The 191,734-nt window shown below is 44.2% G+C and carries 181 protein-coding genes, 9 tRNA genes, 1 other RNA gene, 1 pseudogene and 1 other annotated feature; of the genes and pseudogenes, 104 read left to right on the top strand and 88 right to left on the bottom strand.

Going from position 1 to position 191,734, the window contains the following annotated elements:
• Positions 1-183 (top strand): IS200/IS605 family transposase (locus T497_RS0106170; RefSeq protein ID WP_028514862.1); only part of this gene is annotated, 183 nt, incomplete at its 5' end.
• A 362-nt stretch (positions 184-545) separates the two neighbouring features.
• Here the strand turns inward: T497_RS0106170 and pta are convergent.
• The 3 genes from pta to T497_RS0106185 all read right to left on the bottom strand — a co-directional run bounded on the left by pta (position 546) and on the right by T497_RS0106185 (position 3,915).
• Positions 546-1,562 carry a phosphate acetyltransferase gene (gene pta / locus T497_RS0106175; RefSeq protein ID WP_028514863.1) on the bottom strand — a complete coding sequence of 339 codons (1,017 nt, stop codon included), beginning with the start codon at positions 1,560-1,562 and terminating at the stop codon, positions 546-548.
• A gap of 136 nt (positions 1,563-1,698) precedes the next feature.
• Positions 1,699-3,348: a hypothetical protein gene (locus tag T497_RS0106180; RefSeq protein WP_028514864.1), complete on the bottom strand. Its 1,650-nt coding sequence runs from the start codon at positions 3,346-3,348 to the stop codon at positions 1,699-1,701.
• A 12-nt stretch (positions 3,349-3,360) separates the two neighbouring features.
• Positions 3,361-3,915, bottom strand: a complete 555-nt coding sequence (locus T497_RS0106185; protein ID WP_028514865.1) for an RNA polymerase sigma factor — start codon at positions 3,913-3,915, stop codon at positions 3,361-3,363.
• Positions 3,916-4,138: 223 nt separating this feature from the next.
• Here T497_RS0106185 and T497_RS0106190 point away from each other — a divergent pair, with 223 nt between their 5' ends.
• The gene (locus T497_RS0106190) at positions 4,139-4,978 is read left to right on the top strand and encodes a DUF3737 family protein (protein ID WP_028514866.1); all 840 of its coding nucleotides are present in this window, start codon (positions 4,139-4,141) and stop codon (positions 4,976-4,978) included.
• 104 nt (positions 4,979-5,082) lie between these two features.
• Here the strand turns inward: T497_RS0106190 and T497_RS0106195 are convergent, their stop codons facing one another.
• The gene (locus T497_RS0106195) at positions 5,083-6,282 is read right to left on the bottom strand and encodes an acetate/propionate family kinase (protein ID WP_028514867.1); all 1,200 of its coding nucleotides are present in this window, start codon (positions 6,280-6,282) and stop codon (positions 5,083-5,085) included.
• Positions 6,283-6,530: 248 nt separating this feature from the next.
• Between T497_RS0106195 and T497_RS0106200 the strand changes: the two genes are divergently transcribed.
• The 52 genes and pseudogenes from T497_RS0106200 to T497_RS17425 all read left to right on the top strand — a co-directional run bounded on the left by T497_RS0106200 (position 6,531) and on the right by T497_RS17425 (position 57,257).
• Positions 6,531-7,724 carry a nucleotidyltransferase gene (locus tag T497_RS0106200; protein ID WP_028514868.1) on the top strand — a complete coding sequence of 398 codons (1,194 nt, stop codon included), beginning with the start codon at positions 6,531-6,533 and terminating at the stop codon, positions 7,722-7,724.
• A 4-nt stretch (positions 7,725-7,728) separates the two neighbouring features.
• Complete coding sequence (locus T497_RS0106205) at positions 7,729-8,376, top strand: HAD family hydrolase (RefSeq protein ID WP_028514869.1); 648 nt, start codon at positions 7,729-7,731, stop codon at positions 8,374-8,376.
• 44 nt (positions 8,377-8,420) lie between these two features.
• Complete coding sequence (gene mnmA, locus T497_RS0106210) at positions 8,421-9,497, top strand: tRNA 2-thiouridine(34) synthase MnmA (RefSeq protein WP_028514870.1); 1,077 nt, start codon at positions 8,421-8,423, stop codon at positions 9,495-9,497.
• Positions 9,494-10,021: pseudogene (locus T497_RS16060) on the top strand (cysteine hydrolase family protein); the annotation flags it as partial. The gene mnmA and the pseudogene T497_RS16060, both read left to right, overlap by 4 nt.
• Before the next feature lie 111 nt (positions 10,022-10,132).
• Positions 10,133-10,507: a GNAT family N-acetyltransferase gene (locus tag T497_RS18460; protein WP_242839982.1), complete on the top strand. Its 375-nt coding sequence runs from the start codon at positions 10,133-10,135 to the stop codon at positions 10,505-10,507.
• A gap of 26 nt (positions 10,508-10,533) precedes the next feature.
• Positions 10,534-11,256, top strand: coding sequence for a tRNA1(Val) (adenine(37)-N6)-methyltransferase (locus T497_RS0106220; protein WP_028514871.1), 723 nt, complete (start codon positions 10,534-10,536; stop codon positions 11,254-11,256).
• The gene (gene rsmI, locus T497_RS0106225) at positions 11,253-12,077 is read left to right on the top strand and encodes a 16S rRNA (cytidine(1402)-2'-O)-methyltransferase (RefSeq protein ID WP_028514872.1); all 825 of its coding nucleotides are present in this window, start codon (positions 11,253-11,255) and stop codon (positions 12,075-12,077) included. Before T497_RS0106220 ends, rsmI begins: the two co-directional genes overlap by 4 nt.
• A gap of 207 nt (positions 12,078-12,284) precedes the next feature.
• Positions 12,285-13,130, top strand: a complete 846-nt coding sequence (locus T497_RS0106230) for a PHP domain-containing protein (RefSeq protein WP_028514873.1) — start codon at positions 12,285-12,287, stop codon at positions 13,128-13,130.
• Complete coding sequence (locus T497_RS0106235) at positions 13,131-13,892, top strand: YdcF family protein (RefSeq protein ID WP_028514874.1); 762 nt, start codon at positions 13,131-13,133, stop codon at positions 13,890-13,892.
• A 12-nt stretch (positions 13,893-13,904) separates the two neighbouring features.
• The gene (locus T497_RS0106240) at positions 13,905-14,123 is read left to right on the top strand and encodes a hypothetical protein (RefSeq protein ID WP_028514875.1); all 219 of its coding nucleotides are present in this window, start codon (positions 13,905-13,907) and stop codon (positions 14,121-14,123) included.
• 14 nt (positions 14,124-14,137) lie between these two features.
• On the top strand, positions 14,138-16,666 hold the full coding sequence (locus tag T497_RS0106245; RefSeq protein ID WP_028514876.1) for an AMP-binding protein: 2,529 nt from the start codon (positions 14,138-14,140) through the stop codon (positions 16,664-16,666).
• A 116-nt stretch (positions 16,667-16,782) separates the two neighbouring features.
• Entirely contained in the window at positions 16,783-20,019 is a 3,237-nt protein-coding gene (locus T497_RS0106250; protein ID WP_028514877.1) for a lectin like domain-containing protein, read from the top strand.
• A 370-nt stretch (positions 20,020-20,389) separates the two neighbouring features.
• Complete coding sequence (locus T497_RS0106255; RefSeq protein WP_028514878.1) at positions 20,390-20,572, top strand: hypothetical protein; 183 nt, start codon at positions 20,390-20,392, stop codon at positions 20,570-20,572.
• Positions 20,573-20,679: 107 nt separating this feature from the next.
• On the top strand, positions 20,680-22,152 hold the full coding sequence (locus tag T497_RS0106260; protein ID WP_028514879.1) for an ABC transporter substrate-binding protein: 1,473 nt from the start codon (positions 20,680-20,682) through the stop codon (positions 22,150-22,152).
• Between the two features lie 116 nt (positions 22,153-22,268).
• Positions 22,269-23,321 (top strand): carbohydrate ABC transporter permease, encoded by a 1,053-nt coding sequence (locus tag T497_RS16065; protein ID WP_037324568.1) that lies wholly within the window; start codon positions 22,269-22,271, stop codon positions 23,319-23,321.
• Positions 23,318-24,217 carry a carbohydrate ABC transporter permease gene (locus tag T497_RS0106270; protein ID WP_028514880.1) on the top strand — a complete coding sequence of 300 codons (900 nt, stop codon included), beginning with the start codon at positions 23,318-23,320 and terminating at the stop codon, positions 24,215-24,217. The genes T497_RS16065 and T497_RS0106270 overlap by 4 nt, the downstream gene beginning before the upstream one ends.
• Before the next feature lie 115 nt (positions 24,218-24,332).
• Positions 24,333-25,253: a hypothetical protein gene (locus tag T497_RS16070; protein WP_051530560.1), complete on the top strand. Its 921-nt coding sequence runs from the start codon at positions 24,333-24,335 to the stop codon at positions 25,251-25,253.
• On the top strand, positions 25,243-25,746 hold the full coding sequence (locus T497_RS0106280; RefSeq protein ID WP_028514881.1) for a stage III sporulation protein AB: 504 nt from the start codon (positions 25,243-25,245) through the stop codon (positions 25,744-25,746). Before T497_RS16070 ends, T497_RS0106280 begins: the two co-directional genes overlap by 11 nt.
• A gap of 3 nt (positions 25,747-25,749) precedes the next feature.
• A complete protein-coding gene (spoIIIAC, locus tag T497_RS0106285) occupies positions 25,750-25,947 on the top strand; it encodes a stage III sporulation protein AC (RefSeq protein WP_024859880.1) in 198 nt (65 codons plus the stop codon).
• 83 nt (positions 25,948-26,030) lie between these two features.
• Positions 26,031-26,330, top strand: a complete 300-nt coding sequence (locus T497_RS16075) for a SpoIIIAC/SpoIIIAD family protein (protein ID WP_037324569.1) — start codon at positions 26,031-26,033, stop codon at positions 26,328-26,330.
• 7 nt (positions 26,331-26,337) lie between these two features.
• Positions 26,338-27,432: a stage III sporulation protein AE gene (locus T497_RS0106295; protein ID WP_028514882.1), complete on the top strand. Its 1,095-nt coding sequence runs from the start codon at positions 26,338-26,340 to the stop codon at positions 27,430-27,432.
• A complete protein-coding gene (locus T497_RS0106300; RefSeq protein WP_028514883.1) occupies positions 27,433-27,894 on the top strand; it encodes a hypothetical protein in 462 nt (153 codons plus the stop codon).
• Complete coding sequence (locus T497_RS0106305) at positions 27,881-28,405, top strand: hypothetical protein (RefSeq protein ID WP_028514884.1); 525 nt, start codon at positions 27,881-27,883, stop codon at positions 28,403-28,405. The genes T497_RS0106300 and T497_RS0106305 overlap by 14 nt, the downstream gene beginning before the upstream one ends.
• Before the next feature lie 12 nt (positions 28,406-28,417).
• Positions 28,418-28,972, top strand: a complete 555-nt coding sequence (locus T497_RS0106310) for a SpoIIIAH-like family protein (RefSeq protein WP_028514885.1) — start codon at positions 28,418-28,420, stop codon at positions 28,970-28,972.
• A gap of 186 nt (positions 28,973-29,158) precedes the next feature.
• The gene (locus tag T497_RS0106315; RefSeq protein WP_028514886.1) at positions 29,159-29,500 is read left to right on the top strand and encodes an Asp23/Gls24 family envelope stress response protein; all 342 of its coding nucleotides are present in this window, start codon (positions 29,159-29,161) and stop codon (positions 29,498-29,500) included.
• Positions 29,497-29,961: a GNAT family N-acetyltransferase gene (locus T497_RS0106320; protein ID WP_028514887.1), complete on the top strand. Its 465-nt coding sequence runs from the start codon at positions 29,497-29,499 to the stop codon at positions 29,959-29,961. Before T497_RS0106315 ends, T497_RS0106320 begins: the two co-directional genes overlap by 4 nt.
• Positions 29,948-30,364 (top strand): transcription antitermination factor NusB, encoded by a 417-nt coding sequence (gene nusB / locus T497_RS0106325; protein ID WP_028514888.1) that lies wholly within the window; start codon positions 29,948-29,950, stop codon positions 30,362-30,364. Before T497_RS0106320 ends, nusB begins: the two co-directional genes overlap by 14 nt.
• Positions 30,357-31,304, top strand: coding sequence for a peptidase M22 (locus T497_RS0106330; RefSeq protein WP_028514889.1), 948 nt, complete (start codon positions 30,357-30,359; stop codon positions 31,302-31,304). Before nusB ends, T497_RS0106330 begins: the two co-directional genes overlap by 8 nt.
• Positions 31,304-32,494: an exodeoxyribonuclease VII large subunit gene (gene xseA, locus T497_RS0106335; protein ID WP_028514890.1), complete on the top strand. Its 1,191-nt coding sequence runs from the start codon at positions 31,304-31,306 to the stop codon at positions 32,492-32,494. The genes T497_RS0106330 and xseA overlap by 1 nt, the downstream gene beginning before the upstream one ends.
• Positions 32,495-32,498: 4 nt before the next feature.
• Positions 32,499-32,696, top strand: coding sequence for an exodeoxyribonuclease VII small subunit (gene xseB / locus T497_RS0106340; RefSeq protein ID WP_028514891.1), 198 nt, complete (start codon positions 32,499-32,501; stop codon positions 32,694-32,696).
• On the top strand, positions 32,693-33,583 hold the full coding sequence (locus T497_RS0106345) for a polyprenyl synthetase family protein (RefSeq protein WP_028514892.1): 891 nt from the start codon (positions 32,693-32,695) through the stop codon (positions 33,581-33,583). Before xseB ends, T497_RS0106345 begins: the two co-directional genes overlap by 4 nt.
• Before the next feature lie 39 nt (positions 33,584-33,622).
• Complete coding sequence (gene dxs / locus T497_RS0106350; protein ID WP_028514893.1) at positions 33,623-35,521, top strand: 1-deoxy-D-xylulose-5-phosphate synthase; 1,899 nt, start codon at positions 33,623-33,625, stop codon at positions 35,519-35,521.
• Positions 35,508-36,293 carry a TlyA family RNA methyltransferase gene (locus T497_RS0106355; RefSeq protein WP_028514894.1) on the top strand — a complete coding sequence of 262 codons (786 nt, stop codon included), beginning with the start codon at positions 35,508-35,510 and terminating at the stop codon, positions 36,291-36,293. Before dxs ends, T497_RS0106355 begins: the two co-directional genes overlap by 14 nt.
• 11 nt (positions 36,294-36,304) lie before the next feature.
• Positions 36,305-37,159 carry an NAD(+)/NADH kinase gene (locus T497_RS0106360; protein ID WP_028514895.1) on the top strand — a complete coding sequence of 285 codons (855 nt, stop codon included), beginning with the start codon at positions 36,305-36,307 and terminating at the stop codon, positions 37,157-37,159.
• 16 nt (positions 37,160-37,175) lie between these two features.
• Entirely contained in the window at positions 37,176-37,619 is a 444-nt protein-coding gene (gene argR, locus T497_RS0106365) for an arginine repressor (RefSeq protein WP_028514896.1), read from the top strand.
• 9 nt (positions 37,620-37,628) lie between these two features.
• On the top strand, positions 37,629-39,290 hold the full coding sequence (gene recN / locus T497_RS0106370; RefSeq protein WP_028514897.1) for a DNA repair protein RecN: 1,662 nt from the start codon (positions 37,629-37,631) through the stop codon (positions 39,288-39,290).
• A 13-nt stretch (positions 39,291-39,303) separates the two neighbouring features.
• The gene (locus tag T497_RS0106375) at positions 39,304-39,843 is read left to right on the top strand and encodes a histidine phosphatase family protein (RefSeq protein WP_028514898.1); all 540 of its coding nucleotides are present in this window, start codon (positions 39,304-39,306) and stop codon (positions 39,841-39,843) included.
• Between the two features lie 13 nt (positions 39,844-39,856).
• Positions 39,857-41,827 carry a beta-galactosidase gene (locus T497_RS0106380; protein WP_028514899.1) on the top strand — a complete coding sequence of 657 codons (1,971 nt, stop codon included), beginning with the start codon at positions 39,857-39,859 and terminating at the stop codon, positions 41,825-41,827.
• A gap of 6 nt (positions 41,828-41,833) precedes the next feature.
• The gene (dtd, locus tag T497_RS0106385; protein ID WP_028514900.1) at positions 41,834-42,268 is read left to right on the top strand and encodes a D-aminoacyl-tRNA deacylase; all 435 of its coding nucleotides are present in this window, start codon (positions 41,834-41,836) and stop codon (positions 42,266-42,268) included.
• 80 nt (positions 42,269-42,348) lie between these two features.
• Complete coding sequence (locus T497_RS0106390) at positions 42,349-43,959, top strand: peptidoglycan D,D-transpeptidase FtsI family protein (protein WP_028514901.1); 1,611 nt, start codon at positions 42,349-42,351, stop codon at positions 43,957-43,959.
• Positions 43,960-44,027: 68 nt separating this feature from the next.
• Positions 44,028-44,226 (top strand) — a binding site (T-box leader).
• A gap of 58 nt (positions 44,227-44,284) precedes the next feature.
• Positions 44,285-46,915: an alanine--tRNA ligase gene (alaS, locus tag T497_RS0106395; RefSeq protein WP_028514902.1), complete on the top strand. Its 2,631-nt coding sequence runs from the start codon at positions 44,285-44,287 to the stop codon at positions 46,913-46,915.
• Positions 46,916-46,967: 52 nt separating this feature from the next.
• Positions 46,968-47,321, top strand: coding sequence for a histidine triad nucleotide-binding protein (locus T497_RS0106400; RefSeq protein ID WP_028514903.1), 354 nt, complete (start codon positions 46,968-46,970; stop codon positions 47,319-47,321).
• Positions 47,322-47,331: 10 nt separating this feature from the next.
• Complete coding sequence (locus tag T497_RS0106405; RefSeq protein ID WP_028514904.1) at positions 47,332-47,871, top strand: phosphoribosyltransferase family protein; 540 nt, start codon at positions 47,332-47,334, stop codon at positions 47,869-47,871.
• Between the two features lie 10 nt (positions 47,872-47,881).
• Complete coding sequence (locus tag T497_RS0106410; RefSeq protein WP_028514905.1) at positions 47,882-49,930, top strand: ComEC/Rec2 family competence protein; 2,049 nt, start codon at positions 47,882-47,884, stop codon at positions 49,928-49,930.
• Positions 49,930-51,012, top strand: coding sequence for a DNA polymerase III subunit delta (gene holA / locus T497_RS0106415; RefSeq protein WP_028514906.1), 1,083 nt, complete (start codon positions 49,930-49,932; stop codon positions 51,010-51,012). The genes T497_RS0106410 and holA overlap by 1 nt, the downstream gene beginning before the upstream one ends.
• 11 nt (positions 51,013-51,023) lie before the next feature.
• The gene (locus tag T497_RS0106420; RefSeq protein WP_028514907.1) at positions 51,024-51,623 is read left to right on the top strand and encodes a toprim domain-containing protein; all 600 of its coding nucleotides are present in this window, start codon (positions 51,024-51,026) and stop codon (positions 51,621-51,623) included.
• The gene (locus T497_RS0106425; RefSeq protein ID WP_028514908.1) at positions 51,613-52,992 is read left to right on the top strand and encodes a hypothetical protein; all 1,380 of its coding nucleotides are present in this window, start codon (positions 51,613-51,615) and stop codon (positions 52,990-52,992) included. Before T497_RS0106420 ends, T497_RS0106425 begins: the two co-directional genes overlap by 11 nt.
• Positions 52,993-53,007: 15 nt before the next feature.
• The gene (locus T497_RS16080; RefSeq protein WP_051530561.1) at positions 53,008-54,144 is read left to right on the top strand and encodes a DHHW family protein; all 1,137 of its coding nucleotides are present in this window, start codon (positions 53,008-53,010) and stop codon (positions 54,142-54,144) included.
• Positions 54,145-54,149: 5 nt separating this feature from the next.
• The gene (locus T497_RS0106435) at positions 54,150-54,929 is read left to right on the top strand and encodes an SDR family NAD(P)-dependent oxidoreductase (RefSeq protein WP_028514909.1); all 780 of its coding nucleotides are present in this window, start codon (positions 54,150-54,152) and stop codon (positions 54,927-54,929) included.
• On the top strand, positions 54,929-55,468 hold the full coding sequence (locus T497_RS0106440; protein WP_028514910.1) for a hypothetical protein: 540 nt from the start codon (positions 54,929-54,931) through the stop codon (positions 55,466-55,468). Before T497_RS0106435 ends, T497_RS0106440 begins: the two co-directional genes overlap by 1 nt.
• A 188-nt stretch (positions 55,469-55,656) precedes the next feature.
• Positions 55,657-56,334: a 5'-methylthioadenosine/adenosylhomocysteine nucleosidase gene (locus tag T497_RS0106445; RefSeq protein ID WP_028514911.1), complete on the top strand. Its 678-nt coding sequence runs from the start codon at positions 55,657-55,659 to the stop codon at positions 56,332-56,334.
• 14 nt (positions 56,335-56,348) lie between these two features.
• The gene (locus tag T497_RS17425; RefSeq protein WP_028514912.1) at positions 56,349-57,257 is read left to right on the top strand and encodes a dockerin type I domain-containing protein; all 909 of its coding nucleotides are present in this window, start codon (positions 56,349-56,351) and stop codon (positions 57,255-57,257) included.
• Positions 57,258-57,348: 91 nt separating this feature from the next.
• Here the strand turns inward: T497_RS17425 and T497_RS0106455 are convergent, their stop codons facing one another.
• From T497_RS0106455 to T497_RS0106470, 4 genes are all read right to left on the bottom strand, one after another.
• Positions 57,349-58,938, bottom strand: coding sequence for a sodium:solute symporter family protein (locus T497_RS0106455; RefSeq protein WP_028514913.1), 1,590 nt, complete (start codon positions 58,936-58,938; stop codon positions 57,349-57,351).
• A gap of 167 nt (positions 58,939-59,105) precedes the next feature.
• Positions 59,106-59,561: a GNAT family N-acetyltransferase gene (locus T497_RS0106460; RefSeq protein ID WP_028514914.1), complete on the bottom strand. Its 456-nt coding sequence runs from the start codon at positions 59,559-59,561 to the stop codon at positions 59,106-59,108.
• Between the two features lie 59 nt (positions 59,562-59,620).
• Positions 59,621-59,704, bottom strand: a tRNA-Leu gene (locus tag T497_RS0106465).
• Positions 59,705-59,746: 42 nt separating this feature from the next.
• Positions 59,747-59,823 (bottom strand) — tRNA-Pro (locus T497_RS0106470).
• A gap of 221 nt (positions 59,824-60,044) precedes the next feature.
• On the opposite strand from T497_RS0106470, the gene T497_RS0106475 reads away from it, so the two are divergent.
• Entirely contained in the window at positions 60,045-62,408 is a 2,364-nt protein-coding gene (locus tag T497_RS0106475; protein WP_028514915.1) for a clostripain-related cysteine peptidase, read from the top strand.
• Positions 62,409-62,447: 39 nt separating this feature from the next.
• Here T497_RS0106475 and T497_RS0106480 read toward each other — a convergent pair whose 3' ends face one another.
• Entirely contained in the window at positions 62,448-65,201 is a 2,754-nt protein-coding gene (locus tag T497_RS0106480) for a family 43 glycosylhydrolase (RefSeq protein WP_028514916.1), read from the bottom strand.
• Between the two features lie 254 nt (positions 65,202-65,455).
• On the opposite strand from T497_RS0106480, the gene T497_RS0106485 reads away from it, so the two are divergent.
• From T497_RS0106485 to T497_RS0106510, 6 genes are all read left to right on the top strand, one after another.
• Positions 65,456-66,394: a DMT family transporter gene (locus T497_RS0106485; protein WP_028514917.1), complete on the top strand. Its 939-nt coding sequence runs from the start codon at positions 65,456-65,458 to the stop codon at positions 66,392-66,394.
• A 57-nt stretch (positions 66,395-66,451) separates the two neighbouring features.
• Entirely contained in the window at positions 66,452-66,634 is a 183-nt protein-coding gene (locus T497_RS0106490) for a hypothetical protein (RefSeq protein WP_028514918.1), read from the top strand.
• Positions 66,635-66,753: 119 nt separating this feature from the next.
• The gene (locus T497_RS0106495) at positions 66,754-67,425 is read left to right on the top strand and encodes a response regulator transcription factor (RefSeq protein WP_028514919.1); all 672 of its coding nucleotides are present in this window, start codon (positions 66,754-66,756) and stop codon (positions 67,423-67,425) included.
• Positions 67,422-68,429, top strand: a complete 1,008-nt coding sequence (locus T497_RS0106500) for a sensor histidine kinase (RefSeq protein ID WP_028514920.1) — start codon at positions 67,422-67,424, stop codon at positions 68,427-68,429. The genes T497_RS0106495 and T497_RS0106500 overlap by 4 nt, the downstream gene beginning before the upstream one ends.
• A gap of 127 nt (positions 68,430-68,556) precedes the next feature.
• Positions 68,557-69,240, top strand: coding sequence for an ABC transporter ATP-binding protein (locus T497_RS0106505; RefSeq protein WP_028514921.1), 684 nt, complete (start codon positions 68,557-68,559; stop codon positions 69,238-69,240).
• Positions 69,237-72,047, top strand: a complete 2,811-nt coding sequence (locus T497_RS0106510) for an FtsX-like permease family protein (protein ID WP_028514922.1) — start codon at positions 69,237-69,239, stop codon at positions 72,045-72,047. The genes T497_RS0106505 and T497_RS0106510 overlap by 4 nt, the downstream gene beginning before the upstream one ends.
• Before the next feature lie 33 nt (positions 72,048-72,080).
• Here the strand turns inward: T497_RS0106510 and T497_RS0106515 are convergent, their stop codons facing one another.
• The 4 genes from T497_RS0106515 to T497_RS0106530 form a co-directional block, all read right to left on the bottom strand.
• Positions 72,081-73,403, bottom strand: a complete 1,323-nt coding sequence (locus tag T497_RS0106515) for a threonine/serine ThrE exporter family protein (protein ID WP_037324573.1) — start codon at positions 73,401-73,403, stop codon at positions 72,081-72,083.
• Positions 73,404-73,514: 111 nt separating this feature from the next.
• Complete coding sequence (locus T497_RS0106520) at positions 73,515-74,141, bottom strand: response regulator transcription factor (RefSeq protein ID WP_028514924.1); 627 nt, start codon at positions 74,139-74,141, stop codon at positions 73,515-73,517.
• Positions 74,138-75,799, bottom strand: a complete 1,662-nt coding sequence (locus T497_RS0106525; RefSeq protein ID WP_080693315.1) for a sensor histidine kinase — start codon at positions 75,797-75,799, stop codon at positions 74,138-74,140. Before T497_RS0106525 ends, T497_RS0106520 begins: the two co-directional genes overlap by 4 nt.
• A 72-nt stretch (positions 75,800-75,871) precedes the next feature.
• Positions 75,872-78,316, bottom strand: a complete 2,445-nt coding sequence (locus T497_RS0106530) for a hypothetical protein (RefSeq protein ID WP_028514926.1) — start codon at positions 78,314-78,316, stop codon at positions 75,872-75,874.
• 248 nt (positions 78,317-78,564) lie between these two features.
• Between T497_RS0106530 and T497_RS16090 the strand changes: the two genes are divergently transcribed.
• The gene (locus tag T497_RS16090) at positions 78,565-79,614 is read left to right on the top strand and encodes an AMP-binding protein (RefSeq protein ID WP_051530563.1); all 1,050 of its coding nucleotides are present in this window, start codon (positions 78,565-78,567) and stop codon (positions 79,612-79,614) included.
• A gap of 331 nt (positions 79,615-79,945) precedes the next feature.
• Complete coding sequence (locus tag T497_RS0106540) at positions 79,946-81,883, top strand: polysaccharide biosynthesis protein (protein WP_028514927.1); 1,938 nt, start codon at positions 79,946-79,948, stop codon at positions 81,881-81,883.
• A 134-nt stretch (positions 81,884-82,017) separates the two neighbouring features.
• Here T497_RS0106540 and T497_RS0106545 read toward each other — a convergent pair whose 3' ends face one another.
• Positions 82,018-84,918 (bottom strand): glycoside hydrolase family 9 protein, encoded by a 2,901-nt coding sequence (locus T497_RS0106545; RefSeq protein WP_028514928.1) that lies wholly within the window; start codon positions 84,916-84,918, stop codon positions 82,018-82,020.
• Positions 84,919-84,982: 64 nt separating this feature from the next.
• A complete protein-coding gene (locus tag T497_RS0106550; RefSeq protein WP_024859699.1) occupies positions 84,983-85,285 on the bottom strand; it encodes a YerC/YecD family TrpR-related protein in 303 nt (100 codons plus the stop codon).
• 484 nt (positions 85,286-85,769) lie between these two features.
• Between T497_RS0106550 and lon the strand changes: the two genes are divergently transcribed.
• From lon to lysA, 3 genes are read left to right on the top strand one after another with little or no spacing between them, the layout of a single operon-like run.
• Positions 85,770-88,112, top strand: a complete 2,343-nt coding sequence (gene lon, locus T497_RS0106555; protein WP_028514929.1) for an endopeptidase La — start codon at positions 85,770-85,772, stop codon at positions 88,110-88,112.
• 15 nt (positions 88,113-88,127) lie between these two features.
• Positions 88,128-88,736 carry a ribosome biogenesis GTP-binding protein YihA/YsxC gene (gene yihA / locus T497_RS0106560; RefSeq protein WP_028514930.1) on the top strand — a complete coding sequence of 203 codons (609 nt, stop codon included), beginning with the start codon at positions 88,128-88,130 and terminating at the stop codon, positions 88,734-88,736.
• Between the two features lie 25 nt (positions 88,737-88,761).
• Positions 88,762-90,060: a diaminopimelate decarboxylase gene (gene lysA, locus T497_RS0106565; RefSeq protein WP_028514931.1), complete on the top strand. Its 1,299-nt coding sequence runs from the start codon at positions 88,762-88,764 to the stop codon at positions 90,058-90,060.
• 35 nt (positions 90,061-90,095) lie between these two features.
• Here lysA and T497_RS0106570 read toward each other — a convergent pair whose 3' ends face one another.
• Positions 90,096-91,040: a TIGR01212 family radical SAM protein gene (locus T497_RS0106570; RefSeq protein ID WP_028514932.1), complete on the bottom strand. Its 945-nt coding sequence runs from the start codon at positions 91,038-91,040 to the stop codon at positions 90,096-90,098.
• A 157-nt stretch (positions 91,041-91,197) separates the two neighbouring features.
• On the opposite strand from T497_RS0106570, the gene T497_RS0106575 reads away from it, so the two are divergent.
• The 15 genes from T497_RS0106575 to T497_RS0106645 all read left to right on the top strand — a co-directional run bounded on the left by T497_RS0106575 (position 91,198) and on the right by T497_RS0106645 (position 105,403).
• Positions 91,198-91,707 carry a shikimate kinase gene (locus T497_RS0106575; RefSeq protein ID WP_028514933.1) on the top strand — a complete coding sequence of 170 codons (510 nt, stop codon included), beginning with the start codon at positions 91,198-91,200 and terminating at the stop codon, positions 91,705-91,707.
• A gap of 194 nt (positions 91,708-91,901) precedes the next feature.
• Positions 91,902-92,639, top strand: coding sequence for an AAA family ATPase (locus T497_RS0106580; protein WP_028514934.1), 738 nt, complete (start codon positions 91,902-91,904; stop codon positions 92,637-92,639).
• Between the two features lie 42 nt (positions 92,640-92,681).
• A complete protein-coding gene (locus T497_RS0106585) occupies positions 92,682-93,083 on the top strand; it encodes a methylglyoxal synthase (protein ID WP_009984662.1) in 402 nt (133 codons plus the stop codon).
• Between the two features lie 66 nt (positions 93,084-93,149).
• Positions 93,150-94,484 (top strand): histidine--tRNA ligase, encoded by a 1,335-nt coding sequence (gene hisS / locus T497_RS0106590; protein WP_028514935.1) that lies wholly within the window; start codon positions 93,150-93,152, stop codon positions 94,482-94,484.
• Between the two features lies 1 nt (position 94,485).
• Positions 94,486-96,264: an aspartate--tRNA ligase gene (gene aspS, locus T497_RS0106595; protein WP_028514936.1), complete on the top strand. Its 1,779-nt coding sequence runs from the start codon at positions 94,486-94,488 to the stop codon at positions 96,262-96,264.
• The gene (locus T497_RS0106600; RefSeq protein WP_028514937.1) at positions 96,257-96,715 is read left to right on the top strand and encodes an NUDIX domain-containing protein; all 459 of its coding nucleotides are present in this window, start codon (positions 96,257-96,259) and stop codon (positions 96,713-96,715) included. Before aspS ends, T497_RS0106600 begins: the two co-directional genes overlap by 8 nt.
• Positions 96,716-96,934: 219 nt before the next feature.
• The gene (locus T497_RS0106605; RefSeq protein ID WP_028514938.1) at positions 96,935-97,243 is read left to right on the top strand and encodes a hypothetical protein; all 309 of its coding nucleotides are present in this window, start codon (positions 96,935-96,937) and stop codon (positions 97,241-97,243) included.
• 32 nt (positions 97,244-97,275) lie between these two features.
• Entirely contained in the window at positions 97,276-99,249 is a 1,974-nt protein-coding gene (locus T497_RS0106610; RefSeq protein WP_028514939.1) for a V-type ATP synthase subunit I, read from the top strand.
• Positions 99,242-99,715, top strand: coding sequence for a V-type ATP synthase subunit K (locus T497_RS0106615; protein WP_028514940.1), 474 nt, complete (start codon positions 99,242-99,244; stop codon positions 99,713-99,715). The genes T497_RS0106610 and T497_RS0106615 overlap by 8 nt, the downstream gene beginning before the upstream one ends.
• Positions 99,716-99,728: 13 nt before the next feature.
• The gene (locus T497_RS0106620) at positions 99,729-100,325 is read left to right on the top strand and encodes a V-type ATP synthase subunit E (RefSeq protein ID WP_028514941.1); all 597 of its coding nucleotides are present in this window, start codon (positions 99,729-99,731) and stop codon (positions 100,323-100,325) included.
• A 4-nt stretch (positions 100,326-100,329) separates the two neighbouring features.
• Positions 100,330-101,271, top strand: coding sequence for a V0D/AC39 family V-type ATPase subunit (locus tag T497_RS0106625; protein ID WP_028514942.1), 942 nt, complete (start codon positions 100,330-100,332; stop codon positions 101,269-101,271).
• The gene (locus T497_RS0106630) at positions 101,264-101,575 is read left to right on the top strand and encodes a V-type ATP synthase subunit F (protein WP_028514943.1); all 312 of its coding nucleotides are present in this window, start codon (positions 101,264-101,266) and stop codon (positions 101,573-101,575) included. Before T497_RS0106625 ends, T497_RS0106630 begins: the two co-directional genes overlap by 8 nt.
• Before the next feature lie 21 nt (positions 101,576-101,596).
• The gene (locus T497_RS0106635) at positions 101,597-103,366 is read left to right on the top strand and encodes a V-type ATP synthase subunit A (RefSeq protein ID WP_028514944.1); all 1,770 of its coding nucleotides are present in this window, start codon (positions 101,597-101,599) and stop codon (positions 103,364-103,366) included.
• Positions 103,366-104,742 carry a V-type ATP synthase subunit B gene (locus tag T497_RS0106640; RefSeq protein ID WP_028514945.1) on the top strand — a complete coding sequence of 459 codons (1,377 nt, stop codon included), beginning with the start codon at positions 103,366-103,368 and terminating at the stop codon, positions 104,740-104,742. The genes T497_RS0106635 and T497_RS0106640 overlap by 1 nt, the downstream gene beginning before the upstream one ends.
• A 10-nt stretch (positions 104,743-104,752) precedes the next feature.
• Positions 104,753-105,403 (top strand): V-type ATP synthase subunit D, encoded by a 651-nt coding sequence (locus T497_RS0106645; protein ID WP_028514946.1) that lies wholly within the window; start codon positions 104,753-104,755, stop codon positions 105,401-105,403.
• 84 nt (positions 105,404-105,487) lie between these two features.
• Here the strand turns inward: T497_RS0106645 and T497_RS0106650 are convergent, their stop codons facing one another.
• Positions 105,488-107,602: a polyribonucleotide nucleotidyltransferase gene (locus T497_RS0106650; RefSeq protein WP_028514947.1), complete on the bottom strand. Its 2,115-nt coding sequence runs from the start codon at positions 107,600-107,602 to the stop codon at positions 105,488-105,490.
• Positions 107,603-107,776: 174 nt separating this feature from the next.
• Positions 107,777-108,043, bottom strand: coding sequence for a 30S ribosomal protein S15 (gene rpsO / locus T497_RS0106655; RefSeq protein WP_028514948.1), 267 nt, complete (start codon positions 108,041-108,043; stop codon positions 107,777-107,779).
• A gap of 293 nt (positions 108,044-108,336) precedes the next feature.
• Here rpsO and T497_RS0106660 point away from each other — a divergent pair, with 293 nt between their 5' ends.
• Together T497_RS0106660 and T497_RS0106665 are read left to right on the top strand one after the other, a co-directional pair.
• Complete coding sequence (locus T497_RS0106660) at positions 108,337-108,759, top strand: PH domain-containing protein (protein WP_028514949.1); 423 nt, start codon at positions 108,337-108,339, stop codon at positions 108,757-108,759.
• 20 nt (positions 108,760-108,779) lie between these two features.
• Positions 108,780-109,844, top strand: coding sequence for an FkbM family methyltransferase (locus T497_RS0106665; RefSeq protein WP_028514950.1), 1,065 nt, complete (start codon positions 108,780-108,782; stop codon positions 109,842-109,844).
• Between the two features lie 34 nt (positions 109,845-109,878).
• Here the strand turns inward: T497_RS0106665 and T497_RS0106670 are convergent, their stop codons facing one another.
• The 14 genes from T497_RS0106670 to T497_RS0106740 all read right to left on the bottom strand — a co-directional run bounded on the left by T497_RS0106670 (position 109,879) and on the right by T497_RS0106740 (position 120,333).
• On the bottom strand, positions 109,879-110,514 hold the full coding sequence (locus tag T497_RS0106670) for an ABC-2 transporter permease (RefSeq protein WP_028514951.1): 636 nt from the start codon (positions 110,512-110,514) through the stop codon (positions 109,879-109,881).
• Entirely contained in the window at positions 110,515-111,348 is an 834-nt protein-coding gene (locus T497_RS0106680) for an ABC transporter ATP-binding protein (protein WP_028514952.1), read from the bottom strand.
• Between the two features lie 4 nt (positions 111,349-111,352).
• A complete protein-coding gene (locus tag T497_RS0106685) occupies positions 111,353-111,727 on the bottom strand; it encodes a GntR family transcriptional regulator (protein WP_028514953.1) in 375 nt (124 codons plus the stop codon).
• A gap of 99 nt (positions 111,728-111,826) precedes the next feature.
• Positions 111,827-112,696 (bottom strand): hypothetical protein, encoded by an 870-nt coding sequence (locus T497_RS0106690; protein ID WP_028514954.1) that lies wholly within the window; start codon positions 112,694-112,696, stop codon positions 111,827-111,829.
• Positions 112,697-112,754: 58 nt separating this feature from the next.
• Complete coding sequence (locus T497_RS0106695; protein ID WP_028514955.1) at positions 112,755-113,948, bottom strand: homoserine dehydrogenase; 1,194 nt, start codon at positions 113,946-113,948, stop codon at positions 112,755-112,757.
• Positions 113,949-113,966: 18 nt separating this feature from the next.
• Positions 113,967-114,410 (bottom strand): ACT domain-containing protein, encoded by a 444-nt coding sequence (locus T497_RS0106700; protein ID WP_028514956.1) that lies wholly within the window; start codon positions 114,408-114,410, stop codon positions 113,967-113,969.
• 176 nt (positions 114,411-114,586) lie between these two features.
• Positions 114,587-115,861, bottom strand: a complete 1,275-nt coding sequence (locus T497_RS0106705) for a replication-associated recombination protein A (protein WP_028514957.1) — start codon at positions 115,859-115,861, stop codon at positions 114,587-114,589.
• A gap of 18 nt (positions 115,862-115,879) precedes the next feature.
• Positions 115,880-116,230, bottom strand: a complete 351-nt coding sequence (locus T497_RS0106710; protein WP_028514958.1) for a VOC family protein — start codon at positions 116,228-116,230, stop codon at positions 115,880-115,882.
• 8 nt (positions 116,231-116,238) lie between these two features.
• Positions 116,239-116,637, bottom strand: a complete 399-nt coding sequence (locus T497_RS0106715) for a hypothetical protein (RefSeq protein WP_024859728.1) — start codon at positions 116,635-116,637, stop codon at positions 116,239-116,241.
• Between the two features lie 65 nt (positions 116,638-116,702).
• Positions 116,703-117,959: a serine hydroxymethyltransferase gene (gene glyA, locus T497_RS0106720; RefSeq protein ID WP_028514959.1), complete on the bottom strand. Its 1,257-nt coding sequence runs from the start codon at positions 117,957-117,959 to the stop codon at positions 116,703-116,705.
• Between the two features lie 159 nt (positions 117,960-118,118).
• On the bottom strand, positions 118,119-118,667 hold the full coding sequence (locus tag T497_RS0106725) for a phage head-tail adapter protein (RefSeq protein ID WP_347491637.1): 549 nt from the start codon (positions 118,665-118,667) through the stop codon (positions 118,119-118,121).
• A 125-nt stretch (positions 118,668-118,792) separates the two neighbouring features.
• Entirely contained in the window at positions 118,793-119,776 is a 984-nt protein-coding gene (locus T497_RS0106730; RefSeq protein WP_028514961.1) for a dockerin type I domain-containing protein, read from the bottom strand.
• Between the two features lie 11 nt (positions 119,777-119,787).
• A complete protein-coding gene (locus T497_RS0106735; RefSeq protein ID WP_028514962.1) occupies positions 119,788-120,066 on the bottom strand; it encodes a hypothetical protein in 279 nt (92 codons plus the stop codon).
• Positions 120,067-120,081: 15 nt separating this feature from the next.
• A complete protein-coding gene (locus tag T497_RS0106740) occupies positions 120,082-120,333 on the bottom strand; it encodes a hypothetical protein (protein ID WP_028514963.1) in 252 nt (83 codons plus the stop codon).
• Between the two features lie 202 nt (positions 120,334-120,535).
• Here T497_RS0106740 and T497_RS0106745 point away from each other — a divergent pair.
• From T497_RS0106745 to pyrB, 7 genes are all read left to right on the top strand, one after another.
• Positions 120,536-120,611 (top strand) — tRNA-Pro (locus tag T497_RS0106745).
• A gap of 203 nt (positions 120,612-120,814) precedes the next feature.
• Positions 120,815-121,600: an MIP/aquaporin family protein gene (locus T497_RS0106750; RefSeq protein ID WP_028514964.1), complete on the top strand. Its 786-nt coding sequence runs from the start codon at positions 120,815-120,817 to the stop codon at positions 121,598-121,600.
• A gap of 155 nt (positions 121,601-121,755) precedes the next feature.
• Positions 121,756-122,271: an NUDIX hydrolase gene (locus tag T497_RS0106755; protein WP_028514965.1), complete on the top strand. Its 516-nt coding sequence runs from the start codon at positions 121,756-121,758 to the stop codon at positions 122,269-122,271.
• Positions 122,268-123,257 carry a tyrosine recombinase XerC gene (locus T497_RS0106760; RefSeq protein ID WP_028514966.1) on the top strand — a complete coding sequence of 330 codons (990 nt, stop codon included), beginning with the start codon at positions 122,268-122,270 and terminating at the stop codon, positions 123,255-123,257. Before T497_RS0106755 ends, T497_RS0106760 begins: the two co-directional genes overlap by 4 nt.
• A gap of 98 nt (positions 123,258-123,355) precedes the next feature.
• Positions 123,356-125,227 (top strand): asparagine synthase (glutamine-hydrolyzing), encoded by a 1,872-nt coding sequence (gene asnB / locus T497_RS0106765; protein WP_028514967.1) that lies wholly within the window; start codon positions 123,356-123,358, stop codon positions 125,225-125,227.
• Between the two features lie 14 nt (positions 125,228-125,241).
• Positions 125,242-125,910 (top strand): HD domain-containing protein, encoded by a 669-nt coding sequence (locus tag T497_RS0106770; RefSeq protein WP_028514968.1) that lies wholly within the window; start codon positions 125,242-125,244, stop codon positions 125,908-125,910.
• A gap of 22 nt (positions 125,911-125,932) precedes the next feature.
• Entirely contained in the window at positions 125,933-127,015 is a 1,083-nt protein-coding gene (gene pyrB, locus T497_RS0106775; RefSeq protein WP_028514969.1) for an aspartate carbamoyltransferase, read from the top strand.
• Between the two features lie 37 nt (positions 127,016-127,052).
• Here the strand turns inward: pyrB and T497_RS0106780 are convergent, their stop codons facing one another.
• The 11 genes from T497_RS0106780 to epsC form a co-directional block, all read right to left on the bottom strand.
• Positions 127,053-127,844: an RnfABCDGE type electron transport complex subunit B gene (locus tag T497_RS0106780; RefSeq protein WP_028514970.1), complete on the bottom strand. Its 792-nt coding sequence runs from the start codon at positions 127,842-127,844 to the stop codon at positions 127,053-127,055.
• 13 nt (positions 127,845-127,857) lie between these two features.
• Positions 127,858-128,436: an electron transport complex protein RnfA gene (locus T497_RS0106785; protein ID WP_028514971.1), complete on the bottom strand. Its 579-nt coding sequence runs from the start codon at positions 128,434-128,436 to the stop codon at positions 127,858-127,860.
• Complete coding sequence (rsxE, locus tag T497_RS0106790; RefSeq protein ID WP_028514972.1) at positions 128,433-129,107, bottom strand: electron transport complex subunit RsxE; 675 nt, start codon at positions 129,105-129,107, stop codon at positions 128,433-128,435. The genes T497_RS0106785 and rsxE overlap by 4 nt, the downstream gene beginning before the upstream one ends.
• The gene (locus T497_RS0106795; protein WP_028514973.1) at positions 129,100-129,627 is read right to left on the bottom strand and encodes an FMN-binding protein; all 528 of its coding nucleotides are present in this window, start codon (positions 129,625-129,627) and stop codon (positions 129,100-129,102) included. The genes rsxE and T497_RS0106795 overlap by 8 nt, the downstream gene beginning before the upstream one ends.
• Complete coding sequence (locus tag T497_RS0106800; protein ID WP_028514974.1) at positions 129,617-130,558, bottom strand: RnfABCDGE type electron transport complex subunit D; 942 nt, start codon at positions 130,556-130,558, stop codon at positions 129,617-129,619. Before T497_RS0106800 ends, T497_RS0106795 begins: the two co-directional genes overlap by 11 nt.
• A gap of 15 nt (positions 130,559-130,573) precedes the next feature.
• Positions 130,574-131,851 (bottom strand): electron transport complex subunit RsxC, encoded by a 1,278-nt coding sequence (gene rsxC, locus T497_RS0106805; protein ID WP_028514975.1) that lies wholly within the window; start codon positions 131,849-131,851, stop codon positions 130,574-130,576.
• Between the two features lie 242 nt (positions 131,852-132,093).
• Positions 132,094-132,164, bottom strand: a tRNA-Cys gene (locus T497_RS0106810).
• 5 nt (positions 132,165-132,169) lie between these two features.
• Positions 132,170-132,245, bottom strand: a tRNA-Gly gene (locus tag T497_RS0106815).
• 4 nt (positions 132,246-132,249) lie between these two features.
• Positions 132,250-132,326: transfer RNA gene (locus T497_RS0106820), tRNA-Asp, on the bottom strand.
• A 7-nt stretch (positions 132,327-132,333) separates the two neighbouring features.
• Positions 132,334-132,409: transfer RNA gene (locus tag T497_RS0106825), tRNA-Val, on the bottom strand.
• Positions 132,410-132,555: 146 nt separating this feature from the next.
• A complete protein-coding gene (gene epsC / locus T497_RS0106830; RefSeq protein ID WP_028514976.1) occupies positions 132,556-133,512 on the bottom strand; it encodes a serine O-acetyltransferase EpsC in 957 nt (318 codons plus the stop codon).
• Between the two features lie 170 nt (positions 133,513-133,682).
• Here epsC and T497_RS0106835 point away from each other — a divergent pair, with 170 nt between their 5' ends.
• Positions 133,683-134,552 (top strand): tRNA lysidine(34) synthetase, encoded by an 870-nt coding sequence (locus T497_RS0106835; RefSeq protein ID WP_028514977.1) that lies wholly within the window; start codon positions 133,683-133,685, stop codon positions 134,550-134,552.
• Positions 134,546-135,460 carry a DMT family transporter gene (locus T497_RS0106840; protein WP_028514978.1) on the top strand — a complete coding sequence of 305 codons (915 nt, stop codon included), beginning with the start codon at positions 134,546-134,548 and terminating at the stop codon, positions 135,458-135,460. The genes T497_RS0106835 and T497_RS0106840 overlap by 7 nt, the downstream gene beginning before the upstream one ends.
• A gap of 11 nt (positions 135,461-135,471) precedes the next feature.
• Here T497_RS0106840 and T497_RS0106845 read toward each other — a convergent pair whose 3' ends face one another.
• Positions 135,472-137,808 (bottom strand): ATP-dependent Clp protease ATP-binding subunit, encoded by a 2,337-nt coding sequence (locus T497_RS0106845; RefSeq protein WP_028514979.1) that lies wholly within the window; start codon positions 137,806-137,808, stop codon positions 135,472-135,474.
• 170 nt (positions 137,809-137,978) lie between these two features.
• Here T497_RS0106845 and T497_RS18465 point away from each other — a divergent pair, with 170 nt between their 5' ends.
• The gene (locus T497_RS18465; RefSeq protein ID WP_177243906.1) at positions 137,979-138,125 is read left to right on the top strand and encodes a hypothetical protein; all 147 of its coding nucleotides are present in this window, start codon (positions 137,979-137,981) and stop codon (positions 138,123-138,125) included.
• A 37-nt stretch (positions 138,126-138,162) separates the two neighbouring features.
• Here the strand turns inward: T497_RS18465 and clpX are convergent, their stop codons facing one another.
• From clpX to T497_RS0106935, 17 genes are all read right to left on the bottom strand, one after another.
• Positions 138,163-139,449, bottom strand: coding sequence for an ATP-dependent Clp protease ATP-binding subunit ClpX (gene clpX, locus T497_RS0106855; protein WP_028514980.1), 1,287 nt, complete (start codon positions 139,447-139,449; stop codon positions 138,163-138,165).
• A 10-nt stretch (positions 139,450-139,459) separates the two neighbouring features.
• Positions 139,460-140,050 (bottom strand): ATP-dependent Clp endopeptidase proteolytic subunit ClpP, encoded by a 591-nt coding sequence (gene clpP / locus T497_RS0106860; protein ID WP_028514981.1) that lies wholly within the window; start codon positions 140,048-140,050, stop codon positions 139,460-139,462.
• 102 nt (positions 140,051-140,152) lie between these two features.
• Positions 140,153-141,445 (bottom strand): trigger factor, encoded by a 1,293-nt coding sequence (tig, locus tag T497_RS0106865; RefSeq protein ID WP_028514982.1) that lies wholly within the window; start codon positions 141,443-141,445, stop codon positions 140,153-140,155.
• Positions 141,446-141,546: 101 nt separating this feature from the next.
• On the bottom strand, positions 141,547-142,239 hold the full coding sequence (locus tag T497_RS0106870) for a metallophosphoesterase (protein ID WP_028514983.1): 693 nt from the start codon (positions 142,237-142,239) through the stop codon (positions 141,547-141,549).
• Position 142,240: 1 nt separating this feature from the next.
• Positions 142,241-143,734, bottom strand: coding sequence for a threonine synthase (gene thrC, locus T497_RS0106875; protein ID WP_028514984.1), 1,494 nt, complete (start codon positions 143,732-143,734; stop codon positions 142,241-142,243).
• Positions 143,735-143,746: 12 nt separating this feature from the next.
• Entirely contained in the window at positions 143,747-144,124 is a 378-nt protein-coding gene (locus tag T497_RS0106880; RefSeq protein ID WP_028514985.1) for a YraN family protein, read from the bottom strand.
• Positions 144,117-144,734 (bottom strand): ribonuclease HII, encoded by a 618-nt coding sequence (gene rnhB, locus T497_RS0106885; protein WP_028514986.1) that lies wholly within the window; start codon positions 144,732-144,734, stop codon positions 144,117-144,119. The genes T497_RS0106880 and rnhB overlap by 8 nt, the downstream gene beginning before the upstream one ends.
• On the bottom strand, positions 144,734-145,615 hold the full coding sequence (ylqF, locus tag T497_RS0106890) for a ribosome biogenesis GTPase YlqF (RefSeq protein ID WP_028514987.1): 882 nt from the start codon (positions 145,613-145,615) through the stop codon (positions 144,734-144,736). The genes rnhB and ylqF overlap by 1 nt, the downstream gene beginning before the upstream one ends.
• Before the next feature lie 34 nt (positions 145,616-145,649).
• The gene (gene lepB, locus T497_RS0106895) at positions 145,650-146,393 is read right to left on the bottom strand and encodes a signal peptidase I (RefSeq protein WP_028514988.1); all 744 of its coding nucleotides are present in this window, start codon (positions 146,391-146,393) and stop codon (positions 145,650-145,652) included.
• A gap of 118 nt (positions 146,394-146,511) precedes the next feature.
• Positions 146,512-146,856, bottom strand: a complete 345-nt coding sequence (gene rplS, locus T497_RS0106900) for a 50S ribosomal protein L19 (RefSeq protein ID WP_028514989.1) — start codon at positions 146,854-146,856, stop codon at positions 146,512-146,514.
• Positions 146,857-147,132: 276 nt separating this feature from the next.
• Positions 147,133-147,924 (bottom strand): class I SAM-dependent methyltransferase, encoded by a 792-nt coding sequence (locus tag T497_RS0106905; protein ID WP_028514990.1) that lies wholly within the window; start codon positions 147,922-147,924, stop codon positions 147,133-147,135.
• A 15-nt stretch (positions 147,925-147,939) separates the two neighbouring features.
• Complete coding sequence (locus T497_RS0106910; protein WP_028514991.1) at positions 147,940-148,593, bottom strand: TIGR03936 family radical SAM-associated protein; 654 nt, start codon at positions 148,591-148,593, stop codon at positions 147,940-147,942.
• A complete protein-coding gene (locus tag T497_RS0106915) occupies positions 148,590-150,428 on the bottom strand; it encodes a TIGR03960 family B12-binding radical SAM protein (RefSeq protein ID WP_028514992.1) in 1,839 nt (612 codons plus the stop codon). The genes T497_RS0106910 and T497_RS0106915 overlap by 4 nt, the downstream gene beginning before the upstream one ends.
• Positions 150,429-150,442: 14 nt before the next feature.
• The gene (locus T497_RS16100; RefSeq protein WP_037324580.1) at positions 150,443-150,940 is read right to left on the bottom strand and encodes a hypothetical protein; all 498 of its coding nucleotides are present in this window, start codon (positions 150,938-150,940) and stop codon (positions 150,443-150,445) included.
• Positions 150,903-151,394, bottom strand: coding sequence for a GNAT family N-acetyltransferase (locus T497_RS16105; protein ID WP_051530566.1), 492 nt, complete (start codon positions 151,392-151,394; stop codon positions 150,903-150,905). The genes T497_RS16100 and T497_RS16105 overlap by 38 nt, the downstream gene beginning before the upstream one ends.
• Positions 151,394-151,786 (bottom strand): cytidine deaminase, encoded by a 393-nt coding sequence (locus T497_RS0106930; RefSeq protein WP_028514994.1) that lies wholly within the window; start codon positions 151,784-151,786, stop codon positions 151,394-151,396. Before T497_RS0106930 ends, T497_RS16105 begins: the two co-directional genes overlap by 1 nt.
• Positions 151,787-151,790: 4 nt before the next feature.
• Positions 151,791-151,994, bottom strand: a complete 204-nt coding sequence (locus T497_RS0106935; protein ID WP_028514995.1) for a DUF896 domain-containing protein — start codon at positions 151,992-151,994, stop codon at positions 151,791-151,793.
• Positions 151,995-152,124: 130 nt separating this feature from the next.
• Between T497_RS0106935 and ymfI the strand changes: the two genes are divergently transcribed.
• The 4 genes from ymfI (at position 152,125) to T497_RS0106955 (ending at position 155,944) form a co-directional block, all read left to right on the top strand.
• Positions 152,125-152,829, top strand: coding sequence for an elongation factor P 5-aminopentanone reductase (gene ymfI, locus T497_RS0106940; protein WP_028514996.1), 705 nt, complete (start codon positions 152,125-152,127; stop codon positions 152,827-152,829).
• Positions 152,830-152,839: 10 nt separating this feature from the next.
• A complete protein-coding gene (locus T497_RS0106945) occupies positions 152,840-153,424 on the top strand; it encodes an HD domain-containing protein (protein ID WP_037324584.1) in 585 nt (194 codons plus the stop codon).
• Positions 153,425-153,606: 182 nt separating this feature from the next.
• On the top strand, positions 153,607-155,544 hold the full coding sequence (locus tag T497_RS0106950; protein ID WP_028514998.1) for an LTA synthase family protein: 1,938 nt from the start codon (positions 153,607-153,609) through the stop codon (positions 155,542-155,544).
• Between the two features lie 10 nt (positions 155,545-155,554).
• Positions 155,555-155,944, top strand: a complete 390-nt coding sequence (locus T497_RS0106955) for a thioesterase family protein (RefSeq protein WP_028514999.1) — start codon at positions 155,555-155,557, stop codon at positions 155,942-155,944.
• Between the two features lie 36 nt (positions 155,945-155,980).
• Here the strand turns inward: T497_RS0106955 and T497_RS0106960 are convergent, their stop codons facing one another.
• Complete coding sequence (locus T497_RS0106960) at positions 155,981-157,441, bottom strand: S1C family serine protease (RefSeq protein WP_028515000.1); 1,461 nt, start codon at positions 157,439-157,441, stop codon at positions 155,981-155,983.
• 959 nt (positions 157,442-158,400) lie between these two features.
• Between T497_RS0106960 and T497_RS0106965 the strand changes: the two genes are divergently transcribed.
• Positions 158,401-158,691, top strand: coding sequence for a DUF1292 domain-containing protein (locus tag T497_RS0106965; protein WP_028515001.1), 291 nt, complete (start codon positions 158,401-158,403; stop codon positions 158,689-158,691).
• An 87-nt stretch (positions 158,692-158,778) separates the two neighbouring features.
• A non-coding RNA gene (ssrS, locus tag T497_RS17985) (6S RNA) lies at positions 158,779-158,963 on the top strand.
• Positions 158,964-159,013: 50 nt separating this feature from the next.
• On the opposite strand, the gene nrdG is transcribed toward ssrS, so the two are convergent.
• From nrdG to T497_RS0106980, 3 genes are all read right to left on the bottom strand, one after another.
• On the bottom strand, positions 159,014-159,514 hold the full coding sequence (gene nrdG / locus T497_RS0106970) for an anaerobic ribonucleoside-triphosphate reductase activating protein (protein ID WP_028515002.1): 501 nt from the start codon (positions 159,512-159,514) through the stop codon (positions 159,014-159,016).
• 9 nt (positions 159,515-159,523) lie between these two features.
• Complete coding sequence (locus tag T497_RS0106975; RefSeq protein WP_028515003.1) at positions 159,524-161,842, bottom strand: anaerobic ribonucleoside triphosphate reductase; 2,319 nt, start codon at positions 161,840-161,842, stop codon at positions 159,524-159,526.
• A gap of 246 nt (positions 161,843-162,088) precedes the next feature.
• Complete coding sequence (locus T497_RS0106980; RefSeq protein ID WP_028515004.1) at positions 162,089-162,940, bottom strand: hypothetical protein; 852 nt, start codon at positions 162,938-162,940, stop codon at positions 162,089-162,091.
• Between the two features lie 207 nt (positions 162,941-163,147).
• Between T497_RS0106980 and T497_RS0106985 the strand changes: the two genes are divergently transcribed.
• Positions 163,148-163,498: a hypothetical protein gene (locus T497_RS0106985; RefSeq protein WP_028515005.1), complete on the top strand. Its 351-nt coding sequence runs from the start codon at positions 163,148-163,150 to the stop codon at positions 163,496-163,498.
• Positions 163,499-163,536: 38 nt separating this feature from the next.
• A complete protein-coding gene (gene pyrE / locus T497_RS0106990; protein WP_028515006.1) occupies positions 163,537-164,190 on the top strand; it encodes an orotate phosphoribosyltransferase in 654 nt (217 codons plus the stop codon).
• Between the two features lie 36 nt (positions 164,191-164,226).
• Here pyrE and T497_RS0106995 read toward each other — a convergent pair whose 3' ends face one another.
• The 22 genes from T497_RS0106995 to T497_RS0107100 form a co-directional block, all read right to left on the bottom strand.
• A complete protein-coding gene (locus tag T497_RS0106995) occupies positions 164,227-165,390 on the bottom strand; it encodes a permease (protein WP_242839981.1) in 1,164 nt (387 codons plus the stop codon).
• 119 nt (positions 165,391-165,509) lie between these two features.
• Entirely contained in the window at positions 165,510-167,111 is a 1,602-nt protein-coding gene (locus tag T497_RS0107000; RefSeq protein ID WP_028515008.1) for an FAD-dependent oxidoreductase, read from the bottom strand.
• Between the two features lie 14 nt (positions 167,112-167,125).
• Complete coding sequence (locus T497_RS0107005; protein WP_028515009.1) at positions 167,126-167,809, bottom strand: 4Fe-4S dicluster domain-containing protein; 684 nt, start codon at positions 167,807-167,809, stop codon at positions 167,126-167,128.
• A 15-nt stretch (positions 167,810-167,824) separates the two neighbouring features.
• A complete protein-coding gene (locus tag T497_RS0107010) occupies positions 167,825-168,652 on the bottom strand; it encodes an FAD/NAD(P)-binding protein (RefSeq protein ID WP_028515010.1) in 828 nt (275 codons plus the stop codon).
• Positions 168,652-169,671: a 4Fe-4S dicluster domain-containing protein gene (locus tag T497_RS0107015; protein ID WP_028515011.1), complete on the bottom strand. Its 1,020-nt coding sequence runs from the start codon at positions 169,669-169,671 to the stop codon at positions 168,652-168,654. Before T497_RS0107015 ends, T497_RS0107010 begins: the two co-directional genes overlap by 1 nt.
• Entirely contained in the window at positions 169,671-170,642 is a 972-nt protein-coding gene (locus T497_RS0107020; protein WP_028515012.1) for a 4Fe-4S dicluster domain-containing protein, read from the bottom strand. The genes T497_RS0107015 and T497_RS0107020 overlap by 1 nt, the downstream gene beginning before the upstream one ends.
• Positions 170,627-171,073: a hydrogenase iron-sulfur subunit gene (locus T497_RS0107025; protein WP_028515013.1), complete on the bottom strand. Its 447-nt coding sequence runs from the start codon at positions 171,071-171,073 to the stop codon at positions 170,627-170,629. Before T497_RS0107025 ends, T497_RS0107020 begins: the two co-directional genes overlap by 16 nt.
• A complete protein-coding gene (locus tag T497_RS0107030; protein ID WP_028515014.1) occupies positions 171,064-173,055 on the bottom strand; it encodes a CoB--CoM heterodisulfide reductase iron-sulfur subunit A family protein in 1,992 nt (663 codons plus the stop codon). The genes T497_RS0107025 and T497_RS0107030 overlap by 10 nt, the downstream gene beginning before the upstream one ends.
• A 14-nt stretch (positions 173,056-173,069) precedes the next feature.
• Positions 173,070-173,453, bottom strand: coding sequence for a 4Fe-4S dicluster domain-containing protein (locus T497_RS0107035; protein WP_028515015.1), 384 nt, complete (start codon positions 173,451-173,453; stop codon positions 173,070-173,072).
• On the bottom strand, positions 173,446-174,243 hold the full coding sequence (locus tag T497_RS0107040; RefSeq protein WP_028515016.1) for a CoB--CoM heterodisulfide reductase iron-sulfur subunit B family protein: 798 nt from the start codon (positions 174,241-174,243) through the stop codon (positions 173,446-173,448). The genes T497_RS0107035 and T497_RS0107040 overlap by 8 nt, the downstream gene beginning before the upstream one ends.
• A 24-nt stretch (positions 174,244-174,267) precedes the next feature.
• Positions 174,268-175,644, bottom strand: a complete 1,377-nt coding sequence (gene fumC, locus T497_RS0107045; protein WP_028515017.1) for a class II fumarate hydratase — start codon at positions 175,642-175,644, stop codon at positions 174,268-174,270.
• A gap of 514 nt (positions 175,645-176,158) precedes the next feature.
• Positions 176,159-176,806 carry a redox-sensing transcriptional repressor Rex gene (locus T497_RS0107050; protein ID WP_028515018.1) on the bottom strand — a complete coding sequence of 216 codons (648 nt, stop codon included), beginning with the start codon at positions 176,804-176,806 and terminating at the stop codon, positions 176,159-176,161.
• Between the two features lie 20 nt (positions 176,807-176,826).
• On the bottom strand, positions 176,827-178,038 hold the full coding sequence (locus T497_RS0107055; RefSeq protein WP_028515019.1) for an NADP-dependent isocitrate dehydrogenase: 1,212 nt from the start codon (positions 178,036-178,038) through the stop codon (positions 176,827-176,829).
• 528 nt (positions 178,039-178,566) lie between these two features.
• Positions 178,567-178,800: a TraX family protein gene (locus T497_RS19020; protein ID WP_028515020.1), complete on the bottom strand. Its 234-nt coding sequence runs from the start codon at positions 178,798-178,800 to the stop codon at positions 178,567-178,569.
• Positions 178,801-178,812: 12 nt separating this feature from the next.
• The gene (locus tag T497_RS0107065; protein ID WP_028515021.1) at positions 178,813-180,750 is read right to left on the bottom strand and encodes an aconitate hydratase; all 1,938 of its coding nucleotides are present in this window, start codon (positions 180,748-180,750) and stop codon (positions 178,813-178,815) included.
• A 129-nt stretch (positions 180,751-180,879) separates the two neighbouring features.
• Positions 180,880-182,619, bottom strand: a complete 1,740-nt coding sequence (locus T497_RS0107070; protein ID WP_028515022.1) for an ABC transporter ATP-binding protein — start codon at positions 182,617-182,619, stop codon at positions 180,880-180,882.
• Positions 182,612-184,345 carry an ABC transporter ATP-binding protein gene (locus T497_RS0107075; protein WP_028515023.1) on the bottom strand — a complete coding sequence of 578 codons (1,734 nt, stop codon included), beginning with the start codon at positions 184,343-184,345 and terminating at the stop codon, positions 182,612-182,614. Before T497_RS0107075 ends, T497_RS0107070 begins: the two co-directional genes overlap by 8 nt.
• A 77-nt stretch (positions 184,346-184,422) precedes the next feature.
• On the bottom strand, positions 184,423-185,655 hold the full coding sequence (locus tag T497_RS0107080) for a UTP--glucose-1-phosphate uridylyltransferase (protein ID WP_196243019.1): 1,233 nt from the start codon (positions 185,653-185,655) through the stop codon (positions 184,423-184,425).
• A gap of 151 nt (positions 185,656-185,806) precedes the next feature.
• A complete protein-coding gene (locus tag T497_RS0107085) occupies positions 185,807-186,703 on the bottom strand; it encodes a hypothetical protein (RefSeq protein WP_028515025.1) in 897 nt (298 codons plus the stop codon).
• On the bottom strand, positions 186,700-187,389 hold the full coding sequence (locus tag T497_RS0107090) for a class D sortase (protein WP_028515026.1): 690 nt from the start codon (positions 187,387-187,389) through the stop codon (positions 186,700-186,702). The genes T497_RS0107085 and T497_RS0107090 overlap by 4 nt, the downstream gene beginning before the upstream one ends.
• Complete coding sequence (locus T497_RS0107095) at positions 187,389-188,177, bottom strand: hypothetical protein (protein WP_028515027.1); 789 nt, start codon at positions 188,175-188,177, stop codon at positions 187,389-187,391. The genes T497_RS0107090 and T497_RS0107095 overlap by 1 nt, the downstream gene beginning before the upstream one ends.
• A gap of 94 nt (positions 188,178-188,271) precedes the next feature.
• Positions 188,272-189,330 (bottom strand): SGNH/GDSL hydrolase family protein, encoded by a 1,059-nt coding sequence (locus T497_RS0107100; RefSeq protein ID WP_028515028.1) that lies wholly within the window; start codon positions 189,328-189,330, stop codon positions 188,272-188,274.
• A gap of 285 nt (positions 189,331-189,615) precedes the next feature.
• Between T497_RS0107100 and T497_RS0107105 the strand changes: the two genes are divergently transcribed.
• Positions 189,616-190,824 carry an IS110 family transposase gene (locus T497_RS0107105; protein WP_028515029.1) on the top strand — a complete coding sequence of 403 codons (1,209 nt, stop codon included), beginning with the start codon at positions 189,616-189,618 and terminating at the stop codon, positions 190,822-190,824.
• Positions 190,825-191,045: 221 nt separating this feature from the next.
• Here T497_RS0107105 and T497_RS0107110 read toward each other — a convergent pair.
• A tRNA-Arg gene (locus T497_RS0107110) sits at positions 191,046-191,119 on the bottom strand.
• A gap of 176 nt (positions 191,120-191,295) precedes the next feature.
• On the opposite strand from T497_RS0107110, the gene T497_RS0107115 reads away from it, so the two are divergent.
• Positions 191,296-191,371, top strand: a tRNA-Lys gene (locus tag T497_RS0107115).
• A gap of 210 nt (positions 191,372-191,581) precedes the next feature.
• On the top strand, positions 191,582-191,734 hold a 153-nt coding region (locus tag T497_RS16115), incomplete at its 3' end, for a transposase (protein ID WP_037324588.1).

Below are 191,734 nucleotides of genomic sequence, written 5' to 3' on the forward strand. Positions count from 1 at the left end.
AATTTGAAGTACAAATATGGAAGTCGTCACTTCTGGTGCAGAGGATACTATGTAGATACGGTAGGACGAAATGAAAAAGTCATACGAGAATACATAAAGAATCAAACAGAAGAAGATTGCATGGCAGATCAGCTAACATTCAAAGAGTACATTGACCCGTTTACGGGTAGTAAGAATAAGTAAGCAAAAAGAAACAGCCGCTTGAAGCGGCTGCTCGAGATAGTAATGCAATGTCAAACCTTCAGTGCCCACTTTAGTGGGTGAGCCTGTATTCGCCCCTTTTAGGGGCTGTGCAAACCACCACTTCAGTGGTGGTTATGATTTAATATATTCTTACTGTTATTTACGGGACGTCGAGGACGCCGTCCCCTACATATAATCCCGTTTTATTAAGTGTACTACATAATTATGCATTATGCATTATGCATTGATAAATGCTTCGCATTTTCACGCGATGACAGTATGGCGCGGTTTATTATCCCTCGCGGCAAAAACTATCCTTACGAATAAATCTATGCGCGGAGAAGGGTGCGCAGGCTCTGCGCTTATGCCATGCCGGCTGTGATGATAGCCATCTTGTAAACTTCGTCAGCGTTGCAGCCTCTTGAAAGGTCGTTGATAGGAGCGTTAAGTCCCTGAAGAATAGGACCGTAAGCCTCATAGCCGCCAAGTCTCTGAGCTATCTTGTAGCCGATGTTGCCAGCCTCGATAAGTGGGAAGATAAATGTGTTAGCCTGTCCTGCAACCTTTGAGTCAGGGCACTTTGTCTTGGCAACTTCTGCTGAAACAGCAGCGTCGAACTGGAACTCACCGTCGATAACGAGGTTAGGATCAATGTTTCTTGCCTCGATAACAGCGTCGTGGCTGAGCTGAACTGTGCCGCCCTTGCCTGAGCCGTATGTAGAGAAGCTGAGAACAGCTACCTTAGGATCAATGCCGAAGAAATCAGCAGTCTTTGCAGTCTCAACAGCAACCTCAGCCAGCTGTCTTGCAGCTGAAAGAACTACATTGCCGTCCTTGTCCAGTCTGTCTGTGTAGCCGAGATTGATAGCGCAGTCGCCCATAGCGATCTTCTCTTCCTTGCCGTCCTTCTCGCGGAAAAGAATGAATGAAGAGCTAACGAGGTTAGAGCCCTTCTTGGTCTTGATGATCTGGAGAGCAGGTCTTACTGTATCAGCTGTGGAGTATGTAGCACCGCCGAGAAGAGCGTCTGCCTTGCCGGCCTTAACGAGCATAGTGCCGAAGTAGTTGGACTTTGCGAGAGCAGCGCGGCACTCTTCCTCAGTCATCTTGCCCTTTCTGAGCTCGAACATCTGAGCTACGAGAGCATCCATTTCAGGGTAAGTAGCAGGATCAACGATCTCAGCGCCGTCGATATTGAAGCCGCCGTTCTTGGCAGCAGCCTTTACCTCGTCAACGTTTCCGCATAGGATAACGCCCATGAGGTTTTCCTTGATAAGTCTGTCAGCTGCGGAGAGGATACGGGGATCGCTGCCCTCAGTGAAGACGATAGTTTTCTTGCTTGCTTTAAGATTTGCTATAAGCTTGTCAAACATTCCCATTTTGAGAGACCTCCATTGGATTTAAATTTTACTTTACCATTATATCACACTTGTTTTGCAAAGTCAAATAGTAATTAGTGATAAGTGATCAGCTGAAAAGAAAAAAGCTGCTGTAAAAACAGCAGCTTTTAATGGATTATTCTATAAACCACGGCTTTTCACAGTTTCGGGACCATTCAGCGTCAAATTGAGTTATTTTTTCGCTGCCGCCGTAGTCAACAAGATTTATCATATCCGTTGTGTGTGATAAGTCGTTATTATGGAGCATAGCTGTTATCAGCGGTCTGCCGTTTCCAAGCACAAGCGTAAGATATACATTGCTGTCTTTGGTGACCTTGTTGTTTTCTCCGTCTATGACTTTATACTTAACTACACTATTGTACGCAAAGCTTAAGTTTTTGTTTGTATATGGCGATAAATCGGACGCATTAAGATTTTCGCCTTTTTCATTATGCAAGCGTATAACGTCGTCCAATGTGAGAGTGCCTGCAAGGGGCGCTTCCGTAATTGCCTGTGTAAATGTCCATTCATTTACTGCATTGAGCACATCATCATATGAATTCCTGTAGATATCAATGCTGTGCTTTCCCACATTGTCCACAAGGCTGCATATTGCGATACCGCCGCTGTTGTTGCTTTCAACTTTAAGATACCAGTCTCCGCGGTCATAAACATGGAATTTCATGCTCTTTTCGTCATAATGATCGTCGGAAGAGCAGTATCTGCGGAAATCAGATATCTGCAAGTCGGCTTTTTTGCTGAGTTCAAATACATCGTTGATAGTAATTGCTCCTGCATATTCGGGCTTGTTTGTTACAGGCTGTGTAGTTACACGGGGCGGTGTATAGAGCTCCTCTGCCTTTTTGCCTCTTTCGTTCATAAGATGTATATACTCTGCCTCGGGACAGAGCAGAACATAATCATTTCTGCTGCCGTTTACCCAGTATTCAATGAGAGTAACGCCGCTGCCGCCTACTACGTCGGCATAGGGCTGGATATTCTGCATTTTTCTGCGCATATCGCTGAAATTGGAGCTCTCTGCGATTATCTGCTTCACCTGAGCAAGAGTTATACGTGGCGAATCAGCGCTTATCACACCATTAAGGATAGCTCGCTCGCGTACAAGCTCAGACGGAACGTTTTTGTGCTCCCATTCCTCTATTTCGGCAAGAGTCATTCGATTTTCATTGGTTTTAGCTGTGGTGACGGTCTTTGTTGTTGTCCTTGCAGTTGTGGTTCTGGAGCTGTTTTTAGTTGTTTTAGCCGTAGTCTTTGGATAAACCGCTGTAGTAGTGGTCCTGTAGATATGATCTCCCAGAGCAGGAACAGTGGATTTCCACAGTTCATTTTTGGTCGTGACAGTAGTCACGGCAGTTTCGGCTGACTTTGTGCTGGCTTCGGGAATGCTGACAGCCTTTGTCTCGGTAGTATCTACTATCCTGTATTCTTCTCCTGTGGAGCTTTCTGTAGTACCTGTAGCGGCGATAATAGGAGAAACATCGACAGGCTTAGGAGCAGGAGACTTGAATTTCAGCGCCAGACCAACAGCTCCGATGATTATAAACAAACTTGCTGCGGCAATAAGCGCCCCTGCAAAACGCGGAGCTCTGCGGACAGGCTCTGCTGTGAAGATCTCTATCTGTTCGGCGTCATTGTCCATGCGCGTAAGACATTTGCTCAGAATGCGGTCTTTTGTCTCTGAGTCAGCAGCGTTTCCGCGGTCTGCAATGCGTTCCACGGTTTTTTCGTCTGCGCTGTGCATTATATCCCTTAAATTCCTTTTCATATTTATCCTCCTTTACAGAGTTATATCCAAGTCGGTGAGAGCGTCCTTGAGCTTTTTCAGAGCTCTTCGCAGCCTGCTTCTCACGGTTATGGGGTTCATGCCGAGGATACGCGCTGTCTCGGCGGAGCTTCTGTCGTAGAAGTACTTCTGTATGATTATGGTCGAATCGGGCTCGCCAAGCTCCTCTATCCTTTGCAGGAGCAATGCGGATATGTGGGAGCTTTCGGCTTTGGCTTCGATATTATCCTCGGAGCGCAGCAGCAGGGATTCGTCCTCCTCGATAGATATGCTTCTGCGTGAGCTCAGTGATCGCCGCATATCAATGGCTCGGCGTTTTGCCGATGTGCCGAGATAGGCTTTAAGGGAGCCCTCATGCTCTGTATCGTAGTTCATCATCACATCGCTGAGCACATCTGCGGTGCAGTCCTCTATATCGTTTTTGCTGCCGATACCGCGCAGGATACTGAAAACTATAGTATAAACATAGCTCCAGTACTCGTCGAAAAGCGCCTTGAAGCCCTCGCTTGCCGAGCGTTTCATAAGCTGTTTTATATCCTTGTCGGTCATAGTACCACCCCCCTTTGCCGTGAAGCATTTTCGTATACGTTCTGCTTTCATTATACACATACGGAGCAGAGAAGTAAAGTGTTGCATAAATTAAAAATATTTTTTCGGCGAATAATGCAAATAGCAGTTCTTTAGTGAAAAACGGTTGCAATTTACAAAAATGTGTGTTATACTATAAAAAATACCGCAATTTTTACCTGTATTTTTATGAGGAGTGAGATCAATGAAAGAAATACTTAACGAGCATTTTTCGGGGGAAAGAGCTCTGTTCCAGCGCAATGGTCTGAGGATCAGCGGCACTGTTTTCGGCGAGGGAGAATCTCCGCTGAAGCACAATGCCTACATCGAGCTTTCGGACTGCACCTTTGACGCCAAGTATCCTGTGTGGTACAGCGAAAAGGTCAAGCTGAACAACTGCACTATCCGCGAGACAGCAAAGGAAGGCATCTGGTATTCGACAGAGGTGAATATTTACGACACTCTTATCGAGTCTGAGAAGTGCTTCCGACATTCAAACGGCATAAGCCTGAAAAACGTAACATTCACCAACGGCGACGAAACATTATGGAAATGCGCGAATATACGCATGGACGGCGTAAAGGTAAAGGGCGATTATTTCGCTATGGACTGCGACGGAATGGAGATATGCGGACTTGAACTCAGCGGCAGCAAAGCTTTTGACGGTATCAAAAATGCGACTATCCGCAAGTCAGTCATCAGCGGAAGCGACTGCTTCTGGAACTGTCAGAACGTAACGATACATGATTCTGTCATTACGGGAAAGTGTTTCGGCTGGAATTCACGCAACATCATGCTGGTGAACTGCACTGTTGAGAGCTTACAGGGAATGTGCTTCATGGAAAATCTTGTGCTCAAGAACTGCAAGCTGCCAAATACTACACTTGCCTTTGAGTATTCCGACAATATCAGCGTTGAGATCAGGGGCGGCATTGAAAGCGTCAAGAATCCGGCAGGCGGACTTATCAGAGCTGAATCTATCGGCGAGATAATCATGGAAAACGAAAACGTAGACGTCACAAGAACAAAGATAGTCTGCGGCTAAAGCTATAGTTCAGAGTTGAGAGTTTCGACTGACAACTAAAAAACCTCGGTGCAATGAATGCATCGAGGTTTTTATGTTGCTTTATATTGTTTTTTGTGATATAATTACTTGGAAATGAGAGCAAGTGTATCTCTTGCGATAAGGAGCTCCTCATTTGTAGGAACGATCCAAACCTCGATCTTTGAATCAGGTGTGGAGATCTTTGTGAGCTTGCCTCTGATAGAACGGTTGAGAGCCTCGTCGATCTTGATTCCGAAGTAATCCATGTTCTGGCAGACAGCCTCACGTACTTCCCATGAGTTCTCACCGATACCGCCTGTGAAGAGGATAGCGTCAACGCCGTTCATAGCAGCAGCGTAAGCACCGATGTACTTCTGTATCTCATATGTGAGCATATCAGAAACGAGCTGAGCCTTCTTATTACCCTGATTTGCAGCCTCCTGAATGTCACGGTTGTCAGAACCAACGCCTGATACGCCGAGGAAGCCTGACTTCTTGTTCATGTATTCGCTCATCTGTGAAGGAGTAAAGCCGTGCTTGTCAGCAACGAAAGTAACTGCTGAAGGATCAACAGAACCTGTTCTTGTACCCATAACTACACCGTCAAGAGGTGTGAAGCCCATTGATGTATCAACTGACTTACCGCCGTCAACAGCTGTGATCGAAGAACCGTTGCCGAGGTGGCATGAAACGATCTTGAGGTCCTTTACGTCCTTGCCCATAGCGTCAGCGAGAGCCTTTGATACGAAACGGTGTGATGTGCCGTGGAAGCCGTACTTTCTTACGTGGAGCTTCTCATAATCATCATAGGGGAGACCGAACATAAATGCCTTTGGAGGCATAGTCTGGTGGAATGCTGTATCGAATACAACTACCTGAGGAACGTTTGCAGGGATAACGCTCTTACATGCTCTGAGAGCGAGAGCGTGTGCGTGGTTGTGAACAGGAGCAAGCTCGCGGAGCTCGTCGATCTTGTCGATTACCTCGTCGGTTACGAGAACAGACTTGTCGAAAACGTCAGCACCCTGTACTATTCTGTGACCTACAGCAGAGATAGCGTCCATGCTGTCGATAACCTTTGCAGCGCCTGTTGTGAGAGCCTCTACCAGCTTCATGAAAGCCTCTGTGTGTGTAGGAAATGCGCAGTCCTCGTCGAGAACTCTGCCGTCAGCAGTCTTGTGGTTGATATGTCCGTCGATACCGATACGGTCGCAGTTACCCTTTGCGATAACGCTCTCATCGCTCATGTCGATGAGCTGATACTTAAGGGAAGAGCTTCCAGCATTAACAACTAAGATGATCATATATGTAATTCCTTTCAAAAATAATTTTGCATATATTATTATATACTATTTTTTGAAAAATGCAAGTCCTTTTTTCAAATAAAAGCTCATTTAAAGTCGGTCAGGGCGTACTTTTGCCTGTTCAGACCGTAAAAAACGGGCAAATCCTTTTGCAAAACGCCCAAAACACGTCAGTAATACTTTAATAATCTGTAGAGTAGATAAAAAATTATGAAAAATCATTGAAATTTACAAGGAGAGGTAGTAAAATGAAAGTCAGCGGTATAGTATGCGAGTATAATCCGTTCCATAACGGACATCTTTATCACATAAACAAGACTCGTGAAAACGGTGCGACGCATATTGTCGCGGTAATGAGCGGCAACTTCGTACAGCGGGGCGATACAGCCGTAATGGACAAGCTTGAAAGAGCACGTCTTGCAGTGCGCTCTGGTGCAGACCTTGTCATTGAGCTCCCCGTGCAGTATTGTCTCTCCTCGGCGGAGAATTTCGCCGCAGGAGCGGTATATCTCCTTGACGCTCTCGGAGCAGTGGACGAGATATCCTTCGGAAGTGAATGCGGCGACGTTGAAAGTCTCCTTAAAGCAATGGAAACAGTAGACCTTGCGGCTGTTACTCATGCCGACGAGATACGCGCTATCATGGAAAAAGGCTATACCTACCCCCGCGCACTGAATTCCGTGGTCAACGGATACGACGCAGAGGCGGCTTCTATGATATCAGAGCCCAATAATCTCCTTGCCATAGAGTATTTAAGGGCGCTGAAAAAGAGCGGCAGCAATATGACGGCTTTCACGGTCAAGCGTAAAAATGCCGCACATGACAGCGCAGAGAGCGAGGACGGCTTTGCCAGCGCTTCTTTGATACGTGAAATGATAGAGAACAGAGCCGATATCGGAGCGTTTACAACTCCCGAATGGGCTGCGGCAATAGCAGGAGCTGTAGAAAAGGGCGAAACAGCTTCACTCAGCCGTCTGGAAAGGGTAATGCTTTATAAGCTCAGAACTTGTTCAACTGACGAGATATCGCAGATATATGACGTAGGTCAGGGACTTGAACACAGGATATACGGCGCAAGAATGGCAGGCTCACTTGACGAGCTTCTGTTTACGGTCAAGACCAAGCGGTACACTATGGCGAGGATAAGGCGCATTATGCTCTCCCTCCTCATTGGCATAACAAAAGAGGACATGAAGCAGCTGCCGCCATATGGCAGGATACTTGCATTCAATGAGCGCGGCAGGGAGATACTTGCCCGTGCAAAGGGCTCTGCAAAGATACCATTTGCTTCGTCCATAGCCAAGCTTTCACAGCTCAGTGACACTGCCGAGCGTTTTGCGGAGCTTGAGATAAGGGCGTCCGACATATACGGACTGGCTCTTGATACCGTGACATCGGCACAAAAGGACTACAGAGCCAAAATAATGATAGATATGGAGTAATGATTTGATAAAAGGCGTGATTTTTGATCTTGACGGCACTTTGCTGGACTCCATGACAGTCTGGAGCAGCATAGACCGTGAATTTCTCATAGAGAACGGCATAACCGATCCGCCTCACGAGGTCTCGGACGTGGTGAAGAAGATGACCGTTGACAAGTCCTCCCAGTACTTCATAGACCGCTTCGGTCTCAGCTGTACAAAGGAGTATGTCATAAAGCGTATCGAGGACATGGTCCGTCAGCGCTATGAGGAGCAGATACCCCTGAAGCCCCATGTTACGGAGCTTCTTGACTTCCTTGACAGCCGCGGCATACCATACGGAGTTGCCACAGCTACATACAAGGGGCTTGCTGAGGCGGCGCTGAAACGCTGCGGTGTTTTTGACAGAATGAGATTCCTGCTTACTGACAGGGAATACCCCACAGGCAAGAATTTCCCCGATATTTTTCTTGGCGGCGCGGAGCTTCTCGGTACTTCCGTTTCTGATACCCTTGTAGTTGAGGACTCCCTCCACTGCATTGAGACCGCAAAGGCGGCAGGCTTTCCCGTATGCGGAGTCTACGACAGCGTTGCAGAAGCTGATATGCCGGGAATAATAGAGCTTTCGGACTATTACGTCAGGTCTCTTGACGAGATAATAAATATACTTTAGGGCGAACAATGTTCGCCCGTGCTGTTTTCAAAAGGAGCGATAGAATGAAAAAGGTCATGGTGGGAATGAGCGGCGGAGTTGACAGCTCCGTAGCGGCAATGCTGCTGCGCGACAGGGGCTTTGAAGTCATGGGCGTAACGCTGAAACTCTTCTCTGATGAGGATATTTCCGAGGCGAAAAAAGAGGGAAAGACCTGCTGTGCGCTTTCGGACGTTGAGGACGCAAGGAGCGTGGCTTATCGTCTCGGCTTCGAGCACCTTGTTTTCAATTTCAGGGACGTTTTCCGCGAGTACGTTATGAAGCAGTTTGCTGACAGCTACCTCTGCGGCAGGACTCCCAATCCATGTATCGAATGCAACCGTCATGTGAAGTTTGACAAAATGCTGAGACGTGCTCAGGAGCTTGGCTACGACTACATAGCTACGGGACATTACGCCGTGAATGAGTACGACGGGGAGCGCGGACGCTGGCTGCTTAAACGCCCCAAAGACCGCAGTAAAGACCAGACCTATGTGCTATACGCTCTCACACAGGAGCAACTCTCACATACTCTTTTTCCACTGGGAGAGCTTGAAAAATCGCAGGTACGTGAGCTTGCGGAGCAGGCAGGTCTTGTGAACTCCAACAAGCCTGACAGTCAGGATATATGCTTCGTGCCAGACGGCGATTACGCCGCATTTATCCGCAGGTCAACGGGCTGTGACACACCCTGCGGCAGCTTCGTTGATATGGACGGAAAAGTCCTCGGCGAGCACAAGGGTATTATAAATTACACTATCGGTCAGCGCAAGGGACTGGGTATCGCTCTCGGGCACCCTGCCTACGTGGTGAAAAAGGATATCGCCGCAAATACGGTCACTCTCGGTCTGGAGTCCGACCTGTATACAAAGAGCCTTATCGCCGACGATTTCAACCTTATTTCCGTTGAAAAGCTTGAAGCTCCCATGCGCGTTACCGCAAAAACTCGCTACAGCCAGAAGGAGCAGCCTGCGGTAGTGTCTTACCTCGGAAACGGCGAGTACATGGTGGAGTTCGATGAGCCACAGAGAGCGGTAACAAGCGGTCAGGCGGTAGTTCTCTACGAAGGGGATATCGTAGTCGGCGGAGGTACCATAAAATGACGAAAACGGCACTTCTTGTCATAGACGCGCAGGAGCTCATAACCAACGAAAGGCTCTATGCTTTTGATAAATACATCGAGAATATCCGCCAATTAATAGCAGAATCCCGTAAAAACGGCATAGAAGTCATCTATGTCCGTCACGATGACGGTGAGGGGCAGCCTCTCTCCAAGGGGAATGAGGGCTTCGACGTGTGCAGGGAGTTTGCTCCCGAAGCAGGGGAGCGTATCTTTGATAAGTCTGTGAACAGTCCATTCCGTGACAGCGGACTGCTTGGATATCTGCGGAAAAAAGCCGTTAAAAGGCTGATAGTCACGGGCTTGCAGACGGATTACTGCATAGACGCCACCGTGAAATGCGGCTTTGAGCACGGCTTCGAGATGATAGTTCCCGAATACTGTAATTCTACATTTGACAATGACTTTATGACCGCGGAGCAGACCTACCGCTATTATAACGAGTTCATGTGGAAGAACAGATATGCAAACTGCGTTTCTATTGCGGAAGCTCTTGAAATGATACAGAATAACAAATATGAGCTGAAAAAAAGGAATACTAAAAAGGCAAATAACATCAGAAGAGCGACAGAAGAAGATGTTTCAAGAATTGCGGAGATACTTGTTTTTGCAAAACGAATGAAGTATCGTTCGATTTTTAAGGACGATGTGTACGCATTTGGTGAACTACAGGTTCTTTCTGTGGCTGAAAAGTACATTGAAAACGGATTTCTTAACAATATGTTCCTGTATGATGACGGAATAATAAAAGGTCTTATCCGCATTGAGAAAGAAGAGATCATTGAATTGTATGTCGATCATTTCTTCCAGGGGCAGGGAATAGGCTCGGAATTAATAGAATTTGCCAAAGAAAACTCTAAGGTAAGTTTTCTTTGGACAATTGAAAAGAACACTGATGCTATACATTTTTATGAAGCTCATGGTTTTCATCTTACAGACAACAGGAAGCTGGAAGAAGGAACTACAGAATATATTGTAATGATGAGAAACTGATCGTTTATTTATGAAAAAGGAACATTATGGAATACAAATACGAAAAGCTTACCGATAAAATTTACGTCTGTGCCAGCAGCGACCACCGCTTCGGTACGGACGCCTTTCTTCTGGCGGATTTTTCTCAGTACCGCGCCAAGGACAAGGCTTGCGATTTAGGCACGGGCTGCGGCATAATACCGCTCATCATGCAGAAGAAAATGCCGCCGCAGGTCACATATGCGGTGGACATACAGGAGAGCGCCATAGAGCAGCTCCGTCTCGGACTTGAAAAGAGCGAAACTTCGGGCATTGTCCCCATATGCGCCGACCTGAAAGAGCTCTGGGAGGGCGCTCCTCTTGGGCAGCTCGACCTTGTGACCTGCAATCCGCCCTATAAGGTGAACAAAGCAGGCTTTCAGAGCGTGATAACAGCGCAGAAAATAGCCCGTCATGAGATACTCTGCACCATTGATGACGTTTGCGCGGCAGCTCAGAAGCTGCTGAAATTCGGCGGCAGGCTCTGCGTCTGCAATCGTCCCGAACGCCTCAGCGACGTTATATTTGCCATGAAAAATCACGATATCGAGCCAAAAAGGCTTCGCTTCGTATCGAAAAATGCCGATGAAGCTCCGTGGCTTTTCCTTATCGAGGGCAAAAAGGGCTCAAAGCCCTTTATGAAAGTCGAGCCTCAGCTCTACATACGCAGCGAAAACGGCTTCACGGACGAGCTGCAAAGGATATACGACACAGGAAAGGAGCAGCCATGAGCGGTACATTTTATGTTATAGGAACACCCATAGGCAATCTTGACGACATCACAATAAGACAGCTCGATACTCTTGGTGCTGTGGACTTTATATGCGCCGAGGATACCCGTGTTACGCTGAAATTATTGAATCGTTTCGAGATAAAGAAGCCTCTTGTAAGCTTTCACGAGCACAGCTCCAAGGCTGACGCGCAGAAGATAATCGACAGACTACTTGCAGGGGAGAGCTGCGGTATCGTCACCGACGCCGGAATGCCTTGTATTTCCGATCCCGGAGAGGTGCTTGTGAATATGTGCGCCGAAAGCGGTATCGACATAAAGGTAGTCCCGGGACCGAGCGCTGTTGTTTCGGCTGTCGCTGTTTCGGGACTAAGCACTCGCCGCTTTACCTTTGAGGGCTTTTTGCCCGTTCCAAAGAAAGAGCGTACCGAGCGCCTCGAAAAGCTCCGCGGTGAGACTGCGGTCATGGTATTCTATGAAGCTCCCCACAAGCTGAAAACAACTCTTGCAGACCTTGCGCAGGCTTTTGGCGGCGAGCGCAGGATATCCCTGTGCCGTGAGCTTACAAAGATTCATGAGGAAGTCCTGCGGCTTACTCTTGCCGAGGCTGTTGAGTACTATAATAATAATGACCCCCGCGGAGAGTTCGTCCTTGTTCTTGAGGGAGCGCAGGAGAGCTCAGGCGAGGAAATAACCATAGAGCAGGCTATGGCTCAGGTGCAGAAACTCATAGAAATGGGCGAGAAGCCCACCGATGCCTGCAAGGCTGTGGCAAAGGAAACAGGCTTCCGAAAAAGCGAGCTTTACGCGAAACTTCAGTGATATTATTTACTGCTGATATTGCGTAAAAGTTATAAAAAATTGAAAAATGCAATAAAATACTTGAACTTTTGCTGAATTTGTGATATAATTATAGGCGTTATTTATATTGTAACGGTAAAATTTGCGATTATGTTCTAAAAAAAGCGCCATATAAATACAATATTATTAAATTCAGCCGCTGTAGAATGCGGCGAAAGAAGGTTATGTATGATTTGCGATCTGCACTGTCACACTACGCTTTCCGACGGCTCGCTTGGCATTGAAGATGTAATTGCACAGGCGAAGCGCATGAATATCGACTGGCTCTCTATCACAGACCATGATACAATGGCTTCTTTTTCAAGAGCTGATGTTCTTGGTGAACGCGCAGGAGTAAAAATGCTCCACGGCGTAGAGCTTTCGGCATGGGATAAGGAAAGAAACAGCAAGGTACACATACTTTGCTACGCACCTTCAAAGCCAAACAGACTTGAAGGACTTTGTTTGAAATCCTGCGAGATAAGAAAGGAATGCTCCAAGGAAATGATTGAAAAGGTCATGGCGAAGTTCCCTATTACGCAGGAGAGCATACTTAAACGTACCACAGCTTCAAAGAGCATATTCAAGCAGCATATCATGCGTGCTCTCATAGACTATGGCTATGCCCTTGAGTTCTACGGAGACCTTGACAGAGAGCTGTTCAACCCCAAGAACGGTTCATGCTACGTTGAGCGTGAGTACCCTGACGTAAATTTTGTAATCGACCTGATACATACCGCAAGGGGAGTAGCTGTTATGGCTCACCCTGCACAGTACGACAATATCGAGCTTCTTGAGGAGCTTGCTAAAAATGGCAAGATAGACGGCGTTGAGGTAGGACATTTCTCCGCAGATGAAAGCTGCCGCAGCGATCTCAGAGCCATTGCCGAGAAGTACGAGCTTATCCAGACAGGCGGCTCTGACTTCCACGGACTATATAATAAGGTTCCTACTCACCTCGGAAGTGAAACAACTTCAAAGGAAAATCTTGACAGGATACTAAAGCTTGCCGCTGCAAGGAGCAAAGAGGTATAAATGGACGCAAAGGTTATACCTGCGGTCATATGCTTCGGGCTCTTCCTGCTGTTTGCCGCACCTGTTCTCACAGGCATATTCAATCTTGGCAACGGCGCAGGCATGGCAGTTTCGGCACTGCTGACAGCCATATTTCTGCTGTGGGGCAGATTCACTGCTTTCCTCGGAAAAGCGTGGTCAGGAGCTCTCGGCAGGACAGTTATTCTGACGATCAGCGTGATAACGGCAGCTTCTGTGGTGCTTGCTGTCGTTATCAGTGTATTTATGCTCCGTGCGGCTGATGATCCGCCAAAGGACGAGAATACTACCGTGGTAGTTCTCGGCTGTAAGGTAAAGGACGGCAGACCGAGTCTCATGCTGGGACGCAGGCTTGAAGCCGCATATAAGTATCTTTCGGAGCATGACAGCGTTTGTGCTGTGGTTTCGGGAGGACAGGGAAAGGACGAAGCCATGAGCGAGGCTCAGTGCATGAGGGACTGGCTTGTGGGACGGGGCATAGCTCCCGAAAGGATATTCATGGAGGACAAGTCCGTGAATACCGAAGAAAACCTTCGCTTTTCCAAGAAAATAATAGCCGATAACGGCTTGCCCGAAACAGTAACTCTTATCACCGACGGCTTTCATCAGCTTCGTGCTGAGATGATATCCGAAAAACAGGGGATAAGCGCTTACAATATATCGGGATATACCTCATGGTATATCGTTCCTACCTACTGGGTAAGGGAATGGTTCGGTGTGGTACACTACAAGCTTTTCGGATAGGAGCGATGAGCCGTGCAATGGGTGATAAAGCGCAGCACTGATGATCTGTATGCAGTTTCACGGCGATTATTCGTGCACAGTAATGTATTTGCCCGACGCTTCAAAACAAAGAAGCAGGCGGAGGCATATATAACGTCAGCTGGTTTTGACAAGGGTATACACACAGCTGTAGAACTTCAGGTTCAGGCTGATGATATGATAGATATGACAGACAGCGATATTAATTTTTAAAAGGAATGATAAATGTGAAAATCGGATTTTCAACACTTGCTTGTCCTGAATGGTCATGGACAGACATTTATTCAATGGCAAAGGATTTTAAATTTGACGGTATCGAGATAAGAGGTCTCGGCAATGAGATATTCTCCGTCAAGGCTCAGCCCTTTACAGAGGCACAGCTACCTAATACCATTGCCAAGCTACAGTCGCTGGGACTTGAAATTCCTTGTCTATCATCTGGTGCCTGCCTTAAATTCAAGGACAAGTATCAGGAGGCAGAGGACGAGATAAAGGCTTATGCTCAGCTTGCAAGCAAGCTCGGCGCTTCTTATATAAGAATACTGGGCGACCTTGAACCTGCTCCCGGCGGTGATGTTGACGATGACTATATCATAGAGACTTTAAAGAAGCTCGTTCCTATTGCTGAGGAGTACAATGTAACTCTCCTCGTTGAGACAAACGGCGTATATTCCGATACAGCAAGACTTGCAAAGGTGCTTGACAGCGTAAAGAGCCGCAAGGTGGCTGCTCTCTGGGATATGCATCACCCCTATCGTTATAACAATGAAGCTCCCGAGACTACAGTTGCAAATCTCGGCGAGTACATCAAATACATACAGGTCAAGGACAGCGTTATGCGCGAAGACGGCACTGTTGAGTACCGTATCATGGGCACTGGCGATATCCCTGTAAAGGCTATGATAGAAGCCCTTGACACTATCAACTACAACGGCTATATCTCACTTGAATGGGTAAAGCGCTGGGCGCGCGACCTCAGCGACGCAGGTATCGTTATCCCTCAGTTTGCTGAGTATATGGCTCCTTACAAAAAGAAGCACAAGCACCCTCTCCAGACAAGCATGAGAGGGGACGGTCAGTATCCATGGCCAAAGGAGCGTATCCTCAACTATACATTCCCAGACATACTCGACCGTATCTGCGAGCAGTTCCCGAATCAGTATGCATTCCGTTATACTGAGCTTGACTATACAAGAACATATCCCGAGTTCCGCGACGACGTTGATACCTTCGCTCGTTCACTCCTTGCAATGGGCGTAAAGAAGGGCGACCACGTTGCTATCTGGGCTACAAATGTTCCTCAGTGGTATATCACATTCTGGGCTACCACAAAGATAGGCGCGGTTCTGGTTACCATGAACACAGAATACCGTATCCACGAGGCTGAGTATCTGCTGAGACAGTCTGATACCATGACTCTCGTTATGATAGACGGTATCAAGAATATCAATTACGTTGATATCATCAAGGAACTCTGCCCCGAACTGGAGACCTGCGAGGCAGGAAAGCTCAATTCCGCAAGACTTCCTTACCTCAAGAACGTCATCACTGTTGACTCCGAGAACAAGGGCTGCTTCACATGGGAGCAGGCTGTGGAGCTTTCAAAGAATGTTCCATACAGCGAGGTAGAGCGCGTAAGAAAGACTATTGATATCCATGATGTTGCGAATATGCAGTACACCTCGGGAACAACAGGCTTCCCCAAGGGCGTAATGCTTACACATTATAATGTTGTAAACAACGGTAAGGCTATCGGAGACTGCATGGATCTCTCCACAGCTGACCGCATGATGATACAGGTGCCTATGTTCCACTGCTTCGGCATGGTTCTGGCAATGACAGCTTCTATGACTCACGGCACAACAATGTCTCCTATAACACGTTTCTCACCGAGAAAGGGACTTGCTTGCATCAACAAAGAGAAGATAACCTGCTTCCACGGCGTACCAACTATGTTCATTGCTATGCTTGGACATGAGGACTTCGATAAGACAGACTTCTCTTACATGAGAACAGGTATCATGGCTGGTTCTCCTTGTCCTATAAAGACAATGGAGGAAGTTGTTGAGAAGATGCACATGACTGATATCTGCATCACCTACGGTCAGACCGAAGCTTCTCCTGCAACTACCATGAGCAAGACCACAGATACCCTCGAACAGCGTGTAAATACAGTCGGCGGACCTATTTTCGGCGTTGAGTGCCGTATAGTTGATCCCGAGACTAATCAGGAAGTTCCTGACGACGTAGACGGCGAGTTCGTAGCAAGAGGCTACAACATCATGAAGGGGTACTACAAGATGCCCGAGGCTACAGCCGCAGCTATCGACAGCGAAGGCTGGCTCCACACAGGAGACCTTGCAAGACGCCGTTCTTCCGACGGATACTTCAAGATAACAGGCCGAATCAAGGATATGATAATCCGCGGCGGCGAGAATATCTACCCCAAGGAGATAGAGGACTTCCTCTACACATATCCAAAGGTTAAGGACGTTCAGGTAATCGGTGTTCCCGATGAGGACTACGGCGAGGAGATAATGGCTTGTATCGTTCTCAAGGAGGGCGAGACCGCTACCGAGCAGGAGATAAAGGACTTCTGCCTTGCACGTATGGCAAAGCACAAGTGCCCGAGATACGTTGATTTCGTTGACGGATTCCCGATGAATGCCGCAGGAAAGATACTCAAGTACAAGATGAGAGAGCAGGCAGTTGAAAAGCTGAAGCTCCACAAGGCTGACAGTATCGTTACCGCCTGATAGCCGAGTACATATTAAATATATAAGCCCGTATTTGAAGAAAGTACGGGCTTTTTCTTGCTTTTTTTTTGATTATGTGTTATAATAGCCCTATATGACCGAAGGGGGGCGGTATAATGAATAGGTTCGGCAGTGGTTTGACGGCTGTTTTTACAGCGGCGGCAGTAGCCTGCTGTTCTGTGCCTGCGGCTGTTTGCGCGGAAGTAAGTCAGATTATCGGCTACAGCAGTAAAGAAGCTGTAGTATCGGCTCACAGCGGTACATTGTCAATGCCTGTTCTTCGCTCTGTAGCGGCACAGGACGGCGTAAGGTTCGAGCCTGCCGCTCCGTATATGCCCATAGGCACAAATACTGTCAAGGCAGCTGACAGGGAAGAACTCCCCTCAGCGTTTGATATGCGCAAGGTCTATGGCTCTACATCTGTAAAGAATCAGGGCTCCTATGGCACCTGCTGGGTACACGCGGCTATAGCAAGCGCTGAATCGAGTATGCTGCCCTATGTTCCGTATATCGACCTGTCGGAGCTCCACACAGCTTACTATAATTATTTCGGCTTCGGTCAGCTCAAACCAGTTTCCACAGAGACCTCAGATATACTTTCCGAGGGCGGCAACGCCCGTATGATAACCAATCTCTGGTCACAGTGGATAGGCCCTGTAAATGAGGAAAAGCTCCCATATGAGAATATGAGCTTTTTTGATAACCGCACGGATACAGATCTGATGAATTATCAGTCGGATTATCACCTCAAAAACGCCTATAATTTTGAATATGACAGGGATAGAAACAATTTTGACGAGATAAACGCTCTTGTCAAGGATTTTCTGTACAAGGGACAGGCTGTTGACGTTTCCTACTGGTCCGACAAGGGAAAGAACTGGTCAAGTGAGTACAACAGCTCCTACTGCGAGCGCAAGCCAAGATTTGCCAATCATGCCGTTACCATAGTCGGCTGGGACGACAGCTATCCTGCTTCTCATTTTAAAAAGAAGCCACAGGGCGATGGCGCATGGCTGTGTCAGAACAGCTGGGGAACTCACGACGGCGACGACGGATATTTCTGGCTGTCCTATTATGACGGCACGCTGAGCGACTTTGCTGTATATCAGCTGGAAAATACCGACGAGCATGATATCATCTATCAGTATGACAGCTTCATACCCATACAGACAATGTCGGCATATGAAACTGCCGAGGAAAACGGTCCGTCCTACATGGCAGACATTTTTACTTCAGCAGGAGACATACAGCTGAGCACTGTGGGTACTTATATATATAATGCAGGCACTGAATACGAAGTTACCGTATATTCGGGACTCAGGGACAAGAACGATCCCACATCGGGAACTCCCTCGGCTGTTACCAAGGGCAAATGCGATATGACTGGATTTTTCACTATAGACCTTGACGAGCCTGTCATTCTTACACACGAGGAGCAGTTCAGCGTTGTTGTGAAGCTCTACTGCGAGGATTCGCCATTTGTTCTTCCGCTGGAGAGCAGTCTCTACGTAGAAAAAGAGGATAAATCAATAAATGACATAAGCACCTATGTCACGGATAGTGAGATGAGGAATCTTACAGGCAGGTGCGAGAGCTTTTTCAGTGCAGACGGCAAAACATGGACTGACGTCTGCGACGAGAGCGTGACTTATACCGAAGAGGAAAAGCAGTTCATGCTTGAATCGTTTATAGAACAGCTCTATGACGGCATAGACGAAAGCGATACCGAGTTCTGGCGGGACGCACAGCAGGGCGAAAAAAACTACAGGAAAATATTCGCAATGGGCGATATCAAGTCCAATTTCGGCAATTTGACACTGAAAGCCTATGCAGAGCCCATTGGCAAGGTGAAGTTCTCACAGCCTGCGGGAGCTTTAGCTCCCGATGAAAAGGTAGAGCTGTCCTGCGGCAGTTCCAAGGGAGATATATTCTATACAGCAGACGATAAAGCAGAGAGCAGATACGAAGCTCCATTTGCCATAACCGACGCGGTTAAAATAAGCGCATACGTGGTAAATGAAGGCGTAAAGGGCAATGTTGTCTCGGAGCGAAGCTTTGCTCCGAAATATGCCGCATTCAACTGGATAGGCTATAAGACCGCCTCTGAGAGCTACAACCGCGACCTGAAATATGCTAAGCGTGTATCCGACCACGAATACACTATCAATATCCCCGAGGAGTATGATTCTGTTTCGCTTACCCTCGGAACTGTGAATAATGTTGAGTACAACGGCCAAAAGTACGGCGCATACAGTGTGATAGACTCTGTACCTGCGGATTACGGGCTGACAGATGTTGAACTAAAGCTGACAGGAGATAACTGTATCGACAATACAGTTACTCTGCATATAAACCGCTCGCTGGTAAGATTTGACGTAAAGAGAGGTATCATCAGTACCTCCTTTGCCGACAGTATTCTTGCTCCCGACGGAAAAAAGCTTTCGGTAGGTGACAGTGTTATGGGTTATGCAGGACAAACTCTCAACGCAGTCAAGGACGGCAAAGAGATACCTGTTACTGTTCCTGACAGAGCGGATATTTCCGAGCTCAAGATAAACTACTACGCAGAAGCTCTCGGACCTTTCAGCAGAGAGGTGAGCGAAAAGCTTGAAATAGCAACAGGAAAAAACGATAACAGTGAATTCAGCTCCGCAAAGGGAAGAATTATCAGCGGCGCCGATGTATCTCCCGAGGATTACGGCTTATACTATATAGGTATAATTCCCGGGGAGTCGTTCAGGCTCAGAGTTTCAGGCGGAAACGGCGTATTCCCCAGCGAGGCTGTCAGGTACGATATTCCCGACGCTCCTGCGCTGGTTCCGGATATAGATTCGCTTAAACAGTACGACGCGGAGCACTGTGCATTTGATGACGATGTCTACGAGATAGCCTATGAGGGTTACTTCTCTGATATGATAATCGAGGAGATAGCCGATGAATACGGCTATACCTATGATGAGTTTGAAACGCTTATGGAGAAACGGACAGGTCTCGAAAGAGATGTGCTCAATAAAGTAATCGGAAGCGAATACAGAGCAGGAAGTATTATAAAATATGAAACCCGCTGTTATGTAAGATACTCCGCGACTGATTATTCCTTTGCTTCACGGACGGTGTACGTTCCGAAGCAGTACGGAGCCAAGGCTGGCGATGTGGACTTTGATGGGCATGTGAACGCTGTAGACGCCTCTATGGTGCTTGCTCACTATGCGGCAATATCTACGGGCAGACCAAGCGAACTGACCGATCCACAGGCAAGAATAGGTGATATGGACGGCGACGGCAACACCAACGCTGTGGACGCTTCTATGATACTGGAGATATATGCTTTTAACTCTATTGGTAAATATTAACAATGCCGAATATATGTTTGAGAAAAACGCTCAAAAACTGAAGCGGTTTCTAATGTGAAATTTTATATGTTGGGCAATAGCCATAAAAGAACAAGCTTCTCATTGTGTAATAAGCGTCAACATGACTTCCAAAAAACCTTTTACCGATTTGTAACTTTCGCACATTATCATGTAATTGTGCACAATGAGGAGAAGCTAATCTTGGATAATCCAACCAAAAAAGGTTAAAGAATGATACAAAGTATTGACTTTGACCGCAAAATACGGTATATTTGTAAATGCAAAAGCAATTGTTGCATAATTACTGATATCTTAAAGGGAAAGATACACTTTCGGAATCGGCAGGATACAGTATTATGATACGGAATGTATGCAGATTGCACAGGCTCTTGTGACGTCAGATGTGAAGTACGTTCACAGCTGTTCGCCGCCCGTGCATGAAACAGACAGGAAGTATAAAATTCAGCTGCAATGCAAAAAGAAATATGTGAAGCTAAGCTTCACGGGAACAGAAGCAAAGGCTGACAGAACGGTTGCAGGACGTCAGCGGTGAGCACAATCATCGGACAGTAATAAAGCCGCGATGTTACCCGCAAACAATATTAACCACGTAAATATTATACGCAAGTATAATATAGATATTTAAGGAGGAAAAATCTCATGAACACACTTAAGAGAACTTTAGCTTTAGTAGCTACACTCGCAATGACAGCTACAGCTTTCGCAAGCTGCGGCGACAAGGGCTCATCATCATCAAGCGAAAAGGCAACAGATGCTGCTACATCTGGAAATGATGAGGCAACAACTGCTGCTGATACAACAGCTGAGCCACAGGGCGACGGCACAATCGATGCTTCAGTAAAGACAGGCGGCGACACATTCACAGTTGCAGCTTGGAACCACGATGACGTTCCTGCTCTTATCGCTTCTTGGAAGGGCCTTAACGCAGATACAATCGTTTCTGATCTCGCAGACGGCAAGGTTGAAGGCATCAAGTTTATCGACTTCGGTGTAGGCGGCGGTGAAGCGTCTGAGAACTATGACCAGCTCTTCAACGACGGTACAGACCTCGACGTTTACTTCGTAGAGGCTGACTGGGCACTCAAGTACATCAACGATGATACAAAGACACTTCCTCTCAGCAAGCTCGGTCTTGGTGACAGCGATTTTGCTAACATCTATAAGTACACAGACGAAATCGGTAAGGATTCCAACGGCGTTCGTAAGGGTATCTCATGGCAGGCTGCAGCAGGCGGCTTCGCTTACAGAGCTGACCTCGCTAAGGAGTACCTCGGTGCTGAGACACCTGCTGATATGCAGAAGCAGATCAACAACTGGGATAACTTCGTAACAGCTGCTAAGACAATTTCTGAGAAGTCAAGCGGCAGCGTTGCTCTTGCTGACTCACTCGGTGGTATGTGGCAGGCATTTGCTTGCGGACGTACACAGCCTTGGGTTAAGGACAACAAGCTCGTTATCGATGATTCTTGCAAGAAGTTTGCTGAGACAGCAAAGGCTCTCTGGGATTGCGGCGGAATCACAAAGAACAACCAGTGGACAGATCAGGCTTGGACTGCTTCTGGTGTTTCCGGTAATGTAATGGGTTACTTCGTTTCAACTTGGGGCTTCGGCGGATTCTTCCTCGATGCTGCAGGCGGCGAAGGCGGTGCTCAGTACGGCAAGTGGGCTGTATGTGAGGGACCTCAGCCATTCTACTGGGGCGGTACTTGGATGGTTGTTAATCCAAAGACTGATAACGGCGACCTCGCAAGAGAGTTCATCGTTGCTGCAACATCTGACGAGGCTAAGATGACTGAATACGCTAAGAGCAAGCCTGAGTATGTAAACAACTCTAAGGTTATGGACGAACTCATTTCTGCTAACACAGTATTCAACGAGAAGATCTCTGGCAACTTCGTTGACAAGCAGAACTACTTCGCAGAACTCGCTGAGAATGCTAAGAGCATTGACTTCAAGGGACTTATCACACCTTACGATGCAACAATCAAGGGCAACTTCGCTGAAGCTGTAAGAGATAATTACCTTGAGGGCAACAAGTCTTGGGATGATACAGTTGAAGCATTCAAGGACAAGGTTGCTGAGTCAATACCTGATCTCGAGTGGGAAGACTAATTTTAGTAAAATAGTCTAACATTACAATGTAATAAATATGCCTACGGAATACTCATGTATTCCGTAGGTGTATATTTATTTATATTTATTTTAATTCTACCGAGAGGGTGTGTGTTATGGCATCAGGCGCGCAGAGACGCATAAAGTCGATCAGCTATGCAAAGTATGGCTATCTCTTTATTTTGCCGTTTTTTCTTGTTTATTTCTTTTTCCAAATGTGGCCGCTGATCAACACCTTTATCGTAAGTTTCCATGGCAACGGTAAGAACGTTGAAGCATGGGTCGGACTTCAGAACTATAAGGATATTCTTTTTGGCGGAACCAGAAAAGTTCGAGTTATCCACGAGAGCTTTTTCCAGTGCTTGAGAAATACTGTTATCCTTTGGGTTGGTAACTTTATTCCTCAGCTCGCTCTTTCACTTTCACTGGCTGTATGGTTTACAGAGGCACAGCTAAAGATTCCGGGAAAGGGCTTCTTCAAGATCGTTATGTATCTTCCAAACATAATTACTGCCGCTTCAGTAGCTGTTCTTTTCCTTCAGCTTTGCGGACAGTCAGAACAGACTCCGGGTGCGATAAATCTTATTCTTTATAAGCTTGGTATCGTAACCAGAGATCCTGGTTCTAAACTTTACGACTGTATTCCATTCATTGATGGTGTTTGGCAGTCACGTATCGTAATCATGTTTATTCAGACATGGATGTGGTTTGGTAATACCATGATCATGCTCATGTCAGGTATTCAGGGCATCAACCCTTCACTGTTCGAGGCTGCAAGCATCGACGGTGCAAGCTCAGGTCAGGTATTCAGAAAGATCACTCTTCCGCTTTTGACTCCTATCATGGCATATACTCTTATCACTTCCATGATCGGTGGTCTCCAGATGTTTGATATTCCTTTCCTCTACAATAACACAGGAACACCTAAGGATCATATCAAGACAGTGGCGGTAATGATCTTCCAGTACTTCCATGCTCAGGCTGATGAGAATAAGATGGGTTATGCTGGTGCTACATCAGTACTTCTCTTCTTCATTACTCTTGCTCTCGGTCTTATTGCGTTCTACCTTACAAGAGATAAGGACGAGATCGCTAAGAAGAAGCAGCGTAAAAAGATCGCTCAGCAGGCTAAGAGAGAAAGTAAGCAGTTTGGAGGGATCAGTATATGAGTGATAATATGAAAAGTGTGTACGGAAACGTAAAGGACAATTACTCATTTAAAATCAAATTAAAGTCGGGGATACTTGTTCTTTGGTTTATTATCCTTACGATCATATGTCTGCTTCCTATCTATATCCTTGTTATCAACGCAACTCGTTCACATACGGATATAGCAAACGGACTCAGCATTCTTCCAAGTGATTATCTGAAGAAAAACTGGAGCACAGTATTTACTAAGCCTGAATTCAAGCTTATTTTCAGTGCTTTCCACGGTTATAAGAACAGCTTGCTCATCACAGTTTGTTCTACATTCCTTACAGTTTTCTTCTCAGCACTTACAGCTTACGGAATCCATGTATATGACTTCAAGCTCAAGGAAATTTCCTATTCAGTTATTCTCCTTGTAATGATGGTACCTATGCAGGTAACATCTGCCGGATTCATTGCATTTATGTCAGACCTTAAACTGACTAATACTTACTGGCCTCTTATACTTCCTGCAATTGCAGCACCCGGTGTTGTTTACTTCATGAGATCATACATGAAGTCTTCATTCCCACTGGATATTGTTGAAGCTGCTCGTATCGACGGATGCGGAGAGTTCAGAACTTTCGTGTCAATTGCTATTCCAATGATGAAGCCGGCTATAGCTGTACAGGCTATCTTCGCATTCATCGCAAGCTGGAACAACTTCTATACACCTAACATGATCCTCATCAGTGTTGATCTGAAGCAGAAGACTCTTCCAATGATGGTATCTGCTCTTCAGTCATCTGATAAGCTGAATGACTATGGTGCTATCTACCTTGCAATTGCGCTTGCTATTATTCCTATCATAATCGCTTATGTATTCCTCTCAAGATTCATCATCGCTGGTGTTGCTCTTGGTGGTGTAAAGGAATAATCACAAAAAATCACAGCACACTTCGGTGTGCTGTTTTTTATGGACGCTTCGGCGTCCTTTTTTTGTTCTAATCATTGTGAAAGCTGAATAGTATTTAGTGTAAGGAGTGATGAAAATGCAAGGCAGTACAAGCTTTGAAACTATAACAAGCTATCTTCCCGAGAAGCTCCGCAGACTGATTATGAATATTCCGTGTGATAAGCTGAGCGGCTTAATGGAGTTTAGGCTTCGGGCTGGGGGAGCTTTGTATCTTGTTTACTCGGACAAGATATCCTTTCTTCGTAATGACGGCGGACTTTCTTCCTATTATAATAAGAAGGAAGTCTATAATGTGACCTCAGCTGATATAAAGGAGACAGTTGAACGGCTGTGTCATTACTCGGTGCATAGCTGTGGGAAACAGCTCTCACAGGGATATTTTGTTGTAGAAAACGGTGTTCGTGTGGGAGTATCGGGAGCATATTCATCTACCGATAAGCCTGTCCTCACCGAGTTCACGTCGCTTAATTTTCGTGTGTCAAGATGTGTCGAGGGCTGCGCAGACGAGATATTCGCTTCAAACTTCGACAAAAACATAATTATCTGCGGTGGAGTCAACTCGGGAAAGACCACTATTCTCCGAGATATGTGCAGGCTTAACGGAAATATCAGAAAGACTGCCCTTATTGACGAACGCAACGAGATATCCTGTCTGCGTGACGGAGTTCCGCAGAATGATGTGGGAGCAATGACAGATATTATAAGCAATTGCAGCCGCAGTGCAGGTATTATTTCGGCAGTGCGGACGATGTCACCCGAGGTCATAGTATGCGATGAAATTTCATCAACGTCGGATTCCGAGTCTATAATAAGCGGTATTGGCTGCGGTGTGAAATTCATTGTGACCGCTCATGGTACTTGCTTTGACGAACTGATCAAGCGCAAAGAGCTTGCATATCTCATCGAAAGCGGACTTTTTGACACCATCGTCTTTCTAAGGGGCGCTTCTGCACCCTCGAAAATTCGTGAAATAAAGAGGCTGAAAAATGGGAATTAGAGTAATTGCTGCTGTCTTAGTTGCATTTTGCGGAGCTTTTTACGGCTTGAATAGCTCCGAAAAGCTGAAAAAGCGAGTGCTTGTCTGCACTGAAGCCGACAAGGTTTTCAGAGTTTTTGAGACCATGATAAGAAGCAGCGGAACTGATATTTATAGTATTCTGGCTGTGCTGAAACGCGAAAATTTCTCAGCTCTTGGATTTATAGAAAGGCTGTCAAACGAATACAGCGCTGAGAGTGATTTCCACAGTCAGTGGCGGCAGCTTCTTATGAATGAGCCTGATATACCGCAGGAAGAAAAGGGCATATTGCTTGATTTCGGCGATCTGTTGGGGACAAGCGATATTGACGGACAGCTTATCGGTATTTCGGCTGTAAAAGCGCTTATGCTGGAGCGTTTTCAGCGGCGCTCCGAAGAATATCACAGCAAGGCAAAGCTTTACAGGAGCGTAGGCGTACTGGCAGGAGTAATGGTAGGGATTATGGTGATCTGAGAAATGGAAATTGACCTTATATTTAAAATCGCAGGCACGGGCATAATCGTTGCCGTGCTTAATCTGGTGCTGAAACGGGCAGAGCGTGAGGAACAGGCTATGATGACTACGCTTGCAGGACTTATTGTAGTTCTTGTTGTAATAATCGACGAGATCGGCGACCTTTTCGACAAAGTCAAAAGCGTCTTTGGACTATGGTAGACAGCTGTTTTTCTGTAGGAGCTTTCTGTCTTGTTGGAGCTCTCATAGCCGTGATTTTAAAACAATATTGCTCTGAGCATTCCATGGCTGTGACTATAGCGGTATGCGCTGGAGTAATGACGTTTTTTGTGCTTCTCTTTGACGATACAGCAGCCGAGATAAGAGATGTTTTTGAAATGGCAGGCATAGCCGAGAGCTACATATCCATTATCTTCAAGACTCTGGCAATATGCTGTATAACCCATATTACAGCCGAGCTTTGCCGTGACAGCGGCGAGAGTGCTATTGCTTCTGCTGCGGAGCTGTGGGGCAGAGGAGCAGTCCTCGTTCTTGGTCTGCCTGTGTTCAGAGCCTTTTTGCAGCTCATAGAAAAGCTTATTTAGGAGCGTTATGAAAAAGTTCGGAATATCAATAATTATAACTATATTGCTTCTGGTGTTTGCTGTACCTGTTTCGGCTTTTGCAGTTGATGAGCAGGACGCAAAAAGCGAGTACACCGAGCAGCTTGATGACATACTTGCAGACTATGATATCGAGACAAGCTCCGATGAGATAGCGGCGCTGAGCTTCGGCGGCTTCGCAAAGGCTATAGCAGCAAAGGTAACTGACAGCGAAACATCGCCGTTTAAGCTTCTCGGAACTATTCTTTTTGTGACAGGTTTGTCTGCACTGTTGAAAAGTGCAGGGAGTATCGGTTTTAAGGGTTCAGCTGATATTTACGGTCTGGTCAGTGTGCTGACTGCAGTAACGGTAATATCCCCACAGCTTTTCGCGGCGTTTTCACAGTCTGTTGAGGCTGTAAATGTCAGCGGCGGTTTTATTTCTGTATTTATTCCCGTATTTTCGGGAGCTTCGGCGGCTTCGGGACATATGACCTCAGCCGCAATTTATGATGTGACTGTACTGGCGGCTTCTGAGCTGATAGTGCAGCTGGTTTCTGGCTTTCTAGTGCCCGTTCTCAGCGCATCAGCAATGCTTTCAGTAACAGGAAGCGTGTTCACGAAGAATGACATGAGCGGCGTTGTTCAGCTTCTGAAAAAGGTCATAACATGGACTATGACTATAACTATGACTGTGTTTATCGGCTTTGTTACGCTGAAATGCAGTCTTGCGGGAAAAACAGACGGCGCAGCCACAAAGGCGGCTCGTTTCGTTATTTCGGGCAGTGTTCCCGTAGTAGGTGGAGCAGTCTCCGACGCTTATGCCGCAGTCCGCAGCAGTTTTGACCTTATCCGCGGAACAGTGGGGACAGTTGGCTGTATAGCAGTGCTGCTCATTGTACTTCCGCCTGTGATACAGCTTATGCTCTTTCGATTCGTTATGTGGATAGGTGCGGCGGCTGCGGAGCTTTTCGGCGCGGAGCACATGAAAAAGCTGCTCAGTTCCTTTGACAGCGCCCTTGCAATAGCGCAGAGCGTTCTGGCTTGCTACGGCGTGATGTTTGTGCTTTGCACGGGAATACTTATGCATACGGCAGGTGGTTAAATGGAAAACTTTGTAGCGGCAGTCCGTGCGGTCTGTTATGTTTCAGTGGGCATATGTATCGTTCAGAGCATTACCGAGGGCACTCGTCTACGCGCACAGGCTGAATTTATCTTGAAGCTGATTTTTGCCGTGGCAGTTACAGCACCCATAGTCAGCGGAGTTTTCAACATAGAGCTGCCTGACCTCAGTGCCTTTGACAGCACGGACTACAGCTATTCTTCGGAAATATACGAAAATGAGCTGTGCACACAGCTTTCGGAAAATATTTCAGCAGTGCTGCGTGAACAGCTTAAAGCCGCTGGGATAAAAGTGGAAAAAATCCAAACAGAGGTTAATATTTCGGAGGACGGCAGCATAAGTATTAATAGAGTCATTATCAGCACGTCGGACTTTGAGGCGTCAGCCCGGTTGATCCGCGGCAGTATCGGACAAGAAACGGAGGTCATAAATGGAAGTTATTGAAAAAATAAGAGAGCTTCTAAAGAACAGGAAATGGGCTGTATTTATGACCGTATGCGGAACAGCAGGTCTGCTGCTGATAATGATATCGTCGCTTTTGCCTGACAAAAAGGCGGCTCCTGCTGTAAAAACGGAGCGGCAGAGCGTATACGACAGTGCGGCTTACTGCAAGGACACGGAAAAGCGTCTTGAAGCCTTTCTCAGCGAAATAGAGGGCGCCGGAGAGGTAAAGGTATATATTACTGTTGGCAGTGAGCAGCGCTACGTATACGCTACAGAGGGGCGTCACAGCCGCTCGGACAATAAAACGGAGGAGGAAGAGAAATATGTGATAGTCGGCGGCGGAAGCGAGAAAAACGCACTTATCGAAACAGTTGAAGCTCCCGAAATTACGGGAGCGGTAATAGTCTGCGGCGGAGGAGGCGATGCTGCTGTACGTGAACAGATATACAAGGCGGCTTCGGCTGCTCTTGGGATACCAACGGCAAAGATATATGTTGCAAAAATCAGATAAAGGAGAATAACTATGAAAAAACCATCAATTATAATCGGAAAGAAACAGATAATCATGACCTGCCTTACACTTATGCTGGCAGTTGCGGTGTACATAAACTATGCTGCCTCACCGAAGCTTGCTCCCGACAGCAGCTCCATGACCTTCAGGAAGGATACCAACAGTATCAAATACGGTGAGACCGAGTTTGTAAATGCTCCTGCGGAGCCTGCCGCTGAGGACTACTTCGCACAGGCTCGTCTTGACAAGATGAAGGACAGAGACGAGGCGGTACAGACCTTGCAGACCATGATAGGCGGCGGAGATGTTACCGATAACGAAATGGTAGTGAACGCCCTTGACGCTGTGCAGGTATCAAAGCTTATCGAAAGCGAGGGAACTATCGAATCGCTGGTAAAAGCTCAGGGATTTCAGGACTGCGTGGCATATCTTGACGGCGAAAATGCAAAGGTAGTAGTCAAGACCGAGGGACTTGATAAAGCGCAGGCGGCTTCAATAAAGGAGATAATCCTCGGAGAGACCGAGATACCTGCGGAGAATATCCGTATTTTTGAAGTTAAGCAGTGAAATGAATAATTATCCATATTTTTAAGCGTGGAAAGTGCCTTTTTCACGTAAAAATGAAAAATATATTGTAGTTTTTTGCCGCGTTCCTTGCCTTTTTTGAAATTATATGTTATAATACAATGGTCGGGGTGTAAGCATAATTATAGTTAAAACAAACACCCAAATAAGTGCCCACGGAGGTTCGCTATGGAAGTTGAAGAGATGAAGCCTGAGGTTTCAAGCAGACTTAAAATATCAGACGACGTAATAATCGCCATTGCCAAGCTTGCAGCTCTTGATGTCAAGGGCGTGGCAAGCCTTGGCGGCGAGATAGGAAAGATGAGCAAGCTCAGAAGAAACGGTCCTATCAGGATAAGCATGATGGGCGACGTAGCTGCCATAGATATGAAGATAGTCATCAAGAGCGGCGAAAAGGCTGTAAACGTTGCTCAGGAGGTACAGACCGTAGTCAAGGAGAACGTCCAGAACATGACAGGCGTTCCTGTAGCAAGAGTCAACGTTACCGTCAGCGGCGTTGTATTTGAATGATAAGAAGATACAGCTCCTGTGACCTGAAAATGGCTGCCGAGGTATTCCGCGCAGCCTTTGCTGCCGAGCCGTGGAACGAGGAGTGGTCCCTTGAGCTTGCCGAGACAAGGGTAAGAGAGCTTATGTCAGCTCCGCAGTCCATAGGCTATGTGTTTGAGGAGAACGGCGTCATACAGGCTGTACTTTGCGGCAGAAAGCTTACATATCTCCACGGTGTGGAATACGTCATCGACGAGTTCTGCGTATCGCCTGATATTCAGCGAAGCGGTATAGGTACGGCTGTGCTTGACTATGCTCGCAGTGAGCTTACTGCTGAGGGCGTTGCGGCAATGGCTCTTCTGACCAAAAGGGGCTATCCAAGCGAGAGATTTTACATAAAAAACGGATTTACGGGAAGCGATACCATGGTGTTCATGTATCGTCCCATTGAAAATAAGGAGTGTTCAAATGACAAGACGTGAAATAAGAGACAGCGCATTCAAGCTGGTTTTCGAGCAGCTTCTGCGCGATGATGATATAAACGAGCTGTATGAGATAGCCGAGGAGATCGACGAGATAACCGTAAATGACGAGGTAAAGAAGATCGTCGAGGGAACTCTCGAACACGCATCTGAGCTTGACGAGATTATCTCAAAGTACAGCAAATCAAGAAGTATTTCGAGAATCTCCAAGCTGAACCTTGCTATTCTGCGAATTGCCATGTTCGAGTCGCTCTATGACGACAATACTCCCATGAATGCGGCAATCAGCGAGGCTATAAAGCTTTCCATGATGTATACATATCAGGAGGACACAGCTTTCATCAACGGCGTTCTCGGAGCATTCTCACGTGATACACAGAAGTCGGAGGGCGAAAATGCCTGAGTATCTGGGTGTCGATACAAGCAACTATACCACATCTGCTGCTGTGTACGTCAGCGAGGAGAACAGGATATACCAGACAAAGAAGCTTCTTCCCGTCAAGGAGGGAGAGCTTGGACTTCGCCAGAGCGACGCGGTTTTCCACCACACCAAGCAGCTCCCCGAAATGATAGAGCAGCTTTTCGGTGAAAACAGCATAGCCATACCAAAAACGGTAACGGCTTCTGCAAGACCGCGCAACATTGAGGGCTCTTATATGCCGTGCTTTCTCTGCGGAGAGGGCTTTGCACGTTCATATGCGGCGGTAACAGGAGCCAAGCTGTACACCACGTCTCATCAGATAGGTCATATCCTTGCGGCGCTTTATTCCGCGGACAGGCTTGACTTAGTGAATGAGCGATTCATCGCTTTTCACGTCAGCGGCGGAACTACCGACTGTCTGCTTTGTGAGTCCGATGATGAATGTGTGCTCAGAATATCGGAGATAGGAACTTCTCTCGATTTAAAGGCAGGACAGGCTGTTGACCGTACAGGCGTTATGCTCGGACTTCGTTTTCCATGCGGTGCGGAGCTTGAAAAACTGGCGATGAACGCCAACAAGCACTTCAAGGCAAAGCCTGTGCTGAAAGATGGGAATTGTTGTCTTTCAGGTCTGGAGAACAAGTGCGGAAATATGCTTGACGGCGGCGAAAGTCCCGAGAATATAGCTAAATATTGCCTCGATTTTATTGCCGAGACCATACTTGCAATGACAGACCATGCCATAGATAAATACGGTGAGCTGCCGCTGGTTTTTGCAGGCGGAGTCATGTCGGATGTTATTATCCGCGACAGGATAATTTCCCGATACCCGTCAGCAAGCTTCGCACAGCCGCAGTTTTCCTGCGATAACGCGGCAGGTGTGGCTATATACGGCTATTTGAAAAGCACAGGAGAAAAATAATGCCTGTAATCACAGTTACACAGATAAATAAATACATCGGTTCGATACTGAAAAACGACCGCAATCTGCAAGGCATAATGGTTCGCGGCGAGATATCCAACTACGTGAAGCATTTCCGAAGCGGACACGTTTATTTCACACTGAAAGACAGCGAGAGCTCCATAAAGGCAGTGATGTTCGCAAGTGCGGCGGCTCGTCTTAAATTCGAGCCCGAGGACGGTATGTCCGTTATTGCCGCAGGCAGTCTCGGAGTTTTCGAGCGTGACGGAGTCTATCAGCTCTACGTCAACGATATAATCCCCGAGGGTGCAGGCAAGGCAAATGTAGCTCTGGAGCAGTTGAAAAAGAAGCTGCAAAAGGAGGGCATATTTGCCGAGGAGCATAAGCGTCCAATACCGCCTATGCCTAAAAAGATAGGTGCGGTTACGTCCCTCAGCGGCGCGGCTGTCCGCGACATTATAAACGTGCTTTCAAGGCGTTATCCTCTTGGAGAGGTCTATGCGGTCAATGCTCAGGTGCAGGGCGAGGGAGCTCCCGAGTCTGTATGCGCAGGCATACTCAAAGCCGAGGCGGCAGGCTGCGATGTTATTATTGTCGGACGCGGCGGCGGCTCCAGCGAAGACCTGAGTGCATTCAATACCGAAAAGGTTGCGTATGCCATATATAACTGCAAGGTGCCTGTGATATCGGCGGTAGGACATGAGACCGACTTCACTGTTGCTGACCTTGCCGCAGACCTTCGTGCTCCTACTCCCTCAGCGGCGGCAGAGCTTGCAGCTCCCGATATCACGCTGCTTTACGAAAAAATATCCATTTTGGAGCGCAGAGCGGAGCGTTCTGCTTTGTCTGTTCTGGACAAGTCAACGGACAGGTTTATAGCGCTGAATGCGCGGCTTACGGCACAGTCTCCCGAGAATCGTCTGAAACTTACGGCAGAAAGACTCAACGCCTTTGACAAGCGCCGTGATACTGCATTTCTGCGGTATATGGACAGGCTTGAACGCCAGCTTGAAGAAAAGGCTGCAAGGCTTGACAGTCTCAGTCCGCTGAAAGTTCTTTCGCGCGGCTATTCGCTGGTATATAAGGGCGAAAAGCTGCTCAGCAGCTCCGAAACACTCAAAAAGGGCGATAAAATAAAGATAGGCTTCGGAAGCGGCGGCGCAGAAGCCGAGATAACTGATAAATGGTGATAAAATGGAAGAAAAGCTTACATTTGAAGATAATATGACTCGTCTCGGCAAGATAGTATCCGAGCTTGAAAAGGGCGATATCCCCCTTGAAAAGGCTGTGGAGCTCTACGGCGAGGGCGTGAAGCTCTCGGCGGCTTGCAGAAAGCAGCTTGACGAAGCTCAGATAAAAATAACCGAGGACGACGGAGGAATGGAAAAATGAGTAATTTCAAGGAAACAATGCAGGAATACATAACATTTACAGAGACTAATCTCAAAAAATACAATGCTTTTTCGGATAGCATGGCGGCTCAGAAGAATCTTATCGACGCCATGAATTATTCCCTTGAAGCAGGCGGAAAGCGTATCCGTCCCGTTCTTGTGTATGCATTCTGCAATGCTCTCGGAGCTGATTACAAGAAAGCAGCTGCACCTGCTGCTGCTATCGAGATGATACACACATTCTCGCTTATCCACGACGACCTTCCTGCTATGGACAACGACGATTTCCGCCGCGGAAAGCCCTCCTGTCACAAGGCTTTCGGCGAGGCAATGGCTATTCTTGCAGGTGACGCACTTTGTATGCTGCCATTCGAGGTCATCGCTGACGACAAGCAGCTCACTGCCGAGCAGAAGGTAAGACTTGTTTCATGTCTTGCAAAGGGCTCAGGCAGAGAAGGCATGGGCGGCGGACAGGTCATCGACATGGAAAACGAGGAGCGCACTGACGTTGACGAGGCTAATCTCCGCAATATGTACCACCACAAGACAGGTCAGCTCATCGCTGTATCCTGCATGATGGGCTGTATCTGTGCAGGTGCTGACGAGGAGAAGATACAGGCTGCTGCCGATTACGGCTTCAAGCTTGGACTTGCTTTCCAGATAATCGACGATATCCTTGATGTTACAAGCACTACTGAGGAGCTTGGCAAACCTGTAGGCAGTGACGAGGAGGAGAACAAGACCACCTTTGTTACTCTCTACGGAGTTGAAAAGGCTCAGGAGATCGCAAATAATATAACCGAAGAGGCTCTCGGCTGCCTTGAAAAATTCGGAAACGACGCATTTCTTACAGAACTTACAGAAATGCTTCTTAAAAGAAAGAATTAACGCAAAGGAGCTGCGGAGCTTATCCGCATTTCATAGAATATGAAAGAAAATATAAGTAATAACGAAAAGGTGACGCTGGAGGAACTCCAGCTGCCTCAGGATCTGAAAAAGCTTACTATTTCTCAGTGTAACGGACTTTGCAAGGAGATAAGAACTATACTTATTTCCACAGTTTCAAAAACAGGCGGGCACCTTGCTTCAAATCTGGGAGCTGTAGAGCTTACAATGGCTCTCCACCGCAATTTCAATTCTCCCGAGGATAAAATAGTCTGGGACGTCGGTCATCAGGCTTATACTCATAAGATACTCACAGGCAGACTTGACAGATTCTCTACACTGAGACAGGAGAACGGAATATCTGGATTTCCAAAGCCCTCAGAGTCTGAGCACGATACCTTTATCAGCGGACACAGCAGTACATCTGTCTCCGTTGCCTGCGGTATATCCGAAGCCATGAAGCTTCAGGGCAAGGACAACTATGCGGTAGCTGTTATAGGTGACGGAGCTATGTCGGGCGGTATGTTCTACGAGGCTATGAACAACTGCGGCAGAGACCGTCAGCGCAATCTCATAGTAGTCCTCAATGACAACAATATGTCTATTTCAAAGAGCGTTGGAGCTCTTTCAAAATACCTCACATCTCTGCGTAATACCGAGAGATATCTTCACACCAAGAGAGCCGTTGAGCGCGGACTTGAAAAGATACCTCTTGTCGGCAAGAGCGTTACCAAGGGTATCAAGAATGTAAAGGATTCTGTAAAATCCAACATTCTTGAGCAGAGTACCATGTTCGAGGACATGGGCTTCATCTATCTCGGACCTGTCAACGGACACAATCTTGCGGAGCTTGAAGAGGTTTTCCACATGGCTAAGTCCTATCACCAGCCTGTGTTTATCCATGTCAAGACCGTAAAGGGCAAGGGCTACAGCCCTGCCGAGGCAAATCCGGGAGAATATCACGGTATCTCGAAATTTGACATAGCTACGGGAAATCCCGAGGTTGCCGCCGCAGACAGCTATTCTACAGTTTTCGGCAAGGAGCTCGTAAAGCTTGCCGACAAGGACGAGAAGCTCTGCGCTATCACAGCAGCTATGAAATACGGTACGGGTTTGCAGTTTTTCCACTTTAAGTATCCCGACAGATTCTTCGATGTGGGAATCGCGGAGCAGCACGCAGTCACCTTTGCAGGCGGACTTGCCTCCATGGGAATGACACCTGTATTTGCGGTGTATTCCACATTTTTACAGAGAGCCTATGACCAGCTCGTCCACGACGTTGCTATAGGCGGACTTCATGTTGTCCTCGGTGTTGACCGTGCAGGTATAGTAGGTGAGGACGGCGAGACACATCAGGGGCTTCTTGACGTGCCTATGCTTACTACCATACCGAATACAACAGTTTATTCGCCCTCATGCTATATGGAGATGAAAATGTGCATGAGAAAGGCTATATACGAGGATAAGGGACTTGCGGCTGTGCGCTATCCGAGGGGCTCTGAAAAAATGGAGTTCGACCAGTCTGATATCACAACAGAATGGCTCTTCAAGCAGCTCAGCGGCAGCAAAATTCTTATCATTACATACGGCAGGCTTTATAATGAAGCAATAAAGGCTCAGAAAGAGCTTGAAAAGGGCGGCATAAACTGCGATATATTGAAGCTTACAAAGATATTCCCGCTTGACGGCAAGCTGGGCGATGAGATAAAGCAGTACCCGAGGATAGTATTCTTCGAGGAGTCTATGGGCGAGGGAAGTATTTCCGAAAAGGTAGGAGATATCCTTTCTGAGCTTGGCTACTGCGGAGACTACAGCAGAGTGACCGCAGACGGCTTTGTAAAGCAGGCTTCTGTGCGCTCATGTCTTGACAAGCTTGGGCTTACAAGGTGCAGAATGGCGGATTATATCCGTCAGAGGAGCAATAATAATGGCAAGGCTTGACAGCGAGCTGGTCTCACGGGGACTTGCAAGAAGCCGTCAGCGAGCCAAGGAAATGATACTTACAGGAAATGTTACTGTCAACGGAAAGACGGCAAAAAAGGCTTCTGACGAAGTAACTCCCGAGGATGTTATCGAGTCCTCTGAGAGCGAGAGCTATGTCGGACGCGGCGCTCTGAAGCTTGAAAAGGCAGCCGAGGTATTCGGTCTTGACTTCAAAGACAAGGTCTGTCTCGATATCGGAGCTTCTACAGGCGGATTCACCGATTTTATGCTGCAAAACGGAGCAGCTAAGGTCTTTGCAGTCGATACGGGACATGGTCAGCTTGCACAGCGCCTTGTGGACGATGACCGAGTTGTCAATATGGAGGGCACTGATATCCGCGACGTTACCGCCGATGATTTAGGCGGACAGGCTGATATCATATCCGTGGACGTTTCGTTCATTTCCCTTACCAAGATACTTTCCAAGGTCTATGAGCTTCTCAAAGAGGGCGCAGCAGCCGCTGTGCTCATAAAGCCGCAGTTTGAGGCAGGCAGGAGCGATATCGGCAAGCGCGGTATAGTAAAGGACAGAAAAGTCCATATCCGTGTACTGTCGGAAATAGACAGCTTTGCACAGTCTATCGGCTTTGTGACCGAGCAGTACACCTATTCTCCCGTCCGCGGCGGAAGCGGCAATATAGAGTATCTTGTGAAGCTCAGAAAAACCGCAGGAGAACCAAAGATACATGACTTCAAGGAGCTGACAGACAGTTCATTCACTAAACTATAAGGAGTGCGTTTATGAAGGCAGCGTTGTACCCTAATTTCCAGAAGACCAATGCGCTCAGCTGCGCCCGTGAAGCCTGTGATGTGCTTGCGGACTGCGGCATAGACGTTTCGGTCAGTGAAATATTCAGAAACGATTTTTCAGACAAACCGCACGTAAGCTTTGAAGATATAAGCGAGGCTGTAAAGACAGCAGATGTGGTTCTTGCCATAGGCGGCGACGGAACTATCCTCCGCTGTGCAAAGCTGCTCATGGGCAGCGATACCAAGCTTCTCGGTATAAATACGGGAACTCTCGGCTTTATGGCAGGTCTCGAAGCAGACCAGCTCGACAAGCTGAGCCTGCTCACTACAGGTGAGTACGACATATCCCAGCGAATGACTCTTGATGTATTATATCACGGCAAGGACGGCGATGTTACGGCAACTGTCCTCAACGAGGTCTCGGCACGCTCGGGCAGCTTCAGGATATGCGACTTTGAGGTCTATTCTGAAGGCTACCTTGTGGGAAAATACCGAGCAGACGGTGTACTTTTCAGCACTCCCTCGGGTTCTACAGCCTATGCTCTCTCCGCAGGCGGTCCCGTTATCGAGCCTGACCTTGAATGTATAGAGATGACGCTTATATGCCCTCATTCGCTGTTTTCGAGAGCTACAATGTTTTCACCGAGCAGGAAGCTTCGCATGAAGGTGACGACTACCCGAGAGGACAGCATGGTCATAAACGTGGACGGCGAGCACTTCATCAGTCTTGCCCGTGACGAATCAATAGAGATATGTCGCGGAAGGAACAATATAAACTTCATTGACCTCATAGGCAATTCCTTCCACGAGTCCCTTTGCAAAAAAATGTGCAAGCCCATAAAATAAGGAGCACGGTGGTATTATGAAAAACCGCAGACATGAAGCAATTCTTGAAATAATAACCGAGCAGCCCGTCGCAACTCAGGAGAGGCTTATCGAGCTGCTTGCAGAGCGCGGAATAAAGACCACGCAGGCAACTCTTTCCCGTGACATACAGCAGCTCTCTTTAGTGAAGCAGCGCGATGACAAGGGCATTTACCGCTATACTATGCCTGCCGCAGCAATTACGGAGAAGTCTCTCTTTGAAGAAGCTGTTATATCGGTGGATTATGCCATGAATACCATTGTTCTCAAATGCCGTGCAGGAATGGCGCAGGGCACCTGTGCAGCCATAGACTCCGTAGAGCATCAGGGCGTTGTGGGAACTATCGCAGGCGACGATACTATCTTTATACTTGTGCGGAGCGAAGCTGACGCAAAGAAGCTTTCCAAGAAGTTTCGCAGCGAGCTTTTCCCCAGGAGGTAAACTCTCAGAATGTTAAAAGAGATATACATACAGAACCTTGCTGTCATAAAAGAAGCAGTGATACCTCTTGGCAGCAGGCTGAACATTTTTACAGGCGAAACAGGCGCAGGTAAGTCCATACTTATCAACGGCATAAATGCTGTTCTCGGACAGCGCTGTACTAAGGACATAGTCCGCACAGGCTGCGATAAGGCAGTTATAACTGCGCTTTTTACAGAGCTTTCCGACGAGGTATGCGCAAAGCTTGATGAGCTGGGAATTGCCCATGATGACCGTGAGATAACGGTCACAAGGGAGATAAGCGCCGACGGCGGCAGTGTTTCACGTATCAATAACAGAACGGCAGCAGCGGCTCTTCTTAAAGAGATAGGCTCAATGCTTATCAATATCCACGGACAGCACGACAATCAGATACTTCTTGACAGCGAGAAACATTTGCAGATACTTGACGGATTCGGCGGCGATGACACTCTGCTGAATGAGTACAGGGAGACCTTCCGCCAGCTTCAGCATACTGCGAGACGTCTCGGCGAGCTGAAAAAGCTGGAGCAGTCCCGTGTTGAGCGCAGCCGTTACCTTGAGGATATAATCAGCGATATCGGCGAGCTGGAGCTCCGCGAGAATGAGGACGAGGAGCTTGAAAAGGAGTACGAGACTGCAAAGAACTCCGAAAAGACCATAATCGCCATTAAAAATGCAGTGAACGCCATAACAGGCGAAGAAGCTGCCAATGATATGCTTGTTTCGGCTGAGACTGAGATAGCCCAGTATACCGACAATAACGAAAAGCTCAATACGCTGTATGAGCGCCTTTCTGCGGCTGAGATAGAGCTTGCAGATATCGCCTCAGAGCTTGAATCACTTGCCGAAAGGGTTGAACTGGACGGACAGCGTCTGGAATATCTCGGAACAAGGCTGGGAAGTATAAACAAGCTGAAGCGCAAGTATGCCACTGACTGCGAGGGGCTCATAAAAATGTATGATGACGCCTGCCGCGAGTCCATGCAGCTTGAAAGCTCAGATAGCGAGATAAAGTCACTTACAGAGAAGCGCGATGAGCTTCTCCATAAAGTTACGGAGCAGGCTAAGAAGCTCTATGATTACCGCGAGAGCGTTGCCAAGCGCTTTACCGAGCGCGTCACAGCAGAGCTTGAATTTCTCAACATGGAGGGCGTAATAATCGCAGTCCGCCATGAAAAGGGCAAGCTCACAGTGAACGGCATGGACAGCGTGGAGTTCCTTATATCTGCCAACAAGGGCGAGGAGCCTAAGCCCATTTCAAAGATAGCCTCAGGCGGCGAGCTTTCACGTATAATGCTTGCGCTGAAAAGCGTTATTGCTGACAAGGATTCTATCCCGACTATGATATTCGACGAGATAGATACAGGCGTAAGCGGCAAGGCGGCTCAGAAAATAGGCATAAAGCTCCGTGAGATAGGTAAGGTGAGACAGGTCATCTGCGTTACCCATCTTTCGCAGATAGCTGTAATGGCTGACGACCACCTGCTCATTGAAAAGCAGATAGTTGGCGAGCGTACCGAGACTCATGTAATGCACCTTGATATGGAGGGCAGAGTTGCTGAGATAGCCCGTATCATGGGCGGCGACAGTCCAAGCGAGCTCATGCTGGACAACGCCCGTGCCGAGATTGAAAAGGCTTCTGAAATATAACGGAGGAATCGTATTGAAAATATACTCAACGAGGCACGGACAGACCTCGTACAACAAGCAGGAGATAGTTCTGGGAACTACCGATATAGAGCTTGACGAAACAGGTGAAAAGCAGGCTCTTATGCTGGCTGAGAAGATAGCCGATATGAACTGTATTGATATTATCATAGCTTCTCCAATGAAGCGGGCACAGCGTACAGCTCGTGCGGTTGCGGAGCGCTGCGGACTCGAAATTGTAACGGAGGAGCGCCTTCGCGAGTGGGACTATGGCTATTATGAGGGCAAAAGCAGATTTACCGAGGGCTTTGCAGAGAATAAGACGGAGTTCGGCGTGCGTATGGGCAAAAGCGGCGAGTCTCTCATGCAGCTTGCTCACAGAGTTTACTCCGCACTTGATGATATCATAAAGAATTACAGCGGCAAAAATGTGCTTATAGTAAGCCACGGCGGTGTTTGCCGCGTTATTGAGACATATTTCAACGACATGGCTACAGAGCAGTTTTCAAACTGGTTCATGGATAACTGCGGACTTATTGAGTATTCCATAGACTGACAGGAGAGATATTATGAAAATAGGCGTTGACTATTATCCCGAGCAGTGGGACAGGGCGTTATGGAAGGCTGACTCAGACCTCATGGCGAAGATAGGCGTAAAGCTTGTTCGTATCGGAGAGTTTGCGTGGTCAAAGCTTGAACCCAGAGACGGTCAGTTTAACTTTCAGTGGCTGGACGAAGCTATCAGTACCTTTTCGCGCCATGCAATAGGAGTAGTGCTCTGCACACCTACAAGCTGTCCGCCATTATGGATGTACGAGACCTACCCCGATATCGTACAGGTCGGTGCGGACGGTAAAAGGATACAGACAGGCATCAGGGGACACAGGTGTCTCAATGCGCCTATGTTCCTGTATTACGCAAAGCGTATCACCGAGCAGCTTGCAAGGCGTTATGCCAACAATCCTGCAATTGCCGCATGGCAGATAGACAACGAGATAGAGGCTTATCCCTGCACCTGCGAGACCTGCCGCGGACTGTTCCGCGACTGGCTCATAGACAAGTATGATACTCTTGAAAACATCAATGCCGCTTTCGGAAGCAGCGTATGGAGCGGAGAATACAGCAATATCACGCAGATACAGCCTCCCACGGCTTACCCGAAAGCATGGCAGAACCCTGCCCTTTGCCTTGATTTTGCGCGGTTTTCGTCAGATACAGCCGTAAAGTTCGTAAGCGATATGGCTCAGATAATAAAGCGTGAGAATCCAAGGGCAAAGGTCACAACTAATACCTTTTTCTGCGAGAATACTCCCGATTTTTACAAGCTTTTCAGTATGCTTGACTTTACATCATATGACAATTATCCGCCTGTACGTATATCAGGCGATGACAATAACCCCAATTCCCATGCTTTTGAGCTTGATTTTATGCGCGGACTTAAACAGCGTAATTTCTGGGTAATGGAGCAGCTCAGCGGTGCTACAGGCAGCTGGGCTCCTATGGGACCTACTCCAAAGCCGGGACAGATAAAGGGCTATGCTATGCAGGCAATGGCTCATGGAGCTGATACTGTCATGCATTTCCGCTGGAGAACTGCAAATAAGGGTGCGGAGATGTTCTGGCACGGACTTCTTGACCACAGCAATGTGCCCTCACGGCGCTTTAAGGAATTTGCCGAGCTTTGCAGAGAAGCTTCAAAGCTCAGCGTTATCGAGACTACAGAGCTTGTTTCCGACGTTGCCATACTCTATTCGCCTGAAAACGACTGGGCGTTCAGGATACAGCCACAGACAGAGGGCTTCAATTATCTTGAACAGCTGAGATATTTCCACGCAGCCTTTACGCGTTACGGCACAAATGTGGATATCATATCTCCAACAGCCGACCTTTCAAAGTACAAGGCAGTAGTTGCGCCTGCAATGTATGTTTACGACAAGGCTTCTGCCGAGAATATCTACCGTTATGTAATAAAGGGCGGTACGCTTATAATGACAAACCGCAGCGGCGTCAAGGACCAGTGCAACAACTGCATTATGGAGCCGCTCCCCACAGTATACCGCGAGATGATAGGTGCGGAGGTCAAGGAGTACGATCCTATCGGCAATACCGAGCAGACCATTGCGGACTTCGCAGGAAATAAGTTTACCTGCCGCCAGTGGTGCGATGTACTTGAGGTCACAACAGCCCGTGCTTATGCGGAGTATAAGGACAGCTTCTATGCAGGCAGTGCCGCTGTAACTATGAACCGCTATTGCAGCGGTGTCACATACTATGTGGGTACAGTCTGCAATATGGACTTCTACGAGAGCTTTGCAGGCAACATTATGAAGCAGACAGGAATACCTCGTCTTAAAGACCTGCCCAAGGGCGTCGAGGTCACCACAAGAACAAACGGACTTGACGATTACATCTTTTTCTTCAATAATTCTGAGGAAGAGGTAAATATAACACTTCCAAAGGCAATGTACAGCATTATCGACGGCGGCGAAAGAAATGAGCTTACTCTGGAGCCCTTCGGTATGGATATTGTCAGAAAGTAGGCGTGAATGAGGATAGTTTTACAGCGAGTCACCTCTGCAAGCGTAAAGGTAGACGGAAATATCATCGGCAAGATAGGTACGGGATTTCTGCTGCTTTTCGGTGTGGGACATGAGGATACCGAGGAGGACTGCCGCAGACTTGCGGACAAGATTTCCGGGCTTCGTATCTTCTCCGACGAGAATGACAAGATAAATCTCGACCTTGAAAGCGTAGGCGGACAGCTTCTTGTGGTGCCGCAGTTTACGCTGTATGCTGACTGCCGCAAGGGCAACAGACCGAATTTCATACAGGCTGCAAAGCCTGAAAAAGCAAATGCGCTGTATGAATATTTCGTGGAGTATCTCCGCAGCAAGGGCAAGCACGTTGAAACAGGTGAGTTCGGCGCTGATATGAAGGTCGAGCTCCTTAACGACGGACCTTTTACGGTAATACTTGAATAGTTTAAAAGCCGCAGATACTTATCTGCGGCTTTTTGCATATTCTTCCTCATACTGACAATACTCACCCTTGAGGTGATATTATGGTCAGAAAACGGGGAGAACACGGAGTTCTTATACTTACAGCGGTATTTTTCCTATCATTTACTCTGCTGGTGGGCAATTATTACAGGCTTGCCTTTTATTCACAGGATATTCCTGCGGCGGATTTCAGCAGCAAGATGACTTTAGAGGTAGGGGAGTGTCAGGGGACGATTTACGACAGAAACATGAAGCCTCTTACAAACTCCAAAACCAAGCATATGGCGGCTGCTGTGCCCTCAGCCCTCAACCGTGAGGATACGGCGCGTTATGCCGAGGATAAAGAGCAGTTTTACCGTGATTTTGAAAAAGGGGAGCCCTTTGTTTTTACCTGTACCGATAATGCTCTTGAAAGCGAGGGACTAACTGTATTTGAAGTGCCTGTCCGTTATTCCGAAAAGCAGACTGCTCGCCATGTAATTGGCTATTTATCGGATAATAAAGGAGTTGACGGAATAGAGTACGCCTATGATCCCATTCTGCGCAACAGCTTTTCCGAGAACAGCGTGACTTACACAGTTGACGGCTTCGGAAACATAATGATAGGCGACGGAAAAGAGGTATTCCGTACAAAGGCGTATAAAAGCGGAGTTGTGCTGACGCTTGACAGGGATATACAGGAGATATGTGAAAAATGCGGCAGAAATATCGAAAAGGGAGCTATTGTCTGCGCCGATATTAAAACGGGTGATATTCTCGCAATGGCGAGCTTTCCAAGCTACGAGCCCGATAATATAGCTGAATCCATGAACGACGAGAGATGTCCGCTTATTGATCGTGCCTTGTACTCCTACAGCGTTGGTTCGGTATTCAAGCTTGTAACGGCAGCCTCCGCGTTGGAGCAGGGGCTTGGGGGATATGTGTACGATTGCGGCGGGAGTATCGACGTAGACGGAAAGCTTTTCAACTGCCATAAGCTTGACGGTCACGGCTTGCAGACAATGCCGCAGGCAATGACAAACTCCTGCAACACCTATTTCATCAGTCTGAGCCGATGTCTTGATATGAAAAAATACAGACAAATGGCGACATATCTCGGTTTCGGCAGAGAAAACTACCTCTGTGCAGGCATAACGGGCTCAGGCGGAGTACTGCCCACAGAAAAGGAGCTCAGCGTACCTGCGGAGCTGGCAAATTTTGCATTCGGACAGGGAAAGCTTACAGCAACTCCGTTACAGATAACTCAGCTCACCTGCGCCATAGCTAACAACGGAGAAATGCCTATACTAAGGCTGATAAAGGGACTTACTGCCGACGGCGCTGAGATAGGCGGCGAAAAGAATCCTCAGCTTTCAAAGGTGATGAGTGAGGAAACAGCAAAGGAACTGCAAAAAATGATGATACTGGCGGTTCGTGAGAACGAAAGGTCAAAAGCAAAAAGCCGTAAGATCAGCGTAGGAGCAAAGACCTCCACGGCTCAGACGGGAAAATACGACGAAAAGGGCGAGGAGCTCTGCCATGCGTGGATAACGGGCTTTTTTCCTGCAAGACAGCCTAAGTATGCGGTAACAGTTCTCATTGAGGACGGCGGATACGGAAATGACGCCGCAGCACCTGTTTTTCGCGAAATTGCGGAGAAAATAAGGGAGCTGAACAGTAAAAAAGGCTCTTAATGCGGCTTTTTTACGAAAAAATTTACAAACCCATTGACTTTTTAAGGAAACAGCGCTATAATAATAAATGTATAGTGTTGACGGGATTGACTGTCTGTATGCGGAGCTCAGAGAAAAGGCGTTTGGTGCGAGCCTTTATCCGCAGGGCAGGTGCTTCCCCTGAGCTCCCCTTGGAAACAAGGGCGTAATTCTGCGTTAAAGATGTATGAGGAGAAAACAGCGGTTTTCTCAAATTTGGGTGGTACCACGAGAGCCTTCGTCCCATTTGGCGGCGGGGCTTTTTTGTATTGCTAAGTTTTATATTTTTATTAAAGGAGATATATTTATGCAGTGGACAGGTCTTAACGATCTACGTGAAAAGTATCTTTCGTTCTTCGAGAGCAAGAACCATACGAGAATGGCAAGCGCCTCTCTCGTTCCTCAGGGAGACAAGAGCCTTCTCCTTATCAATTCGGGTATGGCTCCTCTTAAAAAGTTCTTCCTGGGACAGGCTACTCCTCCAAACAAGAGAGTGACGACCTGTCAGAAGTGTATCAGAACTCCTGATATCGAAAGCGTTGGTAAGACAGCACGTCACGGTACATATTTCGAGATGCTGGGTAACTTCTCATTCGGCGATTACTTCAAGACCGAGGCTATCGAGTGGGCTTGGGAGTTCCTTACAAAGACTCTTGCTATCCCTGCCGAGAAGCTCTGGATAACTATATTCGAGAGCGATGACGAGGCTGAGCAGATATGGGAGAACCACATCGGTATCCCTCACGACAGAATTATCCGTCTCGGCAAGAAGGACAACTTCTGGGAGCACGGCTCAGGTCCATGTGGTCCATGTTCAGAGATACACTTTGACCGCGGCGAGGCTTACGGTCCTTTCGAGAGCTTTGAGCAGGCAAGCGACTGCGACAGAGTCATCGAGATATGGAACCTTGTATTCAGCCAGTTCGACAGCGACGGTGAAGGTCACTACGCTGAGATGAAGAACAAGAACATCGACACAGGTATGGGACTTGAGAGACTTGCTTGTGTTATGCAGGGCGTTGACAATATCTTCGAGGTCGATACTGTTCAGAACATCATGAAGCACATCTCAAAGATTGCAGGCATCGAGTACAAGAAGGACGCTAAGAAGGACGTTTCTCTCCGTGTAATCACAGACCATATCAGAAGCACTACTTTCATGGTAGGCGACGGTATCCTTCCTTCAAACGAAGGACGCGGCTATGTTCTCCGCCGTCTGCTGAGAAGAGCTGCCCGTCACGGCAGACTCTTAGGCGTTACAAGACCATTCCTCACAGAGGTATGCGATACAGTTATCAACGAGAACGCAAATGCTTATCCCGAGCTTGCTGAAAAGCGAGATTACATCAAGAAGATAATCGGTGTTGAGGAAGAAGCCTTCGCTAAGACTATCGACAAGGGCACAGAGCTCCTCAATCAGTTCACAGAAAAGCTTGCTGCTGAGGGCGGTAAGGTACTCTCAGGCGACGACGCATTCAAGCTTTCCGATACATATGGTTTCCCGATAGACCTTACAGAGGAGATTTGTGAGGAAAAGGGCTACACAGTTGACCGTGACCGCTTCACAGAGCTGGCAAAGGAGCAGAGAGCAAGAGCCAAGGCTGACCACGCTGCAAAGGCAGGCTCATCATGGGCTGACAACAGCATAAAGGTAGACGCTCCTGCAACTGTATTCACTGGCTATTCAGCATTTGATGCTGAGGACGCAGAAGTTCTTGCTATTTACAAGAACGGCAATGAGATAGAGACTGCTGTTGAGGGCGATGACGTTGTTATCGTTCTCGATGTTACACCTTTCTACGCTGAGAGCGGCGGACAGGTAGGCGATACAGGTATGCTTCTCAACGGAGCTAATATCGCTTCTGTCGACGATACCATCAAATCCGAGGGACATTTCCTCCACGTTGCTACTGTTGAGCAGGGAAGTATCTCCAAGGGCGACAAGGTCCTTGCACAGATAGAAAAGGACAGAAGAATGTCTATCATGCGCAATCATACCACAGCACATCTTCTCCAGAATGCTCTGAGACAGGTTCTCGGTGACCACGTTCATCAGGCTGGTCAGCTTGTAAACGAAAAGGCTTGCCGTTTTGACTTCAACCACTTCAGTGCTATGACCGACGAGGAGATAGCAAGGGTTGAGGATATCGTAAACGGCTATATCTTCAGCAATATTCCTGTTACAATGCAGGAGATGCCTATCGAAGAGGCTCGCAAGCTCGGCGCTATGGCTCTCTTCGGTGAGAAGTACGGCAATACAGTAAGAGTTGTTACCGCAGGTCCTTCTATTGAGTTCTGCGGCGGTACACATCTTTCAAATACAGCACAGATAGGACTCTTCAAGATAGTTTCCGAGAGCTCCGTAGCCGCAGGCGTAAGACGTATCGAGGCTGTTACAGGCGCAGGCGTTCTTGAGCTTATGAACGGCTTCAAGGATACTATCCTCCGCTCTGCAAAGGCTCTCAAGCTTGCAAACGTAAGCGAGCTGCCAGAGAAGTGCGCAGCTATTGCAGCTGAGTCAAAGGAGAAGGACAAGAAGATAGAGAGCCTTACACAGCAGATCGCAAACTCCAAGACAGCCGCTCTCTTTGACAATGCTAAGGAAGTCGGCGGTATCAAGATAGTTTCCGCACGTATGGACGGCTCTGCTCCAGACGCACTCAGAAAGCTGGGTGACAGTGTAAAGGACAAGGAAGAGGCGATCATTGCTCTCTTTGCAGGCACAATTGGTGAAAAGGGTACATTCTACTGCGTATGTACAAAGGACGCTGTTGCCAAGGGCGCTAATGCAGGCAAGATAGTCCGCGAGATAGCTGCCGTAACAGGCGGTAAGGGCGGCGGAAAGCCCGACGGTGCTATGGCAGGTGCAGGCGACATTGCCAAGATAGACGAGGCTATGGCTAAGTTTGCAGACGTAGTTGCCGATACAATCAAGTAATATAACGGGCGGCTTTGCCGCCCCCATAATAAATTATAAAAGGAGAATCAATATGGACTGTTTATTCTGTAAGATCATTGACGGCGAGATACCAAGCACAAAGGTATACGAGGACGAATTTGTATTTGCATTCAAGGACATTGCTCCTATCGCACCTGTTCACTATCTCATTATCCCAAAGGTACATATCTCCTGCGCAAACGAGATAACTGAGGAAAACTCAAATGCTGTAGCAAAGGTATTCGAGGCTGCTGCAAAAATTGCAAAGGCTGAGGGTATCGAGAGCTACCGTATCATAAATAACTGTGGCGATGATGCTGGTCAGACTGTTAAGCACCTGCATTTCCATATGCTTGCAGGCGTGAAAATGGGCTGGGGACCTGAGTCTCTCGGCAAGACAGAATAAGGAGGCAGCTATGGCTAATACATATAAAATGACTATTGCAGGGCTTGAAAGGGAGCTTCCTATCTGCCCTCTCAATGATAAGCTCGATATTGCGGCTTTCGTTATGTTCTCAGATGTTGAGCTTACCATAAAGGCTGCTGAACAGCTCCTTGGAAAGTCTCCGTATTTCGATATTATCCTTACTGCCGAGTCAAAGGGTATCCCGCTTGCTTACGAAATGGCAAGACAGAGCAGCAAGCGCTATGTTGTTGCAAGAAAGTCTGTAAAGCTCTATATGACCGAGCCTATTTCAGTAAGCGTAAAGTCCATAACAACTGCTGCCGAGCAGACACTTTACCTTTCACAGGAAAAAGCAGCAATGCTCAAGGGCAAAAAGGTGCTTATCGTTGACGACGTTATCAGCACAGGCGAGTCACTTCGTGCTCTTGAGGAGCTTGTACACGCGGCAGGCGGTATAATATCGGGCAGATCTGCGGTGCTTGCAGAGGGCGACGCTGCGGACAGAAAAGATATCTGCTTCTTAGAGAAGCTGCCTCTTTTCTTTAAATAAGGAATAGATTATGAAGCGAAAAATGATTGGAGCTGCGGCAGCGTATATGGCGGGATTGTTTTTCGCTTCATTTTTTACAGATCCTGCTATACTGATAATATTTTCAATGGTTATTGCCGCAGCTTGTATAGTTGGTATCCGTTTTGGCTTTAAATTGAAAGACATTGCGCTTATGGCCGTGTTTTTTGCAGCTTCTGCGGGAGTTTTCTGCACATATACGGCTGTAAGATACAGACCTGCTGTTGCTTTTAACGGCAGCGAGGGGAGCTTTCGCGGCGAGGTCACTGACGTTCAGTATTACAGCGGAGAGAATGCTTCATATACGCTCAGCGGCAGGATAAACGGCAGTATAAAAGCTAAAGTCACATATTATTCGGCTTCTTTTGGAGCTGAAAAGGGCGATATCCTTGATATTGGCAGCTGCGGCTTTCAGATACCAAAGTCGGACTATCTTTTCGACGGAGAGAAGTACTATAAGTCTGACGGGATATTTCTTACGCTGAAAAATGCAAAGGATATCAGTGTTGAACACAGAAATGCAAGAAAGCTCGGAAAAGCTATTGAACGTTACAGAGAGGACATGATTTCAGCGTTTCGCCTTAACCTTGGAAAAGACAGCGGAGACCTGCTTGCAGGAATGGTCTTCGGCGAAAAGCGCGGCATGGACGACAATGTTAAGACGGCAGTATATCGCTGCGGTATCGGTCATATGTTGGCAGTTTCGGGACTTCATGTATCAGTAGCGATATTTGTGCTTATGTGGCTGCTGAAAAAGCTTCGCATAAATAAGTACGTTTCCTTTGCGTTAATGGAGTGCTTGCTCCTTTTTATAATTGCTATTGCCAATTATCCGATTTCAGCTATAAGAGCAGCCATAATGATGAACTTTTTCTACGCTGCAAGGCTGTTCAGACGTCAGAACGACACTTTTAATTCGCTTTCGGCAGCGGTTCTTCTGATATGTCTTTTTCAGCCCTATGCTGTCTATGACGAGGGCTTTATACTGTCTGTTGCAGGCACATTCGGTATCGGCGTCTTTGCACCGTACATGACAAAGGATATGCCTGATGAACAGCTTTATCAGAGATTCATCAAAAACTGCGCGGTAATGCTTTGTACTACTCTGTGCGTTTTTCCGTTTTCACTGCTGTTCTTTGATGAGACTTCTCTTATTTCGCCTATAAGCAACATATTTATAGTTCCTTTGTGCTCGATTTCGATGATGACAGGTCTTATTTATGTTCTTACAGGAGGACTTGTTGATATTCTTTTCCTTTCAAAGTACATCAATGAATTTGTACTGAGAATATCCGATTCTGCCGCAAGAATAAGATTCACTCATTTTTCCTGCGACAGTAAGGAGCTTGTACTGGGACTTCTGCTCTGCATGGCAGCAACTGCTTTTACAGCGGCTCTTTTCAGAAATAGGAAGTATATATGCGGTGTTATTGCGGCGGCTATGGTTTTCATGTTTGTCGGGGCAGGCGTTGTTCGTATGCAAAAGGACAAGCATACGACAATTGCAGTTCTCGGAAACGGCAGTAATGCGGCTATAGTTGTGTGCGGCGGCGGCAGCACCGACATCATCGACCTCAGCGGACATTATAAGTCTGCTCGGTATGTGCGGAAATATCTTACAAGAAACTGTATTGATTCGGTGAATACAACTGTGCTCACCAATAAAGTCCAGTCCTCATATGCGAGCTATCTCAAGGAGCTTGAATTCGTTGATACAGGAAAATGGCTTGCTTCGGGTGATGATGCAAGTTCAGATGACTTCGATATCACCTGTTTTGGCGATAACGGCTTCGTTATTGATGAGGGGAGCTTTTCAGTTGAGTACAGCGGCGGCACAGTTACTGTGAGGAGCAATGATGAAAAGGCAGTAATCGCTCCTGCAAAGAGCGGTGAAATATCTCCCGACAGTGTTACCGTGATGTACGGAAATGTCCCTAAAAACGCAGAAAGAAGCAATGATTCCGTGATCTATCTCGATAACGGAAATAATTTTGAGATCGTGCTGTCAGGTTCGGGCAGCTGTAATATAAGGAGGCTGTAATGCCACAGACTGATCCTAAAACTGTAAAGGCGGAGCTGAAAAAAGGTGAGCTGAAAAATCTGTATTATATCTTCGGAAAGAATATTCCCGAGGTGGAAAAGCTTACTAAGCAGATAATCAAGGCTGCCGTGGGCGACAATGAGGATTTTGCCCTGAATAAGCTTGACGGGCGATATCTTGATACCTCGGAGCTTTATGACATGATACAGATGATGCCTATGATGTCAGATTACAACTGTATCCTCATAAACGACTATAACTGCGAGAAGCCCCGTGAAAACATGGCTGGACTACGCGCCGAGGACCTTAATAAAAAGCTGGCAGAGGTCCTGAAAGACATACCGTCTCAGACAGTGGTCATATTCAATGTCACAGGCTTTGAGATTGCAGTAAAGACTGATTACAAAACTGGTAAAAGTATCATAAAGGACAAAAACAAGAAGCTTGCCGACCTTGCTGCAAAGGTGGGAGAGCTTGTTGAGTGTCCCATAAAGTCCGAGAATGAGCTCGCAAAGGAGATAGCAGCGAGTGTTTCTGCCCGCGGAGCTCTTATCTCCCTTGACAGAGCCCGTGAGCTTGCGGAAATGTGTCAGTCGGACACCCTTACTATAAAAAATGAGATAGACAAGCTCTGCTCCTATGTTGGCAGCGGCGAGATAACCTCCGAGGTACTGCAAAACCTCGTCCACAGACAGAGCGACGTTACCTTTTTCAAGCTTGCCGACGCGGTTGCGGCTTTCAACAAAAGATCTGCATTCGAGGCACTTGACGAGCTCATGCAAGATAAGGAAAACAGGGGAGCAGTTCTTGCAAATATTACGGGTTCGTTCATAGATATGTACCGCGCCGCCTGTGCAAGACAGCGTGGCAAGCAGGTCATGGACGTTAAAGAGGATTTCGCTTATGTCTGGGAGTTCAAGGTAAAAAATGCGTTCCGTGACAGCTCACGTATGAGTATCCGCAGGCTGAGAGAATGCATAAAGATACTCCGTGACACTAATATAACGCTTAATTCAGGCGGCGGAGACGAAAAGACAATACTCGAGCAGACCGTTACGAAAATGCTGATGACTAAGAATTAACGGGTGAGATAATGATAAAAATAGATGAAGCTATAATCGTTGAAGGCAAATATGACAAGATAAAGCTGTCCTCCATTGTTGACGCTGTTATCATAATCACTAACGGCTTCGGCATATTCAAGGATACCGAGAAGCTTGAACTTATCCGTTACTACGCTAAAAAAACGGGAATAATCATTCTTACGGATTCCGACGCCGCAGGCAGACGCATACGCGGCTATATAAAGGGCGCTGTAGGCGGCGGAAAGATAACCAACGTCTATATCCCTGATGTGTTCGGCAAGGAAAAGCGCAAGGTAAAGCCCTCTGCCGAGGGAAAGCTTGGCGTTGAGGGAATAGACGTTCAGACTCTTCTTGCGGCATTTGAAAAGTCAGGTATCACGGCTTCAAAAAGCGGAAAACGCTCCGATATCACAAAGCTTACATTATATGAGCTCGGACTCAGCGGCGGAGAAAACAGCCGCGAGCTCCGCGAGAGACTTCAGCTTCATCTGGGACTGCCCCGTCAGCTTTCCGCAGGTGCGCTGATAGAAGTTCTCTGCACTATGATGGACAGCGCAGAGCTTGCGCAGATAATGAGTGAATTGAAGGGAGAAAATAATGGTATATAGCAGCTTGCTGTTCATATACGGGTTTCTGCCCGTTTCTATACTGCTTTTTTATATAACGCCGAAGAAGCTCCGCGAGCTGACTCTGCTTTTTCTGAGCATAATCTTTTGCGGTATGATAAGCCTTTATTTCCTGATATTCATGCTTGCATTTACTGCGCTGAATTACGGATTTTCACATCTTATCAGCCGTCTGAGAAAAAATGAAAAGGCAGCGGCGATACCGCTTACAGTCGGTATTATAATCGACCTTGCTTCTCTGATAATATTCAGAACGGATTATTTTACGCGGCTCCATGATTTTATGAGGGCTCCCGAAGGATTTTTCCCTGTGGGAATATCATTTTTCAGTCTTGCAGCTGTAGGCACTCTGATTGACATATACAAGGGCAGGATAAAAGCCGAAAAAAACATAGTCCGCTTTTCGCTGTATTTTATGTTCTTCCCGAGACTTATCATGGGACCGCTTCTGCGGTACGGAGTTTTCAGAAGAATACTTGACAACCGCAGGGAAACTCCTGCAAATATCGGCATAGGAATGACGCTTTTTGTAAAAGGACTGGCTAAGAAGGTCATCGTTGCCGATGACCTGTATATTCTTTACACTGCGGTACAGAGCCAGAATGTCAAGGAAATATCCGCTGTTACTGCATGGCTGGGAATAATCGGCTTTGTGCTGTGTCTTTACTTTAATCTTTCGGGATTTGCCGATATGGGCATGGGCGTAGCCTACTGTTTCGGATATCGTATGCCTCAGAGCTTTAATTATCCGCTTGTAAGCACAAAGATAAAGTATTTTGCGGCAAGATGGCAGTCTCAGGTGATACAGTGGCTTAGAAGATACGTCACCAAGCCTTTATACGGCGTTTGCAGACACCGCTGGATAAAGGAGCTTGTATTCGTATTCGGCTGGACATTGTTCGGCATCTGGTACACTTTCAGTGCAAACGGCGCTTTATGGGGCTTGCTCATCGGCACAGCCGTTGTTATCGAGAGTCGTATCACCAAAAGAAAGATAATGGACATCACAGGTATAATTTATACTGCCTTTGTTATAATAATCTGCTTTGTTTTCATTGCGGGAAGCAGTCCCGCTTATTCGGGAAGATATCTGCTTGCAATGCTCTGCGGTAACGGAGTTATTGCCGATTCGCAGGCATTTTACCTGCTGAAATCATATATAGTCCTGCTGCTTGCGGCTATATATGCTGCCTCGGACCTGTTCCGGAATCTCATGACACGCTCGGGCAAAAAGAAGGTAAAAACTGTAATAACTGCTGTTTCGACTCTGGTAGTGCTTGCTGCATTGATAATCTGCACAGCGCTTCTTTCCTACAGCGGCAGCTCCGAAATGCTTATTATGAAACTTTAATGTGGGGTGGAGAATATGGCTAAAATTGCAAATAAGATTACAGCTGCGGTCACTCTCGCATACATTGTTTTTTTCGGAGCAGCTACAGCCTTCGGGAATAAGTCAGAGGTCTCCGATACCGAAAACAGGAGACTGGCGAAGCTGCCGAAGATAACTGCTGAAAAGCTTTATAACGGCGATACGTCAAAGGAGCTTGGCACGTATATCACCGACCATTTTGCAGGTCGAAGCCTGTGGCTTTCCGCAAAGACTGCTTTGCAGACGGAGCTTTCCGAGAGCATTGTCAACGGTGTTTACGTGGGAAAGGAAAGGCTTCTTGACGTTGAGGCTTCACACAGAGCGCCTATATCCGTAAATGCTGATATTTTCAGCCGATATGCGGAGAATTATGACGGAACGGTCTATTTTGCGGCAATACCTGCTTCATCGGGAGTTTACGGCGATACTTTGCCTGCTTATATTGACAACCGCTCCGACAGTCAGCAGATCTCAGCATTATATGACTTCCTTGACAGTGACATAAGGAAAATAGACGCCTATAATATACTGAAAATGCTCAAGGATAACTATATTTATTATCGTAACGATACTAAATGGACGAGCTACGGGGCATACTGTGTATATAAAACTGTCGTTAAAAAACTTGGTTTTCAGCCCATATCCTATGATAAATATGCAATAGAGCACGTTACCGATGAATTCAGAGGCAATCTTTACAACAAAACGCTCTCAAAAAAGACAGAGGCGGATATTATAGATATCTATGAATATCCCGAAGGGGCGGAAGTGCTTACCTGCGTTTGCACCCGTGCGGACGGAAGTAAGTTCGAGGGAAGTCTCTATGACAGGAGCAGACTTGCTTCAAGCGATATGTATTCTATGTATCTTGGCGAGTCAGTGCCGTTTATGAGGATATATACCTCTGCAAACACGGATAAAAAGCTCCTTGTCATCAAGGACAGCTATGCAGACTGCTTCATACCGTTTCTTGTACAGCATTACAGTGAGATAGCTGTTGTTTCACCCGAAGATATGGAGGGCTCCATTTCAGATCATATCAATATCAACGACTATGGACAGACATTGTTCTTATTCGGCGTTGAAAACTTAGGCGACAGGAAAACACTTGAAAAGATAATCGAAAGGAAATGAAAGTTATGAAAGCATTGATAACAGGCGCTACATCAGGTATCGGACAGAGCTTTGCGGCTAAACTTGCAAAAAGAGGCTGGTCGCTTATTCTTACAGGCAGAAACGAGAAAAAGCTGAAAGAATTACAGGAATCTCTCGGCGGAAATATCGAGATAATCGCTGCCGACCTTGCAAAAAAAGAGGACGTTTTCAGGGTTTACGAGTTTTGCAAAGGTAAAGACGTGGATATGCTCATAAATAATGCAGGCTACGGTCTTTTCGGCAAGTTTGAGGATACAGACCTTGATGACGAAGTAAATATGATAAACGTAAATATCACGGCGCTTCATATCCTGACTAAGCTTTTCCTGCGTGATTTCAAGAAAAAAGACCACGGAACCATACTCAATGTTGCTTCTGCCGCAGGCTTTATGGCAGGACCTCTCATGGCGGCTTATTACGGCTCAAAGAATTACGTTTTGAAGCTGTCTGTAGCTATCTGGGAGGAGCTCCGCAGAGACCGCTCCAATGTAAAGATAACAGTGCTCTGCCCGGGACCTGTTGATACCAATTTCAATAACCGCGCAGGCGTAAGCTTTTCCGTAAAGCCAATAACAGCTGATTTTGCTGCGGAATATGCGCTGAAAAGAGCATTCAGCGGAAAGCTTTTCGCAATTCCCGGACTTTTTGTAAAGTTTGGCACTATTGCTCCGAGATTTGTTCCGCAGAAAATGCTGTCGGCTATAGTTTACAATATCCAGAGTGCAAAAAAGACATCTGACGGAAAGGAAAAGGCTCTTAAATAATGAGAGATATCAGCTACAGAGTGGCGCTGGGAGGCATAGTTTCTGCGCTTTGTCTTGTGACTATGTTCCTTGCGGGAGTTCTCCCTGCGCTTTATCTGCTGCTTCCCGGGATAGCAGGCATACTGCTCATGATAATAGCTGTGGAGGTAAACACAGCATGGGCTTTTCTGACATATATTGCAGTCAGTCTGCTGTCACTGTTCATCACCTTTGATAAAGAAGCGGCGCTAATATTTATAATGCTGTTCGGACATTATCCGATATTGAGGTTTTATATCCAGAAAATCCCTCTGCGGCTTTTAAGACTGCTGATTAAGCTGTTTATATTCAATGTCTGCATTATCGGTTATTTCTATGTAACGGTTTATATACTTGGACTTGACGATCTGCTGGAGGAATTTGACGATTTCGGCAAATACGGAGCATACATACTGCTCGGTATTACCAATCTTATCTTCCTTGTGTACGATATAGACCTTGATTTCATGCATAATCTTTATAAAAAGAGGATAATGCCGAAGTTCCGCAAAAAAAGATAGACCATGCCATTCGCTGATTATGGTATGGTCTGTTTTTATGCTTGAACCTTTAAAGCACAGTATTTTGCGCTTTGAAGTGAATATAAGTAATAATTATTGCTGTAAATAATAATGTCAACTATTTATACTTGATTTATTGACATTTATATGATATAATGACTATGTAATATTTTTAATGGAGTGATTTAATGAACACTATTGCTATCATCGGAGCAATGCCTTCTGAGCTGGCTGACATAAGAGCTATTCTCGGCAAGGGCGAGATAAAGCGTATCTCTGGCTTCGATTTTTACATCAATGATAGAAACGGCAAAACTGTTATCAATGCCTGCTGTGGTATCGCAAAGGTAAACGCAGCGCTTTGTACACAGGTTATGATCGATAATTTTCACCCTGACTGTGTGATAAATACGGGCATTGCAGGCGGAATGAACAGTGCGGTAAAGGTCTGTGATATCGTTATTTCCACAGAGGTGCTTCCTCACGATCTCGATCTTCACTTCTTGAAGGACTATCCGCCCTACTGCGCAATATTCAAGGCTGATGGCGGGCTCATGGATATCGCAGAAAAGGTATGCGGAGAGTTTGGAGTGAAGTCCTTCAGAGGACGTATCGTATCAGGCGAAGCATTCATCTCAAGCAATGAGGTAAAGAATGTTATTCAGGAAAAGTTTGATCCGTATGCCGTTGATATGGAGAGTGCCGCAGTTGGTCACTGCTGTTATCTCAATGAGCTTCCGTTTGTAAGTGTGCGCTGTATTTCCGACAATGCAGACGACGAGGGAGCAATGTCATTTGACGAATTTGAAAAAATAGCTGCAAAGCGTGTTGCGGAAATAGTTCTGCGCATGGCTGAGCTGCTGTGAAAGGAGTATTTTATATGAAAAAGGTTGTATCAATTATTTCTGCATTGGCTCTTACTGTAGGTATGGCTGCTTCGCTCAGTGCAAATGCTGCTGACAGCGCAGCTCCAATAGTAAGCTTTAGTGCTAAGGCACAGGCGGATAAGGGAGTTGAACTGCTTGCAGGCGGTGATGTAGTGTATGTCAACAAAAAAGCAGCTGACGCTAACGGTGCTGTAGTTTCTTCTGAGGTTTATCTTAGTGATAGTAATGCAGCTGCCGGTTGGGTATGTGTAAGATGGGCTTGCGAAAAGCAGGGACTTACTCTCCAGAATATCAAGGAGCCTGCTACAAAGCCTTATAAGAGCTACACTAACGACACAATTGTTTCTGAAAAAACAAAATCAGACGGAGTTAAGGTATTATCAGCTCTTTACTGTGATGATAAGGTACCTACAGACGGTAAATTAAAGCCATTACAGCTTACAGGTGAAAAGAGCGATTCATATCCGCTTGCTACATTTGATGCTGCTGTAGATAAGTCTGCTGCAGGCAGCTATGATATAACAGTTTACAATAAGAATCAGAGCTTTACTTATGTAACCTACCGTACAGGCGATAGTCCTGAGTACGCTCCTGACAGCGAAAAGAACAAGCTTATCTGCAAGGAGCTTCGCATAAATGTTTCCGACAGACTTCTCGGTGATGTGAACAACGACGGCAAGATAAATGCAGTTGACGCTTCCGAGATACTCTCTGCTTATGCAAATATTGCAACAAGCAGACCGGTAGGTCTTTCAGATGAGTCTCTCGCTGCTGCTGATGTAAACGGCGACCGTTCAGTAAATGCAGTTGATGCTTCAAATGTACTCAGCTTCTATGCTTACCAGAGCACATCGAACGCAGATAAGAGCAAAACTCTCAATAATTACATTCAAAAGGGTTAATAGTCCGAAATAATATAAAAAGCAGCTGTATTTCAGCTGCTTTTGTTTTTCTGTTAAGAAAAAAGAAGCGCTTATTGCGCTCCTTTAAATTTTATTTTGCAGATAAACTGCTGAATGCATTGTCTACTACCTTCTTGTCAGGAGCCTTAGTAAATGAGCTTACTATCGGAACGATAAGAAGTGAGACAATCATTGCAAATGCGCCTGCGTTGATAGGTGACAGAAGCTGAAGCGGACAGTTGAGGTCGATAACAGCCTGCTTGATACCGCTGAATGCTTCGATGTTAAAGCTGAATAAGAGCATATGTGTTACGCTGATACCAACACCTGTTATCATGCTTGCTGCTACAGCAGCCTTTGAAGCCTTCTTCATGAATAAGCCATAGAGGAATGGTCCGAGGAATGCTCCCGAAAGTGCGCCCCATGAGTAAGACATGAGAGTTGATATGGAAGCGTTTTTATGACAGGCGATCAACACTGAAATAACGAGGAATACTGCGATGAATATTCGCATGAACATTACCTGATGCTTGTCGTCGAAGTTCTTGATACGCGGCTTGATAAGGTCATTTGTAAGAGTAGAGCTTGATGTGAGAACCAGTGAAGAAAGAGTTGAAAGTGAAGCTGAAAGAACCAGCACAACTACAAGACCAATAAGGAGATTCGGGAGTGCCTGATGAATAAGAGCAGGTACCATAGTATCGTAAACTGGCTTGCCGTTTACAGTTTCGATGAATGCTCTGCCTGAGCTGTCAGCACTGTCAAGTGTGCAGTAGAGTCTTACGAATCCGCCCATGAAGTATGAGCCGCCTGCAACTACGATAGCGAAGAATGTGGAAATAATTGCACCCTTCTTGATAGCCTGCTCGTCCTTGATAGCGTAGAACTTCTGCACCATCTGAGGGAGTCCCCATGTACCGAGAGATGTAAGGATAACAACACCGAGGAGGTTTATCGGATCAGGTCCGAAGAGTGAACCAAGTGTGCCTGTCTCTGTCTTGCTGTCGGAAATAGTATTCAGAGCGTCCAGAGCAGCAGAGAGACCGTCCTTCTTCTGAACTGTAAGAGCAACAACAGTACCGATACCGATAAGCATGATGATTCCCTGGAAGAAATCGTTGAGAGCTGTTGCCTTGTAGCCGCCGAGTGTAACGTAGATAGCTGAAAGAACAGCCATTGCGATGATTATGATAGTACCGCCGTTTTCACCGAGGTCAAAGACCATACCGAAAAGACGTGAGAGTCCGTTGTATACAGAAGCTGTATATGGGATAAGGAAAATAAATACGATAAGAGCAGAAGCAGTCTTGAGTCCCTTTGAGTCAAATCTGTGCTCGAAGTACTCAGGCATTGTCTTAGCTCCCAGATGATTTGTCATAAGACGGGTTCTTTTACCAATGAGGAAAAAGGGGATAAGGCTTCCGATAATGGCATTGCCTATACCGACCCATGTTGCAGATGCACCGTACATCCAGCCGAATTGACCGGCATAACCGATGAATACAACTGCTGAGAAATATGTAGTACCGTATGAGAAAGCAGTCAGCCATGAACCAACGCTTCTTCCGCCAAGCATAAAGTCCTCGGAGGACTTGGTACGTCTTGACATATAGAGTCCGATACTTACCATTATTGCTACGTAAATAGCGAGAATGACGAATGTTGCGGCTTGTGAGCCCATTAATATCGCGTCCTTTCGTATCACTTTACAGTTTTTATGTCATAAACTTGTAAAGCTTTAAATGAATAAAGTAATTGACCGAGTTTAATTATACTATATTATAATAATAATGTCAATAGTAATTTTCAAAATATAAATAAAATAAAATTTTAAGCTATAATAAGGCTTCAGTTTATGATTTCAGTCTCAACAATTCTGAATCCGATACTTTCATATAATGAAACGGCTTTTTGATTCCACTCGGCAGCATGGAGCGTTATCGGTTCGGAGTTCAGGCTTCTTATGAAGTGAACTGCCCACAGAAGAAGCTGTCTGCCATAGCCCTTATGCTGATACTCGGGAGCAACAATGAGGTCATCTATCTCATTTCCGTAACAGGCAACTGAGCCGATAAACTTATCATTTATAATCAGCAGATTGATATTGCATAGCTTGTCTGATATCTGGTCTATATCGTTGAGGAAATCATAAGGCTTGATATCGAGAGCTGTGCGCATTTCACGGAAACAATCATTATATATTCTCTGATATTCGCTGTAATATTTCATATCAAACGGAATACACGAAATATCGCAGGGGATATTTGCATTTCCGTCAAGCTGCATTTTGTATACTTTTATCATATCATCACCGTCCTTGATACGGATATAAAAATAACGCCTCGCTTAAAGCGAGGCGCAAGTGCCGCTGACCGGACTTGAACCGGTACGATATTGCTACCGAGGGATTTTAAGTCCCTTGTGTCTGCCAATTCCACCACAGCGGCATATGAGCGGTATATCCCGAAAACAGGATATACCGCTGTTTCTGGTCGAGGTGACAGGATTTGAACCTGCGGCCCCTACGTCCCGAACGTAGTACTCTACCAAACTGAGCCACACCTCGACAGTATAAATATTATACTACAAATGAGGAGTAATGTCAAGTATAAATAAAATCGACATAATTATTTTTATTTTTTTACAATTGTTTTGGTGCTTTACAGATATTTTTTAAGAGATAATTGATTTGTAACCGTTTTTAACTTGACAATCCATGAGAAAGAGTGTAAAATATACTAATGTAGGCATATTTAGCCACATAATGAGTTTTTTACGGAGGTTATTATGGATCCTAATCAGAATAGACCGCAGGGCAGACGTAAAAACGTTACCTCAGGCGGCAGCGGAGCACATAGAAGAGGCGACGGTCTCGGCACAGGTCCTGTAGGTTCGGGCAGCTATTCAGGCGGCAGCACCGGCGGAGGCGGCGGTGCTAAAAGAGCTGCGGCCGGCGGCGGCGGAATCGTTACTCTTATTATCATTGGTTTTATTATATTCAAGCTTATCAGCGGAGGCGGCGGTGCAGGTGACCTTCTCGGTTCACTTACAGGCGGCGGAAACGGAGGCGGCGGACTTGATATCGGTTCAGTACCGTCAGGCTTCGGCTTCAGCACTGAAGATACCGCGGCAGGCAGCGCTACAAGTGACAGTGCTGTTGATACGTCCGTTGCAACAGGCTCTCGTGATAAGAGGACCGTTATAAAGGGCAACAATCAGGACGTTGTGACTATAATGGTATATATGTGCGGTACAGACCTTGAATCAAAGCACGGCATGGCTTCTTCCGATATGGAGGAAATGAGAGCCGCTTCTTACGGTGATAATGTAAATGTTATCGTATTCACAGGCGGCTGTGCAAGCTGGAAGATAAACGGTATCAGCAATAAGGTAAACCAGATATACCAGATAAAGAACGGTCAGATCGGCAGACTTGTTGATGACGCAGGCAGCAAGGCTATGACCGATCCAAGCAACCTTGCTTCGTTTATCCAGTTCTGTGCAAAGAATTTCCCTGCTAACAGAAACGAGCTTATCCTCTGGGATCACGGCGGCGGATCAGTTACAGGCTACGGTTACGACGAAAAGAATAAAAACAGCGGTTCTATGACTCTTGAGGGCATTGCTCAGGCACTTAAAAGCGGCGGCGTTCAGTTTGATTTCGTAGGCTTTGACGCTTGTCTTATGGCAACTGCCGAGACAGCTCTTATGCTCAACGACCACGCAGACTATCTTATAGCTTCTGAGGAAACAGAGCCGGGTATCGGCTGGTACTACACAAACTGGCTCACAAAGCTGGGCAGCAATACTTCAATGCCTACACTTGACATCGGTAAGAATATCGTTGACGATTTCGTATCCGAGTGCGGCAAGAAGTGCAGAGGACAGAAGACCACACTTTCGGTTATTGACCTTGCAGAGTTCTCAAATACCGTACCAAAGGATCTTTCTGCCTTTGCTAAGTCTATAAGCAGCAAGATAGAAAAGAATGAGTACAAGGATATTTCCAATGCAAGATACTCCACACGTGAGTTTGCACAGGGCACACGCATAGATCAGGTAGACCTTGTAAATCTTGCTGAGAATGTAGGAACTGCCGAGGGCAAGGCACTTGCTTCTTCGCTTAAAAATGCTGTAAAGTACAACAAGACCTCTTCAAATATGACAAACGCTTTTGGTGTATCGATTTATTTCCCATATCAGCGTTCATCATATGTTGACAAGGCTTGCAAAACATACGACAAGATAGGTATGGATTCCGAGTACGCTCGCTGCATAAGACAGTTCGCTAAGGTAGAGACAGGCGGACAGATAGCAGCAGGCGGCACAGGCTCACCGCTTGACGCACTCTTTGGTATGGGCGGTTCTTCAAGCTCATCGGGCAGCCAAGATATGATAGGCTCACTCCTTTCAAGCTTCCTTGGCGGCGGAAGAAGTATTGCAGGTCTTGACGACAGCAATACAGACTTCATGAAAGATACCGATGTAAATGATACAGCTGAGTATCTTGCTAACAACTATTTCGATGCAACAAAGCTTACATGGGAAGAAAAGAACGGCAAGTATACAATGGCTCTTGTAGATTCTCAGTGGGAGCTCGTACACGGTCTTGACCTTAATATGTTCTATGATGACGGTACAGGCTATATAGACCTGGGACTGGATAATCTCTTTGCCTTTGATGACGACGGAAAGCTCGTTGCTGATACAGATAAGGATTGGTTCTCTATCAACGGCAATGTAGTGGCTTACTATCACACAGACACGGTTCAGAGCGGAAACGACCTTATAATCTCGGGTTATGTTCCTGCACTTCTCAATGGTGAAAGAGTAAATCTTATCGTTCAGTTTGTAAATGATGACAACGGAACTATCGTCGGTGCTTCAACAGACTATGTAGGCGGCGAGACAGAGGCAGTTGCCAAGAACCTCACCGAGATAAAGGCAGGGGACAAGCTTGACTTTATCTGCGATTACTACGACTATGATATGAACTATCAGGACAGCTACATGATCGGAGATCAGGTAACTGTTACCGATAATCTGACCATAAGCAACACAAGCGTAGGAAAAGGCTCATGCCATATTCTCTATCGTTTCTCTGATATCTACAATCAGAACTACTGGTCAGAACCTATAGTTATAGACTAAAAATCAAGAGCAGTCCATGCGGACTGCTCTTTTTGCATATTATTGTTTTATAAGAAGTTTTCTGAGCCCCACAACATCAAATACATCAACATTGCCGTCCTCATTTATATCGGCGTTGGAGCTGTTTGTCAGCTTGCCTGCACCGAGAATATATTTCTGGAGCATTACCAGATCTGCGGTATTCATAGCACCGTCGCCATTCACATCGCCCTTTACGGTGAGAACAATTTCTTCGGGAATAGCAGGCTCAAGAACGAATTTCTGAGTATCCGCTCCCGTGAAGCTGTTCACATTAAAACTTGCTTCTTCCGTTGAGCTGTTCTTGTCGATCTCGACACAGCTTTCGTTCAGGAGCAGTGAATAGCTGCCGTCTTTGTTGCAGATGACTTTGAACTTCTGATTATCCGTATCCTTAGCCTCTTCGACAACGAGTTTGTTTGAGCTGTTTACGGCAAGTGCCTGCCCCTTTTGATTCTTGACAGCATAGCTTCCGTCGCTGAGTTTTGTGAAGCTCCATATCTGATCGTTGAGAGTAAAAGGCATTTTTCCTGTACTGTCAGGCTGTACAGAGACTCCTTTTGCGTCAAACTGGACAACATTACCCTTCATATCGAATACAAACTGTTTGCTGTCGATGCTGCGTATCATGTAATTACCATCGGTTATCTGAGGGTGAACAGGGGAAAGGCTCCACAGCTGACAGCCGCCCTCCCAGTAATTCCACTGATTTACGTTGCCCCCGTTTTCCTTTGACCATTCATATACATCAAGTCCGCCTGTATCATTGGAGCACTTGGACACGATACCGTAATCAGAGCCGCATTTCTTTATCTTGAAGAGCTGATTGTCCTTGCCTGTGTACTTCTGGAGCTCTATATTTACGCCGTCGTCTGCGGAGCTTTGAGCCGCTGCGATACACATGGACTCGTCGCCTACTGAAACTATCTTGCAGTAATCCTTGTCAACTGCAATGATACGCCACTGCTGAGCCCAGCTGCTGTTGCGTTCCCACTGCTGGATATTAGTGCCCTCGTCAAGCTTTCCGTTGGGCAGGTCTATCGCCATGTTGCTGTTCTGGTTTATGATATAGTAGAGGACACCGCTGAGAAGCTCCGTTCCGCTGAGCTTTACCGCAGCGCCGCTGCCGCTTACTGTATCAGCCTTATTTATGAGCTGTGAGTTTTTGTCGGTAAAATCGGCAAGTCCCGAACGCTCTGACCCGCTGAACTGTTTGGTCTGAACGCCCCATATTGTCTGGTTGTTGCTGCCAACAGCGGTAAATGACATTACCTTTTTGCCGTTTTCGTCCTTTGCAGCAAGGAAATAGCCTGTATATACCTGATTTCCGATAGTAATTACAGCTGCGGAGTTATCCTGCACCTGCGACCATTTTCCTGTAACAGAGCCGCTGATAGTTCCGTCAGCGATGAGCTTTATACTGCTGTAATTGATTATTTTTCCGTCAGTTGAGCTGCCGTGATTGATGAATTCGTAATCACCGACGATATCCTCTTCATTGTAGCCTGTCTCGGAGATAACGTCTCCTGCGTATTCATATGGAGCAACAACAGGCCAGCCTTGCTCGTTGAAATACATAGAGTGGACTCTTACCTCATGGAACTCAGCTCCGTCGTCAAAACGTGTATGATAGACAAGATACCACTTTCCGTCATCATCTTTCAGTACGGAGTTGTGACCGCACGCCATATAAGCCTTGCTAAGTGAGCTGAACTTATAATTTCCCATGACTTTTAGTCCTGTTGAGTCAAGATTGGGATTAGTGGGAAGTACAGCCTGTCTGCCCGCAGGATCGGTGAATGGTCCCAAAGGTGATGTGGAACGGAAAACACGCATATTATAGCCGCCTGTTGAGGTAAGTCCACCGAATGTCACCCACAGATAATAGTAGCCTGTTTCGGCGTTATACTCAATGAACGGACCTTCGCCTGATTTGCCGTAGCCTCCTGATATCTTTGTACCGAAATAGCTGTCTACCATTCTTCCGTCAGCGGTCTGACCTGTTTTCGGGTGGATGCACTGACCTGTTTTAGGATCGATTTCCAGAGTAAAGATACCGCCCGACCACGAACCGTAGCACATATACATTTTACCGTCGGTATCATAATATATAGTCGGATCAATTGCATTAGGGAAGAGCTGGTTATTGAAGTTATTCTTATTGAACCAGCTGTTATTGAATGTGACCTGTCCCTGAGCTATAAGCTCGTCTACATTTGTGGAGGTGTATTTGCGGTTGACGTTCTTGGTATTGCTTGTGGCATAGCTGTCGTTGTTTGTGAAACCTGAGTAGATGAGGGTATCCACAAAGGTGTAGGGACCTTCGATATTCTTTGAAGCGGCATAAGCAATTACCGAGCGCATATAGGTAGACGATGTACAGAAGTACATGAGGTATGCGCCCTTGCTGCCGTCTTTATTTATATAATCGGCATCCCAAACAACATCGGGAGCCCATACTGCAAAGCCGCCGACGCAGTCCTCAAGGTTTTCACCTGCCCAGTCAAAGGATTTTTTCAGATTCTGCGAGAGGTTTCCGAACTCCACGTTATTTGTGGTTGCATAGCCGTTAGAGAAGCGTTTCCAGTTCTGGAGGTCGCTGGATTTGGCAGCTTCGATATGAGAGCCGAAAACATAGTAGGTGCTTTTGTCCTTGACGATTGAGGGATCGTGGACAGAGACACGAGCGCCGCCTGCAGCAGTTGAGAGACCTGTCATGGCAGGGAGCATAAGGCAGGCAGAGAGGGCTGCCGCCATAAATTTTTTGATTTTCATTTTAGTATCCTCCAATAGAAATTTGTTGATAATATTATAGACTTTTTTGGCGGATTTGTCAATAAATCTGCGGTGTACAAAAGTGTTCTCAATATCAAAAATAATGCTTAAACAGGGCTGATAAGACTGCTTTACATATTTATTCTCAAAGTTAAGACCTGCATTGCAATAGACTCTGGTTTTACATTATACTATTGGAATGAACACTAAACTGTGCTATAATAGTTCTCGTATTATGTTTTAAGGAGCTTTTTATGAAAGACGGTTCTGTATTGACAAAGAAAACAGTGGTTTTGCCGCTGACATTGCTGTGCTGTCTGCTGTGGGGCAGTGCTTTCCCGTGCATAAAGTTAGGTTACGGATTTTCGGCTATCACTTCCGAGGATACATATTCTCAGATGCTCTACGCAGGTCTCAGGTTTACAGGCGCAGGTATTCTGGCACTTCTGATAGGCAGTGTTATAGCTCGTAAGCCGCTTATCCCTCATGCCGATGAAGTGTCGAAGGTCATGAAGCTTTCGCTGTTCCAGACCATACTTCAATATACATTCTTTTATATCGGACTTGCCCGAAGCACAGGCATGAAGAGCTCGGTAATAACTGCTTCAAATGTTTTCCTTTCAATACTGGTGGCGGCACTTATATTCAAAACGGAAAAGCTCACTTTCCGTAAGATATCAGGCTGTATCGTCGGTTTTTCGGGAGTTGTTCTCATTAATCTCAGCGGAATGAGCGGCGGATTTCGGCTGACAGGCGAGGGATTTGTGTTTTTGTCGGCACTTTCTTATGCTTTTTCGGCAGCCTTGATAAAGCGCTATTCTGCTAAACACGATCCTGTAATGCTCAGCGGCTGGCAGTTCATATTCGGTGGGATAGTCATGACGGCTATTGGCTTGATATGCGGCGGCAGGATAACTGTTATTAATACAAATGGAGTCCTTATGCTGCTCTATCTTGCCTTTGTGTCGGCGGCGGCTTTTTCCATATGGGGAACCCTTCTGAAGCATAATCCTGTTTCAACTATATCGGTTTTTGGCTTTATGAACCCTGTTTTCGGAGTAATACTCTCTTTTTTGCTCCTGTCGGAAAGAAGCGCCGCAGGACCTCTCGTGGTATGCGCTTCACTGCTGCTTGTAGCATCGGGAATCATTATAGTAAATACTTCTGTTCACAAAAAATCAACTTTAATTTAAGATTTATTTAAGGTTCCTATTTTACAATAAAAGCAACAAGGAGAGGGGGAATCGGTAATGAAAAAGCTATTTCTTATTCTTACATTATGCGGGATCCTTGTCTCAATGAGCGGCTGCGGCACAGAGCCTGTAATTGATAATGAGGACGAAGCTGTCAACGGTTCGGTAATCTACGTATCTCCTGCCGATGGTACGACGCAGGCAAATGTTTCACCTGTAAGAAATACAGCTGAGGCATGAACACAAATAATAATTCAGATAAAAGCAGCTTTTATAGCTGCTTTTATTTTTTCGTTGCATTTTTCAGGCAGATGTGTTATTATATAATGGACAATTATTCAGAACGGAGCTGTATCACCTTGAATAGGATATTACTTGTAGAAGATGATAAAGAAATAATCGCTAATCTCACCGAATTTCTCACAGGTGAGGGATTCAGCGTCAAAAATGCCAACGGACAGACAAAGGCTCTGGAAATGGTGGAGAACGAGAGCTTTGACCTTGTGCTGCTTGATGTCTCTCTTGCAGAGGGCAACGGCTTTGCAGTCTGTTCGGCTATAAAGGCTAATACCTGTATCCCTGTTATTTTCCTTACTGCTTCGGGAGACGAATTCAGCACGGTAACAGGCTTTGACCTCGGCGCTGATGACTATATAGCAAAGCCATTCCGTCCCCGAGAGCTTGTTTCACGTATCAAGAACGTACTGCGCCTTACAGGCAGTACAGGCTCTGTAACTCAGCTTGGAGATGTGCTTGTTGACACCGTAAAAGGAACAGCCAGCAAAAACGGCAGGGATCTGTTCCTTTCAGCTCTTGAATACAGACTACTGCTGGTTTTCATCAATAACAGGGGAGCTGTTATGACAAGAACTAAGCTTTTAGAGTCAATATGGGATATAGCAGGAGAATTTGTCAATGACAATACACTTACAGTTTATATCAAGCGCCTGCGTGAGAAAATAGAGGACGATCCTGCAAATCCGACAATAATCAAGACCGTAAGAGGTATTGGATACAGGGTAGACTTATGAGAAATCTGCTTAGAAATTCGGAGATACTCTCTTCTTTCACTATATATACGGTTTTGTCATTGATAACCGTTGTGGGAGCGTATCTTTACGACAGAAAGCTTGCTTTGCCGGCACTTTTCGTTTGCGCAGTATTCACAGTCATACATATGAACTGTATCTATATCCGCTACAAGCGAATTTCAAAGCTTTCGGCTGACATTGACAGGATACTTCACGGAGAAGAGGATATACATTTTGAGAATTATTCCGAGGGAGATATAGGACTGCTTCAAAGTGAGGTCTACAAGATGACAGTTCGTCTTCGTGAACAGCAGAGCAAGCTTATGGATGAAAAAGTCAGCCTTGCCGACCTTCTTGCAGATATATCACACCAGATAAGAACTCCGCTCACATCAATAAATATACTTGTCTCCATGTTATCCGAGCCCGACCTTACATACGAAAAGCGTGAACAGCTCGTACATAAGCTCTACGGACTTCTTTCGCGTATCGACTGGCTTATTACTGCGCTGCTGAAGATGTCAAAGCTTGACGCAGGAACTATCAGGTTCCACAGCGAGGATATAAGTATGCAGGAGCTTCTTGACAAAGCCTGTATGCCTGTCCGCGTGCCTATTGAGCTCCGTGGTCAGGAGCTTATTATAGAAGCCGAGGGCGAGCTGAGCTGTGATGTGGCGTGGAGCTGCGAGGCTATCGGCAACATCGTGAAAAACTGCATGGAGCACACTCCCGACAGCGGTACTATAAAGGTCTGCGGCAAGAGAAATCCTCTTTACTCCGAGATAGTCATTACCGACAGCGGCAGCGGCATCTCGGCTGAGGACCTGCCTCATATATTCGAGCGATTCTATAAGGGCAGAACTTCCGAGGACAAGGGCGGCTTCGGTATCGGACTTGCTCTTGCAAGAATGATAGTCACAGAGCAGAACGGCACGCTAAAGGCTGAAAACGCACCGGACGGCGGAGCTATGTTTACCATGAGATTCTATGAATCTACCGTATAATATGCAGTAGTTAGGGCGCACATCGTGCGTCCTTGTTTTATGTGACGTTTTTGTTATTTTAAAGTCACCGTACAGTCATATTGACATGATAGAATATGTACATAAACCAAGAAAAGGAGCACTTACCATGGAGATACTCAGAGTTGAAAATTTATGCAAGGTATACGGCAGCGGCGAAAATGAAGTTCACGCACTTGACAATGTGAGCTTTTCGGTTGAAAAGGGCGAGTTTATCGCAATAATCGGTCCTTCGGGTTCGGGAAAGTCCACTTTGCTTCATATACTCGGCGGAGTTGACAAGCCTACATCGGGCAAGGTATTCATGGACGGCAAGGACGTCTATGCGCAGAATGATGAACAGCTTGCCATATTCCGCCGCAGACAGGTCGGACTTATATATCAGTTCTACAATCTTATACCTGTTCTCAATGTCACAGAGAATATCACGCTTCCAGTACTTATGGATGGTCAGCAGGTAAATGACGACAGACTTAACGAGCTTATAGCAACACTTAAACTTAAAGGCAGAGAGAATCATCTTCCTAATCAGCTTTCAGGAGGTCAGCAGCAGAGAGTATCTATCGGCAGAGCGCTGATGAATGCTCCTGCGGTAGTACTTGCAGACGAGCCTACAGGAAATCTCGACAGCAAGAACAGTCAGGAGATAGTAGACCTGTTAAAGCTATCGAATCAGAAATACAACCAGACGCTCATTATCATTACTCATGATGAGAATATCGCATTGCAGGCAGACCGTATACTCGCTATCGAGGACGGTATCATAACCCGTGACGAGGTGATACGCAAATGAACATCTTCAATAAAGTAACACTTCAATCGCTGAAAAAGAACCGCACAAGGACATTTGTTACTATAATCGGCATAATGCTCTCAACTGCTCTTATCTGTGCAGTCACAACTTCGTTTGCGTCTGTAAGGCAGTACGCTATCAGTTATTTCGAGTATACCGAGGGCAAATGGCACGGCATAGAGAAAAATATCGACAACAACAGCTTTAAGAAGATAGATGAGGCTGACGAGGTAAAGGACAAGGCGGTACTCAGCTATATAGGCTATGCCGATATCGGAAGCACGAACAGCTACAAGCCGTATCTCTATATATCGGGATTTCATGAGGACGAGCAGGGAATAGCTCCTATCCACGTAATATCGGGACGTATGCCGCAGAACAGCAGTGAAATAATGCTCCCCGATCATCTTGCAGACAACGGAGAGGTGCATTATAATGAGGGCGATGTTTTAAAGCTTGAGATAGGCGACAGAGTTGCAGATACAGACGAGCTTCTAAAATTGGATAGCGATAAAATGGACTATTCTCTCAGAGAGAATATTGATATACAGAGCCTTATCAATGATAATATTGATCTTATCAACAGCCAGATTTTCAGACAGGATACACCGTATATCGCTGTTGACGGTGATAACGGAAAAACTATCAATGCCGAAAAGCTCAATATAAGAGAGACACGGGAGTATACAGTTGTCGGATTTTATTCCCGACCTGATTTTGAGGATACCTTTGCTCCGGGATATACAGCACTGACTGTTCCCGATAAATATACCGAGGATACTTATTATACAGTTTTCTACCGCATGAAGCATATGGATGATATCTATGACTTTATGGAGAAATGCGGATTTGATGATAACGGTATTACCAGCGGAGCTCACAGTGACCTTCTCATGTTCAGAGGCGTTTCAAAGTACGCCAGCTTTTACGGCATGATATACGGTCTTATGGCAGTAGTTATCGTACTTATCATGTTCGGCTCGATAATGCTTATATATAACGCATTTTCTATATCGGTTTCCGAGAGAACAAAGCAGTTCGGACTGCTTTCATCGATCGGTGCTACAAAGAAGCAGCTTCGCAAAATGGTTCGTTTTGAAGCAACGACACTCAGCTTCATTGGCATTCCTTTGGGTATTGGTTTGGGAATCCTTGGTATGTGGATAACATTCCTTGCTATCGGCAGTAAATTCGCTATTTTTTCGGGAGAAAAATTCAGCGAGCCTATGCGTGTATGCGTATCTCCCACAGCTCTTATCGCTGCCTGTGTTATCGCTTTTGTGACTATAAGGATATCTGCCTGGATACCATCTGTCAGAGCCACAAGGATAACCGCAGTTGAAGCTATCCGTCAGAATTCCGACATAAAGCAGACAAAGCACATAAAAACTCCGAAGATCATTTTCAAGGTATTCGGACTTTCGGGAATGCTTGCTCATAAATACTTCAAGCGAAGCAAAAAGAAGTACCGTGCAACTATAATCAGTCTTTTTATGAGCATAGTTCTCTTTATTTCGGCTTATGCATTTACATCTTATCTTGTGTCATCAGTAGGCGATGCATATGACACATACAATATGGATTATATCTATACTCTTTACGAGAGACCTGATAAGAACAGCAATGTAGATGTTGACGAGCTTCTGAGAGATATAAAAAATACCGAACATATTACAGGTGCAAGCTATTATACAAACAGCTATCAAACTGCATATATAAATGAAGATTATCTGAATAAGGAAATGCTTTCTTCAGAAAACGACTCACTTATGGAAGAAGCATACGACATGAAGAAAAAAGACGGCTTCAGAGTAATAAATGTGAGCGCTTGCTTTGTTGATGACGAGACTTTCAGAGATTTTCTGAAAAAATACGGCCTTTCCGAAAGTGAATTCATGGATAAGGATGCACCGCTGGGAATAGCTTTTGATGATTCCTTTGACCTTGATACAGAAACAGGCAGAATGGTACGCAAAAAGCTGTTCAATACCGACAGCTTTGAAATGGAGTTCACAGCACACAAGAGCTTCAAGGGCTACTATTATACGGAAACTCATATTGACGGCAAGGTAGTATACAGCTCGCAGGACGGACTTGATAAAAAAGAGTGGAATGCAGCGGATTGTTCAAGAGATGTTACTCTTAAAATAGGAAAGGTCATTGACGATACTCCTTTTTTCCCTAATTATTACGGCTCTGCTGTAATATATCCGTACAGCTCGATGAACAGCATTCTCGGTGAAGATGAAGAGGGCGCAAATGGAGTTGAATATTCCATTAATTCTGATGATGTTTTCGGCGGCTATAAAGCTCTCGAAAAAATGTTTAATGAAAATGACAAATACGTTGGCGACCTATACAATTATGCAGAGTTCGCTGAAACAAGCAGAAGCATTATCGTTATTGTAAAGGTATTTGCATACGGATTCATCGTGCTTATCTCACTGATAGCAGCTGCAAATGTTTTCAACACCATTACCACTAATATCAATCTCAGAAGAAGAGAATTTGCAATGCTCAAATCCGTTGGAATGACATCAAAGGGCATGAAGAAAATGCTCAATTTTGAGTGTATTCTTTACGGTACAAAGGCTCTACTTTACGGACTTCCTGTGTCAGCAATAGTTACATATTTTATTTATTGCTCAATAAAAAAGGGAATAGATACTTATTTCTCAATTCCGTGGGGAGCTGTAGGTATCGCGGTACTCAGCGTATTCCTTGTAGTCTTTTCAACAATGATGTATTCTATGAGCAAAATAAAGAAGGATAATCCCATAGACGCACTAAAAAACGAAAATCTGTAACAGAAAAAGCTCTCCATTCGGAGAGCTTTTCGTTTAGCTGCTTTTGCGGAAATTCCTGTCTGTGAGTATCCTTGCAAAGATGAGACCAAGTGGAAGTGCTGTAACTATCAGTACAGCCTTTGTGAGCCACATTGCGCCTGTTGTAATGTCGTTTATAACGATATAATAAACGCCCTTGTACATGAACATTCCCGGAACCATTATGACTATGGACGGTACGGTTAGAGTAATTCTCGGATATCCTATCCAGTGATGTATTGCAGAAGCAAGGAGTCCTGCTGATAAAGCTCCGATAAATGCTGCAAGTCCTACATGGACTCCTGCCATATCAATAAGCTCTAATCTGAGAGTATTTGCACACATTCCTATCATGCCTGCCGTTGCCGCCATTTTTCTGGTGCTGTTGAACATCAGGGAGAAGCCATATACTCCACAGAAGCTGTTTATCATGATAAATATCAGGCGGAGCAGGGGAGAAAGCTCATAGACTTCAAAATCCTGTGGGTGAAAACTGAACATTGTTGCACACAGCCAGCCTGTAAGTGTAGCAACTATTATGATAAGCAGGCCATAGGTTATTCGTTCAAGACCTGAACGCAAATCAAGCTTTGCAAGGTCCATACCGCCTGTTATCAGCGGAAAACCCGGGATAACAAAGAGCATCGAGCAGATATATCCTGCCTGATGTATGGCTGAAACTCCCATGATAAGCTCTGCAAGCTTGATGAAAATGACATATGTACAGCAAGCTGAGGCAACTCCTGCGGCAACATTTGCAAAGAGGGTTATATGATGTTCAAGAAGCTTCTTTCTCACAAAATTGCCGATCCCTGCGCCGAAAAAAGCACATATCATCTCAATAATGCCGCCTCCGAGAAGAAAAGTGAAGGCACAGCAGGCAAATGCTGAAGCAAGCCCGAGATTCCAGGCCTTGTAGTTGCCTTTCATATCCTGAAATTTGTCAAGCATCATGTGGAACTGCTGAACGGAGTATTTCTCAACTCTTTCTGCAAATCCATCGGCAAAATGCTCCAGCTCATTGAGCTTATCAGTGTTTACGCCCGTTGTATTTATGGAAATAGCGTTTGTATAGGTCTCGCTGCCACTTATACAGGTATACTCGATAGAGAGCAGACCTATATCGGCGTTGCAGGTTATCCCAAGAGCGCGTGATATCTTGTTCATCGAAGCTCTTACGCGCCATGCGGCTGTACCAACAGAAAGCATCATCAAGCCAACTCTTCCGACAAGGGAGGCTTTTTCCTGCAAAGAAGCATCTTTTGCAGGCGTGTTGCTTTCGGTATCTACGATATCGTGCCATTCGATCGCCATATGCTGTTTTCTTAGTTTACTCATATAACGCTCCTTTATATGCTTTAGTCTGAGTATCAAGCTATATTATACCACTTTTGCGTATATAAAGCAATAGAAAAATTAAAACGGAAGTATGAACTTCCGTTTTAAAAATTATATAAGATTATTTTTAATTGCAAATACCGCAAGCTGAGTGCGGTCCTTTACATTAAGCTTTTCAAGGAGCTTTGATACGCTGTTTCTTACAGTACCCTCAGCAAGGAAAAGCTGTGAAGCAATTTCCTTATTATCGAATCCGTCGCAGATAAGCCTTAGAATGTCAACGTCACGGTCACTGAGGTCGAAGTTTTTAGCGTCCTGCTGTAGAAGAACATCTTTTTTGATAGAACGGAAGATATTATCGCAGAATACATTAATTCCGCCTGCAACAGCCTTTATGGAGTTTATTATCTTATCGTTGTCCATTTCCTTTAGGATATAACCGTCTGCACCACTGGAAATAGCCTTTTCTACGGTTTCCTTGTCATCAAATGTAGTAAGCACGAGGACCTTGATATCAGGAAGAGTATCCTTTATCTTTCTTGTACCGTAGCCGCCGTCATAATCGGGCATTCTCATATCCATAAGCACTACATCAGGTTTATAGCGGACACACATCTCATAGGCTTCCTTGCCGTCGGAAGCCTCGGCTACAACGTTGATATCCTCGTCGCTTATGAGGACTGTCTTTAATCCTGCACGGAGAATCTTAACGTCGTCTGCTAATATAACGTTTATCATATCTGCACCCCTTTTAATGGTATTTTTATAATAGTATTGAAGCCTTCGCCCTTTATGGAGCTGAACTTAACAGTTCCGCCCAGCTTTTCCGTTCTTTCGCGGATACCGCGGAGCCCGTTATGCTCGGAAATATTCTCACAGCCTTTGCCGTTATCGAGAATATACATTTCGATGCGTTCATCAAGGAATTTCAGGATTATATCTATCCTTGAAGCCTCGGAATAGCGCAGGGAGTTAGTGACTGTTTCACGGCAGTTGTCATACATCTCTCTTATACAGAAGCTGTAGCGTTCATCTTCCTCGCCCTGAACACAGAGTTCTGTTTCAATGCCTCTTACAGCTGTAATGACCGTCTGAACAGCCTTTGTGACCGAGGTCATGAACTCGTCGTCGCGGAGGTTATTGATAGTACAGCGGAGCTGAGTTACGCCGCTTCTTGAAAGTCCGTCGATCTCCTGTATGTTTTCCACCATTTTCGATGTATCGGGAGTTTCTTTATCTGCTTCAAATTTGAGCAGTCTTGCAAGAGAGCTTATCATAGTGAAGGTATGACCTGCTGAATCGTGCATTTCCTGTGCGATACGGGTTCGTTCCTGCTCAAGGCTGAGCTTTTTCTCAGCCGCGGCAAGCTCATGGTACTCCGTGACATTGCTTATGGTAACTACGCTTGCTACTTTATTACCGTTTTGGTTATCACAGTATGTCTGCTTGAGACTGTAATACTCCTTGTCACATTTCAATTCCAGAGATGTGAAGTCAGCAGGCGCAGGGCTTCCGCTGACCTCTGAAACAGCGCTCAGAAAGCTTTCAAAGCTTGTTGTACCGTTAAGGAACGGCAGTGTATCAGCGTATTTGTTTTTGTAGGTTATAGTGCCGCTGTTGTCGAAAATGATAACGCCGCTGTTGATGTTATTGATAGTGTCGCGGATAGCGATGTTGTTGATGTTAAGAAGTCCGTATCGTCCGAGGGCGATTATTATGAGCAGGCTTGACAAGCCAAAGAACAAAGGCGTAAGAGTAGCCTTTGAGGTGAAAATCCCTGTAAGCGAAAGGGTGTTTATGCCCAGCGGTATCGCCGCAGAAAGTATCAGCAGAATGGACTGCTTGGTTATCTGAACGGAATTTCGGGTATGTTTAAGGCATATTATTGTTATGCCTGCGATTATGCAGATGTAGTAAATTATCTGATATACATAGAAAAGGGGACCGTATGTGAATCTATGGTCAATAAAGTCTGTATAGTACAGATGGTGCATAGGGTTTGTGAACACAATGCATATAGATGATATGGTTATCAGCGGCAGAAGCCAGAGAAGCTTCATTTTTTTCTGACCGTTGTAGGTGTATTCCTGTGATAGCCACAGCCACAGCGGTCCGAAGCAGCTTATACCGATATTGCCGATAGTGTAGCTTATCCAGTACTGCTGTTTAGTATACGAAAAAAGTATCAGAAGCTCAGATATCAGCCAAAGTACGATTGATGACTGACAGAAAAGGAATAAATGTGTCAGTCGATTTTTATTGCCGCGTCTTAGTATCCATGTTATTGAGCCCAGCATTCCGCAAAGACCAAGTGCAAGGAGTACGGCTGAAGTTATGGTTGGCGTTGTAATGCACCTCCATTTACAGTGATAATATATATAATTATTATAACACATTAATAGTTTTTCGGCAACCTTTTTTTGTAAAAATATAAAAATGCTCCGCTGTCAAGCGGAGCATTGAAGGATTTACCATGTCCAGCCGCTGAATCTCTTAGCGACTGAGGACTTTAAAGTCTGATTATTTTTCTTGCAGTATTCGTTGCCTGCTGCAAGAGCTATAAGTGTGATACCTGCCAAGAAGAGGTATATCCACCAGTTAAGTGCCATGAGGTATTCTCTTGTAGCGTAAACTGTGATAGCGAAGAGTGAAGCTGCTGAAGCTATGAACCAGGTCTTTGATCTTGCCATTATTGATACTATGAGTACGAAAAGCATTACTGACATTATGAAGATAGTATTTACTGCTGAATCGAAATGGAGTGCGTCAACGAGAAGGGCGATGAATGCTGTGAGGTAAATGCTGTTTGAAGCGTATTTTGATACGCTTGGGAACTGGTGCCAGATAAAGCGGCAGGCAAGTCCGACCAGTGCAACGATACCTATGGATATCTTCCATGAGATCTCCTTTGATTCTGGAACGAGGAACGGTCTGAACATAAGTGCCAGAGCTGTGAGTGAAGCTGTTGCTGTAAGGAGTATAGATGCAGCTTCCTTTGAAGTGTTCTTCTTTATGAATGAAGCACAGTATATTGCTATGGCGATAAGGAAAAAGAATACAGAGTTCCTTGATGTGTCACGATACATCATAATTATTGCTATCCAGCCCGAGAAAAGCATTGGATCAAAGATAAATCTGTCGTTTGACTTTACAATTACACCGTTGTTGTAAATGAGCTTGGAAATAGCCATGTAGATACAGAATACTATCATGAATACAAAAGTTGTTGCGAGCTTGCTCTGTGTGCCTTCATCAAGTATTGCGTATATACAGCTGAGCAGTGAGATTGCTGAAAGAACAGCTGTAATGTTGCAGCGGAGCTTGTTTGATACTGCAAAGTGAATGAAGCACAGGAGTGCCGGAAGAAGAACGATTTCCTTTGCTGTCGGAATTAACATGAGCAAAAGTCCTGATACGACCATATTAACGTAGAGAACTATATCATTGCTGCGTGGGTGTTTTGCGTAGAAGTTGAATGCGAATTTGGGGAGATAAGCGATAAGGATAGCTGCTGCGATAAGAACTGCTGCATATATGCTCCATGCTGCTGAGTAAGCGATGTTTTCATCGATTTTATATGCCTTTGATACATAATACGCTGTCATTCCTGTGATGAATGCAGGTATTACAGGAGCTGCAAAGCCTGCGATAGACTGGATTATTCCATTTTTATGGAAGATATATGCTGCTGCTATAGCTGAAACTGCTGCTGCAAAAAGCATTTCAGGTATGAAAGCTTCGGGACTTGCTGAGTATATGCATACAAATGCGCTGATAACTGCTGTTAAAAGGCTTATTGATTCTGTAAAAGCATTTTTCAGGAATGGTACGAAGCAATGTGCAAGGTAGATCACTAATGCGAATGCACAGAATGAAAGAATACCATATCTTGTCTCTGTTTCCTGAGCTATGTTGAGTGATGTCATATATGCAAGAAGAACAGTTACCATAGTGCTTATGGAAGTAAGAACGTCCTCCTTTGTCTTCTTTGCGTAGAAAAGAAGCTGAGCTATTATTGTTGCAAGAATAATGTAGCTTACGAATGTTGGGTGACGGAGAGCCTGAAAAACGTAGGCAACAGGGAAACATCCGTAGATAAATGCTGAACATGAGCCGATGACTTTGATAGCGAGTTCGTTTTTCTTTCCCTTGAATATTTCTGCGCCGTATATAGCTGCTGTGATGAGTGCCTGAAGTGCAAGGAATACGGGAGATGTTACCATAAGGTCATTGCTTATCTGCAATACTGCGAAAAGCGCTGTAAGAGCTGTTGCTGAAAGAGCTGTGTAGATAAGCGGAAGCTTGCTGAATATTCTGTTGCCTATAAACATCATTACTGCTGATAAACCTGTTGCTATGGCGAAAAGCGCATACATTCCGTCGCCGCCGAATGACAGCCATTCGCCCATGAGCTCATAGTAGCCTGCTGTAAGGAATGCTGTAGCAATAAAACCTGAGCCGAGAACGAAGAAAGAAGTAGATGTTCCGTTAAGCTTGAGGAATTTGCCTACAACTGCGCTGAGCAGGAACGATACTGCGGAAGCTGCCACGATGATAGCAACTCTTCCCTCATGTGAGGTGTGCACCCATTTTGCAACGCCGAATGCAAGACCTGAGAGAACAACAAATGCTGTTCCGATAAGGAAGAGTATATTTGATACTGTCATGTCGTGCTTCTTTGCAGCCTTTGGAGGCTGAGGCATTGAGCTATTCTGATATGCCTGCGGCGGAGGAGGACAGTTTGGATAAGGCGGCTGAGGATAGCCAAAGTATCCGTTCTGTGGCGGGCAATTATAATGCGGAGCCTGCTTTGACTTGCCGCTGTCACACGTTTTTACTACTCCGATTATTATCAGCGGAATAATTATAGGTGTGATAAGTATAAGTATAGTGATAATAGGATTATTTAACATAACCATCATCCTTTCTTTATGCATGAGATGTTTTTTCTGTGACTATATAATAACACGTTTTTTAGAGAAATGTAAGGTGTCATTTGTCATTTCTTGAGTGACATTTGTCACTAAAAAAGTGACAAATGTCACTATGAAATCGTATTATAAATGTGGTAAAATATGTATATGCTTGATTTTGCTTGAAACAGCAGGTCAAAGATGATATAATTATAGCAGATTTAAAAGATGAGATTGGAGTAATATAAATGAAGAAACAGCTTATCATTCCCGAGAGTTCGGTATATGATAATCTAAAAAGAAGCGCAAAGGAATACGGCAGTCTTTGTGCTGTTGATTATTTCGGCAGGGAAATATCCTACCGAGAGCTTATTCGTGAAGTTAATAGGTGTGCCTGTGCTCTGATTGCTATAGGAGTAAACAGGGGAGATGTAGTATCGGTCTGTCTGCCTAATGTGCCGCAGGCGGTCTATCTGCTGTATGCGATAAACAAGCTTGGCGCTGTTGCTGATATGATAGATCCATACAGCAGCGAAAAGGATATCAGAGAAAGAATTGTAAAAAGCGGCAGCAGATATCTATTCGCTCTGGAAAGTATTTCCGAAAAGCTTGAAAACGCAATAAGCAGTGCCGATATAAAGCTTGCTGTAACTGCGGCTGTCAGCGATGAAATGCCTATTGTAATGAAAACAGGACATCTTATCAAGAATTTCGGGAAAAAGAAGCAGAAAAGCTCTTTTATGGACTGGAACGGCTTTATTTCAAAGGCTTCACCTACTGACAGGTACATATCTGCGCACAGTACAGGGGAGACAACAGCGGCGTATGTAAGTGAGGAAGATAATTCTCAGAGCATATGTGTAAGTAATAAGAACTTCAATGATTTTGCCATGTATTGCCTTGAAGAATGCGGCAATATAGATAAAGCAGACAGAGTTCTTGCTGTTTTGCCAGTATCTCATGGATTTGGCATAGGAACTTGTATCCATTCTGTTTTTTCAGTGGGTGGAACCGCAGTCATACTGCCTAACTTCAACAATAATGATATAGACAAGGCTATAATAAGATATTGTCCGAATGTAATTGCAGGCGACAGCAGAATGTACAAGGCTCTGGCGGATAGCAGCGGACTTGACGGAAAAGATATAAGCTTTATAAAGACAGCTATAATGACAGGAAGCGGATTTGAAGACACTTTAAAAAAGGATATACGTGAGCTTCTGAGGGCTAACGGAAGTGTATGCAGTATATGCCGGATCGTAAGTCTGACCGAATATATCGGCAAAAATCAGGAGTAAGCCTTGTATACAAATTGTTGATACGTAATTAAGTTCTACAGGCGATAAATCAATAAGTAAGTCATATTTCTCCATGAGAAGCTTAAATTATGCGGCTCCTTTGGCAAAATTGACGAATTTCAATAAACTTTTTTATTGATTTCATATTTTGTATTGATTTTTCGGGAAACAGTTATTATAATAAAATCATATTAACATAGTAGGGGTTTTATATATTTATAAATATTTTTAAAGGTTGATTTTAACTTTTGGTATTATTTTTAGCTATATGTTGTTGCAGCAGATCAGGCTAAAATTGTCGCATAGCGGCTGAATCGGAGGGATTATTGTTATGAAGGAACTGTGCAGAAATTTTAAATGCCGAAAAGTCATTCTTGCTTTTGCAGATGCATTTATTATCTCAATCGCGGCGCTTATCGCCAATTTTATTCTTTCGTTTTTCGGAAAGGGGCTTGATGAGTCAAGCATCAGCGTTTCAATTGCCGTCAGCTCTATATGCTGTATCGGAAGTCTGCTGATTACAGGGGCATACAGCAGGCTTTGGCGGTATTTCAACAGAAAAGACTATCTTACCTGTGTTTATGGTGCAATAGTTGGCATCTTTGCATCTGCTTCTATAGTATATATAATAAGCAGAACGCTCTATCCTGTGTATACGATGCTTCATCTTATAATACTTACTTTTGGCATATGTCTTTTCAGGTATATGTTCAAATGCACGTTTATAAATCTTGTAAAGGCTGAGCCTTTTAAGGGCAAGCGTACTATGGTCATAGGCGGCGGACAAGCCTGCAAGACTATTCTTAAAGAGATACACAACGCACAGAATTCTCCATACACAGGAGACAAGCAGGTGACTCTCTTTGATCCTGTATGCATTATTGATGACAACAGAGACAAGGTCGGTACTGAGATCGGCGGAGTTCAGATCGTCGGAACTACTGCCGAGATACATAGATTCATAAAGGAAAAGCGGATAGAACAGATACTCTTTGCTATTCCGTCCTGTCTTGAAGATGAGAGAAAACGTATCCTTGATATATGCTCAGATACGAAGATACCCGTAAAGATAGTTCCTTTTATCGGCAATCTTGTATTTGACAGCGAAAACAAAACTATTATCAATCAGATACGTGATATCAAGGTAGAAGACCTCCTCGGACGAGAGCCTATCAAGTTCGATAACAAGGATATCCGTGATTTTATCGGCGGGAAGGTCTGCATGGTAACAGGTGGCGGCGGAAGTATAGGTTCCGAGCTGGTTCGTCAGATAGCCAAGTATAATCCCGAGAGAGTTATTATAGTTGATATTTATGAGAACAATGCTTATGATATCGAGCAGGAGCTGAAAATGGAGTACGGTGACGAATTATCACTCGTTACTCTTATCGCTTCGGTAAGAGATTATTTCCGTATGAATCAGATATTTGATACATACAAGCCTGATGTTGTTTTTCATGCAGCCGCTCATAAGCACGTACCTCTTATGGAGGTATCACCAATGGAGGCTATCAAGAACAATATCATCGGTACATTTAACGTTGCAACTCTGGCTCAGTATCATAATGTTGAGAAGTTTGTTATGATATCAACTGATAAGGCTGTTAATCCTACCAATGTAATGGGAGCTTCAAAGCGCTGCTGCGAAATGATAGTTCAGTATCTTGCTCAGCAGCATGAGGGCAGAACAGAGTTCGTTACAACACGTTTCGGAAACGTTCTTGGTTCAAACGGTTCTGTAATACCTCTGTTCAAGAGGCAGATAGAGCAGGGAAAGCCTGTAACGGTAACTCACCCTGATATCATACGTTATTTTATGACTATCCCCGAGGCTGTAAATCTTGTAATGGAGGCAGCTGCCATAGCAAACGGCGGTGAGATATTCGTTCTTGATATGGGTAAGCCCGTCAAGATAGTTACACTTGCCGAGAATCTTATTCGTATGTACGGAAAAGAGCCTTATAAAGATGTGGAGATAAAGTTCACAGGACTTCGTCCCGGTGAGAAGATAAAGGAAGAACTTCTTATGAATGAGGAAGGACTCCAGAAAACATCAAATAAGCTTATATTTATCGGCAAACAGATAGAAATTGATGAAAGAAACTTCGCTTTCCGACTCAATGCACTCAGAAATGCTGCACTTGAAAACAACGAGAAGGTAGCGGTAGACGCTCTCCACGATATGGTTCCTACATTTACTACTCCCGAAGACTTCAACAGCAAGGAGCTCAAAAAGGAGACAATGGAAAAGGCTGCTGTGTCAGCTTAATAATGATTGCCCGTTCCTTTCGGGGGATATTGGTACAGCCGTTCAAAAGAACGGCTGTATTTTTATATATCGGGTATTTATAAAATAAAAACGGAGAACTTTTTCAAGTTCTCCGTTTTAGTCAATATTGGTTTTTACTTAATTGGAAGTGAAGCAACCTTTTTAAGTAAGAATTTCTGGATAGCAAGTGCATCGCCTGTAGACATACCCGGTGTTGAGAGGTCGCAGTCTGCATTGCTCTGACCTTCTGCTGTAAGGTGGTTCTTATCAGTACCTTTAAGACCGTACTTGTTCGGATTTGAAAGTGCCTGCATTATAAGAACAACGTCTGACATATCAACCTTACCGTCACAGTTTGCGTCGCCGTATGAATTTGTGGGAGCATCTTCTGAAGTAGTTGTAGTAGTTGTTGTCTTAGAAGAATCGCCCTTCTTTGTTGTAGTAGTTGTTGTATCCTTGTCTACAACGTACTCGCTGCCGCCTGCTGTTGTGCCGTCCGGCTCTGTACCCCAGATGAGCTTGTCATCAGCGTAGAGTGTTACCTTATCTGTGATAGCAGAAGCAGCATTCTCGTCCTCGAAGCTTACGAGGTCAGGGTAGCTGTAGTCGTTTGAAGAATCCCACTCAGGATAGATGTTTGTCTCAGGATCCATCTTTGTTGTAAGAGCGAACTGATATACACGGCTGCCGTAGAACTTACAATCCTTCCATGTTACGTCAACATAGTATGTACCCTTGTCGTCGTACTTGACAGGATCTGAAAGTACAGCGTGAGACTTATTGTTTGTATAGCCTGCCTCCTGATCGTAGTCGATACGAGCAGTGATATAATCGATTCCGTAGCCCTGATCAATGAGCTCCTGAATATTGAAGTAATATCTTGCCTTTACATCGCACTCAAATCTTGGAGGATTGATTGTTCTGTTGTGAAGAACAAGCTTGAGCTGGATGCCGTCTTTCTTTTCCTGTGCCTTACCGCCTGATACGAAGTATCCTACAGGAAGCGGATCGCCGTTCTCGTCTACCTGATCGTAGCCGATAGCATTGCTTGACATATCAAAGTCCTTGATAACGTAGTTTTCCTTTTCGTCAACCTTGCCCTTTGCACCGTAGTAGTGGTAAAGACCTGCAAGGTCACCGCAGAAGCCTGCGTTATAGTCGTCGGTAACTTCGTTGTAGATGTAGTCCTTTGTCTCGTCAACGTGAACGTCCTTGAGGTCAGGACCGCCTACGAGAGCGCCCCAGAGGGTGTGTACCTGTACGATAGGATCGTCCATGCTCTGTGTAGCTGAGCAGTGTGATGAACGGTGGTGTGGGTGGCTTGCAAAGTTGGATTCATAACCTACTTCGTAAGAGTATCCCATTGGGTTTTTACCGAGGATGTATTCCATCTGAGCCTTTGCCCATGGGAGGAATGTCTCGTCGCCTGTGGTCTTTGCGTATACGCAGGCACAGAGTCCTGCAGCTGTATTGTAACGAGCTGAACCGTAGCCTGAAACAACTGCCCAGCCGTTAGGAGACTTAGCGATGAAGTCGCCGCTTGTTTCGCTGTCAGGAAGTTCAGGGATCTTATCGCAGGTCATCGGCATATTCCAGAGATAGTCGTCTCTGCCGAAATACTTATGACCGTGAACAGGCTCATAGCCCCATGCAGAGCAGTCGGTTGTCTTTGAGCAGCCTGACCAGAACTCAAGGTTGTAACGGAAGATGTACCAGTCACGTGCAGTATTTGTGATAGGAGCAAGCTTTGCGAAAACTCCGCCCCAAACAGTATCCCAGCAGTGAACCCAGATATTCTGCCAGCAGTTACCTGTATCAGTAATGATACGCTTCATATAGCCTGTGTAAGCGTAAGAAGGCTGCTGACCTGTCTGAGCCTGTTCATCATATGAACCACTGTCGGAAATTGGCTTAGTAGTATCAACTGAGATAATATCGTCTATGTAATCATAGTTTTCAGTACAGTAGTAGAGCCATACAGCAGCCCATGCAAGCTCATCGTAGTCGTAGCTTGATGTATAGAAGCCGCCGTCGTAACCAAGGCTTGAGTTGCTTGGAACCATACCCGGCTTCCATTCCTCGATATGAGTCTCTACAGCGAAATCGTAGAGAGCCTTGGCGTACTTGAGACACTCATCAGCGTAATCGGGATCGGTATCCTTGAAGTTGAGGTAGTTGATAGCCAGTGAAGCGGAAGCACCTGCGCACTGGTCTGAAGCAGGCATCTCTGTTGTAGCGAAGTAAGCTGGACGCTTAACTGCACATGATGAAGAAGCAACCATTGTGTTGTCCTGCTGGAGCTCAGGAGGACACCAGTAGTTATGGTCGTTGTTACCTTCGCCGACCTGATAGCAGTATGCAACTACTTTTCCGTCGCCGTCAAGGAATGTAGCCTTCATGAAGTAATCGTTGATCCAGCGGAGCTCGTCTTCAACGTGCTTGTCGAGACCGAGGTCTTTATAGGAATCGCGGAACTCGTAATAACCCCAGCCTACAGTAGAAGCGGAATAGCTGCCGGGGAGACCGAACTTTACGTGGTCACCTGCGTCATGCCAGCCGCCTGTGAGGTCAACAGTACCGTTTCCGTCGGGATCAAGGTACTTCTTGTTTGCTTCTATGAACTTTTCGGACATATTTACGCCGACATAAAGATCAGGATCGTCGTCGCCGAGATTAGGCTTCGCCTTGCCTTCGTCGCCCTGACCAAGTCCCTGATCCTCCTTGAGCTGATCGTCGGTCTTACCCTTTCCGACAGTCGGCATAGGATTCATTGGCTTGAGTGGGATCTCGCCGTCGATAACGTGACAGTTAGCACGCCATGAGTAGTAACCGTCATCTGCTACCTTGTCACCGCACTTGTTTGCATCGTAGAAACAAAGTGCAAGCTGCAGTGCCTCAGCGTAGTTGTGATAATTGTTTTCTTTGCCCTCGGTGATGACCGCGGCGTTTGCGCTTGTCATGATACCGCTTGATAAGAGAGTTGCGGCAGCAGACAGGCAGGCTAAGGATTTCTTGAACATCTTCGCCCTCTTCATTTAAGATCTTCCTTTCAAGAATGATTATTGTCTGAGCTTTTTGCGTCAAAGCTCAGGAAAACTTTTATTTGAGCAGATTCTTCCCCTTGAGTCTGTCAAAAACAATATTATAGCCGTCGTTTCCGTCTTTAAGGGAACGGTTTACTCTGCTGATTGTAGCAGTGCTTGCTCCTGTTTCGGTAACGATACTGTTGTAGACTCTGTGTTCGTCGAGAAGCTTTGCAACGTGAAGACGCTGAGCAAAGGATTTCAGCTCGATGCTTGTACAGAGATCATCAAAAAACTTATAGCAGTCGTCGACGGATTCAAGTGTAAGGATGGCTTCAAAGAGCAGATCCATACTTTCTGATTTGATTTTTTCGATCATTATAATTCTCCAATCTGCCATAAAGGCATAAATAAACAATTTTATACTTTACATTGTAACACATTATTACGCAAAAGTAAAGCGTTTTTTGAAAAATGACTTTACTTTAATTCATTAAAATAAATTCATTGAAATATAAGTATACCATTATTTATACCTTTGTGTAAATGATACCATAGAATCAACAAAAAGTAAAGGATATTTTGTGAATTTCGCAATTTTTGGTGTAACGCACCAAATTACCGCAAGTTTTCGTACAAAAGAACTATTTTCCTGCTTTAATTATTGTTGATAAAGAATTGTTGGTATCTATTTTTAATTTTGGTAGGATTGTGATTTAATTTTGTTTTGCATGAGATGATAAAATATGTTGATGTTTTTGTGTGAGGGGTTGAAATTATTTCGTTTTTATAGTATAATAATTTTAAGCCTATAGTTTTGGCTGGAAGGATTAATATGATACCAACAGAAATGCGGTGATTTTATGGAACAGACCATTAAAAGTGATAAAAATATTGAAGAGAGCAACATTCTTTATACTGTTGCGATGAGAGGTCTTGTTGCGTTCCCGAAAATGGTAATGCACTTTGATGTTTCAAGAGCGAAGTCTATCTTTGCTATAGAGCATTCACTTAAAGAGGGCGGCAAACTTTTTCTTGTAACTCAGCATGAGGCTTATATAGATAACCCCAAGGCTTCCGACCTTTATAAGGTAGGAGTCGTTGCGGAGATCAAGCAGGTACTCAAGCTTCCCGATAATATCATGAAGGTACTTGTTGAGGGCGTATATAAGGCTAATCTTGTTCGTCTTATCGACGACGGAGAAGTGCTGAAAGCCGAGGTAAAGCGTACTCCTACATATTCTCGTGCAAAGTACGACGAAGTTGAAGCTGAGGCTCTTATGCGTTCCGTTAAGGATGTTTTTGAGAGATACGCTTCTTTCTTTCCGAAAATGCCAAAGGAGCTCCTTACGTCTATAATGACACAGGATTCTCCTTTGAAACTCTTTGAAACTGTTACCTTCAACTGCAACCTTAACTACAGAGACAAGCAGACTCTTCTTGAAGAGACAAATGTTATAAACAAGCTGTCAGTACTTTTTGCCTGTCTTACTTCCGAAGTGGAGATACTTGAACTTGAAAACCTTATCAATGAGCAGACAAAAAACAGCATAGATAAGGGACAGCGAGAGTTCTATCTCCGTGAACAGCTTCGTGTTATTCAGGAGCAGCTGGGCGAGGATGAGGGCGAAGAGGCGTTCAGTTATATCAATGATATAATGGACCTAAAAATCGACGAAAAGAGCAGGGAAAAGCTTCTTAAAGAAGCCGATAAGCTTACAAAGCTCCCGCCTTCATCACAGGAAGCCTTTGTTATCAAGAATTATCTTGATACAGTGCTTGATCTTCCGTGGGGCAAGTACACAAAGGCTAAGCTTTCAATGGATAAGGCTGAAGCTGTCCTCGAAAAGGATCATTACGGTCTCAAGAAGGTCAAGGAAAGAATACTCGAGTTCCTTGCTGTTCATATGCTCAATCCCGAGATAAAGGGACAGATAATCTGTCTTGCAGGCCCTCCCGGTATCGGTAAGACATCTATCGCTAAGTCTATAGCAAAGGCTATGGGACGCAAGTACGCAAGAGTTTCTCTTGGCGGCGTAAGAGATGAAGCCGATATCCGCGGTCACAGAAAGACCTATGTCGGCGCAATGCCCGGACGTGTCATCACTGCACTTACACAGGCAGGTTCTGCAAATCCGCTTATACTCTTCGATGAGATCGACAAGCTTTGCAGTGATATAAAGGGCGATCCGTCCTCAGCAATGCTGGAGGTACTGGACGCTGAGCAGAACTATGCGTTCCGTGACCATTTTATCGAAGTTCCGTTTGACCTGAGCAAGGCAGTATTCATTACTACAGCAAATAACGTAAGCGCTATTCCTGCACCGCTTCTTGACCGTATGGAGGTAATAGAGCTCCCGAGCTATACAGCTGAGGAGAAGTTCCACATTGCAAAGGAACATCTTGTTCCGAAGCAGCTCAAGGAGCACGGCTTAAAGGCTTCACAGCTGAAAATATCTGATGACGCTATAAACGAGCTTATCCAGTATTACACAAAGGAAGCAGGAGTTCGTTCGCTTGAAAGAAGCATAGCTTCACTTTGCAGAAAGACAGCCAAGAAGATAGCTGCTGACGAGGCAAAGCGTGTGAGCATAAAGGCTAAGGATATCAATAGCTACCTTGGCATCAGAAAGTACCTCAGCGACCTGTCGTCACAAAAGGATCAGGTAGGCGTTGTAAACGGTCTTGCATGGACATCTGTCGGCGGCGTTCTCATGCCTATAGAAGTTCTTGTAATGAAGGGAACGGGCAAGATAGAGGTAACAGGCTCACTCGGCGATGTAATGAAGGAAAGCTCCAGAATTGCTGTAAGCTATGTGCGCAGCATTGCTGACAAATACAAGATAGACGCTGATTTCTACAAGGATAACGATCTGCATATTCACGCTCCCGAGGGCGCAGTTCCCAAGGACGGTCCGTCAGCAGGCGTAACTATGACTACCGCGCTTGTATCGGCTCTTTCTGGACTAAAGGTGCGTTCAGACGTTGCAATGACAGGCGAAGTAACTCTTCACGGAAAGGTTCTGCCTATTGGCGGACTCCGTGAAAAGACAATGGCGGCTTATAAGGCTGGTATAAAGACAGTTATTATCCCTGCGGCAAACAAGCCTGACCTTGAAGAAGTAGATCAGGTGGTAAAGGACGCTATAGAATTTGTGTATGCAGAGAATCTGACAGACGTTCTTGATACAGCACTGATAAAGTAAACAGGAGGGGACAGCGTGAAGCTTAATTACAATAAAGCGGAATTTACCGCGGCATACGGCAAGTTCTCACAGATACCTGCTCCCGAAAGGATAGAGATAGCATTTGCAGGACACTCAAATGTTGGAAAATCCACGCTTATCAATAAGCTGTTCAACAGAAAGAATCTTGCGAGAGTAAGCTCAGTTCCCGGAAAAACGGCTACTATCAATTTCTACGGACTTGAAAACATCTATTTTGTCGATCTGCCAGGATACGGCTACGCAAAGGTCTCAAAGTCTGAAAAAGACCGCTGGGCAGGACTTATTGAAGGATATCTCGGCTCTGACAGAGATATCAGGCTGGTGTTTATGCTTGTTGATATGCGTCATGCTCCCACAAAAGATGATGTTCATATGATAAATTATCTTATAGATACGGAAATGCCCTTTGTACTTGTGCTGACAAAGGCTGACAAGCTCAACAAGACAGAACGTGCAAAGCGTATGGAGGCTTTTAAGGACGAGATACCCTGCTTTGAGGATATCCATTCAATTCCGTTTTCATCACAGACATTTGAGGGCGTTGAGGAGCTCAGACAGATAGTTGAGGATATCGCAGACGACAATGACGTCGCTGACGAATAAATTATACCCGAAAGGATTGTTAAAAATGTTTGTATCCGAAAATTTAAGTGTCAACAGTGCTGGGCATCTGGCAATCGGCGGCGTTGATACGGTGGAGCTTGCTAAAGAATACGGCACTCCGCTTTATGTCATGGACGAACAGGTCATAAGAAACAGCCTGCGCCGATTCCATGACAGCATGAATAAGTATTATGACGGAAAAGGCGAAGTCCACTACGCAAGCAAGGCTTTTTCCTGCATGGAGATGTGCAGAGTGGTTGCCAGCGAGGGTGACGGACTCGACGCTGTTTCCATAGGCGAGCTGTACACAGCTTATAAGGCTGGATTCCCGATGGAAAAAGTCGGATTTCACGGCAATAATAAGACAGATGAAGAGCTAAGATATGCCCTGAAATACAAGGTCGGACACATAATCGTTGACAATATCAGTGAGCTTCACAGACTTGAAGCTATTGCAGGCGAAATGAATGAGAAGCCGAGCATAATGTTCAGGATCAAGCCGGGTATCGACGCTCATACTCACGATTTCGTAAAGACAGGACAGATAGACAGCAAATTCGGCTTTGCTCTTGAAACAGGAGAGGCTTTTGAGGCTGTTAAAGAGGCTGTAAACTGTAAAAATGTACATCTTGCAGGCTTACACTGTCATATTGGTTCTCAGATATTTGATATTGCGCCTTTTGAAGAAGCAGCAAGGGTAATGCTTGGCTTTATCGCCGAGATAAAGGCGAAGTTGGACTTTGTTGTCGAGGGACTCAACCTCGGCGGCGGTTTTGGTATCAAATACCTTAACGAACACGATCCTGCGCCTTTTGAAGTATACCTCGAAAGAGTATCCTATGTTGTTAAGAGCGAGTGTGCGAGACTTGGCGTTGAGCTTCCTAAGATGTTTATCGAGCCTGGACGTTCTATTGCAGCGCCCGCAGGTATAACTCTTTACACAGTAGGTGCACGTAAGGTTATCCCGAATATCAGAACATATATATCCGTAGACGGAGGCATGGCTGATAATCCGAGATATATCCTTTACGGCTCTGAGTATGACGCTGTAGTTGCCAATAAAGCAAATGAAGAGCGTACAGAGAAGGTAACTATTGCAGGTAAATGCTGCGAGAGCGGAGACCTTATCGGTGAGAATATGCCGCTTCAGCACGCAGAATCAGGTGATATCATCGCGGTGTGCGCTACAGGTGCTTATAATTACTCTATGTCGTCGAACTACAACAGACTTCAGAAGCCTGCGGTAGTATTTGTAAACGAGGGTAATTCAAGAGTGGTTGTCAAGAGAGAAACACTTGATGACATAATCAGAAACGATATATAATGATAAAACGGACAAGAGTTATTCTTGTCCGTTTTTTATGTTTCTGAATATAGTTTGCCCTGCCATGTGTCAAGTTCGGCAAGACGCTTGTCTATTCCTCCGAGCACTGCGATTTTATCTGCGCTCCACATTGGGGCGATGAGTTTGCTTTTGTCTCCGTCGCCTGTAATGCGTTCAATGACGGTCTCAGGCGGAAGAATTTCAAGCTGATGAACTATGATATCAATGTAATCATCACGTTCAAGGAGCTTGAATTCTCCGTTGGAGTACATATCTGCAAGCTTTGTATCTTTTATAACGTGGAGCATTTGAAGCTTTACGGCTTCGGGACGAAGCCTCGCAAGTTCCTTTGCTGTTTCCAGCATATCAGCCGTATTTTCAAACGGGAGTCCGTTTATAACGTGCAGACAGGTGCGTATACCTGCACTTTTCAGCTTGTAATATCCGTTTTTGAACTCTTCGTGGGAACAGCACCGATTTATAAGAGAAATGGTATTTTCATGACAGCTTTGCATACCAAGCTCCACTGTGAGATGAGTTTGAGCGTTTAATTCTTTAAGAAGCGCCATAATATCATCAGAAAGGCAGTCTGCACGAGTTCCTATTGAGATACCGGACACGTTCGGGAATTGCAGTGCAGTATAATAAGCTTTTCGGAGAAACCCGACAGGAGCGTAAGTGTTTGTATTTGCCTGAAAATACGCGATAAACTCAGCACTTTCTCCGTATTTTGAGCAAATTCTGTTCTTTTCAAGTGCTAACTGAGTCTTTATATCAGCTTCTCCGTGAGTGAAGTATCCGCTTCCGCCGTCGCAGAAAATACAGCCGCCCGTGCCTTTTGAACCGTCGATATTAGGACAGGTCAGTCCGAGGTCTATTACGGCTTTGTAAATTTTCTTTCCAAAATTCTGCTTGTTGTAATAATTTAATGTATTATACCGCTTGTTATCGTTTGAATATTTAAATGGATTGCAGCCCATAGTAGCCTCCTTTTGAAAAATATGTTATCATATAACCTCTGTTTTGTCAATATTTAGTGTAAAAAATAAAATATCGCAATATATGGCTTCTTTGTCTATTGACATTTTGCACAAAATGAGTTAAAATGTAATAGTAATCAAAATTTGAGGTCATCATATGAATGGAAAAAATATTGTTCTGATCGGTATGCCTGCTGTCGGAAAGAGCACAGTTGGCGTAATTCTGGCAAAATTGCTTGGTTACAGCTTTGTTGATACCGATCTTGTGATACAGAAAAGTGAAGGGAAGCTTCTCAAAAATATTATAGCCGAAAAGGGAATAGACGGCTTTATAGAGACCGAAAACCGTATTTTAAGCGGGCTTGATGCTGTAAATTCGGTTGTTTCCACGGGCGGAAGCGTTATCTACGGCGATGATGCTATGAGGAATCTTTCGCAGAACGGCGTTGTGATATATCTGAAGCTTGACTATAATAAGCTGAAATATCGCTTGCATAATATCAGGAACCGTGGAGTTGTCATCAGGGAAGGGCAGTCGCTTAGCTCTCTTTACCGCGAAAGAGCACCGCTTTACGAGAAATATGCCGATATCATCATAGATGAGAATGGCTGCAATATTGAGAAAACAGTCAATAAGATAATGGATAGCCTTAATGGTGCTTTGTAAGAGTTGTACAATTCGGTGTATTAAAAAAAGCTCTTTTGCACAATTTTATCCTTTATTTGAAAAAGTGCTTTGACATTTAGCTAATTATGTGTTATAATGTACAGTAGGATTATTATTATAAAGTAATTATAAGACTTCCGTGCCGTTTATGCAGCAAAACTGCTCTGGCTTGCGGATATCGGAAAGGAAAAAAAATGTCTAAAATAATTGCTGTTACTTCAGGAAAAGGCGGTACAGGAAAGTCTACCGTATGTGCAGGTATAGGTTATACTCTTGCAAAGCAGGGGCACAGAACTCTTATCATCGAGCTCGATTTCGGTCTGAGATGTCTTGATATCATCTTCGGCGTTGAAGAGAATATCAAATACGACCTCGGCGATGTTCTCAGCGGCAAAAAGAGTGCTCTTGACGCTGTTGCGCAGATACCTATGGCTTCAAACCTCAATATCCTGTGCGCTCCAAAAACTCTTACAGCGGTAAACGCAGAACAGATCGTTGATATCTGCCGCTCTGTAAAGAAGTATTTCGAGTATATCATCATCGACACAGGTGCAGGTATCAATTCCCATGTATTTGATATCGTTGAACAGGCTAACCTTATACTCGTTATCTCAACTCCTGATCCTGTATGTATCAGAGACGCCAGCCTCATGTCAGACGAGTTCTACAACAGAGGCAATAAAAGCCAGAGACTTATCATTAATAAGATAAGCAAGAAGATCATCGGCAGCGAGCTCATCTCAAACCTTGACGAGATAATCGATAAGGTCGGCGTACAGCTTATCGGTGTTATCCCCGATGACTTCAAGATGACAGTTGCAACAGGAAAGGGTAATCCTATCCCGACAGACAGCGAAGCCCTCAAGGCTTTCGATGCTATCTCAAAGAGACTTGGCGGAGAGTTTGTTCCGCTTACAGTAAAAACTGTATAAACATGAAAAAATCATTCCGCTTTGCGGGGAAAGGGCAGAAATATGAAGATAGCAATTATAGCACATGATGCAAAAAAAGAGCTTATGGTGCAGTTCTGCAGCGCTTACTGCGGAATATTATCCAAGCATACTCTTATCGCTACAAATACAACAGGTAAGCAGGTAAGCGAAGCAACAGGACTTCCTATCAAGAGATATCTCAGCGGTCAGGGCGGAGCAGAGCAGATACTCGCACTTCTCTCATGTAATGAAGTCGATGTCCTCCTTTTCTTCCGTGATCCTATCAATCCGAAAGCTGCTGACGTTCACGGCATGAACCTCCTCAGACTTTGCGATGTTCATAATGTGCCTGTAGCTACAAATATCGCTACCGCAGAAGCGCTGATACTCGCTCTTGAAAGAGGCGATCTTGATTGGCGTGAGGTCGGTAACCCCAGCATCTAAATCTTTAATTGTCCCTTTTAAAGGGACAATTTTCATGTAAAAACAAACAGGAAAGGCTTGAAATCTATGGCAATTAATATCAAACGCCCAAACGGCACCGAAGATGTTCTTCCGAAGGATGTCTATAAATGGCATACTGTTGAGAAGATCACAAGAGATACCGCAGAGAGCTTTGGTTTTTCGGAATTAAGGTTTCCTACCTTTGAGAATACTGACCTTTTTCTGCGCTCTGTAGGCGAAACTACAGACGTAGTTCAGAAAGAAATGTATACTGTAAAGGCTAAGGAGACAGAATTTACTCTTCGTCCCGAGGGTACAGCAGGTGCTATCCGTGCAATGCTGCAAAACGGACTGCTCAACGAGGCTCTGCCCCAGAAAATATTCTACATCATATCTTGTTTCCGTCACGAAAGACCACAGGCGGGAAGACTTCGTGAGTTCCATCAGTTTGGACTTGAAATGGCAGGAAGCCCTGCTCCTACAGCAGACGCTGAAGTAATTTGCCTTGCCAAGAATATTCTCGACAGACTTGGTCTGAAGAATATCGAGCTTCACATCAATTCCATCGGCTGTCCGACCTGCCGTGCAAAATATCATGAAGCCCTCAAGGCGTTTTTTGAGCCCCACAAGGACGAGCTCTGCGACACCTGTAAGGAAAGACTTGTCAAGAATCCGATGCGTCTTCTTGATTGTAAAAGCCCCGAGGATCGCGAGATCGCTAAGGATGCACCTGTTATACTTGATTATCTCTGCGAAGAGTGCAGCGAGCATTTTGCAAAGCTGAAGAAATATCTCGATAATGCAGGCATTGCCTATACTGTAGATCCAAAGATAGTTCGTGGACTTGACTACTACACAAAAACAGTTTTTGAGTTCATTACAACTGAAATTGGCGCACAGGGCACAGTCTGCGGCGGCGGAAGATACGACGGACTTATCGAGCAACTCGGCGGTCAGCATACTCCTGCGCTTGGTTTCGGCATGGGCATTGAACGTCTTCTTCTTGTTATGGATAAGCAGAATTGCGATTATCTTTCTCCTAAAAAGTGCGACATCTATTTCGCATCAATGGGCGACGCCGCCCTTGAAAAGGCAATGGAGCTTACAAGAGGACTCAGAGAGTACGGCTACTGCGCAGAGTACGATCTCATGGGCAGAGGCATAAAGGCTCAGATGAAGTACGCTAATAAGATAGGCGCTGTTTATACCGTTGTCCTTGGCGATAACGAGCTTGCAGACGGCAAGGCTAAGCTTAAAGAAATGGAAAGCGGCAAGGAGACAGAGATTCTTCTTAACGATAAATTCACATCAAATTTTGAAAATGAATATTTCAATAAAGTCCTCGACGTAATGGACGCTGAGGGCAGTCCAATGTTCGCATTTACAGGGGAGGATAAGTAAAATGGCAGACAGTATGAAAGGCCTCAAACGTACCCACTACTGCGGAGAAGTTACCGAAGCAGGCAAGGAAGTCGTTGTAGGCGGATTTGTTGACAGAATAAGAGACAAGGGCGGAGTTATCTTCATCGTATTAAGAGACAGAACAGGCGTTGTTCAGCTTCTTTTCAACGACGAAACTGACCGTGAGCTTTTCGATAAGGCAGCTTCCTGCAAGAGTGAGTATGTTCTCATGGCTAAGGGCGAGGTACGCGAGCGTGAGAGCAAAAATGACAAGCTCAAGACAGGTAATGTCGAGATATTCGTTACTGACCTGAGAATACTTGCAAAGGCTCAGACACCGCCTTTTGAGATAGTAAACGAAACAAAGGTAAACGACGAGCTCCGTCTTAAATACCGTTATCTCGACCTCAGACGCGCACCGCTCCAGCAGAATATCATCATGCGCCATGAGATAGCTAAGGTAACAAGAGAATACTTCTATGAGAACGGATTCCTCGAAATTGAGACTCCTATGATGATGAAGTCTACTCCTGAGGGCGCAAGAGACTATCTTATCCCGTCAAGAGTACATCCGGGCAAGTTCTATGCTCTGCCGCAGTCACCCCAGATATATAAGCAGCTTCTTATGGTATCGGGTTATGACAGATATATCCAGCTTGCACGCTGTTTCCGCGACGAGGATCTCCGTGCAGACAGACAGCCTGAGTTCACTCAGATAGACCTTGAGATGTCATTTGTTGACGCTGATGATATCCAGGAGTGTGTTGAGGGCTTCATTCAACGCGTATTCAAGGAAGTTATCGGTGTTGACGTACCAACTCCGCTTCCGAGACTTACATTTGCTGACGCTATGAACCGTTACGGCTCTGATAAGCCTGATACACGTTTCGGTTTTGAGATTCAGGATATCACCGATACAGTCAAGGATATAGACTTCGTAGTATTCAAGAGCGCTATTGAAGAGGGTGGCTCTGTACGCGCTATCAATGTTAAGAACGGTGCGGCTACATATACACGTAAGGAGATCGACAAGCTTGTTGAGCACGCAAAGGGTATCGGCGCTAAGGGACTTGCTTATATCCGCTGGGCTGACGAGCCTAACTGCTCATTCAAGAAGTTCCTTGTTGAGGGCGACCTCGAAAAGATATGCTCTGCTGTTGACGCACATGAGGGAGACCTTGTGCTTATCTGTGCTGATAAGACCAAGACTGTTCTTGCAACTCTCGGCGCAATAAGACTTATCTGCGGCAAGAGACTGGAAGTTATCCCCGAGGATCAGTACAACTTCCTCTGGATAACAGAAATGCCTTTCTTTGAGCACGATGACGAGAACAATACATGGGTTGCTGCACATCACCCGTTCACTATGCCTATGGAGGAGTGTCTTGAATACCTCGATACCGATCCTGCTAATGTACGTGCAAAGGCTTGGGACCTTGTGCTTAACGGCACTGAGCTTTCAAGCGGCTCTATGCGTATTACTGATTATGAGCTCCAGCAGAAGATGTTTGAGGCTCTCGGCATGACTGACGAGGAGATACAGGCTAAGTTCGGATTTCTCGTTGACGCATACCGTTACGGTGCACCGCCTCACGGTGGTATGGGTATCGGACTTGACCGTCTTGCTATGATAATGTGCAAGGCTGACAGTCTCCGTGATGTAACTGCATTCCCGAAGGTTCAGAACGCAAGCGAGCTTATGTCTGAATGTCCGTCAGCTGTTGACGACGAGAGTCTTGAAGTTCTCGGTATCAGCGTTGTGAAAAAAGAAGATGAGTAATCGCTTTTACGCAGTTTGCGGTATACTTGACATAGACGGGAAAATACTTTTTGTAAGGCATACATATGGTCCTGCAAAGGAGCGTATACTTATTCCCGGAGGCTATGTCAAGGAGGGAGAACTGCCGACTTCGGCGGTCAAGCGCGAGTTTTTCGAGGAAACAGGCGTGAATGCCGAAGCAGAGTCGGTATTTGCTGTTCAGTTTCGCACCGAGCAGTGGATAATCGTATTCAAGCTTAAATATATCTCAGGTGAACCGCACTCCGACGGCTATGAGAACAGCGAAGTCCTGCTTCTTACGCCGCAGGAGGCTGTGGAAAGACCTGATATAACCAATATGAGCCGTGCTATACTTAAAGCGTACATTGATAATGTCGATAATACACTTGAAAAAGGGGATTATCGGTCAATTACGCTTAAAGCAGGCGAATATGAAATATTTGGCGTATAAAAATACACAAAATTTATTTATTTGCATTGACATTTTAATTGAATTGGTGTATAATATTAACTGTGCTATGAAAAACATCTAAGGGAGCTGTCTGTAGGATAAGCTCCCTTTATGTATATTTGCAAATTTATTCATAATTTATCTATTGACTGTAATAAGATTAGGTGATATAATCTTAATATTAAATGACCGACAGTCATTTTTAGAGGAGGTATGACAATGGCGTCTGAAGCTGTTAAAAAAATTCTCGAAGCCGAAGCGCTCTCCGATAAGAAAAATGCGGAGGCGCGTAAAAAGCGTGACGAGATAATAGACGCTGCCTCGGGAAGTTCTTCGCTTGCTATTCAGAAAAGGCTCAGCGAAGCACATTCAGAGGTCGCGAAACTAAAGGCTGATTTCGATGAAAAGTTTAAGGCTTATGAAAAGAAAGCCGAGAGCGAATGCGAAACAAACATTGATAGTATAAAGCAAAAGGCTGAAAAAAATATGGCGTCAGCTGTTGATGAGATAATCAGCAGATTCTTTTGATTTTGCTCTTGAAAAGGAGTGTGATGTAAAATATGGCGAAGCTCAGAATGAAAAAGATCGAGCTTATTGCTATGCTCACGGACAGTAAAAAAATTATAGAGCTGCTTCAGCGGCGAGGTGTGGTCGAGATATCCAAAAATGATGATGAAGAGCTTGAAAACACCAATGTTACGGCTGTTGTTGGCGAATTTGACAAGTTCCGAAGTACTGCGGTCCAGGCGCTGGAGATAATCGACAGCTATTTCCCTGAAAAGGTTGGATTAGCCGATATGTTCAGCGGCAAGACTGAGGTCGAAAAGCACGAATTCGGCAGAGAAGCTATGCAAATGGAAAAAGTGATGTCCGCTGCGAATGAAATTATCAAAAATCAGCGTATCATTACTGAATCCAACGCAAGTATTTCTCAGCTTGAGATAAAGTGCGATATGCTTGAAAGGTGGACGCCTCTTGACGTTCCGCTGAATTTTAAGGGAACGGCTTCAACATCGGCGTATATCGGTACTTTACCGTACCAGATAACATCAGAAGAGCTCGAAGAACAACTGCCCGATAATTGCAGCGTCGAAGTTGTCAGTGGTTCAAAGGAGCAGACAAATCTGTTTATACTATGCAGCAAGGATACCTATGAAGAAGCAGGGGATAAGCTGCGAAAGCTCGCCTTTGCGACGGTTTCCGAACCTGAAAGCAAGACTCCGAACGATTTGATAGCTTCTTATAAAGAAGAAGCGGAAAAGCTTGAAAAGAAGATAGAGGACGCGAAGAGCTTCATAGAAAAGCTTTCGGAGAATCGAAAACAGCTTCGGTTTGTTATTGATTACCTGCAAATGCGAAAGGAAAAATATGACGCCCTCAGCGGACTTGGCTTCACGGAGAGTACATTCGTACTGACAGGCTATATCCCCGAGAAATATGCGGAATCCCTTAAAAAGGAGATCGAAGCCAAATACACAGCGGCTATAACGTTTACCGATCCTACAGATGAGGACGATGTTCCTGTTTTGCTTGAAAACAGCAAGTTCTCCGCTCCTGTAGAAGGCATAACGAAGATGTATGCGATGCCGGGCAAGGGCGATGTCGATCCTACGCCTGTAATGTCGTTCTTCTATTACCTGTTCTTTGGAATGATGTTATCCGACGCAGGTTACGGAATCCTCATGATAATCGGAACTACCATTGCCTTGAAGAAATTCAAGCTTGAAACAAGTATGAAGAAAACTCTGACAATGTTCCGAAACTGCGGTATTTCCACAGTGTTCTGGGGAGCACTTTTCGGAAGCTGGTTCGGAGATATTGCACAAGTAGTCGCAAGGAACTTCTTCGATAAAGAGATAGGCAGTCTTGCGCTTTGGTTCGAGCCTCTTACCGATCCTGTAAAGCTTCTTCTGGTCTCATTCGGACTGGGAATACTTCATCTTTTCCTCGGCGTTGCCGTGGCATTCAAGATGACATGGGACAGCGGCAAAAAGCTTGACGCAATATTTGACGCACTGCCGATTTATCTTATAGTTCTGGGCGTTGCACCTTTAGGTGCAGGAATGTTCATATCCGTTCCGGAAGTTCTTAAAACAACAGGCATATATATGCTTCTTGCAGGCGTTATAATACTTGTTCTGACGGCTGGAAGAACGTCAAAATCCATATTCGGCAAGTTCTTCGGCGGTCTGTATGCCCTTTACAATACAGCTACAGGCTACTTTGGTGATATCCTTTCCTATTCGAGACTTCTTGCTCTCGGACTTGCAACAGGAAGTATCGCCAGCGTTATAAACCTTATCGGTACAATGCCCGAAAATAAGGTATTCAAGCTCATACTTCTGATAATCGTATTTGTTGTCGGACATATAGCAAACCTTGCAATAAATCTGCTGGGTGCATATGTTCATACGGACAGACTACAGTTTGTTGAGCTTTTCAGTAAATTCTACACAGGCGGCGGAAGAGAATTTGCACCGCTCACTGTAAATACCAAGTATATAAAATTCAAGGAGGAAAATTCAAATGACTAACGGTTTAGTTTTAGCAATTATAGGAGCTGCTCTTGCAGCACTTTTAGCAGGTATAGGTTCTGCAAAGGGCGTAAGCCTTGTAGGTGAGGCTGCTTCAGGAGTAGTTTCAGTTGATCCTTCAAAATTCAGCAAGGTGCTTGTTCTTGAGCTTCTCCCGGGTACACAGGGACTTTACGGACTTATCGCAGCAATGTTCATTCTTCTTCGTACAGGTGTTCTCGGCGGCGGCGCTGCTGAGCTCACAGTTCAGCAGGGACTCGGATTCCTTGCAGCTTCACTTCCTATCGCAGTAGTTGGTCTTATCTCAGGTATCATGCAGGGCAGAACAGCTGCGGCAGGTGTAAGCATCACAGCTAAGAAGCCAGACCACAACGGTAAGGCTATCATCATGGCTGCTATGGTAGAGACATACGCTATCCTTGCACTTCTTATATCAGTTCTTATGATATTGAACATCGCAGTATGACGGAGGTGGGGATATGTCAGGACTTGACGAGATTCTTAACCTCATCGAAACTCAGCAGCAGCAGGGAGAAGAGCTTATCTTGAAAGCTGCCAAAAGCAAAGCAGCCGCAATAAAGGCTGAGGGCGATAAAAAAGCTCAGACAGCCTATGAAGATTTTATGCACAGGTCAAAGGAACAGGCTGAAAAGGATTACGAAAACGCCTGTAATTCCGCTGATGCAGAAATGAAGCGCCGAGTTCTTGCCTGCAAGGTAGGACTTATTGACGAAGCTATTGAAAAGACCGTTGCTAAGCTGAAGGCATTGCCTGATAATGAGTATTTTCAGCTTATCATTAAGCTTGCAGAGCGTCACAGCCAGCCTGAAAAAGGTGTACTGTCATTATGCAGCAAGGACCTTGCAAGAGTACCTGCGGATTTTGAGAGCAAGCTTAACGAGAGTATCAATAAAAAAGGCGGAAGTATAACTCTTTCAAAAGAAGCTGCCGATATCGAGGACGGTTTCATACTAAGCTATGGACTTATTTCGGAAAATTGCAGCTTCCGTGCAATTATCGAATCCGAAAAGGATGAGATAAGAGATACGGCTGCGAGAGCGCTTTTCGGTAGGTGAGAACATGAACGATACAAAATACGCAAACGCCGTGGGTGCTGTCAGAGCAATGGAAAATTCTTTGCTGACAAAGACTGATATTGACCAGCTTATCAATTCAAGGAATAAAGCTGAGATATCATCTATTATACAGTCAAGAAGCGGTTCAAGCAGCAGTGAGAGCCTTTCCGATGTGTGGGCAATGCTCAGGGCATATGCTCCCGACTGCAAAGAGCTCCCCATACTGCTCTACAGAAATGATTTTCATAATCTGAAAGCAGTGCTGAAAGCTATAATCTCCAACAGAGAGCCCAAGCAGTATTATATCGAACCGTCAAACGTTGAGCTTTCGACGCTCGTTGACGCTATAAATTCAAAGGAGTATGATGAACTCCCTAATTATATGCAGAGCACAGCCGAAGAAGCTTATGAGCTCATAACCCAGACTCTGGACGGTCAACTGTCAGATTCACTTATAGATATGGCGGCGCTGAAGGCTATGCAGAAAAGTGCGGAGGAGTGCGGCAGCAGCTTCATGCAGAAATATGCCGAGCTTCTGACAGTATGCGCTGATATAAAAACTGCCTATAGGTGCAGTATACTCGGTAAAAACGCTCAGTTCATGGAAAGCGCCATATGCGGCAGCAGTGAGCTTGATAAGGAACAGCTAATAAGAGCTGCACTTGGCGGCACAGAATCGCTTTTTAGTTATCTTGAGGGTACAGCTTACAGTGACGCAGCAGTGCTTCTGAAAGACTCTGCGGCACAGTATGAAAAGTGGTGCGATGACGTTATCATGGAGCTTGCAGAGACTGCGCGTATGCAGGCATTCGGCTCGGAGCCTCTTGCGGCATATTTTATCGCTAAAGAAGCGGAAATAAAGAACCTGCGCATTCTCTCAGTATGTAAGGAGTTCGGCGCAGACAAGGAAACTATCACGGAAAGGATGAGAAAGCTATATGTATAAGGCAGCAGTTATAGGCGACAGCGCAAGTGTGTCGGGCTTTGCGGCTCTTGGGCTTTCTGTATTCCGTGAGACTGAGCCTGAAAAGATAACCAAGCTTATTTCAAGACTTGCAGCTAATGACTTCGCAGTTATATATATAACCGAGCCTGCGGCTGCACTTGTGAAAGATACAATAAACAAATATCGGAGCAGCAAGCTTCCGTCAATAGTTCTGATACCTGCCATAGAGGGCAACACAGGTGACGGTATAAGAGCTCTTCACGAAGCAGTAGAAAAGGCTGTTGGCTCCGATATATTAAATTAGGAAAGAGGCGGATAAGCAGAAATGAACAGCAAAGGTACAGTAGTTAAAATATCAGGACCGCTTGTAGTTGCCGAAGGCATGAGAGATGCCAATATGTTTGACGTTGTCCGCGTTAGTGAGAAGCGTCTTATTGGCGAGATAATCGAAATGCACGGTGACCGTGCTTCAATACAGGTTTACGAGGAAACATCAGGACTTGGCACAGGCGAAGCTGTAGAATCTACAGGCGAGCCTATGAGCGTTGAGCTCGGTCCCGGTCTTATCGGAAGTATCTTCGACGGTATTCAGCGTCCTCTTGACGCTATAAGAAAGGTCTGCGGAAATAATCTCGCAAGAGGTGTTGAGGTTCCATCACTTAAAAGAGAGAACGTATGGAAGTTTACTCCCTCAGTGAAAGTCGGAGACAAGGTCGTAGGCGGAGATATTATAGGAACAGTTCCCGAGACAGATATAGTTCTCCATAAAATAATGGTGCCAAATGGTGTGGAGGGTACTGTCAAGAAAATATCAGAGGGCGAATTCCACGCTGATGATACTGTTTGTATCATTGAAACAGCTAAGGGCGAAAAGGAGCTCTCACTGATACAGAAATGGCCTGTTCGTCAGGGCAGACCTTATCAGAAGAAGCTTTCACCGACTATGCCACTTGTAACAGGTCAGCGTGTTATTGACTGCCTGTTCCCGATAGCAAAGGGCGGTGTTGCAGCTATCCCCGGACCTTTCGGAAGCGGTAAGACAGTTACACAGCATCAGCTGGCAAAGTGGGCAGAGGCTGACATCATCGTTTATATCGGCTGCGGTGAGCGTGGAAATGAGATGACAGATGTTCTCAACGAGTTCCCTGAGCTTATTGACCCGAATACAGGAAAATCACTTATGGAGCGTACAGTTCTTATCGCTAATACCTCGGATATGCCTGTTGCAGCCCGTGAGGCTTCTGTATATACAGGTATCACTATCGCTGAGTATTATCGTGATATGGGCTATTCTGTAGCTCTTATGGCTGATTCTACATCACGTTGGGCAGAGGCTCTCCGTGAGATGTCAGGCCGTCTCGAAGAAATGCCAGGTGATGAGGGCTATCCAGCTTACCTCGGAAGCCGTCTTGCTCAGTTTTATGAGCGCGCAGGACGTGTTATCTCCACAGGTACAGAGGGCAGGGAAGGCGCACTGTCAGTAATCGGTGCGGTATCGCCTCCCGGCGGTGATATCTCAGAACCTGTATCACAGGCTACGCTTCGTATCGTAAAGGTATTCTGGGGACTTGATTCAAACCTCGCTTACCAGAGACATTTCCCTGCAATAAACTGGCTGACCAGCTATTCGCTGTACGCTGATTCCCTTGCAGACTGGTATAACAATAACGTATCCAAGGACTGGATGAAGTCCCGTGCAAGATTTATGGAAATACTCCATGAAGAAGCCGAGCTCAAGGAGATCGTAAAGCTCATCGGTATGGACGCTCTTTCACCTAATGACCGACTGAAAATGGAGACTGCCCGTTCTATCCGTGAGGACTTCCTGCATCAGCTGGCTTTCCATGAGGTAGATACCTATACAAGCCTTAAAAAGCAGCTTTATATGATGAAGCTTATCCTTAACTTCAATGACGAGGCTGCTGACGTTCTTGCCAAGGGCGCTGACGTTGAAGCAGTGGCAAACCTTGAGGTAAGAGAAAAGATAGGCCGTTTCAAGTATATCGAAGAAGAAAAAACAGACGCAGAATTTGACAAGCTCAGTGTGGAGATATCCTCAGAGCTCAACGAGCTGCTTGACAAGGAGGAAGACTAATGCCAAGAGAATACAGAACAATTGAAGAGGCGGCAGGTCCTCTGCTGCTTGTCAAGGACGTTGAGAATGTAACTTACGGCGAGCTTGCTGAGATAAGACTTAAAAACGGCGAGAAAAGGCGCTGCCGTGTTCTTGAGATAGACGGCTCGAATGCTCTTGTTCAGCTTTTTGAGAACGCTGCTGGTATCAACTTACAGGACAGCAGTGTAGTATTCTCAGGTCACCAGATGGAGCTTGGCGTATCCGAGGATATGCTGGGACGAGTTTTCGACGGTCTCGGCAGACCTATCGACGACGGTCCCGAGCTTATACCTGAAATGCGACTTGACGTAAACGGTCTTCCTATGAATCCTGTTGCAAGAAAGTATCCGCAGGAGTTCATACAAACAGGTGTATCTGCTATAGACGGACTCAACACCCTTGTAAGAGGTCAGAAGCTGCCTATTTTCTCGGCAAGCGGACTTCCTCATGCACAGCTTGCTGCACAGATAGCAAGACAGGCTAAGGTTCGCGGAAAAGACGAGCAGTTTGCCGTTGTATTTGCTGCTATGGGTATTACTTTTGAGGAGTCTGAGTACTTTGTACAGAGCTTTAAGAGTACAGGAGCACTTGACAGAACAGTCCTTTTCATAAACCTTGCTAACGACTCTGCTATCGAGCGTCTTGCAACTCCGAAAATGGCGCTTACAGCCGCTGAGTATCTTGCATTTGAGAAGGGTATGCATGTACTTGTTATCCTTACTGATATTACCAACTACGCAGACGCTCTCCGTGAGGTATCTGCCGCACGTAAGGAAGTTCCTGGACGACGCGGTTATCCGGGATATATGTATACTGACCTTGCTACTATTTATGAGCGTGCAGGCCGTCAGGAGGGCAAAGAGGGAAGTATCACCATGATACCTATCCTTACCATGCCCGAGGACGATAAAACTCACCCAATCCCCGACCTTACAGGATATATCACAGAGGGACAGATAATCCTCTCCCGTGAGCTCTACAGAAAGGGTATCAATCCGCCTGTAGACGTTCTTCCGTCCCTTTCACGTCTTAAAGATAAGGGTATCGGTGAAGGCAAGACTCGCGCCGACCACTCCGACACTATGAACCAGCTCTTCTCTGCCTATGCACGAGGCAAGGACGCTAAGGAACTCATGGTCGTACTTGGTGAGGCAGCTCTTACTCCTACGGACCTTATTTATGCGAGATTTGCAGACGAATTCGAGAAGAAATATGTATCTCAGGGCTTTGAAAACAACAGAAGCATCGAGGATACGCTTTCAATTGGCTGGGAGCTTCTGAAAATGCTCCCGAGAAGCGAGCTGCGCCGAATCAGAGAGGAATATCTGGTCAAGTACTATGATACTCAGAAATGAGGTGAGCTGATTGGCAAGATTAAATGTTAATCCCACCCGTATGGAGCTCAGCAAGCTTAAAAAGAAGCTCTCTTCTGCGCGAAGAGGCCACAAGCTTCTTAAAGATAAGCGTGACGAGCTCATGCGTCAGTTCATGATACTCATAAAGGAGAACCGCCAGCTAAGAACAGAAGTAGAGGCGGCTATATCCGAGGCTAACCGTTATATGGCGGTAGCAGGTTCTGTAATGCAGAGAGAGGTGCTTGAAACAGCTCTTATGCTTCCGAAGCAGGAGGTCGAGCTTGAAGTTTCCGAGAAAAACGTAATGAGTGTATATATTCCCGAGTTCAAGCCAAAGTACCGCTCAGGTGATACCAATGATATCTACTCATACGGTATGGCGTTCACGTCTATTGACCTTGACGGCGCGGTTAGCGCTCTCAGCAGTGTTTTTCCGAAGATGATAAGACTTGCTGAGGTGGAGAAGGCTTGTCAGCTCATGGCTGACGAGATAGAAAAAACTCGCCGCCGTGTTAATGCGCTGGAGCATATAATGATACCTGACTATGAGGAAACTATCAAGTTTATCACCATGAAGCTTTCTGAAAACGAAAGAAGCACCACAACTTCACTTATGAAAGTAAAGGATATGGTGCTCAAACAGAGTCATAATTTTCACTGATACAACAAAGGCGGTCATATTGACCGCCTTGATTTTTTTTCTGTAAAAAAGCTCCATGTGCTGTCACATGGAGCTTTATAAAACTTAGTTGTTCTTCTTTGCTTCAATATCAGCAAGAGCGTCCTTGCGTGAGAGATTGATTCTGCCCTGACGGTCGATCTCTGTTACCTTAACAACGATCTCGTCACCGATAGAAACAACGTCCTCTACCTTTTCAACTCTCTGCTTATCGAGCTTGGAGATGTGAACAAGTCCGTCCTTACCGGGAGCGATCTCAACGAATGCGCCGAAGTCCATAATTCTTACTACCTTGCCCTTGTAGATAGCACCTACCTCAGGATCGTTAGCGATTGTATGGATTATCTGGAGAGCCTTGTTTGCGTTATCTCCGTCAATACCGCTGATAAATACATTACCATCATCACTGATGTCGATCTTAACATCGCAGTCAGCAGATATCTTCTGGATAACCTTGCCGCCCTGACCGATAACTTCACGGATCTTATCAACTGGGATCTTGGTCTGGAGCATCTTAGGAGCGTACTTATTAACAGTAGGTCTGCTCTCAGGGATAGCCTTGAGCATGATCTCGTCAAGGATATAGAGACGAGCCTTTCTTGTCTTCTCGAATGCTTCCTTGATGATCGCAGGTGTAAGACCGTCGACCTTGATATCTACCTGAATAGCTGTGATACCCTTGTGAGTACCGCCAACCTTGAAGTCCATATCGCCGAAGAAGTCCTCAAGTCCCTGAATGTCGACCATTGTCATGAAGTCGTCACTGTCGGGAAGTGTGATAAGTCCGCAGGAGATACCTGCAACAGGAGCCTTTATCGGTACGCCTGCGTCCATAAGAGCAAGTGTAGAACCGCAGATAGAGCCCTGTGATGTGGAGCCGTTAGAGGAAAGAACCTCTGAAACCAGTCTCAGTGCATATGGGAATTCCTCAACAGGAGGGATAACAGGAGCAAGAGCTCTTTCAGCAAGAGCACCGTGACCGATCTCGCGGCGTCCCGGACCTCTGCTTGGCTTTGTCTCACCAACAGAGTAGCTTGGGAAGTTGTACTGGTGCATATATCTCTTGGAGTCTTCCTCGTCGAGACCGTCTATCTTCTGAGCGTCGCTTACAGGACCGAGTGTAGCGATAGTGAGGACCTGTGTCTGACCTCTTGTAAAGAGACCTGAACCGTGTACTCTCGGGAGAACGCCTACCTCTGCTGCCAGAGGACGAATCTCGTCGATACCACGTCCGTCAACACGCTTGCCCTCATAGAGCCATGCACGAACTATCTTCTTCTGGAGCTTGTAGATGCACTCGTCGATCATAGCGATCTGCTCAGGGTACTTCTCATCGAAGTTAGCGTGGATATCGTCAACGATAGGAGCAAGTCTCTCGTCACGGACATTCTTGTCGTTTGTATCGAGAGCAAACTTAACGCGGTCAGAAGCAAATGCTTCGATAGCGTCAAACATATCGTGGTCAACTTCCATTGACTCGAATGTGAACTTTGGCTTACCGATCTGAGCGCGTATATCGCTGATGAAAGCTACCATTTTCTTGATCTCTTCGTGTCCTTTGAGGATAGCTTCCAGCATTGTGTCCTCGGGAACTTCGTTAGCGCCTGCCTCGATCATAACGATCTTTTCAGCAGTACCTGCAACTGTAAGAGTAAGGTCTGTCTTAGCTCTCTGCTCAAGAGTAGGATTGAGAACGATCTCGCCGTCAACAAGACCAACGTTGATGCCTGCGATAGGACCGTTCCATGGAATATCGGAAATAGAGATAGCGATAGAAGTAGCTATCATACCTGCAATTTCAGGTGAGTTGTCAGGCTCTACAGCAAGTACAGTCATAACAACAGAAACGTCGTTTCTCATGTCCTTAGGGAACAGAGGACGGATAGGTCTGTCAACACAGCGTGAAGTAAGGATAGCCTTTTCGGAAGGCTTGCCCTCGCGCTTTGTGAATGAGCCTGGGATCCTGCCTACTGAGTAGAGTCTTTCCTCGTAGTCAACTGAAAGAGGGAAGAAGTCAACGCCCTCTCTTGGCTTTGCACTTGCAGTAACATTTGCCATTACAACAGTCTCGCCGTATCTTACCCAGCAGGAGCCGTTTGCAAGACCGCAGGTCTTGCCTGTCTCAACAACGAGAGGTCTGCCTGCATAGGTTGTTTCAAAGGTTCTGTAGTTTTCAAACATCTTTAATATGCCTCCAATTTTATAATATTTATCAGAGGAGAGCTTTTAGAAGTTAGAGGTAAAAGCACGATATATCAGCTTCATAGCCCTTACCTCTGACTTCTAATCCCTGCACTCTGATAGACGTAAAGGCAGAAGGGCATAGAACCCCACTGCCTTCTTTCACATTTGTAATTACTTACGGAGACCGAGCTTCTCAACGATAGCACGGTATCTTTCGATATCCTTCTTCTTGAGATATCCGAGAAGGTTACGTCTGTGACCAACCATCTTGAGAAGACCTCTTCTTGAGTGGTGGTCGTTCTTGTGCTCCTTGAGGTGGTTTGTGAGATCGTTGATTCTTCTTGTAAGAATAGCGATCTGAACCTCAGGAGAACCTGTGTCCTTTTCGTGTGTTCTGTTAGCCTCAATAACGGCTGTCTTTTCATCCTTCAATAACATTTGAAGCACCTCTTAAATAAAATATTCCGTCAACTCAGTGGGAGGTGAAAATCGAGGTCAAGCCCCGAACCAAGTACACGGTGATAATATTATACCATATAAAAAAGACTTTGTAAAGAGTTTTTTTCGATTTTTGAGAAAAAAATAAGATTCTTTTGTGCAAAAGAAATATATATGGCTTCTTCAATTTGTTGCAAATATAGTTTTATAAGGTAAGATAGTTGACTATCGGTGCAATATGTGTTAAAATAGTAATACTAAGGTTTGTCAGATAAGGATTGGAGGATCATGCTATGAAAAAAAATGCATTTGATTATGTATGGACAGATAAAAAACGCTCACTTTTCGGACTGCCTCTTACTTTTACACGCTACTATCTCACAGAGACAAAGTTCATTACCAGAACAGGTTTTTTCAATATCGACGAAGACGAGATAGACCTTTACAAGATAACCGATAAAAAGGTGAAATATCCTTTCTTCCAGCGTTTATTCAACTGCGGAACTATAATAATCTACAGCCGCGACGCCGATACTCCCTCAAAGGAAGTACACTGTGTCAAGAACGTCAGAAAGGTTTCAGAGCTTATTGACAAGTATCTCAATATCATGCGCGACAAGTATGGTATCAGAGGAAGAGATATGATGAGTATGCACTCGCATTGTGACCATGATGATGATTTTGATGATACGCAGTATCACGACGGGGATTATTGATTAAAGAGGTGATAGGGACAATGCTCTCGTTTATAACTGAAAAACAATCCAGCTGGGACAGACTGAAGGCGGAAGAACGTCCCATATTCATCTATGGAATGGGCGACGGTGCATTAAAGATAATGTCCGTTTTCCGTGACAAGCATATAACGGTAGCAGGTATCTTCGCCAGTGATGATTTTGTACGCGGTCACTCCTTTGAGGGCTACAGAGTCCATAAGCTTTCCGAGATAGAGGAAGCAGTCGACGACTTTGTTGTAGTTCTTGCTTTTGCGGCAGGCTATCAGGAGATAGTCGACAAGGTACAGGAGATAGCTTCAAAGCATACTCTTTATGTACCTGATGTTCCTGTAGTGGGAAGAGGGCTTTTCACCTATGAGTACTGCATGGAGAACGAGGATAAGATACAGCAAGTCTACGACAGTCTTGCTGATGATTATTCGCGCAAAGTATACGCAAATATCATTAACTTCAAGATAAGCGGCAAAATAGATTATCTTTCCGCTGTAACTACCTCTAAATCAGATATATACAAGAGAATAATCAAGCCGAATCTCAACGAGATATACGTTGACCTCGGCGCATATAACGGCGATACAATAAAGGAGCTTTTAGAATTCACTCAGGGCAGATATGCTTCGATATATGCGCTTGAGCCTGATAAGAAGAACTTCAAGAAGCTTGCTAAATTCATAGACGGTATGTCTCATGTTTATGCTTATAATTCGGCGGCATGGTGTACAGACACGGAGCTCCCTTTTGCTGCTAAAGCAGGCAGACAGTCTGCTATAACAGCAGAGTCCGAGAATATGATAGGAGCGCTTTCCGTTGACAGTATCCTTGCCAAGAAGCCTGCAACTATAATCAAAATGGACGTTGAAGGCTTTGAACGTGAAGCTATATGGGGAGCGGCAAGAACCATATCTCATTATGCTCCTAAAATGATGGTGTCACTTTACCACAGGAACGAGGATATATTTGAGCTCCCATTGCTGATAAAGAAGCTTAATCCTGCATATAAGCTGTATATAAGACATCAGCTTTACATTCCTGCATGGGAAACAAATCTTTACGCAACAGTATAACAAAAGCGACAGGTTTTAGCCTGTCGCTTTTTATTTATGCCTCTTTTGATTCGTATATTTTAACTGAGATAAACCATGATATCAGCAGCATTACTGCAAGTACTCCGATAGCTGCTGTGCAAAACAGACCTGTATTGCTGAAAAGCTTTGCAGTTTTTTCTGTTATTTTGCTTGAATCGGAAAGAATGATCGGAGGTAAGATACCGCAGATAAGTCCGATGATTACGAGATATACTATTCTGCCCTTTGTTGTGCCGAATTTATAGTTTATCGGCAGTGATACACATGGAACAAGAGCTCCCAAAAGAAGTGCTATGACAGACATAGAAAGCATTTCTCTGAAAACTGTAGGGGATTTATAATTAACGGCGAGCATCATTACAGCAATAAATACAGCTGAAATAAGGGACATTATAGCTACGGAGATATATCTCGAGGATACGATAGTCTTTTTGTTTACGGGCATACAGTAAATATATTTGTCCCAGTGGCTCATCTCATCGTATGACATCTGTCCGAGAGGCAGCATTGAAAGCAGCATAGGTATCAGCATGAGGAACATACTCTGCTTGTTGAGAAGTCCGACGACAGCAAATACAGGTATTATAATAAGAGAAAATTTATTATTTTTGAAGTTTGTTATCATTTCTTTTATAAGTAAGCCTTTCATTTACTTTTCCTCCTTAGCCATGAATACGAAAAGGTCCTCTATCGTAACAGGCGATGAATTGAATGTTGACGGTATTTTCTCAACATCTGCAATAGCTTCAACGCTGAATTTGCCGACTTTTTTGCCTTTTATTGCAGCAGGATCAAGCTCTGAGAGCTGCTGCTCGGTAAGATTTATGAAGCGGTATTTTTCGAGAAGAGCGTCTTTTTCTTCGCAGAGCATGAGATTTCCGTTGTGCATAAAAGCAATGTAATCGCAAAGCTTTTCGAGGTCGCTTACTATATGAGAAGATATAAGTATTGAGTGATCTTCATCTCGTGTAAAATCGTTGAGAATGTCGATTATCTCGTCTCTTACAAGGGGATCAAGACCGCTTGTAGGCTCATCGAGTATGAGAAGCTTTGCGTTATGGGAAAGAGCGACAGCGATACCGAGTTTCATTTTCATACCCTTTGAGAAATCGCTGAACTTTTTATCAGTTGGGAGTGAAAATGAATCAATATAGCCGAAAAATACCTTTTCGTCCCAATTCTTATACATATTCTTCATTATCTTGTTTATATCCTTGATATTAAGTGAAGCAGGCATACCGACCTCGTCAAGAACAACGCCGATATCCTCTTTAAGCTGCGCGGAAAGAGTCTGACCGAGGATACTGATACTGCCGTTGTCGGGTTTTGTCATACCGAGAATAGAGCGTATAGTGGTGCTTTTGCCTGCTCCGTTTTCGCCGATAAGTCCCATAATGCAGCCGTTTGGCAGATCAAATGAGATATTGTTCAGAGTAAAGCCTTTATATTTTTTGGTGAGATTTTTTATTTCAATAGCGTTCATAAGATCACTCCTGTTCATATATGATATTTATCATTTCGATCATATCATTTTTTGACAGCTGACAGGCAGCTGCAAGATTTTTTATCTCCATAATGTGTTCTTCGATTTTTTTCAGATTATGTTCTTTAAGCAGTTCAGTATTCTGAGCTGCTACGAAGCAGCCTTTAGCAGGCAGTGTATAAATGAAGCCTTCGCGTTCAAGCTCGTCATAAGCTCTTTTAGTGGTTATGACGCTAATCCGCAGGTCTTTTGCCAGATTCCTTATGGAAGGAAGAGGTTCGTTTGCCGCAAGCGTTCCGCTGATTATCTGATTTTTTATCTGACTATAGATCTGATCGTAAATTGGCGCACCGCTTCTATTGTCGATAAAGATGTTCATCTGTGCTCTCCTTTCGTACTGTATATATACAGTATACACAGATATGACAGGTTTGTCAAGTACTTTTTCAAAAAAAATTCTCCCATAGGGAGAATTTTTTTAAACAAGTATATCTTTCAGCTTTTCATAGTTGGCTTTTACACCGTCATCAAGATCGAGTTTTATATGATTTTCTGCCATTTGATGAAGCCTTTGCAGAAATCCCTTCATTTCAAGAAGCAGAGTCTGCATACGCGAAATATCACGTCGCAATTTAGTTTTTTCTACGCCTTTTGCAGCGATGTATTCTTCACTTAGCTTGTGAAGTTCATCTTTTAGCTTAGCCTGATAGGGGAGTGCATATTCTTTTTCAAGAACTGACAGCAAGTCTTCATCATAGCGATGAATATACATCACTGCACGAAATGCTCCTTTTCTCCCCGAAGTGAACTGCCAGTAAATAGGGCGATTCTTATATACCTTGGAATGGTCTGCAAAGAAGCTCTTTTGCAGGTAATCATGGAGAGTTTTGCGAGAGTCCGAGCTGTTTCCGAGAGCTTCAGCGATAAAATCAAGGTTTTCTTCAAGAGTATCGCTGCCGTAGACTTTCTCTATAAAATCTATCACCGCAGCTGTCAAGCCGTTTTCCATATCGTTTACAGTCATGATATTGTCATGGCAGGGGATAATTGTCTTATATGCAGAGCTGTCCCACTTGCCGCCTGCAAAGCACAGTCCTTCTCTGTCGAGAGAGTAGCGTCCGAATATACAGCCAACAGCATAGCTGATAAGGCTTTTTATCTCCCTCTGAAGTTCTGCACGCCTGACAGTTATATCCGAATCATTGACCTGTGGATCAAGTTCGTCTGCAACATCATACAGGTCGATGAAAAAGCTGTTAAGCTTTTCTTCATTCTGTTTCAGCTTTCGGAATCGCTGCTCGCAGAGTTTTTCCCATTCTTTATACTTGTCTGATATAAGATAAGACATTTTCTACTCCTAAAAAAGATACTTCCGAGGATTATCGGAAGTATCGGTGATTATTCTATTATTCAAGTACAGGCAGATAAGCGAGAGCGCCAAGCTCAGCAGCCTTAGTCTTTGCCTCTGCAAATGTAAGCTTTTTGTTTGTTACATATGAAAGACCGTTCTCATTGTTATAGACTTCAACGCCGTTTATCTCAGAGCCGCTTGGAACGCGGAAGTACCAGCGGGATGAGAAATTGTCAATGCTGTCAACGAATGAATTGTCGAAAGATGACTCCCATGACTGAGAGAACACAGTTACCTTGTGCTTTACAGCTTCGATAACATCGCCCATAACAGCACTTGCGGTTGGCAGCTTACCTGCGCCTCTGCCGTAGAACATTGTCTGATCAATACCGTCGCCGTAAACCAGAACTGCATTGAAAACATCGTTTACGCCTGACATAATGCTGTCATATGATACCAGCATAGGCATAACAGAGGGGAGTATCTTGCCGTTATCCTGCTTTGAAACGCAGGCAATGAGCTTGATAGCGTAGCCGAGAACATCAGAAGCTTCAACATCGCCGAGCTGAATGTCTGTGATACCCTTTGTGTAAACGCTCTTAGGATAAACGTGCTTGCCGAAAACGAGTGAAGAGATAATGCATATTTTGCGGCAGGCGTCGTGACCTTCGATATCGGCTGTTGGATCCTTTTCGGCGTAGCCAAGCTCCTGAGCAAGCTTGAGAGCCTCTGCAAAAGGCATATTATCATTGTACATCTTTGTGAGAATGAAGTTTGTTGTGCCGTTGAGGATACCTGCTACCTTTGTGATATCATTAGCTGCAAGGCATCTGTGAAGAGGACGGATTATCGGAATAGCACCGCCAACGCTTGCTTCAAAGAAGAAGTTGCAGTTGTGCTCTTTTGCTGTCTGGAGAAGGATATCGCCTTTTTCAGCAACGAGCTCTTTGTTTGATGTTGAAACGCTCTTGCCTTTTTCGAGACAAGCCTTTACAAAAGTGAAAGCAGGCTCAACGCCGCCCATGCACTCTGCAACGGAAACGACCTCATCGTCATTAAGTATATCGTCAAAGTTTTTGGTAAACTTGTCAGCGTAAGGGGACTCAGGAAAATCTCTGAGATCGAGGATATACTTGATATCCATTTCAGTTCCTGCGTGCTTTTCGATGCTCTTTCTGTTCTTGTAGAAGAGCTCAACAACGCCCGAACCTACTACACCGTGACCTAAAACTGCAAATTTAGCTGACATAAAAGAAACCTCCGTAAATTACTCGGCAGAGAGTATTTTTACCTCTAAAACTCCGTCGAGTTCAGTAATTGAATTGAGCTTGGCGAGTTCATCATTTGATTCGCCTGTGAGTCTGAGTGAAATATTTACCGCAGCAGCTCCGTCAACAGGAATGCTCTGATTAACGGTAAGGATATTTGCATTCAGATCATGAAGAAAAACAAGCGCACTTGAAAGTACTCCGGGACTGTCGCTGAGGAGAAGATACATATTGACTATCTTGCGGTTAAAGAGTTCCTCATATGAAAAAACGCTGTCCTTGTACTTATAATAAGCGCTTCGTGAAATGCCGATACGTTTGCAGGCTGAGGCGAAGCTCTTTTCGCCTTTCTGCGCCATAAGCTTTTTTACTTCAAGGACTTTTGTAAAGACCTCGGGAAGAATATTTGCATCGGCAACAATAAGCTGTGATTTGTTATCCATAAAGAAATCACCTTATAAGTTATTGTTAAATCGTCCGCCAGTGGTGAACAATTGTATTCTACTTAATTACTATAACATTTTTTGTGTGTTTTGTCAATACCAAATAATTCCAGTTTTAGCTTATGAAATTAGGTATCTTGACAATAAAATATCCGCAGTATGAACTGCGGATAGGTCTATTTATCATGTTTTTCCAGTATCTTCTGCCTGTACTGGTATGCAGCCTGCTCCTGCTTGTTATCGCCGAATTTATAATATACATGGTCTGCGATAGCGTCTGGGAGATACTGCTGCTTGACGTAATGGTCGGGGAAGTTATGAGGATAGAGATAATGCTGGCCAACGACCTTTGCGCCTTTGCCGTCAAAGTGAACGTTCTGCAAGTGACGTGGAAAATCAAGAGCGTCGCAGCTGTTCAAGTCATCAAGTGCTGCATCTATAGCCATGCAGGCGCTGTTTGATTTGGGAGCGGTAGCCATGAGTATGATAGCTTCTGCAATAGGCAGCTTAGCTTCGGGAAGTCCCAGCTGCAATGCTGAATCCACACAAGCCTTTACTATCGGTACAGCCATAGGGTAGGCGAGACCGACGTCCTCGGAGGCAATGCAGAGCATACGCCTGCACAGAGAGATAATATCGCCTGCCGAAATAAGGCGAGCCGCATAGTGGAGCGCCGCATTTTCATCAGAGCCGCGGACAGATTTATGGAACGCTGAGAGTATATCGTAATGCTGGTCGCCGTCGCGGTCATAGCGCATATTACTGCGCTGTGCGAGAACTTCAAGGGAATCTTCGGTAACAGTTACCTTTCCGTCGGAGGCTTCACCGCATACAACGGCAAGCTCCGCAGTATTCATAGCTTTTCGTACATCTCCGCCGCAGCTGTACGCGATCTTGGTTATGATATCATCTGAAGCTACGACCTCATAGCCGTTTTCCTCGGACATTATGCGAAAGGCTCGTTTTATGGCGGGTATGAGTTGTTCTGCGGTAACAGGTTTGAACTCGAATACGGTACTTCGGCTGATAACGGCATTATAAACGGCGAAATATGGATTTTCAGTAGTAGAAGCAATAAGAGTGATATCACCGTTTTCGATGTATTCAAGGAGACTCTGCTGCTGCTTTTTGTTGAGGTACTGTATCTCGTCAAGGTAGAGGAGAATGCCGTTTTCGCTGCCGAATGTACCAATATCGGCAACAACGTCCTTGATATCGGACAGCGAAGCATTGGTACCATTGAGTTTATACAGCGACATACCGCAGTTTTCGGCAATAATACGGGCAACAGTGGTCTTACCGACTCCCGACGGACCATAGAATATCATGTTGGGAACTGTTCCGCTTTCAATTATTCGGCGGAGCGGCTTGCCTTCTGCGAGTATATGCTCCTGACCGACCACGTCGGCAAGAGTTTTCGGGCGTATTTTATCGGCTAAAGGTGCAGACATATCGTTTCTCCTTTCATTTTACTTTGCAGGTGCGGTGATTTCTATGTGATTCCCCTCTGAATCAACAAATTCAGCCACCCAGTTGTTTCCAATACGGGTTACAGGAAAGCATATCTCTTTTCCGTTAAGCTTTTCATTCAGGCAGTCAATACTTTTAACGCTGATACTTGGCAGGCAGTTGCTGCCGAAAGTGTGCAGTTCATTCTTCTTTTCATAGGCAAATAAGCCCAATCGAAAACCGTTTACATCGAAAACGCTGTAAACATCGTCTTTTTCGGTTACTTTCTGCTCAAAAAGCTCCTCGTAGAACTTTATAGCTCTTTCCATGTCTCTAACGCACAGATAGAGCGACTTTATGATAATTCTCATATTATGAATCAGCGATTGCCTGTTTGAATAAAACGTATCAGGGCTTCGATGTCGTCGAAATCGTCATAATCGCCGATAATGCCCTCTCTGTGGTAAACAATACCTGCTTTTTCATTTTTTTCAAGACAGTCCAGAAGCTCATCTACGCCAAATCTTCTTGCATATTCCGCAAAAGCGCGAGCTTTAATTTTATCCGCATATAAACCTTTGCGGCAGTCTTTAGGTTCACACTCATAGCAGCCGTTTATGTTCTTTTCAATTACGCATTTTCTGTTAACGCACCATTCTGCGTCCTTGCACCATGAAAGATCAAGAAAACCGTCACGTTTGCAGCCTTTACATTCAACATTTTCAGAGCACAGGCAGCAAGCCAGTCCGCATCTGGCTATTCCGAGTTCGCGTTTCATAGTATACTCCTATAATTATAAAAATCAAGGGACGGACAGCTCGTCCGTCCCTTATTGGCTATTGATTACTTGTAAAGCGGGAACTTCTCGCAGATAGCGTTTACGCCTGCACGGATCTTGTCAGCCTTGTTCTCGAAATCTGTAGCGCAGAGGTAGATGTACTCAGCGATTTTTTCCATTTCCTCGATACCCAGACCTCTTGTTGTAACAGCAGGAGTACCGATACGGATACCGCTTGTTACGAAAGGCTTCTCAGGATCATTGTGGATAGCATTCTTGTTTACTGTGATATAAACCTCGTCGAGTCTGCGCTCCAGTTCCTTACCTGTGATGTTGAAAGGACGGAGGTCAACGAGCATAAGGTGGTTATCTGTACCGCCTGAAACGAGGTTGAAGCCTCTCTTGAGGAGTCCGTCAGCAAGTGCCTTAGCGTTAGCAACTATTCTCTGCTGATAGTCCTTGAACTCAGGCTTGAGAGCCTCGCCGAAGCATACAGCCTTAGCAGCGATAGTATGCATAAGAGGGCCGCCCTGTGTTCCTGGGAAGATAGCGGAGTTGATCTTCTTAGCGAGAAATTCGTTGTTTGTAAGGATAAGACCGCCTCTTGGTCCGCGGAGAGTCTTATGTGTAGTAGTTGTTGTGATATCAGCATATGGAACAGGTGACTCGTGGCAGCCTGCTGCAACAAGACCAGCAATGTGAGCCATATCTACCATAAGGAGTGCGCCCACAGCTCTTGCGATCTCTGAAAGACGCTTGAAGTCGATAGCACGTGGATAAGCAGAAGCACCTGCAACGATAAGACGTGGCTTTGTCTTGTTAGCAAGCTTGTAAAGCTCATCGTAGTTGATAGTCTCTGTCTCGTCGTCAAGACCGTATGAAACGAAGTTGAAGTACTTACCTGAAAGGTTTACAGGTGAGCCGTGTGTAAGGTGACCGCCGTCAGCGAGGCTCATACCGAGAACTGTATCGCCCGGCTGGAGAACAGCGAAATATACAGCTGTGTTAGCCTGTGCACCTGAATGTGGCTGAACGTTTGCGTACTTAGCGCCGAAGAGCTTGCAGGCTCTCTCGATAGCGATCGACTCTACCTCGTCAACACACTGACATCCGCCGTAGTAACGCTTTCCGGGGTAACCCTCGGCATACTTGTTTGTAAGAACGCTGCCCATAGCTGCCATAACAGCAGGGGAAACTATATTTTCGCTTGCGATCAGCTCAAGATTTCTCTGCTGACGAGCAAGCTCCTTGCCCATAGCTTCGCCTACAGCAGGATCGTAGCTGCTTACGAAGCCGATTGAATCCATAAGATCGTTGTACATTATTAGCACTCCTTTAATAATAGTGTTCTGCGCAAATGCATTACTTTATAATTATACATTATATTTCTATAAATTTCAATAGGAAAAACGAAAAAAATTCATAAAATTATTTATTCAATAAAGAAAGCCCCGAAAGCATTTTAACTTTCGGGAGCTTTGTCATTTCTGTATCTTGTTTTTTATGCGTATCGCAGCTTCTGTGTGCATTATCCAGTGACGTGAAAAAGGCATCTGTATAAGTCCGCGGATATCCTTTCCGCACCAATAATCAATGAGCCAGACAGCATTTTCGTCTTTGCTGACGCTGTTTGAACTTTCAAGAGTCTTTCTGCGCTCTGAGGATATCTTATTTTTCAGCATATCAAATGATAAACTGCTGATAATACTTTCGGTACTTGCTTTTACATCATGTATATAGCTGTAAAGCTCATCAATATTAAGCTTAGCCGAAAAGTCTGCGATTTCTTCTTTTACAAGCTCATTTCCTGTCGTTATGATAGGGGAGTCTGTACGTTTCTGATAATTGTCAGCGAAAAACACCTGTTCGTCGCTATTTATAAGTGTGTGCGCGACTATATCCTCGATACGGAAGATGTGCCACAGGGAATAGGCGATAGTTTTACTGTGATAGCCCTCCACATTGGTAAACGGGATAGCATTGAAGTCCGCGCGTGCAAGCTCAGTCCTGAATGAATCTATAGTCTGCATCAACTGATTCCTTAGTTTAAACAGTGTTTCTAAGCCGTTTTGAAAAGAATCTTTCTTTTTTAGCTGTAACTGCATAGTTTTATTGAGTTCAGACCATTCTTTGTTCAAGACTATCACCTACAAAATCATTTCGTGCCAAGTATCTTATCGTAGTCGAAGAAGTTCTCCCAGTCCATGAACTCCTTTGACGTGGAAGTTTTAGCGTAATAATTTAAGATATATGAAGCGTCACGGGCGTTTACAGAACCGTCCATATTTACGTCGGCAAGCTTTATGAACTTATCCGAAGGGGTATAATTCTTTGAAGCCGCCATATTGGCGTATGCATTCAGCACCGCAGAAGCGTCTACAGAGTTTATGTATCCGTCTTCGTTTACATCGCCAAGGTCTCTGTAGCAGACTATGTCGAACTGGCAAAGAGATTTTTTGTCTCCGAGCGGATATACCGTTATTGTAGCCTTATCAGATTTTGCAAAAGCTTCCGACAGGGTAGCAGGGGAGGCTTTGCAGCTTGCGGAAATATCGACTACATTTTCTTCAGTGATATAATTGCCGTTTTTATCTTTTTTAGGCTTCTGAACAGTCTTTTTTACCGATACTTCAAGTCCGTCAAGAATAACGTTTCCCTTTGTGGAGAAATAACGGTACTTTTTAGGCGAATTCTTGAATGTTATTGTAGCTGTCTGTGATAAAGCGTGAATTGTATAATCATTGTCCGCAAAAGAGGGAGTTATATCCCATGCATAAAAGTCCTGCTCGGTATTAACTCCGAGATGTTTGTGCAGGGAAGAAGTATCCACGGATTTATAGTTTATAGGATCACCTTCCTCGACTTCAACGGTTTTCATAAGATTGCCGTCAAAATCAAGGAACTTGATGAAATATGTTTTCAGTGTAGTAGGTTCGGTAGTTGTTTCTGTAGTAGCTGTTGTAGTTTCAGCTGTTGATGAAGCTGTTGTTTCTGAGCTCTTTGTTGTATTTACCGTAGTTGCTGCTATAGCATTAGTTCCGCTGTTTGTTTGACTTGAGCCTGCCGTGAATACAGCAAGTCCTGCTGCGGAAACAAAAACAGCTGAGAATACAGCTGAGGCAATATTTTTTATATTCATTCGATTACCACCTAACCTTGCCAAACGCAGAATAATCTGCAAAATTTTGAAAGCCTTTGACATACTCTTGCATAATGTTCAAGTTTAAGCTTGCGAAGCATAAAATTCGCGTAGATAAACTGCTGAGTTTCTTCATCAAAGGCATATATCGCAAAAAGGATGACTTCATCTTCTGCAAGCTCGGATGAAGCTTCAACTGCCATGGAATGATACTCTTCAAATCTTTCTTCAATATCCTCAAGCCTGTAGAAGCCATGATAGATAAAGTCGATATAAAGATCAATATCCATAATATATGACTCCTTTTATTGATCTTTGGTTTCTTCTGAATTTTTCTTTTCTGTTTCTCTGATACTCTTTTTCTTTATTTTGAAGCTGACATATCCTGCAACAGCAGCTGTCACGATAAATATTGCTATCATTATGCAAATGATAATGCTTTTTGGAATATCAGTTTCGCTTGAAGCTTCAGCTGCAAAAGCGTTTGTACATGATGAAAAACACAAAAATGCCGTTGCAAAAGCGGATAAAAGGATATTAATAATTCTTTTTCGCATACTTTCAGCTCCTTCCGTTTAAATATTATAACACATATTTTTCAAAATAGCAAGAAACGATGCAAAAAACTACTTTTTTTCATTAAATATTAACGGCAAATAAGGATACCGAAAAGATTTTTCTGCATTTTTGAAAAAAGTGCTTGACAAAGCATTATAATGATGATATAATATATAACGTTGATTGCGATAACGAAACCGTCTGGGTGTGGCGCAGTTGGTAGCGCGCTACCTTGGGGTGGTAGAGGCCGTGGGTTCAAGTCCCGTCACTCAGACCAATGCAATCAGCATACCCCGGAAAACCGATACTCGTTTGAGTATCGGTTTTTTCTATATAATAAATTCTACAATATGCATAATTATGACTATTAATTATTATCTGTATTTTTTATTAGAAAATATTGACACATATGTATAAATGATGATATAATTAATTTATCGGTATATCCGAAACAATTTTATATGTTAAGGAGGCAATTATATGGATTCAATCAAAAAATATGTAGCAGAAGTTATAGGTACATTCGTACTTGTTCTTCTTGGCTGCGGTACGGCAATGCTGGTAGGCTGTGACGCAAAGAACGGCGGGGGATATATCCTGACTGCTCTTGCATTTGGTCTTGTTATTGTCGGTATGGCTTACTGCGTGGGAAATATTTCTGGCTGTCATATCAATCCGGCGGTTTCTCTTGCAGTTTTAGTAAGCGGAGGAATGACATTCACTGATTTTGTAGGCTATGTTGTTTCACAGTGTCTGGGAGCAATCGCAGGTGCTGGAACATTAAAGCTTATTTTTGACCTTGGAAATGTTACCGATATGACCGGCGGATATGGTGCAAACGGTCTTGCAGGCGTAAACGGAAACGCCGGCGCCGGTGTCATTGTAGAGATAGTTCTTACATTTATTTTTGTACTCACTATTCTCGGTGTTACATCTAAGAATGCTAAGCACGGTTCATTCGGCGGACTTATAATCGGTCTTACACTTACACTGGTTCACATCTTCGGAATCGGTCTTACAGGTACATCTGTAAATCCTGCAAGAAGCCTTGGACCTGCAATTTTAGCTGGCGGAGATGCTCTCAATGATCTCTGGGTATTTATTGTCGGACCATTTGTTGGTGCTTCAATTGCTGCTGTAGTTTATAAATGTCTTGAGCCTGCTGCAAAGGCTGCTCCTGCACCTGTTGAAAAGGTCGCTGCTACAAGTAAAAACGCTTCTACAGCTAAGCCTGCAAACCACAACAATAAAAAGAAGAAAAAGTAATTTCAAAAAGCTCCCATATCGGGAGCTTTTCTTTTTGACGTGAAATCTTGAATTTCGTGCAGAGAAGTGATATAATAACAATAATGAATTATAAGGCAAAGTTTCACCAAATCAAAGTTTGGCGAAACTTTGTAAATAAAAATGAGGTTGGATTTATGAAACAGCTTTTTAAAATAGATCTGAAAGATTATGATGAAAGCTATAGTCGCTTCAAACGTCCGTCTGTAAGAGGCATAATTATTACTGATAATAAGGTCGCAATGGTTTACAGCCATAAATATGACTATTATAAATTTCCGGGCGGCGGAATTGAAAATGATGAAGATCACATTGAAACACTTAAACGCGAAGTTCTTGAAGAAACCGGTTTAACTGTTCTTGATGATTCAATTCGTGAGCTTGGCTCTGTGGTTCGTATTCAGAAAAGCCGATTTGCTGAAAATGAGATTTTTGAACAGGAAAACTTTTATTATCTGTGTGATGTTGAAGCTTCTGTAAAAACGCAGTCTTTGGATGAATATGAACTTGATGAAGGCTTTACGCTGAGATTCGTTTCACCTAAAGACGCTATTCTAACAAACAGAACCCACGATCACGGCGATTATGACCTTATACTTATTGAACGTGAAGCACGTGTTCTTGAATATCTTATTGAGAATGATTATTTATGAAAAATTTAAACAATAACTCAAATCCCGAATTCTTAAATGAATATCTTGTGCATATCAAGGTAGTTCAGCTTCTTGCGCAGCGTACTATTGAGGAGTATTACACGGATATAAGGCTTTTTCTCAGATATATCCATGAAAGCAATATTAATACAGGAAAAGATATTGAGGACATTGATATAAGTGATATGTCTGTTGCTGAGCTGCAAAAAATATCTGTTTCCGATATATATAACTTTATTTTTTATGCTTCAGATGAACGTCAGAATAAGGACAGAGCACGTTACAGGAAGATATCTTCTTTGAGAAGCTTCTTTAAGTATCTCGAAAAGGTAGCTCATATTATCAAGGAAAATCCTACAAAAGACCTTGATGTTCCTACTCCTAAGTCTTCCCTGCCGAAGTTTCTTTCTCTTAATGAGAGCATGAGACTTCTTGAAACAGCTGATTCTGCTGATTCAAAACGTGATTACTGTATAATAACCTTATTTTTAAACTGTGGAATGCGTTTAAGTGAGCTTGTTGGCATTAATATTAAAGATATTGATTTCTATGAGAATCGTTTAAAGGTTCTCGGAAAGCGCAGCAAAGAGCGTATGGTTTACCTCAATGAAGCATGTGTTGATGCGCTTCAGAAGTATCTTGCTATAAGGAAAAATAATCCAAAGGCTGCCGACGAGCCTGCGCTGTTTATAAGCAACCAGAACCGCAGGATATCCAAGCGCAGAGTTCAGCAGATAGTTGAAGATATGATACAGAAAGCCGAGCTTGACGGCAAGGGTATTACTACTCATAAGCTGAGGCATACTGCGGCAACTCTTATGTATCAGTACGGTGACGCCGATGTGCTTACGCTTAAAGAGCTACTTGGTCACGCAAGTATATCCACGACAGAGATATATACTCATCTTAATGATGAAAATGTAAGAAATGCTATTGAAAGCAATCCGCTCTCTAAAGTTAAATCCGATAAATCTGATGACAAATAATATCTTCTAATTTAAAACTTTAGTGTTGCAAAATCTATTAATTTGTAGTATAATATTTTGGGAGATTTAATCGATAGATAATCGGAGGTCACGTATATATGTGCGGAATCGTAGGTTTTATGAATAATATTGACAATTCAAACGACGTTCTTGAAAAAATGATGGACCGTATAAGGCATCGTGGTCCTGACGCTGAGGGCAAATATATAGATGAGAATATTGCGCTCGGTCATCGCAGACTTAGTATCATAGATGTAAGCTCCAGCGGCGACCAGCCGATTTTTAACGAGGATTCTTCGCTGGTTATCGTTTTTAACGGAGAGATATATAATTATAAGGACATTCGTCAGGAGCTTGTTGACGCAGGTCATACATTCAAGACAAATACAGATACCGAGGTACTTATCCACGGCTATGAGGAGTTTGGCGAAAAGCTTCTCAACAAGCTGAGAGGTATGTTTTCCTTTGTTATCTGGGATAAAAACAAAAATGAGCTCTTCGGCGCACGCGATTTCTTCGGTATCAAGCCTATGTACTACGCTAATATGAACGGAGTTTTCATGTTTGGTTCTGAGATCAAGAGCTTTTTAGAACACCCAAAATTCACAAAAGAGCTCAATACTGCCGCACTTGAGAACTATCTCACCTTCCAGTTCTCCCCTACTTACGAAACATTTTTTAAAAATGTTTACAAGCTCCCACCTGCACATTATTTCAAATTAAAGGACGGACACTTTGAAGCTAAACGCTACTGGGACGTTCATTTCAACGCAGATGAAAAGCCAACTCTCGATGAATGGGTAAACAGGATATCAGATACATTCCACAACTCGGTTGAAGCACATAAAATCGCAGATGTTGAAGTTGGCTCATTCCTTTCAAGCGGCGTAGATTCAAGCTATGTAGCGGCTATTGCAGATGTTGACAAGACCTTTACCGTTGGCTTCGGTACTGACGAAAAGTATAATGAGATAGGCTGGGCTAAGAACTTCTCCAAGGCTATCGGCAAGGAAAATACCAGCAAGGTCATCACTCCCGAGGAATACTGGGATAACCTATCAATGATACAGTATCACATGGACGAACCGCTTGCAGATCCCTCTGCAATTGCTCTTTATTTCGTATGTAATATCGCTTCAGAAAAGCTGAAAGTTGTTCTTTCGGGTGAGGGTGCAGACGAGATATTCGGCGGATATAATGTCTACAGCGATCCGAACGGAACCGTTTATGACAAGCTGCCGAGAGCTGTAAAGCGCGGCATAGGTGCTGTAGCGTCAAAACTGCCTGCAAAGCGCGGTGTTAATTTCTTTGTCCGCAAGGGCAAGGACGTTGAGGAGCGCTTTATCGGCAATGCCTATATGTTCAAGCCCGAGGAGAGAAAGTCTCTTCTGAAAATAACTACAGACGCTCCTGATCCGACAGTTATTACGAAGCCATTTTATGCTAATGTAAAGGATAAGGACGACGTTACAAAAATGCAGTATCTTGATCTGCATATGTGGATGGCCGGGGATATACTTCTTAAAGCTGATAAAATGAGTATGGCTAATTCACTGGAGCTTCGCGTTCCGTTCCTTGACAAAGAGGTAATGGCTTTAGCTGAGAAGATCCCTACAAAATACCGCGTTACTCACGATAAGGGCACTGACGAGACCAAGTATATCACCAAATATGCTATGCGTCTTGCCGCAAAGAAGGATACTCCCGAGCAGACTGCCAAAACTGCGGCAAAGAAGAAGCTTGGATTCCCTGTGCCTATAAGAGTATGGCTTAAAGAAGACAAGTACTACGAGCTTGTAAAGAGCTATTTTGAAAGCGACAGTTCTAAGGAGTTTTTCAATACCGCTCCCCTGCTGAAGCTTCTTGACGACCACCGTGAGGGAAAGGCTGATAACAGCCGAAAGATATGGACTGTGTTTATATTCCTCATCTGGTACAAGGTCTATTTTGAAAATAACGGAAAATACTGATAAACGGAGATAATATGGCAAGTAAGGTTACCTATAAGTACATTAAACAGAACCCTGATATAATGGAATATATCCGCAGAGCTGACAATGCGCTTGAAGCTCTCGGATATACCGAGCATTCATTTCCACACGTTGAGCGTGTGGCTCATACCTCAGCGCTTATACTTGAAACTCTCGGATACGACGAGAGGACAGTGGAGCTGGCTAAGATAGCCTCCATAATGCATGATATCGGCAATGTTATAAACCGTGTCGACCACGCACAGAGCGGAGCTGTAATGGCTTTCAGGCTTCTTGATAATCTCAGTATGCCTGCTGACGAGATATGTTCGATAATCTCGGCTATAGGCAATCACGATGAAGGCACAGGACAGCCGCTGGACGCTATTTCCGCGGCTATGATAATCGGTGATAAGACTGACGTGCGCAGAAGCCGTGTCCGCAATACAGACCTGCTCACATTCGATATCCATGATCGAGTAAACTATGCTGTTGTACAGTCGGCTGTAAAATTCAACGATGACAAATCTTCAATAATCCTTGAGCTTCAGATAGATACTGAAATATCCTCTGTTCTTGAATATTTTGAGATATTTATGAAGCGTATGCTCCTTTGCAGGAGAGCTTCCGAGTTCCTCGGAGTTCAGTTTGAAATGATAATAAATGACAGTAAAATACTGTAAAAATATAACGGAGGTACAAAATATGATTTCGGAATATCAGCATCTTATTGACCTGAACGATTATCCTGTTTCATGGTGGAAAAAGGTGGTAGAGCTTGGTGAAAAGATATATCAGTCCCCTGCCGATTTTGCCCATGAGTGTGACGGGAAGATAATGGCTACCCTTTTCTATGAGCCCTCCACACGTACACAGATGTCATTCCAGACAGCTATGATACGTCTTGGCGGACAGATAATAGGTTTCGATAACCCTGCAAACTCGTCTGTTTCAAAGGGCGAGACCATAAAGGATACTACTAAGATCGTCAGCAATTATGCAGATGTTCTCGTTATACGTCACCCTATTGCAGGAGCGGCTAAGGCGGCTTCTCTTACGGCTGACTGCTCTGTTATCAATGCAGGTGACGGCGGACACCTCCACCCGACACAGACACTCACAGACCTGCTCACTCTGAAGATAGAGAAAAAGACTCTCTCAGGACTTACAATAGGTATGTGCGGAGACCTTCTCAACGGCAGAACAGTTCATTCTCTCTGCAAGGCACTGAGTATGTTCCCAGACAATAAGTTTGTGTTCATTTCTACAAAAGAGCTTGGTATGCCTGCCTACATAAAGGATATTATCAAGGCAAACGGAAGCAAGTTCAAGGAAGTCAAGACTATTGAAGAAGCTATCGGCAGTCTTGATGTTCTCTACATGACAAGGATACAGCAGGAGCGCTTTGCAAGTGAGGAAGAGTACCTTGCTCAGAAGAATACCTATGTTCTTGACAGAAAGAAAATGCTCGGAGCAAAGAAAGACATGATAGTTATGCATCCCCTTCCGAGAGTTGATGAAATAACAGTTGACGTTGATGACGATGAGCGCGCAATGTATTTTAAGCAGGCTAAATACGGTATGTATGTGCGTATGGCGCTTATAATGACTATTCTGAAGGAAAAGAAGTCATCTGAGACTCTCAAGGGCAAGATATTCAGCGGAGTTCGCTGCTCGAATCCGAAATGTATCACAAATCATGAGGAGTATCTTCCAAAGAGCTTCCGTTCAAGCGGTGATGAAACCCTTCTTGAATGTGAGTACTGCGATGAAAGAAAGCTTATATAAGTTTAAAAGCCACAGCTTTAAGCTGTGGCTTTTGTGTTTATGGCTCACATCTGTGAATTACCTTTACAGGGCATGATTCAATGCATATTCCGCAGTTCGAGCAGTTGCTGTGATCAATAGAAGCATGGAAGTTATTGACGATAATAGCTTCATTGGGGCACTTCTTTTCGCATATCTTACAGCCGATACAGCCGTTCTTGCATACGAGCTTTGTGACCTTGCCGTTGTCTCCTGACGAGCACAAAACGTCAATGCACTTTGATACGGGCTTTATCTCTATAAGCTGGTTAGGACAGACTGCTGCGCATTGTCCGCAGGCTCCGCATAGAGCGGGTGTTACTTTAGCGATACCGTTGACGATTTTTATAGCGTCATGTTCGCATACGGTCACGCAGTCTCCGAGACCGATACAGCCGTATTTGCACATACCGCTGCCGCCGTAAAAACGCTTTACAGCCTTACAGGACTGCACTCCATCAAATAGAAAAGCCTTTTCTGTAGCGTTACAGTCACCGCTGCAATGAACAACTGCTGTCATTGGAACAACTTCTGCTGCTTTTGTTCCGAGAATAGCTGCAATATTATTTGCGGCTTCACTTCCTCCGGGGCGGCAAAGATTGGTTGCTGCGCCCTTATTTATTATTGCGGAAGCGTAGTCCGAGCAGCCTGCAAAGCCGCAGGCTCCGCAGTTTGCCTGTGGCAGAGCTTCGTTTATTTTCTCTATTCTTTCATCGACCTTTACATAGAATACCTTTGCAGCTATGGTAAGAAGAACTCCTGCGAGAATACCGCAGCCGCCGAGTATAAGAGCAGGGATAAGATAAGTCATATCGAATACCTCCTCACTTGATAAGTCCTGCAAAGCCCATAAAGCTTATTGAGACTATAGAGGCAGCAATAAGAGTAGCAGGAACTCCCTTGAATGTCTCGGGAATATCTGCATATTCAAGCTTTTTGCGTACTCCCGAGAAAATGACAAGCACTATCATGAAGCCGAGTCCGCCGAAGAGAGCATTGATAATGGACTGGAAAAAAGTGTAATTGTTGTCGATGTTGAGTACTGTAACGCCGAGAACAGCGCAGTTTGTAGTTATAAGCGGCAGATACACGCCAAGAGAGCTGTACAGTGACGGTACGCACTTTTTCAGGAAATTCTCCACCAGCTGAACGAAAAGAGCGATTACAAGGATAAATACCACAGTATCGAAGTATTCAAGTCCGTTGGGAACGAGTATGCCGTGATGTATCGGGTATGTAACTATAGTTGCGCATATCATTACGAAAGTAACTGCGACACCCATTCCTGCTGCGCTGTCAAGCTTCTTTGATACACCGAGGAACGGACAAATTCCCATGAATTTTGAAAGGACAAAGTTATCTGTCAGCATTGCTGAGAGCATAATTGCAAGTATTGTCTTCAATGACAGTCACCTTCCTTTCCGCAGTTCTTAGCATTCGGACAGCCGCTGCAGCCGAGTTCCTGAGGCGGCTTTTTATTTTTGAGCTTATTTACAGCCGCAATTATCATACCAAGAGTGAAAAATCCGCCAGCAGGCATGATAAAGAACAGCATTGGATTTTCGCTGAGTACAGGTAATTTTATTCCCATCCACTGACCTGCGCCGATTATCTCACGTACAGAGCCCATGAGGAATAAAGCCAGAGTAAAGCCTGCGCCCATGCCTAAAGCGTCAAATGCAGAGGCTAAAATGCCGGTTTTGCTTGCGAACATCTCTGCTCTGCCGAAAATGATACAGTTTACGGTAATAAGCGTGAGATAAATACCAAGGCTGTCATAAAGACTTGGCACGAAGCCTTCAAGAAGGAAGCCTATGAGAGTTACAAAGCTTGCGATAATAACGATAAACGCGGGGATTCGCACCTTGTCGGGAATAACCTTTCTGAGTGCGGAAATAACTATATTAGAACCAAGGAGAACGAATGTGGTCGCAAGTCCCATGCCTATTCCGTTCATAGCCTGTGTGGTAACGGCAAGAGTAGGACACATACCCAGAAGCATAACAAGGGTTGGGTTCTCCTTGATTATGCCTTTTGTAAGCTCTTTTACGAGGGGAGTTTTCTTATCAGCCACCGAGTATCGCCTCCTTGTTTTCATTGTATGCTTTAAGCGCAGTATCTACTGCGTGTTTCATTCCATTGGAAGAAAAAGTTGCGCCGCTTATAGCGTCAAAGCTGTCTGACGGCTGTGAAAGTCCATAGAATTGCTTTCTGAAATCAGCTTCATCACGAACCTTAGAGCCAAGACCTGGGGTTTCGCCAAGAGAAACGAACTCGATTCCTGAGATGATTCCCTGTGCGTCAAAGCCCACAAGTATGTTTATACCGTCCTTTGAGTAGCCGTCTGTGATAACTTGTATAACAGTTTTCTTATCAGGAGTTACAGCAATAGTCTGTATCTCATCATAGCCGCATTTTATGTTTACGACCTTACTTTCGGTCTTGCCGAAAAGAGCTTCAACACTGCTGCTGAACTTCTGAGACTTCTGCTCTGCTATGCTGTCTTTGGTAAGCTCATAAGCGAATACAAGAAGCAGAGAAGCTATCACGCATATTATAGTAAGTACAACGGTAGGCTTTACCTTATCCTTCATTCTTCTCAGCCTCCTTTGCACCAAGTACCTTAGTTCTTGTAAGCTGCTCGATATACGGAGTAAGAACGTTCATAAGGAGTATTGAGAACGAAACGCCCTCGGGATAAGAGCCGAAACGTCTTATGATAAACGTTATGATACCGCAGCCGAGTCCGAATACTATCTTGCCCTTTGTTGTTATAGGAGTTGTTGCGTAGTCTGTAGCCATGAAAAATGCTCCGAGGAATACGCCTCCTGCGAGTATCTGATATACAGGATCAGAGCTGCTGATCCAGCTGAGAATGAACAGACTGCCGATGAATGAGAGTGGAGCTGCAAGGGAGATTATCTTTCTTGCTGCGAGATAAAGTCCGCCTATGAGAAGTGCAAGAGCGCAGGTCTCACCGAGACAGCCGCCTGTTTTTCCAAGAAACAGGTCGAGGTATGATACGGCATTGTCAGTTCCGGCGAGAGGGAGCGGTGTTGCGCTTGATATAGCGTCAAGGTCTGTGTGTGTGAATGGCTCTACCCATTTTGTCATTGCCGCAGGGAAACTTATCATAAGCACAATACGTGCGGTTATGGCAGGGTTTGCGAAGTTCTGTCCAAGTCCGCCGAAGAGCTGCTTAACAATGACTATTGCTACAAATGAGCCTATGACAGCCATCCAATACGGCAGAGTCGATGGCAGATTCATAGCAAGTATAAGACCTGTGACAACAGCTGAAAGGTCTCCGATAGTATTGCTGCGTTTCATCATTGTGCGGCATACGTATTCAAAAAATATGCAGCTTCCGATACAGACCGCAGTCAGCGGAATAACGCGTAAACCGAAGAAATATACCGCTGCTCCCCATGCAGGAAGAAGAGCGATTATAACATTCAGCATTATATTTGTGGTTTTAGTGTAGTTCTCGTCATGTGGGGACGGAGATACAATAAGCTTATCCATTGGTCATCCGCCTCCTTACTTTCTTGGGATAAGTGCTTTTGCAAGCTGATTGGTCTCTGCAAGCTTTCTGTTTGCAGGACAGACATATGTACAGCTGCCGCAGTTCATGCAGAGCATGACTTTAAGCTGCTTGAGTTCTTCTATATTACGTATTTTATAAGCTCTGTCGATATCTGCGGGCATAAGTCCGAGGGGACAAACTCTTACACATCGTCCGCAGCGTATACAGTTCGATGTTTTGCGCTCGTCATAATGATTGAAAGCAAGGAGTGCGTTTGATGTCTTTACTACAGGCATATTTATATCAGGAACGCTCATTCCCATCATAGGACCGCCTGCGATGAGTTTTTTTATAGACGGGATATCGGCTTTGCAGAATTCAAGAAGTTCTTTGAAGGACGTACCGATAACAGTGCGGACATTTTTAGGCTCCCCTACTGCATTTCCGTCAATTGTAAGGCGGCGTGTGACAAGGGGCATACCTGTCTGCATATAGCGATAGAGAAATGCAACGGTTGACACATTCATAACAATTACGCCTGCGTCGGCTGGCAGTGAGCCCTCGTTGACAATTCTTCCCGTTGAGTTATAGATGATTACCTTTTCAGCGCCCTGCGGATATGCAGAGGGCAGAGTTATGATGTCTATAGTATCATCATTTTCAGCCATAGCCGTGAAATTCCTGATAGCTTCGGGCTTGTTTGCTTCGATAGCGAGCTTTGCTGACTTTATGCCCAGCTGAGACTTTACCATATTTATACCGTTGATAATATCCTGTGGATTTTCTATCATCTCTCGGTAATCGGCAGTTATGTAAGGCTCGCATTCAGCCGCATTAATTATCAGTGTATCAATATCAGCTTTTGGATTCAGCTTTATATGTGTAGGGAATCCTGCGCCGCCAAGTCCGCAGGCGCCGCTCTGACGAACAGCTTTTACAAAACTTTCCTTATCCGTAACAACAGGCGGCTTGACTTCATCTGATACAGTCTGAAGTCCGTCTGTTTCTATCTCTATCATTTTGCAGACTATTCCCATAGCGTTTCGATAATCGCTTATGGCAGTTACCTTTCCTGAAACGCCTGAGTGTACTGGAGCACTGAATGCAGCGTCGGTATCGCCTATCATCTGACCGACTGCAACTGTGTCCCCTACCTTTACAAGAGGCTGACACGGAGCGCCCATAGTCATTGACATAGGTATAGTGACTTTGGAAGGAACAGGAAAATCTACAGTAGAGCTGTTTTCCGTATTTTTACGGTGTTTAAGCTTTATACCGTTAAGCTTTTTCATATATTTCTCCTTGATATAACGGCTTGATGTTAGCCATTTTGTTTTCGGTAATAATGTAGCATTGAAAGCAGGGCGAAATGAGCCCATACAATAATATTATATATGAAAACAGTATAATATTCAAGAGTTTTTTACAAAAAAATTCATATTCTATTAAAGAAAATAAAGGAAAAATTAAAAGGCACCCGAAAGTGCCTTTAAAAACAAAAATAAAAAGCATCTGCTGTTGCAGATGCTTCGAGAGGCGCCACCCAGATTTGAACTGGGGATCAGGGTGTTGCAGACCCACGCCTTACCACTTGGCTATAGCGCCGCAATTGGAGCGGATTACGAGGCTCGAACTCGCTACCTCCACCTTGGCAAGGTGGCGCTCTACCAGATGAGCTAAATCCGCATAATGGCGACCCCGAACAGATTCGAACTGTCGACCTCCTGCGTGACAGGCAGGCGTTCTAACCAACTGAACTACGAGGCCAAAGAATTGGTGGGGACTACAGGGCTCGAACCTGTGACCCTCTGCTTGTAAGGCAGATGCTCTCCCAGCTGAGCTAAACCCCCACTTTTTCTTCCGTTCATCGGTTAATCAGTTCCGACGACTTTAATATTATACCACGATATTTTATGTTTGTCAAGCAATTTTTTGAAATTTTTCAAAAAAATTTTTGTAAACGATAAAAGCACGGTATATCGTTAAAATACAATGGTCAGATAATATAGAACCAGCTTTCATCAGGATCGACTTCTTCTTTCTGGATAGAGATCTGAGAGTCAAAGTAATATCTGAGCTCCTGATTCTTGATACTTACCTTTGCTCCCTCAGGGATAGAGCGTGTGATAAATGCGTTACCGCCTATTACAGCATTTTTTCCGACAACTGTCTCGCCGCCAAGTATAGAAGCTCCTGAGTAGATAGTGACATTGTCTTCGATTGTAGGGTGACGCTTTTTGTTGCGAAGTGACTGACCGCCTCTTGTTGAGAGCGCACCAAGTGTAACGCCCTGATATACCTTAACGTTGTCCCCTATTACTGTAGTTTCACCGATAACTATGCCTGTTCCGTGGTCAATGAAAAAGTATTTTCCGATAGTAGCACCAGGGTGTATATCAATACCGGTTTTGCTGTGAGCGTGCTCTGTCATTACACGAGGGATAAGTGGCACCCCAAGTAGAAACAGCTCGTGTGCCAGTCTGTTTACCAGTATAGCATATAATCCGGGATAAGAATAGATTATCTCATCCTTATTATATGCGGCAGGGTCACCGTCATATGCAGCCTGAACGTCAGTTTCGATATAGCTTCTTATTTTTGGTATCTTATCGAGAAATTCAAAGGTTATCCTTTCAGCGTTCTCGTTTATTTCGTTTTCACTGAGATTGACATATTTTTCATCATAGCGCAGTACAATAGAAATCTGACGTATAAGCTTAAAGATAACATCTTCAAGTATCATAGAGATGTTATTGCGGACCGTGTAGACGCGATAGCTCTTATTTCGGAAATATCCCGGAAAAACAATTCTTCTCAGAGACTCGATTATATCAATGATATTTTCGTTATCAGGGTGGTCAAATGTTTTGACCTCATCTATAGTTCTGTTATCCTGATAGTCAAGAAGTATCTTTTTTGACAGATTATTGATATTTTCTTCAAGCTTATGCATTCTTGCCACCTCACGCGAAAATTATATGTACTGTTATGCTATAAATATATCATATATAATTATACAACAATTCACTTATATAGTCAATAGGCATTATATGCGTATTTTACTTGACTTTGTTCAGAATTAGCGTTATAGTATTATATGAATAATACTAAGTGAGGGTTATCATGAACAGCAGTATAGACAACTCCATAACAGGAGAATTCAGCAAGAGCATATGGTCGAAATTCCGTAAAGGCATTGAGGAATACAGGCTTATCGAAAATAACGATAAAATAGCTGTATGCATTTCAGGCGGCAAGGACTCCATGCTCATGGCTAAATGTATTCAGAGACTACAGAAATACGGCAATATTGACTTTGATGTCGAGTACATAGTTATGGATCCCGGGTACGCCGACGAAAACAGGAAGAAAATCGAGGATAATGCTAAGCTTCTTGATATTCCGATAAAAATTATGAATACGAGGATATTTGAATCTACGGAGAAAGTTGAAAAGAATCCCTGCTTTCTGTGCGCAAGACTTCGCAGAGGCTGGCTTTATAAAACTGCTCAGGAGCTTGGCTGCAATAAAATAGCACTGGGACACCATTTTGACGATGTTATCGAAACTATTCTTATGGGAATGCTGTACGGCTCACAGGTGCAGACCATGATGCCAAAGCTTCACAGCGAGAATTATGAGGGAGTGCAGGTCATTCGTCCATTGTATCTTGTGAGAGAAAGTGATATTATCCGCTGGTGTGAATACAATGGGCTTGATTTTATACAGTGTGCCTGCCGTGTCGCTAAAAGCGAGGGCAGTTCAAAGCGTGCTGAGATAAAACAGCTTTTGCAGCAGCTTCGCATGACTAATCCTGCTGTTGATATGAATATTTTCCGCAGTGTAGAGAATGTCAATCTTCAGACGCTCATATCCTATCATCGCGGCAGCGAATATCATCATTTCCTTGATGATTTTGAAAAAGGATTCAGTATCAAGGGCACAAATAACTTTTCGGATAAAAAAGATGAAACGGAGCAGGAGCAATGCTGAAAAAATTACGCGGCAGTTTAATGCTTCTCACAGCGGCTTTCATATGGGGAACAGCTTTTGTGGCTCAAAGCAAGGGTATGGACTATGTTGCTCCCTTTACTTATAATGCTGTACGTACACTTATTGGCGGAGTTGTCCTTATCCCGATGGTTTTCTTATTCGGACAAAAAAGCCGCAGAAAAGTTTCGGAAAATAATAATAAAATAAGCTTTATTGGCGGAATTATCTGCGGACTGGTGCTTTTTGCTGCAAGTTCATTTCAGCAGTTGGGTATAAGTCTTACATCTGCGGGGAAGGCTGGCTTTATTACTGCACTTTATGTTGTTATTGTTCCCGTAATCAGCATAATATTTGGGCAAAAATCAAACCTCAAGATGTGGATTTGCGCTTTTACTGCGATCATCGGATTCTATCTCTTGTGTATAAAAGAGGGCTTCAGACTTTCCAAAGGCGATTTATATGTTCTTATTTGCGCAGTATTTTATTCAGTTCACATCATAGTTATTGATCATTTCAATTCAAAGGGCGCTGAGCCTGTAAAAATGTCCTGTGTGCAGTTTTTTACCGCAGGAAGCATTATGATGATATGTATGTTTATTTTTGAGTCCCCTGCCCTGTCGGCTGTTTGGGCTGCAAAGTATACCATATTATATGCAGGAGTAATGTCCTGTGGAGTTGCTTATACATTGCAGATTATCGGACAAAAATACACTGAATCTACTGCCGCTGCGCTTATAATGAGCCTTGAATCAGTATTTGCTGCACTTGCTGGCTGGATAATTCTAAGTGAACATATGAGCATGAAGGAATTTGCAGGCTGTATTTTAGTATTTGCAGCTGTTGTTTTTTCACAGCTCGATATAAGCTTCAAAAACAGAATACACATCAAAGAAAAGGGCAATACATGAGTATTGCCCTTTTATACTGTTATATTTTTAGTTATGAGCACATTGTCGTTCTCAATGTCAAGTTTTATGCTGTCTCCTTTTGTGATTTCGGAACTTATTATCATATTTGCTAGCCTGTTCTCGAACATTTCAACAGCCTTTCGCTTTATTTGACGTGCTCCGTATTGATATGTGCCGTTTACTGAAGCTAATGATTCAATAACCCTATCCGTAAATTCAATATTGATCCCGATTGAATCTGAGCGCTTTTTCAGGTCTTCAAGAGCTTGTCGGCTTATTTTTAACAGGTCATTTTTTTCAAACGGTCCAAAAACGACAATTTCATCTATTCGGTTAAGAAATTCAGCTGAGAAATAGTTTTTTACAGCTTCAATAGCTCTGTTTTCAAGGCTTTCATGACTGTTTTCGGTAAAACCAAGCGATGATCTCATTATCATATCCTCTGCGCCTATATTTGAAGTCATTATTATTATGCAGTTTCTGAAGCTTATTTTTCTCATAAGTGAATCAGTCAGCATACCGTAATCAAGAATCTGGAGCAGGATATTCAGTACCTCTTTCTCGGCTTTCTCAATTTCATCGAATAGTATCAATGAATATGGATTTCTTCTAACCTTTTCGCAAAGATTATTATCGTTGTTGTCGTAGCCTGCATAGCCGGGAGGTGCGCCAATAAGCTTTGCAACTGAATGTTTTTCCATGTATTCCGACATATCGACTCGTATCAGATTATTTTCACTGTCAAAAAGGCATTCTGCGACAGCCTTGGAAAGTTCTGTCTTGCCTACTCCTGTAGGACCTGCGAACAAAAGCGAAGCAATTGGTCTGTTTGTATCACGAAGCCCTACCTTAGCTCGATATATAGCGTTTGTGACTTTTTCGACGGCGTGTTCATGTCCTATTATGCGCCTTGAAATAACAAATTTCAGTCTGCTGAGCTTTTCTGATTCGTGTGAGGATATTTTGCTTGTTGGTATGCCTGTTTTAAGAGAAATTACAGTGTTCAGGTCGTCTTCCGTTACACAGCAGTTTTTAGGTGCTTCGATGACTTTGTTGAGCCTTGACAGTTTTACTCCTTCCATATCAATGAGTTCAGTATCTTTTTTCAGCTTCTGGCAGCTGTTTTTTATCTTTGCCCATGCGCAGGCTTCGTCAAGTATGTCGATAGCCTTATCAGGCAGAAATCGGTCAGTTATATAGCGTTTTGAAAGCTCCACTGAAAGTCGGATAATATCGTCGTTTATTTTTATATCATGGAATGATTCGTAGTTTTTTCGCAGTCCCTTTATTATCTCGATACAGCTGTGATTATCGGGCTCGTTTACCTTTACGGGCTGAAAACGGCGCTCTAAGGCAGCGTCCTTTTCTATTGTTTTTCTGTATTCGTCAAATGTTGTAGCTCCTATAAGCTGGAGCTGTCCCCTTGCGAGCTGAGGCTTCATTATATTTGCCGCGTCAATTGCTCCTTCCGCAGCTCCTGCGCCGACAATAGTGTGTATCTCGTCTATGAAAAGAATGATATTCTTTGCTTCTGCGGCTTCTTCTATGCAGGATTTAACCCTTTCCTCGAAGTCTCCGCGGTATTTGGCTCCCGAAAGCATGGAAGTAAGGTCGAGTGAGAAAATATACTTGTTTTTCAGATTATCAGGGACGAGATTTCGTATGAACATAGCGGCAACTCCCTCGACTATAGCTGTCTTACCGACGCCTGCTTCTCCTATCAGACAGGGATTGTTCTTTGTTCTGCGTGAAAGGATCTGTAAAACCCGTTCTATTTCTCTTTTTCGTCCGATAAGAGGATCATTTTGATTGATAACTGAAATGTCCGTGATATTCTTTCCGAATCTGAAAAGATTCGGATACTGCGAGGGCTTGGGTTTTAACGATTCGTAGAGCTTTATATTCATTTCTTCATCGGTAATGCTTCTGAGTCTTTCACATAAATATGGTATATCAGCATCTGCACGTTTCAGCACTGTACAGGCACTGCATGATGATTCTTTTATTATAGCTGCAAGAATATGCTCGGGAGAGGCTTTTTTTACTCCTGTATTTATTGCGGCTGAATAGGCTGTTTCGAGAATATGTTTAGTTGCTGTTGTAAAAAAGCGCTGATTCAGTATTGACGGTGTCCCCCTTCCTACCATATTAATTATCTCTTTTTCTGCAAGGTCATAGGATATGCCGCTTTCAATAAGCATTTTGGCAGCATCTGAGATTTCGTCGTCAAGCATAGAAAGCAGGATATGCTCGCTGCCTACATACGTATGTCCGAGCTCAGAGGCGTGGTCAATTGCTCCTTCTATCATTTGTATTGCTTTACGTGTGAATTTTTCGTTGTTTATCATAGCTTGCTCCTTTTATATTGTTCTACATATATTATGCCACTATATCTGTGCGATAACTGTCGAAACAGCGATTGCAATAAAATCTGTAACACTTTTTTTGCTATGGCATAATATGTACTATAAAGCGAACAGAAAACGCTTTAAATACATTATTCAAGGAGCTTTTAATTATGTGTAATTCATGCTTTGGCGGAAACAATTGCTGGTGTATCATTCTCTTAGTACTTCTCGTTATCATTCTCTTTTCGGGCTGTGGTAACAATGGCTGCGGCTGCGGTGACTGCGGCAACAATAACGGCTGTGGCTGCGGCTGTTAAGAAAAAGAAAAGGGGCTGCATTTGCAGTCCCTTTCGTTTATTCAGCTTTTAAAAGCTTGTTTCTTCTGTTTATAAGCAGCGGCTGTGTTTCATTGATAACGCAGTCTGCTGTTACAGTTACCTTAGCTATGCTGCCGTCAGACGGAACGGTAAACATAGTTTTCATAAGGATAGACTCAAGAATGGAGCGGAGTCCTCTTGCGCCTGTTTTCTGAGCTATAGCTTTCTTAGCTATCTCGGTAAGAGCTTCATCGTCTATTTCAAGCTCAATGTCATCGTATCTGAAAAGCTTCTTGTACTGCTTGATAAGAGCGTTCTTTGGCTCGGTAAGTATTCTTACCAGTGAAGCTTCATCAAGCTCCTCAAGAACGGATATAACAGGAAGTCTGCCTACAAACTCAGGTACCATACCGAATTTTACAAGGTCCTTTGGAACGACCTTCTTGAAGATATTTTCAGTCTCGATGTTATGAGTATTGATATCTCCGCCGAAGCCGATAGGAGCCTTTCCGATACGCTTCTGAATCTGCTTTTCAAGTCCGTCAAAGGCGCCGCCGCAGATAAACAGGATATTCTTTGTGTTTATCTGGATAACCTCCTGATTAGGGTGCTTTCTACCGCCCTGAGGAGGTACGTTTGAAACAGTACCCTCGATTATTTTGAGGAGAGCCTGCTGAACGCCTTCACCGCTTACATCACGGGTAAGTGATGTGTTCTCGGATTTTCTTGCGATCTTGTCTATCTCATCAATGTAGATGATTCCGCGCTCTGCTGATTTTATATCAAAGTCAGCTGCCTGAATAAGTCTGAGCAGAACGTTCTCAACGTCATCGCCGACGTATCCTGCTTCCGTTATAGTAGTTGCGTCAGCTATAGCGAAAGGAACGTTCAGAAGCTTTGCAAGAGTCTGAGCAAGGAAGGTCTTACCAACACCTGTAGGTCCGAGAAGAAGAACGTTGCTCTTCTGGAGCTCAACTCCATCTTTATCGGAAAAATCCTTGGTGTTCTCCTGACTCATTATACGCTTATAATGATTATAAACTGCGACAGAAAGCGATATTTTTGCATCGTCCTGTCCAATTACATACTCATCGAGAAAAGCCTTTATCTCCGTAGGCTTCATGAGTTTCATTGAAGAAACATCATTTTCTGTATCTGCTTTCGATGCTTTTCTATGCGCTTTAGCTACTCCAGAGCCATAGAGCATTTCGTAGCAGTAAGTTACGCATTCATCACAAATATTAGATGAACCTGCTGAGAACATACTGCGAACTCTGTTTTCCCCTTTGCCGCAAAAGCTGCACGATTTAAACGTTTCAGCCATTTAATAACCCCTACCTTTTTGTGATGACCTTATCAATAAGTCCGAATTCAAGAGCCTCCTGGGCTGTCATATAATTATCTCTCTCGCAAGCGGCATGTATTTCTTCCACGCTCTTGCCTGTATTAGCTGCGATTATTTCTTCGAGTCTGTCTCTTGTACGCTCAAGATTCTTAGCGTGTATCATGATATCGGTCTGCTGACCGCCAAGTCCGCCGCCTATAAGAGGCTGGTGTATCATGATCTCGCTGTTTGGAAGAGCTATTCTCTTGCCCTTTGCTCCTGATGAAAGCAGAAATGCTCCCATTGAAGCTGCCATACCGATACATATCGTTGAAACATCGCATTTAATGTAATTCATAGTGTCATAAATAGCCATTCCCGCAGTTACAGAACCTCCGGGGCTGTTTATATAAAGTGAAATGTCCTTTTCTGAATCCTGGCTTTCAAGATAAAGAAGCTGAGCAACAACAACACTTGCTGTAGCATCGTTGACCTGATCAGAAAGCATTATGATTCTGTCATTGAGCAGACGGGAATAGATATCATAGGATCTTTCGCCTCTGCTTGTCTGTTCTACGACATAAGGTACCAGTACGCTCATTTTTATCGCCCTTTCTTTAAAAACAGTTGTCCCACATAAGCTGCGGGACAACATGATATTTTTTATGATTGATTGTCGAAAAAGCTGTTATTCAGCCATTTCTTATGCAACAGAATTGTCTACTACAGCGTTTTCCTTAACGAGCTCGATAGCCTTCTGAACTCTGAGGTCAGTGATATAATCCTCAACAGGGATAAACTTCTTAACTGTTTCAACATCAATGTTATTAGCAGCTGCGATCTCGCCAAGGCTGTTGTTGAGATCTTCGTCAGAGATCTGGATATTCTCGAGGTCTGCGATCTTCTCAAGAGCGAGTCTGAGCTTAACTTCGTTTACAGCTCTGTCTCTGTATGTCTCTCTGAATGAATCCATATCCATACCTGTGTACTGGAAGTAGAGCTTGATGTCCATGCCCTGCTGCTGGAGCTGCTGCTCGAATGATCTCATAAGAGAATCGATTCTCTGCTCATACATACAATTCGGGATAGGAGCGTCAACCTTGCTGATAAGAGCTTCCATAACAGCGTTCTCAAAGCCTGACTCAGCCTGCTGTGCAGCAGCCTCTTCGAGCTTTGTCTTGATGTCTTCCTTGTATTCTGCAACAGTCTCGAACTCTGTAGCGTCCTTAACGAGGTCATCGTTGATCTCAGGGAGCTCTTCGTAGCTGATAGACTTGAGTTTGCACTTGAATGTAGCGTCCTTGCCTGCGTAATCTGTCATCTGGTAGTCCTCAGGGAACTTAACGTTTACGTCGAACTCGTCGCCGATGTTGTGACCAACGATCTGATCCTCAAAGCCTGGAATGAACTGACCGCTGCCGAGACGAAGAGGATGATCCTCGCCCTTGCCGCCTTCAAATGCCTCGTCACCGAAGAAGCCCTCGAAGTCGATGATAACTTCATCGTCCATCTGAGCTGCTCTGTCTTCAACAGAAACGATACGAGCGTTCTTCTTCCTGATGATATCGATCTGCTTGTCAATATCTTCATCAGTGATCTCCTTAACTTCCTTAGCAGCCTTGATGCCCTTGTAATCAGAGATCTCAATCTCCGGCTTTGTAACGCAGATAGCCTTGAGCTCTACGCCCTGCTCCTTATCGATAGAAGTAACTTCAACGTTAGGTCTGTCAACGAGAACAAGTCCTGTCTCCTTAACAGCTGCGTCTATTTCAGGTCCGAGGAGTGAGTTGATAGCGCCCTCATAGAAAGCACCCTCGCCGAACTCTCTCTCAGCAAGCTTTCTTGAAACCTTGCCCTTTCTGAAGCCTTTGATCTGGATATTTTTCTTCTGACGCTGATATTCTTTTTCAACAGCAGCCTCAAAAGCGTCTGCGTCAATTGAAATTACTAACTCGGTAGTATTTACATCTGTCTTGTTTGATGATTTTAAACTCATATTGATACGTCCTCCAATATTTATATAACATACTTGGTATATTATACCACATTTCCAAAAATTTTTCTACTGATTTCCAACACTTCTGCATTATGCACAATTTACAGAACTTTCTCCGGGATAAATTGTAGATAATCGCCTGCGATAAGATGAAAATTTACGTCATCATAGGTGTTTTTTACGCAAAGCTCATGGGCAGAACGTCCGTGTATATGACCATAGTAGCAATCTTTTATCTTGTAGCGATAAAGAATTTCAAGTATGTCATAATTAAAATTTGTTGCAAAAATAGGCGGATAGTGCAGAAAAACAATGGGTTCCAGGTTTTCTGCCAGTGCGGAACGGATAGAGGTCTCCAGACGCTGTACTTCCCTTTTGAGCACCTTTTCGTCCTGAGATTCGCCCGGCATATTCACCCAGCCTCTTGTACCGCAAATCCCGTATTTTTCATATGCATAATGGTTATTATGCAGTATTTTTATTGTATCAAGCTTCTCGGCGGCAAGGAATTCTTCCATTTTTTTCATGGTTGTCCACCAGTAATCGTGGTTTCCTTTGATGATTATCTTCTGCCCGGGGAGCTCGTTTATAAAATGAAAGTCAGGTGCTGCTTCGGCAAGGGACATTCCCCACGAAATATCCCCGGGGAGCACCACTGTATCATTTTCATTTATCAGTTCATGCCAGTTCCTTTCGATCCGCTCCTGATAGTTCTCCCAGCCATTGAAAATACTCATGGTCTTTTCGGGAGCGCCTTTGCACAGATGCAGATCAGCAAGTACAAACAAGCTCATTTTATTTGCTCAGAGTTCTGAGCACATAATCCTTCTGGTCTGACTTATCTATAACATCATTGAAGCGCTCGGGCTTGTTTCTGAGGTCAGCAAGTGCCGCAGGAACAGGTATATCTGAAAGCTCAGCTATCTTGTCGACCTTGTCGTATTCGTCGATATCAGATACCTTTCCTTCAAGAGCTTCAAGAACAGCAGCACTGAACTTGTAAGGACTTGCAGTTGAAGCGATAACAGTTTTTGTTGTATCGCCTGTAGCGTTTTTATAATCGTTATAGACCTTTACTGCAACAGCTGTGTGTGTGTCACAGGTATAGGAGTATTTCTCATAGATAGAGTGGATAGTTTCCTTGGTCTGTGCGTCGTCACAGAAGCCTGCGGCAAATTCTTCGGCAAGCTTTGCCTTTACATCAGCATTTACTTCATACTTGCCCTCAGAAGCGAGCTTTCCGAACCAGTCACGGATAAGAGCGTCGTTCTTTCCTGTCATGAGGTAAAGAAGTCTTTCAAGATTGCTTGAAATGAGGATATCCATAGACGGTGAAACAGTAGCATAGAACTGTCTGTTTCTGTCATAAACGCCTGTGTTTATGAAGTCAGTGAGAACGTTATTGATGTTTGAAGCACAGATAAGCTTGTTTACGGGAACTCCCATGTGCTTTGCATAGTAAGCAGCAAGGATATTTCCGAAGTTTCCTGTAGGAACTACGATGTTTATCTTATCGCCGAGAGCTATCTCGCCGTCCTTAACAAGCTCAGCATAAGCTGAAACGTAGTAAACTACCTGAGGAACAAGACGTCCCCAGTTGATAGAGTTTGCGCTTGAGAACATCATGCCCTTTTCTTCCAGAGCTTTCTTTACGTCGTCATTGGTGAAAATAGCCTTTACACCGTTCTGGCAGTCGTCGAAGTTGCCCTTGATAGCGCATACACCGACATTTGAGCCTTCCTGAGTCTTCATCTGTCTCTTCTGCATCGGGCTTACGCCGTCCTCAGGATAGAAAACAAGGATAGAAGTTCCCTCGACGTCCTTAAAGCCCTCAAGAGCAGCTTTACCTGTATCGCCTGATGTAGCAACGAGGATAACTATCTTCTTGTCAAGCTTTATCTTCTTTGCGGAAGTAGTAAGGAAGTATGGGAGGATCTGGAGCGCCATATCCTTGAATGCACAGGTCGGACCGTGCCAGAGCTCCAGCATATATGTACCATCGAAGAGATGTGCCATCTCTGCAATGCTTTCTGTTTCAAAGTTCTTTGTGCTGTACGCGTTGTCTGTACAGTAGTGTATCTCAGCATCTGTAAAGTCTGTGAGATACTTAGCAAACACATAAGCAGCTCTGTCGGCATACTTCATGTCACCGATAGCTTTTATCTCGTCAAGAGTGAGCTGAGGAATGCTCTCGGGAACAAAAAGTCCGCCCTCTGCTGAAATACCCTGTGTAATGGCTTCAGCGCTGCTGACCTTGACACTGCTGTTTCTTGTGCTGTTATAGAACATATTTATCACCTTTCAAAATATGAAGTTGTAGCCTGTTGTATCATAGGCATTGGTTATATAATCAATGCTGAGCACTTTGCCCTCCGAAATGATGACTTGTGCGACATCGAATCTCGGCTGTAGCATATTAGGGTGCTTACAGCAATAATCAGCGGCAGTTTTTATAATCAGACCGCGTTTTCTTGTGTTGACAGCCTCAAAGCCTGTGACCATGCTGTCAGGCTTTCTGGCTTTTACTTCAACAAAAGCGATATAGTCGCCGTTTTCAGCGATTATATCTATCTCACCGCCCTTTATCCTGTAATTTCGGGCGATGATATTATATCCTCGCTCGGTCAGATAAGCGCAAACGCTTTCTTCTCCGAGTTTTCCTATTTCACTTTTAGTCATATAATTTTTTCAGAAATGTCTTGCGATGAACTTCTGATATACCGAATTCCGCTATTTTTTCATAGTGTAGCTTCGTTCCGTAGCCCTTGTGCTGCGAAAAGCAGTACTCAGGGTACTTTTCGTCGAGCTCGCGCATATAGCGGTCTCGTGAGACCTTTGCAAGTATGGACGCAGCCGCTATTGAAGCTGAAACAGCGTCGCCGTGGATAACAAACTGACTCTTGCAGTTGAGCTGGGGCAGCCTGTTTCCGTCTATCAGAGCTAAATCGGGATTTACGCCAAGTCCGTCAACAGCTCTTCTCATAGCAAGCATTGTTGCCTGCAAAATGTTGAGTTCATCTATTTCCTGTACGCTTGCTGTTGCTACGCAGTATGCGTCGGCTTTTGCGATAACTTCGTCATAAAGAAGCTCTCTGCGCTTTTCTGATATCTTTTTGCTGTCGTTGAGATAGTCTATAAGAACAGAATCGTTGAGGATAACTGCGGCGGCGTAAACATCGCCTGCAAGCGGTCCCCTGCCTGCTTCATCGACTCCGCAGATAACGGGATATTCCTTTCGGAGCTCAGTATCGTAGTCAAAAAGCTCCTTGTGAAGAACTATTCTTGCCATTACTGCTCCTTCTGCGGCGGAGCTTCGAGAGTTATCTTTCCGAGCTTGCCGCTTCTGAATTCATCAAGAACTGTTATTGCAGCTCGCTCGGTGTTTATCTCACCGCCTGATATCATCATGCCGCGCTTCTTTCCGACTTTTTCAAGGAGCTCCAAGCCCGTGTCTTCGTCGGAAAGCTCAATTTTGTATCTCTCGGTTATAGAAGTTGGATAATTCTCAGCAAGATAGCTTAAAAGCTTCATGGCGAGTGTTTCGATATCAAGTATATCGTCGCTTATAGCTCCTGTAAATGCAAGTCTTATTGCGACGTCCTGATCCTCGAATTTTGGCCACAAAACACCGGGCATATCAAGAAGCTCTGTGTTGTTATCGAGCTTTACCCACTGCTTTGTACGGGTAACACCTGGCCTGTCCTCTACTTTTGCACGCTTAGAGCCTGCTAACTTGTTTATAAGCGAGGACTTTCCTACATTCGGGATACCTACTATCATAAGGCGTATTGCCGCGCCTGTCATGCCGTTTTTTGCGCGCTTGTCCATTAACTCTTTTAAAACAGTGCTTTTTATAGTGGGGAGAATGAATTTCAGGCCTTTTCCCGACTTACAGTCCACTGACAAAGCAGCGCAGCCGCAGTTTTTGAAATAATTTATCCAGAGCTGAGTTGTTTTGTCGTCAGCAAGATCACACTTGTTGAGCAGAACCATTCTCGGCTTGTTTCTTGTGAGCTTATCCATTTCGGGATTTCGGCTGCTTAGCGGAGTTCGTGCGTCCAATATCTCTACAACAGCGTCAACAAGAGAGAGATTAGAAGTTATCAATCGCCTTGTTTTCGCCATATGACCAGGAAACCACTGGATCTGTTTCATATCGCTGTTATCCATAATTGCCTCCTGTTCGTATTATTATGTTGATTTATCAGAAATTAAGGAATTTGAATTCCTTGATAGGTGAATATCTGATAAGTGCTTTTCCGTATATCTGTTCTTTCTTTATAAGGCCAACATCGCCGCTTCGGCTGTCGGAAGAATTTCTTCTGTTATCGCCCATAACGAAATAGTAACCCTCGGGTATTGTTATGGGGAAGTCAAACATTCCGCCGTCGGAAATGACAGTCTCCTTTATGTAAGGCTCGTCGAGGACCTTTCCGTCAACGATTACCTGCTCGTTTTCAGCGTCAATGTCGATAGTCTGACCGGGCTCGGCAATAACTCTTTTGATTATGCATTCTTTAAGAGATGAGCCGGTAATATCTCTTTCATATATGCTTCCGTCTTCATTGAGAAGATATGCTTCATCATTATTGATAACGACGATATCTCCGTAATGAGGACCGCCGTAGATAGTTGTCATGAAGATCCTGTCCTTGTCCATGAGAGTATCGTTCATTGAACGTCCCACAACGTTTACAGGGTGAAGCAGATATGTAAATATCATTACGATAACAAACACGGTAACAAGAGTCGATTCGATTATCTCAAGGATATCGTCAACGATCTTGCTTTCCTTTTCCTCTGCCTTTTTTTCTTCATCAGCTTTATCTTCTGAAGCTTTTTCGGTATTTTCAACAGCTTCTTCTGCTTTTTCTTCGGCTTCAACATCAGTTTCGGATACTACTTCTTCCTCTGTGTTTTCGGATAAATCTTTTACTTCATCAGCCATATTTGCTGCCTCCAGACCATATTAAATATCATAATGTAGCAAAAAAGGGACTTTAAGTCCCTCAAGGAAAGAAGATGAGTCAGCCGAAATTGATCGGCTGAACTCAGTCTGCAACCTGTTAGCGGATCTGTTCCTTGACCTTAGCAGCCTTACCAACTCTGTCTCTGAGGTAGTAGAGCTTAGCTCTGCGAACTTTACCGTATCTTACGACCTCTACCTTGTCAACAACAGGAGAGTGAAGTGGGAATACTCTTTCGATACCGCAGCCGTGAGCAACACGTCTTACAGTGAAAGTCTCGCTGATACCGCCGTGCTTCTTAGCGATAACAGTTCCCTCGAAAACCTGAATACGGCTTTTGTCGCCTTCCTTGATCTGTACGTGAACCTTTACTGTATCACCTACATTGAATTCGGGAACGTTTTCCTTCATGCTTGATTCGCTGATTAACTTGAGTGCATCCATTTTATTTTCCTCCTAAAATTTCCGAACATTCTTACCTGTTCCGCAGCAGCCGTTCAGCATTCGGCTTGTGCAGAAATAATATAATAATATGTGTACTTATAAGTACAAAGGCTCAAAATGAGCATCAGGCAGCGGACTATCCGATTTAATGTCTTTCGGCATTAACCCTCATTCGGGCATAAAAATACCCGAACGGATTTCAAATGCTTTTATATCATACCACACTCTGACAAAAAATGCAAGTGTTTTTTGTGCAAAAATATATATTTAATATATTTACTTCTTTCTGAGTATCGCCATTGCCGCATGATGAAGTATTTCAAGGTCATTTGAGGGAGTTTTTGCAAGCATTTCCATGTGCTCATGCTCCCAAGCTGATATTTCTTCTTCACTGAGTGAAGCTCCGACGCCGCGGCAGGCTTTCATTCTTCCGTTCCAGCTTTCACGGGTAAATGGTACCATCAGGTCATAATCCTCGGCGTGTTCAATGTCGAAATACTCTTTTGCTATCTCAGGAACAAATACAGGCTGACGGGTATATCCTCCTCCTGTCCACTTAGGATTGTACCTGAGAACAAGTCTTTCGCTGTCCCCTGCTATTTTATCCTCGTCAGGCAGCCAAGCCATGAATAATATGACCAGTCTGCCGCCTTTTTTCAATAATCGAGCCAGTTTAGGTATTACTACGTCATAATCAAAGTAGAAAAAACACTGACAAGCGGTTATTACATCAAAAGTTTCATCAGGAAAGTCGAGCTTCTCTGTGGCTGAAACTACAAAATCAATGTTCATTCCGCTGCTTTGAGCAAGCATTTTTGCCTGTGCTATCTGGTTTTCGGAAATATCGGCGCCTGTCCATTCTGCTCCGTAATGATACATATTGCGCGGTACAACGCCTGTGCCTGTACCGATATCAAGAACACGCTGGCCTTTGACACAGAGTCCTCTTTCGGCGACCTTGTCAAAGAAAAGGGGCGGGTATATATCTCTGAATTTAGCATAATCGGAAGATGTACGTCCCCAGTCGAAGGCTTTTCCGCCGTCGATATCATTTTTCTGTATATCCATTTTTTACTCCTTTTGTTATTCAAATACTGTGTTATCGGCGCATAAAATCGCTGTTCTGCGTATGTTTTTTGTCTCAAACGGGATCTCTGTTGTTTTTTTCAATGCTTCAATAAAAAGTGTTGGATTGTAGTTGGTCTGAGTACCTGCAGGCAGATACATTGAAATATCAATGGAATTTTCTGTCTTGTTACAGGTGAGTATCTCCATATCGGGCTTTATATCCACTGTTTTTAAGCCTTTTTTAGTTTTTTTCTCAATAAATATCTCGGGACTTGCAATAAGCTCCTGCACAGCGGTGAAAAGTTCGCCTGTTTCATCGGAAACAAGAGAAAAACTGTATTCAGCCTTGGCGATTGCAGTTATTTTCTGCTTTTGCTCAGCGACTTTAACTATCCGCATTCCCTCAGGCATTACGGCGTTGAGCTTGTCCCGTATTTCATCAAAAGGGATGTCCTCATTGAGGTTGAAGTCCAGTATCTCGCAGCTGCTCTCAAATCCAAGCGAAAGTGCCAGTGCAAAGCTGTAATACGGGTGCGGATTGAAACCCTCGGTATACCATATAGGCAGACGTGAACGCCTGAATGTTCTCAGCATACAGCGGTTAAGGTCAAGGTGGGAAATGTATTTTGCGCGTCCGCACTTTTCGAATGTAGCTCTTACACGTATCAAAAGCATTCCCTCCCGACTTTTTTATTAACTCCGCAGCCTGAACATCTCAGGCGGCAGTTTGGTGTTGTTTTGGATTGATGAGCTGTTTTGTTCTCGCGGATAAGAAATTCCTTTGATACAAGATAATCAAGATGATCCCACGGGAGTATCTCGTCGTACTCAAATCTGCGGTTTGCATAGAATGAAGTATCTATGCCGCATTCCTCGAAAGCCTCCAGCCACTTGTCAAAATGGAAGTATTCGTCCCAGCTGTCGAATTTACAGCCTTTTTTCCATGCAGTGTAAACTGCCTTGCACAGTCTGCGGTCTCCCTTGGCAAGTATGACTTCAAGCATACTTACATCGGGATTGTGATAGCTTACCTTTATTTTCTTTGTTTTCACGGAATCAAGGAGAAGCTTCTGCTTGTGTTCTATCATTTCACGAGTATCCTGCGGCTCGAACTGAAACGGAGTAAAGGGCTTAGGAACGAATGTAGCACAGCTTATTGATATCTGTACTCCCCTGCCCTTCGGACGATTCTCTATGCTGTAATACAGGTCGATTATACGGTTTGCAAGCTCGGCGATACCTACGATATCCTCATCGGTTTCAGTGGGGAGTCCCATCATGAAATAGAGCTTTACCGATGAATAGCCGCCTTCAAAAGCTATTCGGCAGGTATTCATTATCTCTTCTTCGCTGACATTCTTGTTTATAACGTCGCGGAGACGCTGTGTACCGCCCTCTGCCGCGAATGTAAGACCACTCTTGCGGACTCTTTTTATCTTTTCCAGCAGAGATTCCGAGAAGTTATCAACTCTCAGTGACGGAAGCGAGAGATTTATCTTTTCGCTTACCGTATAGTCAAGAAGCTGTGTCAGAAGAGGATCAATTTCCGAATGGTCGCTGGTACTCAGTGAGGCAAGAGAAATTTCGTCATATCCTGTATTTTCACAGAGACTTTTGGCTGATTTGCATATTGTATCAGCGTGTTTTTCACGGAAAGGTCTGTAGATAAATCCTGCCTGACAGAATCGACAGCCTCTTATACAGCCGCGAAGCACTTCAACGGAAACTCTGTCCTGAACTATCTCAGTGAACGGAACTACGAAATTGTCCGGATAATAGACCTTGTCAAGGTCTTTGATTATGCGCTTGCGGACTACCGCGGGGGCGCCGTTTGTGGTTTCAACGTGATCTATAGTTCCGTCGTCTTTATAGATAAATTCGTAGAATTTCGGTACATATACGCCCTCAATTTGACAGGCTTTGCGAAGAAAATCATCCCTTGAAGCGCCCTGCTTCTTCATTTCGTGGTAAAGGTCCATGAGTTCGAGGTTTACTTCCTCGCCCTCTCCGAGAACGCATATATCAAAGAAATCGGCAAGGGGCTCGGGATTACAGACGCAGGGACCGCCTGCAATGACTATCTGGGTGAGCTCCTGCGTTCTGTCCTTAGAAAATATGGGGATCCCTGCAAGATCAAGCATATTGAGGACGTTTGCGTAGGAAAGCTCATACTGCATAGTGAAGCCGATAAAATCGAAATCCTTTATTGGATCAAGGCTCTCCAGTGCATAGAGAGGAATATCATTTTCACGCATTACGGCTTCAAAATCCTCGCTTGGAGCAAAACAACGCTCACACCAGTAATTCTCACGCTCATTTGTAAGAGAATAAAGTATCTTCATGCCAAGGTGTGACATTCCGATGTCATATGTATCGGGAAAGCAGAAAGCGAATCGGACGTCTATTTTTGATTTGTCCTTTATAACGCTTCCGACTTCTCCGCCTATATATCGCGAGGGCTTCTGAACTTCCAGAAGATGTTTTTCGATTTTATCTCTAAGCATATTTCCTCCAAATATCAGTATCTTTTATCAGCAGGTATCAGTGACATAAAGTCTCTGTACTCTCCGTGCCAGCCTATGGGTACGAAATTTTCAAAGCTTTCCGGCTTCGGAAACTGAGAATACAAGGTATTTCTGTCAAAATCAATGAATAAAGCCGCGTCATAATCCTTTTTGCGGTCATCATGGGCTACCATGCGGAGCAGTCTGAGCTCGTCTGCTGAATATCTGCATTTGAACAGATGCGCAAGAAAATTATTTGCTGTAAAACCATCAATAACCTCGATATTCCAGCGCTTTTCGCAGAATTGCTCATAGGTTCCTATGTCAGTCTCGAGCTGTTCCTTGGTTTTGCCTCCTTTTTTATAGGCGAGCTCCCAGATGGAATAAAGCTTTTTATAATCCATTTTCCATAGATTCTTTGGAGCGACATACCATTCAAAATGCCGTTTGAACATTACACCGACTACTATATTTTCACCGTATTTCGGCAATACTTTCTCTATCTGTTCCATAATTATCGGAAAGCTCCTTTTCAAAACATATCATATCACACAGTTGAACACCTGCTTCGTATATCGGGTGATCATAGTTATCAATAAAAAAGTTCTTGATAACGCCGCATTTTCTGAAGCCGCATTTTTCATAAAACGGAACAGTCAGCGGACTGTCACCTGTTCCGAGAATAAGTCTTTTGAAAGCGCCTGCGAATTTATTTTCAACATAAGAGATAAGCGCTCTGCCGAATCCTTGACGCTGAAATTTTTCAGATACAGCGATGTTTTTCAGTTCAAGGGTAAAATCTCCCTCGTCGGTAACTATGCAGACTGCACATACCGTATCGTCACTTTTCATTACGAAAAGCCTGCCGCGGTCAAGGTATTTCATTATCATTTCTTCCTGCTCATCGCCCAGCAGAAGAAGTTCCATATATTCGGATTTATGTGCTGATACTTCGGCTATTCGTATCATTTCATGCTGTCCTCGTTGAAGCGTTTGGGAAGAAAATCAGAGAGGCTGTATTCGCCGTCGGAGAGAATTATCCTGAAACTGTCGCCGCAAAATTCGCTTAATACCTGTAAGCAGGCTCCGCAGGGAAAGCATGGCTTGGAGAAATCATCGTTTCCGCTTCCTGCGATAGCGATCGCTTCAAAATCGGTATATCCCTCGGAGACTGCCTTGAATACAGCAGTACGCTCGGCGCATATAGTCAATGAGTAAGAGGCATTTTCAATATTGCAGCCTGTAAATACTCTGCCGTCAGATGTGAGAAGAGCTGCTCCCACAGTGAAATGAGAGTAGTTGGAATATGATTTTTCGGCAGCCTTTACAGCTGCTGCATAGAGCTCGTCATTGCTCATGGACTCACCTTCCCTTGCCTACCTTACGCTTTTTGCCGTCAGGCGTCATAATGTATGTGTTTTCAAGCTGTGCAGCGAGATTGCCTGTTACAGCTCTTCTGTATTCGTTTCTGAGCTCGGTCTGTTCAGCCTTTTCAGCTTCTGTAAGTCCCTCAGACTTGGATTTGTGAGCAAGCTCGTTGATACGATCAATTTTTTTCTGATCCAATTTAAACACTCCTATAATGATATATTTTATATTGTAACATGGATTCGCAGTAATTTCAAGTATTGGACTGGATTTTTAGCTTATATTATGATATAATTACTTTAAATAACGCTTTAGTAAGGAGAAATATATGAAAAAGGCACTTGTTACAGGCGGAGCAGGCGGTATCGGTGAAGCAATATGCCAACGTCTTGCGGCTGACGGATATTTTGTATATGTAAACTACGCTCATTCAGCTGAAAAAGCAAAGAAAATCGCAGAGGACATAGGTGGAGAAGCGGTCTGCTTCGATGTTTCGGACGTTAATGCTGTAAAAGAAGCGTTTAATACTATCGGAAAGCTCGATCTTCTCGTAAATAATGCGGGAGTTTCGGATATCGACCTTTTTACGGCAATTTCGCAGGATTCAGCTGATAAAATACTGAATATAAATCTTAAAGGCGCTATGAACTGCGCAAGAGCAGCTCTGCCATATATGATCAATGAAAAATCAGGAAACATCATCAATATTTCCTCAATGTGGGGACAGTGCGGAGCTTCCTGCGAGGTTGACTATTCTGCTTCAAAGGCAGGAATGATAGGCTTTACAAAGGCTCTTGCCAAGGAAGTTGCACCGTCGGGGATACGTGTGAACTGTGTATCTCCTGGATTTATAATGACGGAAATGAACAGCCGCTTCTCGGACGAAGATCTGGAGCTTATAAAGGAAGATATCCCGCTCGGGATATTTGGTGAGCCGCGACATATCGCAGACGCAGTTGCATTTCTTGCATCGGGAAGCGCTGAATACATTACAGGTCAGGTTCTCGCTGTAAACGGCGGAATGGTGATTTGAGGTGATAAGTATGAAAGAAAGACTTGAAAAGCAGATCAATTTTATATTAGAACTGGATAAAATGAAGAATCTGTACCGTCAGACCTACGTACTTCATGAGGACAGAAAGGAAAACGACGCAGAGCACAGCTGGCATATCGCAATAATGGCGATATTGCTGTCAGAATATGCAAATTCGGAGATAGATACTGCAAAGGTCATAAAAATGCTGCTTCTGCATGATGTTATTGAGATAGACGCAGGCGATACATACTGCTATGACGCTGTCGGAAACTCCACTAAGGCTGAGCGTGAAGAAAAGGCTGCACGAAGAATATTCGGACTTCTGCCCGAAGATCAGTGCACAGAGTTTTATGAGCTTTGGCGCGAATTTGAGGACAGCGTCACTAAAGAAGCTCGATTTGCAGCTGTTCTTGACCGTTTGCAGCCTCTTATGCTCAATTACACTAAAGGCGGTATTTCATGGCAGGAACATGGTATACATAAAGAACAGGTACTAAAGAGAAATGAGAATTACTTCGGTGAAGCTGATGAGCTTGCAGAGCTTATCAGATCGGTTATTGATGATGCGGAAAAGAAGGGATGGCTCAAATAGCTGTGCGCAAAATGCACAAATTTCATCTGCTGTTGCCGTACACTATTACTAAAGCGCTGAATTTCGTGAACAAACGGTGATATTTCTTTTGATAACTTGAAGTTTATGGCGTATTATGTTATATTTATAATGTTAGATAATATAAATACCAGTATTTGTGTTTGAAAAAGGATGATAACAGTATGAAGAAAAAAATAAATGTGAACGTCGATGTATCTGATGAAAAAGATAAAAAGACGTTTATAAAAGATATAAACGATCCTATAGAGGCTGCTATTGAACCAAAATCAGAAGGTAAGGAGCATTTTTCACGATTCAGGAGATTCAATCAGAAGCGCGAGGAAAATACGGCTAAGTATCATAAATTCAATTCGCTTCTTATGCTTGTCTTCCCTATTTTTATCTGCTTTATGGCGGAGATAAATCAGGGAAAGTACATAAAGCCGTTCCTTGTTTTTGCTGCTGACCGACCTACTGTTATTCTGTTCGATATTCTTCTGACGGCGGTAGTTTTTGCTTTCTTCCTTGGCATTTTCAAAAAAGGCTGGATCGCTATGCTTGCTCATAGTATTTTATATATGGCGCTGAGTACAACTGAGCTTTTTAAATACGGAACTAACGGAAATCATCTTATTCTTTCTGATATGAAGCTTCTCAGGAGCGTAAAAAGCCTTACTTCCTTTGCCTATATCAAGATAACGCCGAGGCTTCTTATCTATTATGCCATAGTTTTGCTTTTTGTTACTGTGGCTATGTACTTTAATCCGAAATTAAAAGCAACTCCTATGCGCAGAGTGGCTATTTGCTGCGGCTGCCTGCTGCCGTTTGCAGCACTTGTGGTCCTGCCTGCATTTTACAATCCTGTATACAAGACTTTCAAGGTTGACACAACAAGTGCAACTAACGCATTCAAGCTCAATGAAAAATTTGATAATAACCGTTTTCTTGCCTTCCTTGTTCAGACTGCAAGCGAAAGCTATTCCAACAGAATAGTTGTTCCTGAGGACTACAGCGAGGAGTACATTGATGAAATAATGGATATCCCTGTTGATACAGACGAGGACTTCAATGGTGGCAAAAAGCCCAATGTTATCGTTATAATGAGCGAATCATACGCTGATTTCCGTGCTTTTGACCAGCTCAATATTGATAAGAAATACTATCAGAAATTTGACAATGCCATATCCGAAGGTCAAGGCGGAATCGCTATCACACCTACTTATGCAAGCTGGACTGTACGCTCTGAGTTTGAGCTGCTTTTCGGTCTCCCTGTAAGAGGTCTCAATACTCCTAATATGCCGCAGAGAGAGCTTGCTGACCGTGCACAGCCTGCACTTGCTCAGTATTATAAGGCATGGGGCTACAATACTGTTTACGTTCACCCGTTCCAGAGCACTTTCTACAGCAGATCAAGAATATACGGACATTTTGGTTTTGAAAAGATGATATTCCACGATGATTCGACCAATACTACGGATTTTACCGTTCCTGTTGAGCATTTTGGTACATATGTGGACGATTCAACTGTATTTGACCAGATAATCAAAGAGATAAAGACTTCAAAGAAGCCTGTTTATCTCCATACTACAACAATGCAGAATCATCAGCCCTATGATCAGGGGGATGATCCTGAAGATGAATTCGGCAATTATCTTACATGGATCAGTCATACAAATGACGGTCTTGAAAAGTTCCTTTCGGAGCTTGATGATATAAAGGAACCTACACTTGTTTTCTTTGTAGGAGATCATTTCCCGTCACTGAGAGGAGAAACAAGCGTATATAACCAGCTTGGACTTACAGGTACTAACTGTGATACTCTTTATCAGCAGAAATATTTCTTCTGGAGCAATTATGACGCTGATTTCTCCTATATTCCTGAAAATGAGGTCTCATTCTTCTATATTCCGTATGTTATCCTCAATATCATTGACGCTCCAAGAGATGCCTTTATTGAAAAGATGAACGGATTCATGGAAAGCCTGCCTGTGTACTCTAATGAGTATAACAGCGAGATTCCGAGAAACGAAGAGCTGGATATTCTTACTCTCGACAGAGTTGTAATGGAGGAGTATTCCCCTTCGCCTATTCCCGAAGAAGAACTTACTACTCAGGATTAAGGAGCAAACTATGAAAGAACTTACAAAAGGAATCACAGGAACATCTGAACTGACTGTTTCAGACAGCGAGCTTGCAGTAAATGTAGGCAGCGGCAGTCTTGAAGTCTTCGCTACTCCTGTAATGGTAATGCTTATGGAAAAAGCGGCTTGCAGCTGTATTTCCGAATACCTTGAGGGCGATGAAACAACTGTCGGCACTGAGATGAATGTAAAGCATATATCTGCAACACCAAAGAATATGAAAGTCTGCGCAGAAGCAGAGCTTATCGAGATAAATGGCAGAGAACTTGTTTTTTCTGTAAAAGCTTATGATGAAGCAGGAGACATCGGTGAGGGAATACATAAACGCTTCCTTGTTTATGGCGAGAAATTCACTGCTAAAACTTACTCAAAGATATAAAATAAAAAGTTCACTCATTTCGAGTGAACTTTTCTTTTAGTTTTCTGAAGTGTTTGGATCACTTTTGGGATCTTTCATATCCTCGGATACATATTTTACTTCCTGCAGGGTTACTTTTATTTTGATATCTCTTCCGTTTCGGGATACTGTAATGGTAACTGTGTCCCCTGCTTTATATTTATCTCTTATTTCGTTAAGTTCCTGAGCAGTTGATACTGCTTCACCTTCGATGTCGATTATTACGTCTCCGATCTCGATTCCTGCAAGATCGGCAGCACTTCCCTCCTGAACAGTTCTTACATAAACGCCTACAGGAATGTTCCAGTAACGGGACTGAGCTTCACTGATATCGTTTGTAGTGATACCGATCCGAGGTCTACCTGTAACGTATTTATAATTGATAAGGTCATCTATTATGGCTTTAGCTTCCTTTATAGGAATAGCAAAGCAGAGACCTTCAACACTTGCCAGATTGCTGCTGTAGCTTGTTGACATTTTTGCGGAGTTTATACCTATTACCTGTCCGCAGCTGTTGAGAAGAGGGCCGCCTGAGTTACCGCTGTTTATAGCTGCGTCTGTCTGTATAAGGTTCATTTTTCTTGCGTTTATGTCTATTTTTCTGTTTAATGCGGAAACGATTCCACTTGTAACTGTTCCGAACAGGTCAAATCCGAGAGGATTGCCGACAGCGATAACGAGCTCGCCGACTCTCAGATCTTCGCTGTCACCGAGAACAGCTGGTTTTAATCCTTTTTCGTTGACTTTAAGGACTGCAATATCAGTATCGGGATCGAAAGCAATTATACTTGCTTCGTGCTCTGATTCATCGCTGAACAGAACTGAAACTTCAGCAGCTTTGCCTGCCTTGTATTCCTCGTCGTAAACAACATGAGAGTTTGTAACGATATATCCGTCTTCAGTGATTATGAAGCCTGTTCCTGTTGCTCTGAACTGCTGTGTTTGCGGCTGAGGATTCCAGCCCCATATGCTGAAAGGCTGTTCCTGTTCGTACTCAAAGGTCGAAGCTACGCCTACGACTGACGGCATAATAGAATCAACTATATCGGGGAGTGGTTTTGCGTCCGACCTTGAAGCGAGCTCTATCAGACTTGGCAATGGTTTCTTATCGGTATCCTTTGGCTTCTCTTCATCGACTATTTTTGTAACTGTGCGTGATGGATCACCAGTGTATTCGGCTACCAATTCGTCTTTGGTAACGCTTAAAAACTTATATACCTTTACTCCACAGGCACATAATACCGCAACCGCGAGGACAGCAACTGCGCTCCTCAGGATAATATTTACCTTCCTTTTTGAAGATTTTGAAGTGTTTTCAGAAGTAAAAGCATATGATGAACCTGAATCAAACTGGGCTTCACTATTGCTTGATCTGTAGTCAAAAGAATTCTCGGTCTTGTCAGAAGAGTTGCTGCCAAATATATCACTTGATGTACTGCCTGATGACAGATGATCTCTATCATTGTAATTGTCTGACATACTGCTCGTCCTTTCTACATAAAGTCACTATTTTATATTATAAACATTTTTGTGATAAATATATGATAACATAAAGAAAAATACAAATTTATATATTGTATCTCTGTATTCAACAGAAAAGCCCCGACAGATTTACATCGGGGCTTAAAAAATTCTGTTTTTTTAATAATATAAAGCGACTTTCATCACTTTGCTAAATTACCCTTTGGACTCACCCTTTCGGATTAGATATTCAATGTGTACCACTTTTTCATGTACATCATTCCTTTTCTTCAAAAGTAATTAAGCGATGTAGTTTTTCTCCATTGGAATCACCTATAAAGTTGTATTTATCCGATCTGATCCTCGGATAGTTGCAATTTCATAAAGTAATAACCTATCTTCTCATTGGACTCTACCTCTTGTGAAAGATTTTTTCGCAATATATCTAAAGACTCATTGTCGAAATTTCAGATAACTCTGTATCTAAATATGTTGGACATGAAGCCGTTTAGATCAGCAATACGTCAGCCTTGTAATCGAATTATAAAGCCATATTGAGCTATTTTCAATGGAACAAGCACGAAGCCTATATTCCCTTTTTCACTGAATCCAATTACTCAGCAAGCCCGCCGGCTTCACGCAGCTGTGCGAACTTTTCTTCCATTGGACTCACACTCCCTTCCGCGTATTATCATTTACATTGAGGCTTTCACCTCAGTCCAAGTAAATACAGCTTGGATCGCTCATCTGAGCTCTCCTTTTCTTTGATTATATATTACCACATTTCTTGTGCATTGTCAATAGAAATCACATAATTATCACGGAACTTTAGTGTAATTCGGCGTATATCACAATGAAAGTTACTTCCCATTGACAATTTTATCAATAAACTTATTACTCAATTTCCCTCTTGATTTTTTTACTGTATTAGTGTATAATTAAAACATCAAATAGCGTAAGCTGGAATGGAGAATACTATGTCAGAAATGAATGAATACACACCTGAGCTCTTTGAGCTTATAGATGAAGAAGGAAATAAAAAACAGTTTGAACTTTTTGATTGCGCAGAGATCGAGGGCGAGCAGTATTTTGCTATGCTTCCTGCCGTTGAAGATGATGATTTCCTTAACTCCGACTGTGAGCTCGTTATACTTAAATCCATAGAAGAGGACGGAGAAGAGATCCTTGCTTCTATTGATGATGACGACGAGTTTGAAACGGTTTCTGCATTCTTTATGGAAAGATTACAGGACGCCCTTGAAGAATAAGACAATTTCATCAAATTTTAATAATTTTACATAGATTTGCTATTGATTTTTTGAAATCTTTATGGTATAATATATATAGAAAAAGAAAATATTCTGCCTTGTTCGGGTAAATATAGTTTTTATAATCCAACACATAATTCAAGGGAATTCAGCTCCGTATGTGGACTGCAGACCTCCCGCTTTGCGGACGAAGGGAGCGAGAAGCATAAGGGCGGGTACCCACCTGCTTCGTGCGGGTTTTATGCACTATATGACGGCAAGGCGGATTTTTTTACCTAAATAAAAAACGGTTTCCATACATTGGAAACCGTTTTTTTGTGTTTTATGGTTCTGTTTCGATTGCTTTACCGTTTTTCAGACTCTCCTGACAGTTGATATACCTCTGATTGGAGCTTCCGCGAAATTTTATCTCCCAATCCTTTTGTTCAAGGATGAAAGGTCCGTCGATAAGGAAATCGGTGACTTCAAGGAGCTCACCCCAGTGGTTCTGGCGGCGCTCTTCATAAAGCTTTTCAAAGGTATAGCCTGTATAGGTTATTATATCAAGTCCGAGCTTTTTGATCTCTTTGCCGAGAACAGAAAGAGCTTCTGCCTGACAAAATGGCTCTCCGCCGCTGAACGTAACACCGTCAAGGAGCGGATTGCCTTTTATTTTTTCGAGGAGAGCTTCTGTTGTAGTAACAGTTCCTCCCTCGAAATCGTGAGTCTGAGGATTGTGGCAGCCCTTGCAGTTATGAGGACAGCCTTGTACAAATATAGTAAATCGTATTCCGGGACCGTCAACGATTGAGTCGTTGACGGTTCCCGCAATTCTTATTTCCATTATATCACCTTACACATCATGCTTAACTCGGTCATGCTCTTCAGCACGCTTACCGTTGTTGAAGCGGTCAAGTGTACCAACAAGATAGCCTGTGATTCTGCGTATCCTGTCGAATGCGACGTTGTTGGAATGTTCTTTTCTACCGCAGCAAGGACAAGTCTCGCCGATGATACCTGTGTAGCCGCAGCAAGGATCACGGTCTACAGGGTGATTGATAGCACCGTAGCCTATTCCTGATTCCTTCATGCAGCGAACTATCTTTTCAAACGCGCTGAGGTTCTCAAGAGGATCACCGTCAAGCTCGATATAGCTGATGTGACCTGCGTTTGTGAGCTCGTGGTAAGGAGCTTCTATCTTGATCTTCTCAAATGCGCTGATAGGATAGTAAACTGGTACGTGGAATGAGTTTGTGTAGTATTCACGGTCTGTAACGCCCTCGATTACGCCGTACTTCTTGGCGTCCATACGTACAAAACGTCCTGAAAGTCCCTCGGCAGGAGTTGCCAGAAGTGAGAAGTTGAGACCTGTTCTCTTGGATTCTTCGTCGAGACGCTTTCTCATGGAAGAAACTATCTCAAGACCAAGCTCGCGGGCTTCTTCGCTTTCACCGTGATGAGCTCCGATAAGAGCCTTTAATGTCTCTGCAAGTCCGATAAAGCCAACTGAGAGAGTACCATGTTTAAGTACCTCGCCTACTGTGTCGTCAGGACCGAGCTTGTCGGAGTCTATCCATATACCCTGTCCCATAAGGAACGGATAATTTCTTACTCTCTTCTGTGACTGGATATTGAATCTGTGCATGAGCTGGTCAATGACGAGCTCCATTTTTTCCTCGAGCATTTCAAAGAAAAGACCTACGTTATGGTCTGCCTTGATAGCAAGACGAGGAAGATTTATAGATGTAAAGCTGAGATTTCCTCTGCCTGTAACTATTTCTCTTGAAGGATCATAGTTGTTTCCGATAACTCTTGTACGACATCCCATGTAAGCTATCTCTGTATCGGGATTGCCCTCCTTGTAGTACTGGAGGTTGTATGGTGCGTCGATAAAAGAGAAATTTGGGAAAAGGCGCTTTGCAGAAACTCTGCAAGCCAGCTTGAATAAGTCATAGTTAGGATCGGTAGGGTTATAGTTGATGCCCTCTTTGATCTTGAATATGTGTATCGGGAAGATAGGAGTCTCGCCGTTGCCGAGACCTGCCTCCTGAGCAAGAAGTACATTCTTGATGACCATTCTTCCTTCAGGAGATGTATCTGTACCGTAGTTTATAGAGCTGAAAGGTGTCTGAGCACCTGCACGGCTGTTCATAGTATTGAGGTTATGGATAAGTGCCTCCATAGCCTGATAAGTAGCTCTGTCGGTCTCTTTTTCAGCATTTCTTGTAGCGAAAGCCTGAATTTTCTCCGCAGTTTCCTTATCGGTGTACTTCAGTAGAAGCTCCATTTCCTTTTCTTTGTAGCCGTTATCATTAGCAAGAGTTGGCTTGAGTCCGAAGTTTTCTGACATTTCTTTCTTTATTTCGTCTACTGCTTCAAACTCGTTCTCTACTCCGCCTATCAGAGAGAGAGCTCTTGCGACATTCTGTGTATATCTTGACGCATAAGTTTTCTTTACGCCGTCAGCCATTGCATAGTCAAATGTAGGGATACTCTGTCCGCCGTGCTGATCGTTCTGGTTGGACTGGATAGCGATACAGGCAAGAGCTGAATAGCTTGCTATATCGTTTGGCTCTCTTAGGAAGCCGTGTCCTGTTGAAAAGCCGTTGGTGAACAGCTTATGCAGGTCGATCTGAGTACAGGTGGTAGTCAGAGTATAGAAGTCGAGGTCGTGTATATGGATATCGCCCTCGCGGTGAGCCTTTGCGTGTGCAGGCTCAAGGACATACATTTCGTAGTATTCCTTAGCGGATACAGAACCGTACTTTAACATAGTACCCATTGCTGTATCACCATCTATATTAGCGTTCTCACGCTTTATATCACTGTCTTTTGCAGGACTGAAAGTCAGCTCGTTAAGTACGCACATCAGATTGGTCTTCATCTCACGTGAGCGTGTACGCTCGTAACGATAGAGAATATATGCCTTTGCTGTTTTTGCGTGACCTTTTTCGATAAGGACTTTCTCGACGAGATCCTGAATCTCTTCAACAGTTGGAGTTTTTCCCGGATTCTGTTCCTCATACAATCTGCACACCTCGACTGCAACGTCCATAGCAACGTTGAAATCTGTACCCCCACGCGCCTGTGCAGCCTTAAAGATAGCGTTTGCGATCTTCTCTATATTAAAAGGAACTTTTCTTCCGTCTCTTTTAATAATGTGGATTATCATTTCTTTATCATACCTCCAAACACAATATATAGTGTCTCTCTTTCAATCGTTCTTTATAAGTATAGAACATAATTCATAGATTGTCAATGTAAGCTTTAGACAACTAACCAGAAGAAATGGTGCTTGTTTTTGGAGGAAATGTGCATAAATCATTTATAAAATGGACTTTTAGCGATATTTCGAGCTTTGAAAAGGTCTACAGATAGTAAATCGGTCAAACACTATATATAGTGTTTGACCGAAAAATTATACAGTATGACAAAGCACGTAATCAGCAATGGTTTTATATGCTTTTTCAGTAAGAGCTCCTGACTCTGAGTCAATAAATTCTTTTGAAATATTTCCGTCTACTCCCTTGAGAGCTGTGTTGGTATCTATGCAGTAAACGTTATTTGTATTAGCAATTGTTAAAAGCTTTGTATTGAATTCGTTTATGACGCCGTTGTCGATAGCACTTCCCTCTCCTGACGGCGGCAGCTGCATGATATAGATATCTGCGCCGGTGAGATATCCTCTTACATTTTTTACAAACTCGGTATAGTTTGAGATCATATCGTCTACAGAAGAGGTACCGATGTCATCTCCAAGCATGATATAAACCTTTTCAGGCTTTTTGGTCTGCAATATTTCGTAGGCTGTCTTTGTTCCGTATGAGGAATCCATTGTATATGTGTTGCAGTTTGCAGCACCAAGTTCACCGCTGCCGATTATATCGGTAAGTCCTGTATACTTTCCCATATCTATGAGAGTATTATCGGTCACAAGGCAGCATGAACCGAGATACGAAGCGTCCTTTGGCTGAGACTGGCCGATAGGATTTGTCACAGATGAACCGCTCTGCTGAACGATCTGTTCAGTGTCAGATGAATTGCCTAAGCTTTCGTTGTTCTGTTCGGCAGACGTTTTATCTTCGACAACTACTTTTTCAAATTCATCGCTGAAAAAGTTTTCGTTAAAGTTTGCGGCTACCATATAAAGAATGAAGCATGTTGCAAATGAGAGCATAAAAATAACGATTAGTCCCCAGAAGCTGAATCTTATCTTTGGTCTGCCACGCTTTTTATCTGAAATACGTGTAATACTTTTCTTTTTAGCCATATTAACTCCTGATATAATAAAGCGCTCCCCTGTAATCAGGATAATGCGCCGTAATTTTGCCGTTGCGGCAGTTATTAATATTATACCTCTTTTTCTTGCTGTTTGCAAGACTTTTAAGAAGTTTTATTTTATTTTTGCGTATCGGCTTGAATTCTGTTTCAAAATAGACTATAATAGTACTATAATGTTTTAAGGAGGGATGATCTGTTGTTCCATTGCGGCAAACCGATGATGAAAGGCTATTTTAAAATTGAAAAGCGCGGTATTCCTACAAAGGGCTCTTCACTTGAATATCCTGTCTCAACGTTTTATGACGGAGACAATAAAATATGCGAAGTTCCCGTGGATAAAACGCTTGGATATTACTGTACGGAATGCGGTATGCTTATCGGAGTTTTTCCTGTGACTCACCCAACAGGCTTTGCAGGAAAATACAATCAGGATATCGACGATAAAATTGATATTCTGCCGAAAAAGGTCTGCATCGAGTGCGGCGCAGAGATCGACGTTGATTATCCCCGCTGTCCATTTTGCGGTCATATCTATGAAGCAATATAACAGCATAAAACGATAATACTATATTGGAGGTACATAAAATGACTTACAAGGAAAGCTTTATAAAGTTTATGGTGGACTGCGGAGTTCTTACATTCGGCGAGTTTACTCTTAAAAGCGGAAGAAAGGCTCCATACTTCATCAACTGCGGAAACTATAAAACAGGTGCTCAGCTTGCTAAACTTGGTGAATATTATGCGGAGTGCATAAATGCTAATCAGATACCAGTTGATACCCTCTTCGGACCTGCATACAAGGGAATCCCGCTTGCTGTATCAGCTGTTGTTGCCCTCAGCAATAAGTTTGGCATTGATGTTTCCTACTGTTTTGACAGAAAAGAAGCTAAAGACCACGGTGAGGGCGGAATGTTTGTCGGCAAGACTCTTACAGATAATGAAAGAGTAGTTATTATCGATGATGTTATGACTTCTGGAAAGGCTCTGCGCGAGTCTATGCCAAAGCTTATGACTGCTGCTGATGTAAACGTAACAGGTATGGTAATAACTGTTGACCGTATGGAAAAGGGCACAGGCGAGCTTTCTGCTGTACAGGAAGTTAAGCGTGACTTTGGTGTTATCGTATATCCTATCGTTACAATGGAGGATATTATTGAAGCAATAAAGAACGATATTGTTCCAGGTAAGGAATATCTTGACAAGATGCTTGAATACAGAGAAAAGTACGGTGTAAAATAAAAGGTTAAGCGCTTCCGCAAAGGAAGCGCTTTTTCTTTACTTGAATAAGATTATCAGGAACTGGGATACCAGAACAATTGAGATAAGTGCGACAGGATATGTTGCTGCATAGGCAGAAGCAACGTTCTCTGTACCTGCTGTACTGATAAGAGTTCCGAGGGCGGGTGTTGATGTCATACCGCCTGTAATAGAGCCAAGATTGTTGAGAAGACTGAGCTTCAGAACATATTTAGCAAAGAGATAACCGATTATCATGGGAAGTATAGTCATTATCATGCCGTATACGAAGTATACTGCGTCAAAATACTGAACGAACTTAGCTCCGCCCGATACTCCTGCACCGATAAGGAAGAACATGAGTCCGAGCTCGCGGAATACCTTGAGAGTTGAATCCTTTGGCGTTATGGAGTACTTTCCGATTCGTCCGAAGTGTCCGAATATAAGGGATACAAGCAGACAGCCGCCAGTTGTTGACAGTGAGAAGTTGCCGAACTTGAATGAACCGATGATTATTCCAAAAAAGGCAGCCATTGAAAACGGCATGATACCAAAGCTGTCCATTTCGATGAGCTTGAACATCTTCTTCTCTTTAGTATCCTTCTTAGCTGTCGGAGCAAGCTGCTCTCTTTCCTTAGCCATATCTGCCTTTGTGAGCTTAGGGATTATCTGAACGAATAAAACAACGCCGATAACTCCGAAAATATAAGCAATAGCATAGCCTACTGAAACGATACTCTGTAAGTGGTCACTGCCGACTGCGTCCTTTGCAGCAGAGAAACCGGGGGTGCTTGTAAGTGCACCTGAAAGGATACCTGTCAGCATAGCAGTGAATTCCTCACTGTTAAGGTCAGTAAAGTTTCTGCCTACCATAATGCAGCCTGCACAGGCAAGTCCACCGCTTAAAATAATAATTATTGCGAGAATAACATAGGATTTGAAGTTTTTCTTGAAGTTTCCGAAGAAATTAGGTCCTGCAATGAAACCAACTGCTGTAACAAAGAGTATAAGTCCGAGGTTGTCAACTATTTTCAGCGCATTTCCCACAAAGTCGGTATTTATTTCGGCTGAAAGCTCTTTATAGAAAACGCAGCCGTAAATAAGAGCGACAATGAATACGCCCGCTGTACCGAGAGAAATGCCTTTTATTGTTATTCTGCCGAGTATATAGCCGAGAGCAGCTATGGCGATAACTGATATCATAAGAAAGGAAACGCCGTGAATCGACAGAATTCCGTTAAAACAATCCATTATTTATCACTTGACTTTCTTTTATAGTATACATACTTACGGGACGTCTTTTACGACGTCCCATAGTTTTATTATTTCTTTCTTGCGTAACGAGGGAGAAGCATTGGTGAAGCTGTATTGCTTGCAGCGCCTGCTGCTTCGAGCTCCTTATTGAACTTCTCAATATGAGCAAGGGTAAGCTTTGCAGGAGAAGCTGTCTCCTTAGCCTTTGCGGCTGCGTAGATACCTGCATTTCTGCCGAATACGATAACATCAAGAAGCGAATTGCCCATGAGTCTGTTTCTGCCGTGGATACCGCCTGCTACCTCGCCTGCTGCATAGAGGTTCTCAACTCCTGTAGCACAGTCATCGGATATCTCCAGACCGCCGTTCTGATAGTGGAGAGTCGGATAAACGAGGATAGGCTCCTTGCGGATATCAATTCCGTACTTGCCGAACATTCTCATCATTGCAGGAATGCGCTTTTCAATAGTGCCCTCGCCGTTCTTGTACTCTATCATAGGTGTGTCGAGCCATACAGCCTTGCCGAGAGAAGTCTCGATACCCTTGTTGCGCTCTGTACACTCACGGATAATTGAAGCCGCTGTAACGTCACGAGTCTCAAGTGGGTGCATGAATACATCGCCGTCGATATTTACAAGCTTTGCACCGAGAGAACGAACCTTCTCTGTAACCAGTGCACCGAATATCTGCTCGGGATAGCCTGTACCTGTTGGATGATACTGTAATGTATCAGCATAAAGGAGCTTTGCGCCTACACGGTAGCCGAGGATAAGTCCGTCAGCTGTAGCACCGTAATGGTTTGAAGTCGGGAAGCCCTGATAGTGAAGTCTGCCTGCGCCGCCTGTAGCGATAATTACAGTCTTTGCCTTGGCAACGAGGAGCTCCTTGGTCTCCATATTCATGAGAACAGCGCCTGCAGCTCTGCCGTTTTCATCAAGTATTATCTCAATAGCAGCTGTAAAGTCGATAACCGGGATACCGCGATTGATGACCTCATCGCGGAGAGTACGCATTATCTCAGCGCCTGAGTAGTCCTTTGCAGCGTGCATTCTCTTACGTGATGTACCGCCGCCGTGAGTTGTTACCATAGTGCCGTCGGGCTCTTTGTCGAACTCAACGCCAAGCTTATTGAGCCACTGGATAGCTTCTGGAGCCTTTGTAACCAGCTTCTTTACAAGCTCGGGCTTTGCTGCGAAATGTCCGCCGCCGAAAGCGTCGAGGAAGTGTATAGCAGGAGAATCATTAGGCTTATCAGCAGCCTGAATACCGCCCTCAGCCATCATTGTATTAGCGTCGCCGATACGAAGCTTTGTAACTATCATAGCCTTAACGCCTGCTTCATCAGCTTCGATAGCAGCAGAAGCACCTGCGCCGCCGCCGCCGATGATAAGAACGTCAGTTTCATAATCAGGAGCAGTAAGGTCTACGTCAGAAGCGCTGATACGGCTCTTGCCCTGTAAAAGCTCAGCAAGCTGTGTAGGAACTTTGTCGCCCTTGTTTACACCGGCGGAGAGAACTGTGAACTCCTCCTGCTTGTAATCGGGGTGGAAATGAGCGAGAAGCTCGTCCTTTTCCTCGGCTGTCATACGTCTGGGTTCAAGAGCAGCATTTTCGGCTCTCTTAGCTGCAACTACCTTTGCAAGCTCGTTAAGTTTATCTATCTTGTACATACTCTCTCCCCTCCTTACTTCTCGATCTCGCGGTGGTTGTACATATCTTTTATTTCTTCGATATTGTCAACTGCCTTAGTCATGAGTTCTTCGATCTCCTTATCGAAGATACCCTCGTTTACTTCCTTTACTCTGTCGGAGAGATGTCCGCACTCAGGCTCTATATACTTGCCGTTGAGACGTCTTGCAAGCATAGCTACCTGTGGGTGGGAAATACCTGCTGGACATCGTGACGAACATACTCCGCACATTACACAGTCAAAGCTCTCCTCTGCACACTTGTCGTACTCGCCTCTCTGAGCATATGCGATATACTGCATAACGTTGAGTTCCTGGGTACAAGCTTTTGTACAGGCATTACAGCCGATACAGCTGTATATCTCGGGATAAAGCTGCATCATTATCTGCTGAGTGGGCTTTATCTCCTCGATGTTGTAAATCCTCTTTTCAAGCGGGAAGAAAGGCAGAGTTGCTACGTACATTCCCTCCTGAATCTCTGTCTGACAGGCAAGACAGCCGTGAAGCTCTATCTCGCCCTTTATTCTGTATATGGTAGCACAGGCTCCGCAGAAGCCGTTGCGGCAGCCGCAGCCTCTTACAAGGTCGTAGCCTGCATATTCCATAGCTGTCATTATTGTAAGACCTGCGGGCACTTCGTACTTCTTGCCGAACAGGTAAACATTCAACATATTATCCATGCGAGTATCTCCTTATTAATATTCGTCGGGCAGTTCGCCGAGCTGGTCAAAGCGGAAAACAGGACCGTCCTTGCAGACATACTTGTTGCCGATGTTGCAGCGTCCGCATTTGCCTACTCCGCACTTCATGCGAAGCTCCATAGTAGTATAGACCTGAGTTTCCTTGAAACCAAGTTCTTTAAGTCCTGCAAGAGTGAACTTTATCATTATGGGAGGTCCGCAGATAAGAACAGTCTTGTTTATGGAAGGATCAAGCTCCTTTACATAGTTAGGAACGAAGCCTACATGACCGTCCCAGCCCTCCTGCGGATTATCAATGGTAAGGTTTACTTCAATACCAGTGTCATTCATCCACTCGTCAATTATCTCTTTATAATCAACAAGGTCATCTTTAGAACGTGAACCGTATATTATCTGTACGTCGCCGTAGTTAGCGCGGTTGTCGCGCACATAGTTGATGACCGAGCGGAGCGGAGCAAGACCGATACCGCCTGCAATAAAGAGGAGGTCCTTGCCTTTCAGCTCTGTCTCAACAGGGAAAGCATTGCCGTAAGGTCCGCGGATAGTTATCTGCTGACCTACGTCCATAGCATGAAGCCATGTTGTAAGACAGCCGCATTTCTTTATGCTGAACTCCATGAATTCCTTGTTTGTAGGAGAAGATGTTATAGAGAACATAGCCTCTCCGACACCGGGAATCGAGAGCATTGCGCACTGTCCGGGCATATGATCGAAAACCTTGCCACCCTCGGGAGAAACAACTCGGAATGTCTTTACATCGGGAGTATCCTGTCTTATATCGGTAACTACACCAATGTAAGGTATCAATGTATCATTATTCATCACTTTACCTCCAATGCTTTCATTACCTTGACGATATTCATGGAAATAGGACATTTTGCAAGGCATCTTCCACAGCCAACACAGCCGAATTCTCCGTTGTTGTTTGCCGGGAAGTACACAAGCTTATGCATAAATCTCTGGCGGAAGCGCTCAAGCTGAGTAAGTCTCGGGTTTCCGTGAGCCATCTTTGTAAAATCGGAGTACATACATGAATCCCAGCAGCGGAAACGCTTTATGCCATGACCGGTGTTGAAATCCTTGATGTCATAGCACTGACAGGTAGGGCATACGAATGTGCAGGTACCGCAGCCGAGGCAGCTCTCGGAGAGTTCTCCCCACTTATCGGAATTGAAGTACTCATTGAGCTTGTCGCCGCCGAAATTATCGGTAGTAAGGTTTGCGAGAGGAAGTTTTTTGAGTATCTCTCTTGTCTTAGCACGAACAGCTTCAAGCTTTGCTGTGTCGCCTTCTTCAAGAAGAGAAGATATCGAGTCGATGAACTTCTGTCCTTTTTCGTTATGGGCCTCGATGAATAAGCTCTCGCCGTCGCTGTAGCAGGCAGCGTCGCCCTCTGGGGCAGCTGCGTCAATGCCAAATGTACCGCAGAAGCAGGTCTCGGCAGGACGTGCACAAGCCATAGTAACTACTGTGCCGTGGTCACGGCGGTTCTTATAGTAGCTGTCAACAGGCTCGGCAAGGAACACCTTATCGAGTATTGTAAAGCTTCTTGCGTCGCAGGCACGAACTCCGAATATTACGAAATCCTCGGATTCCTCACGTACATCAATGACTTCGATGTTTTTGCCTTCCATTTTGAAATCGACAAGATTTTCTGTCTGTGGGAAGAAGAAATCCTTTGCGCTGCGCAGAGTATTGAGAGCACTGCTGAGCTTCATGCCGCTTTCGTACTTTTTGTACTCAGCCGCACCGTCCTCACGGTCAACAGGGATATAGAGAGTCTGTGAAGCTGAGATAGCTTCAAAAAGCTTGTCAAGCTTATCAAGTGATATTTTCAGCATTATTCAACTCCCCTTTCGTGTACTACGGACGCTTCGCAGTCATCCTGCTTGTAATCGTTGAGAGGAGCGCGTGATGTGGTATCCTCGCCTGCCTGATATTCGCCGTAAAGGGAGTTTATATCCTTTATGAACTTGCGATTCAGAAGGTGAAGCGGAATATGCTGTGGGCATACTCTTGAACACTCGCCGCAGTCTGTACATCTTCCTGCTACGTGGAATGCACGGATTATATGGAACATATTCTCCTCAAAGCTGTCGGCAGGAGCCTTGTTCTCTACGCCTGAGTTCGGGTTATCGAATACGCACTTCTCGCAAGTGCAGGCCGGACAGACGTTTCTGCACGCATTGCAGCGAATGCACTTTGAAAGCTCTCCGCGCCAGAAGTCGTAGCGTTCCTGAGCAGTCATATTTTCAAGCTTCTCGACCATATCGAAGCGATTTGAGTCAAGGACTTCACCCTCGTCACCTATGAGCTCGTCATAGACAACGTGCTTTTTGCTCTTGCAGGTCGCGCACTTATCAAGGATAGCCTCATAGAAAGGCATTGTCTCCTCGCCGTAAACGGTATCTATTTTCAGAGTGTAATTCTCGTTCTTTACGCCGAGTATGCCTGTAATGCCCTTAGCCTTTATCTTTTCTGCGTCGAGCTTAGGACCTCCGGGGATACCAACGATGTAAACGTTCTCGCGTACAACTCTGTGCTCCTTAGTGAGCTGGTTGAAGCTGTATGTATCGCAGGGCTTCAGAAAAGCAAGTATCCTGCCTTCTTTTTTACTCTCCTTAACGAGGTACTTGGATACATTTGCAGCTGTAAAATCATCAAAAACGAACTCTTTTTCGAGTTCTTCGGCAGTTTCAAAAACAGCAGGGGTGATATCATAAGCAAATTCTCCCCTTTTCCAGCCGATAACGCGGTCAACAGTACCGTCAGCCAGAAGCTGTTTTGCCTTATTAATCATTGCTTCCTGCATCTCAGGTCCTCCAATCTGCGGTTTGGTCCCAGCTTTTTGACAGCCTCAGTGAATTCGTTCATGGTAGCAGCGAACTTAGCGCCTTCTGCTGCCGATACCCATTCAACTCTTGTTCTGTCGCGTTCGATCCCAAGGAAATCAAGCATACTGAACAGAAGTGTCATTCTTCTTCTGGTGAAGTAGTTGCCTGATGTGTAGTGACAGTCTCCCGGGTGGCAGCCGCAGAGGATAACTCCGTCAGCGCCGCGCTGGAAGGCTCTGAGAATGAACATAGGGTTTACTCTGCATGAGCAGGGCACTCTGATTATCTTAACGTTTGTAGGATAATTAAGTCTGTTAGTGCCTGAAAGATCGGCTCCTGCGTATGAACACCAGTTACAGCAGAACGCAACGATCAGCGGCTGAAAATCTTTATTATCATTTACTTGCATATTGCGTCCACCTCCGACATGATCTGGCTGTTTGAGAAGCCGTTTAAGTCCATAGCTCCCGACGGACAAGCAACTGTACAAGCGCCGCAGCCCTGACATACAGCAGGGTTAACGCTTGCAACTCTGCGTATTGCAGTGGTTCTGTCGGGCATTCTGAATTCCTTGTCAACATATGTGATAGCTCCGTATGGACATACCTTTTCGCATGACGAGCAACCGTTGCACATGAGCTCGTCAGAATGAGCGACACATGGATTGCAGGTTATGCTGTTCTTAACAAGAAGTCCGATAGCTTTTGCGGCTGCCGCACTTGCCTGTGCAACAGTTTCGGGGATATCCTTTGGTCCCTGACAGGCACCAGAGAGGAATATACCTGCGGTAGCGCTTTCTACAGGACGGAGCTTCGGGTGTGCTTCTGTGAAGAAGTCGTTAGTGTCCATCTGAGTTGTGAGCATTGTAGCCAGCGGACGAGCTGTCTTGTCAGGCTCGATAGCCGCTGCAAGAACTACCATATCTGCGTCGATATGGAGCTGTTCGTTTGCCAGAAGGTCAGAAGCCTGTACATCTATCTTTCCGTCTGAGCGAGGTGTTACCTTTCCTACCATGCCCTTGATGTAGTGAACATTGTACTGCTCAACTGCACGGCGGTAGAACTCATCAAAGTTCTTACCGGGGGTACGGACGTCGATATAGAACACGTAAACCTCGGTATCAGGATATTTTTCACGGATAAGCATTGCGTGCTTGGCAGTATACATACAGCATATCTTTGAGCAGTATGGCTTGCCCTTGCTGTCGTCACATCTTGAACCCACGCACTGTACGAATACGATCTTGTGAGGGTGAGTCTTGTCGGAAGGACGAAGCAGTGTGCCGCCGTTAGGACCTGCGGCGTTCATAAGACGCTCAAGCTCCAGCGATGTAACTACGTCGGGACACTGGTTATATGCAAACTCATCGTACTTGTCAAGATTTATTGGATTGAAGCCTGTAGCAACTACGATAGCACCGTACTGCTGCTCGATTATTTTGTCCTCCTGCTTGTAGTCGATAGCTCCTACAGAGCATACTGACGAGCAGATACCGCACTTGCCCTTCTGAAGCATCATGCAGTAGTTAGGATCAATAGTTGCCACTTTTGGTACAGCCTGAGCAAAAGGGATGTATATAGCTGTACGGTTATCAAGTCCCATATTGAACTCGTTGGGGACTTTCTTCATTGGACATTTTTCTGTACAAAGACCGCAGCCTGTACATTTTGTCTCGTCAACAAAACGAGCTTTTTTCTTTATCTTGACAGTAAAGTTACCTACAAAGCCCTTTACATCGGCTACCTCGCTGAATGAGTGTATGGTAATACGCTCATTCTGTGAAGCCTCTACCATTTTAGGTGTAAGGATACAAGCTGCGCAGTCAAGTGTCGGGAAGGTCTTGTCAATCTGAGCCATTTTACCGCCGATAGTAGGATTCTTTTCAACGATATCAACATCGAAGCCTGCTTCTGCGATGTCAAGAGCAGTCTGTATACCTGCGATACCTCCGCCTATAACGAGAGCACGCTTTACAACAGGACTCTCTCCTGCTGTCAGAGGCGAATTGAGATGAACCTTGGCAACTGCTGCCTTTCCGAGGATAATTGCCTTTTCTGTTGCAGAAGCGATATCCTTGTGTATCCATGAGCACTGCTCGCGGATATTTGCTATCTCAACGAGATATGGATTCAGACCTGCTGAAGCAGCAGCCTTTCTGAATGTATTCTCATGCATTCTTGGTGAACATGAGCATACAACCACACCTGTGAGTTTATGTTCTTTAATAGCGTTCTTTACGAGATTCTGTCCCGATTCGGAACACATATACTGATAGTCCTGAGAGATAACAACTCCAGGCTCATGCCCCAGCGCTTCAGCTACGGCTTTGACGTCTACTGTTGCAGCAATATTAGTACCGCAATGACAGACAAAAACGCCTATTCTTTTCATGGTGCTGTCTCTCCTTACTTTATGTATTTTCTGAATGCTGTTACGATAGCCTGCTGCGGCAGATCATCATCGAGCATTTCGGGTATCTGATTCGGATTCATATGATTATTTCCCTGCTGGCGTACAGCTGCAAGACGTACAGCCTCAACCACCTTTGCAGGTTCAACGTTACGGGGACATCTGTCTACACAGGCAAAGCAGGTAAGACATTTGTATATGGACTTTGATTTCATCAGAGTCTCGATATCACCGCGTTCTACCATATATACGAACTGATGTGGATGATACTCCATTTCGTCGTATGAAGGGCAGGTTCCCGAACATTTGCCGCAGCGCATACATTTCAGCACGTTTACTCCGCTTGAGCGCAGGACCTGTTCTTTTAAGTTCTTATCCATTTTGAACCTCCTTCAAGCCGAGAGCCTCAGCGAGCAGATCTGTGAAGTAATACACGGGGAGCTCTGCATCTGAGTTCTTTTTTAAGTTGTAAAGACACAGTGGACAGGCTGTTATTATCATATCAGCTCCCTGATCCTTAGCCGAACGTACAACAGCACTGCTTCTCTTAGAAGCCTGAGCCTTGTCCTCAAGAGTTATATAACCGCCGCAGCATTCGTTTCTCTGGGCGTAGATGACAGGAGTACCGCCGATCGCTTTTATAAAGTCTTCCATTATTGTCGGATTTTCAGGATCGTCCATTGCAAGTGCTTTTGAAGGACGAAGCAGCAGACAGCCGTAATATGCAGCGATCTTCTTGCCTTTAAGAGGATTAACCACCTTCTGTGCAAGGTTGTCAAATCCTACTACATCACGGAGCATTTCAAGATAATGATAAACAGTTGTTTCTCCGTTATATGGCTCCGGAAGTTTGAGATAGTTATTTACCTTTGCTGCCATTTCCTCATCATTGGAAATATCGTAATTGGTTTGCTTTATAACGTTATGACAGGCTGAACAGACTGTGATGAGCGGTCTGTTGTTCTCTTTTGCGGAATTAAGTATTCTTACTGCTGAGAGCTTGGTAGCGATTTCGTCCTTTGCGGTGGTATATGCACCGCCGCAGCACTGCCAGTCAGCAGGTTCTTCAAGATTTATACCGAGACATTCGGCACTCTTCCTTGCATAAGTATCAAGGTCCTTAGCTTTTGTTCTAAGAGTGCACCCCGGGTAGTAAGTAAAGGTTTCCATATATGTGATTCCTTTCTTGTATGATCAGACCATTTCCTCTGGGTGGAATACTTCGTCGAAACGCTCGGCAGTAAGGAAACCGAGTTCAACGCAGGCTTCTTTAAGGGAAATATTGTCTTTAAATGCTTTTTTTGCTGTTTTTGCAGCATTTTCGTAGCCGATATAAGGGTTAAGAGCGGTTACCAGCATAAGAGAATTATGCAGATTATGATGCATTTTCTCCTTATTGGCTTTTATTCCTACAGCACAGTTCTTGTTGAATGATGTTATTGATTCGGCAAGAAGTCTTGCAGATTGCAGGAAATTATACGCGCATACAGGCATAAATACGTTGAGCTCAAAGTTACCCTGAGAAGCAGCCATGCCTACTGTTACGTCATTGCCCATTACCTGAACTGCGACCATAGTTACCTGCTCGCACTGTGTTGGATTGACCTTGCCGGGCATTATGGACGAGCCGGGCTCATTTTCGGGAATAAATATCTCGCCGAGACCGTCACGAGGTCCTGAAGCAAGCCATCTTACATCGTTGGCTATCTTCATCATATCGGCTGCAAGAGCTTTAAGTGCGCCGTGTGCGAATACTATTTCATCTTTTGAAGTAAGAGAGTGGAATTTATTGGGAGATGATATGAATTTTTTACCTGTAAGCTCGCTTATCTTTTCAGCTGCCTTGTCAGCAAAGCCCTTTGGCGCATTAAGTCCTGTTCCAACAGCTGTGCCGCCTACCGCGAGTTCTTTAAGCTCTTCGCAAGCAGAAAGCAGCATTTTTTTATCCTTTTCAAGCGAAGCTCTCCAGCCGCTGATCTCCTGTGAAAATTTGATAGGAGTTGCGTCCTGTAAGTGTGTGCGTCCGCTCTTAACGACGTCCTCGTTTTCAGCTTCGAGGCGCTTAAAGGTAGCTATAAGAGTGTCGATAGCAGGAACGACCTTGTCTTCAACAGCAAGAACAGCCGCAATATGCATTGCAGTCGGAAACGTGTCATTTGATGACTGGCTCATGTTGATATCATCGTTTGGGTGGAGCAGCTTTGAACCTGCAATTTCATTTCCTCTGTTGGCAATGACCTCGTTGGTGTTCATATTTGACTGAGTTCCGCTGCCTGTCTGCCATACAACAAGCGGAAAATGCTCATTAAGAGCGCCGCTTATTACTTCATCGCAAGCCTGACTGATAGCCGCAAGCTTTTCGTCTGTCATTTTTTCAGGCTTGAGCTCGTGATTTGCAAGAGCAGCAGCTTTTTTCAGTATGCCAAGTGCATGAGTTATCTCACGCGGCATTGTTTCGATACCTACGCCGATAAGAAAGTTCTCATGGCTTCGCTCGGTCTGAGCTCCCCAGTACTTATCGGCAGGTACCTTTACTTCGCCCATAGAATCATGTTCAACGCGATAATCCATTTTAATATCCTCTCCCAGAAAATTATTGGATCCTGTGTCGAAAGACATCAGAATACAGTTTAAACTATCACATATAATAAGTATAACAGCATATTATGAATAATTCAAATTCAAGTTAAGAATAGCGCTATTCAGATATTGATATATAATTAACAATGATATATTTACAAATAATTTATATAATACCTGTACAGTATATTTATTTTTATATTACTGATTTGATAGGTATTGCATTTATGCAACAAACAGTATATTTTTCATCGCATCAGTCTTACAAAACGTAATAATATAGGGAAATAAAACTAAAAAACCAGTGGTCATTCTTTGATTTTTTTACCGTGAGCGCTGTTTTATTCAGAAAAATATAGCTTTATTTTTTATGCAAAGCTTATAATTATAGATAGCTATATCGAATATGATAATTCCAAATAATATATAATAGCTGCAAATGATTGATATTTTTTTCACAACTTATTATAAAATAGAGAAGCAGTTACCTGCTTCTCTTTTACAATTATTTGTTTTCGCCTGATTCAAGATTGTTCAATCCATATGAAAGTGTTGTGAGACTGTCTCCAAGATGAACGTTCTCGACAGCGATACCCTTATGAGTTACTTTCAGGTCATAGTGGGTGAAATTCCAGAACGCCTTGATTCCACATTCAATAAGAGTGCTCGCAAGCTTTTCTGCCGCATTCATAGGAACGCAGAGAATAGCAGCTACAGGCTTGTTTTCAGCACAGAACGTACTGAGTTCGTCAGTGCTTCTGACTTTAAGTTCGCCTATCTCTTTACCTATGATATCGGGATTTACATCAAAAGCGCCTATAAGATCAAAGCCTTTGTTGTGAAAATCAATATGGGAAGCAATTGCTTTTCCGAGATTTCCCGCACCGAGAAGAATCATAGGAGTCTGCTTGTCAAGTCCGAGTATCTTGCCTATTTCAAGACGAAGATCGCTGACATTATAGCCGTAGCCCTGCTGACCGAATTCACCGAAGCAGTTGAAATCCTGTCTTATCTGTGATGCTGTCAGTCCCATTTTTTCAGAAAGCTCTCTTGATGATATCCTTACATAGCCGTTATGTTCAAGCTCGCCGAGAAAACGATAATAACGAGGGAGTCTTCTTATTACAGAGTTTGATATTGAGTCCTTTGACATTATTATATGCCTTCTCTCTCTTACATTAATTTATCAAGTCTGATCTTTATTTCATCAAGGAAGGTCTTTGAATCAACCTTTTTCTTGTTATCAAGCTTGGAAATGAGATAAAGATCGCCGGTCATTACGCCTTCCTCAATAGTCTGGATAGTAGCTTTTTCGAGCTTGTCAGCGAATGCGCAGAGCTCAGGTGTGTTATCGAGCTCTCCTCTCTTTCTGAGGGCTCCGCTCCATGCAAATATAGTAGCAACAGAGTTTGTAGATGTCTCTTCACCCTTGAGATATTTGTAATAGTGACGCTGAACAGTTCCGTGGGCAGCTTCATACTCATAGATTCCGTCAGGTGAAACGAGAACAGAAGTCATCATAGCAAGGCTGCCGTAAGCTGTAGATACCATATCAGACATAACGTCGCCGTCGTAGTTCTTACAAGCCCAGATATAGCCGCCGTTTGAACGGATAACTCTTGCTACAGCGTCGTCGATGAGAGTATAGAAATATTCTATGCCTGCTGCTTCATACTTCTCCTTGTATTCGTTATCGTAGATCTCCTGGAAGATATCCTTGAAGCGGTGGTCGTACTTCTTTGAAATAGTATCCTTTGAAGCAAACCAAACGTCCTGCTTGAGATCAAGACCGTAATTGAGACAAGCTCTTGCAAAGCCTGCGATAGAAGCGTCAAGGTTGTGAAGTCCCTGAATGATACCGTCGCACTTTGTAAAATCATGGATAAGTTCGCGTGTCTCATTGCCGTTTTCATCAGTAACAACGAGTTCAGCCTTACTGCCCTTTTTTACGCGCATTTCAGTATTCTTGTAAACGTCGCCGTATGCGTGACGAGCAATAGTGATTGGCTTTGTCCATGTTGGGATATATGGCTCTATTCCCTTAACGATGATAGGAGTACGGAAAACTGTACCGTCAAGAGCGGCACGTATAGTGCCGTTTGGTGACTTCCACATCTGAGAGAGGTTGTACTCAGGCATTCTTGCAGCGTTAGGTGTGATAGTTGCACACTTTACAGCTACGCCGTACTTTTTTGTAGCCTCAGCGGAGTCTATTGTTACCTGATCCTTAGTCTCTTCTCTGTGCTTGAGACCAAGATCGTAGTATTCTGTATTAAGCTCTACATATGGTTCAAGGAGAGTTTCCTTTATCCACTGCCAGAGAATCCTTGTCATCTCGTCGCCGTCCATTTCGACAAGCGGAGTTTTCATGATTATTTTGGACATTGTTTTTACCTCCATATTAATTTGCGTTAGGTATTGAATGTTTTATATGTAATTATAATACAAATATCCCAGTATCAATAAATGTAAGGGATAAAAGACATAGAATACCCATTTTGATATTTTTCCTCCCCCTCTTTTGCCGTTATACAGCATAATCACTATTCCGGGGATGTATAAACCAAACTTATACCAGTTTGCCGCAAAAATATCAAATTGACCTTTTATAAGATACTCTATAACCGGCAGACAATACCAAGTTGCAGCAATAGAGTATGCGATACATTGCTTTTTTATCGCCGCGAGCAAATTCAAACGAAAGCGTAAACACTATTGCGGTCATACCCCAATCGCATTTATCGGCAAAAAACGCGGCAATTGCAATAAGAGGAAGCTTGTATGCAATACTCAGCTTTTTTGTATTAACAATGTTGACACTCAGCAAGCATAACGTAAGCGTTGCTATAACACTTGATTGTGTAAAACTGAAGAATGTACCGTAAAAGCCATATGAATATGCAAAATGCGAAATCACTGCGAAAAAATCATTCTTATGTAATATTTTCGCAGATTTTTTGTGTAATGATAGCCCTCGCAGATGAAATAACACATAACAGGTATTGTAAAACGGCCTATAAAACGCATTATTCCATATGCTAAGGAATCACACGGCACAAATATATATGCAAAGTGATCGATAAACATAGCTATAATAGCTATGTACTTTAATTCGGTTGCGTAAAGTCCTCTTTTTTTAGTTTCCATAAAACTAAAGGATCACTTCATAGACTCTCTTGTAAAGTCAAGAAGTCCGCCTGCAAGCATGATATCCTTAGTACGTCCTGAAAGCTCGCAGAGTACAGGTATCTCCTTGCCGTTAGTCTTGTTTACAACAGTAAGCTCGCTCTTTCCGCTCTCAACAGCCTTTCTTACATCTGCGAGAACAAGCTCATCGCCCTGTGAAATGCTGTCGTAATCAGCTTCGTTTACGAATGTAAGAGGAAGAATACCTGCATTTATAAGGTTAGCTCTGTGGATACGAGCAAATGACTTAACGAGAACAGCCTTTACGCCGAGGTAAAGAGGTGCAAGTGCAGCGTGCTCACGTGATGAGCCCTGTCCATAGTTGGAGCCGCCTACGATAATGCTCTTGCCGAGAGATTTAGCTCTCTCGGGGAAGCTTTCATCGCATACAGCGAAGCAGTGCTGTGATATCTTTGGAATATTTGAACGAAGAGGAAGTATCTTAGCACCAGCAGGCATAATGTGGTCTGTGGTGATATTATCGCCGACTTTAAGTGAAACAGGAGCGTCTATTGTCTCAAGAAGCGGTGCTGTCTCAGGATATGGCTTGATGTTTGGTCCGCGGAGGATCTCTACGCTGTCCATTTCCTCAACAGATGCAGGAGGAACGATCATATTATCGTTGATGACAAATTCCTCAGGAAGCTTGAATTCAGGCATATCACCAAGCTCTCTCGGATCAGTGAGATAACCTGTAAGTGCTGAAACAGCAGCCATTTCAGGTGATACGAGGTAGATCTGACCGTCTTTAGTGCCTGAACGGCCTTCAAAGTTTCTGTTAAAGGTTCTGAGAGAGATACCCTTTGAGTTAGGAGACTGTCCCATACCGATGCATGGACCACAAGCACTTTCGAGGATTCTTGCACCTGCGTCGATAAGTATAGAAAGGGCACCGTTCTGAGCAAGCATATTGAGGACCTGCTTAGAGCCGGGAGCTATTGCAAGCGATACATCAGGATTTACAGTCTTGCCCTTGAGGATGTGAGCGACCTTGAGCATATCAAGAAGTGATGAGTTCGTGCATGAACCGATACATACCTGATCTATCTTGAGTCTGCCTATCTCCTCAACGCTCTTAACGTTATCAGGAGAATGAGGACAGGCAGCAAGAGGAACAAGCTCGCTGAGGTTTATCTGAAGCTCCTCGTCGTATACAGCGTCAGGATCAGCAGCAAGAGGAGTCCATACCTCTTCACGCTTCTGAGCTTTAAGGAACTGCTTTGTTATTTCATCTGAAGGGAAGATGGAAGTTGTAGCGCCAAGCTCTGCACCCATATTTGTTATAGTAGCTCTTTCAGGAACTGAAAGAGTCTTTACGCCTTCGCCGCAGTACTCTATCACCTTGCCTACGCCGCCTTTAACGGACATTCTTCTGAGAACTTCAAGGATAACGTCCTTAGCAGCTACCCAAGGTCTGAGCTTTCCTGTGAGTTCAACTTTAACTACTTTTGGGCAGGTTATGTAATATGCGCCGCCGCCCATAGCTACAGCAACATCAAGTCCGCCTGCACCGATAGCGATCATACCTATACCGCCGCCTGTAGGTGTATGGCTGTCAGAGCCGATAAGAGTCTTTCCCGGGATACCGAAACGCTCAAGATGAACCTGATGACAGATTCCGTTACCGGGGCGTGAGAAGTAAATACCATGCTTCTTTGCTACACTGCCGATGAATCTGTGATCGTCAGCATTCTCGAAACCGCTCTGGAGAGTATTGTGATCTATGTAAGCAACTGAACGCTCGGTCTTTACGCGAGGAACGCCTATAGCTTCAAATTCGAGGTAAGCCATTGTGCCTGTAGCGTCCTGAGTAAGAGTCTGGTCGATACGGATACCGATCTCCTGACCTTTTACATATTCGCCGTCAACCAAGTGTGCTTTGAGGATCTTTTCAGTTAAAGTTAAACCCATTGAAGATCATTCCTTTCAATACATAAAAAATACATATTTATTTTACAACATTTCACGCAGTTTGTCAAGAATTAAACAAAGTTTTTTATAAGAAACAAAAAGAGCCTCATGTGAAGCTCTTTTTTTACATTATGAAGCGAACTGACTGTTGTACAGTTCCGCGTAAAATCCGCCTTTTTTCATAAGTTCGCCGTGACTTCCCTGCTCTATGATATTTCCCTGTTTCATGACAAGGATAACATCTGAGCTCTTGATGGTAGAAAGTCTGTGTGCTATAACGAAGCTTGTTCTGCCCTCCATAAGCTTCTGAAAAGCTTTCTGTATCCTCTGCTCGGTGCGAAGGTCTATAGAGCTTGTTGCTTCATCAAGGATAAGCATCGGCGGATCCATGAGCATAATTCGAGCTATACAGATAAGCTGTTTTTGTCCCTGAGACAGACCGCTGTCCTCACTGATGACCGTGTCATAGCCTTGCGGCAGTCTTTTTATGAAGCCGTGCGCATAGACAGATTTTGCGGCTTCGATTATCTGCTCCCGTGTTGCATCAGGTGCTCCGTAGGCGATATTTTCAGCTACAGTGCCTGTAAACACCCATGTTTCCTGCAATACCATGCCGAAGCAGCTTCTCAGGCTGTCACGGGTGATATCGTTGATATTTTTGCCTGATATCCTTATATTTCCGCTATTTATACCGTAAAAGCGGAGCAGCAGATTTATAATTGTGGATTTACCACAGCCTGTAGGTCCTACGATAGCTATGCGCTGACCACTTTTTACATCAAGAGTGAAGTTTTCAATAAGCTTCCTGTCGGGGGTGTACGAGAAGAAAACGCTGTCAAATTCAAGACTTCCGTCGCATGAGGTAAGCTTTTCCTTATCAGAATCGTCGGGAACTTCTTCTTCATCAAGTACATCAAATACTCGCTTCGCAGAGGCTATGGCGTTCTGAAGCTCTGCGATAACTCCTGATATTTCGTTAAAGGGCTTTGTGTACTGATTGGCATAGGCAAGAAAGCTTGACAGCTTACCTACTGACATATATCCTATTATTGATGAATAGCCTATAACTCCGAGAGCGCCAAGCATACCTACTGCCGCGTAGATAAGTCCGTTTACAAATCTGGTGGTAGGATTTGTCATTGAGCTGAAAAACGTAGCCTTTGCGCCGATTTTGCCGTAAGCTGTATTTATTTCGTCGAAGCGCTTTTCTGCTCTTTCGTCATAGACAAAAGCCTTGACTATTTTCTGATTTCCTGCCATTTCCTCAGCAAGTCCTACCATATCGCCGCGAAGCTTGGACTGCTTCATATATGAATCGTGAGAAGCCTTTGTTATACGCGAAGCTGCGACAAACGAAAGAGGTGTAAGAATTACAACAACAATGGCTATCTTTACATTTATGGTCATCATAAATATAAGTGTGCCGATTATTGTAACTATACCGCTGAAAAACTGCGTAAATCCCTGCAATAAGCCGTCGGAGATTATCTCAATGTCGTTGATGACGCGGCTTGTAAGTTCACCTTTTGTATGTCCGTCGATATACTTCAGCGGAACTCTTTCAAGCTTGTTGAATATATCGGCTCTCAGGTCACGTATTGTCAGAAAAGCAAGTTTGTTTGTGCATAAACTCATTAGCCACTGAAAAAACGTACTTGCAATTACTATAACAGCAAGAGTTATAATGATTTTCAGAAGCTTGTCGAAGTCAACGTTCCCTTTTCCGACACAACAGTCTACTGCTTCGCCGATAAATACAGGTACAGACAGAGAAAGCGCTACGCCGAGACCTGCAAAAAGCACCGTCAAAATAAAGAATTTCATATAAGGGCGAGCGTATGAAAAAACACGCTTTAATGTTTTAAGCATTGTTCTCACTCTCCTTCTGTGTCATTTGCGAACGGTATATCTCATTATATACCTCACAGTTATCGACAAGTTCATCGTGAGTACCGATTCCGACGGCTTCTCCGTCGTCCATGACGATTATTTTGTCGGCGTCTTTAAGCGAAGTTGTTCTCTGAGAGATCATAACAACAGTGGTATTCGGCATATCACTGCTGAGCGCTCTTCTCAGGGCAAGGTCTGTTTTATAATCCAGAGCACTGGTCGAATCATCGAGAATTAGGATATCAGGCGAACCTATAAGTGCACGGGCAATAGCGATTCTTTGCTTCTGACCGCCTGAAAGGTTCTTTCCTCCCTGTGAAATTATTGTATCAAGTCCGTTTTTAGTTTGCTTAACAAATTCCCATGCCTGAGCGATCTTCAAAGCAGAGATTATTTCATCGTCAGTAGCGTCAGCTTTTCTCCAGCGCATATTTTCACGGATAGTTCCTGAGAAAAGAACTGCTTTCTGCGGTACTGTGCCTATCCTGCTTCTGAGCTCGTACGAGTCGAAGTCATTGACATTTACTCCCGATACGTTCACTTCGCCGTTTGTTGCACGATAAAAGCATGGTATAAGGTTGGCAAGTGTAGACTTTCCGCAGCCTGTGCCGCCGATTATGCCAAGCATTTGTCCTTTTCTCAGCGAAAAGCTTATATTCTTTACCGAATAATCGCCTGCGCCCTCATATGAGAAAGAAACATCGTTAAATTCGATAATGTTCGCTGATTTATTATCAAAATCAGCTACATCACCGCTTTTTTCGGCCGGAAGTACAAATACCTCGCTTATTCTGTTAGCTGAAGCAAGAGCTTTTGTGAAAATAACGATAAGATTTGCAAGAACAACAAGTGCAAGGAGTATCTGTGTCATGTAGTTGGTAAACGCTGTCAGCTCCCCCTGAGTAAGTCCGCCGATATTTATGCGTTTTCCGCCGAACCATATTACTGCAACGATACCGAGGTTCATTACCATGAATGCTACAGGATTGAGTATTGCTGATATTTTGCCGACTGCAATGGAACAAGCGGAGATTTCGACTACGGCTTCTTTAAATTCGTCGATTTCCTCCTGCTGACGTGAAAAAGCGCGTATTACTCTTGCTCCTTCCAGTCCTTCGCGTGTTAAAGTTGATGCTCTGTCAAGACATTTCTGCGTTTTTTTGTACATAGGAACGGTCTTTTTCATTATAAGGAATGTAATTATGGAAATAAGCGGAGCAACTACAAAGAAAATAAGCGAAAGCTTAACATCTATAGTCACAGCCATTACAGCGGCTCCTATAACAAGAAAAGGAGCTCTTACCGCAAGGCGGATAAACATATTGACACCGTTCTGAACTGTGTTTGAGTCGTTGGTCAGCCTGTTTACAAGAGAAGAAGTACCTATTTTATCAATATTGCTGTAGGAAAGCTTATTGATATGCTTATATAATGCCGAGCGAAGCTCCGTGCCAAAGCCGTAAGCACATTTTGCAGCGAGATACTGGCAGGTCAGAGCAAAACAAAGTCCGCAGACTCCAAGCAAAACTATCAGTTCGCTCATTCTGAAAATATAGGAGCTGTCGTTCCTGCCTATACCGTTGTCGATTATCTTAGCCATTACAACAGGTACTATAAGCTCAAAAATCGCTTCCAAGAGCTTGAAAAAAGGTCCGAATATGAGCTCTTTCTTGTAATTTTTCAGATATTTCAAAAGATCCTTCATTTGTTATCAAAACACCCGCTTTTTCCATACATAGGCAACGACACTTCTGAATCATCAAAAGTGCCGTTGTTTTACTTTTATATATTTACGCCGTTTGCTTTAAGAAGCTCTCTTGCAGAATCAACAGAATCAACGCCTGTTGCATTTTTTACAGGAGCAAATTCCTTTTCACGAACAACTTCGTACGCAAGGCAGCTGTCCTGCATATGTACCATATCAAGAACCAGAGTCTCGAATTTATGGCCGTTTGGCTCTGTTGGGATAACATACTCGCCGTTATCGTTCATAAAAGGTATCTTCTTGTCAACTATATGAACAGGGAGCTTTTTATCGCATATCTCTTCAAGCTTTGCAACATTGAAAAGATAATTGAGGATAACGCCGTATTTATATGCGAGCTCTCCGTTTTCGTTTAGAAGAGTACGCATTTCTTCTGTCATCTCGTAGTATTCAACGATAGAAGGCATACCGTCCTCAAGGCAGAGAACTCCGACCTTTTCATCAGGTGAAGCCTTGCTGACTACCTTGCCGCCTGACTGGAGACCTGATTTTATAACAGCTCCGATGAAGCCCGGATCGGCAATGCGCTGAAGAACATTGTCAACAGCAAAGACATTGAGCCATTCTACGCCTTTTTCCTTTATCTCGTCAAGAAAACCTGCTCTTACAAGAGACGAGAACCAGCCGCCGTTTCCGTTTGGCGATATAGATATCTTTGATTCGCTCTCCATGAGTACCTTGCCGCTGAAATCAACGGAAGGAGCCATATCCTGTATAAAGAAGCGGATATACTGAGGATCATATCCGAAATAATTCTTTTCCTTGAAGAACTCTGTTGTATCCTTGTGGTTCTTCTCGCTTGTCATGATATAGAGATGTATCCATGTATCAGCAAGCTTTACAACGTCCATCAGATTGTTGATAAGGCACTCAAAAATATAAAGTTCTTTGTTTACGCCTATATTAAACATTCCCTTTGGCTTGTCAAAACCAAGTCTTGTGCCCTGTCCGCCTGCTAAAAGAACGGCAGCTGCCTTGCCTGCCTTTATAGCTTCGATTCCTGTTTTGATATATTCATCGCTGTTTTTTGCGATATCATCTATTGTTACAGCACCCAGCGGCTCGAATTTGCCGCGGACTGAATTGCTGTTTTTTTCAGCATTAAGATTGTGGAGAACAGAAAAATCAATTATCTCTATCTGATCAAGAAGCTCCTGCTTTCCGGCTTCGTCAAGTTCGTCATAGTGTTTTAAAATATGTTCCTGTCCGTAATTTGAGAGAATACGGAGCGCGTTGTCTCGATTTATCATAAACTCCTCCTTGAAAGCGGTTTTTACCGCATGATTTTATTTATTATAGCATAAGATATTAAAATAGTCAATGGCATTAATGTACAATATTTTGCTATTTATTGCTGTATTGATAAAAAAACAGCTGTCTAATCAGACAGCTGTTTGGTGATCAGTCGATTTTTGTTGGCTTTACATTGGGATATTTCTTCTTTTCGTGAGCAACTCCGTAAATCACCATGAGCGAAATACCGACTACGGCAAGAGCTATGCTTGCAGCTGCAAAAGCCTCGGTATACTTATACATAAGGCTGGTAAAAGCTGTAAAAACGGGTACTTGCTTGATAGTAAAGGAGTCGTAATAACGGACAGCAATAAGATATATACTCGGAACAGCTCCCAGTACGCCTGCTACCAGTGATGAAACACCGCACCAGTACATAGCTGTTATTTTCTTCTTGCGATTGATAAGCGTCAGAAGAATTATCATCAGTACTATCGCACCAAGAACTGCGGCAGTAGCCTCTATGCGGTGAGAATAGACCTTTGCAAGCTTTGAAAGGATACCATGCTGATTCATGGAAGAAAACTTATACACATCACAGAAAGAACCTATGGTAGTATATGCGTTTTCTTTGGTATTGCGAAGTTTTAAGCCGAAATTATCGTCTTTTTCATAGTTGTTCTCTTCTGCAAAAGTATTGAAAAAATTATCTATATTTTCTTCGAGCTTTGAGTTTTTAGGGTGAACAACAGACATTTTTGCTCCGCTTTCAAGAGCTTCAAAGGCTGAATCAATGTAGGATTCTTCGTATGAGCGGATATAATCTTCATCTACCGCGTCCATATAAACCTCAGCAGGGATTCCTGTTGTATTGTACTTATCCTTGTAATACTTGTTTATCTCGGGATAAATACTTGTTTCAAGGGAGTTTTTCTGTGCAAGCTTCTTTAGCTTTTCGGCAGATATGTTTATATTCACAAGGAGCATTGCTGAGCCTGCAAGTGTCAGAAAAACAAGTAATACCGAAATTATCAGTGAGGGAAGATATGTGCTTATCCTTTTCAATTTGAACTCCCCTCTCCTGCTTTTTTATAGAACTTCTTTTCTGTAGGCTCGCAAATAACACCGATTCGTTCATCTGCATTGCCGAGTATGTCTTTTTTGCAGGTATAAAGTGTAAGCTTTGAAGAAGCCGACGGAGATACATATTTTCCGTCTTTTTTATTGAATGTTATCTGTTCTCTGACTTTATAGCTGAATTCGCCGTAATTTGTCTTTAAGGTAACGGTATCACCGATTTTCAGCTTATCAAGCTGTGAGAAAAAAGTGTCCTCGTGGGCACTGATGACTGTGTTTCCGTCCTCGCCTGCTATTTTTGAGCCAGACGACTGACAAGCTCCGCGCTCAAAAAGCTCTGAATTGCTTCCCCAGTAAACAGGAATGGAGATATCAAAGGCGGAAGTTGTGAGAACAGCATACATTTCGCCGAATTTCGGGCGTATTATTTCGCCTTTGTCATATGTCTGACCGTCGAATTCATCTATAATATCGTTATCTCTTACAACAAGTCCTGAGCCTGCGGCTTCCGGAGTTGCTTTGAGATTATCCATGAACGCCAGATTCAGATATACCTTGAGCTTGTCCGACGGCTTTATCATTGCAGCAATGAATATGCCAACGCAAAGGAACAATACGATAAAAGGCGTTATGATATGGATAAATGCATTATCCTTTTTCTTTTTTTCAGCCATTATTCTTCTGCTCCATTTGCTTTAAGTTTTCGCATGACAAGAAACAGTGCAGAAATACCTATTCCGATAATTGCTGCTGCACAAGCCAAAATACCTCTTCTGTCATATCCTGTATCCTCAACAGATGCTCCTGCTGTAGAAACATTAAGAAGCTCGCCGCTGTCGTTACGCATTGCTATGGTAAGGGAACTATCGCTTATTTCGTCAACAGTGATATTAAGTCCCATTTGCTCTGCTGCCTCAGAAAGCTTTCCTACTATCTGGAGCTTCTGCTCAGAGGGGCTCTGCTTCATAAGACTTCTGTATTCCTCGGGCGTCAGATTATCGATTATAGCCTGCTGCTGAGCTTCCGGAAAGCTTCTTACATACGTCATTTTTTCATCATATGACATATTTATAAATGCAGTAACACTTATTCTTGTGAATGTAGTTCCGTCGCTTGCAGTGAGAGTTATACCGTCATCTACTGTTGCAGGTTTCTCTGAACTATTGGCTGCAGTTGTAGTCGTAGGAGTACTCGGTACCTGCGGTCCGACTGTAATTATCTGATTTCCTGCTTCGTGAAGCTTCTGTATAGCCTTATCAAGGATTTCCGACGGATAATCCTGTGGGTGTGCGTTATATTCGTTATATCCTGCCTGAATATCTTCCTCTGAGTAGCCGTATGATCTTGCAACAGCAGCAACATCATCGGCTGTTGTTGCGTATACATTTGCAGAAAAAGCTATAGAAGCTCCTGCAATAACAGCTGTTGAAGCTAAAGCTGTAAATATCTTTTTAATGTACATAATAATCCCTCCAATCTCATATATACAATAAACATTATACCTTTTAATCAGAATAATGTCAAGAAATATTATAACATAATGAGCTTTTTAATATTCAGGATTTCTTGATAAGCTCTTTTCTGAGAAGTACAAGATCGAAAATATCAACTGCATTATCTTTATTCATGTCATATTTTTCAAGTGAAACCTCAATATCAGCAATTCCAAGGAGATACTTCTGAAGCTCTACAAGATCAGCGACTTTATATGTGACTTCTTCGGAAGGTTTATTTTTCAGGTAATTATCTATCTGTTCAGCCCAGTATTCACCCATAAGCTTGTATCCCTTGTTATTTGGGTGAACGCCGTCCATGAGCTGAGTTTTGACATCGGTAATTACAGAAGCAACATCGCCGCTGCGTATATATGGATCTGAAACTATATTAGTAACATACCCCTTTAAAGCGTAGTTGATATTTAACTGTGATGTGTATCCAAGAACATCTGCGTTATAAATATGAAGCTTTTTTAGTATAGCTTCTTCCGCCTCTTCATCTGAGTAATTAGTCTGCCAGTCGGCTGAATGGCGGTAGTTGCTGAACCAGTTATAAACCTCCTGTCGATTGGGATCAACATCGGGGATAGTTGTTACAAAAAGTGTAGAGTTTTCTGATATATTGCCAAGGATATAGTCTATCAACTCTTCAAGATCAGAATGAGTTTTATCTGCGTCATAATTATCAATTATATTATTGGTTCCGATTTGAAGAATAACGATATCAGGCTTGCAGTTCTCAAGGCAATTTGTGGATTTAAGTGTTTCAAGAATACCGTTTCTGCCCGGATATTCTTTTATAGTATATCCGCTGTAGCCTGTATTATCGTCATCATAACTGAAGCTTTCACCTGTTTCGGCGTCGGAAAAATCGATTTTCATATCGTTTCCCTTTGAACCGACCATATCTATATCATAGCCTTTTTTAGTAAGCTCATTATAAAGATATTTGCGATATGAGCCTGTTACACCGTATCCGTCGGTTATCGAATCGCCTATTGCCATGATCTTTATTGGTTTCGAGCCTGATTTATCCTCGCAGACGGCAGTTTCAGCCGAAAACGCAGTTCCGATATATGCCATTGCCAAAGCTGTCAAAACGGAAATAAACTTTTTCATATTCTCCTCCTGTTACGATATAATTGACGGGTAAAACCTTGCAAGCCAGTAAGGGTTTACACGTACTTGTTACTTAAGCTATACTGAAAGCAGTAATTGGACTGACGGAATCCTCCTTGAGATAAGCGCCCGTAATATAGACTGTCATCTATGCTTTCATTATAGCGTTCGGTTTATGCAGGTTGAGCCACGGTATGTGCGTTCGTGTCACCAAACAGATTGAATAGGTAATGAGTAAAGTGTGGTTTGCACGATTACAATTTCAATTCAGGAGATGCATTTATTATGAACGCAGTAGGTATAGATGTTTCCAAAGGTAAAAGTACTGTTGCTGTACTACGTCCCTTAGGAGAAGTTGTGGCTTCACCTTTTGATGTTGCTCACACCGGAAGTGATTTGAAGGCATTAGCTAACTTCATAAAGAAACTTCCCGGCGAGACTAAGGTTGTTATGGAGGCAACAGGAAACTATTATGAACCCATTGCCCGCTACCTCCACGAACAAAATATATTTGTTTCCGTAGTCAATCCTGTGCTTATCAGTGACTTTGGTGGAAACACGTTAAGAAAGCCTAAAACCGATAAGAAGGACGCCTTGAAAATTGCTTCTTATACGTTAAGCTATTGGGTTGATCTGAAGAAATATGTTCCTCAGGAAGACCTAAGAAAGTCCTTGAAACTGCTGAACAGACAGTATCAACAGGCTTCTAAGTTAAAGACCATGATGAACAATAACCTCATATCATTACTTGACCTGACATTTCCCGAAATCAATAAGCTGTTCACATCCCCTTCCAGAGAATCAGACGGTCACGAAAAATGGGTTGACTTTGTATTGGCATTTCCTCACTGTGATATGATCTCAAAGCTAACTATCAAGTTTTTTTCAAGGAAGTACAAGAAGTGGTGCAACAGTAATTCTTATCACTTCACCGAAGCAGCTTGCAAGAAAATATATGAATACTCCAAAGAGTGCATCAGCAGTGTATCTTCAAAAGAATCAACTGCATTTGCCGTTATACAAGCTGCAAGAATGCTCAATTCAGCTACTGAGAACTGCCATGTTATTCAGCTTGAAATGAACCGTGTAGCAGCTCAGCTTCCCGAATACAGCACTGTTATGTCCATGTATGGCGTTGGAAAAGCTATGGGGCCTCAGCTTATGGCTGAGATTGGAGATCCAAGAAGTTTTCATAGCAGAAAGGCAATCACCGCTTACTTTGGTTATGACAGTGAGAATAATGATTCTGGTCAGAAAGTATCGATATCAAATTCGATGACCAAGAAAGGTGCAAGTGCTCTGCGAAGAACACTTTTCATCATTATGCAGGTATTGTTAAAAAACAAGCCGATTGATAATCCTGTGTACGATTTCCTGATCAAGAAACAATCCGAAGGCAAGCATTACTATTCATACATGAACGTTGCTGCAAACAAGTTCCTTCGCATTTACTATGCCAAAGTAAAAGAAGTTTTAACTGCTGCAGAAACCTAAGCGTAAGTCGAACAACTCAAAGAATACTTTTTTCAGGCTGCTGCTTCAGCAGTCTTTTTGTCGTACTCTTTTTTACTTTGAAAAATATTTTTCATTTTTTCAATTTAGGGCTTGACTTTTATTTGCAGGTCTATATAGTTTTTTATGATTATATCATGGAAATATTAAATTTTCAAGTAAAAAAGCAAAAAGCCCTACGAAAAATCGTAAGGCTTTTTTAGCGTGCCTGGAGGGATTCGAACCCCCGACCTACTGGTTCGTAGCCAGTCACTCTATCCAGCTGAGCTACAAGCACATCGTTTGACGACTTAAATATTATACCATGCTGTATCATAAATGTCAACCATAAATTCAAAAAACGTCAAGTTGCACTAAATATTTTTGCAATCGTTGACTTATAGACTGATTTTATAAAAAAGGCGGAAAAGCCTTGACAACCAAGTCAAAAATTGATATAATTATTTTTGTTGTGAGACATTAGCTCAGTCGGTAGAGCATACGCCTTTTAAGCGTAGGGTCGAGGGTTCAAATCCCTCATGTCTCACCATGTTTAGTAGTCATAAATGATACAACTGAATTATGACTATATAGAAAAGCACCGCTATTTATAGGGGTGCTTTTCTTTTTGTATTCCGAAAACCCCTGGCTCTGCCAGGGGTTCAAAGAAGCTTTAGCTATGAGTAGAAAAAGAAAACCTCCCATGTTATAATGGTAATGGTCTGCCAACCAAACTGAAAATAACAAAGGAGGTATCGTCATGAAACGAGACGATATAAATAGTTTAGCACATTCCAAGTGGAATTGCAAGTATCATATAGTGTTTGCACCGAAGTATAGACGAATGGTGATTTATAGTCAGATAAAAACTGATATAGGAAAGATACTAAGAAGGTTATGTGAACAAAAAGGA

This window comes from Ruminococcus flavefaciens MA2007, assembly GCF_000621845.1.
Taxonomy (GTDB): domain Bacteria; phylum Bacillota; class Clostridia; order Oscillospirales; family Ruminococcaceae; genus Ruminococcus; species Ruminococcus flavefaciens_E.

Excerpts from the sequence above, each read along its gene's own strand:
- pta (WP_028514863.1), bottom strand. The coding sequence starts at position 1,562 with ATGGGAATGTTTGACAAGCTTATAGCAAATCTTAAAGCAAGCAAGAAA.
- T497_RS0106180 (WP_028514864.1), bottom strand. The coding sequence starts at position 3,348 with ATGAAAAGGAATTTAAGGGATATAATGCACAGCGCAGACGAAAAAACC.
- T497_RS0106185 (WP_028514865.1), bottom strand. The coding sequence starts at position 3,915 with ATGACCGACAAGGATATAAAACAGCTTATGAAACGCTCGGCAAGCGAG.
- T497_RS0106190 (WP_028514866.1), top strand. The coding sequence starts at position 4,139 with ATGAAAGAAATACTTAACGAGCATTTTTCGGGGGAAAGAGCTCTGTTC.
- T497_RS0106195 (WP_028514867.1), bottom strand. The coding sequence starts at position 6,282 with ATGATCATCTTAGTTGTTAATGCTGGAAGCTCTTCCCTTAAGTATCAG.
- T497_RS0106200 (WP_028514868.1), top strand. The coding sequence starts at position 6,531 with ATGAAAGTCAGCGGTATAGTATGCGAGTATAATCCGTTCCATAACGGA.
- mnmA (WP_028514870.1), top strand. The coding sequence starts at position 8,421 with ATGAAAAAGGTCATGGTGGGAATGAGCGGCGGAGTTGACAGCTCCGTA.
- T497_RS18460 (WP_242839982.1), top strand. The coding sequence starts at position 10,133 with ATGAAGTATCGTTCGATTTTTAAGGACGATGTGTACGCATTTGGTGAA.
- T497_RS0106220 (WP_028514871.1), top strand. The coding sequence starts at position 10,534 with ATGGAATACAAATACGAAAAGCTTACCGATAAAATTTACGTCTGTGCC.
- rsmI (WP_028514872.1), top strand. The coding sequence starts at position 11,253 with ATGAGCGGTACATTTTATGTTATAGGAACACCCATAGGCAATCTTGAC.
- T497_RS0106230 (WP_028514873.1), top strand. The coding sequence starts at position 12,285 with ATGATTTGCGATCTGCACTGTCACACTACGCTTTCCGACGGCTCGCTT.
- T497_RS0106235 (WP_028514874.1), top strand. The coding sequence starts at position 13,131 with ATGGACGCAAAGGTTATACCTGCGGTCATATGCTTCGGGCTCTTCCTG.
- T497_RS0106250 (WP_028514877.1), top strand. The coding sequence starts at position 16,783 with ATGAATAGGTTCGGCAGTGGTTTGACGGCTGTTTTTACAGCGGCGGCA.
- T497_RS0106255 (WP_028514878.1), top strand. The coding sequence starts at position 20,390 with ATGCAGATTGCACAGGCTCTTGTGACGTCAGATGTGAAGTACGTTCAC.
- T497_RS0106260 (WP_028514879.1), top strand. The coding sequence starts at position 20,680 with ATGAACACACTTAAGAGAACTTTAGCTTTAGTAGCTACACTCGCAATG.
- T497_RS16065 (WP_037324568.1), top strand. The coding sequence starts at position 22,269 with ATGGCATCAGGCGCGCAGAGACGCATAAAGTCGATCAGCTATGCAAAG.
- T497_RS0106270 (WP_028514880.1), top strand. The coding sequence starts at position 23,318 with ATGAGTGATAATATGAAAAGTGTGTACGGAAACGTAAAGGACAATTAC.
- T497_RS16070 (WP_051530560.1), top strand. The coding sequence starts at position 24,333 with ATGCAAGGCAGTACAAGCTTTGAAACTATAACAAGCTATCTTCCCGAG.
- T497_RS0106280 (WP_028514881.1), top strand. The coding sequence starts at position 25,243 with ATGGGAATTAGAGTAATTGCTGCTGTCTTAGTTGCATTTTGCGGAGCT.
- spoIIIAC (WP_024859880.1), top strand. The coding sequence starts at position 25,750 with ATGGAAATTGACCTTATATTTAAAATCGCAGGCACGGGCATAATCGTT.
- T497_RS16075 (WP_037324569.1), top strand. The coding sequence starts at position 26,031 with ATGGCTGTGACTATAGCGGTATGCGCTGGAGTAATGACGTTTTTTGTG.
- T497_RS0106295 (WP_028514882.1), top strand. The coding sequence starts at position 26,338 with ATGAAAAAGTTCGGAATATCAATAATTATAACTATATTGCTTCTGGTG.
- T497_RS0106300 (WP_028514883.1), top strand. The coding sequence starts at position 27,433 with ATGGAAAACTTTGTAGCGGCAGTCCGTGCGGTCTGTTATGTTTCAGTG.
- T497_RS0106305 (WP_028514884.1), top strand. The coding sequence starts at position 27,881 with ATGGAAGTTATTGAAAAAATAAGAGAGCTTCTAAAGAACAGGAAATGG.
- T497_RS0106310 (WP_028514885.1), top strand. The coding sequence starts at position 28,418 with ATGAAAAAACCATCAATTATAATCGGAAAGAAACAGATAATCATGACC.
- T497_RS0106315 (WP_028514886.1), top strand. The coding sequence starts at position 29,159 with ATGGAAGTTGAAGAGATGAAGCCTGAGGTTTCAAGCAGACTTAAAATA.
- T497_RS0106320 (WP_028514887.1), top strand. The coding sequence starts at position 29,497 with ATGATAAGAAGATACAGCTCCTGTGACCTGAAAATGGCTGCCGAGGTA.
- nusB (WP_028514888.1), top strand. The coding sequence starts at position 29,948 with ATGACAAGACGTGAAATAAGAGACAGCGCATTCAAGCTGGTTTTCGAG.
- T497_RS0106330 (WP_028514889.1), top strand. The coding sequence starts at position 30,357 with ATGCCTGAGTATCTGGGTGTCGATACAAGCAACTATACCACATCTGCT.
- xseA (WP_028514890.1), top strand. The coding sequence starts at position 31,304 with ATGCCTGTAATCACAGTTACACAGATAAATAAATACATCGGTTCGATA.
- xseB (WP_028514891.1), top strand. The coding sequence starts at position 32,499 with ATGGAAGAAAAGCTTACATTTGAAGATAATATGACTCGTCTCGGCAAG.
- T497_RS0106345 (WP_028514892.1), top strand. The coding sequence starts at position 32,693 with ATGAGTAATTTCAAGGAAACAATGCAGGAATACATAACATTTACAGAG.
- dxs (WP_028514893.1), top strand. The coding sequence starts at position 33,623 with ATGAAAGAAAATATAAGTAATAACGAAAAGGTGACGCTGGAGGAACTC.
- T497_RS0106355 (WP_028514894.1), top strand. The coding sequence starts at position 35,508 with ATGGCAAGGCTTGACAGCGAGCTGGTCTCACGGGGACTTGCAAGAAGC.
- T497_RS0106360 (WP_028514895.1), top strand. The coding sequence starts at position 36,305 with ATGAAGGCAGCGTTGTACCCTAATTTCCAGAAGACCAATGCGCTCAGC.
- argR (WP_028514896.1), top strand. The coding sequence starts at position 37,176 with ATGAAAAACCGCAGACATGAAGCAATTCTTGAAATAATAACCGAGCAG.
- recN (WP_028514897.1), top strand. The coding sequence starts at position 37,629 with ATGTTAAAAGAGATATACATACAGAACCTTGCTGTCATAAAAGAAGCA.
- T497_RS0106380 (WP_028514899.1), top strand. The coding sequence starts at position 39,857 with ATGAAAATAGGCGTTGACTATTATCCCGAGCAGTGGGACAGGGCGTTA.
- dtd (WP_028514900.1), top strand. The coding sequence starts at position 41,834 with ATGAGGATAGTTTTACAGCGAGTCACCTCTGCAAGCGTAAAGGTAGAC.
- T497_RS0106390 (WP_028514901.1), top strand. The coding sequence starts at position 42,349 with ATGGTCAGAAAACGGGGAGAACACGGAGTTCTTATACTTACAGCGGTA.
- alaS (WP_028514902.1), top strand. The coding sequence starts at position 44,285 with ATGCAGTGGACAGGTCTTAACGATCTACGTGAAAAGTATCTTTCGTTC.
- T497_RS0106400 (WP_028514903.1), top strand. The coding sequence starts at position 46,968 with ATGGACTGTTTATTCTGTAAGATCATTGACGGCGAGATACCAAGCACA.
- T497_RS0106405 (WP_028514904.1), top strand. The coding sequence starts at position 47,332 with ATGGCTAATACATATAAAATGACTATTGCAGGGCTTGAAAGGGAGCTT.
- T497_RS0106410 (WP_028514905.1), top strand. The coding sequence starts at position 47,882 with ATGAAGCGAAAAATGATTGGAGCTGCGGCAGCGTATATGGCGGGATTG.
- holA (WP_028514906.1), top strand. The coding sequence starts at position 49,930 with ATGCCACAGACTGATCCTAAAACTGTAAAGGCGGAGCTGAAAAAAGGT.
- T497_RS0106420 (WP_028514907.1), top strand. The coding sequence starts at position 51,024 with ATGATAAAAATAGATGAAGCTATAATCGTTGAAGGCAAATATGACAAG.
- T497_RS0106425 (WP_028514908.1), top strand. The coding sequence starts at position 51,613 with ATGGTATATAGCAGCTTGCTGTTCATATACGGGTTTCTGCCCGTTTCT.
- T497_RS16080 (WP_051530561.1), top strand. The coding sequence starts at position 53,008 with ATGGCTAAAATTGCAAATAAGATTACAGCTGCGGTCACTCTCGCATAC.
- T497_RS0106435 (WP_028514909.1), top strand. The coding sequence starts at position 54,150 with ATGAAAGCATTGATAACAGGCGCTACATCAGGTATCGGACAGAGCTTT.
- T497_RS0106440 (WP_028514910.1), top strand. The coding sequence starts at position 54,929 with ATGAGAGATATCAGCTACAGAGTGGCGCTGGGAGGCATAGTTTCTGCG.
- T497_RS0106445 (WP_028514911.1), top strand. The coding sequence starts at position 55,657 with ATGAACACTATTGCTATCATCGGAGCAATGCCTTCTGAGCTGGCTGAC.
- T497_RS17425 (WP_028514912.1), top strand. The coding sequence starts at position 56,349 with ATGAAAAAGGTTGTATCAATTATTTCTGCATTGGCTCTTACTGTAGGT.
- T497_RS0106455 (WP_028514913.1), bottom strand. The coding sequence starts at position 58,938 with ATGGGCTCACAAGCCGCAACATTCGTCATTCTCGCTATTTACGTAGCA.
- T497_RS0106460 (WP_028514914.1), bottom strand. The coding sequence starts at position 59,561 with ATGATAAAAGTATACAAAATGCAGCTTGACGGAAATGCAAATATCCCC.
- T497_RS0106475 (WP_028514915.1), top strand. The coding sequence starts at position 60,045 with ATGGATCCTAATCAGAATAGACCGCAGGGCAGACGTAAAAACGTTACC.
- T497_RS0106480 (WP_028514916.1), bottom strand. The coding sequence starts at position 65,201 with ATGAAAATCAAAAAATTTATGGCGGCAGCCCTCTCTGCCTGCCTTATG.
- T497_RS0106485 (WP_028514917.1), top strand. The coding sequence starts at position 65,456 with ATGAAAGACGGTTCTGTATTGACAAAGAAAACAGTGGTTTTGCCGCTG.
- T497_RS0106490 (WP_028514918.1), top strand. The coding sequence starts at position 66,452 with ATGAAAAAGCTATTTCTTATTCTTACATTATGCGGGATCCTTGTCTCA.
- T497_RS0106500 (WP_028514920.1), top strand. The coding sequence starts at position 67,422 with ATGAGAAATCTGCTTAGAAATTCGGAGATACTCTCTTCTTTCACTATA.
- T497_RS0106505 (WP_028514921.1), top strand. The coding sequence starts at position 68,557 with ATGGAGATACTCAGAGTTGAAAATTTATGCAAGGTATACGGCAGCGGC.
- T497_RS0106510 (WP_028514922.1), top strand. The coding sequence starts at position 69,237 with ATGAACATCTTCAATAAAGTAACACTTCAATCGCTGAAAAAGAACCGC.
- T497_RS0106515 (WP_037324573.1), bottom strand. The coding sequence starts at position 73,403 with ATGAGTAAACTAAGAAAACAGCATATGGCGATCGAATGGCACGATATC.
- T497_RS0106520 (WP_028514924.1), bottom strand. The coding sequence starts at position 74,141 with ATGATAAACGTTATATTAGCAGACGACGTTAAGATTCTCCGTGCAGGA.
- T497_RS0106525 (WP_080693315.1), bottom strand. The coding sequence starts at position 75,799 with ATGTGTTATAATAATTATATATATTATCACTGTAAATGGAGGTGCATT.
- T497_RS0106530 (WP_028514926.1), bottom strand. The coding sequence starts at position 78,316 with ATGTTAAATAATCCTATTATCACTATACTTATACTTATCACACCTATA.
- T497_RS16090 (WP_051530563.1), top strand. The coding sequence starts at position 78,565 with ATGAAGAAACAGCTTATCATTCCCGAGAGTTCGGTATATGATAATCTA.
- T497_RS0106540 (WP_028514927.1), top strand. The coding sequence starts at position 79,946 with ATGAAGGAACTGTGCAGAAATTTTAAATGCCGAAAAGTCATTCTTGCT.
- T497_RS0106545 (WP_028514928.1), bottom strand. The coding sequence starts at position 84,918 with ATGAAGAGGGCGAAGATGTTCAAGAAATCCTTAGCCTGCCTGTCTGCT.
- T497_RS0106550 (WP_024859699.1), bottom strand. The coding sequence starts at position 85,285 with ATGATCGAAAAAATCAAATCAGAAAGTATGGATCTGCTCTTTGAAGCC.
- lon (WP_028514929.1), top strand. The coding sequence starts at position 85,770 with ATGGAACAGACCATTAAAAGTGATAAAAATATTGAAGAGAGCAACATT.
- lysA (WP_028514931.1), top strand. The coding sequence starts at position 88,762 with ATGTTTGTATCCGAAAATTTAAGTGTCAACAGTGCTGGGCATCTGGCA.
- T497_RS0106570 (WP_028514932.1), bottom strand. The coding sequence starts at position 91,040 with ATGGGCTGCAATCCATTTAAATATTCAAACGATAACAAGCGGTATAAT.
- T497_RS0106575 (WP_028514933.1), top strand. The coding sequence starts at position 91,198 with ATGAATGGAAAAAATATTGTTCTGATCGGTATGCCTGCTGTCGGAAAG.
- T497_RS0106580 (WP_028514934.1), top strand. The coding sequence starts at position 91,902 with ATGTCTAAAATAATTGCTGTTACTTCAGGAAAAGGCGGTACAGGAAAG.
- T497_RS0106585 (WP_009984662.1), top strand. The coding sequence starts at position 92,682 with ATGAAGATAGCAATTATAGCACATGATGCAAAAAAAGAGCTTATGGTG.
- hisS (WP_028514935.1), top strand. The coding sequence starts at position 93,150 with ATGGCAATTAATATCAAACGCCCAAACGGCACCGAAGATGTTCTTCCG.
- aspS (WP_028514936.1), top strand. The coding sequence starts at position 94,486 with ATGGCAGACAGTATGAAAGGCCTCAAACGTACCCACTACTGCGGAGAA.
- T497_RS0106600 (WP_028514937.1), top strand. The coding sequence starts at position 96,257 with ATGAGTAATCGCTTTTACGCAGTTTGCGGTATACTTGACATAGACGGG.
- T497_RS0106605 (WP_028514938.1), top strand. The coding sequence starts at position 96,935 with ATGGCGTCTGAAGCTGTTAAAAAAATTCTCGAAGCCGAAGCGCTCTCC.
- T497_RS0106610 (WP_028514939.1), top strand. The coding sequence starts at position 97,276 with ATGGCGAAGCTCAGAATGAAAAAGATCGAGCTTATTGCTATGCTCACG.
- T497_RS0106615 (WP_028514940.1), top strand. The coding sequence starts at position 99,242 with ATGACTAACGGTTTAGTTTTAGCAATTATAGGAGCTGCTCTTGCAGCA.
- T497_RS0106620 (WP_028514941.1), top strand. The coding sequence starts at position 99,729 with ATGTCAGGACTTGACGAGATTCTTAACCTCATCGAAACTCAGCAGCAG.
- T497_RS0106625 (WP_028514942.1), top strand. The coding sequence starts at position 100,330 with ATGAACGATACAAAATACGCAAACGCCGTGGGTGCTGTCAGAGCAATG.
- T497_RS0106630 (WP_028514943.1), top strand. The coding sequence starts at position 101,264 with ATGTATAAGGCAGCAGTTATAGGCGACAGCGCAAGTGTGTCGGGCTTT.
- T497_RS0106635 (WP_028514944.1), top strand. The coding sequence starts at position 101,597 with ATGAACAGCAAAGGTACAGTAGTTAAAATATCAGGACCGCTTGTAGTT.
- T497_RS0106640 (WP_028514945.1), top strand. The coding sequence starts at position 103,366 with ATGCCAAGAGAATACAGAACAATTGAAGAGGCGGCAGGTCCTCTGCTG.
- T497_RS0106650 (WP_028514947.1), bottom strand. The coding sequence starts at position 107,602 with ATGTTTGAAAACTACAGAACCTTTGAAACAACCTATGCAGGCAGACCT.
- rpsO (WP_028514948.1), bottom strand. The coding sequence starts at position 108,043 with ATGTTATTGAAGGATGAAAAGACAGCCGTTATTGAGGCTAACAGAACA.
- T497_RS0106660 (WP_028514949.1), top strand. The coding sequence starts at position 108,337 with ATGAAAAAAAATGCATTTGATTATGTATGGACAGATAAAAAACGCTCA.
- T497_RS0106665 (WP_028514950.1), top strand. The coding sequence starts at position 108,780 with ATGCTCTCGTTTATAACTGAAAAACAATCCAGCTGGGACAGACTGAAG.
- T497_RS0106670 (WP_028514951.1), bottom strand. The coding sequence starts at position 110,514 with ATGAAAGGCTTACTTATAAAAGAAATGATAACAAACTTCAAAAATAAT.
- T497_RS0106680 (WP_028514952.1), bottom strand. The coding sequence starts at position 111,348 with ATGAACGCTATTGAAATAAAAAATCTCACCAAAAAATATAAAGGCTTT.
- T497_RS0106685 (WP_028514953.1), bottom strand. The coding sequence starts at position 111,727 with ATGAACATCTTTATCGACAATAGAAGCGGTGCGCCAATTTACGATCAG.
- T497_RS0106690 (WP_028514954.1), bottom strand. The coding sequence starts at position 112,696 with ATGTCTTATCTTATATCAGACAAGTATAAAGAATGGGAAAAACTCTGC.
- T497_RS0106695 (WP_028514955.1), bottom strand. The coding sequence starts at position 113,948 with ATGTCAGCTAAATTTGCAGTTTTAGGTCACGGTGTAGTAGGTTCGGGC.
- T497_RS0106700 (WP_028514956.1), bottom strand. The coding sequence starts at position 114,410 with ATGGATAACAAATCACAGCTTATTGTTGCCGATGCAAATATTCTTCCC.
- T497_RS0106705 (WP_028514957.1), bottom strand. The coding sequence starts at position 115,861 with ATGTCTGCACCTTTAGCCGATAAAATACGCCCGAAAACTCTTGCCGAC.
- T497_RS0106710 (WP_028514958.1), bottom strand. The coding sequence starts at position 116,230 with ATGAGAATTATCATAAAGTCGCTCTATCTGTGCGTTAGAGACATGGAA.
- T497_RS0106715 (WP_024859728.1), bottom strand. The coding sequence starts at position 116,637 with ATGAAACGCGAACTCGGAATAGCCAGATGCGGACTGGCTTGCTGCCTG.
- glyA (WP_028514959.1), bottom strand. The coding sequence starts at position 117,959 with ATGTACAACGATCTTATGGATTCAATCGGCTTCGTAAGCAGCTACGAT.
- T497_RS0106725 (WP_347491637.1), bottom strand. The coding sequence starts at position 118,667 with ATGCAGACTATAGATTCATTCAGGACTGAGCTTGCACGCGCGGACTTC.
- T497_RS0106730 (WP_028514961.1), bottom strand. The coding sequence starts at position 119,776 with ATGAATATAAAAAATATTGCCTCAGCTGTATTCTCAGCTGTTTTTGTT.
- T497_RS0106735 (WP_028514962.1), bottom strand. The coding sequence starts at position 120,066 with ATGGATATTGATCTTTATATCGACTTTATCTATCATGGCTTCTACAGG.
- T497_RS0106740 (WP_028514963.1), bottom strand. The coding sequence starts at position 120,333 with ATGCGAAAAAGAATTATTAATATCCTTTTATCCGCTTTTGCAACGGCA.
- T497_RS0106750 (WP_028514964.1), top strand. The coding sequence starts at position 120,815 with ATGGATTCAATCAAAAAATATGTAGCAGAAGTTATAGGTACATTCGTA.
- T497_RS0106755 (WP_028514965.1), top strand. The coding sequence starts at position 121,756 with ATGAAACAGCTTTTTAAAATAGATCTGAAAGATTATGATGAAAGCTAT.
- T497_RS0106760 (WP_028514966.1), top strand. The coding sequence starts at position 122,268 with ATGAAAAATTTAAACAATAACTCAAATCCCGAATTCTTAAATGAATAT.
- asnB (WP_028514967.1), top strand. The coding sequence starts at position 123,356 with ATGTGCGGAATCGTAGGTTTTATGAATAATATTGACAATTCAAACGAC.
- T497_RS0106770 (WP_028514968.1), top strand. The coding sequence starts at position 125,242 with ATGGCAAGTAAGGTTACCTATAAGTACATTAAACAGAACCCTGATATA.
- pyrB (WP_028514969.1), top strand. The coding sequence starts at position 125,933 with ATGATTTCGGAATATCAGCATCTTATTGACCTGAACGATTATCCTGTT.
- T497_RS0106780 (WP_028514970.1), bottom strand. The coding sequence starts at position 127,844 with ATGACTTATCTTATCCCTGCTCTTATACTCGGCGGCTGCGGTATTCTC.
- T497_RS0106795 (WP_028514973.1), bottom strand. The coding sequence starts at position 129,627 with ATGAAGGATAAGGTAAAGCCTACCGTTGTACTTACTATAATATGCGTG.
- T497_RS0106800 (WP_028514974.1), bottom strand. The coding sequence starts at position 130,558 with ATGGATAAGCTTATTGTATCTCCGTCCCCACATGACGAGAACTACACT.
- rsxC (WP_028514975.1), bottom strand. The coding sequence starts at position 131,851 with ATGAAAAAGCTTAACGGTATAAAGCTTAAACACCGTAAAAATACGGAA.
- epsC (WP_028514976.1), bottom strand. The coding sequence starts at position 133,512 with ATGCATAAGCTTGAAGAAAATATCAATAATCTGTCAAAAAAGATACTT.
- T497_RS0106835 (WP_028514977.1), top strand. The coding sequence starts at position 133,683 with ATGAACAGCAGTATAGACAACTCCATAACAGGAGAATTCAGCAAGAGC.
- T497_RS0106840 (WP_028514978.1), top strand. The coding sequence starts at position 134,546 with ATGCTGAAAAAATTACGCGGCAGTTTAATGCTTCTCACAGCGGCTTTC.
- T497_RS0106845 (WP_028514979.1), bottom strand. The coding sequence starts at position 137,808 with ATGATAAACAACGAAAAATTCACACGTAAAGCAATACAAATGATAGAA.
- T497_RS18465 (WP_177243906.1), top strand. The coding sequence starts at position 137,979 with ATGTGTAATTCATGCTTTGGCGGAAACAATTGCTGGTGTATCATTCTC.
- clpX (WP_028514980.1), bottom strand. The coding sequence starts at position 139,449 with ATGGCTGAAACGTTTAAATCGTGCAGCTTTTGCGGCAAAGGGGAAAAC.
- clpP (WP_028514981.1), bottom strand. The coding sequence starts at position 140,050 with ATGAGCGTACTGGTACCTTATGTCGTAGAACAGACAAGCAGAGGCGAA.
- tig (WP_028514982.1), bottom strand. The coding sequence starts at position 141,445 with ATGAGTTTAAAATCATCAAACAAGACAGATGTAAATACTACCGAGTTA.
- T497_RS0106870 (WP_028514983.1), bottom strand. The coding sequence starts at position 142,239 with ATGAGCTTGTTTGTACTTGCTGATCTGCATCTGTGCAAAGGCGCTCCC.
- thrC (WP_028514984.1), bottom strand. The coding sequence starts at position 143,734 with ATGTTCTATAACAGCACAAGAAACAGCAGTGTCAAGGTCAGCAGCGCT.
- T497_RS0106880 (WP_028514985.1), bottom strand. The coding sequence starts at position 144,124 with ATGACTAAAAGTGAAATAGGAAAACTCGGAGAAGAAAGCGTTTGCGCT.
- rnhB (WP_028514986.1), bottom strand. The coding sequence starts at position 144,734 with ATGGCAAGAATAGTTCTTCACAAGGAGCTTTTTGACTACGATACTGAG.
- ylqF (WP_028514987.1), bottom strand. The coding sequence starts at position 145,615 with ATGGATAACAGCGATATGAAACAGATCCAGTGGTTTCCTGGTCATATG.
- lepB (WP_028514988.1), bottom strand. The coding sequence starts at position 146,393 with ATGGCTGATGAAGTAAAAGATTTATCCGAAAACACAGAGGAAGAAGTA.
- rplS (WP_028514989.1), bottom strand. The coding sequence starts at position 146,856 with ATGGATGCACTCAAGTTAATCAGCGAATCAAGCATGAAGGAAAACGTT.
- T497_RS0106905 (WP_028514990.1), bottom strand. The coding sequence starts at position 147,924 with ATGGATATACAGAAAAATGATATCGACGGCGGAAAAGCCTTCGACTGG.
- T497_RS0106915 (WP_028514992.1), bottom strand. The coding sequence starts at position 150,428 with ATGCTTAGAGATAAAATCGAAAAACATCTTCTGGAAGTTCAGAAGCCC.
- T497_RS16100 (WP_037324580.1), bottom strand. The coding sequence starts at position 150,940 with ATGGAACAGATAGAGAAAGTATTGCCGAAATACGGTGAAAATATAGTA.
- T497_RS0106930 (WP_028514994.1), bottom strand. The coding sequence starts at position 151,786 with ATGAGCAATGACGAGCTCTATGCAGCAGCTGTAAAGGCTGCCGAAAAA.
- ymfI (WP_028514996.1), top strand. The coding sequence starts at position 152,125 with ATGAAAAAGGCACTTGTTACAGGCGGAGCAGGCGGTATCGGTGAAGCA.
- T497_RS0106945 (WP_037324584.1), top strand. The coding sequence starts at position 152,840 with ATGAAAGAAAGACTTGAAAAGCAGATCAATTTTATATTAGAACTGGAT.
- T497_RS0106950 (WP_028514998.1), top strand. The coding sequence starts at position 153,607 with ATGAAGAAAAAAATAAATGTGAACGTCGATGTATCTGATGAAAAAGAT.
- T497_RS0106955 (WP_028514999.1), top strand. The coding sequence starts at position 155,555 with ATGAAAGAACTTACAAAAGGAATCACAGGAACATCTGAACTGACTGTT.
- T497_RS0106960 (WP_028515000.1), bottom strand. The coding sequence starts at position 157,441 with ATGTCAGACAATTACAATGATAGAGATCATCTGTCATCAGGCAGTACA.
- T497_RS0106965 (WP_028515001.1), top strand. The coding sequence starts at position 158,401 with ATGTCAGAAATGAATGAATACACACCTGAGCTCTTTGAGCTTATAGAT.
- nrdG (WP_028515002.1), bottom strand. The coding sequence starts at position 159,514 with ATGGAAATAAGAATTGCGGGAACCGTCAACGACTCAATCGTTGACGGT.
- T497_RS0106975 (WP_028515003.1), bottom strand. The coding sequence starts at position 161,842 with ATGATAATCCACATTATTAAAAGAGACGGAAGAAAAGTTCCTTTTAAT.
- T497_RS0106980 (WP_028515004.1), bottom strand. The coding sequence starts at position 162,940 with ATGGCTAAAAAGAAAAGTATTACACGTATTTCAGATAAAAAGCGTGGC.
- pyrE (WP_028515006.1), top strand. The coding sequence starts at position 163,537 with ATGACTTACAAGGAAAGCTTTATAAAGTTTATGGTGGACTGCGGAGTT.
- T497_RS0106995 (WP_242839981.1), bottom strand. The coding sequence starts at position 165,390 with ATGATATCAGTTATCGCCATAGCTGCTCTCGGCTATATACTCGGCAGA.
- T497_RS0107000 (WP_028515008.1), bottom strand. The coding sequence starts at position 167,111 with ATGTACAAGATAGATAAACTTAACGAGCTTGCAAAGGTAGTTGCAGCT.
- T497_RS0107005 (WP_028515009.1), bottom strand. The coding sequence starts at position 167,809 with ATGGATAATATGTTGAATGTTTACCTGTTCGGCAAGAAGTACGAAGTG.
- T497_RS0107010 (WP_028515010.1), bottom strand. The coding sequence starts at position 168,652 with ATGAATAATGATACATTGATACCTTACATTGGTGTAGTTACCGATATA.
- T497_RS0107015 (WP_028515011.1), bottom strand. The coding sequence starts at position 169,671 with ATGCTGAAAATATCACTTGATAAGCTTGACAAGCTTTTTGAAGCTATC.
- T497_RS0107020 (WP_028515012.1), bottom strand. The coding sequence starts at position 170,642 with ATGCAGGAAGCAATGATTAATAAGGCAAAACAGCTTCTGGCTGACGGT.
- T497_RS0107025 (WP_028515013.1), bottom strand. The coding sequence starts at position 171,073 with ATGCAAGTAAATGATAATAAAGATTTTCAGCCGCTGATCGTTGCGTTC.
- T497_RS0107030 (WP_028515014.1), bottom strand. The coding sequence starts at position 173,055 with ATGAAAAGAATAGGCGTTTTTGTCTGTCATTGCGGTACTAATATTGCT.
- T497_RS0107035 (WP_028515015.1), bottom strand. The coding sequence starts at position 173,453 with ATGGATAAGAACTTAAAAGAACAGGTCCTGCGCTCAAGCGGAGTAAAC.
- T497_RS0107040 (WP_028515016.1), bottom strand. The coding sequence starts at position 174,243 with ATGGAAACCTTTACTTACTACCCGGGGTGCACTCTTAGAACAAAAGCT.
- fumC (WP_028515017.1), bottom strand. The coding sequence starts at position 175,644 with ATGGATTATCGCGTTGAACATGATTCTATGGGCGAAGTAAAGGTACCT.
- T497_RS0107050 (WP_028515018.1), bottom strand. The coding sequence starts at position 176,806 with ATGTCAAAGGACTCAATATCAAACTCTGTAATAAGAAGACTCCCTCGT.
- T497_RS0107055 (WP_028515019.1), bottom strand. The coding sequence starts at position 178,038 with ATGTCCAAAATAATCATGAAAACTCCGCTTGTCGAAATGGACGGCGAC.
- T497_RS19020 (WP_028515020.1), bottom strand. The coding sequence starts at position 178,800 with ATGGAAACTAAAAAAAGAGGACTTTACGCAACCGAATTAAAGTACATA.
- T497_RS0107065 (WP_028515021.1), bottom strand. The coding sequence starts at position 180,750 with ATGGGTTTAACTTTAACTGAAAAGATCCTCAAAGCACACTTGGTTGAC.
- T497_RS0107070 (WP_028515022.1), bottom strand. The coding sequence starts at position 182,619 with ATGCTTAAAACATTAAAGCGTGTTTTTTCATACGCTCGCCCTTATATG.
- T497_RS0107075 (WP_028515023.1), bottom strand. The coding sequence starts at position 184,345 with ATGAAGGATCTTTTGAAATATCTGAAAAATTACAAGAAAGAGCTCATA.
- T497_RS0107080 (WP_196243019.1), bottom strand. The coding sequence starts at position 185,655 with ATGATAAATCGAGACAACGCGCTCCGTATTCTCTCAAATTACGGACAG.
- T497_RS0107090 (WP_028515026.1), bottom strand. The coding sequence starts at position 187,389 with ATGGCTGAAAAAAAGAAAAAGGATAATGCATTTATCCATATCATAACG.
- T497_RS0107095 (WP_028515027.1), bottom strand. The coding sequence starts at position 188,177 with ATGTACATTAAAAAGATATTTACAGCTTTAGCTTCAACAGCTGTTATT.
- T497_RS0107100 (WP_028515028.1), bottom strand. The coding sequence starts at position 189,330 with ATGAAAAAGTTTATTTCCGTTTTGACAGCTTTGGCAATGGCATATATC.
- T497_RS0107105 (WP_028515029.1), top strand. The coding sequence starts at position 189,616 with ATGAACGCAGTAGGTATAGATGTTTCCAAAGGTAAAAGTACTGTTGCT.